Annotated in this window: 212 protein-coding genes and 1 pseudogene (1 of these 213 running past the window's edge); 123 read left to right on the top strand and 90 right to left on the bottom strand. The window is 72.4% G+C overall.

Going from position 1 to position 227,984, the window contains the following annotated elements:
- Positions 1-110: 110 nt before the first annotated feature.
- Genes ABJI51_RS00625 through ABJI51_RS00635 form a run of 3 tightly spaced genes read left to right on the top strand, consistent with a single transcriptional unit; the run spans position 111 to position 3,564 of the window.
- The gene (locus tag ABJI51_RS00625) at positions 111-884 is read left to right on the top strand and encodes an ATP-binding cassette domain-containing protein (RefSeq protein ID WP_348946848.1); all 774 of its coding nucleotides are present in this window, start codon (positions 111-113) and stop codon (positions 882-884) included.
- 20 nt (positions 885-904) lie between these two features.
- Complete coding sequence (locus tag ABJI51_RS00630) at positions 905-2,371, top strand: sugar ABC transporter permease (RefSeq protein ID WP_348946850.1); 1,467 nt, start codon at positions 905-907, stop codon at positions 2,369-2,371.
- Between the two features lie 11 nt (positions 2,372-2,382).
- Positions 2,383-3,564: an ROK family protein gene (locus tag ABJI51_RS00635; protein ID WP_348946852.1), complete on the top strand. Its 1,182-nt coding sequence runs from the start codon at positions 2,383-2,385 to the stop codon at positions 3,562-3,564.
- Between the two features lie 130 nt (positions 3,565-3,694).
- On the opposite strand, the gene ABJI51_RS00640 is transcribed toward ABJI51_RS00635, so the two are convergent.
- Entirely contained in the window at positions 3,695-3,874 is a 180-nt protein-coding gene (locus tag ABJI51_RS00640) for a DUF7455 domain-containing protein (RefSeq protein ID WP_072480431.1), read from the bottom strand.
- Between the two features lie 342 nt (positions 3,875-4,216).
- Between ABJI51_RS00640 and ABJI51_RS00645 the strand changes: the two genes are divergently transcribed.
- From ABJI51_RS00645 to ABJI51_RS00655, 3 genes are all read left to right on the top strand, one after another.
- Complete coding sequence (locus tag ABJI51_RS00645; protein WP_348947647.1) at positions 4,217-5,026, top strand: EamA family transporter; 810 nt, start codon at positions 4,217-4,219, stop codon at positions 5,024-5,026.
- 732 nt (positions 5,027-5,758) lie between these two features.
- Positions 5,759-7,111, top strand: coding sequence for a type I glutamate--ammonia ligase (locus tag ABJI51_RS00650; protein WP_348946855.1), 1,353 nt, complete (start codon positions 5,759-5,761; stop codon positions 7,109-7,111).
- 15 nt (positions 7,112-7,126) lie between these two features.
- Entirely contained in the window at positions 7,127-7,909 is a 783-nt protein-coding gene (locus ABJI51_RS00655) for a DUF6885 family protein (protein WP_348946857.1), read from the top strand.
- On the opposite strand, the gene ABJI51_RS00660 is transcribed toward ABJI51_RS00655, so the two are convergent.
- From ABJI51_RS00660 to ABJI51_RS00670, 3 genes are read right to left on the bottom strand one after another with little or no spacing between them, the layout of a single operon-like run.
- Positions 7,887-9,326, bottom strand: a complete 1,440-nt coding sequence (locus ABJI51_RS00660; RefSeq protein ID WP_431605563.1) for an amino acid permease — start codon at positions 9,324-9,326, stop codon at positions 7,887-7,889. The two genes, ABJI51_RS00655 and ABJI51_RS00660, sit on opposite strands and share 23 nt — an antisense overlap.
- Before the next feature lie 42 nt (positions 9,327-9,368).
- Complete coding sequence (locus tag ABJI51_RS00665) at positions 9,369-10,043, bottom strand: response regulator (protein ID WP_348946861.1); 675 nt, start codon at positions 10,041-10,043, stop codon at positions 9,369-9,371.
- Complete coding sequence (locus ABJI51_RS00670; protein ID WP_348946863.1) at positions 10,040-11,209, bottom strand: sensor histidine kinase; 1,170 nt, start codon at positions 11,207-11,209, stop codon at positions 10,040-10,042. The genes ABJI51_RS00665 and ABJI51_RS00670 overlap by 4 nt, the downstream gene beginning before the upstream one ends.
- Positions 11,210-11,355: 146 nt before the next feature.
- Between ABJI51_RS00670 and ABJI51_RS00675 the strand changes: the two genes are divergently transcribed.
- From ABJI51_RS00675 to ABJI51_RS00735, 13 genes are all read left to right on the top strand, one after another.
- Complete coding sequence (locus tag ABJI51_RS00675) at positions 11,356-11,895, top strand: hypothetical protein (RefSeq protein WP_431605564.1); 540 nt, start codon at positions 11,356-11,358, stop codon at positions 11,893-11,895.
- Entirely contained in the window at positions 11,892-12,092 is a 201-nt protein-coding gene (locus ABJI51_RS00680; RefSeq protein WP_348946866.1) for a hypothetical protein, read from the top strand. The genes ABJI51_RS00675 and ABJI51_RS00680 overlap by 4 nt, the downstream gene beginning before the upstream one ends.
- Positions 12,093-12,368: 276 nt before the next feature.
- On the top strand, positions 12,369-14,330 hold the full coding sequence (gene malQ / locus ABJI51_RS00685; protein ID WP_348946867.1) for a 4-alpha-glucanotransferase: 1,962 nt from the start codon (positions 12,369-12,371) through the stop codon (positions 14,328-14,330).
- Between the two features lie 63 nt (positions 14,331-14,393).
- Positions 14,394-16,514 (top strand): glycogen debranching protein GlgX, encoded by a 2,121-nt coding sequence (glgX, locus tag ABJI51_RS00690; protein ID WP_348946868.1) that lies wholly within the window; start codon positions 14,394-14,396, stop codon positions 16,512-16,514.
- Entirely contained in the window at positions 16,511-18,787 is a 2,277-nt protein-coding gene (gene treY, locus ABJI51_RS00695) for a malto-oligosyltrehalose synthase (RefSeq protein ID WP_348946869.1), read from the top strand. The genes glgX (ABJI51_RS00690) and treY overlap by 4 nt, the downstream gene beginning before the upstream one ends.
- Positions 18,784-20,499, top strand: a complete 1,716-nt coding sequence (treZ, locus tag ABJI51_RS00700; protein WP_348946870.1) for a malto-oligosyltrehalose trehalohydrolase — start codon at positions 18,784-18,786, stop codon at positions 20,497-20,499. The genes treY and treZ overlap by 4 nt, the downstream gene beginning before the upstream one ends.
- A 70-nt stretch (positions 20,500-20,569) precedes the next feature.
- On the top strand, positions 20,570-22,711 hold the full coding sequence (glgX, locus tag ABJI51_RS00705; protein ID WP_348946871.1) for a glycogen debranching protein GlgX: 2,142 nt from the start codon (positions 20,570-20,572) through the stop codon (positions 22,709-22,711).
- 331 nt (positions 22,712-23,042) lie between these two features.
- Complete coding sequence (locus ABJI51_RS00710) at positions 23,043-25,025, top strand: alpha-1,4-glucan--maltose-1-phosphate maltosyltransferase (RefSeq protein ID WP_348946873.1); 1,983 nt, start codon at positions 23,043-23,045, stop codon at positions 25,023-25,025.
- Positions 25,026-25,064: 39 nt separating this feature from the next.
- Positions 25,065-26,873: a maltose alpha-D-glucosyltransferase gene (gene treS, locus ABJI51_RS00715; protein WP_348946874.1), complete on the top strand. Its 1,809-nt coding sequence runs from the start codon at positions 25,065-25,067 to the stop codon at positions 26,871-26,873.
- Between the two features lie 5 nt (positions 26,874-26,878).
- Positions 26,879-28,243 carry a maltokinase N-terminal cap-like domain-containing protein gene (locus tag ABJI51_RS00720; RefSeq protein WP_348946875.1) on the top strand — a complete coding sequence of 455 codons (1,365 nt, stop codon included), beginning with the start codon at positions 26,879-26,881 and terminating at the stop codon, positions 28,241-28,243.
- Positions 28,244-28,256: 13 nt separating this feature from the next.
- Positions 28,257-30,464, top strand: coding sequence for a 1,4-alpha-glucan branching protein GlgB (glgB, locus tag ABJI51_RS00725; protein ID WP_348946876.1), 2,208 nt, complete (start codon positions 28,257-28,259; stop codon positions 30,462-30,464).
- Between the two features lie 197 nt (positions 30,465-30,661).
- On the top strand, positions 30,662-31,054 hold the full coding sequence (locus tag ABJI51_RS00730; RefSeq protein WP_348946878.1) for a hypothetical protein: 393 nt from the start codon (positions 30,662-30,664) through the stop codon (positions 31,052-31,054).
- 41 nt (positions 31,055-31,095) lie between these two features.
- Positions 31,096-32,292 (top strand): hypothetical protein, encoded by a 1,197-nt coding sequence (locus ABJI51_RS00735; protein ID WP_348946879.1) that lies wholly within the window; start codon positions 31,096-31,098, stop codon positions 32,290-32,292.
- A 57-nt stretch (positions 32,293-32,349) separates the two neighbouring features.
- On the opposite strand, the gene ABJI51_RS00740 is transcribed toward ABJI51_RS00735, so the two are convergent.
- Both ABJI51_RS00740 and ppgK read right to left on the bottom strand, forming a co-directional pair.
- On the bottom strand, positions 32,350-33,750 hold the full coding sequence (locus ABJI51_RS00740; RefSeq protein ID WP_348946880.1) for an RNA polymerase sigma factor: 1,401 nt from the start codon (positions 33,748-33,750) through the stop codon (positions 32,350-32,352).
- Between the two features lie 184 nt (positions 33,751-33,934).
- On the bottom strand, positions 33,935-34,696 hold the full coding sequence (gene ppgK, locus ABJI51_RS00745; RefSeq protein WP_348947648.1) for a polyphosphate--glucose phosphotransferase: 762 nt from the start codon (positions 34,694-34,696) through the stop codon (positions 33,935-33,937).
- A gap of 67 nt (positions 34,697-34,763) precedes the next feature.
- Here ppgK and ABJI51_RS00750 point away from each other — a divergent pair, with 67 nt between their 5' ends.
- Positions 34,764-35,582, top strand: a complete 819-nt coding sequence (locus ABJI51_RS00750; RefSeq protein ID WP_348946881.1) for an inositol monophosphatase family protein — start codon at positions 34,764-34,766, stop codon at positions 35,580-35,582.
- 427 nt (positions 35,583-36,009) lie between these two features.
- Here ABJI51_RS00750 and cei read toward each other — a convergent pair whose 3' ends face one another.
- Positions 36,010-36,693, bottom strand: coding sequence for an envelope integrity protein Cei (cei, locus tag ABJI51_RS00755; RefSeq protein ID WP_348946882.1), 684 nt, complete (start codon positions 36,691-36,693; stop codon positions 36,010-36,012).
- Positions 36,694-37,212: 519 nt separating this feature from the next.
- Here cei and ABJI51_RS00760 point away from each other — a divergent pair.
- Positions 37,213-37,521 (top strand): DUF4193 domain-containing protein, encoded by a 309-nt coding sequence (locus ABJI51_RS00760; RefSeq protein WP_348946883.1) that lies wholly within the window; start codon positions 37,213-37,215, stop codon positions 37,519-37,521.
- A gap of 138 nt (positions 37,522-37,659) precedes the next feature.
- Here ABJI51_RS00760 and ABJI51_RS00765 read toward each other — a convergent pair whose 3' ends face one another.
- Complete coding sequence (locus tag ABJI51_RS00765) at positions 37,660-38,142, bottom strand: DUF3093 domain-containing protein (RefSeq protein ID WP_348946884.1); 483 nt, start codon at positions 38,140-38,142, stop codon at positions 37,660-37,662.
- Between the two features lie 24 nt (positions 38,143-38,166).
- Here ABJI51_RS00765 and dut point away from each other — a divergent pair, with 24 nt between their 5' ends.
- The gene (gene dut / locus ABJI51_RS00770) at positions 38,167-38,670 is read left to right on the top strand and encodes a dUTP diphosphatase (protein ID WP_348946885.1); all 504 of its coding nucleotides are present in this window, start codon (positions 38,167-38,169) and stop codon (positions 38,668-38,670) included.
- Positions 38,670-39,341: a DUF3710 domain-containing protein gene (locus ABJI51_RS00775; protein WP_348946886.1), complete on the top strand. Its 672-nt coding sequence runs from the start codon at positions 38,670-38,672 to the stop codon at positions 39,339-39,341. Before dut ends, ABJI51_RS00775 begins: the two co-directional genes overlap by 1 nt.
- A 53-nt stretch (positions 39,342-39,394) precedes the next feature.
- Here ABJI51_RS00775 and ABJI51_RS00780 read toward each other — a convergent pair whose 3' ends face one another.
- The gene (locus ABJI51_RS00780) at positions 39,395-40,075 is read right to left on the bottom strand and encodes an alpha/beta fold hydrolase (protein WP_348947649.1); all 681 of its coding nucleotides are present in this window, start codon (positions 40,073-40,075) and stop codon (positions 39,395-39,397) included.
- Between the two features lie 136 nt (positions 40,076-40,211).
- Between ABJI51_RS00780 and ABJI51_RS00785 the strand changes: the two genes are divergently transcribed.
- Positions 40,212-40,592: an OB-fold nucleic acid binding domain-containing protein gene (locus ABJI51_RS00785; RefSeq protein WP_013224481.1), complete on the top strand. Its 381-nt coding sequence runs from the start codon at positions 40,212-40,214 to the stop codon at positions 40,590-40,592.
- A 9-nt stretch (positions 40,593-40,601) separates the two neighbouring features.
- A complete protein-coding gene (locus ABJI51_RS00790; protein WP_348946887.1) occupies positions 40,602-41,309 on the top strand; it encodes a DUF3159 domain-containing protein in 708 nt (235 codons plus the stop codon).
- 598 nt (positions 41,310-41,907) lie between these two features.
- On the opposite strand, the gene ABJI51_RS00795 is transcribed toward ABJI51_RS00790, so the two are convergent.
- Both ABJI51_RS00795 and ABJI51_RS00800 read right to left on the bottom strand, forming a co-directional pair.
- Positions 41,908-42,564 carry a potassium channel family protein gene (locus tag ABJI51_RS00795; RefSeq protein ID WP_348946888.1) on the bottom strand — a complete coding sequence of 219 codons (657 nt, stop codon included), beginning with the start codon at positions 42,562-42,564 and terminating at the stop codon, positions 41,908-41,910.
- Positions 42,561-43,226, bottom strand: a complete 666-nt coding sequence (locus ABJI51_RS00800; protein ID WP_348946889.1) for a potassium channel family protein — start codon at positions 43,224-43,226, stop codon at positions 42,561-42,563. The genes ABJI51_RS00795 and ABJI51_RS00800 overlap by 4 nt, the downstream gene beginning before the upstream one ends.
- A 93-nt stretch (positions 43,227-43,319) precedes the next feature.
- Between ABJI51_RS00800 and ABJI51_RS00805 the strand changes: the two genes are divergently transcribed.
- From ABJI51_RS00805 to ABJI51_RS00815, 3 genes are read left to right on the top strand one after another with little or no spacing between them, the layout of a single operon-like run.
- Entirely contained in the window at positions 43,320-45,359 is a 2,040-nt protein-coding gene (locus tag ABJI51_RS00805; protein WP_348946890.1) for an APC family permease, read from the top strand.
- The gene (locus ABJI51_RS00810) at positions 45,356-46,543 is read left to right on the top strand and encodes a class I SAM-dependent RNA methyltransferase (RefSeq protein ID WP_348946891.1); all 1,188 of its coding nucleotides are present in this window, start codon (positions 45,356-45,358) and stop codon (positions 46,541-46,543) included. Before ABJI51_RS00805 ends, ABJI51_RS00810 begins: the two co-directional genes overlap by 4 nt.
- Before the next feature lie 52 nt (positions 46,544-46,595).
- Positions 46,596-47,159 (top strand): TIGR03086 family metal-binding protein, encoded by a 564-nt coding sequence (locus tag ABJI51_RS00815; protein WP_348946892.1) that lies wholly within the window; start codon positions 46,596-46,598, stop codon positions 47,157-47,159.
- On the opposite strand, the gene ABJI51_RS00820 is transcribed toward ABJI51_RS00815, so the two are convergent.
- The 4 genes from ABJI51_RS00820 to ABJI51_RS00835 form a co-directional block, all read right to left on the bottom strand.
- A complete protein-coding gene (locus tag ABJI51_RS00820; RefSeq protein WP_348946893.1) occupies positions 47,143-47,583 on the bottom strand; it encodes a hypothetical protein in 441 nt (146 codons plus the stop codon). The two genes, ABJI51_RS00815 and ABJI51_RS00820, sit on opposite strands and share 17 nt — an antisense overlap.
- Entirely contained in the window at positions 47,580-48,068 is a 489-nt protein-coding gene (locus ABJI51_RS00825; protein WP_348946894.1) for a MarR family winged helix-turn-helix transcriptional regulator, read from the bottom strand. Before ABJI51_RS00825 ends, ABJI51_RS00820 begins: the two co-directional genes overlap by 4 nt.
- 364 nt (positions 48,069-48,432) lie before the next feature.
- Positions 48,433-48,852, bottom strand: coding sequence for a hypothetical protein (locus tag ABJI51_RS00830; protein WP_348946895.1), 420 nt, complete (start codon positions 48,850-48,852; stop codon positions 48,433-48,435).
- Positions 48,853-48,924: 72 nt separating this feature from the next.
- Positions 48,925-50,394, bottom strand: a complete 1,470-nt coding sequence (locus ABJI51_RS00835; RefSeq protein ID WP_348946896.1) for an aldehyde dehydrogenase family protein — start codon at positions 50,392-50,394, stop codon at positions 48,925-48,927.
- A 175-nt stretch (positions 50,395-50,569) separates the two neighbouring features.
- Between ABJI51_RS00835 and dxs the strand changes: the two genes are divergently transcribed.
- The 3 genes from dxs (at position 50,570) to ABJI51_RS00850 (ending at position 54,962) form a co-directional block, all read left to right on the top strand.
- A complete protein-coding gene (dxs, locus tag ABJI51_RS00840; RefSeq protein ID WP_348946897.1) occupies positions 50,570-52,483 on the top strand; it encodes a 1-deoxy-D-xylulose-5-phosphate synthase in 1,914 nt (637 codons plus the stop codon).
- Positions 52,484-52,665: 182 nt separating this feature from the next.
- The gene (locus ABJI51_RS00845) at positions 52,666-53,865 is read left to right on the top strand and encodes an ATP-binding protein (RefSeq protein ID WP_348946898.1); all 1,200 of its coding nucleotides are present in this window, start codon (positions 52,666-52,668) and stop codon (positions 53,863-53,865) included.
- Positions 53,862-54,962 (top strand): tetratricopeptide repeat protein, encoded by a 1,101-nt coding sequence (locus tag ABJI51_RS00850; protein WP_348946899.1) that lies wholly within the window; start codon positions 53,862-53,864, stop codon positions 54,960-54,962. Before ABJI51_RS00845 ends, ABJI51_RS00850 begins: the two co-directional genes overlap by 4 nt.
- Positions 54,963-55,184: 222 nt before the next feature.
- Here the strand turns inward: ABJI51_RS00850 and ABJI51_RS00855 are convergent, their stop codons facing one another.
- Genes ABJI51_RS00855 through ABJI51_RS00875 form a run of 5 tightly spaced genes read right to left on the bottom strand, consistent with a single transcriptional unit; the run spans position 55,185 to position 62,097 of the window.
- Positions 55,185-56,729, bottom strand: a complete 1,545-nt coding sequence (locus ABJI51_RS00855; RefSeq protein WP_348946900.1) for a purine-cytosine permease family protein — start codon at positions 56,727-56,729, stop codon at positions 55,185-55,187.
- Complete coding sequence (locus ABJI51_RS00860; RefSeq protein WP_348946901.1) at positions 56,726-58,078, bottom strand: aminobutyraldehyde dehydrogenase; 1,353 nt, start codon at positions 58,076-58,078, stop codon at positions 56,726-56,728. Before ABJI51_RS00860 ends, ABJI51_RS00855 begins: the two co-directional genes overlap by 4 nt.
- The gene (locus tag ABJI51_RS00865; protein ID WP_348946902.1) at positions 58,075-59,718 is read right to left on the bottom strand and encodes a thiamine pyrophosphate-binding protein; all 1,644 of its coding nucleotides are present in this window, start codon (positions 59,716-59,718) and stop codon (positions 58,075-58,077) included. The genes ABJI51_RS00860 and ABJI51_RS00865 overlap by 4 nt, the downstream gene beginning before the upstream one ends.
- Entirely contained in the window at positions 59,715-60,659 is a 945-nt protein-coding gene (gene speB / locus ABJI51_RS00870; protein WP_348946903.1) for an agmatinase, read from the bottom strand. The genes ABJI51_RS00865 and speB overlap by 4 nt, the downstream gene beginning before the upstream one ends.
- Positions 60,652-62,097, bottom strand: a complete 1,446-nt coding sequence (locus tag ABJI51_RS00875) for a sodium:solute symporter family protein (RefSeq protein WP_348946904.1) — start codon at positions 62,095-62,097, stop codon at positions 60,652-60,654. The genes speB and ABJI51_RS00875 overlap by 8 nt, the downstream gene beginning before the upstream one ends.
- 97 nt (positions 62,098-62,194) lie before the next feature.
- Here ABJI51_RS00875 and ABJI51_RS00880 point away from each other — a divergent pair, with 97 nt between their 5' ends.
- The 3 genes from ABJI51_RS00880 to ABJI51_RS00890 all read left to right on the top strand — a co-directional run bounded on the left by ABJI51_RS00880 (position 62,195) and on the right by ABJI51_RS00890 (position 65,570).
- Positions 62,195-63,688, top strand: coding sequence for a PucR family transcriptional regulator (locus ABJI51_RS00880; protein ID WP_348946905.1), 1,494 nt, complete (start codon positions 62,195-62,197; stop codon positions 63,686-63,688).
- An 83-nt stretch (positions 63,689-63,771) separates the two neighbouring features.
- Positions 63,772-64,449 carry a response regulator transcription factor gene (locus tag ABJI51_RS00885; protein WP_348946906.1) on the top strand — a complete coding sequence of 226 codons (678 nt, stop codon included), beginning with the start codon at positions 63,772-63,774 and terminating at the stop codon, positions 64,447-64,449.
- The gene (locus tag ABJI51_RS00890; protein WP_348946908.1) at positions 64,446-65,570 is read left to right on the top strand and encodes a sensor histidine kinase; all 1,125 of its coding nucleotides are present in this window, start codon (positions 64,446-64,448) and stop codon (positions 65,568-65,570) included. Before ABJI51_RS00885 ends, ABJI51_RS00890 begins: the two co-directional genes overlap by 4 nt.
- 138 nt (positions 65,571-65,708) lie before the next feature.
- Here the strand turns inward: ABJI51_RS00890 and ABJI51_RS00895 are convergent, their stop codons facing one another.
- The gene (locus ABJI51_RS00895) at positions 65,709-66,773 is read right to left on the bottom strand and encodes an alpha/beta hydrolase (RefSeq protein WP_348946909.1); all 1,065 of its coding nucleotides are present in this window, start codon (positions 66,771-66,773) and stop codon (positions 65,709-65,711) included.
- A 32-nt stretch (positions 66,774-66,805) separates the two neighbouring features.
- Positions 66,806-68,332, bottom strand: a complete 1,527-nt coding sequence (locus ABJI51_RS00900; RefSeq protein WP_348946910.1) for a twin-arginine translocation signal domain-containing protein — start codon at positions 68,330-68,332, stop codon at positions 66,806-66,808.
- A 69-nt stretch (positions 68,333-68,401) separates the two neighbouring features.
- Here ABJI51_RS00900 and ABJI51_RS00905 point away from each other — a divergent pair, with 69 nt between their 5' ends.
- Positions 68,402-68,866: a hypothetical protein gene (locus tag ABJI51_RS00905; RefSeq protein WP_348946911.1), complete on the top strand. Its 465-nt coding sequence runs from the start codon at positions 68,402-68,404 to the stop codon at positions 68,864-68,866.
- Here ABJI51_RS00905 and ABJI51_RS00910 read toward each other — a convergent pair.
- From ABJI51_RS00910 to ABJI51_RS00950, 9 genes are all read right to left on the bottom strand, one after another.
- Positions 68,863-70,974: a 3-hydroxyacyl-CoA dehydrogenase NAD-binding domain-containing protein gene (locus ABJI51_RS00910; RefSeq protein WP_348946912.1), complete on the bottom strand. Its 2,112-nt coding sequence runs from the start codon at positions 70,972-70,974 to the stop codon at positions 68,863-68,865. The genes ABJI51_RS00905 and ABJI51_RS00910 overlap by 4 nt on opposite strands.
- The gene (locus tag ABJI51_RS00915; RefSeq protein ID WP_348947650.1) at positions 70,974-72,218 is read right to left on the bottom strand and encodes a thiolase family protein; all 1,245 of its coding nucleotides are present in this window, start codon (positions 72,216-72,218) and stop codon (positions 70,974-70,976) included. The genes ABJI51_RS00910 and ABJI51_RS00915 overlap by 1 nt, the downstream gene beginning before the upstream one ends.
- Positions 72,219-72,345: 127 nt before the next feature.
- Positions 72,346-72,975 carry a DUF998 domain-containing protein gene (locus ABJI51_RS00920; RefSeq protein WP_348946913.1) on the bottom strand — a complete coding sequence of 210 codons (630 nt, stop codon included), beginning with the start codon at positions 72,973-72,975 and terminating at the stop codon, positions 72,346-72,348.
- Between the two features lie 60 nt (positions 72,976-73,035).
- Positions 73,036-74,178 (bottom strand): hypothetical protein, encoded by a 1,143-nt coding sequence (locus ABJI51_RS00925; protein WP_348946915.1) that lies wholly within the window; start codon positions 74,176-74,178, stop codon positions 73,036-73,038.
- 136 nt (positions 74,179-74,314) lie between these two features.
- Positions 74,315-75,919, bottom strand: a complete 1,605-nt coding sequence (locus ABJI51_RS00930; protein ID WP_348946916.1) for an allophanate hydrolase — start codon at positions 75,917-75,919, stop codon at positions 74,315-74,317.
- The gene (gene uca, locus ABJI51_RS00935; protein WP_348946917.1) at positions 75,916-79,449 is read right to left on the bottom strand and encodes an urea carboxylase; all 3,534 of its coding nucleotides are present in this window, start codon (positions 79,447-79,449) and stop codon (positions 75,916-75,918) included. The genes ABJI51_RS00930 and uca overlap by 4 nt, the downstream gene beginning before the upstream one ends.
- Complete coding sequence (locus ABJI51_RS00940) at positions 79,446-80,081, bottom strand: urea amidolyase associated protein UAAP2 (RefSeq protein ID WP_348946919.1); 636 nt, start codon at positions 80,079-80,081, stop codon at positions 79,446-79,448. The genes uca and ABJI51_RS00940 overlap by 4 nt, the downstream gene beginning before the upstream one ends.
- Positions 80,078-80,911 (bottom strand): urea amidolyase associated protein UAAP1, encoded by an 834-nt coding sequence (locus tag ABJI51_RS00945; RefSeq protein ID WP_348946920.1) that lies wholly within the window; start codon positions 80,909-80,911, stop codon positions 80,078-80,080. Before ABJI51_RS00945 ends, ABJI51_RS00940 begins: the two co-directional genes overlap by 4 nt.
- Before the next feature lie 13 nt (positions 80,912-80,924).
- Positions 80,925-82,394 carry an amino acid permease gene (locus ABJI51_RS00950; RefSeq protein ID WP_348946921.1) on the bottom strand — a complete coding sequence of 490 codons (1,470 nt, stop codon included), beginning with the start codon at positions 82,392-82,394 and terminating at the stop codon, positions 80,925-80,927.
- Positions 82,395-82,571: 177 nt separating this feature from the next.
- Here ABJI51_RS00950 and ABJI51_RS00955 point away from each other — a divergent pair, with 177 nt between their 5' ends.
- Positions 82,572-83,237, top strand: coding sequence for a TetR/AcrR family transcriptional regulator (locus tag ABJI51_RS00955; RefSeq protein ID WP_348946922.1), 666 nt, complete (start codon positions 82,572-82,574; stop codon positions 83,235-83,237).
- A gap of 70 nt (positions 83,238-83,307) precedes the next feature.
- On the opposite strand, the gene ABJI51_RS00960 is transcribed toward ABJI51_RS00955, so the two are convergent.
- From ABJI51_RS00960 to ABJI51_RS00970, 3 genes are all read right to left on the bottom strand, one after another.
- Complete coding sequence (locus ABJI51_RS00960; protein WP_431605565.1) at positions 83,308-84,531, bottom strand: HRDC domain-containing protein; 1,224 nt, start codon at positions 84,529-84,531, stop codon at positions 83,308-83,310.
- 98 nt (positions 84,532-84,629) lie between these two features.
- Positions 84,630-85,346 carry a response regulator transcription factor gene (locus ABJI51_RS00965; RefSeq protein WP_033291604.1) on the bottom strand — a complete coding sequence of 239 codons (717 nt, stop codon included), beginning with the start codon at positions 85,344-85,346 and terminating at the stop codon, positions 84,630-84,632.
- Positions 85,347-86,094: 748 nt separating this feature from the next.
- Positions 86,095-86,658 carry a DUF3000 domain-containing protein gene (locus ABJI51_RS00970; protein ID WP_348946925.1) on the bottom strand — a complete coding sequence of 188 codons (564 nt, stop codon included), beginning with the start codon at positions 86,656-86,658 and terminating at the stop codon, positions 86,095-86,097.
- Between the two features lie 88 nt (positions 86,659-86,746).
- Between ABJI51_RS00970 and hemE the strand changes: the two genes are divergently transcribed.
- Genes hemE through ABJI51_RS00990 form a run of 4 tightly spaced genes read left to right on the top strand, consistent with a single transcriptional unit; the run spans position 86,747 to position 91,303 of the window.
- Positions 86,747-87,817, top strand: a complete 1,071-nt coding sequence (hemE, locus tag ABJI51_RS00975) for a uroporphyrinogen decarboxylase (protein ID WP_348946927.1) — start codon at positions 86,747-86,749, stop codon at positions 87,815-87,817.
- Entirely contained in the window at positions 87,814-89,214 is a 1,401-nt protein-coding gene (hemG, locus tag ABJI51_RS00980; RefSeq protein ID WP_348946928.1) for a protoporphyrinogen oxidase, read from the top strand. The genes hemE and hemG overlap by 4 nt, the downstream gene beginning before the upstream one ends.
- Before the next feature lie 56 nt (positions 89,215-89,270).
- Positions 89,271-89,963: a hydrogen peroxide-dependent heme synthase gene (hemQ, locus tag ABJI51_RS00985; protein WP_348946929.1), complete on the top strand. Its 693-nt coding sequence runs from the start codon at positions 89,271-89,273 to the stop codon at positions 89,961-89,963.
- Positions 89,963-91,303 (top strand): CoA transferase, encoded by a 1,341-nt coding sequence (locus ABJI51_RS00990; RefSeq protein WP_348946930.1) that lies wholly within the window; start codon positions 89,963-89,965, stop codon positions 91,301-91,303. The genes hemQ and ABJI51_RS00990 overlap by 1 nt, the downstream gene beginning before the upstream one ends.
- A 1-nt stretch (position 91,304) precedes the next feature.
- Here the strand turns inward: ABJI51_RS00990 and ABJI51_RS00995 are convergent, their stop codons facing one another.
- The 8 genes from ABJI51_RS00995 to ABJI51_RS01030 all read right to left on the bottom strand — a co-directional run bounded on the left by ABJI51_RS00995 (position 91,305) and on the right by ABJI51_RS01030 (position 97,622).
- The gene (locus tag ABJI51_RS00995) at positions 91,305-91,646 is read right to left on the bottom strand and encodes an SCO6045 C-terminal-like domain-containing protein (protein WP_348946931.1); all 342 of its coding nucleotides are present in this window, start codon (positions 91,644-91,646) and stop codon (positions 91,305-91,307) included.
- Positions 91,643-92,443, bottom strand: coding sequence for an MbnB/TglH/ChrH family RiPP precursor modification enzyme (locus ABJI51_RS01000; RefSeq protein WP_348946932.1), 801 nt, complete (start codon positions 92,441-92,443; stop codon positions 91,643-91,645). The genes ABJI51_RS00995 and ABJI51_RS01000 overlap by 4 nt, the downstream gene beginning before the upstream one ends.
- Positions 92,436-93,347: a TIGR04222 domain-containing membrane protein gene (locus ABJI51_RS01005; RefSeq protein WP_348946933.1), complete on the bottom strand. Its 912-nt coding sequence runs from the start codon at positions 93,345-93,347 to the stop codon at positions 92,436-92,438. The genes ABJI51_RS01000 and ABJI51_RS01005 overlap by 8 nt, the downstream gene beginning before the upstream one ends.
- A 66-nt stretch (positions 93,348-93,413) precedes the next feature.
- Positions 93,414-94,313: a TIGR04222 domain-containing membrane protein gene (locus tag ABJI51_RS01010; RefSeq protein ID WP_348946934.1), complete on the bottom strand. Its 900-nt coding sequence runs from the start codon at positions 94,311-94,313 to the stop codon at positions 93,414-93,416.
- Between the two features lie 74 nt (positions 94,314-94,387).
- The gene (msrB, locus tag ABJI51_RS01015; protein ID WP_348946935.1) at positions 94,388-94,810 is read right to left on the bottom strand and encodes a peptide-methionine (R)-S-oxide reductase MsrB; all 423 of its coding nucleotides are present in this window, start codon (positions 94,808-94,810) and stop codon (positions 94,388-94,390) included.
- A 19-nt stretch (positions 94,811-94,829) separates the two neighbouring features.
- Positions 94,830-95,135, bottom strand: coding sequence for a hypothetical protein (locus ABJI51_RS01020; protein ID WP_348946936.1), 306 nt, complete (start codon positions 95,133-95,135; stop codon positions 94,830-94,832).
- Positions 95,136-95,188: 53 nt separating this feature from the next.
- Positions 95,189-96,841, bottom strand: coding sequence for a serine/threonine-protein kinase (locus ABJI51_RS01025; RefSeq protein ID WP_348947651.1), 1,653 nt, complete (start codon positions 96,839-96,841; stop codon positions 95,189-95,191).
- 118 nt (positions 96,842-96,959) lie between these two features.
- A complete protein-coding gene (locus tag ABJI51_RS01030; RefSeq protein ID WP_348946937.1) occupies positions 96,960-97,622 on the bottom strand; it encodes a TVP38/TMEM64 family protein in 663 nt (220 codons plus the stop codon).
- Positions 97,623-97,698: 76 nt separating this feature from the next.
- Here ABJI51_RS01030 and ABJI51_RS01035 point away from each other — a divergent pair, with 76 nt between their 5' ends.
- From ABJI51_RS01035 to ABJI51_RS01050, 4 genes are all read left to right on the top strand, one after another.
- Positions 97,699-98,715 (top strand): DNA polymerase domain-containing protein, encoded by a 1,017-nt coding sequence (locus ABJI51_RS01035; protein WP_348946938.1) that lies wholly within the window; start codon positions 97,699-97,701, stop codon positions 98,713-98,715.
- Between the two features lie 474 nt (positions 98,716-99,189).
- Entirely contained in the window at positions 99,190-99,582 is a 393-nt protein-coding gene (locus ABJI51_RS01040) for a DUF6221 family protein (protein WP_348946939.1), read from the top strand.
- Between the two features lie 48 nt (positions 99,583-99,630).
- Complete coding sequence (locus ABJI51_RS01045; protein ID WP_348946940.1) at positions 99,631-100,611, top strand: MsnO8 family LLM class oxidoreductase; 981 nt, start codon at positions 99,631-99,633, stop codon at positions 100,609-100,611.
- A gap of 198 nt (positions 100,612-100,809) precedes the next feature.
- Positions 100,810-101,028 carry a S1 RNA-binding domain-containing protein gene (locus tag ABJI51_RS01050; RefSeq protein WP_348946941.1) on the top strand — a complete coding sequence of 73 codons (219 nt, stop codon included), beginning with the start codon at positions 100,810-100,812 and terminating at the stop codon, positions 101,026-101,028.
- Here the strand turns inward: ABJI51_RS01050 and ABJI51_RS01055 are convergent.
- From ABJI51_RS01055 to ABJI51_RS01065, 3 genes are read right to left on the bottom strand one after another with little or no spacing between them, the layout of a single operon-like run.
- On the bottom strand, positions 101,009-101,557 hold the full coding sequence (locus tag ABJI51_RS01055; RefSeq protein ID WP_348946942.1) for an AAA family ATPase: 549 nt from the start codon (positions 101,555-101,557) through the stop codon (positions 101,009-101,011). The two genes, ABJI51_RS01050 and ABJI51_RS01055, sit on opposite strands and share 20 nt — an antisense overlap.
- On the bottom strand, positions 101,554-102,210 hold the full coding sequence (locus ABJI51_RS01060; RefSeq protein ID WP_348946943.1) for a maleylpyruvate isomerase N-terminal domain-containing protein: 657 nt from the start codon (positions 102,208-102,210) through the stop codon (positions 101,554-101,556). The genes ABJI51_RS01055 and ABJI51_RS01060 overlap by 4 nt, the downstream gene beginning before the upstream one ends.
- An 18-nt stretch (positions 102,211-102,228) precedes the next feature.
- Positions 102,229-103,782 (bottom strand): PucR family transcriptional regulator, encoded by a 1,554-nt coding sequence (locus tag ABJI51_RS01065; RefSeq protein ID WP_348946944.1) that lies wholly within the window; start codon positions 103,780-103,782, stop codon positions 102,229-102,231.
- Positions 103,783-103,905: 123 nt separating this feature from the next.
- On the opposite strand from ABJI51_RS01065, the gene pruA reads away from it, so the two are divergent.
- Entirely contained in the window at positions 103,906-105,534 is a 1,629-nt protein-coding gene (gene pruA / locus ABJI51_RS01070; protein WP_348946945.1) for an L-glutamate gamma-semialdehyde dehydrogenase, read from the top strand.
- A gap of 11 nt (positions 105,535-105,545) precedes the next feature.
- Positions 105,546-106,475, top strand: coding sequence for a proline dehydrogenase family protein (locus tag ABJI51_RS01075; RefSeq protein WP_348946946.1), 930 nt, complete (start codon positions 105,546-105,548; stop codon positions 106,473-106,475).
- 64 nt (positions 106,476-106,539) lie between these two features.
- On the opposite strand, the gene trxA is transcribed toward ABJI51_RS01075, so the two are convergent.
- Positions 106,540-106,911 carry a thioredoxin gene (trxA, locus tag ABJI51_RS01080; RefSeq protein ID WP_348946947.1) on the bottom strand — a complete coding sequence of 124 codons (372 nt, stop codon included), beginning with the start codon at positions 106,909-106,911 and terminating at the stop codon, positions 106,540-106,542.
- Positions 106,912-106,997: 86 nt separating this feature from the next.
- Between trxA and ABJI51_RS01085 the strand changes: the two genes are divergently transcribed.
- The 3 genes from ABJI51_RS01085 (at position 106,998) to ABJI51_RS01095 (ending at position 108,896) form a co-directional block, all read left to right on the top strand.
- Positions 106,998-107,240, top strand: coding sequence for a DUF2630 family protein (locus ABJI51_RS01085; protein WP_348946948.1), 243 nt, complete (start codon positions 106,998-107,000; stop codon positions 107,238-107,240).
- Positions 107,241-107,337: 97 nt separating this feature from the next.
- The gene (locus tag ABJI51_RS01090) at positions 107,338-107,748 is read left to right on the top strand and encodes a YciI family protein (RefSeq protein ID WP_348946949.1); all 411 of its coding nucleotides are present in this window, start codon (positions 107,338-107,340) and stop codon (positions 107,746-107,748) included.
- Positions 107,749-107,756: 8 nt separating this feature from the next.
- The gene (locus tag ABJI51_RS01095) at positions 107,757-108,896 is read left to right on the top strand and encodes an RNA polymerase sigma factor (RefSeq protein ID WP_348947652.1); all 1,140 of its coding nucleotides are present in this window, start codon (positions 107,757-107,759) and stop codon (positions 108,894-108,896) included.
- Between the two features lie 168 nt (positions 108,897-109,064).
- On the opposite strand, the gene ABJI51_RS01100 is transcribed toward ABJI51_RS01095, so the two are convergent.
- The 10 genes and pseudogenes from ABJI51_RS01100 to ABJI51_RS01145 all read right to left on the bottom strand — a co-directional run bounded on the left by ABJI51_RS01100 (position 109,065) and on the right by ABJI51_RS01145 (position 115,722).
- Complete coding sequence (locus ABJI51_RS01100; RefSeq protein WP_348947653.1) at positions 109,065-110,612, bottom strand: alpha/beta hydrolase; 1,548 nt, start codon at positions 110,610-110,612, stop codon at positions 109,065-109,067.
- A gap of 70 nt (positions 110,613-110,682) precedes the next feature.
- Positions 110,683-111,762, bottom strand: a complete 1,080-nt coding sequence (locus ABJI51_RS01105; RefSeq protein WP_348946950.1) for an ATP-dependent DNA ligase — start codon at positions 111,760-111,762, stop codon at positions 110,683-110,685.
- A gap of 27 nt (positions 111,763-111,789) precedes the next feature.
- Complete coding sequence (locus tag ABJI51_RS01110) at positions 111,790-112,389, bottom strand: Asp23/Gls24 family envelope stress response protein (protein ID WP_348946951.1); 600 nt, start codon at positions 112,387-112,389, stop codon at positions 111,790-111,792.
- Positions 112,386-112,920 (bottom strand): annotated as a pseudogene (locus ABJI51_RS01115) (DUF6286 domain-containing protein). Before ABJI51_RS01115 ends, ABJI51_RS01110 begins: the two are co-directional and overlap by 4 nt.
- 2 nt (positions 112,921-112,922) lie before the next feature.
- Positions 112,923-113,273 (bottom strand): Asp23/Gls24 family envelope stress response protein, encoded by a 351-nt coding sequence (locus ABJI51_RS01120; protein WP_348946952.1) that lies wholly within the window; start codon positions 113,271-113,273, stop codon positions 112,923-112,925.
- Complete coding sequence (locus ABJI51_RS01125) at positions 113,270-113,446, bottom strand: hypothetical protein (protein ID WP_348946954.1); 177 nt, start codon at positions 113,444-113,446, stop codon at positions 113,270-113,272. Before ABJI51_RS01125 ends, ABJI51_RS01120 begins: the two co-directional genes overlap by 4 nt.
- 19 nt (positions 113,447-113,465) lie before the next feature.
- Entirely contained in the window at positions 113,466-113,930 is a 465-nt protein-coding gene (locus ABJI51_RS01130; RefSeq protein ID WP_348946955.1) for an Asp23/Gls24 family envelope stress response protein, read from the bottom strand.
- Positions 113,931-114,020: 90 nt separating this feature from the next.
- Positions 114,021-114,434: a hypothetical protein gene (locus tag ABJI51_RS01135; RefSeq protein WP_348946956.1), complete on the bottom strand. Its 414-nt coding sequence runs from the start codon at positions 114,432-114,434 to the stop codon at positions 114,021-114,023.
- A complete protein-coding gene (locus ABJI51_RS01140; RefSeq protein ID WP_348946957.1) occupies positions 114,434-114,988 on the bottom strand; it encodes an RNA polymerase sigma factor in 555 nt (184 codons plus the stop codon). The genes ABJI51_RS01135 and ABJI51_RS01140 overlap by 1 nt, the downstream gene beginning before the upstream one ends.
- Positions 114,985-115,722, bottom strand: coding sequence for a pyrimidine reductase family protein (locus ABJI51_RS01145; RefSeq protein WP_348946958.1), 738 nt, complete (start codon positions 115,720-115,722; stop codon positions 114,985-114,987). Before ABJI51_RS01145 ends, ABJI51_RS01140 begins: the two co-directional genes overlap by 4 nt.
- 89 nt (positions 115,723-115,811) lie before the next feature.
- Between ABJI51_RS01145 and zapE the strand changes: the two genes are divergently transcribed.
- Positions 115,812-116,831, top strand: coding sequence for a cell division protein ZapE (gene zapE, locus ABJI51_RS01150; protein ID WP_348946959.1), 1,020 nt, complete (start codon positions 115,812-115,814; stop codon positions 116,829-116,831).
- On the opposite strand, the gene ABJI51_RS01155 is transcribed toward zapE, so the two are convergent.
- On the bottom strand, positions 116,785-117,342 hold the full coding sequence (locus tag ABJI51_RS01155) for a phosphatase PAP2 family protein (RefSeq protein WP_348947654.1): 558 nt from the start codon (positions 117,340-117,342) through the stop codon (positions 116,785-116,787). The genes zapE and ABJI51_RS01155 overlap by 47 nt on opposite strands.
- Positions 117,343-117,607: 265 nt before the next feature.
- Here ABJI51_RS01155 and ABJI51_RS01160 point away from each other — a divergent pair, with 265 nt between their 5' ends.
- Positions 117,608-118,480: an FAD-dependent oxidoreductase gene (locus tag ABJI51_RS01160; RefSeq protein WP_348946960.1), complete on the top strand. Its 873-nt coding sequence runs from the start codon at positions 117,608-117,610 to the stop codon at positions 118,478-118,480.
- Between the two features lie 37 nt (positions 118,481-118,517).
- Here ABJI51_RS01160 and ABJI51_RS01165 read toward each other — a convergent pair whose 3' ends face one another.
- Positions 118,518-119,867 carry a DUF2252 domain-containing protein gene (locus ABJI51_RS01165; protein ID WP_348946961.1) on the bottom strand — a complete coding sequence of 450 codons (1,350 nt, stop codon included), beginning with the start codon at positions 119,865-119,867 and terminating at the stop codon, positions 118,518-118,520.
- A gap of 81 nt (positions 119,868-119,948) precedes the next feature.
- A complete protein-coding gene (gene rocD, locus ABJI51_RS01170) occupies positions 119,949-121,181 on the bottom strand; it encodes an ornithine--oxo-acid transaminase (RefSeq protein WP_348946962.1) in 1,233 nt (410 codons plus the stop codon).
- A gap of 150 nt (positions 121,182-121,331) precedes the next feature.
- Between rocD and ABJI51_RS01175 the strand changes: the two genes are divergently transcribed.
- Genes ABJI51_RS01175 through ABJI51_RS01190 form a run of 4 tightly spaced genes read left to right on the top strand, consistent with a single transcriptional unit; the run spans position 121,332 to position 125,630 of the window.
- The gene (locus ABJI51_RS01175) at positions 121,332-122,183 is read left to right on the top strand and encodes a PPK2 family polyphosphate kinase (protein WP_348946963.1); all 852 of its coding nucleotides are present in this window, start codon (positions 121,332-121,334) and stop codon (positions 122,181-122,183) included.
- A 20-nt stretch (positions 122,184-122,203) separates the two neighbouring features.
- Positions 122,204-124,303 carry a S9 family peptidase gene (locus ABJI51_RS01180; RefSeq protein ID WP_348946964.1) on the top strand — a complete coding sequence of 700 codons (2,100 nt, stop codon included), beginning with the start codon at positions 122,204-122,206 and terminating at the stop codon, positions 124,301-124,303.
- On the top strand, positions 124,300-125,253 hold the full coding sequence (locus ABJI51_RS01185) for an LLM class F420-dependent oxidoreductase (protein WP_348946965.1): 954 nt from the start codon (positions 124,300-124,302) through the stop codon (positions 125,251-125,253). Before ABJI51_RS01180 ends, ABJI51_RS01185 begins: the two co-directional genes overlap by 4 nt.
- A complete protein-coding gene (locus tag ABJI51_RS01190) occupies positions 125,250-125,630 on the top strand; it encodes a hypothetical protein (RefSeq protein ID WP_348946967.1) in 381 nt (126 codons plus the stop codon). Before ABJI51_RS01185 ends, ABJI51_RS01190 begins: the two co-directional genes overlap by 4 nt.
- 6 nt (positions 125,631-125,636) lie before the next feature.
- Here ABJI51_RS01190 and crcB read toward each other — a convergent pair whose 3' ends face one another.
- The 3 genes from crcB to ABJI51_RS01205 are packed head-to-tail and all read right to left on the bottom strand — an operon-like array spanning position 125,637 to position 126,747.
- Positions 125,637-126,011, bottom strand: a complete 375-nt coding sequence (gene crcB, locus ABJI51_RS01195; RefSeq protein WP_348946968.1) for a fluoride efflux transporter CrcB — start codon at positions 126,009-126,011, stop codon at positions 125,637-125,639.
- Positions 126,008-126,340: a DUF190 domain-containing protein gene (locus tag ABJI51_RS01200; RefSeq protein WP_348946969.1), complete on the bottom strand. Its 333-nt coding sequence runs from the start codon at positions 126,338-126,340 to the stop codon at positions 126,008-126,010. Before ABJI51_RS01200 ends, crcB begins: the two co-directional genes overlap by 4 nt.
- Entirely contained in the window at positions 126,340-126,747 is a 408-nt protein-coding gene (locus ABJI51_RS01205; protein WP_348946970.1) for a fluoride efflux transporter FluC, read from the bottom strand. Before ABJI51_RS01205 ends, ABJI51_RS01200 begins: the two co-directional genes overlap by 1 nt.
- A 145-nt stretch (positions 126,748-126,892) precedes the next feature.
- Here ABJI51_RS01205 and ABJI51_RS01210 point away from each other — a divergent pair, with 145 nt between their 5' ends.
- The 6 genes from ABJI51_RS01210 to ABJI51_RS01235 all read left to right on the top strand — a co-directional run bounded on the left by ABJI51_RS01210 (position 126,893) and on the right by ABJI51_RS01235 (position 135,097).
- On the top strand, positions 126,893-128,584 hold the full coding sequence (locus ABJI51_RS01210) for a pyridoxal phosphate-dependent decarboxylase family protein (protein WP_348946971.1): 1,692 nt from the start codon (positions 126,893-126,895) through the stop codon (positions 128,582-128,584).
- Positions 128,581-129,858, top strand: a complete 1,278-nt coding sequence (locus ABJI51_RS01215; RefSeq protein WP_348946972.1) for a lysine N(6)-hydroxylase/L-ornithine N(5)-oxygenase family protein — start codon at positions 128,581-128,583, stop codon at positions 129,856-129,858. Before ABJI51_RS01210 ends, ABJI51_RS01215 begins: the two co-directional genes overlap by 4 nt.
- Positions 129,855-131,594, top strand: coding sequence for an IucA/IucC family protein (locus ABJI51_RS01220; RefSeq protein ID WP_348946974.1), 1,740 nt, complete (start codon positions 129,855-129,857; stop codon positions 131,592-131,594). The genes ABJI51_RS01215 and ABJI51_RS01220 overlap by 4 nt, the downstream gene beginning before the upstream one ends.
- Entirely contained in the window at positions 131,591-132,898 is a 1,308-nt protein-coding gene (locus ABJI51_RS01225; protein ID WP_348946975.1) for a type I glutamate--ammonia ligase, read from the top strand. Before ABJI51_RS01220 ends, ABJI51_RS01225 begins: the two co-directional genes overlap by 4 nt.
- Positions 132,899-132,989: 91 nt before the next feature.
- On the top strand, positions 132,990-133,919 hold the full coding sequence (locus tag ABJI51_RS01230) for an alpha/beta fold hydrolase (RefSeq protein ID WP_348946976.1): 930 nt from the start codon (positions 132,990-132,992) through the stop codon (positions 133,917-133,919).
- Positions 133,916-135,097: a hypothetical protein gene (locus ABJI51_RS01235; protein ID WP_348946977.1), complete on the top strand. Its 1,182-nt coding sequence runs from the start codon at positions 133,916-133,918 to the stop codon at positions 135,095-135,097. Before ABJI51_RS01230 ends, ABJI51_RS01235 begins: the two co-directional genes overlap by 4 nt.
- Positions 135,098-135,191: 94 nt before the next feature.
- On the opposite strand, the gene ABJI51_RS01240 is transcribed toward ABJI51_RS01235, so the two are convergent.
- A complete protein-coding gene (locus tag ABJI51_RS01240; protein WP_348946978.1) occupies positions 135,192-137,441 on the bottom strand; it encodes an ATP-binding protein in 2,250 nt (749 codons plus the stop codon).
- A 210-nt stretch (positions 137,442-137,651) separates the two neighbouring features.
- On the opposite strand from ABJI51_RS01240, the gene ABJI51_RS01245 reads away from it, so the two are divergent.
- From ABJI51_RS01245 to ABJI51_RS01275, 7 genes are all read left to right on the top strand, one after another.
- Positions 137,652-138,341, top strand: coding sequence for an RICIN domain-containing protein (locus ABJI51_RS01245; RefSeq protein ID WP_348946979.1), 690 nt, complete (start codon positions 137,652-137,654; stop codon positions 138,339-138,341).
- A 143-nt stretch (positions 138,342-138,484) separates the two neighbouring features.
- Positions 138,485-140,374, top strand: coding sequence for an intein-containing Rv2578c family radical SAM protein (locus tag ABJI51_RS01250; protein ID WP_348946980.1), 1,890 nt, complete (start codon positions 138,485-138,487; stop codon positions 140,372-140,374).
- A gap of 102 nt (positions 140,375-140,476) precedes the next feature.
- The gene (merB, locus tag ABJI51_RS01255) at positions 140,477-141,079 is read left to right on the top strand and encodes an organomercurial lyase (RefSeq protein ID WP_348946981.1); all 603 of its coding nucleotides are present in this window, start codon (positions 140,477-140,479) and stop codon (positions 141,077-141,079) included.
- A gap of 471 nt (positions 141,080-141,550) precedes the next feature.
- A complete protein-coding gene (aspS, locus tag ABJI51_RS01260; RefSeq protein ID WP_348946982.1) occupies positions 141,551-143,326 on the top strand; it encodes an aspartate--tRNA ligase in 1,776 nt (591 codons plus the stop codon).
- On the top strand, positions 143,326-144,273 hold the full coding sequence (locus ABJI51_RS01265; protein ID WP_348946983.1) for a DUF389 domain-containing protein: 948 nt from the start codon (positions 143,326-143,328) through the stop codon (positions 144,271-144,273). Before aspS ends, ABJI51_RS01265 begins: the two co-directional genes overlap by 1 nt.
- A gap of 78 nt (positions 144,274-144,351) precedes the next feature.
- The gene (locus tag ABJI51_RS01270; RefSeq protein WP_348946984.1) at positions 144,352-145,536 is read left to right on the top strand and encodes a phosphotransferase; all 1,185 of its coding nucleotides are present in this window, start codon (positions 144,352-144,354) and stop codon (positions 145,534-145,536) included.
- 83 nt (positions 145,537-145,619) lie between these two features.
- Positions 145,620-146,453 (top strand): SGNH/GDSL hydrolase family protein, encoded by an 834-nt coding sequence (locus ABJI51_RS01275; protein ID WP_348946985.1) that lies wholly within the window; start codon positions 145,620-145,622, stop codon positions 146,451-146,453.
- Here ABJI51_RS01275 and ABJI51_RS01280 read toward each other — a convergent pair.
- From ABJI51_RS01280 to ABJI51_RS01290, 3 genes are all read right to left on the bottom strand, one after another.
- A complete protein-coding gene (locus ABJI51_RS01280; RefSeq protein ID WP_348946986.1) occupies positions 146,425-147,141 on the bottom strand; it encodes a metallophosphoesterase family protein in 717 nt (238 codons plus the stop codon). The genes ABJI51_RS01275 and ABJI51_RS01280 overlap by 29 nt on opposite strands.
- Positions 147,142-147,202: 61 nt before the next feature.
- Positions 147,203-148,414 (bottom strand): cytochrome P450, encoded by a 1,212-nt coding sequence (locus ABJI51_RS01285; RefSeq protein ID WP_348946987.1) that lies wholly within the window; start codon positions 148,412-148,414, stop codon positions 147,203-147,205.
- A 31-nt stretch (positions 148,415-148,445) separates the two neighbouring features.
- Positions 148,446-149,141 (bottom strand): TetR/AcrR family transcriptional regulator, encoded by a 696-nt coding sequence (locus tag ABJI51_RS01290; RefSeq protein WP_348946989.1) that lies wholly within the window; start codon positions 149,139-149,141, stop codon positions 148,446-148,448.
- A gap of 141 nt (positions 149,142-149,282) precedes the next feature.
- Here ABJI51_RS01290 and ABJI51_RS01295 point away from each other — a divergent pair, with 141 nt between their 5' ends.
- From ABJI51_RS01295 to ABJI51_RS01305, 3 genes are all read left to right on the top strand, one after another.
- On the top strand, positions 149,283-150,656 hold the full coding sequence (locus ABJI51_RS01295; RefSeq protein WP_348946990.1) for a replication-associated recombination protein A: 1,374 nt from the start codon (positions 149,283-149,285) through the stop codon (positions 150,654-150,656).
- Positions 150,657-150,749: 93 nt separating this feature from the next.
- On the top strand, positions 150,750-151,127 hold the full coding sequence (locus ABJI51_RS01300; protein WP_348946991.1) for a VOC family protein: 378 nt from the start codon (positions 150,750-150,752) through the stop codon (positions 151,125-151,127).
- A 79-nt stretch (positions 151,128-151,206) separates the two neighbouring features.
- On the top strand, positions 151,207-152,052 hold the full coding sequence (locus ABJI51_RS01305; RefSeq protein ID WP_348946992.1) for an NAD(P)-dependent oxidoreductase: 846 nt from the start codon (positions 151,207-151,209) through the stop codon (positions 152,050-152,052).
- A gap of 32 nt (positions 152,053-152,084) precedes the next feature.
- Here the strand turns inward: ABJI51_RS01305 and ABJI51_RS01310 are convergent, their stop codons facing one another.
- The gene (locus ABJI51_RS01310) at positions 152,085-152,969 is read right to left on the bottom strand and encodes a hypothetical protein (RefSeq protein ID WP_348946993.1); all 885 of its coding nucleotides are present in this window, start codon (positions 152,967-152,969) and stop codon (positions 152,085-152,087) included.
- Between the two features lie 128 nt (positions 152,970-153,097).
- Between ABJI51_RS01310 and ABJI51_RS01315 the strand changes: the two genes are divergently transcribed.
- The 7 genes from ABJI51_RS01315 (at position 153,098) to ABJI51_RS01345 (ending at position 161,439) form a co-directional block, all read left to right on the top strand.
- Entirely contained in the window at positions 153,098-153,484 is a 387-nt protein-coding gene (locus ABJI51_RS01315) for a DUF948 domain-containing protein (protein ID WP_348946994.1), read from the top strand.
- Positions 153,481-153,780, top strand: coding sequence for a hypothetical protein (locus ABJI51_RS01320; protein WP_348946996.1), 300 nt, complete (start codon positions 153,481-153,483; stop codon positions 153,778-153,780). Before ABJI51_RS01315 ends, ABJI51_RS01320 begins: the two co-directional genes overlap by 4 nt.
- Positions 153,781-153,854: 74 nt before the next feature.
- Positions 153,855-156,515: an alanine--tRNA ligase gene (gene alaS / locus ABJI51_RS01325; RefSeq protein WP_348946997.1), complete on the top strand. Its 2,661-nt coding sequence runs from the start codon at positions 153,855-153,857 to the stop codon at positions 156,513-156,515.
- Between the two features lie 31 nt (positions 156,516-156,546).
- Positions 156,547-157,008: a Holliday junction resolvase RuvX gene (gene ruvX, locus ABJI51_RS01330; RefSeq protein ID WP_348946998.1), complete on the top strand. Its 462-nt coding sequence runs from the start codon at positions 156,547-156,549 to the stop codon at positions 157,006-157,008.
- 992 nt (positions 157,009-158,000) lie between these two features.
- Positions 158,001-159,299 (top strand): endolytic transglycosylase MltG, encoded by a 1,299-nt coding sequence (gene mltG, locus ABJI51_RS01335; RefSeq protein WP_348946999.1) that lies wholly within the window; start codon positions 158,001-158,003, stop codon positions 159,297-159,299.
- Positions 159,300-159,315: 16 nt separating this feature from the next.
- Complete coding sequence (locus tag ABJI51_RS01340; protein ID WP_348947655.1) at positions 159,316-160,143, top strand: shikimate dehydrogenase; 828 nt, start codon at positions 159,316-159,318, stop codon at positions 160,141-160,143.
- A 48-nt stretch (positions 160,144-160,191) separates the two neighbouring features.
- A complete protein-coding gene (locus ABJI51_RS01345; protein WP_348947000.1) occupies positions 160,192-161,439 on the top strand; it encodes a GrpB family protein in 1,248 nt (415 codons plus the stop codon).
- 22 nt (positions 161,440-161,461) lie between these two features.
- Here the strand turns inward: ABJI51_RS01345 and ABJI51_RS01350 are convergent, their stop codons facing one another.
- Positions 161,462-164,188 carry an NACHT domain-containing protein gene (locus tag ABJI51_RS01350; protein ID WP_348947001.1) on the bottom strand — a complete coding sequence of 909 codons (2,727 nt, stop codon included), beginning with the start codon at positions 164,186-164,188 and terminating at the stop codon, positions 161,462-161,464.
- Between the two features lie 69 nt (positions 164,189-164,257).
- On the bottom strand, positions 164,258-164,917 hold the full coding sequence (locus ABJI51_RS01355; RefSeq protein WP_348947002.1) for a TetR/AcrR family transcriptional regulator: 660 nt from the start codon (positions 164,915-164,917) through the stop codon (positions 164,258-164,260).
- A gap of 72 nt (positions 164,918-164,989) precedes the next feature.
- Here ABJI51_RS01355 and ABJI51_RS01360 point away from each other — a divergent pair, with 72 nt between their 5' ends.
- A complete protein-coding gene (locus tag ABJI51_RS01360; RefSeq protein WP_348947003.1) occupies positions 164,990-165,922 on the top strand; it encodes a D-2-hydroxyacid dehydrogenase family protein in 933 nt (310 codons plus the stop codon).
- Between the two features lie 200 nt (positions 165,923-166,122).
- On the opposite strand, the gene ABJI51_RS01365 is transcribed toward ABJI51_RS01360, so the two are convergent.
- The 5 genes from ABJI51_RS01365 to ABJI51_RS01385 form a co-directional block, all read right to left on the bottom strand.
- Complete coding sequence (locus tag ABJI51_RS01365; RefSeq protein WP_348947004.1) at positions 166,123-167,601, bottom strand: alpha/beta hydrolase; 1,479 nt, start codon at positions 167,599-167,601, stop codon at positions 166,123-166,125.
- Positions 167,598-168,413, bottom strand: a complete 816-nt coding sequence (locus tag ABJI51_RS01370; RefSeq protein ID WP_348947006.1) for a serine hydrolase domain-containing protein — start codon at positions 168,411-168,413, stop codon at positions 167,598-167,600. The genes ABJI51_RS01365 and ABJI51_RS01370 overlap by 4 nt, the downstream gene beginning before the upstream one ends.
- Positions 168,414-168,488: 75 nt before the next feature.
- On the bottom strand, positions 168,489-168,755 hold the full coding sequence (locus ABJI51_RS01375) for an HPr family phosphocarrier protein (protein ID WP_348947008.1): 267 nt from the start codon (positions 168,753-168,755) through the stop codon (positions 168,489-168,491).
- Between the two features lie 41 nt (positions 168,756-168,796).
- Positions 168,797-170,032, bottom strand: coding sequence for a PTS transporter subunit EIIC (locus ABJI51_RS01380; RefSeq protein ID WP_348947009.1), 1,236 nt, complete (start codon positions 170,030-170,032; stop codon positions 168,797-168,799).
- Positions 170,029-170,817, bottom strand: a complete 789-nt coding sequence (locus tag ABJI51_RS01385; RefSeq protein ID WP_348947010.1) for a GntR family transcriptional regulator — start codon at positions 170,815-170,817, stop codon at positions 170,029-170,031. Before ABJI51_RS01385 ends, ABJI51_RS01380 begins: the two co-directional genes overlap by 4 nt.
- Before the next feature lie 165 nt (positions 170,818-170,982).
- Between ABJI51_RS01385 and ABJI51_RS01390 the strand changes: the two genes are divergently transcribed.
- Positions 170,983-171,300: a PTS sugar transporter subunit IIB gene (locus ABJI51_RS01390; RefSeq protein WP_348947011.1), complete on the top strand. Its 318-nt coding sequence runs from the start codon at positions 170,983-170,985 to the stop codon at positions 171,298-171,300.
- Positions 171,297-171,752: a PTS sugar transporter subunit IIA gene (locus tag ABJI51_RS01395; protein WP_348947012.1), complete on the top strand. Its 456-nt coding sequence runs from the start codon at positions 171,297-171,299 to the stop codon at positions 171,750-171,752. Before ABJI51_RS01390 ends, ABJI51_RS01395 begins: the two co-directional genes overlap by 4 nt.
- 69 nt (positions 171,753-171,821) lie before the next feature.
- On the opposite strand, the gene ABJI51_RS01400 is transcribed toward ABJI51_RS01395, so the two are convergent.
- Positions 171,822-172,259 carry a QcrA and Rieske domain-containing protein gene (locus ABJI51_RS01400; protein ID WP_348947013.1) on the bottom strand — a complete coding sequence of 146 codons (438 nt, stop codon included), beginning with the start codon at positions 172,257-172,259 and terminating at the stop codon, positions 171,822-171,824.
- 152 nt (positions 172,260-172,411) lie between these two features.
- Between ABJI51_RS01400 and ABJI51_RS01405 the strand changes: the two genes are divergently transcribed.
- The 9 genes from ABJI51_RS01405 (at position 172,412) to ABJI51_RS01445 (ending at position 180,418) form a co-directional block, all read left to right on the top strand.
- On the top strand, positions 172,412-172,780 hold the full coding sequence (locus ABJI51_RS01405; RefSeq protein ID WP_348947014.1) for a hypothetical protein: 369 nt from the start codon (positions 172,412-172,414) through the stop codon (positions 172,778-172,780).
- Positions 172,781-172,789: 9 nt separating this feature from the next.
- Positions 172,790-173,302: a sigma-70 family RNA polymerase sigma factor gene (locus tag ABJI51_RS01410; RefSeq protein ID WP_348947015.1), complete on the top strand. Its 513-nt coding sequence runs from the start codon at positions 172,790-172,792 to the stop codon at positions 173,300-173,302.
- Positions 173,299-173,928 (top strand): anti-sigma factor family protein, encoded by a 630-nt coding sequence (locus ABJI51_RS01415; protein ID WP_348947016.1) that lies wholly within the window; start codon positions 173,299-173,301, stop codon positions 173,926-173,928. Before ABJI51_RS01410 ends, ABJI51_RS01415 begins: the two co-directional genes overlap by 4 nt.
- 631 nt (positions 173,929-174,559) lie before the next feature.
- On the top strand, positions 174,560-175,747 hold the full coding sequence (gene aroC / locus ABJI51_RS01420) for a chorismate synthase (protein WP_348947017.1): 1,188 nt from the start codon (positions 174,560-174,562) through the stop codon (positions 175,745-175,747).
- Positions 175,744-176,265, top strand: coding sequence for a shikimate kinase (locus ABJI51_RS01425; RefSeq protein WP_348947018.1), 522 nt, complete (start codon positions 175,744-175,746; stop codon positions 176,263-176,265). Before aroC ends, ABJI51_RS01425 begins: the two co-directional genes overlap by 4 nt.
- An 8-nt stretch (positions 176,266-176,273) precedes the next feature.
- Entirely contained in the window at positions 176,274-177,398 is a 1,125-nt protein-coding gene (gene aroB, locus ABJI51_RS01430) for a 3-dehydroquinate synthase (RefSeq protein ID WP_348947019.1), read from the top strand.
- Positions 177,395-177,826 carry a type II 3-dehydroquinate dehydratase gene (aroQ, locus tag ABJI51_RS01435; protein ID WP_348947020.1) on the top strand — a complete coding sequence of 144 codons (432 nt, stop codon included), beginning with the start codon at positions 177,395-177,397 and terminating at the stop codon, positions 177,824-177,826. Before aroB ends, aroQ begins: the two co-directional genes overlap by 4 nt.
- Positions 177,823-178,734: a GNAT family N-acetyltransferase gene (locus tag ABJI51_RS01440; RefSeq protein WP_348947021.1), complete on the top strand. Its 912-nt coding sequence runs from the start codon at positions 177,823-177,825 to the stop codon at positions 178,732-178,734. Before aroQ ends, ABJI51_RS01440 begins: the two co-directional genes overlap by 4 nt.
- 220 nt (positions 178,735-178,954) lie before the next feature.
- The gene (locus ABJI51_RS01445; RefSeq protein ID WP_431605566.1) at positions 178,955-180,418 is read left to right on the top strand and encodes a glycoside hydrolase family protein; all 1,464 of its coding nucleotides are present in this window, start codon (positions 178,955-178,957) and stop codon (positions 180,416-180,418) included.
- A gap of 284 nt (positions 180,419-180,702) precedes the next feature.
- Here the strand turns inward: ABJI51_RS01445 and ABJI51_RS01450 are convergent, their stop codons facing one another.
- A complete protein-coding gene (locus ABJI51_RS01450; RefSeq protein ID WP_348947023.1) occupies positions 180,703-181,125 on the bottom strand; it encodes a B-4DMT family transporter in 423 nt (140 codons plus the stop codon).
- Between the two features lie 44 nt (positions 181,126-181,169).
- Here ABJI51_RS01450 and ABJI51_RS01455 point away from each other — a divergent pair, with 44 nt between their 5' ends.
- From ABJI51_RS01455 to nusB, 3 genes are read left to right on the top strand one after another with little or no spacing between them, the layout of a single operon-like run.
- On the top strand, positions 181,170-182,258 hold the full coding sequence (locus tag ABJI51_RS01455; protein ID WP_348947024.1) for a M24 family metallopeptidase: 1,089 nt from the start codon (positions 181,170-181,172) through the stop codon (positions 182,256-182,258).
- Positions 182,259-182,301: 43 nt separating this feature from the next.
- Positions 182,302-182,865, top strand: coding sequence for an elongation factor P (gene efp, locus ABJI51_RS01460; RefSeq protein ID WP_348947025.1), 564 nt, complete (start codon positions 182,302-182,304; stop codon positions 182,863-182,865).
- Positions 182,865-183,320 carry a transcription antitermination factor NusB gene (gene nusB, locus ABJI51_RS01465; protein WP_348947026.1) on the top strand — a complete coding sequence of 152 codons (456 nt, stop codon included), beginning with the start codon at positions 182,865-182,867 and terminating at the stop codon, positions 183,318-183,320. Before efp ends, nusB begins: the two co-directional genes overlap by 1 nt.
- Before the next feature lie 86 nt (positions 183,321-183,406).
- Here nusB and bldD read toward each other — a convergent pair whose 3' ends face one another.
- Positions 183,407-183,895 (bottom strand): transcriptional regulator BldD, encoded by a 489-nt coding sequence (bldD, locus tag ABJI51_RS01470; protein ID WP_003096372.1) that lies wholly within the window; start codon positions 183,893-183,895, stop codon positions 183,407-183,409.
- 248 nt (positions 183,896-184,143) lie between these two features.
- Here bldD and pyrR point away from each other — a divergent pair, with 248 nt between their 5' ends.
- The 13 genes from pyrR (at position 184,144) to ABJI51_RS01535 (ending at position 198,850) form a co-directional block, all read left to right on the top strand.
- On the top strand, positions 184,144-184,758 hold the full coding sequence (pyrR, locus tag ABJI51_RS01475) for a bifunctional pyr operon transcriptional regulator/uracil phosphoribosyltransferase PyrR (RefSeq protein WP_348947028.1): 615 nt from the start codon (positions 184,144-184,146) through the stop codon (positions 184,756-184,758).
- The gene (locus ABJI51_RS01480) at positions 184,755-185,687 is read left to right on the top strand and encodes an aspartate carbamoyltransferase catalytic subunit (protein WP_348947029.1); all 933 of its coding nucleotides are present in this window, start codon (positions 184,755-184,757) and stop codon (positions 185,685-185,687) included. Before pyrR ends, ABJI51_RS01480 begins: the two co-directional genes overlap by 4 nt.
- The gene (locus ABJI51_RS01485) at positions 185,684-186,970 is read left to right on the top strand and encodes a dihydroorotase (RefSeq protein ID WP_348947030.1); all 1,287 of its coding nucleotides are present in this window, start codon (positions 185,684-185,686) and stop codon (positions 186,968-186,970) included. Before ABJI51_RS01480 ends, ABJI51_RS01485 begins: the two co-directional genes overlap by 4 nt.
- The gene (locus ABJI51_RS01490) at positions 186,970-187,464 is read left to right on the top strand and encodes a PH-like domain-containing protein (RefSeq protein WP_348947031.1); all 495 of its coding nucleotides are present in this window, start codon (positions 186,970-186,972) and stop codon (positions 187,462-187,464) included. The genes ABJI51_RS01485 and ABJI51_RS01490 overlap by 1 nt, the downstream gene beginning before the upstream one ends.
- The gene (carA, locus tag ABJI51_RS01495; protein WP_348947032.1) at positions 187,461-188,582 is read left to right on the top strand and encodes a glutamine-hydrolyzing carbamoyl-phosphate synthase small subunit; all 1,122 of its coding nucleotides are present in this window, start codon (positions 187,461-187,463) and stop codon (positions 188,580-188,582) included. The genes ABJI51_RS01490 and carA overlap by 4 nt, the downstream gene beginning before the upstream one ends.
- Entirely contained in the window at positions 188,582-191,896 is a 3,315-nt protein-coding gene (gene carB, locus ABJI51_RS01500; RefSeq protein WP_348947033.1) for a carbamoyl-phosphate synthase large subunit, read from the top strand. The genes carA and carB overlap by 1 nt, the downstream gene beginning before the upstream one ends.
- Positions 191,893-192,738, top strand: coding sequence for an orotidine-5'-phosphate decarboxylase (gene pyrF / locus ABJI51_RS01505; protein ID WP_348947034.1), 846 nt, complete (start codon positions 191,893-191,895; stop codon positions 192,736-192,738). Before carB ends, pyrF begins: the two co-directional genes overlap by 4 nt.
- Before the next feature lie 107 nt (positions 192,739-192,845).
- On the top strand, positions 192,846-193,163 hold the full coding sequence (mihF, locus tag ABJI51_RS01510) for an integration host factor, actinobacterial type (protein ID WP_003096398.1): 318 nt from the start codon (positions 192,846-192,848) through the stop codon (positions 193,161-193,163).
- The gene (gene gmk / locus ABJI51_RS01515) at positions 193,160-193,789 is read left to right on the top strand and encodes a guanylate kinase (protein ID WP_348947035.1); all 630 of its coding nucleotides are present in this window, start codon (positions 193,160-193,162) and stop codon (positions 193,787-193,789) included. Before mihF ends, gmk begins: the two co-directional genes overlap by 4 nt.
- A gap of 88 nt (positions 193,790-193,877) precedes the next feature.
- A complete protein-coding gene (rpoZ, locus tag ABJI51_RS01520; protein WP_348947037.1) occupies positions 193,878-194,147 on the top strand; it encodes a DNA-directed RNA polymerase subunit omega in 270 nt (89 codons plus the stop codon).
- Positions 194,140-195,360, top strand: a complete 1,221-nt coding sequence (gene coaBC, locus ABJI51_RS01525) for a bifunctional phosphopantothenoylcysteine decarboxylase/phosphopantothenate--cysteine ligase CoaBC (RefSeq protein ID WP_348947038.1) — start codon at positions 194,140-194,142, stop codon at positions 195,358-195,360. The genes rpoZ and coaBC overlap by 8 nt, the downstream gene beginning before the upstream one ends.
- A gap of 93 nt (positions 195,361-195,453) precedes the next feature.
- Positions 195,454-196,656 carry a methionine adenosyltransferase gene (metK, locus tag ABJI51_RS01530; protein WP_348947039.1) on the top strand — a complete coding sequence of 401 codons (1,203 nt, stop codon included), beginning with the start codon at positions 195,454-195,456 and terminating at the stop codon, positions 196,654-196,656.
- A gap of 97 nt (positions 196,657-196,753) precedes the next feature.
- On the top strand, positions 196,754-198,850 hold the full coding sequence (locus tag ABJI51_RS01535) for a primosomal protein N' (RefSeq protein ID WP_348947040.1): 2,097 nt from the start codon (positions 196,754-196,756) through the stop codon (positions 198,848-198,850).
- A 54-nt stretch (positions 198,851-198,904) separates the two neighbouring features.
- Here ABJI51_RS01535 and ABJI51_RS01540 read toward each other — a convergent pair whose 3' ends face one another.
- From ABJI51_RS01540 to ABJI51_RS01555, 4 genes are all read right to left on the bottom strand, one after another.
- Positions 198,905-199,381, bottom strand: coding sequence for a hypothetical protein (locus tag ABJI51_RS01540; RefSeq protein ID WP_348947041.1), 477 nt, complete (start codon positions 199,379-199,381; stop codon positions 198,905-198,907).
- 51 nt (positions 199,382-199,432) lie between these two features.
- Positions 199,433-199,948: a hypothetical protein gene (locus ABJI51_RS01545; RefSeq protein WP_348947042.1), complete on the bottom strand. Its 516-nt coding sequence runs from the start codon at positions 199,946-199,948 to the stop codon at positions 199,433-199,435.
- A 194-nt stretch (positions 199,949-200,142) separates the two neighbouring features.
- Positions 200,143-201,327, bottom strand: a complete 1,185-nt coding sequence (locus tag ABJI51_RS01550) for a sensor histidine kinase (RefSeq protein WP_348947043.1) — start codon at positions 201,325-201,327, stop codon at positions 200,143-200,145.
- Positions 201,315-201,809 carry a hypothetical protein gene (locus ABJI51_RS01555; RefSeq protein WP_348947044.1) on the bottom strand — a complete coding sequence of 165 codons (495 nt, stop codon included), beginning with the start codon at positions 201,807-201,809 and terminating at the stop codon, positions 201,315-201,317. Before ABJI51_RS01555 ends, ABJI51_RS01550 begins: the two co-directional genes overlap by 13 nt.
- Before the next feature lie 266 nt (positions 201,810-202,075).
- On the opposite strand from ABJI51_RS01555, the gene ABJI51_RS01560 reads away from it, so the two are divergent.
- From ABJI51_RS01560 to ABJI51_RS01580, 5 genes are all read left to right on the top strand, one after another.
- A complete protein-coding gene (locus tag ABJI51_RS01560) occupies positions 202,076-202,735 on the top strand; it encodes a response regulator (RefSeq protein WP_348947656.1) in 660 nt (219 codons plus the stop codon).
- A gap of 99 nt (positions 202,736-202,834) precedes the next feature.
- Entirely contained in the window at positions 202,835-204,631 is a 1,797-nt protein-coding gene (gene ggt, locus ABJI51_RS01565) for a gamma-glutamyltransferase (protein ID WP_348947045.1), read from the top strand.
- A 780-nt stretch (positions 204,632-205,411) separates the two neighbouring features.
- Positions 205,412-206,338 carry a methionyl-tRNA formyltransferase gene (gene fmt, locus ABJI51_RS01570; RefSeq protein WP_348947046.1) on the top strand — a complete coding sequence of 309 codons (927 nt, stop codon included), beginning with the start codon at positions 205,412-205,414 and terminating at the stop codon, positions 206,336-206,338.
- Positions 206,335-207,762: an RsmB/NOP family class I SAM-dependent RNA methyltransferase gene (locus ABJI51_RS01575; protein ID WP_348947047.1), complete on the top strand. Its 1,428-nt coding sequence runs from the start codon at positions 206,335-206,337 to the stop codon at positions 207,760-207,762. The genes fmt and ABJI51_RS01575 overlap by 4 nt, the downstream gene beginning before the upstream one ends.
- Positions 207,763-207,772: 10 nt before the next feature.
- Positions 207,773-208,270, top strand: a complete 498-nt coding sequence (locus tag ABJI51_RS01580) for a flavoprotein (protein WP_348947048.1) — start codon at positions 207,773-207,775, stop codon at positions 208,268-208,270.
- 7 nt (positions 208,271-208,277) lie between these two features.
- Here the strand turns inward: ABJI51_RS01580 and ABJI51_RS01585 are convergent, their stop codons facing one another.
- Together ABJI51_RS01585 and ABJI51_RS01590 are read right to left on the bottom strand one after the other, a co-directional pair.
- Positions 208,278-208,937 (bottom strand): response regulator transcription factor, encoded by a 660-nt coding sequence (locus ABJI51_RS01585; RefSeq protein ID WP_348947049.1) that lies wholly within the window; start codon positions 208,935-208,937, stop codon positions 208,278-208,280.
- Positions 208,934-210,133, bottom strand: coding sequence for a sensor histidine kinase (locus tag ABJI51_RS01590; RefSeq protein WP_348947051.1), 1,200 nt, complete (start codon positions 210,131-210,133; stop codon positions 208,934-208,936). The genes ABJI51_RS01585 and ABJI51_RS01590 overlap by 4 nt, the downstream gene beginning before the upstream one ends.
- 122 nt (positions 210,134-210,255) lie before the next feature.
- On the opposite strand from ABJI51_RS01590, the gene rpe reads away from it, so the two are divergent.
- The 5 genes from rpe to ABJI51_RS01615 all read left to right on the top strand — a co-directional run bounded on the left by rpe (position 210,256) and on the right by ABJI51_RS01615 (position 213,911).
- Positions 210,256-210,927 (top strand): ribulose-phosphate 3-epimerase, encoded by a 672-nt coding sequence (gene rpe / locus ABJI51_RS01595; RefSeq protein WP_348947657.1) that lies wholly within the window; start codon positions 210,256-210,258, stop codon positions 210,925-210,927.
- Positions 210,928-211,007: 80 nt separating this feature from the next.
- The gene (locus ABJI51_RS01600) at positions 211,008-211,637 is read left to right on the top strand and encodes a riboflavin synthase (RefSeq protein WP_348947052.1); all 630 of its coding nucleotides are present in this window, start codon (positions 211,008-211,010) and stop codon (positions 211,635-211,637) included.
- A complete protein-coding gene (locus ABJI51_RS01605) occupies positions 211,634-212,962 on the top strand; it encodes a bifunctional 3,4-dihydroxy-2-butanone-4-phosphate synthase/GTP cyclohydrolase II (RefSeq protein ID WP_348947054.1) in 1,329 nt (442 codons plus the stop codon). Before ABJI51_RS01600 ends, ABJI51_RS01605 begins: the two co-directional genes overlap by 4 nt.
- On the top strand, positions 212,959-213,465 hold the full coding sequence (gene ribH / locus ABJI51_RS01610; RefSeq protein ID WP_348947055.1) for a 6,7-dimethyl-8-ribityllumazine synthase: 507 nt from the start codon (positions 212,959-212,961) through the stop codon (positions 213,463-213,465). The genes ABJI51_RS01605 and ribH overlap by 4 nt, the downstream gene beginning before the upstream one ends.
- A 47-nt stretch (positions 213,466-213,512) precedes the next feature.
- The gene (locus tag ABJI51_RS01615) at positions 213,513-213,911 is read left to right on the top strand and encodes a PH domain-containing protein (protein WP_348947658.1); all 399 of its coding nucleotides are present in this window, start codon (positions 213,513-213,515) and stop codon (positions 213,909-213,911) included.
- 10 nt (positions 213,912-213,921) lie between these two features.
- On the opposite strand, the gene ABJI51_RS01620 is transcribed toward ABJI51_RS01615, so the two are convergent.
- Together ABJI51_RS01620 and ABJI51_RS01625 are read right to left on the bottom strand one after the other, a co-directional pair.
- A complete protein-coding gene (locus tag ABJI51_RS01620) occupies positions 213,922-214,701 on the bottom strand; it encodes an exodeoxyribonuclease III (RefSeq protein WP_348947057.1) in 780 nt (259 codons plus the stop codon).
- Between the two features lie 72 nt (positions 214,702-214,773).
- Positions 214,774-215,496: a S1 family peptidase gene (locus ABJI51_RS01625; protein ID WP_348947058.1), complete on the bottom strand. Its 723-nt coding sequence runs from the start codon at positions 215,494-215,496 to the stop codon at positions 214,774-214,776.
- A gap of 164 nt (positions 215,497-215,660) precedes the next feature.
- On the opposite strand from ABJI51_RS01625, the gene uvrC reads away from it, so the two are divergent.
- Genes uvrC through whiA form a run of 4 tightly spaced genes read left to right on the top strand, consistent with a single transcriptional unit; the run spans position 215,661 to position 220,502 of the window.
- Positions 215,661-217,616, top strand: coding sequence for an excinuclease ABC subunit UvrC (gene uvrC, locus ABJI51_RS01630; protein ID WP_348947059.1), 1,956 nt, complete (start codon positions 215,661-215,663; stop codon positions 217,614-217,616).
- A 42-nt stretch (positions 217,617-217,658) separates the two neighbouring features.
- Complete coding sequence (rapZ, locus tag ABJI51_RS01635) at positions 217,659-218,516, top strand: RNase adapter RapZ (protein WP_348947659.1); 858 nt, start codon at positions 217,659-217,661, stop codon at positions 218,514-218,516.
- A 1-nt stretch (position 218,517) separates the two neighbouring features.
- Complete coding sequence (locus ABJI51_RS01640) at positions 218,518-219,510, top strand: gluconeogenesis factor YvcK family protein (protein WP_348947060.1); 993 nt, start codon at positions 218,518-218,520, stop codon at positions 219,508-219,510.
- The gene (gene whiA / locus ABJI51_RS01645) at positions 219,510-220,502 is read left to right on the top strand and encodes a DNA-binding protein WhiA (RefSeq protein ID WP_072477941.1); all 993 of its coding nucleotides are present in this window, start codon (positions 219,510-219,512) and stop codon (positions 220,500-220,502) included. The genes ABJI51_RS01640 and whiA overlap by 1 nt, the downstream gene beginning before the upstream one ends.
- On the opposite strand, the gene ABJI51_RS01650 is transcribed toward whiA, so the two are convergent.
- Together ABJI51_RS01650 and ABJI51_RS01655 are read right to left on the bottom strand one after the other, a co-directional pair.
- A complete protein-coding gene (locus ABJI51_RS01650; RefSeq protein ID WP_348947061.1) occupies positions 220,468-221,334 on the bottom strand; it encodes a hypothetical protein in 867 nt (288 codons plus the stop codon). The genes whiA and ABJI51_RS01650 overlap by 35 nt on opposite strands.
- A complete protein-coding gene (locus ABJI51_RS01655; protein WP_348947062.1) occupies positions 221,331-221,741 on the bottom strand; it encodes a DUF6086 family protein in 411 nt (136 codons plus the stop codon). Before ABJI51_RS01655 ends, ABJI51_RS01650 begins: the two co-directional genes overlap by 4 nt.
- Positions 221,742-221,895: 154 nt before the next feature.
- Between ABJI51_RS01655 and ABJI51_RS01660 the strand changes: the two genes are divergently transcribed.
- Complete coding sequence (locus ABJI51_RS01660) at positions 221,896-222,855, top strand: glucosyl-3-phosphoglycerate synthase (protein WP_348947063.1); 960 nt, start codon at positions 221,896-221,898, stop codon at positions 222,853-222,855.
- Between the two features lie 224 nt (positions 222,856-223,079).
- On the opposite strand, the gene ABJI51_RS01665 is transcribed toward ABJI51_RS01660, so the two are convergent.
- Positions 223,080-223,940: a sterol desaturase family protein gene (locus ABJI51_RS01665; protein WP_348947064.1), complete on the bottom strand. Its 861-nt coding sequence runs from the start codon at positions 223,938-223,940 to the stop codon at positions 223,080-223,082.
- Between the two features lie 70 nt (positions 223,941-224,010).
- On the opposite strand from ABJI51_RS01665, the gene ABJI51_RS01670 reads away from it, so the two are divergent.
- Positions 224,011-224,619 (top strand): TetR/AcrR family transcriptional regulator, encoded by a 609-nt coding sequence (locus ABJI51_RS01670; protein WP_348947065.1) that lies wholly within the window; start codon positions 224,011-224,013, stop codon positions 224,617-224,619.
- Here ABJI51_RS01670 and ABJI51_RS01675 read toward each other — a convergent pair.
- A complete protein-coding gene (locus tag ABJI51_RS01675) occupies positions 224,594-225,721 on the bottom strand; it encodes a hypothetical protein (RefSeq protein ID WP_348947066.1) in 1,128 nt (375 codons plus the stop codon). The two genes, ABJI51_RS01670 and ABJI51_RS01675, sit on opposite strands and share 26 nt — an antisense overlap.
- Before the next feature lie 126 nt (positions 225,722-225,847).
- On the opposite strand from ABJI51_RS01675, the gene ABJI51_RS01680 reads away from it, so the two are divergent.
- Positions 225,848-226,204 carry a hypothetical protein gene (locus tag ABJI51_RS01680; RefSeq protein ID WP_348947067.1) on the top strand — a complete coding sequence of 119 codons (357 nt, stop codon included), beginning with the start codon at positions 225,848-225,850 and terminating at the stop codon, positions 226,202-226,204.
- A gap of 55 nt (positions 226,205-226,259) precedes the next feature.
- On the opposite strand, the gene ABJI51_RS01685 is transcribed toward ABJI51_RS01680, so the two are convergent.
- Positions 226,260-227,984 carry the 3' portion of a PQQ-dependent sugar dehydrogenase gene (locus ABJI51_RS01685; RefSeq protein ID WP_348947068.1) on the bottom strand. 822 nt of this gene lie beyond the right edge of the window, so 1,725 of the gene's 2,547 nt are visible here — the last part of the coding sequence; its start codon lies beyond the right edge, outside the window; its stop codon occupies positions 226,260-226,262.

Here is a 227,984-nt window from a genome sequence, read left to right on the forward strand (position 1 = left end):
GGGCGGTGGGCATCTCCGGAGCGGCCGGCATTACCCATTAACTGCCGGGCCGGGACGCGCACCCCGACGGCGCGTCCCGGCCCGGTCCCCACCCAGGAGAAAGCCCAGCCATGAGTGAGCCCATCCTCGAGATCAAGGGCCTGAACAAGAGCTTCGGCCCGGTCCACGTCCTCCACGACGTGGACTTCGACGTGCGTGCGGGCGAAGTGACCGCCCTCGTCGGCGACAACGGCGCCGGCAAGTCCACCCTCGTCAAGTGCATCGCCGGCATCCACCCGTACGACTCGGGGGCCGTGCGGTTCAACGGGACCGACGCCCACATCCGCGGCCCGAAGGACGCCGCGGAACTCGGCATCGAGGTCGTCTACCAGGACCTCGCGCTCGCCGACAACCTCGACATCGTCCAGAACATGTTCCTCGGCCGCGAGCGCGGCAGCTCGTGGAAGCTGGACGAGGCCAGCATGGAGAAGGCCGCCCGCGAGACGCTGGCCTCCCTGTCGGTCCGCACGGTGAAGTCGGTCCGCACCCCGGTCTCCTCGCTGTCCGGTGGCCAGCGCCAGACCGTCGCCATCGCCAAGTCCGTGCTGTGGAACAGCAAGGTCGTCGTGCTCGACGAGCCGACCGCCGCGCTCGGTGTCGCGCAGACCCGGCAGGTGCTCGACCTGGTCCGCAGGCTGGCCGAGCAGGGCCTGGGGGTCGTGCTGATCAGCCACAACATGGCCGACGTGTTCGAGGTCGCCGACCGCATCGCCGTCCTCTACCTCGGCAGGCTCGTCGCCGAGGTGCACACGAAGGACGTCACCCACGGCCAGGTCGTGGAGCTGATCACCGCGGGTCGCTCCGGTGACCTCGGCCTGGCCCGGCCCGAAACCGTGGTCCTGTGAGCGGGAAGAAAGAACCGGAAATGACTGAATCCCCTGCCAAGCACGAGGTCGAGACCCCGGCCGCGGAAGCGCTCGCGCAGACCCAGAACCCCACCGCCGCCATCTCCGACTTCGGCATCGACACGACATCGATGTCAACCGGCGAAGCGATCCGCGACTACTTCGCCCGCCTGCGGGCAGGCGAGCTCGGGGCGCTGCCGTCGCTGTTCGGCCTGCTCGTGCTGATCATTCTCTTCAGCGCGCTGTCGGACAACTTCTTCACGCTGGCCAACATCGCCAACGTGTTCCCGCAGGGCGCCGGCGTCATCATCATCGCGATGGGCATCGTGTTCGTGCTGCTGCTCGGCGAGATCGACCTCGCCGCGGGCGTGGCCTCCGGTGTCGCCGCCTCGGTGATGGCACTGCACTACGTCCATGCCGGGAACCTGCTGGGGTCACTGGGGACCGGCGTGTTCGTCACGTTCATCGCCGTCCTCGCCGTGGCCATGCTGCTGTCGGCCTACCAGCGGATCTGGGCCGGTGCCGCGCTTTCGCTGATCGGCCTGCTGATCGTCGCGATCGGCGTGCCGGCCAACGCGTGGCTGGAGATCCTGCTCGCGATCTGCGTCGGCACCGCGATCGGCTGCATCACCGGCTTCCTCGTCTCGAAGATCGGCATGCCGTCCTTCGTCGTGACGCTGGCGCTGTTCATCGTCTGGCAGGGCGTCCTGCTGCAGTTCATCGGCGAGGGCGGCACGATCGGCATCAGCAACTCCGACGTCCTGTACAAGATCGCCAACGGCAACCTGGACATCCTCGGCAGCTGGATCTTCTTCCTCGTCGCCGCCGGCGGGTTCGCGGTGATCACGCTGGTCAGCCACTTCAAGCGGCTCCAGCGCGGCCTGGTCGTCCAGCCGACGGCGCTGGTCATGATCAAGGTCGGCGCGCTGGTCGTGCTGTCGGCGCTGGGCACCTGGCTGCTGACGATCAACCGCTCGCCGAACAAGGCGGTCGTCACGATCGAAGGCGTCCCGTACGTCATCCCGATCATGCTGGTGCTGCTGGTGGCCGGCACGTACGTGCTCAACCGGACCAAGTACGGCCGGTACGTCTACGCCGTCGGCGGCAACAAGGAAGCCGCCCGCCGCGCCGGTATCGACGTGCCGAAGATCCGGGCGAGCGTGTTCGTCATCGGCTCGGCGGTCGCGGCCGTCGGCGGCATCGTCGCCGCGTCGAAGGTCGGTTCGGTCAGCCCGCAGTCCGGTGGCCTGAACACGCTGCTGTTCGCGGTCGGCTCGGCCGTCATCGGCGGCACGTCGCTGTTCGGCGGCAAGGGCCGGATCTCCGACGCCGTGGTCGGCGGCCTGGTGATCGCCGTCGTCATCAACGGCCTCGGCCTGCTCAAGCAGCCGGCCGCGGTGGTCAACATCATCACCGGCCTGGTCCTGCTGCTCGCCGCCACGGTCGACGCGCTGTCCCGGCGCCGCGCGGCTGCGTCGGCGCGCTGAGCCAGCATGGGATGATAAAGCCCGTGACCAGCACGCCCGTTGCTCGACCGGACGAGGTGCGCCGGCACAACCGCACGACCCTGCTCCGCCTGCTGCACGTCGGCGGGCCGAGCACCCGGGCGACCCTGGCCGCCGAGCTGGGGCTCAACCGGAGCACGATCAAGACCCTCGTCGACGGGCTCGCCGAAGCCGGCGTCGTCGAGGAGAAGGTGCCGAGGCCGGGACGAGGGGCGGGCCGCCCCTCGCTCCTGGTCCTGCCCCAGCCGCACGCGGCGGTCGTGCTCGCGGTCGACCTGCAGGTCGAGCACGTCGCGATCGCCCTGGTCGGGCTGGGCGGGCAGATCCTGGGCCGCAACAGCTGGAACCTGCGCGGCCGGATGGGGCAGCCCGAGGAGGTCATCACCCACGTCGTCGAGTCGACGGCCATCCTGGCAGGCGACCTCGACGTGACCCCGGTGGCGGCCGGGGTGTCGGTGCCCGGCGTGGTCCGGCGGGCCGACGGGCACGTGCACGAGGCCCCGAACCTGCGCTGGACCGACGTCGCGCTCGGCGAACGGCTCGGCGGGGTGCTGCAGATCCCGATCCTGGTCGGCAACGACGCGGAGTTCGGCGCGGTCGCCGAGCACCTGCGCGGGGCGGCCCGCGGCGCGTCCGACGTGGTGTACATCTCGGCGGACGTCGGGGTCGGCGGCGGCGTGATCGCCGAGGGGTCGGCGCTGCGCGGCGGCTCCGGCTACGTCGGCGAGATCGGGCACATGGTCATCCGCCCGGACGGGCGGCCCTGCTACTGCGGCAGCAGCGGCTGCTGGGAGACCGAGGTCGGCGAGGCGGCGCTGTGCCGGGCCATGGGGCTGCCGGAGGACACCCCGCGTGGCGCGATCCTGTTCGAGCTGCGCGAGCTGGGCCGGGACCCGGAGGCGGCGCTGTCCCGGCTGGCGGAGTTCGCCGAGTGGCTGACGCTGGGGCTGATCAACGTCGTCAACCTGCTCGGCCCGCAGCTGGTGGTCCTCGGCGACCTGCTGACGGTGCTGCCGGAGGCGGTGCTGCGGCACGTCGGCGCCGAAGTGCGGCGGCGCAGCCTGGTGAGCCGCGCGGTCGGCGGCACCCGGATCGTCAGCTCGGCGCTGGGGGCCGACGGCAAGCTGCTGGGCGCCGCGGAAGTGGCGTTCGAGGTCGTCCTGGATTCTGTCTGATTCCTGTCCGGTTCCGTGTCCGGAATCACCATGATTCGCGTTCGGACCGTGACATTTCCCCGCGCACTTCGCAAGTTGCAGAAAGGCGGCCGGCGCCTGTGCGCACCGGCCGCCTTTCGCGGGTCTGCGGTTACCGCTGGATGTCGGCGGACAGTTCCTTGAGCTTGGCCTCGTGCTCGCGGGCGTGGTGCCCGCAGAAGAGCAGTTCGCCACCTCCGGCGAGGATGGCTCGTACCTGAGCTGCTGCTCCGCACCGGTCACAGCGGTCGGCGGCGGTCAGTTCGGGGCGGGTGAGCGTCGGCGATGTCATGGGGGTCTCCCTCCGTCCCGGCACCGGTCGCCCGGTGCCATCGATCCAGCTACGCCCACTTCGGGACTGCTGCCGGTGGCGGCGATCGCCTCCGGCTCCGCGGTGTTCGTGCTTCCACTGTTCCAGACGTTTCGCGGCTCGCAAGTGTTCCCGCGCCGGTGGGACCTGAGTCACGTCGATTTACCCCGGATGCCGTAACGCTCTTCGGCAATCCAGGAGAGGAATACCCGGAGAGTTACGTTTTCCGTGGTCAGGCACCATGGGGGCATGAGCACGGTGACGACCCGGCGACGGCTTTCCGCCCCGCCCGCCCCGCTCTTGTTCGTTCTCAGCGGAATTTCGATGTACGCGGGCGCGGCGGTGGCGGTCGGGCTTTTCGGCCACGCAACCCCGGCCGGCGTGGCCTGGCTGCGCTGCCTGGGAGCGGCAGTGGTCCTCCTGGCCTGGCGCCACCCACCCGGCCCATCCTGGCGCGGCCGCCGCCTGCTGCTGGCGATCGTGTTCGGCATCGTGACGGCGGGCATGAACGTGCTGTTCTACGAGGCGATCGCCCGCCTGCCCCTGGGCACGGCGGTGGCGCTGGAGTTCGCGGGCCCGGTGGTCGTGGCGGCCTTCGGTTCTCGTTCGCTGCGCGACATGCTGGCGGTGGCCCTGGTGGCGGCGGGGGTGGTGGCGATCGCGGACGTCCGCCTGGCGGGAAGCTTCTGGGGCGTGGCATTCGCCCTGGCGGCAGCGGCGGCCTGGGCGGGCTACATCCTCCTGGGCAAGCGAGTGGCAGCGAAGGGCTCGGGCATCGACAGCCTGGCCATCGGCTTCGCGGCGGCGACGGTGGCGCTGTCGCCATTGGCGTTCGGGACGGCGGAGGTGTGGTCTTCGCCACGTCTGGTGCTGCTGGGGATCGGCGTGGGGGTGTTCTCGACGGTGGTGCCGTACGCGCTGGACCAGGTGGTGTTGCGCCGGCTGGGACGCGCCCGGTTCGCGACGCTGCTGGCATTGCTCCCGGTGACGGCGGGGGTCATGGGGTTCGTGGTGCTGGGGCAGGTGCCGTCGGTCCCGGAGGCGCTGGGGACGCTGGCCGTCGTGGCGGGGGTGGCGCTGCGGAGCCGGGAGCCGGAGGTCGCGCCGGGGCGGGGGCCGGAGCCGCCTGGGTGACGTCGGCGGGTGGGCTACCTCGGGCGGGTGGCTGGCCGAGCGCTGCGGGGTGGGTAAGGGCGAACTTCCGCGCGCTCACCTCACCCACGGCGGCCCTCAGCGCAGCCAAACGCATCCAAAGTGCCCCCAACCAGCGCCAAAGGTGACGTTCCGTGCACTCACGCCGCCCAAGGCGGTCCCGGCGCAGCCAACGCGACCCAAAGTGTCCCCCCTGCCCCAGCCAACTTGCGCCAAAGATGACCTTCCGTGCACTCAGGCCGCCCAAGGCGTGAGGCAGGTTGGCTGGGGCCGCGGAGGGCCGCTTCGGATGCGTAGGCGCACGGGGCCATCGGGTGCGTCGGCGCCCCAAGATCGCCTTGGGGCGCATGGGTGCCCCAAGGCGATCCTGGGTGCGTTGGCTGCGCCGAGGGGCCCTTCCGGGTGAGTAGGGCACCCCAAGGCCGCTATAGCCGCGTTGAGCGCCCCAAAGCCACCTTCAAGCGCTCGCCCGGGTTGTCCACAGCCGTCCGGCAATGTGGACAACCCGGCTCAGGACAGCGCTCGGCCCGGCTTTTCGTCGGACACCCCCGATACGCTGGAGCGGGGTGGTCCCCCAGGGAGGGTGGGCCCTGCGGTGGCCGATTCGCGAGCCGATTCGTCAGCCGATTCGCGATACCGGCGGGTGTACGGATCGTGATGGCCTCCGCCGCGGGGGACCGGGATACTGGCCCCGGCGGCAGGAGGCTGGTGGTCATGACCAAGGCGGCGTCCGCGGCGGCGAAGGACTTTGCCGCCGCCGGGGTGGGTGGGGTGCACCTGGCCTGGGCGGACAACAACGGCATTCCCCGGTCGCGGATCGTTCCCGTGGCCGGCCTGGCCGAGGCCGCCACTCGCGGGGTCGGGGCCACCTCGCTCTTCGCCGTCTTCGACACTCACGACGCCATCACCTACGCCCACCCCGGCCTCGCCACGCCCTCCGGGGACATCCGGCTCGTGCCTGTCGTCGAGCGGCTGCGGCGGCTTGCCGGGCAGCCCGCGCTCGCCTGGGCGCCCGTGCGGCAGGTCGGCAAAGACGGCGGGCCGTGGCCGTACTGCCAGCGGACCGTCCTCGAAGCGCAGGTTGCCGAGGGTGCCCGGCGGGGGCTGGAGTTCCGGGCCGGGTACGAGCTGGAGTTCGCCGTCGCCGCCGCGGGGAGTGCCGATGTCGTGGCCAACCCCGGGCATCCCGGGCCCGCCTACAGCCCGCACGCCCTCGTGCGGCTCGACGGCTTCGTCGCCTCGCTGCTGCACGACTTCGCCGCCAACGGGCTGCGGATCGGCCAGCTGCACGCCGAGTACGGGCTCGCGCAGCTCGAGCTGTCGCTCGCCGCGACCGATCCCGTCTCCGCCGCCGACGACCAGCTGCTCGCCCGGCAGACCATCCACGCCGCCGCGCACACGCACGGTCTTGTCGTCAGCTTCGCGCCGATGGTCGGGCTGGGTGTCGCGGGCAACGGCTGGCACCTGCACACCTCCGTCCGCCGCAAAGGCCGGAACCTTCTCGAAAGCGACGAAACCGGCAAACCGGCCGAACAGGGGTATCTCGCCGGACTCCTGCGCGACCTGCCCGCGCTGAGCGCGATCACCGCGCCGAGCGTCCCGTCCACCCTGCGGCTGCGGCCCGGTTACTTCGCGGGCGCGTACGCCTTCTGGGGCGTCGAAAACCGCGAAGCGCCGCTGCGGTACGTCCCCGGCTCGCCGATGCTGGGTGCCGACCACGCGAACGTCGAGCTCAAGACGTCCGACGCCTCGGCGAACCCGTATCTCGCCCTCGCCGTGGTGCTGGCCGCCGGGATGGCCGGCCTGGAGGACGCGGCCGAGCTGCCCGAGCCGATCGGCGACGACCCGGGCAGCTGGACGGCGGAGGAGCGGGAGACGCGTGGCGTGCGACGGCTGCCGGCGGATCCGGCCGAGCAGGATGCCGCGCTGCTGGCGTCGCCGCGGATTTCCGGCGTGCTCGGCGAGGAACTGCTCGGTGCCTTCCGGGCCGTCCGCGCGTCCGACGCCGCGTGGGCGGCCGACCGCACGGCCGAGGAGATCGTCGCCGCACACCTGTGGCGCTACTGAAGGCTGAGGGGACCGATGTCTTCGGGGATCGACGGCGGGCAGCTCGACCTGTCCGGGGTGCGCTGGCTGCCGGGCGGGGCCCGGCTGGCCGCGGTGGCCCAGGCGGAACTGCCCCAGAAGGACGGCCTGGCCGCGGCGTTCTGCGGGCTCGCGGCACTGCGGGCGGCCGGGTTCGACGGGCCCGACCAGGACGCCGTCGCGGCGGCCGCGGGCACCGTCCGCGGTCCGGTGGTGCGGCCCGCGGGTGAGCCGGGCCGGACGGACTTCCGGCTGCCCCTGCCGGTCGTCGACGACCCGGCCGCGGCCGGGACGCGGGTGTCCGCGCTGGCGTCGGCCGTCGGCTCGCTCTCGGGCGGGGCGCTCACGGCGGTGCCGGTCACGGGCGCGTGGACCACCGAGTCGCTGTTCGACCTGCTGGCCGGGCTGTGGGACGTCCCGCGGGTCGCGGTGATCGCCCGGATCGACGGCGCCGAGCTCGGCGCCCACGACACCCCGGAACGCGCCCTGCTCGACTACCTCGACACCGGCGTCCCGCCACTGTGGACGTCGCGCTGGCGCCCGCCCGGCGGCCACTTCGTGCTTCTGGCGGGCATCCGCATCGGCGCCGAGGGCACGCTGGTGTCCGTTGTGGACACTTACCCGTCGTTGGGCGACAACGGGATCCACGACCAGCCGGTCGAATGGGTCACGGCGGCGCTGACCGGCCTCGGTGTACTGGTGGTCGTCGACGCCGATCAGGCCGCGGTGGTACGCGAAGCGGCCCGCGTCGCCCGGCTCACTCCGTCCTCTTGGGACTGACCGGCGTCCGGTCCGCGAACCGGGAGTGCTTGCGCCCGTAGGCGAAGTAGATCACCAGGCCGATCGCCAGCCACACGGCGAAGCGGATCCAGGTGAGCACGTTGAGGTTGAGCATCAGGTACAGGCACGCCAGCGCCGCGACGGCAGGCACGACCGGCGAGAACGGCACCGTGAACGGCCGGTCCAGGTCGGGACGGCGGCGGCGCAGCACCGGGACCGCCACCGCGACGATGATCATCGCCGACAGCGCGCCGATGCTCACCATGTCGGCCAGCTCCGAGATCGGCACGAAGGCGGCCAGCACGGCGATCAGCGCCGCGCCGCCGATGGTCATCCGGTGCGGCGTGCCCCAGCGCGGGTGTGCGGTGCCGAGCGCCTTCGGCAGCAGGCCGTCGCGGCCCATCGCGAAGCCGATGCGCCCGATCGTGACCAGCTCGACCATCATCACCGACGTCAGCCCGGTCACCGCGCCGAGCGCGATCAGCGCGCCCACCCAGTGCTGGCCGACCCGGTCGAACGCGTCGGCCAGCGGCGCGCCGGTGTCGATGTCGGTGAACGGGACCATGCCGGTCAGCACGATCGACACGCCGATGTAGAGCAGCGCGCAGACGCCCAGCGCGCCGAGAATGCCGACCCGGAGGTCCTTGCGCGGGTTGAGCGTCTCCTCGCCGAGGTTCGCGAGCGCCTCGAAGCCGGTGTAGGCGAAGAAGACCACGGCGGCCGCGGTCACCATCCCGGCCAGGCCGTACACCGACTGCTCGACGCCGAGCGCGGCCTGGACCACCGGTTGGGTCAGGACCGTCGACCCGGCGTCGGCGGGGTGCGCCGCCGGGATGAACGGCGTGAGGTTCGCGCCGCGGACGAAGAACAGCCCGACCGCCAGCACGAGCACGCAGACCGCGACCTTCACGCACACCAGCAGGTTCGTCACCCAGGCCGACTCCTTGATGCCGAGCACGGCGACCACGGTCAGCACGGCGATGATGAAGACCGCGCCGACGTTGACCGTCGCGTCCTCGCCGAACCACTCCGGCGACAGCCCGAGCAGGTTGGCCAGGTAACCCGACCAGCCGCGGGACACCACGGCGGCGCCGAGCGCGAACTCCAGCAGCAGGTCCCAGCCGATGATCCAGGCGAACACCTCGCCGAGGGTCGCGAAGGCGTAGGTGTAAGCGCTTCCGGCCGTCGGGACGCTGGAGGCCAGCTCGGCGTAGCACAGCGCCGCCAGCCCGGCGACGACCGCGCCGAGCACGAACGACAGCGTCACGGCCGGCCCGGCGTGGGTCTTCGCTTCGACACCCGCCAGGGTGAAGATGCCGGTCCCGATGATGATCCCGACGCCCATGCCGACCAGGTCGCGCCCGCGCAGCCGCCGCTTCAGCTCACCGGACTCCTGGCGCTCCAGCACCTCGTCCACGTTCAGCGTTCTCCGCACACCCATGAGGAGAAAGTTAGAAGGTCATGGGCCCTCCCGCAGATCGGCGGCCGTCAGGCCGTTCTCCCTGGCGAGGATCGCCGCCTGCACCCGGGAGTGCAGGCCGAGCTTGGCCAGCACGCGGGAGACGTGGGTCTTGACGGTCGTCTCGCCGATGTACAGCCGGGTGCCGATCTGGGCGTTCGTCAGGCCTTCGCCGAGGCAGGCGAAGACTTCGCGCTCGCGGTCGGTGAGCGTGGCCAGGCCGTCGGGCGGTGGCGGGGGCGGCCGTTCCGGGGTGGCCGCGGCGAAGGCGTTGATCAGCTTGCGCGTGACCTGCGGGGAGAGGACGCCTTCCCCGGCCGCGACGAGCTTCACCGCTTCGATCAGCCGCGGCGCTGGGACGGACTTGATGAGGAACCCGGCGGCGCCGGCCCGCAGCGCGCCTTCCACGTACTCCTGCAGGTCGAACGTCGTCAGCACGATCACCTGCGACAGCCCTTCCTCGACCAGTTCGCGGGTGGCGGTGATGCCGTCGACGCCGGGCATCCGGATGTCCATCAGGGTGACGTCCGGCCGGAACGCCCTGGCCAGCCGCACGGCGGCCGCGCCGTCACCGGCCTCGCCGACGACCTCGATGCCGTCGGCGTTGCCGAGGATGGTGCTGAGGCCGAACCGCACGGCGTCGTGGTCGTCGGCGATGAGGACCTTGATCGTCATCGGGGCTCGCTCACCGGTAGTTCCGCGTGGACCCGCCAGCCGTCGTCCGCCGGCCCCGCGGTCAGGGTGCCGCCGACCGCGTCGGCCCGTTCGCGCATGTTCAGCAGGCCGGTGCCGGTGGTGGCCGCGTCCCCCGGCGGGTGGAAGACGTCGTTGCGGATCTCGACTTCGAGGGTGCCGTCGAGCCAGCGGAAGTCGAGGTCGACGCGGCCGCCGGGAGCGTGCTTGACCGCGTTGGTCAGTGCTTCCTGGGCGATCCGGTACGCGGTCAGGTCCACCGCCGTCGGCAGCGGTACGCCGTCCACAGTGGACCCGACGCGGACCTCCAGCCCGGTCGCGCGCGCCGACTCGACGAGCTTGGCCAGGTCGGCCAGCCGGGCAGGCGCGGTCGTCTCCGCGGCCGCGCCTTCGGCCTTGAGCAGCCCGATCATCGCGCGCATCTCCTCCAGGGCGCTGACACTGTTCTCCCGTACCGATTCCAGGACCGTCTTCGCCAGCTTCGGATCCGCCAGTGACAGCGCGGCCTCCGACTGGATCGCGATGGCCGAGAGGTGCCCGGCGATCACGTCGTGCAGGTCGCGCGCCATCCGCCCGCGCTCGGCGGCGACCGCGGCCCGCCGGTCCAGCTCCGCGATCTTCGCCAGCTGGGCAGCGTTCGCCCGCTCGGCCTCGGCGATGTCGCGCTGCTGCCGGACGTTGGCCGCCCACCACACCGGCGTGACGACGAACGGCAGCACGCCCACCGCGGCGAGCACCGCAGTGCGCCACTGCTGCGCGAACACCAGCACCGCGGCGAACACGGCGAGGACCGCCAGCGCGGCCACGCCGATCATGACCCGGCTCGCGCGCCGCGAGCCGTACAAGGTGGCCGCGTACAGGAAGTCGGTGAAGACGATCATCACCGGCAGCGAAGGCCCGAGCCAGACGTCCACCGCGAGCACCGCCGTGGCCAGGAGAAGGGCGAGCGGTACGCGACGGCGGAGCAGTTCGAGCCCGCACAGCGCGGTCAGTTCGAGCAGCCGCACCCACAGTGGCGCGTGATCGGTCACGAGCACCAGCTCGTGGATGCCGGAGGCGTACACGAGGAAGCCGATCAGCCAGGTGGTCAGCGCGATCAGGGCGTCCTGCTGCCACACCGGGAGCGAGCGCAGGCGTGGGATGGGCATGTGATCATCCCAGCACATGGGGTGAGGAGTTCGCGTCCTACGAAGTGATGACAGGGGGGTCCTGCCTTCTGCCGACGCGCCCGGGGGCCCGCGTGCGCGAATGTGGAGACGTGGACGGAATCGGCAAGTTCTTCGCGGAGAACCCGATGGCGGCCGTCATCGCGGCGGGCGAAATCGCGTTCTGGGTGTTCATCGTGGCCGGGCTCGCGGTGCGCTACCTGCTGCGCGCCCGGCGGGCGTCGGCGGTGGTGCTGGCACTGGTGCCGCTGATCGACGTGGTGGTGATCGTGGCGACGGTCGTCGACTTGACCGGTGGGGCCAAGGCCAACTTCACGCACGGCCTCGCGGCGGTGTACCTGGGCTTCAGCGTGGTGTTCGGGCCGAGCATGGTCCGCTGGGCGGACGCGCGGTTCGCGCACCGGTTCGCCGGCGGGCCGGCACCACCGCCCAAGCGGCGCGGGAAGGAGAAGCTGCGCCACGAGTGGCGTGAGTTCTTCAAGTGCCTGCTGGCCTGCGGCCTGGCGGCGGTCGCCCTGCTGGCGGCGATCTTCGTGATCGGCACGCCCGAGCAGGTGGCACCGCTGTGGGCGTGGTTCCCGCGGCTGGGCACGGTGGCGACGATCTGGCTGTTCACCGGACCGGTGTGGGAGGAGCTGTTCGGCACGCGGGAGGAGGTGCCGTCGTGATCGAGCTGATCGGGATCCTGCTGGTGGTCCAGGGAGCTGGCGGCCTGCTCAACCGGCTGCTGGGTGCGCACTCGGCTAGCTGGTTCGTGCAGCTGCATCTGTTGCCGCCTTCGCTGCATGTTGTGGCGAGCGTGGTGATGGTGCTGGCGGGGGCGGGGGTGCTGGTCGCGGTGCGGGGGAGGAAGCGGCGGGGATGAAGGGGGGATGAGGGGTCCGGGACCGTCGGGGTTGGGGTGAGGCTCCGGCCCGCTGCTGGGGCCCAGGGGACGGCACGGCGGTGGTTTGGCGTGGGCAAGCGCCCGGCGGGCTGGTTTGGGCGTGGGCAAGTGGCCGCGCGGCTGGCTTGCGCACGTCCGATGCGAGCCCCGGCAAGGGCGGCCGCAAGGGCAGCCCGCGAGACCGGCGAGGGCGCGTCGAGCGGCCGGCGGGGTGACGTGCGTCCGTGTGGATGGCGGGAAGGGGCGGGCACCGGAATGCTGGTCCCCGTGCCCGAAGACATCCCCGCCCGCCGCGCCCTGCACCGGCTTGCCGATCGCTATGGGGTCGCCGTCCGGTACGAGAACTCCGATCATGTCTGGGTCGATGTGGACGACGACGTTGTCGTCGCCGTGCTCCGGCAGTTCGGGGTCGACGCCACCACCGACGATGCCATTGCCCGGGCGCTCGCCGAGGAACCCGAGGCCGCGTTGCCGCCGACCATTGTCCTCACCGCCGGCAGCAGCCGGCCGCTGGCGGGCGAGGGTGAGGTCGTCCTCGAAGACGGGACCCGGCGGCCGGTGAGTGGCTCGCTGCCCGGTGACCTGCCGCTCGGCTGGCACCGCCTGCGGACCGCCGGGCAGGACGTCGTGCTCGCCGTCGTGCCCGCGAAACTGCCCGCCGTCCCGGCCGCCTGGGGCTGGATGCTGCAGCTCTACTCGCTGCACTCCGCCGGGTCCTGGGGCATCGGCGACTACGCCGACCTCGCCACCTTCGCCGCCCGGTCGGCCGCCGAACTGGATGCCGGGGTGCTGCTGGTCAACCCCGTTCAGGCCGTCACTCCCGCTCACCCGATCGAACGCTCGCCCTACTCGCCCGCCAGCCGCCGGTTCGCCAATCCCGTCTACCTGCGGGTCACCGCCACCGAGACCTTCGCCAGGGCCGACGCGGCGACGCAGGCGGCCGTCGAATCACTCGCACCCGACCGCGAAGGCGAACTCGTCGACTACGACGCCGTCTGGACCGCCAAGCGCGCCGCCCTCGAACTGCTGTGGCCGCACCGTACCGAAGATGTCCCCGAGGACGACGATCTCCGCGACTTCGCCCTCTTCTGCGCCCTCGCCGAACAGCACGGCGCCGACTGGCGGGACTGGCCGGAACCCCTGCGCGACCCGCGCAGCCCCGAAGTCGAGAAGGCCCGCGACGAACTGAAGGACCGCGTCGGCTTCCACGCGTGGCTGCAGCACCTCTGCCGGGTCCAGCTGGAGGCCGCGCGGACGGCCGCGCGGGATGCCGGGATGACCGTCGGGATCGTGCACGACCTGCCCGTCGGCGTGCACCCCGGCGGGGCCGACACCTGGGCCGTGCGAGACGTCTTCGCCGCCGACGTGCGGGTCGGCGCGCCGCCGGATGCCTTCAACCAGCAGGGGCAGGACTGGAACCTGCCGCCGTGGCGGCCGGACAAGCTCGCCGAGGCCGGGTACGCGCCCTTCCGGGACGTCATCCGCGGCGTGCTGCGCTTCGCCGACGGCATCCGCGTCGACCACATCGCCGGCCTGTGGCGGCTCTGGTGGATCCCGCCGGGCGAGCCCGCGCACCGCGGCACGTACGTCCACTACGACGCCGAGGCCATGGTCGGCATCCTCGCGCTCGAAGCGCACCGCGCGGGCGCGGTCGTGGTGGGGGAGGACCTCGGCACCGTCGAGGAGACTGTCACCGAGACCATGCACGAGCGCGGCATGCTCAGCTCCGCCGTCCTGTGGTTCGAACGCGACTGGGACGCGCCGGGCAAGCCGTTCACGCGCCCGGCCGGCTGGGACCCGGACGCGATGGCCAGCATCTCGACGCACGACCTGCCGACGGTCTCCGGCTGGCTGCGGGGCGAGCACGTCCGCGTGCGCGCCGAGCTGGGCCTGCTGGACCGCGGCGTCGAAGCGGAGGAGAAAGCGGCCGCCGCCGAACGGGCAGCCCTGCGGGAACTCCTTGTGCGGGAAGGGATTCCGGACGACGACCCGGTCGTCGCGCTGCACACCCTGCTTGCCGGGGCCGCGTCGCGGCTCGTGCTGACCTCGCCCGCCGACGTCGCGGGCCAGGTGCGGCAGCCGAATCTGCCCGGAACCGTCGACCAGTACCCTAACTGGCGGATTCGCCTTCCCGTCAGCGTAGACGGCTTCTTCACCGCGAAGGGGGTCCGTGCCGCGGTCGCCCCGCTGGCGGCGGCTCGCCCGCTGCCCCGGTAACGACCGTCCCCCGGCGCGCGACCCCCGGTGACACCGGCACGACCCAAGCTCGAGGAGAACCCAGTGCGGCCCTGGCCCGGAACGCCCTACCCGCTCGGCGCCACCTACGACGGAGTGGGGACGAACTTCGCCCTGTTCTCCGAGGTGGCCGAGCGCGTCGAACTGTGCCTGTTCGACGCCGAGGGCAAGGAGGCGCGGTACGCGCTCGAAGAAGTCGACGGCTTCGTCCACCACGGCTACCTCCTCAACGTCGGGCCCGGGCAGCGGTACGGCTTCCGCGTGCACGGCCCGTACGACCCGAAGCGCGGCCTGCGCTGCAACCCGAACAAGCTGCTCATCGACCCGTACGCGAAGGCCGTCTCGCACGGCGTGAAGTGGGACGAGTCGCTGTTCGGCTACAAGTTCGCCAATCCGGACGAGCGCAACGACGACGATTCCGCGGGCCGCGTGCCGTATTCGCTGGTGGCGAACCCGTTCTTCGACTGGGGCAACGACCGCCAGCCGAAGCGGCCGTACAACGAGACGGTCATCTACGAAGCCCACGTCAAGGGCATGACCGTGAATCACCCGTTCGTGCCCGAAACCCTGCGGGGCACGTACGCCGGCCTCGCGCACCCCGCCGTCGTGGAACACCTGCAGAAGCTCGGCGTCACCGCCGTGGAGCTGCTGCCGGTGCACCAGTTCGTCACCGATCACGGCCTCGCCGAGAAGGGGCTGACGAACTACTGGGGCTATAACACGATCGGGTACTTCGCGCCGCACGACGCGTACGCGGCGATCCCCGGCGAGGGCGGTCAGGTCCAGGAGTTCAAGGGCATGGTGAAGGCCCTGCACGAAGCCGGGATCGAAGTCATCCTCGACGTGGTTTACAACCACACCGCCGAGGGCAACCACCTCGGGCCGACCCTGTCGATGCGCGGCATCGACAACGAGGCCTACTACCGCCTGGTCGAGGGGGAGCCCGAGTACTACATGGACTACACCGGCACCGGGAACTCGCTGAACGTGCGCAACCCGCACACCCTGCAGCTGATCATGGATTCGCTGCGCTACTGGGTGACGGAGATGCACGTCGACGGCTTCCGGTTCGACCTCGCCTCGGCGCTGGCGCGCGAGTTCTACGACGTCGACCGGCTGTCGACGTTCTTCGACCTGGTGCAGCAGGACCCGATCGTCAGCCAGGTCAAGCTGATCGCCGAACCGTGGGACGTCGGCCCGGGTGGCTACCAGGTCGGCAACTTCCCGCCGCTGTGGACGGAGTGGAACGGCCAGTTCCGCGACACCGTCCGCGACTTCTGGCGCGGCGAGCCGGCGACGCTGGGGGAGTTCGCCTCGCGCATCACCGGCTCGTCGGACCTCTACCAGGACGACGGCCGCCGCCCGTTCGCGTCGATCAACTTCGTCACCGCGCACGACGGCTTCACGCTGCGGGACCTGGTGTCCTACAACGAAAAGCACAACGAGGCCAACGGCGAGGACGGCCGCGACGGCGCCGACGACAACCGGTCGTGGAACTGCGGCGTCGAGGGCGAGACCGACGACCCCGAGGTCCTGGCGCTGCGGGTCCGGCAGCAGCGCAACATGCTCGCGACGCTGCTGCTGTCCCAGGGCGTGCCGATGATCCTGCACGGCGACGAGTTCGGCCGCACCCAGCAGGGCAACAACAACGTCTACTGCCAGGACTCCGAACTGTCCTGGATGGACTGGGAGCTGGCCAAGGAGAACGCGGGCCTGGTCAAGTTCACCGCCGGGCTGGGCGCGTTCCGGCACCGCCACCCGGTGTTCCGGCGCCGCCGGTTCTTCCAGGGCGGGCCGGTCGGCAAGGGCGAGAAGCTCGGCGACATCGCCTGGTTCACCCCGGCGGGCGAGGAGATGACCGAGCAGAACTGGGACGACGCCTTCGGCAAGGCCGTCGTGGTCTTCCTCAACGGCAAGGCCATCCCGGACCTGGACCAGCGCGGCATGAAGGTCGAGGACGACTCGTTCCTGCTCGCCTTCAACGCCCACTACGAAGACATCGACGCCACCCTCCCGGGCAACGGCTACGGGCAGAGCTGGACCGTCGTGGTCGACACCGCGACCGGCGAGGTGGAGCCCGCCGACGCGAAGCCGATCGAAGGCGGCGGCCGGTTCACCCTGCCCGCCCGGTCCCTGATCGTGCTGCAGCGGACGGAGCCCGAATGACGGTCCCCGAGTCGACCTACCGGGTGCAGCTGCGCCCGGAGTTCCCCTTCACCGAGGCCGCGGAGATCGCCGGCTACCTGCGTGACCTGGGCATCGGCGCGCTCTACGCGTCACCCGTGCTCGACGCGGCGCCCGGTTCGACGCACGGCTACGACGTCGTCGACCCGACGCGCGCCCGGCCCGAGCTGGGCGGCGAAAAGGCGCGGCAGGAACTCGGCAGGCGGCTGAAGGAGGCCGGGCTGGGCCTGGTCGTCGACATCGTGCCGAACCACATGTCGGTCGAGGTGCCGAAGGCGAACCGCTGGTGGTGGGACGTGCTGACGCACGGGCGTGACTCGGAGTTCGCGTCCTTCTTCGACATCGACTGGGACCGCGGCCCGCTCCTGCTGCCGGTGCTCGGCGACGACGCCGCCGTCGCGGAGCTGTCGGTCGAAGACGGCGAACTCGCCTACTACGACCACCGCTTCCCGATCGCCCCCGGCACGGAAGGCGGGACGCCGCAGGAGATCCACGAACGCCAGCACTACCGCCTGATCGGCTGGCGCCGCGGCAACGCCGAGCTGAACTACCGCCGGTTCTTCGACATCACGAACCTGGCCGCGGTCCGCGTCGAGGACCCGAAGGTGTTCGCCGAGACGCACGGCGAGGTGCTGCGCTGGGTCGCCGACGGCGACGTCACCGGCCTGCGTGTCGACCACCCCGACGGCCTCGCCGACCCGGGCGGCTACTTCCGGCGGCTGCGGGAGAACGCGCCCGACGCGTGGATCGTGGCCGAGAAGATCCTGCACCCCGGCGAGCCGCTGCCGCAGAGCTGGCCCGTCGACGGCACCACCGGCTACGACGCGCTGCGCGAGATCGCCGGCGTCTTCGTCGACCCGGCGGGCGAGCCCGGCTTCACCGAGCTGGCGAACGAGCTGGGCGTGAAGACCGGCTACCACCGCGTCGAGGCCGAGGCGCGGCGCCTGGTCACCGACCGCATCCTGGTCGCCGAGGTCCGGCGGATCGCGGCGCTGCTGCGGGACGTCGATCCCGAAGCCGCGCGGCAGGCCGTCGCCGAGACCATGATCGCCTTCCCCGTCTACCGCTCGTACCTGCCCGAAGGCACGGCGCACTGGGCGGCCGCGATCGCCGGGGCCCGGCAGGCCCGGCCCGACCTCGCCGGCGCGCTCGACGCCCTCGACGCGCAGGTCCGCGCCGAGCCCGGCGGCGAGCTGGCGACCCGCATCCAGCAGACGTCCGGCATGGTCGTGGCCAAGGGCACCGAGGACACGACGTTCTACCGCTACACCCGCTTCGCCGCGCTCAACGAGGTCGGCGGCAACCCAGACCGCTTCGGCCTGGACGTCGAGGAGTTCCACCGCCTGGCCGCCGAGCGGGAGGCCGGTCACCCGGCGGCGATGACGACGCTGACCACGCACGACACCAAGCGCTCGGAGGACACCCGCGCGCGGATGGCCGTGCTGGCCGAGATTCCCGGCGAGTTCGCCGACGCCGTCCGCCGGTGGACCGCCCGGCGGGGGATCGACGAGCCGTCGCTCAACCTCCTCGCCTGGCAGACGCTGGTCGCGACCTGGCCGATCGAGCCGTCGCGGCTGCGGGACTACCTGGACAAGGCGGCCAAGGAAGCCAAGCTGCGGACCAGCTGGACCGACCACGACGAGCAGTTCGAGGCCGACGTCGCCGCCTGGCCGGACGACGTCATGGGCGACGCCGAGCTGGCCGCCGACGTCGAGGCGTTCGTCCGGCGCATCGAAGGGCCGGGGTACGCGAACTCGCTCGGCCAGAAGCTGGTGCAGCTGACCGCGCCCGGCGTCCCGGACGTCTACCAGGGCACCGAGCTGTGGGACTTCTCCCTGGTCGACCCGGACAACCGCCGTCCGGTCGACTACGCCGCCCGCCGCGGGATCCTGGCCCGGATCACCGACGGCGAGCTGCCGGAGATCGACGCCTCGGGCGCGGCCAAGCTGCTGGTCGTGCACAAGGCACTGCGGCTGCGCCGGGAGCACCCCGGCCTCTTCCGCGGCTACCGGCCGCTGCGCGCCGAAGGAGCCGCGGCGGAGCACTGCCTGGCCTTCACGCGCAGCGCGGACCTCGCCGTGGCCGTCACCCGGCTGCCGATCGGCCTCGACGCCGCGGGCGGCTGGCGCGACACCGTGCTGCCGCTGCCCGGCGGCGTCTGGACCGACGTCCTGACCGGCCGCGAGGCCACCTCCGACCTGGCCACCCTGTTCGGCCGTTACCCCGTCGCGTTGCTGGTGCGAGGAGACGCATGAAGTTCAGCGTGTGGGCCCCGGCGGCCCGCCGGGTCCGGGTGAGCGTCGACGCGGACGTGCACGAGATGAGCGCGGGCGAGGGCGGCTGGTGGCACGCCGAGGCCGAGGGCGTCAACTACGCCTTCCTGCTCGACGACGACGAGAAGCCGCTGCCTGATCCCCGCTCACGGTGGCAGCCCCACGGCGTCCACGCCGAGTCCCGCGTCTACGACCACGGCGAGTTCGCCTGGACCGACGACGCGTGGACCGGGCGGCAGCTGCCCGGCGCGGTGCTCTACGAGCTGCACGTCGGCACGTTCACCGAGGGCGGCACCTTCGACGCGGCGATCGACCGGCTGGACCACCTCGTGGACCTCGGCGTCACGCACGTCGAGCTGCTGCCGGTCAACTCTTTCGACGGCACCGCGGGCTGGGGCTACGACGGCGTCCTCTGGGGCGCGGTCCACGAGCCCTACGGCGGGCCGGACGGGCTCAAGCGGTTCGTCGACGCCGCCCACGCGCGCGGCCTGGCCGTCGTGCTCGACGTCGTCTACAACCACCTCGGGCCGTCGGGGGCCTACCTCGACAAGTTCGGGCCGTACTTCGCCGGGCAGAACGACTGGGGGCCGGGCCTGAACCTCGACGGGCCGGGCTCCGACGAGGTCCGCCGGTACGTGATCGACAACGCGCTGAGCTGGTTCCGCGACTTCCACGTCGACGCCCTGCGCCTCGACGCCGTCCACGCGCTGCTCGACCGGCGCGCGGTCCACCTGCTCGAACAGCTCGCGACCGAGGTCGAGACGCTGTCGGCGGCGCTGAACCGGCCGCTGACCCTGATCGCCGAGTCCGACCTCAACGACCCGCGGCTGGTGACACCCCGTGAGCGCGGCGGCTACGGCCTGCACGCGCAGTGGTCGGACGACTTCCACCACGCACTGCACGTCAAGCTCACCGGCGAGACGTCCGGCTACTACACCGACTTCGCCGCGCCGGACGCGCTCGCGAAGGTGCTGCGCGAGGTGTTCTTCCACGCCGGGACCTGGTCGTCGTTCCGGGAGCGCACACACGGCCGCCCGGTCGACACCCGGACCGTGCCGGGCCACCGGTTCCTCGGCTACCTGCAGAACCACGACCAGATCGGCAACCGCGCGACCGGCGACCGGCTGTCCGCGACGGTGCCGTGCGACCGGCTGGCCTGCGGGGCGGCGATCCTGTTCTGCTCGCCGTTCACGCCGATGGTGTTCATGGGGGAGGAGTGGGCGGCGAGCACGCCGTGGCAGTTCTTCGCGTCCTTCCCGGACCCGGAGCTGGCCGAGGCGGTCCGCACGGGCCGCCGTCGCGAGTTCGCCCGGCACGGCTGGGGCGAGGCCGACGTGCCCGATCCGATGGACCCGGCCACGGTGGAGCGGTCGCGGCTCGACTGGGCCGAGGCGGAAAAGCCCGGTCACCGCGAGATGCTGGAGCTGTACCGGGCGTTGATCCGGCTCCGGCGCGACCGGTCCGAGCTGGCCGGACCGTGGGTCGCGGACCTGCGGGTCGACACCGCGCCCGACGGGTCGTGGCTGGTGCTGCACCGCGGCGGCCTGCGCCTGGCGGTCAACTTCGGGCCCGGGCCGGTGACGCTGCCGCTCGGGGCGTCGGGTGCGCTGCTGACCTGGGGGGAGGCCACCGTGGACGGTGGCGCCGCCCACCTGCCGCCCGACACTTTCGTCCTCGCCGAAACGACACCCTGACGGCGGTTGCCCGCCGTGACTCGGCTGTCATAGCGCGCACGGACCCCCACCGATCTGGGACGATTCAGGAATGGCCACACGACCCTCCGCCGACCACGTCCTCGCCGGCCGCCCGTTCCCGCTCGGGGCCCACCCCGAGGCGGGCGGCGTGCGGTTCGCGATCACGTCCGCCGTCGCGGACGCCGTCGACCTGTGCCTGATCGACGCCGACGGGTCGGAACGCCGGATCGCGCTCACCGAGCGCACCTTCGGCGTCTGGCACGGACTGGTGCCCGGGGTGACGCCGGGGCAGCGCTACGGCTACCGGATCCACGGCCCCTACGACCCGGCCCGCGGGCTGCGCTGCAACCCGCACAAGCTGCTGGTCGACCCGTACGCCCGGCAGATCACCGGCGGCCTCACCGACCTGACCGCCGCACAGGGCTTCACCGGCGACCCCGAACGCGGCCCGATGTCCACTGTGGACTCCCTGGGCAGCGTGCCGCTGTCGGTGGTCACCTCGCCCGGCGGGCCGGACACCGGGACCAAGCCGGAGGTGCCGTTCGAGGAGGCGGTGATCTACGAGCTGCACGTCAAGGGGTTCACCCAGCAGCATCCGTTCATCCCGGAGGCCCTGCGCGGCACCTACCTCGGCCTGGCCCACCCGGTGGCGATCGAGTACCTGACCCGGCTCGGCGTCACGTCGGTGGAGCTGCTGCCGGTGCACTCGTTCCTCGACGAGCCGTCGCTGATCCGGGCAGGCCGCCACAACTACTGGGGCTACTCGCCGCTCGGCTTCTTCGCGCCGCACGCCGCGTACGCCAGCGAACCGGGCCACGAGGTCGAGGAGTTCCGGCTGATGGTGGCCGCGCTGCACGCGGCGGGCATCGAGGTGATCCTCGACGTCGTGTTCAACCACACCTGCGAAGGCGGGCCGGACGGGCCCACGCTGAGCTTCCGCGGGCTGAACGCGCCGGTTTACTACCTGCACACCGAGCGCGGGCACATGGCCGACATCACCGGCTGCGGCAACACCCTGGAGGCGGGCTCGCCGACCGTGGTGCGGCTGGTGACCGACTCGCTGCGGTACTGGACGCAGGAGATGGGCGTCGACGGCTTCCGGTTCGACCTGGCCAGCACGCTCGGGCGGCCGCGCGGCGGCGCGTTCGACCACGCCTCGACGCTGCTCACCGCGATCACCACCGACCCGGTGCTCTCGCGCTGCAAGCTGATCGCCGAGCCGTGGGACGCGACCGGCGAGGGCTACCGCGTCGGCGGCTTCGGTGCCCAGTGGGCGGAGTGGAACGGCCGCTACCGCGACACCGTGCGTGACTTCTGGCGCGGCGCGACCGGCGTCCGCGACCTGGCCTACCGGCTGTCCGGCTCGTCGGACCTGTACGACCACAACCTGCGGCGGCCGTGGCAGTCGATCAACTTCGTCACCGCGCACGACGGCTTCACGCTGCGGGACCTGGTGTCCTACAACGAAAAGCACAACGAGGCCAACGGCGAGGACAACCGCGACGGCGGCAACGACAACCGCTCGTGGAACCACGGCGCCGAGGGCGAGACGGCCGACCCGGCGATCCGCGCGCTGCGGGCCCGGCAGGCCCGGAACATGTTCGCGACGCTGCTGCTGTCCACCGGCACCCCGATGATCACCGCCGGTGACGAGTTCTGGCGGACCCAGCACGGCAACAACAACGCCTACTGCCTCGACGACGAGACGTCCTGGTTCGACTGGACCCCGGACGACCCCGCGGCCGAGGCGATGCTCGCGTTCGCGCGCCGGGTCGTCCGGCTCCGCGCGAACAGCCCGGCGCTGCGCCAGCCGGAGTTCTTCGAAGGCCGGACGACTCCGACCGGCAAGCCGGACCTGGTCTGGTTCCGCCCGGACGGCGAGGAGTTCGGCGAGAGCGACTGGTTCGCCGACCGCCACACGCTCGGCATGTGGATCGACGGCTCGAACAGCCAGGCCCGCAACCGCGAGGGCGAGCTGGTCCCGGACCACTCGTGGCTGCTGTGGCTGCACGCGGGCGACGCCCCGGCCGAGGTCGTGCTGCCGGGCCGCGAGTACGGCGAGACGTTCAAGCCGACCCTGGACACGTCCACCGCGGACGGCAGCCCGGCCAACCCGGGTGTCCTGGAGGCCAAGAGCCGGGTGACCCTCCAGTCCCGCTCCCTCCTCCTGCTCCGCGCTCCCCGCCTGGCCGCCGAACCCGACCCCTCCTGACGCGTACTCCGACGGCCGGATGTCATGAAAGAGTCGCTCATGACGCCGGACGTCATGAACGACTCTTTCATGACATCACCGGCGGCGCGCGAGTCGTCCGTTCGGGTACGGCTCGTGGCCGTTCGGGTCCGCGTGTCGTCCGGGGCAGTCCGGGGTTCGGTGGCGGGTGGACGTAACCTGCCGGACATCCCGCGGAAATTCCTTGCGGGAACAGTGTTTCGGACGGCGCGGGCTGGGTACACAGCAAAAGAGCCCTGCCTCGTAGGCGCTTGATCGAGTCAGGCAGACTGTCGTCGCCTGCGTCCAACCGACACACCGAGGGGCGTTGCCCATGACCGGCCGGCTCGGCATCGACGACGTCTCCCCCAGCGTGAGCTGCGGCCGGTATCCGGCCAAAGCCGTTGTGGGGGAACACATCCCGGTCACCGCGACCGTCTGGCGGGAAGGCCACGACGCGGTCGCCGCCACCGTCGCGTGGCGCGGCCCCGACGATCGCCTCACGCGCCAGACGCGGATGGTGCCCCGCGGTCCCGATCACCCGGACGAGTTCGCCGCGGTGATCGTCCCGGACACCACCGGGATGTGGACCTACCGGATCGACGCCTGGGGCGATCCGTGGTCGACGTGGGAGCACAACGTCGAGGTGAAGATCGCCGCCGGGCAGGGGCCCGAGGACCTCGCCAACGACCTCGAGACCGGCGCCCGGCTGATCGAGCGCGTCTCCCGCCGTCCCGACCGCCGCGCGGAGAAGCCGCTGCTGGCCGGCGCGGTGAAGGCGTTGCGCGACGAGGAGCGCAGCCTCGCCGAGCGGGTCGGGCCGGCGCTCTCGCCCGAGGTCCGGCAGATCATGCACGAGTTCCCGGTGCGGGAGCTGATCACCAAGGGCAAGCCGCACAAGGTGTGGGTGGACCGCCGCCGCGCCGCGTACGGGTCCTGGTACGAGCTGTTCCCCCGCAGCACCGGCGGCCTCGACGCCGAGGGCAAGCCGGTGCACGGCACCTTCACCACCGCCGCGGCCGCGCTCGACCGGGTCGCGAAGATGGGCTTCGACGTCGTCTACCTCCCGCCGATCCACCCCATCGGGCGGGTCAACCGCAAGGGCCCCAACAACACCCTCGACGCCAAGCCCGAGGACGTCGGCTCGCCGTGGGCGATCGGCGCCGACGAGGGCGGCCACGACGCCATCCACCCCGAGCTGGGCACCTTCGAGGACTTCGACGCCTTCGTCGCCCGCGCCGGAGAACTCGGCATGGAGGTGGCGCTCGACTTCGCGCTGCAGGCCGCGCCCGACCACCCGTGGGTGCTCAAGCACCCCGAGTTCTTCACGACCCGCCCGGACGGCTCGATCGCGTACGCGGAGAACCCGCCGAAGAAGTACCAGGACATCTACCCGATCAACTTCGACAACGACCCCAAGGCCGTCTACGAAGAGATGCTGCGGGTCATCACCGTCTGGATCGACCACGGGGTGAAGATCTTCCGGGTCGACAACCCGCACACCAAGCCGCCGGACTTCTGGGCCTGGCTGATCCAGTCGGTCAAGGACGCCCACCCCGACGTGCTGTTCCTGGCCGAGGCGTTCACCCGCCCGGCGCGCCTGTGGGGACTGGCCCGGCTCGGCTTCACCCAGAGCTACACCTACTTCACCTGGCGGACCGGCAAGCAGGAACTGATCGACTTCGCCATCGACCTGCGCGAGCACTGGAACGAGGGCCGCCCGAACCTGTTCGTCAACACCCCGGACATCCTCCACGAGTCGCTGCAGCGCGGCGGTCCCGGCATGTTCGCGCTGCGGGCCGCGCTCGCCGCGACGATCTCGCCGACGTGGGGCGTCTACTCCGGGTACGAGCTGTTCGAGCACGTCCCGGTGCGCGAAGGCAGCGAGGAGTACCTCGACTCCGAGAAGTACCAGCTGCGCCCGCGCGACTTCGAGCGCGCGCTCGCCGAAGGGCGCTCGCTGGAGCCGTGGCTGGCGAAGCTGAACGCCGTCCGCAAGGCGCACCCCGCGCTGCAGCAGATGCGCACCCTGCACTTCCACCACGTCGACAACGACGCGCTGCTGGCCTACTCCAAACAGGACCCGGCCACCGGCGACACCGTGGTCACGGTCGTGACCCTCGATCCGTACGGGCCCCAAGAGGGCACGTTGTGGCTCGACACCGGCGCGCTCGGCTTCGAGGCGCACGAACGGCTCATCGCCCACGACGAGGTCACCGGCGACACCTGGGACTGGGGCCCGGCGAACTACGTCCGGCTCGAACCGTGGCGGGCGGTGGCCCACATCGTGTCGGTCAGACGACGGCTGGCCGGCTGAGCAGGGAAGGACAGGGACTCGAGGGACGAGGTGGAGCACATGGCGGATGAGGCCCGGCCCGACGCGGCACTGGGGCTGGAGGGCGTGCCGCACACGGGCGAGGCGATGACCGCGGACGGCATGCTCGTGGAACCCCAGGCCGGGGACTTCCGGTCGGCGCAGCAGGCGCCGAGCGATCCGTACTGGTTCAAGGGCGCGGTCTTCTACGAAGTGCTGGTGCGCGCGTTCGCCGACTCCAACGGCGACGGCACCGGCGACCTGCGCGGACTGGCCGGAAGACTCGACTACCTCGCCTGGCTGGGCATCGACTGCCTGTGGCTGCCGCCGTTCTACGCCTCGCCGCTGCGCGACGGCGGGTACGACATCAGCGACTTCCGCGCGGTGCTGCCGGAGTTCGGCAGCGTCGAGGACTTCGTCTTCCTGCTCAACGAGGCGCACCGGCGCGGCATCCGGGTGATCACCGACCTGGTGCTCAACCACACCTCCGACGCGCACCCGTGGTTCCAGCAGTCCCGCCACGATCCCGACGGCCCGTACGGCGACTACTACGTCTGGAGCGACGACGACTCCCGCTACGCCGACGCGCGGATCATCTTCGTCGACACCGAGACATCGAACTGGACCTACGACCCGGTCCGCGGCCAGTTCTACTGGCACCGCTTCTTCTCCCACCAGCCCGACCTGAACTACGAGAACGCCGACGTCCAGAACGCGATGATCGACGTCCTGCGGTTCTGGCTGGACCTGGGCATCGACGGGTTCCGCCTGGACGCCGTGCCGTACCTGTTCGAGCAGGAGGGCACCAACTGCGAGAACCTGCCGCGCACGCACGAGTTCCTCAAGCGCTGCCGCAAGGTCGTCGACGACGAGTACCCCGGCCGGATTCTGCTGGCGGAAGCCAACCAGTGGCCATCGGACGTCGTCGAGTACTTCGGCGACCCGGCCGTCGGCGGCGACGAGTGCCACATGGCGTTCCACTTTCCGCTGATGCCGCGGATCTTCATGGCCGTGCGCCGCGAGTCGCGCTTCCCGATCTCGGAGATCCTCACCCAGACCCCGGAGATCCCCAGCGGCACGCAGTGGGGGATCTTCCTGCGCAACCACGACGAGCTGACGCTCGAGATGGTCACCGACGAAGAGCGCGACTACATGTACGCGGAGTACGCCAAGGACCCGCGCATGAAGGCCAACATCGGCATCCGCCGCAGGCTCGCGCCGCTGCTGGACAACGACCGCAACCAGCAGGAGCTGTTCACGGCGATGCTGCTGTCCCTGCCGGGCTCGCCCGTTCTGTACTACGGTGACGAGATCGGCATGGGAGACAACATCTGGCTCGGCGACCGCGACGCGGTGCGCACGCCCATGCAGTGGACCCCGGACCGCAACGCCGGGTTCTCCTCCTGCGATCCGGGCCGGATCTACCTGCCGGTGATCATGGACCCGGTGTACGGCTACCAGGGCCTGAACGTCGAGGCGCAGTCGAACAACGCCTCCTCGCTGCTCAACTGGACCCGCCGGATGATCGAGGTGCGCAAGCAGCACCACGCGTTCGCCGAGGGCGACTTCATCGACCTCGGCGGGTCCAACCCGAGCGTGCTGGCCTACAAGCGCCAGTGGCGGCGCCCGGACGGCGGCGAGGACGTCGTGCTCTGCGTCAACAACCTCTCCCGGTTCCCGCAGCCGGTGGAACTGGATCTGTCCGCGCACCGCGGGTGCACGCCGGTGGAGCTCACCGGCGGCGTGCGGTTCCCCAGCATCGGGGAGCTGCCGTACCTGCTGACGCTGCCGGGCCACGGCTTCTACTGGTTCCAGCTGACGAACCCGGGAGACGAAGGCGAAACGAGGTGAGTCCCTTGTCCGACCCGCGTGAGCTGGTCGAGGACCTGACCGAGGACCTGCGGCGCTGGCTGCCCGGGCAACGCTGGTTCGCCGGCAAGGACCGGCCGGTGACCGGTGTCCGGCCACTCGGGGTGACCGAGCTGGTCGAAGGCGATCCGCAGCTGCTGCACGTGGTCGTCGAGGTCGCCCAGGGCGACCGGCGCGAGCCCTACCAGCTGCTCGTCGGACGGCGGACGCACCCTCCGGAGATCGCCTCGACCAGCTGGATCGGCGCCGGCGGCGACCTCAACGCCTACGAGGCCTCCGGCGACCTCGACCTCACCGGCGTGCTGCTGGACCTGATGGCCCGCGAGGAGACCGTGGGCTCGCTGGTCTTCGAGCACGAACCCGGCGTCGAGCTGGAGACCGGCCTGCGGGCCCGGCCGATCACCTCGGAGCAGAGCAACACGTCCCTGGTCTACGGCGGGCAGTACATCCTCAAGCTGTTCCGGAAACTGACCCCTGGCAAGAACAAGGACCTGCTGCTGCACCGCGCGCTGCAGGCGGTCGGCAGCAAGCACATCGCGCAGCCGCTCGGCTCGATCACCGGCGACCTCGGCGGCGAGCCGACCACGGTCGGCATGCTCCAGCAGTTCGTCCCGGACGCCGTCGACGGCTGGGCGATGGCCACCACCAGCGTCCGCGACCTGATGGCGGCGCCGGACCTGCACGCCGCGGAGGTCGGCGGCGACTTCGCCGGCGAGGCCGAACGGCTCGGGCGCGCGGTCGCCGAGGTACACGCGGACCTGGCCGAGGCACTCGGCACCGAGCCCGCCGACACCGCGGAGCTGGACCGCTCGGCGAAGGCGATGATCGCCCGGCTCGACGCGGTCGCCGCGCGGGTCCCGGAGCTGGCCCCGCACGCCCCGGCGCTGCGGGCGGCGTTCGAAACGCTGGGCGCGCTGCCCGCCGGGGCGATCGAGATGCAGTACATCCACGGCGACCTGCACCTCGGCCAGGTGCTGCGGACGGTCGGCGGCTGGCTGCTGATCGACTTCGAGGGCGAGCCCGCGGCCCCGGTCGAGGAACGGCACGCGCTCCGCTCGCCATTGCGGGACGTCGCGGGCATGCTGAGGTCGTTCGACTACGCGGCCCAGCAGATGCTGGTCGGCCAGCCGGACGACCCGGCGCTGGCCGAGAGCGCGCGCGAGTGGTCGGAGCGCAACCGGGCGGCGTTCTGCGAGGGCTACGCCGCGATCGCGGCGGACCCGCGCGAGCAGGGCGAGCTGCTGCGCGCCTTCGAACTGGACAAGGCGGTCTACGAAGTGGGTTACGAGCACGCGAACCGGCCGGACTGGCTGGGCGTGCCGCTCGCGTCGATCGCCCGGATCACGAGCTGAGAGGGAAGACACCGTGAACGCCGTTCCGGAAGGCCTCCCGGCCGCGGCCCCTTCGGCCGCGGACATCGACCGGCTGCTGGCCGGGTCCCACCACGACCCGCACTCGGTGCTGGGCGTGCACCCGGTGGGGAAGGGCTTCGCGGCCCGGGCGCTGCTGCCCGGCGCGAAGGCCGTCACGCTGTGCGCGGGCGGCGAGAAGTACCCGATGGAGCCGGTGATCGACGCGCTGTTCGCCGTCGCCGTCCCCGAGCACCCCGGCGACTACCGGCTGGAGGTCGACTACGACGGGCACACCGCCACCGCCGACGACCCCTACCGCTGGCTGCCCACGGTGGGTGAGCTGGACCTGCACCTGATCGGCGAGGGCAGGCACGAGCGGCTCTGGGAGGTACTCGGCGCGCACGTCCGGTCCTACGAGACGCCCGGCGGGGTCGTCGAGGGGACGTCGTTCGCGGTCTGGGCGCCGAACGCCCGGGGCATCCGGGTGATCGGCGACTTCAACGGCTGGGACGGGCGCGGGCACCCGATGCGCTCGCTCGGCTCGTCGGGCGTCTGGGAGCTGTTCGTGCCCGGCGTCGGCGCGGGCACCTGCTACAAGTTCCGGATCCTCGGCTCCGACGGGAACTGGCACGAGAAGGCCGACCCGCTGGCGTTCGCGACGGAGAAGCCGCCCGCGACGGCCTCGGTCGTCACCCGGTCCGCGCACGTGTGGGAAGACGACGAGTGGGTGGCCCGGCGCGAAGCCACCCAGTGGGCCGCGGCGCCGATGAGCGTCTACGAGGTCCACCTCGGGTCGTGGCGGCCCGGCCTGGACTATCGCGAGCTGGCCGACCAGCTCGGGGACTACCTCGTCGAAACCGGCTTCACGCACGTGGAGCTGCTGCCGGTGTCGGAGCACCCGTTCGGCGGCTCGTGGGGCTACCAGGTGACGTCGTACTACGCGCCGACGTCCCGCTTCGGCTCCCCGGACGACTTCCGCTACTTCATCGACCGTCTGCACCAGCGGGGGATCGGCGTGCTGGTGGACTGGGTGCCCGCCCACTTCCCGCGCGACAGCTGGGCGCTGGCCCGCTTCGACGGGACGCCGCTGTACGAGCACGCGGACCCGCGCCGCGGCGAGCAGCCCGACTGGGGCACGCTCGTGTTCGACTTCGGCCGCAACGAGGTCCGCAACTTCCTGGTCGCCAACGCGCTGTACTGGCTCGACGAGTTCCACCTCGACGGCCTGCGCGTCGACGCGGTGGCGTCGATGCTGTACCTGGACTACTCCCGCAAGGAAGGGGAGTGGCTGCCGAACCAGTACGGCGGCCGGGAAAACCTCGACGCGGTGCGGTTCCTGCAGGAGCTGAACGCGACCGTCTACAAGCGACACCCGGGTGTCGTGATGGTGGCGGAGGAGTCCACGGCGTGGCCGGGCGTCACGCGCCCGACGCACCTGGGCGGGCTCGGGTTCGGCTTCAAGTGGAACATGGGCTGGATGCACGACACGCTCCGGTACCTGTCGCATGAGCCGATCCACCGGGCCTACCACCACAACGAGATGACGTTCTCCCTCGTGTACGCGTGGAGCGAGAACTTCGTGCTCCCGCTGTCGCACGATGAAGTGGTGCACGGCAAGGGATCCCTGTGGGGCCGCATGCCGGGCGACGCGTGGAACAAGGCGGCCGGGCTGCGCTCGCTGCTGGCGTTCATGTGGGCCCACCCGGGCAAGCAGCTGCTGTTCATGGGCGGCGAGTTCGGCCAGCCGGCGGAGTGGTCGGAGTCGAAGTCGCTGGACTGGCACCTGCTGGACGAGCCGCTGCACCTCGGGGTCTGGGAGCTGCTGCGGTCGCTGAACACGATCTACCGGTCGACCCCGGCCCTGTACAGCCAGGACACCTCACCGGACGGTTTCCGCTGGATCGACGCGAACGACTCCAGCGGCAACGTCCTGAGCTTCCTGCGCATCGGCGCGGACGGCTCCCGCCTGGCCTGCGTGGCGAACTTCGCGGGCGTCCCGCACCACGACTACCGGGTCGGCCTCCCGTCGGCGGGCCGCTGGCGCGAGGTGGTCAACACCGACGCCGAAGCCTACGGCGGCTCGGGCGTCGGCAACCTCGGCGCGGTGGAGGCGACGGAGGAGCCCTGGCACGGCCAGCCCGCCTCGGCCGTCCTCCAGCTCCCGCCCGCCGGAGTCCTCTGGCTGGTCGAGGAGACCCCACCGGACCCGGACCTGACGTGATCGAAGCCGGAACTCGCGTGATTGAAGCCGTAACTCGCGAGTTCCGGCCCCAATCACGCGAGTTACGTGCTCGATCACGCGAGTTCCGGCTCTGCTCACGCGTGATGCCTCTCCAGACACGCGTGATACCCCTCCAGTCACGCGTGATGCCCGAAAAGGGCTCCGCCGGGCGGGTCTCGCGGGCTTACCATCGGAGGATGGACGGCTCCGGTGGTGTCGTCGCGAACCTGATTCTCTTCGCCGTGGTCTGCATTGCGCCGACGGTGTTGTTCTGGTGCGCGCTGCGCGTGCCGAACCTTCTCCGCTGGGTCCGCGCCAAATGCGCGAAACCTCAGCCGGAGGGTCCGCCGATCGAACGCGTCGCCGCCGACCTGCGGCGGGTGCACCGGCTGCTCGTCGAGTACCCGGCCGGGACCCCGGCCGCGCGGCGGTTCGGCACCCGCCAAGCCTACGACGAGCTGCTCGTCCAGGCCTGCCGCCAGGTCGGCGTGCCGCACCAGCTCGGTGAGCTGCCCGAGGGCATGGACCGCGAGATCGAACGCCTGCGTGTCGAGCAGTCGCTGCGGGAGCGCGGGCTGGCCGTGCCCTGACTTGTACAGGACGTGTACGCGCGCCCGGCACGCTGCCCGGCATGCGGAGACTCCTGATCGGCCTCGTGGCCTTACTCCTCCTCGGCCTCCCGTCGACGGCCCAGGCGGCAGCGACCTTCCCGCGTCTCGACGCGGCGACCGTCGACGGCTTCCGGCTCACCGCCGGCGGCTCCTTCGCCACCTACGGTTCGCGGATCGCCGCGCTGGACACGAAACTCGCGCCGCGCGGGCTGAGTGACGTCCTCGGCAGCGCCAACCGCAAGGCACGCCCGCTCTGCCATGCGACGTACCTCGCCACGGCGCTGAAGCCCGCCGGCTTCTGCTGGGAGGACGCCAACGACGACAAGACCAACGACTGGATCCCGCAGGGCCTCACCGGATCGGGCGACGCGAACCCGGCAGGCGGGACCGTCGGCGGCAAGCGCGTCGTCGTGACGACGTGGCACACGCCGGGCGACACCATGGTCCGGCTGTCCTTTGTGGACGCCTCCGGGCTCGGCTACCGGCACGTCCTGCTCGTGGAACCGACGTCCGACACGAACTTCGCGGTCGTCGCCGGCCACGGTCACGGCGTCACGTGGTCGGGCAACCTGCTGTTCGTCGCGACCACCGGCGGCCTGATCCGCGTCTTCGACACCACGCACTTCTGGAAGGTCGACGACAGCTCGGCGACCGTCGGCCTCGGCAGCGACGGCAAGTACCACGCCGCGTACTACGACTACGCGATGCCGCAGATCGGCGCGTACTGGTACCCCGGTGGCGGCGCGTGCACGGCGGCGCCCGGCACGCGGCCGTGCCTGTCGACGTTGTCCTTCGACCACACCGATTCCACGTTCGTGACGGCCGAGCACGTCCCGGGCGCGGCGGGCGGGCGGATCCTGCGCTGGCCGTTCGACGCGGCGACGGGCCGTCTGAAGACGGCGGCCGACGGACTGGTGCACGCCGTCGAGGGCTTCTCCTCACCGGTGTGGGGCATGCAGGGCGCGCTGTCCCGCGGCGGCTACTTCGTGCTCACCGGGGTGTGCCCGGAGTACGCGGGCGAGGCGGGCGACCACCCGTCGTGCCTGCACGGCGGAGTCGGCGGCGTCTCGACGTCGAGGCTGTCCGGGCAGGCCCCGGTCAACAGCCAGAACCTGTCCTACTGGCCGGCCACCGGCGAGTTGTGGCTGATCAACGAGCAGCTGCGGGAACGCGTGGTCGTGCACGTCCCGTGGACCACGCTCACCGGCCGGTCCTGAACAACGGGAAAGGCCCCGCCACCGGTTCCGGTGGCGGGGCCTTTCCCGTGTCAGCACTCAGTCGAGGTAGTCCCGCAGGACCTGCGACCGCGACGGGTGACGCAGCTTCGACATCGTCTTGGACTCGATCTGCCGGATGCGCTCGCGGGTCACCCCGTAGACCTGGCCGATCTCGTCGAGCGTGCGCGGCTGGCCGTCGGTGAGGCCGAAGCGCAGCCGGACCACGCCCGCCTCGCGCTCGGACAGCGTCTGCAGCACCGACTGGAGCTGGTCCTGCAGCAGCGTGAACGACACCGCGTCGACCGCGACGACCGCCTCGGAGTCCTCGATGAAGTCGCCGAGCTGGCTGTCGCCCTCGTCGCCGATCGTCTGGTCCAGCGAGATCGGCTCACGCGCGTACTGCTGGATCTCCAGGACCTTCTCCGGGGAGATGTCCATTTCCTTCGCGAGCTCTTCCGGGGTCGGCTCGCGGCCGAGGTCCTGGAGCAGCTCGCGCTGGATGCGGCCCAGCTTGTTGATGACCTCGACCATGTGCACCGGGATGCGGATGGTGCGGGCCTGGTCGGCCATCGCGCGGGTGATCGCCTGGCGGATCCACCACGTGGCGTACGTCGAGAACTTGTAGCCCTTGGTGTAGTCGAACTTCTCGACCGCGCGGATCAGGCCGAGGTTGCCCTCCTGGATGAGGTCCAGGAACGCCATGCCGCGGCCGGTGTAGCGCTTGGCCAGCGACACGACCAGGCGGAGGTTCGCCTCCAGCAGGTGGTTCTTGGCGCGCTCGCCGTCACGCACGATCCACTTGAGGTCGCGGCGCATCTGGGTGACGAGCTTCTCGCCCTCCTCCTCGGCGGTGCGCACGCGCTCGGCGGCGTAGAGCCCGGCCTCGATCCGCTTGGCCAGCTCCACCTCCTCCTCGGCGTTCAGCAGCGCGACCTTGCCGATCTGCTTGAGGTAGGCACGCACGGAGTCGGCGGACGCGGTCAGCTCGGCGTCCTTGCGCGCCTGGCGCAGCGCCTCGGACTCCTCCTCGTCCCAGACGAAGTCCGGGTTGTCGGAGCCCTTGCCCTTGTCCGACGCGGCACCGCGGCGGCGCGACGCCGGGGTCTCGTCGTCGGCTTCCTCGTCGTCGTCCTCGTCGTCGTCGGCCGAGTCGGTGTCCGGCTCGTCGTTGACCGTCTCGTCGACGACGTCGACCTCGACCTCTTCCAGGTCCGACAGGTCGGGCGAGTCGAGGTCGACGTCCTCGAGGTCGCCGGGACCGTCGGGCTCGCCGTCGTCGGTCTTCGGGGCCTTGGTCGCGGCCTTCTTCGCCGGGGCTTTCTTGGCCGGGGCCTTCTTGGCGGTGGTGGTCTTGCGCGCCGCTGGCTTCGCCGTCCCGGTGGCTGCCTCTTCGGCCGGCTCGCCGGCTGCGGTCGCTGTCTTCGTCCCGCCTCGGGTTGCGGTTCTTGCGGCTGCCACTTACGCCCTTTCGCAGCGGTCGATCATGACGAGCAACGGCCTGGCGGCCACTGCTGCCTCACATTCGGGGATCACGCCTCGGCCTGCGGTTTTGGCCTCCGCAGCCGTGGGCCGTGTTCCATTGTAACGACGGTACGCGCATGCGGTGCGAAGCGATCACCCTCGGCGCCGGATCGACGCCGGATCAGTGCTGGATCCCCTCCGCCGCGGCGGCCGCGGCGCCGACGATCCCGGCGTTGTTCTGCAGGCTCGCCACCAGCACCGGAGTGCGGATGTCCAGCAGCGGCACCCATTTTTCGGCCTTCTTGCTGACCCCGCCGCCGACGATGAACAGGTCCGGCCAGATGAGGTTCTCGAGCACGGTCAGATAACGGTGCACGCGCTTGGACCATTCGGGGTAGGACAGTCCCTCGTTGTCCTTGACCGAGGCGGCCGCGCGCTTCTCGGCGTCGTGCCCGTCGATCTCGAGGTGGCCGAACTCGGTGTTCGGCACGAGCTTGCCGTCCTGGAACACCGCGCTGCCGATGCCGGTGCCGAAGGTGAGCAGCGCCGTCACGCCCTTGCGCGCGACCGGGTCGCCGAAGCGGATCTCGGCCATGCCCGCCGCGTCGGCGTCGTTGAGCATCGCGATCTGGTCGACGCTGCGGCCGAGCCGCTTGGCGAACAGCGCGTCGGCGTCGGTGCCGATCCACTGCTTGTCGATGTTGGCCGCGGTGTGCGCGACGCCCTTCTTGACCACGGCGGGGAGCGTCACGCCGACCGGGCCGTCCCAGCCCGCCTGCGTCACGATGTCGTAGACGACGTCCGCCACCGCCGACGGGGTGGACTTCTTCGGCGTGTCGATCCGGATCCGGTCGCCGATGAGCTGCCCTTTCTCCAGGTCGACCAAGGCGCCCTTGATCCCGCTGCCGCCGATGTCGATGCCGAACCCTCGGGTCGCCTCCACCACGGACGTGGTCCCTTCTCGCACGATTCAGAAGCCTGCCTCGGAGACTTTAACCGGATGTGGTGACATGTCGGACGTGGGAGTTGACGAGTCGTTGCTGAAAAGCGTCGCGGTGCAGGTCGCGACGGAGGCCGCCGCGCTGGTGAAGGAGGCCTGGGAGGGCATGGCGGGCGGCCGCGAGGTCGCCGTCGGGACCAAGTCCGGCGACACCGACGTGGTGACCGCGGTGGACCACGAGTCGGAGCGGCTGGTGCGCTCGCGCCTGGCTGCGCTGCGGCCGGGCGAGCCGGTGCTGGGCGAGGAGGGCGGCGGCGCCGCGGGCGACGGGGTGACGTGGGTGGTCGACCCGATCGACGGCACGGTCAACTTCCTGTACGGCCTGCCGTGGTTCGCGGTGTCGGTGGCGGCCCAGGTCGGCGGCGAGTCGGTGGCGGGAGCGGTGGTGGAGCCGGCAAGCGGCCGGGTCTGGTCGGCGGCCCGCGGCCAGGGAGCCTTCCTGGACGGCCGCCGCCTGTCGGTGTCTTCACCGTCGCGCCTGGAGCTGACGCTGGTCGGAACCGGTTTCGCGTACTCGCCTTCGCGCCGGATGCGGCAGTCGCAGTTCGCGGCGTCACTGCTCGGGAGGGTCCGCGACATCCGCCGCAACGGGGCGGCGTCGCTGGATCTGTGCGCGGTGGCGGCGGGCTGGCTGGACGCGTACGTGGAGCACGGCCTCAACCGCTGGGACTGGGCGGCAGGAGCGCTGATCGCGGCCGAGGCGGGCGCGGAGGTACAGCTGGCGGGCACGGCACCGGACCTGGGCCAGGACGCGACGTACGCGGCGGCACCGTCGATCGCGGAGCCGCTCCGGAAGGTCCTGGCCGACTGCGGCGCGGCCGAGGTCTGAGGTTTCCGGGGCGCGGGCTCCCGGGAGTGTCCTGAATGACTCATTCAGGACCTCCGAAGCCCTGAATGAGTCATTCAGGGCAGCCACGTGGCCGCGGTTCGCTCGTGGGCGGGTGAGCCGGGCTCAGGCCCGGCGAGCCCGGCAAAGCGTCCAGCAGCACGGACAGCATCGACCAGCACCCACAGCACGGGCAGGACGGGCAGGACGGGCAGGGCCGGGGAAATGTCGGTGCCCTCCGGTAGCGTGGAAAACGGGGGGGCGCCCCCGCGGGCGCAGGTCAGCGCGCGGGCCGAGCCGGGCCGGTGCGCCGGATCAGCGCCGGGAAGTCAGTGCGCGCGGGCCGAGCCCGAAGTCAGCGCGAGGGAGTCAGGACGCCGGAGCAGCGCCGGATCGGCGCCGGGGAGTCAGGGCGCCGAACCGGTGCCGGTCAGCACTCGACGTTGCGCGCCGAGGCCAGCAGCGTCTGGTCGATCACCGGGGCCTTCGCGCCCGCCGACTGCTCGTTCGAGCCGCCGCCCTGGTGCGCCTTGGACCACTCCGCGAGCTGGCTGAGGATCTGCCGGGCCTCCGGGCGGGGCCGGATGTCGCCGAAGAGCGTGCCCGTCACCAGGTCGACGCTCGCGTCCTTGCGGTTGTCCTGGACCAGCTCCGCGCACGGCACCACCAGGCTGATCGTCCGGGCCGCCGTGACGCCGTTCTCGCCGAAGCGGATCTGGCCGCGGCACTTGGCCTCTCGCTTCTCGTACGCCGGGTCGTTGGCCGGGTCGGCCGCGCCCGAGAATCCCAGTTCCTTGAGTGCCGTGGTGGCGATGCCGCCCTGGCCGCGCGTGCTGGACGCGTTGAGGACCTTGACCGCCACCTTGTCCGGCGGCACCGGCGCGCGGTCGTCGAGGGCGTTGTGCGGAAGCGTCGTGTACGTGACGCCCGGTGGCGGGCTGGGTGGCGGGTCGCACTTGACCGCCTCGTCGATGTCGCCCTTGCCGATGGCGGCGTTGACCCAGACGACGATCGCGCCGAGTGCCAGCACGCCGATGACGATCAGCGCCGGCAGCGGCTTGTGCTTGCGATACGGCCGCGTCCCACGGTCCCCGATGCCGTTCCCCGACGCCACCTGTCCGTCCCTTCCCGAACACCGAACCCCGGCCGGTGCGGACCCGAGCACCGTCGTGGCCGCTCAGCCTAGGCGCTGCGCCCGGCGCGCGCCGTCCCGGGTCACCCGGCCGGTTCCGGTGCCCTGTCTGTGGTTGCGGGCGCAGCCCGGAACCGATCCCCGTGACCCCGATCGCACCACGGCGGGACCGGCCGGGGCAAGCGGGCGCGGGCCGCGCGTGAGGTTCTCCACCCGCGCGCAACCCGAACGGACGACAACGCGTCTTACCTGCGGCTTCCCCCTGTCGGGTGACGATTCACCGGCAATGTCTGACTCGTTGCAGAACCCGGATCGCGGTGAGCTACCCTTCCCGGGCTCCGGCCGCAGGAAGAGGCCCGAAAAGAAGAGACCTCGGTCACTTCGGCCGCCGGGCACAAACAGGGGCCCTGGAACGTTGACCAGCGGCACGGCGGACTCACGGGCGCATCCGGGGGTTCGGGAAAACGACTACACAAGCTGATCGCAGGGGTGAGGGACAACATGGCTACCGACTACGACGCTCCGCGCCGCAGCGAAGCCGACGAGCTGGCCGAAGACTCGTTGGAGGAGCTCAAGGCCCGGCGCAACGAGACCCAGTCCGGCGTCGTCGACGTCGACGAGGACGCCACCGCCGAGAACTTCGAGCTGCCGGGTGCCGACCTCTCCGGGCTTTCCGGTGAGGACATGACCGTGAAGGTGGTCCCGAAGCAGGCGGACGAGTTCACCTGCTCGGTGTGCTTCCTGGTGCACCACCGCAGCCGGCTGGCCGAGGACAACGGCGGGCGCCTGATCTGCCGCGACTGCGCCTGAGCACGCACAGGGGTTCTCGGACACAGGGGACGAACAGACGCGACGGAGAGCCTCAAGGGACCAGAGCGGGGGAGGCTCGAAGCGCGCTGGGGACAAGGGGGCCGGCCGATCAGGCCGGCCCCCTTCCCATGTCCGGGGTCAGGCGCTCTTGAGCAGCTCGGCGACCTTCTCGGGGTGCCGGGTGCTGAACAGCCAGTACGGCGTCGGGTCGTTCGCGTCGGTCAGGTGCACCTTGACGACCGGGCCGACCCAGCCGCGGTGCAGCACGTAGGCGGCCGGGTCGCCGTCGCGGCCCAGCGCCTTGCGCTTGGCGTCCTTGTCGAAGATCTCCACCTCGCCGGCGTACCGCAGCGGCAGGTGCGCGTCGCCGACCCACAGCTCCGGCTCGTCACCGCCGGTGATCCGGACCTTCGACCGGCCCAGCGACAGCAGCAGCGCCACGACGACCGGCAGCGCGATCACGTACGGCAGCCACGCCCGGATCCCCGGGTACCCGAGGTCGATCTCGGCGGCGAGCAGGACCGCGCCGAGCACCGGCAGCGGCCAGCCCCACCACGGGACGTACAGCCGTTCGGAGTGCCGGACGGCGGTGTTCGCGGCCGTCTTCGCTGATTCACGCACGGGAACAGAGTAATCTCGCCGCCCGTGTCCAGCGTTCAGGTACTCCTCTCCCGGCTCGACCCGGATGTCCCGCTGCCCGCCTACGCCCGACCGGGCGACGCGGGCGCCGATCTCGTCACGACCTCGGATATCGTGCTCGAACCCGGGGAGCGCGGGGTCGTCGGCACCGGTGTCGCGATCGCGCTCCCGACCGGGTACGCGGGGTTCGTCCACCCGCGGTCGGGCCTGGCCGCCCGGGTGGGCCTCTCGGTGGTGAACACCCCGGGCACGATCGACGCGGGCTACCGCGGGGAGATCAAGGTCTGCCTGATCAACCACGACCCGGTGCACCCGGTGAAGCTCACGCGCGGCGACCGCATCGCCCAGCTGGTCGTGCAGCGGGTCGAGCACGCCGAGTTCGTCGAGGTCGCCGAGCTCGACGCCACCGAGCGGGGCGACGGAGGCTACGGCTCCACGGGTGGACACGCCACACTGGGAGCACAGGCGCTCGCCACGAGCGCCGGCGCGGGGGAAGGAACGGAGAAGTAGTGGGGATTTTCGGACGCAAGCGGCGGACCGAGGGCGGGTCCGCCGGACGGCACGCCGCGCCCGAGGCCGAAGACACGATCGAGGACGAGGCGTACGAAGACGAGGACGAGGGCGCGGAGCTGTCGGACGTCACCGACGGGCCGTACGACGTCGCCGACTTCGAAGACGACGGCGTCCCGCGGATCGACCTCGGCTCGGTGAAGGTGCCGGTGCCCGACGGTTCCCAGGTCCAGGTCGAGATGGACCCGGAGACGCAGGGTGTGCGCGCCGTGCACGTCGTCACCGAGCAGGGTCAGATCACCGTCAGCGCGTACGCCGCGCCGCGCTCGGGCGGGCTGTGGCGGGAGGTCAGCGCCGAGCTGGCCGACCAGCTGCGGGCCGACGGCGCCAAGGTCACCCTCGGCCGCGGCAAGTGGGGCCTGGAGATCTCGGCCATCATCGGCGACGTCGCCCTGCGGTTCGTCGGCGTCGACCGGCCGCGCTGGATGCTGCGCGGCGTGATCGCCGGGCCGCAGTCGGAAGCCGCCGGGGCCGTCGAGGTGCTGCGCGAGATCGTCCGCCGGACGATCGTCGACCGCGGCGACGCGCCGATGCCGGTCCGCACCCCGCTGACCATCACGCTGCCCGACGCCGTCGCCGAGCACATCGCGGCCCAGCAGCAACAGGGCTGAGTCAACGCCTCCGAAGGCCACCATCAGGGCACTGGCTGCCCTGATGGTGGCCTTCAGCGCAGCCGCGCCCGCAGGAAGGCGAGCACGGTCGCCCGGCCGAGGGACTCGCGATCGGCGCCCAGCGCGGCGAGGGTGGTTTCGCCGACGGCCGCGCGGGGGAGTGCGCCTGCCCACTCCGATGCGACTTTCGTCGGGTGTATCGGGTCGTCGGTGCACGTGCCGATCCCGGCAGGGACGTCCAGCCGCGCGAGGTCCGCGAGCGTGGGCGACGGGCGGCCCGCGGCGGCGCGCAGGCTGCCGGCCAGGCCGTCGCCGTGCCGCCGCCACGCCCGGTCCAGTTCCGCCCGCAGCCAGTCCGGGCTGCCCGCCGTCTGCGCCAGTGCCGCGTCCACCCCGGATCCGGCCACCAGATCCGCCGTCAGCGTCGCGGCCAGCGATGCGGGTGCCGGGCCCGGGACGCCGTTCCAGGCCGGGAGCGCGGCCAGCAGGCCCCCGCAACGCCCCGGGTTGCGGACCGCCCACTCCGCGGCGAGGTGGGCGCCGAACGAGATGCCGCCGACGAGCAGCTCGCCGTGCTCGTCCGCCAGCGCGTCCAGGAGCGCCAGGTAGCCTTCGGCGAGCGCCGCGCCCGGGGGCGGCGGTGGCGCGGTGAGCGGGACACCGAGGGCCTGCAGCGGGCCGGCGAAGACGGCGCGGACGAACACCTCGTCCGAGCCGGTGCCGGGCAGCAGCACCGCGGCGGGAACTCTGATTGCGGACGTCACGTTGCAATCCTTGCGCAAAGGCGTTTCCCTGGCGGGGACCGCAGCTACGCTGGAATCGCACGGGCCGCACGAACCACGACGGCGGCCCCGGAGCACAGGAGCACCTATGTCCGCCAAAGACGGCGGCTACTTCAGCCGGTTGGTTCGCAAGCTGACCAGCGACGTCGAGGAACTCGACGCCGACGAGATGTCGATGAGGTCCGGCGCCGAGGGCGCACAGCGGGCCTGCGACTGCCGTTCGGGCGAAGAGGTCACCGTGATGGGGAGACTGCGCAGCGTGGAGCTGTGCCCGACCAACGAGGCCGCCACGCTGGAGGCCGAGCTGTTCGACGGGACACAGGGCGTGACGCTAATCTGGCTCGGCCGCCGCCGGATCCCGGGCATCGAGCCAGGCCGGACGATCAAGGTGCGCGGCCGGATGGCCGAGCGTGACGGCCAGAAGGTGCTGTACAACCCCTATTACGAGCTCCAGAGCCCAGTGAGTTGATCACCCATCGTGACTGAACCCGCCAAGACCGACGGCGACGAGCCGCAGCCGACCCTGCTCGAGCAGATGGGCGGCGTGTCCGGCCTGATCTACTCGTCGGTGCCGGTGATCGTGTTCGTGCTGGCCAACGCGTTCTTCGGGCTGACCGCGGCCATCTGGACGTCGGTGGGCAGTGCGGTGGCCATCACGGTGCTGCGGCTGGTCCGCAAGGAGCCGCTGCAGCCGGCGATCTCCGGGTTCTTCGGCGTCGCGATCGCGGCGTTCATCGCGTACCGGACGGGCTCGGCGAAGGGGTTCTTCCTCTTCGGGATCTACGCGAGCCTGATCTACTGCGGCATCTTCGTGCTGTCGGTGGTGGTCCGCTGGCCGATCGCGGGCGTGGTCTGGAACCTGCTCAACGGAACCGGCCAGGCCTGGCGCAAGGACAAGCCGTCCCGCTACGGCTACGACATCGCAACCCTGGCGATGGCACTCATCTTCGCGGCCCGGTTCGTGGTCCAGCGGTGGCTCTACCAGGAGGACTACACCGGCTGGCTGGCCTTCGCGAAGATCGCGATGGGCTACCCGCTGTACGCGCTGGGCCTGCTGGTGGTGGTCTGGGCGGTGCGCCGGTCGGACAAGCGCCTGAAGGCACTGGCCGAGGCGGAGCCCAAGCCGGAGACGGACGCGGAGATCGAAGCCCGGCTCCGCGAGAAGTACGCGGCCCCGGAGGCCTGAGCCCCGGCTCACGCCGCGTGATGCCTCTCCAGTCACGCGTGATGCCCGCCCGAGCACGCGAGATGCCCCTCCAGTCGCGCGAGAAGCCCGCCTGATCACGCGCGATGCCTCTCCAGTCACGCGAGGAGCCTGCCGGAGCACGCGAGATGCCCGCTTAGTCACGCAAGTTCCGTTTTCGAGCACGCGAGTTCCGGCTTGGATCACGCGACATCCGGATCCAGACACGCGAGATCGGGCCCGGATCACACGGGCCCCCGGGCGTTGGATGTTCCGCCCGTCGGCGGCCGGGGCATCGGCCGTGCCTGGAGGGGCATCGCTCGTGATCGGGCGGGCATCACGCGTGACTGGAGGGGCATCACGCGTGACTGGAGGGGCATCACTCGTGATCAGGCGGGCATCACGCGAGTTCCGCGTCGGATCGCGCGGGTCCCGTCTCCAGCCACGCGAAGCCCCGGAGCCCGCGGGGGCGCCCCCCGTCTGCCACGCTACCGGAGGGCACCGACAATTCCGGGTCCCGGAAGTCATGAACGACCCTTTCAGGCCGTCCGACGTCAGGAAAGAGTCGTTCAACCGGAGGCGGCCCCGCCTGAAGCCCGGCTCAGTAGCCCAGCGCGGTCCGGATTTCCGGCTCGACGTCCGCGGTGGCCACGAACAGCAGCTCGTCGCCCGGTTCCAGGGGGTCTTCCGGCTGCGGCACGATCACCCGGTCGCCGCGGAGGATTGTCACCAGCGCCGCATCGCGGGGGAGGGTCAGGTCGCTCACCGGCTTGCCCGCCAGGGGCGTCTCCGCCGGCAGTGTCAGCTCGACCAGGTTCGCGTTGCTCTGGCGGAACGTCATCAGCCGGACCAGGTCGCCGACGCTGACCGCCTCCTCGACCATCGCCGCCAGCATGCGCGGGGTCGAGACCGCCACGTCGACGCCCCAGGCGTCGGTGAACAGCCACTCGTTGGCCGGGTTGTTCACCCGGGCCACCACGCGCCGCACCGCGAACTCCGTCTTCGCCAGGAGCGAGACCACCAGGTTCGCCTTGTCGTCGCCGGTCGCGGCGATCACCACGTCGCACTGCTCGATCCCGGACTCCTCCAGGATCGACACCTCGCACGCGTCGCCGAGCACCCAGTCGGCCTGCTCGACCGCGTGCGGCTCGAACTGGTCGGCCTCGCGCTCGATGAGCATCACCTGGTGCCTGCCGTCGATCAGCTCGGCGGCGATGGAGCGGCCGACCGCGCCCGCGCCCGCAATCGCGACCCTCATGCCTCGTCCTCCGGTTCGCGGTGGGCCACACTCGTCACGTCGCTGACGGTGCCGGAGCGCGCCGCCACCCACACGACGTCGCCGTCCTGGACCATGGTCTTGCTGTCCGGCAGCACCGGGGTGCCGAAGCGCATGATGAACGCCACCCGCGCGCCGGTCGCCTCCTGCAGGGACCGGACCGAGTGCCCGACCCAGCCCTCGTGCAGCGGCAGCTGCAGCAGCGCGACGCTGCCCGACGGGTCCCGCCACGCCGACGCGACGCCGTCCGGCAGGAGGGTGCGCAGGAACCGGTCGGTCGTCCACGGCACGGTCGCGACCGTCGGGATGCCCAGCCGCTCGTACACGGCCGCGCGCTTGTGGTCGTAGATGCGGGCGACGACGTGCTCGACGCCGAAGTTCTCGCGGGCGACGCGGGCGGAAATGATGTTCGAGTTGTCGCCGCTGGACACCGCCGCGAACGCGCCGGCCCGCTCGATGCCCGCCTCGATCAGCACCCGGCGGTCGAATCCGACGCCGACGACCTGCTGGCCGTGGAAGTCGCTGCCCAGCCGGCGGAACGCCTGCTGGTTCTTGTCGATGACGGCCACCTCGTGGCCGAGCCGCTCCAGCGCAGCGGCCAGGGACGCGCCGACCCGGCCGCATCCCATGATCACCACGTGCACGCCCTGCCTCCTCGTTCGGTGGTTACCCGTCCGTTGCTACCCCTATCCACCAGCGCCGAACCTACCGTGCCCGCGTCCGGTTACGCTGCCAAGGTGTCGAAGTTCCCGACCGTGCTGAAACGCCTGGTCCTCGGACGTCCGTTCCGCAGTGACCGGCTGTCCCACACGCTGCTGCCCAAGCGCATCGCGCTGCCGATCTTCGCGTCCGACGCGCTCTCGTCCGTGGCCTACGCGCCGGAAGAAATCTTCCTGACGCTGAGCGTGGCGGGCCTGTCGGCGTACGCGCTGGCGCCGTGGATCGGCATCGCCGTCGCGCTGGTCATGCTCGTCGTCGTCGCCTCCTACCGGCAGAACGTGCACGCCTACCCCAGCGGCGGCGGCGACTACGAGGTCGCCACCACCAACCTGGGCGGCAAATTCGGCCTCACGGTGGCGAGCGCGCTGCTCGTCGACTACGTGCTCACCGTCGCAGTGTCCACTTCGTCCGGTGTGGCCAACATCGGGTCGGCGATCCCGTGGGTGGCCCAGCACAAGGTGCTGGCCTCGATCGTCATCGTCGTCGTGCTCACCTCGCTGAACCTGCGCGGCATCCGCGAGTCCGGCAAGGCCTTCGCGATCCCGACGTACGGGTTCATCGTGGGCATCCTGGTCATGGTCGCGTGGGGGCTGGTCCAGGCCGCGACCGGCACCGAGATGCGGGCCGAAAGCGCCGGGCTGACCCTCAACGCGGAGGGCACCTTCGCCGGCGCCGCCTACGCCTTCCTGGTCCTGCGGGCGTTCTCCTCCGGCGCCGCGGCACTGACCGGGGTCGAGGCGATCAGCAACGGCGTCCCGGCGTTCCAGAAGCCGAAGTCGAAGAACGCGGCGACGACGCTGCTCATGATGGGCCTGCTCGCGGTCATCATGCTGGTCGGCATCATCGCGCTGGCGATCATCACCAAGGTCACCTTCGCCGAGGACCCGGACCGCCAGCTCGTCGGCGCGCCGCCGGGGTACGAGCAGAAGACGATCCTCGCCCAGATCGCGCACGCGGTGTTCGCCGACTTCCCGCCCGCCTTCTACTACGTGTCGTTCTCCACCGGCATCATCCTGCTGCTGGCCGCCAACACCGCGTTCAACGGCTTCCCGGTGCTCGGCTCGATCCTGGCGCAGGACCGCTACCTGCCGCGCCAGCTGCACACCCGCGGCGACCGGCTGGCCTTCTCCAACGGGATCCTGTTCCTGGCGGCGTTCGCGCTGGTCCTGATCATCGCCTTCGACGCCGAGGTCACCCGGCTCATCCAGCTCTACATCGTGGGCGTGTTCGTGTCGTTCACGGTGAGCCAGGCGGGCATGATCCGGCACTGGAACCGGTTGCTGGCCAGGGAAACCGACCCGGGTGTGCGGCGGCGGATGCGGCGCTCGCAGACGGTGAACGCGATCGGCCTCACCTGCACCGGCACCGTGCTGGTGATCGTGCTGATCACCAAGTTCCTGCTCGGCGCGTGGATCGCGATCGCGGCGATGGTGGCGATCTTCGTGCTGATGACGGCGATCCGGCGGCACTACGACCGCGTCGCCGACGAGCTGAAGGACCTCGGCGACACCCCGACCGTGCTGCCGTCGCGCAACCACGCGATCGTCCTGGTGTCCAAACTGCACCGTCCGACGCTGCGCGCGCTGGCCTACGCCAAGGCGATGCGCCCGGACGTCCTCGAAGCCGTGACGGTCAATGTGGACGACGCGGACACCCGGCGGCTGACGCAGGAGTGGGACGCGCACAACTTCAAGGTGCCGCTGAAGGTCGTCGAGTCGCCCTACCGCGAGATCACCAAGCCGGTGCTCGACTACGTCAAGCGCGTGCGCGGCGACAACCCGCGCAACGTGGTCACCGTGTTCATCCCGGAGTACGTGGTCGGGCACTGGTGGGAGCAGGTGCTGCACAACCAGAGCGCGCTGCGGCTCAAGGGGCGCCTGCTGTTCCAGCCGGGCGTCATGGTGACGAGCGTGCCGTGGCAGCTGGAGTCCTCGGCCAAGGCGGCGGCGCGGGTCCGCACCGAGCGGCCGGCCGCCGGGGACGTCCGGCGCGGGTTCTCGCCCGGCGCCCAGCCCGCGGGCGTTCCCGCACCGAAGCCTAAGGAGCCCGCGGAATGACGAACTGGCTGGGCCGCGTCCTCGAGGTGGAGGTCGGCCCGGTGGCGCACGGCGGCCACTGCGTGGCCCGCGCCGAGGGCCGGGTCGTGTTCGTGCGGCACGCGCTGCCGGGCGAGCGGGTCCGCGTCGAGGTCACCGAGGACAACGGCGGCTCGTTCTGCCGCGCCGACGCGGTCGAGGTCCTGGCGGCGTCGGAGTTCCGGGTGACGCCGCCGTGCCCGCTCGCGGTGCCCGGCGGGTGCGGTGGCTGCGACTGGCAGCACGCGGCCCCGGCGTACCAGCGCGAGCTGAAGGCCGCGGTGGTGGCCGAGCAGCTGCGGCGGCTGGCCGGGATCGAGCGCGAGGTCGTTGTGGAAGCCCTCGACGGCGGCCCGCTCGACTGGCGCAGCCGCGTCCGGCTGGTCGCCGGGCCGGACGGGCGCGCGGGCCTGCGTGCCCACCACAGCCACCGCGTGGTGCCGCTGGAGAAGTGCCCGATCGCGGTGCCCGGTGCGCTGGACGACGTCCTGGCGCGGCGCTGGCGGCCGGGCAGCGAACTGGAGGTCACGAAGGACGGCGACGGGCAGGTCCACGTCCGCGAGCTGGCGACGGTTCGCGGCAAGGTCCGCGCGAAGCAGCTGTCCGGCGGCGTGGCGGTCCAGCACGCGGCGGGCCGCGACTGGCAGCTCGACGCGCACGGCTTCTGGCAGGTCCACCCGGCCGCGGCGGCGACGTTCGCGCAGGTCGTGGGGGAGTGGGCGGAGGCGCCCGCGGGCGGGTCCGCGTGGGACCTCTACGCGGGTGTCGGGCTCTTCGCGTCGGTGCTGGCCGGGCAGGTCGGCCCGGCGGGGCACGTACTGGCGGTCGAATCCGGGCGGCGCGCGGTCGCCGACGGCGAGCGCAACCTGGCGGATCTGCCGCAGGTGTCGTGGCAGGCCGGGCGGGTGGAGCACGTGCTGGCGTCGGCGGCGAAGCCGGTGGACGTGGTGGTGCTCGACCCGCCGCGCAAGGGCGCGGGACGGGCCGTGGTGGAGTCGATCGTGGCGGGCCAGCCGGACCGGATCGTGTATGTGGCGTGCGATCCGGCGGCGCTGGCGCGGGACGTGGCCTTCTTCGCCGCGAACGGGTATTCGCTGACCGACCTGCGGGCCTTCGACGCCTTCCCGATGACCCATCACGTGGAGTGCGTCGCGCTGCTGTCCTGAGACGGTCCTGGGGCTCCCGAAATTGTCGGTGGTGGGGTGCACACTCTCCGGCATGACCCCTCTCGACGATTTCGACAGAGCAGCTTCGACGGTGACCGGCCTGGTCGCGGCCTGTACGGAGTGGGACGCGCCCACGGCCTGCACGGGCTGGGACGTCCGCGCGGTGGTCAACCACCTGGCCCACGGCAACGCGAAGGTGGCGTTCTGGGCGGGCACAGGCCCACCGGCACCGGACGGCGACTACCTGGGTGCGTCGCCGGTGGCGGCGTTCGAGGCATCGGTCGCCCGCGCGCGGGCGGTGCTGGCCGAGCCGGGGTTGTTCACGCGGACGGTGACGACGCCGCTGGGCGAGGTGCCCGGGGTGTTCCTGGTGCACATGCGGGTGAACGAGTACGTGGTCCACGGCTGGGACATCGCGGACGCGACCGGGCAGCCGACGGACTTGGTCCCGGACCTGGCCACCCAGGCGCTGGAGCAGTGGCGCACCCGGTTCGGGGCGGCGCCACGGCAGCCGGGCGGCCCGTTCGACCCGGAGGTTCCGCCACCGGAAGACGCGACGGCGGCGGACCGGCTGGCGGCGTTCCTGGGAAGGAGGCCGGTCACCGTGCGGCGGTGAAGAAGGTTCTCGCCGTCGCCGGCGCCCACAGGAGGATGACCACGGCGAGCTGGGCGAGCGCGACGACCGGGACGACGGCGCGGAACATCGGCGAGGACGACCACGACACGGCACCGAAGACGACGGACAGCAGCTGCGAGACGGTGGCCAGCCGCCGCGTCCACGGGCGGCCACCGGCGAGCTTGACCACGAGGAGGAGGCAGAGCACCAGGAGGAGGCCGTGGAAGACGGCACCGGAGACGACGGCGAGATCGGCGGCGCGCGCGACCTCGGCCGCGGCGAAGTCCGGGTGCCCGGCGGCGATCGCGTCCCGCAGGGTGTCCCGGCGCGCGGTCATGACGACCGGGATCACCAGGTGGGCGAGCGCGACGAGGGCGAGCAGCACCTGCGCGGCCCGGACGGGCTTCGGGACGGCGGTCGTCATCGGTCGTCCGATTCGGACGTGGTGCGGGCTCGCCGCCACCGCGGACCGGCGTTGCCGGTGGTCCCGGGATGCTGGGCCCAGGCCTGGTTGAGCCGGGTGACGAGGCGGCGCGCGGTGGCGACGTCGTCGTCGGTCCAGTCGGCGATGACGTCGGCGAAGGCCGCGGCCCCGGCCTGCACGGCGGCGTCGGCCTCGGCCCGGCCCCGGTCGGTCTGCCGGACGAGGAACGTCCGCGAGTCGCCGGGATCGGTCTCGACCGCGATGTGCCCTTCGCGTTCGAGGGCCGTCAGGTGCCGGCTGGTGGCGGAGGCGGTAAGCCCGAGTTCGGCGGCGATGTCCCGCGGCCGAAGCGGCCCGCTCGCGGCGACCAGGCCCAGAATGCGGAGCCGGGTCAGGTCGAGGTGTCGCGAAATCCGCCGGTGCCCCTGATCGATGAGTTCCATGACGGCTCGTGCCAGCTCGGCCCGGTCATTTCGTTTCGGCATGAAACGAGTTTAGCGGAGGTGGGTAGCTTATGGATGGTTGAGCGCCGATCCCGAGGAGCATCCGCGCCCGGCGCGGGTCCGGAACGGCGAACTCGCGTGCCTGGAGGGCCGGTTCGCGTGCTTGGAGGGTCGGCTCGTGTGCCTGAGGGGTCGACTCGCGTGCTTGGAGGGTCGACTCGCGTACCTGGGCGGTCGACTCGTGTGCTGGGAGTGGCGGCTCGCGTGCCTGGAGGGGTCGACTCGTGTGCCTGAGGGGGCGGCTCGGGTGCCTGGAGGGGGCGACTCGCGTGCTTGAAGGGTCGGCTTGCGTGCTTGGAGGGTCGACACGCGTGCTTGGAGGGTCGACTCAGGCGGTCGGGGCTGGTCAGGCGGTCTTGCGCACCGCGAAAGCCGCTGCCAATCCCGCGGCCGTCATCACCACGCCCGATCCCAGCAGCACCCATGCCCCCGCCCCCGGCACGATGCGGGCCGCCGGGGAGATCCGTGCCGCTCCCGGCAGGGTTACCACCAGGTGGCGGAGGACCACGCCCGTCACCACCAGGCCCGGGAGGCACGTCATCGCCAGCGGCTCGTCCTGGCGCCGGGCGAAGGTCAGGTACGCCAGCGTGGCCGCGATCAGCACCGCCGCCGCGCAGACCAGGCGGAGGCCCAGGCCCAGCTCCGGGTCCGGCGTGCCCGCCGGCAGCATTCCCGGGTACTCCGCCGTGCGCAGCGTCAGGCCCGCGATCACCCCGGCCCCCGCCGCCACGGCCAGTGCCGCGCGCGGTCCTCGCCACTTCGCCACGTCACGCAGCATAAAACGCCGGGACCACCGAATTTCCGCGCTGGGCCGAACGGAGGATCCCGAACGGGGGACTCAGCCGGCGAACCAGCGCTGCGGTGCCGGGCGCAGATTCTGGTAGATGTGCTTGGTCTCGGTGTACTCGGCCAGGCCCGTCGGGCCCAGCTCGCGGCCGACGCCCGACTGCTTGTAGCCGCCCCACTCGGCCTGCGGCAGGTACGGGTGGAAGTCGTTGATCCACACCGTCCCGTGGCGCAGCCGCCCCGCCACCCGCTGCGCGCGGCCCGCGTCCTGGGTGAACACCGCGCCCGCCAGGCCGTAGTGCGTGTCGTTGGCGATGCGGACCGCGTCGTCCTCGTCGGTGAACGTCTCGACCGTCAGCACCGGCCCGAACGACTCCTCCACGACCGCCGACGACCCCTGCCGTACCTCGTCGAGGATGGTCGGCAGGTAGTAGAAGCCCTGCGCCAGCGCCGGGTCGTCCGGCCGCCTGCCGCCCGTGCGCAGCACCGCCCCGTCGGCCAGCGCGTTCGCCACGTACTGCTCGACCTTCGCCCGGTGCGCCGCGGAGATCAGCGGGCCCGTCTCGGCGTGGGCGTCGAACGGCCCGCCCAGGCGGATCCGCTCGGCCCGGCGCACCAGCTCGGCGACGAACTCGTCGTGCCACTCGCGCTGGACGATCAGCCGCGCACCCGCCGAGCAGACCTGGCCCGAGTGCAGGAACACCGCCGTCAGCGCGTAGTCGACCGCCGTCTCGAAGTCGGCGTCGGCGAAGACCACGTTCGGGTTCTTCCCGCCCAGCTCCAGCGCCACCTTCTTGATCGTCCCGGCCGCCGCCGCGGCGATCACCCTGCCGGTCGCCAGGCCGCCGGTGAACGACACCAGGTCGACGTCCGGGTGCGACGCCAGCGGCGCGCCGGCCTCGGCGCCCGCGCCCAGCACCAGGTTTCCCACACCCGGCGGCAGGCCGGCCTCGGTGAGCAGCTTGAGGAACAGGATCGCCGTGCTCGGGGTCAGCTCGCTGGGCTTGAGCACGAACGTGTTGCCCGCGGCCAGCGCGGGCGCGATCTTCCACACCGTCTGCAGCAGCGGGTAGTTCCACGGCGTGATCAGCCCGCACACGCCGACCGGCTCGTGCACGATCCGGCTGAACGCGTCCGGGTTGCCGGTGTCGACGACGCGCCCGGCGTCCTGCGCCGCCAGCTTGCCGAAGTAACGCAGGCAGGCGGCGATGTCGGCCATGTCGTAGCGGCTCTCGGCCAGGCGCTTGCCGGTGTCGAGGGACTCGGCGCGGGCGAACGCCTCCGCGTCGCGGTCCAGCAGGTCCGCGGTGCGCAGCAGCAGGTCACCGCGCAGGTGCGCGGGCGTGCCCGGCCACGGGCCGGTGTCGAACGCGCGCCGCGCCGCCGCGATCGCGGCCTCGGTGTCCTTGGCGGTGCCCTCCGCGACCGTCGCGACCAGGGAGCCGTCGGCCGGGCAGCGGATCTCCCGGCGTCCGCCGCCGATCGCGTCCACCCATTCGCCGCCGATGAAGAAGTCCGCCATGGGCCCCATTCTCGTGGCCACAGCGCGTGACCGCCACAGCGCGGGGAGGAGACGAGGTTCACCCCGCGTGCTGACCCGCGGTCGCGCTCCGGTTGTGACGCCGGACGCGGCGGGCGGAACCTCCGTGGCGGGTCTCCGTAGACTGGCCCGAACCGAGCGAGTGAGGTGGAGACTGGTGACGATGCTGGAGTCCGTCAGCGGGCCGGCGGACCTGAAGCGCATGAGTGCCGAGGACCTCGGCGAGCTGGCCGCCGAGATCCGGGACTTCCTCGTCGACAAGGTCCGCCGGGCGGGCGGGCACCTGGGGCCGAACCTCGGCGTCGTCGAGCTGACCCTGGCGTTGCACCGCGTGTTCGACTCGCCGCGCGACGCGATCGTCTGGGACGTCGGGCACCAGGCGTACGTCCACAAGATCGTCACCGGCCGCGCGGCCGGGTTCGACCTGCTGCGCCAGACCGGCGGCGTCACCGGCTACCCGTCGCGCGCGGAGAGCGAGCACGACTGGGTGGAGAGCAGCCACGCGTCGTCCGGATTGTCCTATGTGGACGGCCTGGCGAAGGCGTTCGAGCTGGCAGGCGGCGGGCGGCACGCGATCGCCGTCGTCGGCGACGGCGCGCTCACCGGCGGCATGTGCTGGGAGGCGCTCAACAACATCGCCGCGCACAAGAACCGCCCGGTCGTCATCGTGATCAACGACAACGGCCGGTCGTACTCGCCGACCATCGGCGGCCTGGCCGACCACCTCGCCGCGCTGCGCCTGCAGCCCGGCTACGAGCGCCTGCTCGACGGCGGCCGCGAGATCCTCAAGCACACCCCGGTCGTCGGCAAGCCGATCTACGCCGCGCTGCACGCGGCGAAGGCCGGGCTGAAGGACGCGCTGAGCCCGCAGGCGATGTTCTCCGACCTCGGCCTGAAGTACCTCGGCCCGGTCGACGGCCACGACCAGCTGGCCCTGGAGAAGGCGCTGCACAGCGCGAAGGCGTTCGGCGGCGCGGTGATCGTGCACGTGGTGACCGAGAAGGGCCACGGCTACGCGCCCGCGGTCAACAACCAGCACGACCAGATGCACCAGACCGACCCGATCGACCCGGAGACCGGCCTGCCGCCGGTGAAGGGCCCGAGCTGGACCGGCGTGTTCGGCGAGGAGCTGGCGAAGATCGGCGCCGAGCGGCCGGACGTCGTCGCGATCACCGCGGCGATGCTGCGCTCGACCGGGCTGGACAAGTTCGCCGAGTCCTTCCCGGACCGCTGGTACGACGTCGGCATCGCCGAGCAGCACGCGGTCACCTCGGCCGCGGGCCTGGCGATGGGCGGGCTGCACCCGGTGGTGGCGATCTACTCGACGTTCCTCAACCGCGCGTTCGACCAGGTGCTGATGGACGTCGCGCTGCACCGCCTGCCGGTGACGCTGGTGCTGGACCGCGCCGGGATCACCGGGCCGGACGGGCCCAGCCACCACGGCATGTGGGACCTGTCGCTGCTCGGCATGGTGCCGGGCATGCGCGTGGCCGCCCCGCGCGACCCGGCGACGCTGCGTGAGGAGCTGAACGAGGCCGTCGACGTCGCCGACGGGCCCACGGCGCTGCGGTTCTCCAAGGGCAAGGTCGGCACCGACGTCACCGCGGTCGAGCGGATCGGCACGGTCGACGTGCTGCGCCGCCCGACCGAGGGCGCGGACGTGCTGCTGGTGACCGTCGGCGCGTTCGCGACGCTCGGGCTGGCGGCCGCGGACCGGCTGGCCGACCAGGGCATCGGCGTCACGGTGGTGGACCCGCGCTGGGTGCTGCCGGTGCCGGCGGAGCTGGTCGCGCTGGCGGCGCAGCACAAGCTGGTGGTGACGGTCGAGGACAGCGGCCGCCACGGCGGCTTCGGCTCGGCACTGGCGGCGCTGTTCCGCGACGCCGAATGCGACGTCCCGCTGCGGGACCTGGCGGTGCCGCAGTCGTTCCACGACCACGGCAGCCGCGACGAGGTGCTGGCCCGCATCGGCCTGACGGCCCAGGACGTGGCCCGCCGCGTGACGGAGTGGGCTTCGGGCCGCTTGGGGTCGGCTGCGGAGCCGGCGCCGAAGGACGCGAATCGCAGCTGAGGCGGGGGTGCGTCGGGGAACCGGCTTCCTCGGGCGGGGGCGTCGGTAGCCTCGCGGAGTGGGTCTCGGGCTGCCTTGGGTCGGCTGCGGAGCCGGCGCCGAAGGACGCGAACCGCAGCTGAGGCGGGCCCGTCGCGGAAAACCGGCCTCCTCCGGCGGAGGGCGTCGGTAGCCTCGGCGAGGTGAATCCCGATCCTCTGCTCGACAGCCTGCGTGCCGCGGTCGCCGCCGCGCCCGCCGACGTTCCGCTGCGGCTGCATCTGGCCGGCCTGCTTCTCGAACGCGGCGCGCGGGACGAGGCCGTCGCGCACCTGGGCACGGTCCTCGGGCAGGACCCGGGCAACGCCGAAGCCGCGGCGCTGATGACGCGGGCGCTGGCCCCGGCCGGGCCCCCGCCCGGGTTCGACTGGGCGGCGGCCGAAAGCGAAGTGGCCGACATCGTGCCGCCGCGCTTCGTCGACGGCGCTGAAGCGGTGCCCGCTGACCGGGTGCCCGCCGGGCCGACCGCCGACGTCGAGCAGCCGCGGGTGACGCTGGCCGACGTCGGGGGCATGACCGACGTCAAGAAGCGGCTCGACGCGGCGTTCCTGGCGCCGATGCGCAATCCGGAGCTGCGGAAGCTGTACGGCAAGAGCCTGCGCGGCGGCCTGCTGCTCTACGGCCCGCCGGGCAACGGGAAGACGTTCCTCGCGAAGGCCGTCGCGGGCGAGCTGCGGGCGCGGTTCCTCGCCGTCGGGCTCGACGAGGTGCTGGACATGTGGCTCGGCAAGTCCGAGCGCAACCTGCACGAGCTGTTCCTCGCCGCCCGCCGCGCCGCGCCCTGCGTGCTGTTCTTCGACGAGCTGGACGCGATCGGGCAGAAACGCTCGCGCCTCGCCGGCGCCGCGGCCCGCAACGTCGTCGCGCAGCTGCTGGTCGAGCTCGACGGGATCGCCGACGGCAACGACGGGGTCTTCGTGCTCGCCGCGACGAACGCGCCGTGGGACGTCGACACCGCGCTGCGCCGCCCTGGCCGGTTCGACCGGACGCTGCTGGTGCTGCCGCCCGACGAGCAGGCCAGGACCGCCATCCTCGAATACCACCTGCGCGACCGGCCGGTCGCCGGGATCGACCTGCCGCAGCTGGCCCGGAAGACCGACGGCTGGTCGGGTGCCGACCTCGCGCACCTGTGCGAGACCGCGAGCGAGCGCGCGCTGCTGGCCTCGGCCGAAAGCGGCGTCGCGCGGATGATCGGGATGCCCGACCTGCTTGGCGCGCTCCCGGAGATCCGCCCGTCGTCGGCGGCGTGGTTCGCCGCGGCACGCAACGTCGTGCTGTACTCGAACGCCGACGGCACCTACGACGAGCTGGCCGCCTACCTCAAGCGGAAGAAGCTGCTGTGACGACGCGGCGCGTCGCCGCACTTGTGCAGGCCCGCCAGTTCGAGCGGGCGATCCGCGAGGCGACCGCGGCGCTGGCGACGGAGCCGGACTCGGCCGTCCTGTGGCACCTGCTCGCGCTGGCCCAGTACGGCGCGCACGACCACCCGGCGGCCCTGGAGTCGATCGGGCGCGCCCTCGCCGCCGGGGTGGCGACCGCGGACGTCTTCGTCCACCGCGGCTGGATCCTGACCGCGCTGGAACGTCCGGGAGAGGCGGTCTCGGCGTTCGAAGAGGCGCTGGCGGTGGACCCGGGACACGCCGAAGCCCACGCCTGCCTGGCCCGGCTGCTGGTGTCGGGCGGTGCCCTGACGACACCGGAGGTGCACGCCCGTGCCCTCGGCCACGCGCGGCGGGCGTGCGAGCTGGCGCCGTCCGCGGCCCGCTCCCACCTGGCCCTGGCGACGGTGCTGCTCGCCGAGCCGCACCGCGAGGCCGCGCGCCGCGCGGCGGAACCGGTCCGGGCGGCGATCGCCCTCGAACCGGACAACACCGAAGCCCTGCGGCTGCGAGCGCTGGTGGACCTGCGCCGCCGCAACGCCGTGCGGGCGGTCCGCGGGTACGCCGAGGTCCTGCGGCTGGACCCGCAGGACACGGTCGCCGCCCAGAACCTCGCGCTGGCGACGTGGATGCTGTTCGCGCGGGCACACCTGATCGTGCTGGCCATGCTGGCAACGGCGGCGCTCGCGGCCGCCGCCGGAGGCTGGGTGGTCCGCGCGCCGGCCGCGGCGGTGATCGCCGCGGCGGCCTGGTACGTGCTGGTGTCCCGGCCCCACCGGGCATTCCCGCCACCGATGCGCCCCGCGGCACGGCGGCTGCTGCGCCGGGACGCCCTCGTCCGCCCGTACCTGGCGGGCATCGTGTGGGCGGCGGCGTCGGCGCTGGCGGCCGTGGCGCCATGGGAGAGCCCGGCGATGGGGCGGGTGCTGGTCGTCGCGGGACTGTTCGGGTACGCGGTCGGCGTCGGGGCCGCGCACCGGCGGCTGCGGGAACTCCGGGACCGCAACGACCGGCAGCGCCGGGAATCCTGGCTGGAAGTAGCAGCAAGCCAGCGCGGCTGAGGCTGCAGCTGCGGCGGACCTCGGCGCTCCGGCTGAGCCCGGCCTCGCGGCTCCGACCGGGCCTGGAGCCGGGGCCGACCGAGCCCGGAACCGCTGCCGGACCCGGACTTCCGGCACCGAAACTGTCGGTGCCTCCCGGTAGAGTGGAAAACGGGGGGCGCCCCCGCGGGCCAAGTGGTCGGCCGCCAGGCGCCAGGCGCCAGGCGGTCAGGTGCCAGGAGGTCAGGCCTCGGCCGGGACCGCGCCGCCCACCCCGTCGCCCGCCGCGTCGGCCACCGTGTCGCCCGCCGCGTCGGCCACCGTGTCGCCCGCCGCGTCGGCGACTGTGTCGGCCACCGTGTCGCCCGCCGCCACCGGAACCGGTCCCAGCACCTCCGGTGGTTCCGGGAACACCTTCACCAGCACCGGATACGCCACCGCGGCCGTCAGCAACGTCACCAGCAGGCTGATGTCCACCCCGCCCGCCACGTCCCGCAGCGGGCCCGCGATCATCGGCGTGTTCGCGCACAGCAGCCCCAGTGTCGTTGCCGGGATCCAGGCCGCCATCGCGCGCCAGTTCACTCCGCGGGCGAACCAATACCGTCCGCCTCGACGGCCCTCGTTGAACACCTGGAGGTCCGCCACGTCGTAGAATCCCCGGCGCTGGACGAAGCCGATCATCATGATCACCATCCACGGTGATGTGCACAGCACGATCAGCGTCGCGAACGCGTTGATGCTCGACACCATGTCCAGCACGAAATTGCCGACGAAGACGAACGCCACGCTCAGGGTCCCGATCAGCAGCGTCGCCTGGACCCGGGACAGCCGGGGGAAGATCGAGCTGAAGTCCAGGCCCGTTCCGTACAGCGAGGTCGTTCCCGTCGACAGGCCGCCGATCAGGGCCACCACGATCAGCGGGATCGCGTACCACAGCGGGGAAATCGCCGTCAGGCCCGTGATGTAGTCGGCCGGGTCCGCGACCAGGGTTGCCGTCGCGATGCCGAAGCCGAACGGCAGCAGCGTGGCCACCTGGGCCAGGAACGGGGCCGCCAGCAGGGCACGCTTGCTGGACGACGCCGGGATGTAACGGGCCCAGTCGCCGAGGAACGCGCCGAACGAGATCGGGTTCGCCAGTGCCGTCAGGGCCGCCAACGTGAACGTCGGCCAGAACGTGCCCAGCGCGTACGTGCCCGTGCCCGCGTAGCCCGGGTCGAACGAGCCGCCGTAGGCGAACGCGCCCAGGAGCATGATCGCCGTGCCGAGGACCACCGCGATCCGGTTGACCAGCAGCATGAACCGGTAGCCGTAGACGCACACCACCAGCGTCGCGACCGCGATCACGCCGTAGGCGAAGCCGCGCAGCAGCGGGCCGCCGTCGAAGCCGAACAGCCGCTGCGCCGCCCCGGCCACCGCGTCGCCGCTGACCCAGACCGAGATCGCGAAGAACGTGATCGCCGTCAGCAGCGACAGGAACGACCCGACGCAGCGCCCGACCACCCCGAAGTGCGCGCCGGACGACACCGCGTTGTTGGTCCGCGTGCGCGGCCCGAACAACGCCATCGGCGCCAGCACCAGCCCGCCCACGACCACGCCGAGCGCGGTCGCCAGTACCGCGTCGCGGAAGCTCAGCCCGTACGCGATCGGCAGCGTGCCGAGGATGATCGTGGCGAACGTGTTCGCGCCGCCGAACGCCATCCGGAACAGGTCGCGCGGCCGCGACGTCTGGTCCGCCGGCGGGATGGGCGCGATGCCGTGCTGCTCGACCTCCGTCACGCGGGCGCTCATGCGAACCTCGTCATCACGTGCTTGACGCGGGTGTACTCGGCGAAGCTGTAGGCCGAAAGGTCCTTGCCGTTCCCGGAATGGCCGAACCCGCCGTGCGGCATCTCGGCCGTCAGCGGCCCGTGCGTGTTGACCCACACGCAGCCGAAGTCCAGCTCGGCCGACACCCGCGCGGCGACCGCCAGATCCCGCGTCCACACCGACGACGCCAGTCCATAAGGGACACCGTTGGCCAGCTCCACCGCCGACGCTTCGTCCGCAAAGGACTGGACGGTGATCACCGGCGCGAAGATCTCCTCCTGGACGATCTCGTCGTCCTGGCGTACCCCGGAGATCACCGTGGGGGAGAAGAAGAACCCGCGGGAACCGAACCGCGTCCCGCCCGTTTCGATCCGCGCGTGCGGCGGCAGCCGGTCGATCAGGCCCTCGACGCGCGCCAGCTGCGCCGCGCTGTTCAACGGTCCGAAGTGGACGCCCGGGGTATGCGCCGCCGCGGCCTTCGTCAGTTCCGAGACGACTTCGTCGTGGATCGACGCGTGCACGAGCACCCGGCTGCCCGCGGTGCAGTCCTGGCCCGCGTTGTAGAACGCCGCGCCCACGATGCCTTCGGCTGTCGAGGCGAGGTCCGCGTCGGGGAACACCAGCAGCGGCGCGTTGCCGCCCAGCTCCAGGTGGGTGCGCTTGAGGTCGGCCGCGGCCACGGTGGCGACGTCGATGCCCGCCCGGGTCGACCCGGTGATCGACACCAGCGCGGGAACCGGGTGCCGCACCAGCGCGCGGCCGGTGTCGCGGTCGCCGGTCAGCACGGTGAACGTCCCCGCCGGCAGGAACTCCGCCGCGACGCGGGCCAGCAGGGCCGCGGTCGACGGCGTCGTCTCGGCAGGCTTGAGCACGACGGTGTTGCCCGCCGCCAGTGCCGGGGCGATCTTCCAGACCGCCATCATCAGCGGGTAGTTCCACGGCGCTATCTGCGCGCAGACCCCGACCGGCTCGCGGCGGATCACCGACGTGTGGCCTGCCAGGTACTCCCCGGCCGCGGTGCCCTCCAGCTGCCGCGCGGCCCCGGCGAAGAACCGCAGCGCGCTGACGCACTCGGGGATCTCCTCCTCCAGCACGACCGACCGGATCTTGCCGGTCTCCCGCACCTCCAGGTCGGCGAACTCGGCGGCACGCGCTTCGAGGGCGTCGGCGATCTTCAGCAGCGCCAGCTGCCGCTGTGCCGGGGTGGTCCGCCGCCACACCTTGAACGCCGCCGCTGCGGCGGCCATCGCTTCGTCCACATCGGACGGGGACGCGACCGGGCTGGTGCCGGACACCTCGCCGGTCGCCGGGTCGGTCAGGTCGAGTTTCATGCCTTCTCCAGGTGGGTCGGCGCGAACATCTTCAGCAGAGCGGGCAGGACGACCACGGACGGGCCCGGCGTGCGCAGTGCCTCGGCCAAGTCCGCGCCAACAGTGTCCAAAGAGGACAGATGAGCCGGAACGCCGAAGGACGAAGCCAGCGCCACGAAGTCGGGCCGGGCCAGCTCGGTGGCCGTCGACTGGCCGAACGCGCCGGTGAGGTATTCGCGCAGGATGCCGTACCCGCCGTCGTCGACGATCAGCCACGTGACGTCGAGGCCGTGCTGCACCGCGGTGGCCAGCTCGGCGAGGCCGTACATCGCGCCGCCGTCGCCGGACACGGCGAGCGTGACCCCGCCGGCGGCCGCCCCGCCGAGCGCGCCCGGCAGGCCGTAGCCCAGCCCGCCCGCGCCCTGCGCGGTGTGGATCGGCGCGCTCTCGGGGTTCCACGCCGACCACGCCCAGTACGCGGCGATCGTCATGTCCCAGAACGTCTGGGTGCCCGCCGGGAGCGCCGCGCGGATGTCGTCGACCAGCTTCCGCTCGGCGGCCAGGTCCTGACCGTCCAAACGCGACTCGACGCGCGCCAGCAGCGCCGAGACCGCTTTCTCGGCGCGGCCGTCGGACTTCCGCATCGGCACCTGCTCCAGGAGGGCCTGCAGCGTGAACCGGACGTCGGCGTGGATGCCCAGGCCAGGGTAGTTCGCCTCCAGCTTGCCCAGGTCGGCCTCGACCTGGATGACCTGCCCGCGCGGGGCGAACTCCCGGTAGTTGCTGGACAGCTCGCCGAGCCCGGACCCGAGCACCAGCAGCACGTCGGCGGCGGCGAGGAACTCCGTGGTGTGCCAGTCCTCCAGCCACGACCGCCCGGACAGCTCGTGCTGCCAGGGAAAGACGCCCTTGCCGCCGAAGGTCGAGACCACCGGCGCGCGCAGGGCTTCGGCCAGCGCCAGCAGTTCCGCGTGCGCGCCCGAGCGCAGCGCCCCGCCGCCGGCGAGGATCACCGGGTTGGCCGCCGCGCCCAGCAGTCCGGCCGCCGCGTCGACCAGCTCCGGCAGGGGTTCCGGCACGCCGGGTGTGGCCGTCACCGACGTGATCGGCGGGACGCCGGCCGGGCCGAGCAGGACGTCCTGGGGGATCTCCACCCACACCGGGCCGTAGGGCGCGGTCGCGGCCGACGTCCACGCTTCCCGCAGCGCCGAGGGGATCTGGCTCGCCCGGCGCACGACGTGCACCGACTTCACCACGTCGCGGAAGCTCGCCTGCTGGTCGGGCAGCTCGTGGAGGTAGCCGTGCCGTCCGCCGCCGAGCCCGGCGACCGGGACCTGGCTGGAGATGCCGAGCACCGGTACCGAAGCCGCGCGGGACTCCTGCAGCGAAGCCAGCGTCAGCAGCGCGCCCGGCCCGGTGGAGACGATCAGCGGCGTCACCGGCACCGGCCCGTCCGGGTTCGCCGCCAGCCGCGCGCGGGCGTGCCCGTCGGCGGCGAAGGCGAGGTTGTTCTCGACGCGCCCGCTGATCACCCGGACGTCTCCGGCGCGACGCAGGGCCTCGAACAGGCCCAGCGCGTGCTGGCCCGGCAGCCCGAACACCGTGTCGGCCCCCAGCGCCCGCAGGGTCTCCACGACGACGTCGCCGCCGATGCGGGTCATGCGGTCTTCCCCAGTGCGAGCAGGCTCACCAGGTCGTAGGCGACGTGCGAGGCCGCGATCGCGGTGATCTCGGCGTGGTCGTAGGCCGGGGCCAGCTCGACGACGTCCGCGCCGACCAGGTTGAGGTCGCGCAGCCCGCGCAGGATCTCCAGCAGCTCGCGGCTGGTCAGCCCGCCCGCCTCCGGCGTGCCCGTGCCGGGCGCGTGGGCCGGGTCGAGCACGTCGATGTCGACCGAGACGTACAGCGGCCGGTCGCCGATGCGCTGCCGCAGCGCGTCGACGGTCTCGGCGACCCCGCGGCGCAGGACGTCGCCGGAGGTGACGATGCCGAAGCCGAGCCGCCGGTCCTCTTCGAGGTCGCGCTTGCCGTACAGCGGCCCGCGCGTGCCGACGTGCGACAGCGCGCTCGTGTCGAGAATGCCTTCTTCGGATGCCCGCCGGAACGGGGTGCCGTGGGTGTACGGCTCGCCGAAGTAGGTGTCCCAGGTGTCGAGGTGCGCGTCGAAGTGCAGCAGCGCCACGGGCCCGTGCTGTTTCGCCGCGGCCCGCAGCAGCGGCAGCGCGATGGTGTGGTCGCCGCCGACGGTCACCAGCCGCGTCCCGTCCGCCTGCAGCGCTTCGGCTTCCTGCTGCAGTGTCTCGATGGCTTCGCCGATGTTGAACGGGTTGACGGCGATGTCGCCCGCGTCCACGACCTGCTTCTCGACGAACGGCGAGACGTCCAGCTCCGGGTGGTACGGCCGCAGCAGCCGGCTCGCCTCGCGGACGGCGGCCGGGCCGAACCGCGCCCCGGGCCGGTAGGAGACGCCGGAGTCGAAGGGCACCCCGACGACGGCGACGTCGGCGCGGTCGACCTGGTCGATCCGCGGTAGCCGCGCGAAGGTCGCGAACCCGGCGAAGCGGGGGACGCGCGACGAGTCGAGGGGTCCGATGTTAGGCACTGGTGGGCTCCTGTTCCCGGTTCTCGATGGGTGTTTCCCGGCCGCTCAGGCGGCGGGTCCAGACGGTGAGGATCGCGTCGGACGTGCGGGGTGTCGCGAGGCTGACGGCCAGGTACACGACCAGGCTCGCGCCCAGGCCCCAGTAGATCGGGGTGTTGGCGTCGACGCCGTCGACGATCATGAAGGCGAGCACGGACACCGTGCCCGCGATCATCGAGGCGTACGCGCCCTGCCGGGTGCCGCGCTTCCAGAACAGCGCGCCGACGATCGCCACCAGCAGGCCGCCGACCAGGATGTCGTAGGCGATGGTCAGCGCGTTGACGACGTCGTCGACGAGCATGGCGATCCCGATCGCGGCCAGGCCGAGGACCAGCGTGGTGACGCGGTTGCGGCGGACCTCGCCGCCCTGCTTCAGGCCCAGCTTGGTCAGCAGGTCCGACGTCGTGGTGGTGGCGCACGCGATCAGCGCGCCGCTCGCGGTCGACATCATCGCCGAGAGCGCGGCGGCCAGCACCAGCCCGCGGACGCCGGTCGGCAGCAGCCGCTCGACGATGGTCGCGAAGGCGTCCTGCGCGCTGGCCAGGTCCGGGTAGAGCGTGTGCGCCGCGGTGCCGATGAGGGCGCCGGCCAGTCCGTAGACCAGGCAGTAGACGCCGGAGGTCAGGCCGCCGGACGTGGCGATCGCGGGCGTGCGGGCGGTGAAGACGCGCTGCCAGATGTCCTGGCCGATCAGCAGGCCGAAGGTGTAGATCACGAAGTAGGTGACGATCGTGTCGCCGCCGATCGCGGTGAAGCTGAAGAAGCTCGCGTCGAGCTTCGCGCTCATGCCGTCGAAGCCGCCCGCCGAGGTGATCGCCACCGGCAGCAGGATCGCCAGGATGCCGACGGTCTTGATGACGAACTGGGCGATGTCGGTGAGCGTGATCGACCACATGCCGCCGAGCACCGAGTAGAGCACCACGATCGAGCCGCCGACGGCGATGCCCGCCCAGTTCGGCAGGGCGAAGAGGACCTTGAAGATGGTGGCGAAGGCCAGCGTCGAGGTCACCGTGAGCATGAGGGTGTAGCCCCACATGACGACGCCGGACACCGCGCCGGTGCGGCCGCCGTAGCGCAGGTCGAGCATCTCGCCGACGGTGTAGACCTTCAGCCGCACCAGCCGCCGCGCGAACACCGCGTGCAGCACGAGGATGCCGGCGCCGATGCTGACCACCAGCCACATGCCGGAGATGCCGTAGGTGTAGCCGAGCTTCACACCGCCGACCGTCGACGCGCCGCCGAGGACGACCGCCGACATCGTGCCGGAGTACATGAACCAGCCCAGCCGCCGCCCGGCGACCAGGTAGTCGGACTTGGTCTTCGCGAGCCGGAGGCCGTACCAGCCGACCCCGATCATGCCCGCGATGTACAGCGCGATCACCGCGTAGTCGCCGGCCACGGTGTCCTCCTCACGTCGTTTCGGGTCACCGTAGGTTCGGCCGGGCCCGCTCCGGCATGGGATGATTCGTCTTCATGTCGACATCGGTGAGGACGAAATGACCTCGATCCCGGATTCGCTGTCCACGGACGTGAATGTCCCGTTACGAGCCGTTGTCGGCAACCGGGAGCTGGCCCTCGACGTCGTCCCCGAGACGCTGCGGCCGGGCGCGCTGGACGCGCCGGTCCGCTGGGCGCACGTCAGCGAGCTGCAGGACCCCGCGCCGTACCTGGTGGGCGGCGAGCTGATCCTCACCGCGGGCGTCAACCTGCCCGAGCGGATCGACCGGTACGTGCGCGGTCTGCGCGAGGCCGGCGTGACCGCGCTGGGGTTCGGGCTGACGCCGACGGTGTCCGAGACACTGCCGGAGTCGCTGCGCCGGGCGTGCGCGCGGCACGGGCTGCCGCTGCTGGTGGTGCCGCCCGCCACGCCGTTCCTGGCGATCAGCCGGGCGGTGTCGGTCGCGCTGGCCGAGGCCGGGCAGCGCGAGCAGCGGCGGATCACCGCGGCGCGGGAGACGCTGACCCGCGCCGCGGGCGGCGGGCTGGGCGAGCTGACGTCGTCGCTGGCGGCGCAGCTGCGGGCGTGGGTGGCGCTGGTCGGCGCCGGCGACGTCCTGGCGGCGGCGCACGACGCGCCCGCGCCGCTGCCGCTTCCGGTGCGCGAGCTGGTGGCGACGGTCCGGGCGGGCAGCGGCATCCGCAGCGCGACGACCGAGACCGGCGGCGGGTTCGTGGTGGCCCAGCCGGTGTACCCGCAGGCGACGGCGTCCCACGTGGTGGTGGTCGGCCGCGCCCGGCGCTTCGACGGCGCGGACCGGGCGATCCTCGCCGTCGGCGCGGCCCTGCTCGGCCTGGTCGGCCGCGCGGGCTCGGACGCGGCCGAGCTGGGCGCGGCGGCGACCGGCCTGCTGCTCGGCCGGACGTCGCCCGGGGAAGTGGCCAGTGCGCTGCTGGGCGTGGCCGACGTCCGGCTGATCGCGGGGACGGCGTACCGGCGCGGCCCGGACGAGGTGGCCCAGCGCCCGGACTGGCTGCGCGCCCGGCTGGACACGCCGCTGGTTTCGGTGTGGCCCGGGCGGTTCGTGGCCATCGCGGGTTCCGCGCCGGCGGACGGGCTGCTGGCGGACCTGCGTGCGTCCGGCTGGCTGACGGCGGTGGGGTCCCCGGCGCCTGCTTCCCGGCTGTCATCGGCCGAGGTGGAGCTGCTGCTGACCCGGGCCGCCGCGCTCGGCCGTCCGGTGGTGGCCGGGCGCGAGCCGCTGGACTTCGACGCGCTGCTCGACCCGGGCGTCTCCCGGGGATTCGCGGAGCGGGCCCTGGCACCGCTGGCGGAACTGGACCGGGCGGAGGACCGGGCGCTGGTGCGCACGCTGCGGACCTGGCTGGCCCACCACGGCGGCTGGGAGCCGACGGCCGCGGAGCTCGGCGTGCACCGCAACAGCGTCCGGCACCGGATCGCCCAGGTGGAACGGGTGCTGGGCGTGGACCTGGCCGACCCGGAGACCCGGATGCGGCTGTGGTTCGCCCTGCGCTGGGCGGGGGAACGCTAGCGCCCCGATGTGGCGCTCGGGGCCTCACCGGACGCATACCGTCCTTAAAGGGCACTCTCAGGAAAATATGCGATTGTGGGTTCGTGCGAGTTTTGGTAGTCGAGGACGAAGAACCCCTGGCCGACGCGATCGCCCGCGGCCTGCGCCGTGAGGGGATGGCGGTGGACGTCGCGCTCACCGGGGACGACGGGCACGAGAAGGCCGCCGTCACGCGGTACGACGTCGTGCTGCTGGACCGGGACCTGCCCGGGATGTCCGGGGACGAGCTGTGCCGGGAGATCGTCGCCTCCGGGGAGCTGACCCGGGTGCTCATGCTCACCGCCAGCAGCTCGGTGTCCGACCGCGTCGACGGGCTGTCGCTCGGCGCCGACGACTACCTCGCCAAGCCGTTCGCCTTCCCCGAGCTGGTCGCGCGGGTGCGGGCGCTGGGCCGCCGGGCCACGCCGGCCGCGCCGCCGCTGCTCACCGCCGGGGACGTCGAGCTGGACCCGGCCAAGCGCACCGTTCGGCGCGCGAGCGGGCCGGTCGAGCTGACCCGCAAGGAGTTCGGCGTCCTCGAGGTGCTGCTGCAGGCAGGCGGGTCCGTGGTCAGCAGCGAGGAGCTGCTCGAACGGGTGTGGGACGAGAACGCCGACCCGTTCACCACGACCGTTCGGGTCACCGTGATGACGCTGCGCAAGAAGCTCGGCGAGCCGGGGATCATCGAGACCGTCGTCGGCTCCGGGTACCGGGTGCCGGAGCCCGGCGCGCCGCGCGCGTGAACCTGCCGGGCACCCGCACCCTCCGCGCCCGGATCACCCTCCTGGCGACCGTGCTGGTCGCCGCCGTCAGCCTGCTGCTGCTGTGGCTGGCCTGGACGCTGGTCCGGGACTCGCTCGACACCGTCCCGCAGATGCCGCCGGGCAGCACGGTGGTCGTCGACGGCGTCCAGGTCGAGGCCTCGACGCTCGCCGAGCACCTGCGCGTGCACGCCCGCAACCGGATGCTGCTGTTCGGGTCGATCGCGTTCCTGCTGGTGGTGGCGGCCGCGGCGATCCTCGCGTGGACGTTCACCTCGCGGGTGCTGCTGCCGCTGCGCGAGATCACCGGCACCGCGCGGCGGCTGTCGGTCGAGTCGCTGGGGGAGCGGATCGGCGAGATCCGCTCCCGCGACGAGCTGGCCGAGCTGGCGAGCACGTTCGACGACATGCTCGACCGGCTCCAGGCCGCGTTCGACGCGCAACGCCACTTCGTCGCGAACGCGAGCCACGAGCTGCGGACGCCGTTGTCGGTGATCCGCACGGAACTCGACGTCACCCTCGCCGACGAGGCCGCCGACGAAGCCGAGCTGCGGCGCATGGCCGGCGTCGTCCGCGACGCCACCGAGCGCGCCGGGCAGCTGGTGAACTCGCTGCTGCTGCTGGCCCGCACGGACGGCGCCGGGCTCGCGGTCCGCGAACCTGCCGACCTCGCGGCGGTCGTCGACCGCGCCTGGCAGGCGGTCCGCCGCGAAGCCGGGAAACGCGGTATCCACGCGACGTTCGCGACGGCCCCCGCGCCCGCGTTCGGCGACCCGGCCCTGCTGGAACGCATCGCGGGCAACCTGCTGGAGAACGGCGTCCGCCACAACGTCGAGGGCGGCTGGCTGGAGGTGGTGACCCAGCCGGGACCGCAGTGGTCGACGCTGCGGGTCCGTTCGTCCGGCGGCCTGGTGGACCCGGCGACGGTGGCGGAGCTGTTCGAGCCGTTCCGCCGCGCCGGAGTCGCCCGCACGGCCCGGTCCGGCGCGGGCCTCGGCCTGTCGATCGTCCGCGCGGCGGTCCAGGCCCACGGCGGAACGGTCACGGCCGAGCCCATCGTGGGCGGCGGCCTCGCCGTGACGGTCCACCTCCCCGTCCGCTGACCGTGCGCCAACAGCCGACATGCGTGATTGCAGGGTCAACTCGCGTGATTGAGGGGACGACACACGGGATCGAGTGGGGTTCGCCGTGTCGACCCTTCAATCACGAGTGTCGACTCCTCGATCACGCGTGTCGGCTCTTCAGTCACGTCCGGGGCTGAGGGCGAGGCCGGCACGGAGGACTCCGGCGGCGTGGAGCATGGCCGCGCGGGCGTCCGGGTCGACGCCGACGCGGTTGGCGAACCCGTGCAGCTGACCCTCGTGGCGCCGGTGGACCACCGGGACGCCCGCCGCCGCCAGGCGGGCGGCGTAGGCCTCGCCTTCGTCGCGGAGCAGGTCGAAGCCGCAGGTGGCGACGTACGTCGGGGGGAGGCCGTCGAGGCTGTCGTCGTAGAGGACCGAGGCCCGGCGGTCGGTCAGGTGGGCCGGGTCGCGGACGTACTGGTCCCGGTACCAGGCCCACTCGTCGCGGTCGAGCCGGAAACCCGAGCCGAACTGCTTGTGGGACAACGAACCGCCCAGTGCGTCCGTTGCCGGGGTGAGCAGGAGGCTGAACGCCGGCCGCGGCACCTCGCCGCGGGCCGCCGCGTGGGCCACCACCGCCGCGAGGTTGCCGCCGCTGCTGTCGCCGCCCACCGCCAGGCGGTCCGTGTCGATGCCGAAGTCCGCCGCCTTCTCCGCCACGTGCCGGAACGCCGCGACCGCGTCCGAGACCGCCGCCGGGAACGGGTGTTCCGGGGCGAGCCGGTAGCCGACCGACACCACGCGGATCCCGGCCTCCTCGGCCAGCAGCCGGCACGCGCCTTCGTGCGTGTCGATGCTGCCGAGCACGAACCCGCCGCCGTGGAAGTACACCAGTGCCGCGCTCGGCGCCGGGACGCCCTCCGGTTCGTACAGCCGCAGCGGCAGTGGCCCGTCCGGTCCCGGCCAGGTGTGGTCGCTGGTCCGGACGCCCGGGCAGACCCCGGCGCCGGCCAGCGCGCCCGCCATGTTCAGCTCGCGCCGGGCCCTGGCGAGGTCGCCGTTGCGGTGCGGGGCGTCGAACGGCGCGAACCGGGCCACCTGGATCAGCATCCGCGCGGTGGGCACCGGCTGCTTCCCGTCGACCACGACCGGACGGCCCGCCAGCACCCGCTGCACCGGCGCGGGCAGCCGCAGCAGCCAGCGCAGCACCGTCATGACCGACCACACGAGCAGTTTTCTCACACCGTATACAGTGGACACCCGCCCGAGGATTATCAACAAATATCCGCGAAAATCGGATTCGCGTACAGCCACAGGTCCTCGAACGGGTTCGCCTGCCCGACGACGTCCGGCGTCGGCTCGGCGTCACCGTTCGAGCCCCGGACCCGCAGGTAGAACGGCTCGCGCACGTTCCGGAACGTGTGCCGGAAGACCACCTGCCGCCCCGGCGCCCAGCGTGGCTCGAACGACCGGACGACGCGGGTGCCGGGTGCGGTCGTCGTGTCGGGATCGGCCGCCGGGCCGGTGACAGGCCCCGCGATGACGTCCAGCCGGGCCAGCCGCGGCACCGAGCCGCCGCCGTTCGGCCGGTCGGCCAGCCGCGCGCTCACCACGATCGTGACGTCCGAACCACGCCGCACCCGCAGCCGCCCGCCCAGCGTCGCCGCGGACCCACCACTGTGGACACCGACGGCCAGATCCTGGACGAGGCCGCCGTGCGCCGCCCAGATCCGCCCGGCACGCAGTCCTTCCAGGACACCTTCGAGGCTGCGCCGCGTGACGCCGACGTAGGTGCGGCTGAACTCGCCGGGGTAGAAGTCCGCGTACGGCGCGAGCAGCTGCGGGACACCGGTGTCGACCGGGTCGGGGAACTTGCCGTGCGTGTCGTACCAGTCACCCGGCACGTCCGGGCGCACCAGCGTGTCGCCGCGGTTGTAGTGCGAGTCGGAGTTGCTGGTGACCCACCACGGCTTGCCCTCGGCCAGCAGCGAGTCCCACAGGCCGCCGACCTTCGCCGTGGCCCAGTCCCAGCCGCCGTGCGTCCGGTACGCCTCGGCGGGATACCCCGGCCAGGAGTTCGCGCCCGGGTTGTTGATGTAGCCGCCGCGGGCGCCGCCGTTGCCCAGTGGCTTCGGGAAGCCGTCGGCCTGCGCGCCGGGCGCGCCTTCCATGCCGATCACGATGCCCGGCGCGGTGTCGCGGTAGGCCCGCAGCTCGTGCGGGGCGACGCGGCCGTTGCGCAGCGGATGGTTGATCACCACGACCGGCGCGTGGATCTGCCGCGTGCGCTCCTGCTCGGCCAGCCAGCGCAACCCGCGCAGCGCGAGAGCCTCGTTCGCCAGGCTCGACGCCTCCGAGTTCGTCAGCCGCCAGTCGAAGGTCCGCTCGAACTCGCGCAGCTTCGCCGCCTGCCGGTCCCCGGCCTGGAAGAACACCGTCGCGTGCTCGGCGCCCGGGACGTTCCACTCCAGCCCGTGCCACAGCAGCAGGTCCGGATACTTCCGCCGCGCGGCGGCGAAGTCCGCCTCGGTCGGCTCGACCGACACCTTCTCGTGCTCGGCGTGGCCGTGGTCGGTGAAGACGATCCAGTTCGCGCCGTGCGCGCGGCCGCCGGCGGCGATCTGGTCGATGCGGTACATCGCGTCGTAGGAGTACTGGCTGTGCGTGTGGTGGTCGCCGGCCAGCCACTCGTAGCGGCCGCAGAGGCCGGGCAGATCTAAGGCGGGAGCGGGGAAGGGCAGGCCCGCGGCGGCGGCCGCGAGCCCGGCACCCTTGAGGAAACGGCGTCTGTCGGTGGTCACGGGCGGGCACGCTAAGCCGACCCGGTGAACGGCCGGTGTCGCGGCAGCCAACGGACGCTGTGCTGTGCTGTGATCTTCGCCGTGGAGGACAAGCCGCTGGCCCGCGTGCTGCCGCCGGTGATCGCGCTGGCCGCGGCCGCGGGTGCCGGGCTGGCGTTCTTCGTCGCGGCGCTGGTGCGGCCGCCGGACCTGCCGGTGGACACGAACCCGGCGCCACTGGCCGGGCACAACCTGTGCGCGGCGGTCGTTCTGTCCTTTTCGTCCGACGAGAAGATGTGGTCTGCCGCGCGGTCGTTCCACGACGACCCGAAGGCGCGGCGCGTGTTCGTCGAGACCGCGGCCGAGGCCTATCCGGCGTCGCCGTCGGTGTCGCTGCTCGCGGTTCCCGGCACGGATCTGCGCGCGTGGGCGCAGGAACTGCACGTCCGTTTCCGCGACGCGGAGACGGTCTCGGTCACCGACCTGGACGCGGCGGCGGCGCAGCTGAACCTCACTGCGCCGCCGCCGAAGTGCCCTCGCGAGGGCGAGTACTAGGCCACCGGGACCGAAGCGACACCCGGGGCCAGGAACGGCTTGCCGTTCACGCGTTCGGAGACGCCGGAGCGGTCCAGGTACGGCGTGATGCCGCCGTTCCAGAACGGCCAGCCCGCGCCGAGGATCAGGCACAGGTCGATGTCCTGCGCCTCGGCGACCACGCCCTCGTCGAGCATGATCCGGATCTCCTCGGCGATCGCGGACAGCGCCCGCTCGCGCACCTGCTCCGAAGTGGACGGTTTGTCACCCTGCGTCCAGAGCGAAGCGACCTCCGGGTCCACCGAGGCGTTGCCCTGCGCGTCCCAGATCCAGACGCCCTTCTTGCCCGCCTTGACGAACTTCGCGAGGTTCTCGGACGCGGTGAACCGGTCCGGGAACGCCTCGTGCAGCGTCTCGCCGACGTGCAGCGCGATGGCCGGGCCGACGAGCTGCATCAGCGTCAGCGGGGTCATCGGCAGGCCGAGCGGTTCGAGTGCCTTGTCGGCGACGTCGAACGGCGTGCCCTCGTCGACGGTGACCAGCACCTCGCCGAGGAAGCGCAGCAGCAGCCGGTTGACGACGAACGCCGCGGCGTCCTTCACCAGCACGCTGGACTTCTTCAGCTGCTTGCCGACCGAGAACGCCGTCGCCAGGGACGCGTCGTCGGTCTGCTCGCCGCGGACGATCTCCAGCAGCGGCAGCACGGCCACCGGGTTGAAGAAGTGGAAGCCGACCACGCGCTCGGGGTGCTGCAGCTTCGACGCCATCGCGGTGATCGACAGCGACGAGGTGTTGGTCGCGAGGATCGCCTCGGGGGAGACGTGCTGCTCCAGCTCGGCGAACACCTGCTGCTTGACGCCCAGCTCCTCGAAGACGGCTTCGATGACGAAGTCGGCGTCGGCGAAGGCGGCCTTGTCGAGCGAGCCGGTGACCAGCGCCTTGAGCCGGTTCGCGCCGTCCGGGGAGACGCGCTTCTTGCCCAGCAGCTTGTCGATCTCGGCGTGGACGTACCCGACGCCCTTGTCGACGCGCTCCTGGTCGACGTCGGTGAGCACGACCGGCACCTTCAGCCGCCGCACGAACAGCAGGGCGAGCTGGCTGGCCATCAGGCCGGCGCCGACGATGCCGACCTTGTTCACCTTGCGGGCCAGCGACTTGTCCGGCGCGCCCGCCGGGCGCTTGGCGCGCTTGTTGACCAGGTTGAACGAGTACAGCCCGGCGCGCAGGACGTCGGACATGAGCAGCTCGGCGAGCCCGTCGGTCTCGGCCGCGTAGCCGCGGTCGAGGTCGTTTTCCTTCGCGAGTTCAAGGAGTTCGACGGCCTTGGTCGCGCCCGGCGACGCGCCGTGCGTCCGGCCGTCCACAATGGACTTCGCGCGGGCGATGGCCGCGTCCCAGGCGGCCCCGCGGTCGATCTCGCGGCGGGCCGGGGTGATCTCGCCGTTGACCACCTTCGCCAGCCACAGCAGCGACTGCTCGAGGTAGTCGGCCGAGCCGAAGACCACGTCGACGATGCCGAGCTCGGCCGCCTGCTTGACGTTCAGCATCTTGTTCTGCGCCAGGGCGTTCTCGATGATCACCGTGACGGCCGCGTCCGCGCCGATGAGGTTCGGCAGCAGCTGCGTGCCGCCCCAGCCCGGGAACAGGCCGAGGAAGACCTCGGGGAAGGCGATCGCGGCGGTGTTCTCCGACAGCGTCCGGTAGTGGCAGGACAGCGCCAGCTCCAGGCCGCCGCCCATGACCGCGCCGTTGACGAACCCGAACGTCGGGATCTTCGACTCGGTCAGGCGGCGGAACACGTCGTGCCCGGTCTGGGCGATCTCGCGCGCCAGCTTCGGGTCGCTGACGGCCTCGACACCGGACAGGTCCGCGCCGACGGCGAAGATGAACGGCTTGCCGGTGACCGCGATCGCGGCGGGCTCGGCGGCGAACGCCTCGTCCAGCGCGGTGTTCAGCGACACCAGGCCCTGCGGGCCGAAGGTGTTCGGCCGGGTGTGGTCGTGGCCGTTGTCGAGCGTGATCAGCGCGACCGGCTTGGCCAGCCCGGGCACCTTGACCAGGCGGGTCTTCGCGTGGGTGACGACCTCGTCCGGGAACGCGGCCTTCGCCTCTTCAGCGGTGAAAGTCATTACTTCGCCCCCTCGAACGCCGGGTTCTCCCAGATCACGGTGCCGCCCATGCCGATGCCGATGCACATCGTGGTCATGCCGTAGCGGACGTCGGGCCGCTCGGCGAACTGGCGCGCCAGCTGCGTCATCAGCCGGACGCCGGACGAGGCCAGCGGGTGGCCGCAGGCGATCGCGCCGCCCCACGGGTTCACGCGCGGGTCGTCGTCGGCGATGCCGAAGTGGTCGAGGAAGGCCAGCACCTGCACGGCGAAGGCCTCGTTGATCTCGAACAGGCCGATGTCGTCGATGGTCAGGCCGGTGCGCTTGAACAGCTTCTCGGTGGCCGGCACCGGGCCGATGCCCATGACCTCCGGCTCGACGCCGGCGAAGGAGTAGCCGACCAGCCGCATCGCGACGGGCAGGCCCAGCTCGCGGGCGGTGTCCTCGTCGGCGAGCAGCGACGCGGTGGCGCCGTCGTTGAGGCCCGCGGCGTTGCCCGCGGTGATCCGGCCGTGCGGGCGGAACGGCGTCTTGAGGTTCGCCAGCTGCTCGACGGTGGTGCCCGGCCGCGGCGGCTCGTCCTCGGTGGCCAGGCCCCAGCCCAGTCCATCCATGCCCCCGCCGCCCCCCTCAACGGAGGAGCTTCGCTCCGCTGGTTTGATTCGGGACCGGGTGGCGACCGGGACCAGCTCCGGGCCGATCTTGCCGGTCTTGACGGCTTCGGCGTACTTCTCCTGGCTGCGCGCGGCGTAGGCGTCGGTGCGCTGCTTGGTGATCGCCGGGAAGCGGTCGTGCAGGTTCTCCGCGGTCTGGCCCATGACCAGCGCGGTCGGGTCGACGAGCTTGTCGGCGATGATCCGCGGGTTGGGGTCGACGCCCTCACCCATCGGGTGACGGCCCATGTGCTCGACGCCGCCGGCGATGGCGATGTCGTAGGCGCCGAAGCCGATGCCGGAGGCGACGCTGGTGACGGCGGTCATCGCGCCGGCACACATGCGGTCGATGGCGAAGCCGGGCACGGACTTGGGCAGCCCGGCCAGCAGCGCGGCGGTGCGGCCGATGGTCAGGCCCTGGTCGCCGATCTGCGTGGTGGCGGCGATGGCCACCTCGTCGACGCGCTCGGGCGGCAGCTCGGGGTGCCGCCGCAGCAGCTCGCGGATGGTGTTGACGACGAGGTCGTCGGCACGGGTCCCGGCGTACATGCCCTTGTCGCCGGCCTTGCCGAAGGGCGTGCGGACCCCCTCGACGAAGGCGACGTTGCGCACGCCTCGCGCGGTCGGCGCGAGCGGCGTTGCTGGTGCGGCCACGAATAGCTCCATAAGTAGACGTTGTTGACCGCACGATAGCCCTTGTTACCCATCGGTAACCAGTGGTGTGGCCCGGTCGAGTGGGCTACGGCACACTCCTGGGCTCCAGCGACCGTCCCTTCACGAGCCAGGCGACACCGAACGCTTCGACGGCGACGGCCTCCAGCCACAGCGCCGGGTGCAGGTCCGGGGTGAGGCCGAGGTACTTGGCCAGGGTGATGAGCACCAGGCAGGCGAGGATCACGCCGCCGCAGACGCGGTAGAGCACGCCGAACCGTTCCGGCTGCTCGCCGTCGTGCGGGAACAGCCGCAGGCAGAAGTAGGCGAGGGCGAGGAAGAACACGGCCGCGAACGTCAGGTGCAGCACCCCGGCGGTCCGGTCCCACGCCGTCACGTCGTGGTCGGGGGTGGTGGGGAACAGCGCGAGCCCGATCGCGCCCAGCCCGGCGACGGTGCTGGCGATGTTGTCGATCGAGTCGTGGCCGTAGTAGGCGAGCAGGAACACCCCGGCGGCGCACATCGCGCCGACCAGGACGTCGCGCAGGTCGGTGTAGTAGTAGGCGCTCAGCGAGCCGAGGAGGTCGCCGCCCTGGGCGAGCTGCTTGCCGAGGATCAGGACGACCGGCAGGGCCAGCCCGATCAGCCCGATGGCGCGACGCAGGAACAGGTACGAGTGGACGAGCGTGGTCTGCGGGGATGTGGTCGCCGTGGTCATGGCCGCCTCCGGGGGGTCACTGGAGTGCATCGGCGGCGAGGTGCCCACGGGTGAGGCTCGTTATCGCGGAGTTGTCCAAGTTCTCAGCTGATCGTTACGGAGTTCGGCGAAGGTGCCGGTCGCCGGGTCGTGGGCGGTGGGGCGGAATCCGGGGGCGAAGCCGACTCGGGCGCCTTCGGCGGGATCCCAGACCTCGAAGCCCGCCTCGGCGGCGACGTACAGCAGGCCGCCGTGACCCCACATCGGCCCGGCGGGCCCGGCGAACATCCCGGTGCGGCGCCCGGTCTCGGCGTCGTAGAGCTCGACGCCGTCGAGCATCCGCTGCCAGGAGGCGCCCATGCGCTGGATCGCGACGGTCCGGTCGTCCACCCAGGCGATCGGCTGGTCCCAGACGTTCTCGCGGCCGGGGGTGAGGCCGCGCGCGTGTTCGGCCGCGTGCAGGTCGCCGCCCAGCCAGGCGGCGAGGTCGATGGCCTCCGGGGCACCGATGGGGTGCCAGATCCAGCCGTCGGTGACGAGCCACCGCTCGGACGGGCTCAGGTGGAGCGCGCCCTGGAAGTAGTCGAGGTAGTGCTCGGGTTCCGGCTCCCCGCGCTGCGGTGCCGCGGTTTCCCGGTCGGTCAGCAGTTCTCCGCTGGGCAGGGCGAACACGTCGAGCCGGTTCCAGTCGGTCGCCGCAACGAACCGGCCCCCGTCGAGGAAGGCGAACGGGTACCGGGTGAACTCGTTGTCGACCCAGTCGCGGTCGAGGTCGACCACGGTGACCCACTCGTCGAGGTCGACGACCGTGGCGAACCGGCCGTAGTCGGAGACCACAGCGGCGAACCGGCCGTCGCGGGAGGTGTGCAGGCTGCGGCGGGGGCGGTCGGGGAAGTCACGCATGTCCACGGGGTTCTCTTCGGGCAGCTCGACCGGCCCGACGAGCCACTGGTCGTCGCCGGTGATCCGCACGAACCCGTCCGCGGTGAGCGCGAGCCAGTGGCCAGGCATCGGCGCCAGGCAGTCGTCGTTCAGCGGACGGACCGGGCAGGCGCGTGCCGACCACGTGCCGCCGAGTTCCCGGTCTCGCAGGAGGACTTCGGGCTCGCCGTGCCAACGCGAGGGGAAGCTCTTCTGGTCGGCCCGATCGGCGCAGCTTTCGCAGACCTCGATCAGGTCGGTCGGCGTGCACCCGGCGCAGACGAGGTCGTAGCGAGTGCCCACGCCGGTCAGGTGGCGGGTGGACGAGGGAGGTTCTTCGACAGCCAGGTGCGGACAGAGGCGCAAGCTGCCGGTGCGGCCCGGATGGCCGCAAGGCAGGGTGTTCACCACCTCAGTGTCACCCTGCCGCGCAACCGGTTTACCGGACGCCGAGGTGTGCCAGCCAGCCGCCCTTCGCCGAGATGTCCTCCGCGCCCTCGGTCGCTTCGGGCTCGCACAGGAAGCCCGGGACTCGCGTGCCGTCGGCCAGTTCGAGCTTGCCGATCGCCAGCGGCGCCGGGATACCGGCCACGAATGACCCGAACCCCTCCACCGGCAACTCCCACACCTCCGCGGCGATCGAGACGCCCCCGGAAGCCACCCGCACCAGGCCCGGCTTCGGCGGCACCGTGTCGAGTGCGTACAACCGGTAGGCAGGAGCCGTCGACACCGCCGAGACGAACCGTCCGCCGCGGGACGTGAGTTCGTGGTTCAGCGGCTGGCCCCTCAGGTGCGCGCCCACCACCACGATCGGGATGCGCTCGCGCCGCAGGCCCGCCAGGGCCGCCAGTTTCAGGTCATCGTGCGGGGCTCCCACGAACATCACCCCGAACGGCCGTCCGCTCACCGTGCCCGCCGGGACCGCCAAGGCCGAGAGCCCGAACAGGTTGGTGGAGTTGGTGAACCGACCCAGGCGCGCGTTGACCGCCACCGGGTCTGCGGCCACTTCGGACAGTGTAGGGTGCTCGGTCGTGGTCGGGAGCAGGAGCGCGTCCACCCCGGCCAGCGTCGCCAGTGCTTCGGCACGCAGCCCGGCCAGCGTTGCCTGGTCGGCGAACAGCCGGTGGGCCGGGATGTCACGGGCCGCGGTGATGATGCCGTGGACCACCGGGTCGCAGTCGTCCGGGTGGGCGTCCAGGAACTCGCCGACCGCCGTGTACCGCTCGGCGACGAACGCACCGCCGTACAACAGCTGGGCGGCCTCCAGGAACGCCGAAATGTCCACTGTGGTCACTTCGGCGCCCGCGGCAGCGTACTCCGCGACGGCCGCCTCGAACGCCTCGGCCCAGCCCGGCGCCAGTGGGCCCAGCTGCTCCGGGGCCGGGACGCCGAGGCGGAACCGTCCCGTGTGGACCTGCGCGGGCTCGGCCAGGCACGTCAACGCGAACGTTGCCTCCTCGACCGTCCGCGCGAACAGGGACACGCAGTCGATGCTCGCGCACGCGGGCACCACACCGAGCGTCGGCAGCAGGCCCGGGGTCGGCTTGAGCCCGACGATCCCGTTGAACGCCGCCGGAACCCGGCCGGAACCCGCGGTGTCGGTGCCCAGCGCCAGATCCGCGATGCCGAGGGCGACCGCCACCGCCGAGCCCGAGCTGGACCCGCCGGACACGTAGGCCGGGTCGACGGCGTTGCGCACCGCGCCATACGGGCTGCGCGTCCCGACCAGGCCGGTCGCGAACTGGTCCAGGTTGGTCGTGCCGAGCACCAGCGCTCCGGCCGCCCGCAGCCGCGCGACCACCGGGGCGTCGGCCTCCGGCTTGTACGCGTAGGCCGGGCAGCCCGCCGTCGTCGGCAGGCCCGCGACGTCGATGTTGCCCTTGACCGCCACGAGCTTGCCGTACAGCGGCAGTCCGCGTTCCGCCAGTGCCGCGGCCTCGGCCAGGACGTCGGCTTCCGGCCGGAGGTCGATCCAGATCTCCGGCCGGTCCACCTGCTCGATCCGCCGGTACGCGGCCCGGACCCGCTCTTCGGCGACGCTCATCCGAGCACCACCAGCGGTGTTCCGGGCGCCACCTGGTCACCGGGGGACACGAGCACTTCGACCACCTCACCGCCCGCCGGCGCGGGAATGCGCGCCTCCGTCTTCATCGCTTCCAGTGTCACCAGCGCCTGGGCGTCCTCGACGCGCTGGCCCGCCGTGACGTCGACCCGCCACACCGTCGCCGCGAACGGCGCCTCCACGACGTGCCCGCCCGGCGGTGCCTCGACCCGCGCGGGTGGCCGGGTCACCGGCTCCGGCTTCGGGTCGAACTCGCCCGCCGCCGCCCACGCCTGCCGTTCCGCCTCGAACGCGGCCGCCTGCGTCGCCCGGAACTCGGCGATGCTGCCGGCGTTCTCGGCGAGGAACTTCTGGTAGTCCGCCAGCGCGAAGGTGCCTTCGGTGGTGTCGAGTTCCAGCGTCCCGGACGCGCTCTGCGCCCGCAGGTCCAGCAGCTCGTCGGCCGACACCGGGTACCAGGAGATCCGGTCGAAGAACCGCAGGTTCCACGGCTGCTCGCCGCCACGCCAGCTGTTCCACACCTGGACCGTCCGCCCGACGAACTGGTAGCCGCCCGGGCCCTCCATGCCGTAGATGCACAGGTAGGCCCCGCCGATGCCGACGGAGTTCTCCGCCGTCCACGTCCGCGCCGGGTTGTACTTCGTCGTCACCAGGCGGTGGCGCGGGTCCAGCGGCGTCGCCACCGGCGCGCCGAGGTAGACGTCGCCGAGCCCGAGCACGAGGTATTCCGCGTCGAACACCGTGCGGTAGACGTCGTCCACACTGGACAGCCCGTTGACCCGCCGGATGAACTCGATGTTCCACGGGCACCACGGCGCGTCGTCGCGGACGCCGGTCATGTACCGCTCGATCGCCTCGCGCGTGGCCGGGTCGTCCCACGACAGCGGCAGCCGGACACTGCGGCTGGGCACCACGAGGTCGTGCGTCGGCGGCAGGTCCCGCTCCAGCTCGCGCACCAGCCCGAGCGCCTTGCCGACCGGCAGCGCGTCCGGGTCGACGTGCACCTGCAGCGACCGGATGCCCGGGGTGAGGTCGACGATCCCCGGCACGCCCTCGGCGGCGAGCCGCTCGGCCAGCGCGTGCACCCGCATCCGCAGGGCCAGGTCGAGCTTCATCTCGCCGTACTCGACGAGCAGGTTGTCGTCACCGCTGCGCCGGTAGGTCACCGACGGCTCCGCGTCCGAAGAGGACAGTCGCGCGAGGACACCGCCGTCGGTGCGCGTGGCCCGGCTCGGGGCGATCGCCGACGCGGGCCGCGTCCGCAGTGCCGCCGCGTGGTCGGTGCCGATCGGCACGAACCGCACGGTGTCGCCCGGCCGCAGCTGGCCGAGCTTCCAGCGTTCGCCGGTGGCGACCGTCGCCGGGCAGACGAACCCGCCGAGGCTGGGCCCGTCCGGGCCGAGCAGGATCGGCAGGTCGCCGGTGTAGTCGACGGCGCCGATCGCGTACGGCGTGTCGTGGATGTTCGACGGGTGCAGGCCCGCCTCGCCGCCGTCGGCCCTGGCCCACTGCGGCCGCGGCCCGACGAGCCGGACGCCGGTGCGCGCGGAGTTGAAGTGCACCTGCCAGTCGGTGGCGTAGAAGGTGTCGACGTCGTCCGGGGTGAAGAACTCCGGCGCCGCGTGGGGACCTTCGAGCGCGCCGATCGTCCAGTGTGGAGAAAACTCCGGCCGGTCGGCGGACGGCACCGGGCCCACGACGGGGTCGGCCGGGGCCGGCCCGGGCCGCAGGACGTCGCCCGCGGCCAGTGCGCGGCCGCCGTGGCCGCCGAACCTGCCGAGGGTGAACGTCGCCGCGCTGCCGAGGAACGCCGGGACGTCGATGCCGCCGCGGACGAGCACGTAACTGCGCAGCCCGGCCGTGCACGCCCGGACGTCCAAGGTGGCACCCGCGGGCACCTCGACGGGGGTCCACAACGGAATCTCGGCACCGTCGGCGAGCACGGTCGTCGGCGCGCCGGTGACGCACACCAGGGTGGCGTGCGAGAACCGCAGCGTGACACCGTCCACTGTGCACTCCAGGCCGGGCGCGCCCTCGGGGTTGCCCAGCGCGAGGTTGCCCAGGCGCAGCGAGAGGTCGTCCATCGGCCCGCTCGGCGGGACGCCGACGTGCCAGAAGCCGGTGCGGCCCGGCCAGTCCTGCACCGTCGTCATCGTCCCGCCGCGCACGACGTCGATCCGCGGTTCGGCGTCCTGAACACCGTCCAAAGTGGACGTGTCGTGCTTCGCCGCGCCGAACGCCGCGTCGGCGGCCGCCGCCCGCAGCTGGCCCAGGTTGGTCTGCACGCCGTCGAACCGGGTCGCGGCGAGTGCTGCCCGCAGGTTCCTCAGTGCGTCCTCGCGGTCGGTGCCGGTGCAGATCACCTTGGCCAGCAACGGGTCGTAGTGCGTGGTGACGGTGGTGCCCGGCTCGACCCAGGTGTCCACGCGCGTGTCCGCGGGCAGTGTGACCTGCGTGACGAGACCCGCGCTCGGCCGGTGCCCGGCCTCCGGGTCTTCGGCGTACACCCGGGCTTCGACGGCGTGCCCGCGCGCCACCGGCACCGCGCGGAACATCGCGCGGTCGCCCTGGGCCAGGCGCAGCATCCAGGCGACGAGGTCGACGCCGTACACCGCCTCGGTGACCGGGTGCTCGACCTGGAGCCGGGTGTTGACCTCCAGGAACGCGGCCTCGCCGCGCTCGGCGTCGTAGACGTACTCGACCGTGCCCGCCGAGCGGTAGCGCACCGACGAGCACAGCGCGACGGCCGAGTCCACCAGCTGCCTGCGGACGTCCTCGGGCAGGTCCGGGGCCGGGCACTCCTCGACGACCTTCTGGTTGCGCCGCTGCAGCGAGCAGTCACGCGTGCCCAGCGCGAGGACCTCGCCGAAGCCGTCGCCGAACACCTGGACCTCGACGTGCCGCGCGTGGCGCACGAGGCGTTCCAGGAAGACGCCGGAACTGGCGAAGCTCTTGGCCGCGACGCTGCGCACGGATTCCCAGGCCGCACGCAGCTCGACCGGGGACGCGCACGCGCGCATCCCGATCCCGCCCCCGCCGCCGGTCGCCTTGAGCATCACCGGGTAACCGATTTCCTCGGCACGCGCGAGCGCTTCGTCCACATCGGACAGCAGGCCGGTGCCCGCCAGCAGCGGCACGCCCGCCGCGATCGCCGCCCCGCGCGCGGTGTGCTTGCTGCCGAACACCTCCAGGTGCTCCGGCGACGGCCCGGCGAACGCGATCCCGGCGTCCTCGCAGGCCCGCGCGAACGCTGCGTCCTCCGAAAGGAACCCGTAGCCGGGGTGGACGGCGTCGCAGCTGGTGTCGAGCGCGGCGGCGATGATCGCGTCGGCCCGCAGGTAGCTTTCCGCCGCGGGCGCCGGGCCGAGCCGCACGGCCCGGTCGGCGAGCCGCACGTGCGGGGCGAGGCGGTCGGCGTCGGAGTACACCGCGACGGTCTCCAGGCCCAGTTCCCTGGCGCTGCGCAGGATCCGGACCGCGATCTCGCCCCGGTTGGCGACGAGCAGTCTCACGCGCCCGCTCCCGGGGAGATGACGACCATCCGCACCGGCGTCGGGTCGAAGCCGTTGCACGGGTTGTTGATCTGCGGGCAGTTCGACACGAGCACCAGCACGTCGGTCTCCGCGCGCAGCCGGACCTCCAGGCCCGGCGCGGAAATGCCGTCGACGATGCCGAGCGTGCCGTCTTCCTCGACCGGCACGTTCATGTACCAGTTGACGTTGCTGACCAGGTCGCGCTTGCCCAGCCCCCACTTCGCGCCCTCGATGAGGAAGTTCTCGACGCAGGCGTGCTGGTGGCGGGTGTGCTGGCCGTAGCGGAGGCTGTTGGACTCCTTGCTGCACGCGCCGCCGAGCGTGTCGTGGCGCCCGCAGGTGTCGGCGACGACGGTCAGCAGCGGCGCGCCCTCCTGCGTGCGCAGGACACTGCCGGTGGTCAGGAAGATGTTGCCCTGCGCGGCGATCGTCGCGGCCGCGCTGTAGCGCTTCGAGGTGTCGTTCGCGTCGTAGCAGAGGAAGTCGACGGCCTGGTTGCCGCCGAGGTCGATGATCGCCAGCTCCTGGCCCCGCTTCAGCACCGTCGAGTACGGCGCCCGCGCGGGCACGTCGACGCTGACTTCGAGCTGGGACTCGTAGGCGGTGCTCATGCGATCCCCCGTGCGGTCAGGTAGTCGGCGGTGTTCTCGAAGGCGCGCTGCGCCTCCGGGGTGTGTGTCCATTCCGGACTGTCCGGGGTGGACGGACGATCGCGCCAGGCGAGGATCTCCAGCTTGGACACGGTGTAGTCCGGGCGCGGGTCGACGGGGTGGGCGACGTTGGCGACCAGCACGATCGACGGGATCTCGATCCGCAGGTCGACGCTCTTGCCCGCACCCGCGGACCCGGTGAACTTCAGCCCGCCGTCCCGCTCGACCCGCACGCCCTGGAAGAACGACAGGCTCGGCGGGATGTCCCGCGGGCCGAGGCCGTTCTTGGCCGCGGCGAGGGTGAACAGCGCCAGCCCGGCCGGGGAGGGGCCCTGCGGGGAGCCGTCGCCGTAGCGCTCGGTGTTGCCGTCCACAGTGGACGTCCCGCACAGGGCGTCGTGCCGCCCGCTGGTGTCACCGGCGATGGTGGCCAGCACCCGGCCCTGGTCGGACAGCAGCGCGAGCCGCTCGCCGAGGTAGGCGTTCCACTGCACCTTCACCGTGTCGGCGACGTTGAGCCGCTCCCACGGCTGGTCGGCGTTGAACAGCAGCAGGTGCGCGCAGGCGTCGCCGTCGACGTCGGTCAGCCGCAGCCGCGTGCCGCGGGCCAGCACCTTGTGCGTGTACCCGCCGCCGGCCACGGTTTCGGCCCAGGTCAGGGCCTCGGGCGCGACGCCGGGAGGCGGCGACGGCCAGGTGCTGGCCGGGATCGACGGCATCGTGTCGACCACGGTGCCGGCCTGGGCGCGGGCGTGGTCCCGGGCGCCGTAGGTCGTCGCGGTGGTGCTCATCGGGCGTCCTCTCTCAGGTTGCGGGTTCGAGGGCGGCGGCGGGGCGCAGCCGCAGCCAGCAGAGCCGGCCGATCACCAGCGCGCCGCCGACGAACTCTATCGGGAACAGCAGCATCCAGGGGGCGCCCGAACCGGCGAGATCGTAGATCTCCGCGCGCGGCCAGCCGATGTTCACGATCATGCCGATCCCGTACACGACGGCCGCCACGTTCACCGCGACGCCCCAGCGGCCGAGGGAGAACCGGCCGGGTTCCGCGGGGAAGCCCCCGCGCAGCCGCTTGACCAGCAGCGGGCCCGTGACCAGCAGATAGGCCAGGTAGACGACGACCACCGACGTCCCGGTGATCGTGCTGAACAGCGTCGGGTTGCCGACGTTGAGCAGCAGCAGCCCGATGGCCAGCGCCCCGGACAGCAGCGCGGGGCCGACCGGAGTCCCGGTGCGCGCGCTGACCGACGACAGCCGTTTGGCCCCGGGCAGCGCGCCGTCGCGGGCCATCGCGTAGATCAGCCGGACCGTGCCGGTCTGGATCGTGAGGGTGCAGACGACCACCGCGACCGCGACGTCGGCGAGGAAGACCCGGCCGAGCGTGTCGCCGAAGACGGCGGTGATGACGTAGGGCAGGCCGTGGCCGGCGAGCTGCCCGTCGGTCAGGCTCGGCGCGGCCATCAGCGCGGCGACGACCACCGCGAGCCCGCCGATCCCGGACACGAGCACGGCCCGCAGCACCGCGCGCGGAGCCGCCCGGCGCGCGTCCTTCGTCTCCTCGGCGACCGACGCGGCGGTGTCGAAACCGTAGAGCACGTAGGCGGCCATGAGCGCCGAGGCGAGCACGCCGCCGATCCCGGCGCTGGTGCCGGGGGCATCGTGCAGCACGACCTGCGGGCCGCGGACGGCGAACAGCAGCAGCCCGGTGATCAGCACGACGACGCCGAGCAGCTCGGCGGCGACCCCGATGTCGTTGATCCGCGCCATCAGCCGCACGCCGCCGGCGTTGACGGCGGTGGTGAAGACGAGCAGCAGCGTGCCGAGCAGCACGGCGTTGGCCGCGCCGGAGGGCGAGGTCACCGAGGGATCGCCGCCGACGAGCTGGAAGCCGTCCCACACCGACGGCAGCACGACCTGCAGCGCGATCGCCGCGGCGGCGAGGGCGACGATGCAGCCGAGCAGCATCATCCAGCCGGCGAGCCAGCCCAGGAAGCCCTTGGCCAGCTGCTTCGCCCACTGGTACACGGATCCGGCCAGCGGGTAGCGCGCGGCCAGCTCGGCGAAGGTGAGGGCGACGAGCAGCTGGCCGCCCAGCACGACCGGCCAGGTCCAGAAGAACAGCGGCCCGCCGAAGCCGTAGCCGAAGCCGAAGAGCTGGAAGACGGTGGTGAGGATGGAGACGAAGGAGAAGCCGGCGGCGAAGGCGGAGAACCCGCCCAGTGACCGGCGGAGCTCCTGGCGGTAGCCGAAGGCGGCGAGATCGTCGGGTGGGCGCATGGGGACTCCAAGGGTTTCGATCGTTCGACAGAAATTAGGCTCCGCCCGCGTCGCGGCGATCTCCGCCGGGTTAGGGCCGTGTTAACGCCCGTGCCGACACCGCGTCAATGACGACATCCGGGCGTAACTGCACCTCCGTGCGCGTGTCGCGGCCGGTGACCTGGCAAGATCACGTCCGTGGTCAAAGGGTCGGGGGTCGGCAGGCCGAGGGCGAGCGGAGCGGCGGCGAACCGCCCCGACGCGCGCCAGGCCGTGCTCGAAGCGGCGGGAGAACTGTTCACCGGAGCCGGCTACGCGGCGACCACGACGCGGGCGATCGCGGAACGCGCGGGGCTACGCCAGGCATCGCTCTACTACCACTTCCCGGCCAAGGAGGACATCCTCGCGGCCCTGCTGGCCGAGACGGTCCGGCCGTCCCTGGACCTGGCGGCCCGCCTGGTGGCGGGCGAGTCTTCGCCGGCGGTCCGCCTGTGGGCCCTGGCGTACGCGGACATCGGCCTCCTCGGCGGAGCCCGTCACAACCTGGGCGCGCTGTACCTGCTCCCGGAGGTCGGCTCCCCGAACCTGGCCCGCTTCCGTGCCGAGCGAGCCGAGCTGAAGGCGGCGTACGGCAAGCTGGTCGCGTCCGCGGGCGTCGAGCCGTCGGCGGTCGCGATCCGGACGGACCTGGTGTTCGGCCTGGTGGAGAGCATCGCGGTGATCCGGCGGGACGACCCGGACCTGGACGTCGAGGCCCACGTCCGCGAAGGGGCCGACGGAGTGGTCCGGCTGGTGGGACTGCCGGAGCCGACGGACGAGCTGCGGGCCGAGGCACACACGCTGCTGGCGGCGCTCGCCGGGTGAGGTCCGGCTCGGCCGGCGGTGGCTCACCCTCGCCCGGCACAGCGCGGCACCAGCCCCGCGAGGGGAACGCTCAGGAAGCCGTCGTCTGCAGGGCCTTGCTCAGCGCCGCCGCCGTCAGCTCCACCTGCCACGGCCGGGCGCCGCCCGCGCGCAGCACCTCGGCCACCGCGTCCTCGTGCGTCTCCGCCGGGGGGCGCCAGCACGTGCGGCGGACCAGGTCCGGCAGGAGGAGGTTCTCCACCGGCAGCCTGCGGTCCTCCGCGATGGCCGCCAATGCCGTCCGTGCCGCCGACAGGCGCGCTGCCGCGTCCGGGTCCTTGTCCGCCCAGCGGTTCACCGGGGGCGGGCCGTCCGTCGGCTGGGAGGGCGATGGCAGCTCCGAAGCCGGGAGTGCCCGCGCCGCCTGGAGGTGACGCAGCCAGCTTGCCGTGTACTTGCGCTGGACCCGGCCGCTGAACACCGGGAGTGCCTGCAGCTCCTCGACCGTCTTCGGGTCGGCCGTCACCGCGTTGATGATCGCGCTGTCCGGGAGGATGCGGCTGGGTGCCCGGTCGCGTTTGCGGGCCAGCTCGTCGCGGGCCTGCCACAGCTCGCGGACCATCGCCAGGCCGCGCGGGTTGCGGATCTTGTGGACGCCGGACGTCCGGCGCCACGGCTCGGCCCGCGGGGGCGGCGGCGGGGCCGTCCGGACGAACTCGAACTCCTGGCGCGCCCACTCCAGCTTGCCCTGGGCGCCCAGCTCCGCCTCCAGCTTCTCGCGCAGCTGGATGAGCAGTTCGACGTCGAGGGCGGCGTAGTTCAGCCAGTCGACCGGCAGCGGCCGCTTCGACCAGTCGGCCGCGCTGTGCCCCTTCTCGAGCGTGTAGCCGAGCAGCAGCTCGACGAGCGTCCCGAGGGCCACGCGCTCGTAGCCGGCCAGCCGTCCGGCCAGCTCGGTGTCGAACAGCGCCGCCGGGCGCAGGTCCAGCTCGGCGAGGCAGGGGAGATCCTGGGAGGCCGCGTGCAGCACCCACTCCAGGGAGTTCAGGACGTCGCGCAGCGGCCCGAGCTCGCCGTCGAGGGCGATCGGGTCGATCAGCACCGTGCCGGAACCCTCACGGCGCAGCTGCACGAGGTAGGCCTTGGGCCAGTACCGGTAGCCGGACGCGCGTTCGGTGTCGACGGCGACCGCGCCGGTGCCCGCGGCGAGTTTCGCGCACGCCTCGGCGAGCGCGCTCGGGTCGGCGACCACCGGGGGTGTGCCCTCGGCGGGCTCGCGTAGCAGCACAGGGCCGCCCGTGGACTCGATCTCCATCCCGGTGTCCTCGGCCTCTGCACTTCCCATAACCGACGACCCTACGGGACGGGCATACCGCGCCTGGTCTGCCCGCCCCGCAGGGCTGTTCGCTTGCGTCAGCGGATCACGCCGGCCCGCATGGCCAGCGCCACCATCTGGGCCCGGTCGCCCGTGCCGAGCTTGCGCCCGATCCGGGACAGGTGGGACTTGACGGTGAGAGCGGAGAGCGAAAGCTCCTCGCCGATCTCCTTGTTGGACTGCCCGTCGGCGACCAGCTGGAGCACCTCCACCTCACGCGCCGACAGCTCGCGCGGGGTGTTGTCGGTGCCCGCGACGCGGGTCCCGGTGGCCAGCACCGGAGCCACGCTCGGGTCGGCGTAGACGCCGCCTTCGAGCACGCGCCGCACGCCGTCGGTCACCACGACCGGCGACGCGGACTTCAGCAGGTACGCCTGCGCCCCGGCCTGGAAGGCCGAGCGGACCGCGTACGGGTCGTCCGAGGACGCGAGCACCACCACGCGCGGCCAGCCGTGGGAACGGAGTTCCGTGACCAGCTCGATGCCGCTGCCGTCCGGCAGTCCGAGATCGAGGATCGCCAGGTCACAGGGCCCGGTGGCCTGTGCTCGCGCCCTCGCCTCGGCCACCGTGGCGGCCTCGTGGACGGTGCCCGCACCCATCTGTGCGAGTCTTGCTGCGATTGCCTCCCTCAACAGCGGGTGGTCATCGACCACCAACACGGAAAAGAGCTCTTCCCGCGGGTGCGGAACCATGCTCGCCGGCAACGCGCCGGCTGGCGTGGATCGGACGGCCTGAGATAAGCCGACGGTAGCCACGTCACTACCTCCCTGGAGTCGGTCGTGCCCCCCGACCGGCACCGGGACCTTCGGCCGTTCAGCCGCGCCAGCTTTAGACCGAAAGTGGTGTCGTCGAAGGCACTGTAGCCGCCCGGAGGCCGTTGCGGGGGGATCGAATGGGTATCTATCTCAAACGAACAGTCACTCAGTGGGTTCGTCGTAACACGATCGGGCTAGTACACGGCCGGTTGCTAACACATCGCCCAGCGAACACGATGCAAAGGAGTTACCGGCGTCCAAATGGCCGTGCAGATGAGGTGTGCAGCTTCCGGTGCGCCTAGTCGCGAGGGTCCGGATGGCCGTCCGCGGCGGCCGGAATGTGGCTCCGGCCGGGGCATGATCAACTCCGCGATCCGGCTCCCGCGAGTCGTCCCGGACGTCGTTCCGGTCACTGTGCGTACCCGTCGCCGTCCGCGCGCCGCCGAGTTGATCTTGTTGCGGTGCGTGATCGCGCGGGAGTCACGAACGGGGACCCCGGCGCGGGACGTGAAAGGGCCTCAGGAACGTCGGCGGGTAACCGGCGGGCTCCCTCTCTCAGGGGAGGCTCTGCGACGCTCCGGGCACGGTTTGGACACCGTTCAGCAGACGTGAAATTTGCTCACATTCGTACAAGGGCCGGGCATGCGCGGCGCGGCAGGTGTCTTGAATGAGTCATTCAGGACCTCCGAAGCCGGCGCTGCCCTGAATGAGTCATTCAGGGCAGCGCCGGCCGCCCGCAAGCCCGGGATCAGGAGCCCTGGCGCTGCCCGAAGAGCGTGACGCCCACCGGCGGCAGGCCCACGACACTGGCCATCACCTGGCAGAACGCCTGCCCGTGCGGCAGCAGCGCGGCGTCCGGCGGTGTCCACGACGCCCGCAGCTCCAGGTCGTCCGTCCGCGCCGGGCCGGAGATGTCGCCGAAGCGGGCCGAAGACGTCTCGGTCACCGTGCCGCCCAGTGCCTTCCACTCCGCGCCGGACGCTTCCAGTGCGTCGGTCAGCCACGACCAGCCCACCGCCGGCAGGAACGGGTCCGTCGCCAGCTCGCGGTCCAGCTCCGCGCGCACGTACATGACCAGCCGCAGCACGCCGTCCCAGCCGTCCTGGCCGTCCGGGTCGTGCAGCAGGACCAGCCGGCCCGACGCCAGCACGTCGGCCGGGCCGGAGACCTCGCAGCTGACCGCGTACGACCACGGCGCCAGCCGCTGCGGCGGGCGCATCGGCTCCAGCTGCACCTCCCGGCGGGGCCGGACGGACTGCAGCGCCGCGACTGCTTCGCGGAAGAGTTCGGGCACTGGCGTCATCGCGGTCACGCTCCGACTTTAGGGCGGACGCGGCCCGTTGCGGGGGCAGGCGCGCCGAGAGAACGGCCCTCCCGGGCTCGTGGCACGATTGACGGCGATGTCGCACACCACGCCCCTGCCGCGCCCGGCCGCTCCGGCCGCCCGCCGCGAGCTGCCCGAATCCCCGTTCCTGGCTGCCGCGCGCGGCGACCGCCCGGCCCGCACGCCCGTCTGGTTCATGCGCCAGGCGGGGCGGTCGCTGCCCGAGTACCGGGCGCTGCGCGAGGGCGTGCCGATGCTCGACGCCTGCTTCGACCCCGAGATGCTCGCCGAGATCACGCTGCAGCCGGTCCGCCGTCACGGCGTCGACGCGGCCATCCTCTTCAGCGACATCGTGGTCCCGCTCAAGGCCGCCGGCGTCGACATCGACATCGTGCCCGGCACCGGCCCGGTGGCCGCCGCGCCGGTGCGTGACCTCGCCGCGGTGAAAGCGCTGCCCGAGCTGGAAATCGACCAGGTCGCGAAGGTCGCCGACGGCGTCCGGCTGCTCGTCGAGCGGCTCGGCGGCACGGCGCTCATCGGCTTCGCCGGGGCGCCCTTCACCCTGGCCAGCTACCTCATCGAGGGTGGGCCGAGCCGCAACCACGAGCACACCAAGGCGCTGATGCACTCCGAGCCGGCGCTGTGGCACGAGCTGGCCGGGCGGCTGGCCGACGTCGCGCTGACGTTCCTGCGTGCCCAGCTGGAGGCCGGGGTCGACGCGATCCAGCTGTTCGACTCCTGGGCCGGTGCCCTGTCCGAACGCGACTACCGCGAGTTCGTCCTGCCGCACTCGGCGAAGGTCCTCGCGGGCGTGGCGGAGTACGGCGTGCCGCGGATCCACTTCGGCGTCGGCACCGGCGAGCTGCTGGCCGCGATGCGGGACGCGGGCGCCGACGTCGTCGGCGTCGACTGGCGGATCCCGCTCGACGAAGCCGTCCGGCGCCTCGGCGGCCGGGCGGTCGTGCAGGGCAACCTCGACCCGGCGCTGCTGCACGCGTCGTGGCCGGTGCTCGAAGCCGAGGTCCGGCGCATCGTCGAGGAGGGCCGCGCGGCCGACGGCCACATCTTCAACCTCGGCCACGGCGTGCTGCCGGGCGTCGACCCGGACGTGCTGACCCGCGTCGTCGGCCTGGTGCACGAGCTGTGACGCGGGTCGCGGTCGTCGGCGGCGGCATCTCCGGGCTGACCGCGGCCTACCGGCTGCGGCGGCTGCTCGGCCCCGACGCCGAGATCGTCGTGTTCGAGAAGACCAAGACGCCGGGCGGGAAGCTGCGCACGGCCGAGCTGGCAGGCGTGCCCTACGACGTCGGCGCCGAGGCGTTCCTCGTCCGCCGTCCCGAGATGCTCGCGCTGGTCCGCGAGCTGGGCTTGGACGTCGTCCACCCGACGAAGGCCCGCGCGAAGATCCACGCCGGCGGCACGGTCACCGGCCTGCCGCCGGGCACGGTGATGGGCGTGCCGGCGTCGCCGGAGTCGGTGGCCGGGGTGCTGTCGGAGGCCGGGCGCCGGGCGGTTGAGGCCGAGCCGTCGCTGCCGCCGCTGCGGCTACCGGGCGGCGACGTGCCGCTGGGCCCGCTGCTGCGCGAACGCTTCGGCGACGAGCTGGTCGACCGGCTGGTCGATCCGCTGCTCGGCGGCGTCTACGCGGGCGGGGCGGACGGTCTCGGCCTGCGGGCCACCATGCCGGGCCTGGCGTCGGCGCTGGCCGCGGGCGCGGGGTCGCTGACCGCGGCCGCCGCGGCCCAGCTGCCCGCGAACCCCTCGACGGCGCCGGTCTTCGGCACCGTCCCCGGCGGGCTGGGCACCGTCGTCGACCGGCTCACCGAACTGTCCGGCGCCCAGCTGCGGACCGGGCTGCCGGTCTGCGAGCTGACCCGGCACGGCACCGGCTGGCGGCTGCGCGTCGGCGCGCCGGCGGCCCCGGACGAGCCGCTGGGCAACACGGTCGACGCGGACGCGGTCGTGCTCGCGGTCCCCGCCCCCTCGGCGCGGCGGCTGCTGGCCGACCTGGCGCCGTCGGCTTCGGCGGCGTTCGGCGAGGTCGAGCTGGCTTCGATGGCCGTCGTCGCGCTGGCCCTGCCGCCGGGCACCCAGCTGCCCGACGCGTCGGGCATCCTGATCGGCCAGGGCGAGCGCGACTCCGCGGGCAAGCCGTACGCGTCGAAGGCGTTCACGTTCTCGTCGCGGAAGTGGGCCCACCTCGGCACCGGCCCGGTGCTGGTCCGCGGCTCGGTCGGGCGCTTCGGCGAGCCGGGCGCCCTGCGGGCCGACGACGTCGAGCTGGTCCGCGTGGTCCGCGACGACCTCGCCCGCCTGACCGGCGTGACGGCGGCACCGGTGGAGACACTGGTGACCCGCTGGGGCGGCGGGCTGCCGCAGTACGGTGCCGGGCATCTCGAGCGCGTCGAACGGATCGAGAAGGCAGTGGCGGAAGTGCCGGGGCTGGCGATCGCGGGCGCGACGCTGCACGGCGTCGGCCTGCCCGCGTGCGTGGCGACCGCCGAGGCGGCGGCGCAGCGGATCGCGGCCCAGCTCACCGCGTGAGTGCGCTCACCCGACCCGTGCAGGCGCCCGCGCCGCCGCGGTGACAGGATGGACTCATGGCGCGGGTCAACTTCAACGAGCTCAACGACACCATCCGCTACACCACCTGGTCGGTCTTCCGGATCGAGCCCGGCAGGCTGGGCGAGGACCGCGGGACCGCGGGCCGGGAGACGGCGGAGTACCTCGACGGCCTGGAGGCCAAGGGCGTCGTCGTCCGCGGTGTCTACGACCTCTCCGCGCTGCGCGCCGACGCCGACTTCATGATCTGGTGGCACGCCGAGGAGATCGAGCAGGTCCAGGCCGCCTACGCCGGGTTCCGGCGGACGCCGCTGGGCCGCGCGTCGACGCCGGTCTGGAGCCAGACCGCGCTGCACCGGCCCGCCGAGTTCAACAAGAGCCACATCCCCGCCTTCCTGGCCGGGGAAGAGCCGCGCAAGTACGTCTGCGTCTACCCGTTCGTGCGGTCCTACGAGTGGTATCTGCTGCCGGACGCCGAGCGCCGCAAGATGCTCGCCGACCACGGCAAGGAAGCCCGTGACTACCCGGACGTGCGCGCCAACACGGTCGCGTCGTTCGCCCTCGGCGACTACGAGTGGATCCTCGCCTTCGAGGCCGACGAGCTGCACCGGATCGTCGACCTGATGCGCCACCTGCGTGCCACCGAGGCGCGCCGCCACGTGCGCGAGGAGATCCCGTTCTACACCGGCACCCGCGTGCCGCCCGCCGAGCTCGTCGCGGCTCTGCCGTAGTGCGCGAGGTAGTGGAGGGCGTCTGGGACGCCCTGACCGGTTCTTCGCCGGGATCCTTCGAACTGACCGGCACCGAGGACGTGCTGCCCGGCCCGTACCGGGTGGCGGCGGCCGCTTCCGCGACGATCGCGGCGGCGACCCTGGCGGCCGGGGAGATGCTGAAGGTCCGCGGGATCGAGCCCGGCGTCGTCACGGCGGACACGCGGCACGCGGCGGCGGCCTTCCACAGCGAACAGCTGCTGCGGGTCGACGGCGTGGGCGCGGAATCGGTCTGGGCGCCGCTGTCGGGCAACTACCGCACGGCCGACGGCTGGATCCGGCTGCACTGCAACTACCCGTGGCACGAAGCCGCGGTGTGCTGGGGCCTCGGCGTGCCCGGCAGTCGCGACGCGGTCGCGAAGGCGGTCGCCGGGCGCAGCGCCCGGGAGGTCGAGCACGCCGTCGTCACCGCCGGGGGAGCGGCGGCCGAGCTGCGTTCGCCCGAGGCGTGGGCCGCCCATCCCCAGGGCGAGGCGGTGGCCGGGCTGCCGCTGGTGGACCTGACGCCGATCGGCGAGGCACCGAAGCGGACGTTGTTCTACTCGGACCGTCCGCTGGGCGGGGTCCGGGTGCTGGAGCTGACGCACGTGCTCGCCGGTCCGGTGGCCGGCCGGGTCCTGGCGGCGCACGGCGCGGACGTGCTGCACATCGGGGCGGCGCACCTGCCCCGCGTGGAAGCACTGGTGCGCGACACCGGGCAGGGCAAGCGATCGGCGTTCGTGGCCCTCGACACCGAGGGCGGCCGCGCGCGGCTGAAGAAGCTGATCAGCCGGGCCGACGTGCTGCTGCAGTCGTTCCGCCCGGGCGCGCTGGAGCGCATCGGCTTCGGGGCGGAGGAGCTGGCCCAGCTGAGGCCGGGACTGGTGATCGCGGACCTGAGCGCGTACGGCTGGGAAGGCCCGTGGGCGCGGCGCCGTGGTTTCGACAGCCTGGTCCAGATGGCGAACGGCATGGCGTGGGGCGAGGAAGAGCCGTCGCCGCTCCCGGTCCAGGCACTGGACCACGGAACGGGCTGGCTGGCGGCGGCGGCGATCATGACGGCCCTGCACCGCCAGGTGACCGACGGCGGGACATGGCGGGTCCGCCTGTCACTGGCGGGCACGGCCCACTGGCTGGATTCCCTGGGGTGCAAGGATCCCGCGGCGTCCGAAGTGGACTACACCGACCTGCTGGAGGACGCGGAGAGCGGCTACGGCAGGCTGACGCGGGTGCGCATGCCGGGTGGTCTGCCGGGCGCACCGCCGCACTGGGACTTCGGAACCCGGCTGCCGGGAGTCGACAAACCGACCTGGAACCCCTGAGTCAGGTCTGCCGCCGGAGCCGGGACAGCAGGCCCCGCTTCGGTTTCGGCAGATGCCCTTGTTCGATCAGCCAGGTCACGAAGGCGTCGGCGTAGGCGCCCGACCGCTCGGCCGCCTTCTTGGGCCGTGCGGACGCGAACTCCGTGAACAGCGGCCCGTACCGCTCGCCGAGTGCCTCCGCCAGCTCGGGTCGCTGGTAGGCCAGCACCCGCCCGTGCTTGCGGCGCAGGACGTTCGCCTCGACCCGCAGCCGCGAAGGGTCGAAGCCGCGCGGGGCCGGGCCGCCGGCCAGCAGGGCGTGCAGCAGTTCCGCCTGCTGGCGGGCCAGGTCGTCGCGGCTCACGCTGTCACCGCCGCGCGTAGGGCCGCCAGCTCGGCCGCCAGTTCCGCGTCGCTCGGGTAGTCGTCGTCGCGCTCCAGCAGTACTCCCGGTGGGTCCGTGCGGCGGCGGAGCTCCGTCAGCAGGGCCAGCACCTCCGGCAGCACCGGGTGCGCGTGCGTGTCGTGGTAGACGCCGTCGCGCTCGATGCCGCCCGCCATGTGCACGTACGCCAGGCGCTCCCACGGGATCCCGTCGAGGAACGCCTGCGGGTCCGTGCCGATGTTGCGGGCGTTGGCGTACAGGTTCGCGACGTCGACGATCAGCAGGCAGCCGGTCCGGTCGGTCAGCTCGGTGAGGAACTGCTCCTCGGTCAGCTCCGCGTCCGGCCACTCCAGCACCGCGGCGATGTTCTCCAGCGCCAGCGGGACGTCCACAATGGACTGGGCCAGCCGGACGTTCGCCACCAGCACGTCGAGGGCCTCGCGGGTACGGGGCAGCGGCATCAGGTGTCCCGAGTCGAGCCCGCCCGCGCGCACGAAGCACACGTGGTCGCTCACCAGCGGCGCGTCCACCGCGCGCGCGATCTCCGCCAGGTGCTGGACGCGCCCGGTGTCCAGCGGCTCGGCACCGCCCAGCGACAGCGAGACCGCGTGCGGCAGCACCGGCAGGCCGCGCCGCCGCAGCGCCAGCAGTGTCTCCGGGAGGTGGTCGGCGTGCAGGTTCTCGGCCACGACCTCGACCCAGTCGACGCCCGGGAGCCGCGCGATGGACAGGTCGAGCTCGTGCCGCCAGCCGATCCCGATGCCGAGTTCACCCACCGCAGCCCCCGCCACCGCACGACGAACCACACGAAGAGCCGCTGCTGCACGACGAACTGGAGCACGACGACCCGCTGCTGCAGGACGACCCCGACGACCCACCGCCACCGGACGAGACGACCGGCGGGGCCAGCGCCGCGCTCAGCTCCTCGTCCGGGTACATCGCCCAGCCGCCCAGTGCCACCGCGGCCGCGGCGCCGCCGAGCAGCACGCCGCCGGCCAGCGCACCCGCCGGGACCGGGCCGGACGCCGCCGCGCGCACCTGGCCGAGCACGCGGTGCCCCGCGGCCGACGGCTGCCGCGTCCCGGACTTGCGAAGCCGGACCGCGGCCAGCACCGTCAGCAGGGCCGCGACCGCCACCAGGAACACCAGGATCCCGACCGGGCGGTGCCGCTCGATGCCGTTGACCAGCCGCACGACCCCCAGCGCCAGCACGGCCGCCTGCAGGAGCAGACCGAACAGCCGGGCCTGCCGCTTCGCCGTCACCGACGCCAGGAGCCCGCGGGCGTCCAGGCTGTCCTCCAGCGCCCGCATCGCCGCCGACCCGCGGACCTGCGCCCGGATCGCCGTCGTCGTCCTCAGCTGCGCGGCTTCGGTGACCGCCCGCTCCAGCGGCTCGGCCGGGATCGTCCCGGTCCCGCTGATCTGCTGGTAGCTGTTCACGCGCAGCTGCCCGCGCTCGACCAGCGCCGCGATCGCCGCGTCGACCGCCCGGTCCGGCCCGCCCGCCAGGTAGGCGAGCTGGTACACCGTCGGCGGCAGGCCCGGCTGCGCGGGATCGGCCCGCCGGGCGCGGGCGCCGGCGATCCCGGACAGCACGACCCGGACCAGCAGGACCGCGCCGAGCAGCACGATGTAGAGGACCACGAAATCCGGTCCGGAGATGCCCCACGGGTCGCCCATCGCCCGTCTCCCCTCAGTGAGTTGCGGTTACCGTAGCTGTGAGACGTGGTGGCTCGCGTCGGCGTTTCAACCGCCGCAGCCTCCGCCGCCACCCCCGCCGCCGCCTCCGCACGAGCTGCCGCCGCCACCGCAGGAGCTGCCCCCGCCGGTGAAGCCGCCGAAGGCCGCGCCGCCGCTGCCGGCCCAGCCCGGCCGGGGACGGCGGGACACCTGCGCGGCCGCGCGGGTCTGCGCCCGGCCGACGGCCAGCCGGACGTCCTTGTCGGGGTGGGCGACGAAGCCGCCGGAGGCGACGGCACCGGCCGGGCCGGCGGTGAGCATCCGGGAACGGCGTGCTTCCGCCGCGGCCGCCCGCCCGGCAGCCGTGGTCCTGACCGGCGGCCGGTTGGCGGCGCCGACGGTGGCGGCGATGGCCGCGACGGTGTTCAGCACCAGCAGAAGGATGAGATAGCCGACCGGGTGCCCGGTCGCCGTGCCGGCGACGAGCCGGAGCACGCCGACGACCGCCAGCGCCCAGTAGGCGGTCGCCGCGAACACCCAGGTCAAGCGGAGCGCGCGGACGTCGGTGAGCAGGCCGCGGGCGACCAGGCCGTCCTCCAGCGCGGTCACCGCCGGGTGCTGCCGCACCTCGGCGCGCACCCCGTCGACCGAGGCGCCGGTCCGGCCGACGCGCACAAGCGCGGCGCGGCCGAGTTCGTCCGGCGCGGTGCCGCCGGCAGGGTGCAGCCGTCCGCCGCTGTCGATGCGGACGTTCTGCCGGTCCAGCAGCCGCGCGGCGACGAACTCGCCGAGCCGGTCGCGCCCGCCGGTCAGCAGGGCGAGTTCTTCCGGGGATTCCGGCGCGCCGCCGGAGGTCCCGCGGGCCAGCCGCTTGGCGCGCAGCACCGCCAGCGCCGCCGTGAGCAGCAGGAAGCCCAGGTAGAGGCCCGCGAATACCGGTCCGGGGATGCCCCAGGTGTCGGTCATGAGTCCGCCCTCCCTCGTCCGTGTGCGGAGACTACGTTCGAGGAAGGGCGGCCGGTTGCTCCCTTAAGGAGGATTTAGGACTGCGGTACCAGTTTGAGCGAGATCGAGTTGATGCAGTACCGCTGGTCGGTCGGGGTCGGGTAGCCCTCGCCCTCGAAGACGTGCCCGAGGTGGCTGTGGCAGGAGGCGCAGAGCACCTCGATCCGCTTCATGCCCATGGACCGGTCTTCGCGCAGCAGCACGGCGTCGGAATCGGCGGGGTCGTAGAACGACGGCCACCCGCAGTGGCTGTCGAACTTCGTGTCGCTGCGGAACAGCTCGGCACCGCAGGCGCGGCACTCGTAGACGCCGGTGGTCTTGGTGTCGGTGTACTCACCGGTGAACGGCCGTTCGGTGCCCGCCTGGCGGAGCACGGCGTACTCGTCGGGACTGAGCTGCGCCCGCCATTCCTGCTCGGACTTCACGACGCGCGGGGTCGCGCCGACAACGGGTTTCATACCTTTCACCCGATCCACGTTACGCCGCGAGCCAGGCGAGGGCGTGCACCACGATGTCCCATGCGGTCACGATCACGCCGAGCACGATGAGCACGACGACGAGGGCGGCAACCCAGTACCGCAGGCCACCGAGCCGGTTGCTGGAGTCGGCGAAGTCGGCCACACCGTCGAGGGCGGCCTCGATGGTGAAGTTCGGACCGCACCGTTCGATGCGGTCGAGGTGCTCGGCGAACGCGCGCGCCTCCGGGTCGTACGGGTCCAGGCCGACCAGGTCCTCGTGGAAGCGAGGATGCTGGCCCGGCAGCGAAGCTCCGTCGTCGGCCATACCTCCACGGTAGGCCATCGGAGCCGCTCAGCCCACCAGCGGCGCGTTAAGTCTCACTGCCCGACGTCGGCCTGTCCCTTGGTCTGGGCATCGATGAGCAGCTGGCCACCGGAGTTCACGATCCGGAACGAGTGCTGTTCTTCGTGGTCGGGGAAGACCACCGTGGCGGTGATGGTCACCGAGCCGTCGTCGTTGAACGCACCGCTCGCGCGCTTGGCGCTGACCGACTTGAACTTGCTCCAGTATTCGTTGAACGCTTCCTGGCTGCCGTAGACCTGCTGGGCCGCAGGCGTGAGCATCGCCCAAGAAGCCGCCGCCCCTTCGGGGAAGCTGTAGAACGCGATGACTCGCAGTCCGGCGGGGGTGAAGTCGATCTTGCCCGAAGTCGGTGCCTTGCCCAGCTCGGCGGGCACGGCCGAGGTGCTCGGGCTGTTCGTCTTGGACGACGACTGGCCCATGGTCGGCTGGTTGCCAGGCGACTGCGCGTTCGTGGTGCCGCCCGTTCCGCCGCCGCCGGAGTTGAGGACCAGGAACACGATCACCGCGACCACCACGACCGCCGCGCCTGCTCCGGCGAACAGGGCGAACTTGCGCTTGGTGTCCGGCTTTGCCGTGTTCGTCGAGTACTGGGGCGCCCTGGCCGTCGGGGCGGCCGCGGGCATCGGTCTGGGCGGGGTGTTCGGCGGGGCCGCCGGGGAGCGCATCGGCATGAACGCCGCCGTCGGGCGGGGCGGCTCCGAAGGGGCCTTGTTCGCCGGGACCGGTGTCCCCACCGGGGGTGACGACGGTGCCGGGGAGTCCGTGCGCTGCCACGGCGGGCGCTCGCCGCCGTCCGCGGGGGCCGCCGGCTTGCGGCCCGCGCCGCCGGACAGCAGGGGCGGGGACGCCGTCATGCCGCCGGGCTCGGTCCTGGCCAGTGCCGCCAGCCGCTCGCGGGCCTCGGCCATGCTCGGGCGCTCGCCCGGCTCGCTGCGCAGCAGGCTCATCAGCAGCGCCGTGGCCGCGCCCGCCTGGACCGGCGGGTTGATCTGGCCGTTCGCCGCCGCGTACAGCAGCGCGAGCTGGTTGGTCGTGTTGCCGTACGGCGTCGTGCCCTCGATCGCCTGGTAGAGGGTCGCGCCGAGAGCGAAGACGTCGGAGCTGGGCACCGGGTCGGCGCCGCGGGCCAGTTCCGGCGCCAGGTAGGCGGGCGTGCCGCCGATCAGGCCGGTGGCCGTCAGCGTCATGTCGCCCGCCGCGCGCGAGATGCCGAAGTCGGTGATCTTCGCGGTGCCGGTCTTGTCGATCAGGATGTTGCCCGGCTTGACGTCGCGGTGGACGATCCCGGCGCGATGGGCGGCCACCAGCGCGGACGCCACCTGCTCGCCGATCCGGGCCACCCGCCCGAGCGGCAGCGTGCCCTCCTCGGCGAGGATCGTCGAGAGGCTGGGGCCGTCGAGGTACTCCATCACCAGGCACGGGTCGCCGTTGTGCTCGGCGATGTCGAACACCACGATCGCGTTCGGGTGCTGGAAACGGGCCGCGTTCTTCGCCTCGCGCATGGCGCGCTGGCGCATGTTGTCGCGTTCGGTCTCGGAGACACCCGGTTGCGGGAGGATCTGCTTGATCGCGACGGTGCGTTCGAGGCGCACGTCGGTCGCGCGCCACACCACTCCCATGGCACCGCTACCAATGTGCTCGACGAGGCGGTAGTGCCCCGCGATCAGCTGACCGGTGTCGATGGCGACTGCTCCTGACGAAATTCCCGGTGATGGTGGCCCTGCTCAGCGCGTTTCCGCTTCGCGCACCCGATCGAGTGTAGCGGTCGGCCGCGTGCTCTTCGCGTCAGCCAGCCGGTCCGGCAGGCTCCGCTTCGGCCGGTGCCCGCTTCTTGAACACCGTGACCAGCCCGATCGCCCCGGCCAGCGCGAACACCGCGTAACAGGCGAGCAGCGCGGGCGGCGTGTTGCCGGTCAGCGCGTCGCCGAGGACGACCACCGCGACCGTACCGGGCACGCTGCCGAGCAGGGTACCGGCCAGGTACGGGCCCAGCCGGACCGACGACACGCCGCAGAGATAGCTGAACGGCGCGAACGGTACCACCGGGATCAGGCGCAGCGAGGTGATCGCGAGCGTCCCGCCGCCGGCGAGCCGGTCGTTGACCGTCCGGACGGCCGACCGGTGCAGGTGCCGGGTGACCAGGTCCCGCCCGAGCAGCCGGGCCAGCCCGAAGGACAGTCCCGCGGCGATCGTGGTGGCGACCAGGCCGATCGCGATCCCGGCGGCGGTGCCGACGAGCAGGCCGGCGGCCAGGTTGAACACGGTCCGCGGAATCGGCGCCACGGTGAGCAGCGAATAGGCGACGAGCAGGACCAGCGGCGTGGCGGGGCCGGTGGCGGCGGCCCAGGCCCGCAGGTCGGCAGGCCCGGGGATCGGCAGCAGCACCGCGGCCGCCGCGAAGACGGCGAGCACGGCGAGCGCGACGATCAGTTTGCTGCGGCCGGACACTTGTTCGAGCCTACAGGCGTCACTTTCACGTGAAAGTGACGCCTCGGGGTGCCCCGCGCACCGCTAGCGTGGCGGCATGCCCAAGCACGGAGATCCGGTCGAGTACGAGGTGGGCGGGCGCACGGTCCGCGTCTCCAGCCCGGACAAGGTGTACTTCCCGCAGCGTGGCATCACGAAGCGGCAGGTCGTGGAGCACTACATCACCGTCGGCGGGCCGCTGCTGCGCGCGGTCGGTGAGCGGCCGACCACGCTGAAGCGCTACGTCGACGGCGTCGAGGGCGAATGGTTCTACGCCAAGCGCGTCCCGAAGGGCGCTCCGGAGTGGGTCGAGACGGCCGAGATCACGTTCCCGTCGGGCCGGAAGGCCGCCGAGGTGTGCCCGACCGAGCCTGCGGTGTTCGCCTGGGCGGCCAACCTGGGCACGTTCGACTTCCACCCGTGGCCGGTCCGCCGCCCGGACGTCGACCACCCGGACGAGCTGCGCATCGACGTCGACCCGCCGGACCGCGCGGGCTTCGCCGACGCGGTCGAGGTGGCGCTGGTCGTCCGCGACGTGCTGGCCGACGCGGGCCTGACGGGCTACCCCAAGACGTCCGGCGGGCGCGGGGTGCACGTGCTGGTACGCATCCGGCCGGAGTGGGACTTCGTGGCGGTCCGCCACGCGGTGATCGCCCTCGGCCGCGAGGTGGCGCGCCGCATCCCGGACAAGGCGACAATCGCCTGGTGGAAGGAGGAACGCGGCGGCCGCGTGTTCCTCGACTACAACCAGGCGGCCCGCGACCGGACGGTGGCGTCGAGCTGGTCGGTCCGCGGCACCCCGCGCGCAACGGTGTCGACCCCCCTGACGTGGGACCTCCTGCCGGAGGTGGACGCGGACGACTTCGACGTGCTGACGATCCCTTCGTTCCTCGCCGAGCACGGCGACCTCCACGCCCCGATGGACGCCGAGCCGTTCGGCCTGGAGACGGCACTGGAGTGGTACGCCCGCGACGAGCGGGACCACGGGCTGGGGGAGCTGCCGTACCCGCCGGACTACCCGAAGATGCCGGGGGAGCCGAAGCGGGTCCAGCCGAGCAAGGCCCGCCCGGACTGACCGTCACGGCTTGCGGCAGCTGACTGCGGTGACGGTCGCCTTGGGCATGCACCCGCCGAGCCGAAGCGCTGCTTGGACACCACGGCGGCCAGGGCCGGGAGGACGGCGAGAACGCCGACGACCCAAGGCCATTTCCTGCGGCTGGGCCGCGGCGCATCCGGGAGAACGTACGGCACCTGCGGGCCGGGTGCGGCCGCACCGCCGCGCGTTACGCACCGGCACGAACCGTAACCATCGCCACAGCGTGCCGCCCGTCACCGAATCTGCTCGGGAAATCCGGGAAATCGATCGTGGCAAATGGACCAACCGGAACCGCCTGTGATCGTGCGGACGCCCGCTGTCGCCTTTCGGGTCACAAATGTTGCACGGCCGCGTTCGATGTCACGATCTTGGTTGGTGACGGCGTAACGTGCGGTCCCGGATCGACGACACCCCGGGCACGGCCGGGAGCGGGTTCGAGGAGGGAGGTCCTTCGTGGACGACCTGATCGCATTCCTTGCCGCGCGCGTGGGCGCGCGGCAGGCGTTGATCATGCAGGCCGTCAACAAGGCGAAGGCCGGCGAGCCGATGAACCGCGGGGAGACGAAGGTTCTCGTCGAGCAGCGGATCCGCGGGCTGTCCGATCTCGAGCTCGACGTGGTCAACCAGATGATCAACGAAGTCGAGGCCACCCGGCGCATCCTGCTCGCCCACCGCACCACGGTGTCGGAGAAGGTCCCCGGTTTTCCGCTCTACGGCAGCGAATACTGGTGTGAGACCTGCCACGTGCCCGCCGACGAGGCCGGCTCCAACTGGTGCCTCACGCTGCGCCTGCTGGCCCTGCCCTACGCCGACCACCCGGAGTACAGCGAACGCTGGCGTCCCTGACGGGAATCTCCGTCCGCGCCGGGCGTTGCACCGCGTGTGAAGTTCTCCGTGCTCGATCGCTCGCCCGTCCGGCGGGACGGCGGGGCCGCGCGGGCGCTGCGGGACACCGTGGCCTTCGCCGCCGACGTCGAACGGCTGGGCTACCACCGGTTCTGGGTGTCCGAACACCACAGCGTGCCCGGGATCGCCGGCTCCGCGCCGACCGTGCTGGCCGCCGCCGTCGCCGGGGCGACGGCGCGCATCCGCGTCGGCACCGGCGGGGTGATGCTGCCGAACCACCGGCCGATGGTCGTCGCCGAGCAGTTCGGTGTCCTGGAAGCGCTTCACCCCGGCCGGATCGACATGGGACTCGGCCGGTCGGTCGGGTTCACCGCGGGCGTCCGCGCCGCACTGGGACAGGGCAGGGAAGCCGCCGCCGACTTCGGCGCGCAGGTGCGTGAACTGCTCGGGTTCTTCACCGGGGAACACGCTTACCGTGGCGTGCACGCCCAGCCGGCCGAAGGGCTGCGCGTGTCGCCGTTCCTGCTGGCTACCGGGTCCGGCGCCGACCTGGCCGCGGAACTGGGGCTGCCGCTGGTGATCGCGCCGGTGCGCGGGCGGCAGGCGCTCGTCGAAGCCGTGACGCGCTACCGCGAAGGATTCCGGCCGTCGGAGTGGGCGCGCGAGCCGTATGTCGTGGTGTCGACGGCGATCGCGGTGGCGGACTCGGCGGCGGACGCGCGGCGGCTGCTGGTGCCGGAGGCGTGGGCGACGGTGTATTCGCGCTCCCACGGCGTTTTCCCGCCACTCGCGCCGCCCGCGGAGATCCTCGCCCTGCCGATGACCGACCGCGAGCGTCAGAGGCTGGAGGAAACCCTGGACGGCCAGATCTGGGGAACGCCCGCGGAGGTGGCGGACCGCCTGGGCGGTTTGGTCACGGCCGCGGCCGCCGACGAAGTCCTTGTCACGACGGCCACCTATGACCAGTCCGCGCGCCTCGATTCCTTCGCCGCGCTTGCCGAGCTGGCGGGTCTGCGCATTTCCGCGTGATTTCGTTTCCCGATATCGGGATATCGCGTCGAAATGTTTCCGGTGGTAAAATTGCCGCTGTGACTGCCGGGTCGGCCTCGAGCCGTGAGCAGACGGGTTTCCCGGCTGTGCCGTGACCTCCGGGCGGGCCCGTGGCCCGCCGCTTTCCCCGCGTTCTCGCTCCGGAATCGGAACGTGCGCGGGAAGGAGGTGAATCGCATGTCCCCCTGGTCGGAGTTCGTCACGGCCCACGCCGAAGGCGGAGTGCTCGACGGCGTCGTGGCCCGTGTGCTGCCGTTCGGCGCGTTCGTCGAGGTCGCGGACGGAATCGAGGGTCTACTGGTGACCAACCCGGTGCCGGCAGCCGGAACGCGGCTGCCGGTCCGCATCGAGTCCATCGACGTCGAGCGGCGCCGGTTCAGCCTGGTGAAGGCCTAGCCGGAAACGGTTGGGGCAGGGCGCCCTGCCCCAACCGCGCGGCGATCTCCGTGGCCACCTCGGCCGGGGACTTCGCCGTCGTGTCCACGAACATCGCCGAGCGGCGCAGCCACGGCAGGGCTTCGGCGTAGCGCTCGAGGTGGTCGAGCCGCCACTGGCGAGCCTGCGTGTCGGCGGAGTCCTCGATGCGGCGGCGCAGCTCGGCCGGCTCCGCGTGCAGCACGAAGTGCGCGACCGGGACGCCGCGTCCGGCGAGCCCGCCGAAGATTTCCCGCGCATACGCCTCGACGAGGAGCGTCTGCGGGACGACGAGCGGGCCCGCGTGCTCGTGCACCCGCGCGGTGTTCTCCACGACCAGCGGCCGCCACAGCGGCAGGTGCTGGAAGTCGCCCGCCGGCTCGGGGAACGCCGTGCGCAGCAGGTAGCCGACGAACTCCGTGTCGAACGTGCGGGCGCCGAGCAGCGCGGCCAGTTCGCGCGCGGTCGTCGTCTTGCCCGCGCCGAACGTCCCGTTGAGCCAGGCGATCACCCGAGCACGAACGGCAACCGTGCCGCCAGGGCGCCCAGCTCCGCCTTCTCCGCCTCCGTCGGCTCCCGCCGTCCGGTCGCCACCAGCAGCACGTCCGTGTCCGAGAACGATGCCGGGAACTTCTCTCCCGCGATCTTCTCCAGCATCGACCGGGTCCGCGCCAGGCCCTCCGGCGGGGGTGGCTCGGCCGCGGGGAGGTGGGCCACCAGGTCCAGGTGGTGCAACGTCCACTCCAGCACGTACGCCGACAGGTAGTCGCCCGCTGTGAGGACCATTTCCTGGGTCGAGACCCGCAGGCCCGGGTCCGCCAGGTCCGCCGCCCGGCCTGCCGCCGAGCCCACGTCGTCGAGGTGGAACTTCAGCAGTGCCGGGTCCTCGTACGCCGCCGCCAGGCGGACGATCAGTGCGTCCAGCGGGTCTTCGCCCGTCGGCGGGGTGGAACCGACCGACCAGTACGACACCGCGTCGTGGGTCGGCTCGGCTTCCGCCGGCGTCACCAGCGTGATCAGCACGTCCTGTGCGTCGATCACCAGGTGGCACACCAGGTCCCGGACCAGCCAGCCGCGGCAGCCGGACGGTTGCCCGAATGCCTCATCCGGAAGATTGGCGACTGCGGCGCGCAACGCCGCCCACGTGCGCGAGAAGAGATCCACCGGCCGAAGCTAGCAGGATCACAACCGCAGCTGCAGCTGAGTTAACAGCCGCTGGGCCGGGTCCCGGAAGTCCACTCCGGACATTTCCGCCGCGCGCCGGACGCGGTAGCGGACCGTGTTCGGGTGGAGGTTCAGCGCCTGGGCCGCTGCACGGACGTCGCCGAACGCGTCGAGCCACGCCAGGACCGCCGGGACCAGGATGCCGCCGTGGGCCGCGTCGTGCTCGGCCAGTGCCGTCAGACGCGGGTCGCGGATGCGGGGCCGGTCGCCCAGGAACGCCAGCACCTCCGACAGCAGCACCTCCGCGCGGACGTCGGCCAGCGACGCGACGTCGGCGGCCCAGTTCCCGCGGGCCATCGCCGCCAGGACGCGGTCGGCGTCGCCGCGGGAGGCCGCCGCCTCCGACAGGCGGGGCACCACGCCGCCGAGGGCCGCGCGGACCGGGACGTCCAGGTGACGGCGGGCCGTGGCCGTGATCTCGCGGGCCAGCGCCAGCACCGCCGCGTCCGAATGCTCGGGCAGGTCCGGCAGCAGCGCGTACACGCGGCCGCCGATCACGCTCACCAGCGCGCTGCGCCGGTAGGCCGCCGTGTGCACGGCGATCAGGTGTACCAGCTCCGCACGCCTCAGCTGCCGGTTGTCCGAACGCTCCAAGGAAAACGCCAGGACCTGCGCCGGGCGTGCCGGGTCGGCGCCGATGTCGTCGGCAACGGACTCCGCGTCCAGCCGGCCTTCCAGCAGGCTCGCCAGGAGGTCTTCGCGCAGGCGCAGCTCCGGGCTCGGCAGCGTGCGGGCGCGGATCAGCTGCGGCGCGAGCGTGCGGCTCGCGCCGAGCAGCGCCAGCTCGGCCCGTTCGGTCAGCGGCTGGGCACCCTCCTGGACCCAGATCGTGCCGAGCGGCTGCTTGCCCGCGTGGATGCCCGCCGCGATGCGCCGCCGGATGCCCAGCTCCGGGCGCTCGTCGATGCGGACGATCCCCTCGCCGGCGCGCAGCCGCTGGTAGACGCCCCATTCGCGGAGCATCGCGAGGTAGCGTTCCGGGCCTTCGCGGCCGAGGATCGACAGCCGCCGCAGCTCGTCGACCTCGTCGCCCGCCCGCGAGTACGCGAGCACGCGGTTGGCCGTGTCCTCGATGCTGACCAGGCCGCCGGTGAGCGTCGCGATCGTCTGGGCCAGCGCGAACAGGTCGCCGAGCACCTCGCCGCTGGCCGCCTCGCCGCCCGCGCGCGCCGCCTCGACGACCCCGCGGGCCAGCGACTCGACCTGCTCCCAGCGCGCCTCGGCGCCGACGGTCAGCAGTGCGACGCCCGCGTCGGCGGCGACGTCGGCGCCCGTCGCGCCCTTGACCGCCACCGCGGCCGCCCCGCCGCGCCCGGCCGCGCGGATCGCCGGGGCCGCCGCCCGGCCACGCGCGCCGATCACCAGCACCAGGTCGCCGGGGGAGGCCTCCAGCGGGTCCTCGGGATCGAGGATCACGACGTCGGTGACCGGGACGCCCAGACCGTGCGGCGCCACGACGACCTCGACGAGCGGCTCGCCGAGGGTGGCCAGCACGTGCCGCAGCGACGTCACCGCGGGGTTGTCCGGACCGACAAGATCATGCGGGCGATTTTAGCCGATCGGACAAGCCGCCGGAGTGTGTCCGGAGTTACCGTTCGGGGCATCCAGACGTACGTCACCAGCGAAGGAGCCGCCGTGGACGCCGTGACCCAGACCCCCGCCCCGACGAACGAGCCGGTGCTCACCTACGCGCCGGGCAGCGCTGAGCGCGCCGAACTCGAGGGTGCGCTCAAGCGGCTGGGCCAGGCGGAACCGGTCGACCTGACCGTCACCATCGGCGGCGAGCAGCGCCCCGGCGGCGGCGAGAAGATCGACGTCGTCCAGCCGCACCACCACGCGCACGTGCTCGGCACCATCCACAGCGCGACGCAGCAGGACGCGGCCGACGCCATCGAGGCCGCCGCCAAGGCCGCGCCGGAGTGGCGCTCGCTGTCCTATGACGACCGCGCCGCCATCCTGCTGCGCGCCGCCGACCTGCTGACCGGCAAGTGGCGCGCCACGCTCAACGCCGCCACCATGCTCGGCCAGTCCAAGACCGCCACCCAGGCCGAGATCGACTCCGCCTGCGAGCTGGCCGACTTCTGGCGCTTCAACGTCGAGTTCGGCCGCCGCATCCTCGCCGAGCAGCCGATCAGCTCGCCGGGCATGTGGAACCGGATGGAGCACCGGCCCCTGGAAGGCTTCGTCTACGCGATCACGCCGTTCAACTTCACCGCGATCGCCGGCAACCTGCCGACCGCGCCCGCGCTGATGGGCAACACCGTGCTGTGGAAGCCGTCGCCGACACAGTCGTTCGCCGCGCACCTGACCATGCGGCTGCTGGAAGAGGCGGGCATGCCGCCGGGCGTGATCAACCTGCTGCCGGGTGACGGCAAGGCCGTCTCCGAGGTCGCCCTGACCCACCGCGACCTGGCAGGCATCCACTTCACCGGCTCGACCGCGACCTTCCAGCACCTGTGGGGCACGGTCGGCGCGAACATCGCGGGCTACCGCAGCTACCCGCGGCTGGTCGGCGAGACCGGCGGCAAGGACTTCGTCCTCGCGCACCCCTCCGCCGACCTCGACGTGCTCCGCACGGCCCTGGTCCGCGGCGCCTTCGAGTACCAGGGCCAGAAGTGCTCCGCCGCTTCGCGCGCGTACATCCCGCGCAGCGTCTGGAACGAGCTGAAGGACGGCCTGGTCGCCGAGACCGAGGCCCTGACCTACGGCGACGTCACCGACCTGTCGCACTTCGGCGGCGCGGTGATCGACCGGCGGGCGTTCACCAAGCACTCCGAGCTGTTCGACCGGGTGAAGAACGACGCCTCCGTTGAGGTCCTGACCGGCGGCACCGCCGACGACAGCGTCGGCTACTTCGTGCAGCCGACGATCCTCGTGTCGGACAACCCGAAGCACGAGATCTTCACGACCGAGTACTTCGGCCCGATCCTGTCGGTGTACGTCTACGAGGACGGCGGCTTCGACGACGTCCTGAAGCTGATCGACGAGACCGCCGCGTACGCGCTGACCGGCGCGGTCATCGCCAACGACCGCCTCGCCGTCGCGAAGGCGTCCGAGGCGCTGAAGTTCACCGCCGGCAACTTCTACGTCAACGACAAGCCGACCGGCGCCGTCGTCGGCCAGCAGCCGTTCGGCGGCGGGCGTGCCTCGGGCACCAACGACAAGGCGGGCTCGATCTTCAACCTGCTCCGCTGGACGAGCCCCCGCTCGGTCAAGGAGACGTTCGTGCCGCCGACCAGCGTCCGTTACCCGCACCAGGGCTGAGGAGGTCTGTCATGCTGCGTGCCCCGTTGCTCGCCGCCGCCCGGTCGCGGCGGATGCGGGCCCTGGTGGAAGCCGTGCCCGCCACGCGATCCGTGGTGCGGCGGTTCGTCGCCGGGTCCGAGACCGCCGACGCCGTCCGCGTGGCCAGGGAACTGGCCGCCGACGGGCTGCGGATCACCCTCGACCACCTGGGCGAGGACACCACCGACGCGGCGCAGGCCGCGGCGACCGTCCGGGCCTACGAGGCGGTGCTGACCGCGCTGGCCGCGGAAGGCCTCGCCGAGGGCGCCGACGTCTCGGTGAAGCTGTCGGCGGTCGGGCAGTTCCTGCCGTCGGAGGGCGAGGACGTCGCGCTGGAGAACGCGCGGAAGATCTGCGCGGCCGCCGAGGCGGTCGGGGCCACCGTGACGCTGGACATGGAGGACCACACCACCACGGATTCGACGCTCGGCATCCTGAAGGAACTGCGCGCCGAGTACCCGTGGGTCGGGGCGGTTCTGCAGGCCTACCTGCGGCGTACCGAACAGGACTGCCACGACCTGGCCGGTCCGGGCTCGCGGGTGCGGCTGTGCAAGGGCGCGTATGCCGAGCCCGAATCGGTGGCGTTCGCGGACAAGTCCGAAGTGGACAAGTCCTACGTCCGCTGCCTGCGGGTCCTGATGGCGGGCCAGGGGTACCCGATGGTGGCCTCGCACGACCCGCGGATGATCGAGATCGCCGCCGCGCTGGCGGAGGAGCACGGCCGCACCGACGACGACCACGAGTTCCAGATGCTCTACGGCATCCGCCCGGAGGAGCAGCGGCGGATCGCGGCCTCGGGCGCCCGGATGCGCGTCTACGTGCCCTACGGCGACGAGTGGTACGGCTACTTCATGCGCCGCCTGGCCGAGCGCCCCGCCAACCTGGCGTTCTTCCTGCGCGGGCTGGCGACCCGGTCCTGAAACGCCGTGAAGGCCTCCTCACCGGCTCTTGCGGCCGGTGAGGAGGCCTTCACGGACTTCGGGCTCAGGCCTGCTCGGCCTCGGCTTCGGCGGCCTTGCGCTTGACCTCGTCCATGTCGACCTCGCGGGCCTGCCGGATCAGGTCTTCGAGGGCGGCTTCGGGCAGCGCGCCGGGCTGGGCGTAGATCAGGGTCTTGTCCCGGATGATGGCCAGTGTCGGGATGGAGCGGACGTCGAAGGCGGCGGCGAGCTGCTGCTGCGCTTCGGTGTCGACGCTCCCGAAGACGATGTCCTCGTGCTTTTCGGAGGCCTTCTCGTAGACCGGCGCGAACTGGCGGCACGGTCCGCACCAGCTCGCCCAGAAGTCGATCAGGACGAACTCGTTGTCGGTTACCGTCTGGTCGAAGTTCTCGGCGGTCAGCTCAACGGTGCTCATGCCCTGGTCAACGACGCAGGCGCGGCGGGAATTCCCGGGACCGGGGTAGCGTCTGGGACGAGTACCCGTGAACGAGGAGGAACACGATGGCCGACGGCGAGATCCTGGGCCGGATCGACGAGCTGATCGCGGAGGAGCACGAGCTGCGGTCGCGCTCGGTCGGCGTGGGACTGAGCGGCGGCGACCGCGACCGGCTCACGGCGATCGAGCAGCAGCTCGACCAGTGCTGGGACCTGCTCCGGCAGCGGCGCGCGAAGACGGAGTTCCACGAGAACCCCGACGAAGCCGCGGCCCGCCCGGTCTCCGAAGTGGAGTCCTACCGCCAGTAAAAATTTTCTCCGCCGGGATGTCGAGAACCCGCAACCGGCTCCGTCCCCGGGGTGGCTGCGGCCAGAATGGGCCGCGACGACCTGGAGGAGAACGACGATGGCGAAGTACCTGCTGCTGAAGCACTACCGCGGCGCCCCGGCCCCGGCGAACTGCGACGCACCCATCGACCAGTGGAAGCCGGAGGAGATCTCCGCGCACGTCCAGTACATGCAGGACTTCGCGGTCAAGCTGCAGAAGACCGGCGAGTTCGTCGAGCACCAGGCCCTCGCGCCGGAGGGGACGTGGGTCCGCTACGACGGCGAGGGGCGCCCGCCGGTCACCGACGGCCCGTTCCCGGAGACCAAGGACCTCATCGCCGGCTGGACGGTCATCGACGTCGACAGCTACGAGCGGGCGCTCGAACTGGCCGCGGAGCTGTCGGCGGCGCCCGGGCCGGGCGGGGAGCCGATCCACGAGTGGCTCGAGCTGCGGCCGTTCTACGGCGTGCCGCCGACCATCACCGAGTGACGCCGCCGATGGACGAGGTCCTGCTCCGCAGCCTCACGCCGAAGGTGCTCTGGATCCTCGTCCGCCGCGGAGCCGATTTCGCGGCGGCCGAGGACGCCGTGCAGGAGGCGCTGGTCGAGGCGATCCGCGGCTGGCCCGTCGACCCGCCGCGGGATCCGCAGGGCTGGCTGGTCACCGTCGCGTGGCGGAAATTCCTCGATGCGACCAGAGCCGACGCCGCCCGCCGCCGTCGCGAGGACGTCGTCGACGCCGAGGTGGCGCCCGGGCCGGCGGCCGCGGTGGACGACACGCTCCAGCTGTACTTCCTGTGCGCGCACCCGTCGCTGACGCCGTCGTCGGCGGTCGCGCTCACGCTGCGGGCGGTCGGCGGGCTGACCACCAGGCAGATCGCGCAGGCCTACCTGGTGCCCGAGGCGACCATGGCGCAGCGGATCAGCCGGGCCAAGAAGACCGTGTCGGGCGTGCGGTTCGACCGGCCCGGCGACGTCGCCACCGTGCTGCGCGTGCTGTACCTGGTGTTCAACGAGGGCTACTCCGGCGACGTCGACCTCGCGGCCGAGGCGATCCGGCTGACCCGGCAGCTCGCGGCGGCCTACGACCACCCGGAGGTGGCGGGGCTGCTCGCGCTGATGCTGCTGCACCACGCCCGCCGCGCGAGCCGGACGGCCGCTGACGGCAGCCTGGTCCCGCTGGCCGAGCAGGACCGCTCCCGGTGGGACACCACGCTGATCGCGGAGGGCGTCGAGATCCTGCAGGCGGCGCTGGCCCGCGACCGGCTGGGCGAGTTCCAGGCCCAGGCGGCGATCGCGGCCCTGCACGCCGACGCGCCGGAGCAGAGCGAGACCGACTGGGTCCAGATCGTCGAGTGGTACGACGAGCTGGTCCGCCTCACCGGCAGCCCGGTCGTGCGGCTCAACCGCGCGGTCGCCGTCGGCGAAGCGGACGGGCCGCGTGCGGGCCTGGCGGCACTGGCGGAGCTGGACGCCTCGGTGCCGCGCTACACGGCGGTCTCGGCATACCTCCACGAACGCGACGGCGACCTCGAGACGGCGGCGAAGCTGTACGTCGAGGCGGCGGACCAGGCCCCGAGCCTGGCCGAGCGCAACCACCTGACCCGCCAGGCCGCCCGCCTCCACAACCGCCACTGACGTAACCCGCGTGATTGAAGCCGTATCTCGCGTGATTGAAGCCGTAACTCGCGTGATTGAAGCCGGATCTCGCGTGATTGAAGCCGTAACTCGCGAGTTCCGGCCCCGATCACGCGAGTTACGGCTCTGATCACGTGAGTTACGGGCGGGATCACGTGAGTTGCGGGGTCAGGCGGGGCAGAGGGTTCCGTTGGCCGGGACCTTGCCGTCCACCAGGAAGGCGCGGACCGCGTCGGTGACGCAGGGGGAGGCGCCGACCGCGCCGTGGCCCGCGCCCTGCCAGGTGATCGTCACCGCGGACGGCATGCGGTCGGCCGCGCGGGTGCTGCCTACCTGGGGGGTCACCGGGTCCGCCGCCGTCGCCGTCACCAGGATCGGCGGGGCGCCCGGCGCGCCCGGCGGCGGCAGCGGCTCGGTGCGCACCGGCCACGGGCCGCACCAGGCCAGCTGCTGGGCGACGACCGTGCCGAACTGCGGGTACTTCGCGCGCATCCCGGCCGCGACCTGGTCGAGCTGGTCGGCCGAGAGCCGGGTCTGGCTGTCGTTGCAGCGGGTGGCGATCGTGACGTCGATGCGCGACGGCTGGGCCCGCGTGTCGTGCAGCACCGGGGCGGCGAACGCGCTCAGCGGCCCGATGTTCCCGCCGCGGGCCGCGGTGATCGCGTCGGCCAGCTCCGGCCAGCGTGCCCGCTGCGAGAGTCCCGAGTAGACGGCGAACATCGCGACGCCCGGGCCGAAGGCGGCGCCTTCGTCGGTCGACGGCGGGGTGCGCCGCAGCTGGTCGGTGAGCGCGGCGAGCGCCGCCTTCGGGTCGCCCATGGCGCAGTGGCGGGCCGCGCAGTCCGCGCCGAAGGCGTCCAATGTGGACTGCGCGCCTGCGGCGACGGCGTCGAGCACCGCCGCGGTGTCCGCGCCGGGGTCGGGCACGCCGTCGAGCACCATGCGCCCGACCTGGCCGGGGAACCGGACCGCGTAGTCGGCCAGCACCTTCGAACCGTCGCCGCGGCCGAGCGCGGTCAGCCGGTCCATGCCCAGCTGGCGGCGCAGCTCGTCGAGGTCGCCCGCGGTGCGCCAGCTGTCGAGCGCGGTCTGGGAGTCGTCCAGCTCGATCGCGCACTGCTGACCGGCCTTGCGGGCCGCGTCCAGCACGTCGCCCAAGCCGCCCTCGGCCGGGTCGGCGTCGATGAGGTCGTGCCGGATGTCGGGCGGCACGCACTGGGCGGCACCGGACATCCCGGTGCCGCGCCGGTCGACGCCGATCAGCGAGAACTTCTCCAGGAACGCAGGCGGCAGCGTCGCGGCCAGCCGCGCGGCGTACACGGTGCCGGGATCGCCGTCGACGTCGTTGACCACGACCAGCGGCACCGGGCCGGTGCCCACCTTGAGCGCCAGCAGCCGCACCACCGACCGCCGCGGCTCGCCGGGCGCGTCGAGCGGCGCGGTGACGCGGGCGCAGCTGAAGTGCAGGCTGTCCGGGACGCCGGGGGTGCCGATCCGCTGCCGGGTGTCGTCGTCGCAGTCGGCCCACTTCAGCGACGGCGACTGCGGTTCGCCCAGCGGCGGCAGCGGCACCGCCGGGGTGCCGGACGGCGTGGCGGCCGTGGTCTTCCCGTCGTTCTCCACCAGCGGGGGCCGGACCGACGGCCCCGCGGCACAGCCCGCGGCGGAGGCCAGGGCCAGCAGCGCGACCAGGAGACGGGAACGGCGGCGGCGCACGGGCGGGGTCCTCACGTCGATCAAGGGTCGGGGTACCGCCGAGCTTCGCACGGCCGGTGTGGGACGCGGGTTAGCGGGTCCGCACCACCTGGCCGCGGAACACCGCGTCGAGGTCGTACCGGGCCGGTTCGTCGAGCTGGCTGTAGTCGCACGAGGCGGCTTCGCGATCGGGCCGCCACCGCACGAACCGCGCGTTGTGCCGGAACCGCGACGGCATCCCGCCTTCGGTGTTCTCGTAGGCGACCTCGACGACGCGCTCGGGCCGCAGCGGCACCCATTCGTGCTCGGTGGCCCGCCAGCGCGAGATGCCGCCGGGGACGCGCTGCGCCTCGCCGGTGGCCCGCCCGCCCCACGGGTGGTCCTCGCCGTCGGTGATCAGCGGCGCCAGCTCCGCGGCCAGCTCGCGGCGGCGATCCTTCGGGAACGACCCGACGGTGCCGACGTGGTGCAGCACGCCCTGCTCGTCGTGCAGGCCCAGCAGGAACGAACCGACCAGCTCGCCGGGGCCGCCGTCGACGTGCCAGCGCAGCCCGGCCAGCACGCAGTCCGCGGTCCGCAGGTGCTTGTACTTGACCATCACGCGCTTGCCGGGCGTGTAGGGCTCGTCGAGCGGCTTGCCGATGACGCCGTCGAGACCGGCGCCTTCGAACAGCTCGAACCAGTGCCGGGCGGTGGCCGGGTCGGTGGTGGCCGGGGTGAGCGGGAACTTCTCGCCCGCCAGCTCGACGAGCCGTTCGCGCCGTACCGACGTCGGCTCGTCGAGCAGGACGTCGTCGCCGAGGGCGAGCACGTCGAAGGCGACGAACTCGGCGGGCTGCTCGGCCGCCAGCAGCGTGATCCGGCTTTCGGCAGGGTGGATCCGCTGGGTGAGCGCGTCGAAGTCGAGCCGCCCGCCGCGCGCGACGACGAGTTCGCCGTCCAGCACCACCCGCGGCGGCAGGATCTCCAGCAGCCGCGCGACCGCCTCCGGGAAGTACCGGTTGAGCGGCTTCTCCGCGCGGGACTGCAGGGTCAGCTCGTCGCCGTCGCGGAAGACGACGCAGCGGAAGCCGTCCCACTTCGGTTCGAACAGCAGGCCGCCGGAGTCCGGGATGGTCTTCGCGGGCTTGGCGAGCATCGGCTTCAGCGGCGGCTGCAGGGGGAGGGCCATGCCCCGCATTCTGCGGAAGATCCCGGTTCAGCGCACGCGTTTCGCCGGGCTCGTGTCGAGTTCCAGCCGGACGGCGGCCGGCAGCGACGCCAGGCCGAGCGACTCCCGCGCCCTGGTCAGCACGCCGGTGTCCAGGCCGGCCCAGACGTCCTTGAGATCCGTGCCTTCGCGCAGCCACAGCGTGATGCGCAACGCCGGAGAAGTCCGCGACCCCACCGCCCGGACCCGGGCCCGGGTGACGCCGCCGAGCCGTTCGGCGTCCGCCTGCACCGCACCGGCGATCGCGCCCGCGGTGACCACCAGCTCGGCACCCTCGGTGCGGTCGAGCTCCAGGTCCGGCCGCGGTTCCGGGCGCAGCGCGCGCAGTGCCTGCCACAGCCCGAGCACGCACAGCAGGACGCCGAGCACGATGGCGGCGATCCGCGCGGCGGTCGCGTGCCCGGCCAGCCAGTCGAGCGCGATCGGGTCCAGCAGGCTCCGCCGTCCGCGGAACTCGCCGAGCAGGCCGTAGCCGACCACCACGGCCAGTGCGCCGCCGAGCAGAGCCAGCAGCCCGACGACGAACGTCAGCGTGCGTTCGCCCGCGTACGACCGGGAAAGCGCCTTGGCGGCGATCGGCTTGCTCATCGGCGGTCCTTCGGCGAGTCGACGACGACCGAGACCTTCGGCCGCCGGGCCAGCGGGACCTCGTCGAGCAGCGCGGACACGGTCTGCAGCAGCCGTGGCCGCAGCTCGCCTTCGGTCTCCAGGGTGCTCTTCGCGCGGACGCGGATCCGGCGGGCGCTCGCGGTGACCGTCGCGCCCGCGACGTTGTCCTGCGCGCACGGTGAGCCCGACCAGCCTGGCCAGCGACCGCGGCGACGTCGCCACGCTGACCTCCTCGGCCGGATCGGCCAGCCGTACCGCGCGGCTGCGGGCGGCCAGGGCGCACACCAGCAGCACCAGGCCCGCCGCGGCGACCACGCCCGCGCCGATCCGGACGGCGTAGGCGTCCCAGCCCAGCGCGGCGAGTCCGGCCCGCCAGCGCGGCCACGGCACCACCAGGGGCGCCGCGCCCGGGCGCGCCCAGTGCCAGCCGACCTCCAGGGCCAGCAGGGCCCCGGCGGCCGCGAACGCCAGGCCGAGCAGGGTGGCGACGATGCGGACGAACGGGCGCACGGCTACCGCACCCTCGGCGCGACGTCCGGCAGCAGCGCGGACACCGTCACGGCCAGCGTCTTCACGCGGTAGCCGGTGAGCAGCTCGACCTCTTCGGTGACCTTCGCCCGCACGTCGCCGACGACCGCGCGCACCGGCGCCGGGTACCGCAGGGCGAGGTCGAGCGCGAGGTCGACGTCGTTGTCCAGGCCGCCCACCTTCGCCTTCGCGCCCTTCCGGCCGTCGCGGGCGGTCCCGGGCACCTGGTCGGCGGCGTGCTGCGCGATCTTGCGCACCACCGCGTGCCCGACGGTGAGGGTGCCGCGCTCGGCCGGTTCGGCGAGCTGCCGCGGCACGTCGAGGACGGGGCTCATCGGTCGCGGCCCTTGCCGAACAGCTCGCCGAGGTCGAGTTCGCCGTCGAGCACCCGGCCGGTGACCAGGCCGATGATGCCGACGGCCAGTGTCACCAGGAACGCGGTGAACCCCTGGGTCGCGGCGAGGCCGAGGATGAGCCCGGCCAGTAGCCCGGTCTGCGTGGCGTTCACATGTCCTCCTTGGACTGGTTCATTCGACCCGGCTCGTTTCGGGCTCGTCGTCGCCCGGCAGGAAGATGTCGTTGACCGCGATGTTGACCTCGATCACCTCGAGGCCGGTGATCTGCTCGACCGCGGTGATGACGTTGCGCCGCACCGCGCGGGCGACGTCGGCGATGCGGGCGCCGTACTCGACGACGACGTCGAGGTCGATCGCCGTCTGCTTCTCGCCGACCTCCACCGACACCCCGGTGGTGGTGACCGTGCCGGAGCCGGGGATCCGCTCGCGCAGCGCGCCGATCGCGCGCGACACCCCGCCCCCGCCGAGGGTGTGCACGCCGGTCACCTCGCGGGCGGCCAGGCCCGCGACCTTCTGCACGACCAGCGACGCGATGGTGGTGCGCCCGGCGGCGCCTTCCTCGTTCAGCGGGGTGGCCGGGCCCTGCTCGGTCAGCGGCGTGACGCGGCCGGGGCTCTCTATCCGTTCCGGGTGCATGCGGGCGGGCTCCTCTCGCCGGGACTTGTCGCCCTTACGATGCCCGCGACCGCCAAACCCTCACGCAAGGTCGCCCGATCGGGGGAACCCTTACCCGGGGTGGACGTCCACGACGTGCACGTTCACCGTGGTGGCGGTGCCGACCTGGCGGGACAGCTCGGCGGTCAGCTCCCGCCGCAGCGCCTCGGCGGCCGCTTCGGCGACGACGCCGAAGCGGACCGACACGAGCACCTGCACGACGTCGTCCTCGACCGCGACGGCCGACACCCGCACGCCGTCGGGCGCCCGGTCCGCGGCGATCGTCTCGGCCAGCCGGACGACGACGGCCTCGGTGACGCTCAGCCGTCCCGTCTCCAGCGGGACCTCCACGGCGGTCCGGCGGTTGCGTGCGACGGCCCGCAGCACGCGTTCGACCAGGCCGGGCGGGGTCGGCACCCGGCGGGCGGCCGCCCGGCGCACGGCGTCCCAGCGGGGATCCCGCTCGGGATCGGGGGTCTCGGCCATCACCGCTCCCTCAGTTCGGCGAGCAGCGCCACCCTGGCCCGGTGCAGCCGGGAACGCAAGGCACTGACGTTGACGTCGAGGACGTCGGCGACCTCTTCGTAGCTGAGTCCCTCCAGTTCGCGCAGCACGAGCGGCACGCGCTGGGACACTTCGAGCCTGCCGATCGCGCGCAGCACTGCGTCCACCTCTTCGGCCCGCACGACCCGGCCTTCGGGCCCCGGTTCCGCGGCGGCGAGCAACGCGCTGTCCACTGTGGACTGCGGAGTGGGGTCGTCGAGCGACACCGTGGGACGGCGGCGGCGCAGCACGGCGAGCGCGCTGTTGGTGACGACCCGGTAGAGCCAGGTCGACACCGCGGACTCCCGCCGGAAGGCGGCGAGCGAGCGCCACGCGGCCAGCCAGGCCTCCTGCACGACGTCCTCGGCCTCGGCCGCGCTGCCGGTGATCCGCAGCGCGACGCGGTACATGCGGGGCGTGTGCCGCCGCACGAGCGCGCCGAACGCGGTGTCGTCGCCGCCCGCGGCGCGGGCGAGCAGGTCGGCGTCGTCGGTCATCCGGCGTCCCGGCGGTAGCGCAGGAACGTGAAGCCGTCCTCGACCAGGATCGAGGCCAGTGCCAGCTCGCGGGGGACACTGGCCATCCCGGTGGCGATGCGCGACGCTGTCCCGGCCACGAGCAGCGGCGCGACGGTCAGGCACAGCTGGTCGACGAGGTCGGCGGCGATCATCCGGGCGAACAGCTGCGGCCCGCCCTCGCACGCGACGCGGCGCAGACCCTTTCCGGCCAGCAGGTCCAGGGCGCGGGGCAGGTCGACGTCGTCCTGCCCGGCCCGCAGGATCTCCGCGCCGGCGGCCTCCAGCGCGCGCGTGTCGGCGGTGCCGGTGGTGACCACGATCGGGGGCACGGCGGTCTCGGTGAACAGCCGGGACGCCGGGTCGAGGTCCGCGGTGCGCGTGACGACGGCGATCGGCGGCACCCCGGTGAAGCCCAGACGGCGGCGGCGCTCCAGGCGCCTGCGGCTCGGGACGACGCCGCGGTAGTTCTCGGCGCGTGCGGTGCCGGCCCCGACCAGGACGACGTCGGCGAGGTCGCGGCCGAGCAGGAAGATCTCGCGGTCGGCGGCGTGCGAGAGCCCGGCGGAGGTGGTGCCGATCTCGACGGCGCCGTCGGCGGACGCGACGAAGTTCACCTGCACCCACGGGCGGTCCGGCGCCGCCGGGTAGGCGTAGATCTCCTCCAGGTCCGTCCCGGTCAGCTCGCCGGTCGCCAGGGGCCACACACTCCGCACGTGATCATCCCAGCACGGGCGTGAACTGCGTCTCGACCGGGGGACATCCCCGCCCGCCGTCGTGCGCGGCGTGGCTAGGCTCTGCGACCATGCCCGCGCACCTGGTGGACCGCCGACCCGAGCTCGGCGCCGACGAGCTGATCACCGCGCTGGTGCCGCCGCCGCGCTTCGACGCCGTCCGGTTCGAGACGTACATCCCGAACCCGGACGAGCCGAGCCAGTCCGCCGCGGTCGAGGCCTGCTCGGCGTTCGCCGCGAAGGTGGGGGCACGCCGCGAGAAGAAGCGGTTCCGGCTCTTCGGCGGGACCGCCGGGCCGTCCGGGCCGATGGGGCTCTACCTCGACGGCGGGTTCGGTGTCGGCAAGACCCACCTGCTGGCCTCGACGTGGCACGCGGCGCCGTCGCCCAAGGCGTACGGCACGTTCGTCGAGCTGACCCACCTGGTCGGCGCGCTGGGCTTCGCCGAGGCCGTCCGGCGGCTGTCGGAGCACCGGATCCTGGCCATCGACGAGTTCGAGCTGGACGACCCGGGCGACACGACGCTGGTGACGCGGCTGCTGCAGGAGGTCATGGACGCGGGCGTGTACGTCGCGGCGACGTCGAACACGCTGCCGGAGAAGCTGGGCGAGGGCCGGTTCGCCGCGGAGGACTTCCTGCGCGAGATCCAGTCGCTGTCGGCCCGCTTCGGCGTGGTCCGCGTGGACGGCCCGGACTACCGCCACCGCGGCCTGCCGGAGGCCCCGCCGCCGGTTCCGCCAGCTTCGCTGGAAGAGTCGGCGGCCGCGCACGAAGGGTCCACTGTGGACGACTTCGACGCGTTCTGCGAGCACCTGGCGTCACTGCACCCGTCGCGCTACGGGCGGCTGCTGGACGGCGTGACACGAGTCCACCTGCGCGGCATCCACCCGGCACCGGACCAGAACGTGGCGCTGCGGCTGGTGGCGTTCGCCGACCGCCTCTACGACCGGGCGATCCCGGTGGTCGTGTCGGGCGACCCGCTGCCGTCGCTGTTCACCGACGAGATGGTCAACGGCGGCTACCGCAAGAAGTACCTGCGCGCGGTCAGCCGCCTGACGGCGCTGGCGCGCGACGCGGCACCGGCCAGGTAGCCAGCACGACCGCCACGGCGAACAGCGTCCCGCCCGCGACGTCGGTGAGGTAGTGGTAGCCCATCCCGACCAGCCCGGCCGCGGCCGCCAGCAGCGCGACGGCCGCCAGCACCACCACGATCACCCGGCGCGTCACCAGGACGAGCACGGTCAGCACGGCGACCAGGCTCACCGTGTGGCCGCTCGGGTAGACGAGGGTGCCGTTCTTCCAGCGGTCGTAGAGCGGCTTGAGCAGCCACCCGGTCAGCAGGATCGCCAGCAGCGGCGCGCCGAGCGCGAGCGCGGCCTCCAGCCGCCGTCCGGCGCGCAGGCAGAGCGCGACGGCCAGCAGGCCCAGCGCCAGGACCACGAACGGCTCGGTCGGCAGGAGCAGCACGCGGACGACGCCGGGACTCAGGTGCGCGACGGCGGCCGCGGCGGCGGCGTCGACCGAGCCGGGGGTGGTGCCGCCCGCGAAGGGCAGGCCCAGCAGCAGGGCGAGAGCGCCGCAGACCGCGGCCGGTGCCCACATCGTCCTCACCTGCGCGAGCGTAGCCGCGGCCGACGGGCGTCTTCCCGGCATGCGGCCTGGAGCCCCCGGCCGGCGCGTGCCGAAAGGGACGTTCCTGGCGTCCGATGCGAGGAAAGTCCCTTTCGCTGCGCCAGATGAGACGAAAGCGTCTTTCAGCGCGCAGGCTTCGGTTCGGTGACCTCCGGCTCACCCGGGCGAGGGCCCCCGGGGCGCGCCCGGGACCGTGGGTGCGCCACCATGCGGGGAGATCACTCGGGAGGAGCGCATGCGGGTCACAGTCGTCGGGGCCGGGATCGTCGGGCTGAGCAGCGCGTACCGGCTGGCCGAAGCGGGGCACGAGGTCACGGTCGCCGCCGCGGCGCCGCCGGAGGCGTCCACCTCGGCGGTCGCCGGCGGGGTGCTCTACCCGCCGGTGCGCCGCCCGGACGAGCGGATCGTGCGCTGGACCGCCACGACGCTCGAAGTGCTGCGCGAGCAGGACGCCCCGGGCGTGCGGTTCCGCCGCGGCCGCGTCCTCCTCGCGGCGGGCGAGGACGACCCGCAGTGGCTCACGGCGATGACCGACCCGGTCCGCGACGGCGACCGCCTGGAGTTCACCACGGCACTGGTCGACACGCCGGTGTACCTGGCCTGGCTGCTGGACCGCGTCACCGCGCTGGGCGTGCGCGTCGAGTACCGGCCGGTGACGTCGCTGGCGGGCCAGGGCGTGGTGGTCAACGCGGCGGGCCTCGGCGCGGGCCGCCTGGCGGGCGACGACTCGATGGTCCCGGTCGGCGGCCAGGTCGTGCACCTGACCGACCCGGGCCTGCCGGGGTTCGCGGTGGACGAGACGGGCCCGGGCGTCACGTACGTCATCCCGCACGGCAAGCACGTGGTGTGCGGCGGCACGGAGGAGCCGGGCCGCGGCGACACCGAGCCGAACCCCGGCGTGACGGCGGACATCCTCCGCCGCTGCCGCGAGCTGGAGCCCCGCCTGGCGGAGGCGAAGGTGCTGCGGTCCCTGGTGGGCCTGCGCCCGTTCCGCCGCGAGGTCCGCCTGGAGCGCGTGGACGACGTCGTCCACTGCTACGGCCACGGCGGCGCGGGAATCACCCTCGCCTGGGGCTGCGCCGCGGACGTCGCCGCCCTGGTGGGCTGAGGCACGCGACACCGGAGGTGACCGCGGACCCGGGCGGTCAGCTTCGCGCGAAGGCGGCGTGGTCGGCTTCCGTCCGGTCCGCGTACCGGACCGCGTAGGCGCCCAAAACCTCGTCCAGTTCCGAATCCTCCGCGAAGTACCCCGACAGCAGCTTCGGGTGCAGTGAGCGCGTGTGGGCGCGGGCCAGCAGCGCGCCGGCGAGCCTGCCGTAGTCGTCGAGGTGGTTCTTGTCCAGCTCCGCCGGGTTCAGGTCGCCCTTGAGGTTGCGGAACTGGCGGACGATGAACGGCACGCCGCCGATGGTGGTCCAGCCCAGGAGGATGTCCGTTTCCGCCTGGACCAGGCGGGCGCCGTCGACGATGCGGCGGCCTTCGTGGGCGGCCGGGGGCAGGCCCAGGTACGGCGCCAGTGCGGCGGGCTGGGCCTGTTTCACCTGCAGCACCAGGTCTTCGTCGTCGTTGCCGTGCAGCAGGGCGACGTAGCTGCGCAGCCCGACGCTGCCCATGCCGACGACGCGGAACGCCACGTCGGCGAGGCGGTAGCGGGTGATCAGCGTCCGGCGCGACTCGCGCAGGGTGTCCACATAGGACGTCAGGCCGGTCGCGACGGCTTCGGCCGTTTCCTCGCTGACGTGCGTCAGCACCGGCGGGTCCTCGACGAACCGGTGCCGTGACAGGCCGGTCTCGTGGTCGTCGACGCGCTCGGTCCACTTCGCCGCGACCTTCGCGCTGGTGTTCTTGCGGGCCTTCCCGGCCGCGTCGGCGAAGTCGTCGATCAGCTCGTCCGCCCGCGCCTTCGACAGCACCGACGAGTCCGGCAGCGCGTTCCACGACCGCAGGAACGGCAGCTCGGCCAGCGCGCGGATGGTCCGGCGGTAGGACTTAACGGCGTCTTCGGCGGCCTCGCGGCAGCCGGACTCGCCGATGCCGCCCTCACGGCCGGCGAGCACCAGGCTGGCCGCGAGCCGCTTGAGGTCCCACTCCCACGGGCCCGGGACGGTCTCGTCGAAGTCGTTGATGTCCATCACGATCTTGCCCTCGGGCGTGCCGTAGAGCCCGAAGTTCGCCGCGTGCGCGTCCCCGCACAGCTGCGCGGTGACCCCGGACGACGGCGTGCCGGCGAGGTCGGCGCCCATCAGCCCGGCCGCGCCGCGGAAGAACGTGAACGGCGAGGCGAGCATCCGCTCCCGGCGCAGCTGCACCAGTTCCGGCAGCCGCCCGGCGTTGGTCGCCGCGAAGTACTGCTCCGGCGTCGGCCGGTCCGCGGCCGCGACGGCGTGGTCGTGCAGCGTCACCGGGGTCTTCTCCCGCAGCCGCTTCCCCTGTTCGTACAGCTCCGCCGGGGTCACGCTCTCGGTGCCCGCCAGCGGCCGCTCCACCCATCCCATACCGGGCACAACGCGCGAACCCGGCGTTGTGCTCCCGGATGCCGCCGGGGCGGGAGGCTCACCCGGCGGCATCCGGTGGTTTCAGGGGCGGACGACCTCGGCGATCGCGTCGATGCCGCGGTCCAGTTCCTCGCGGGTGATCACCAGCGGCGGCGCGACCCGCAGCGTGCGCTCGTGCGTCTCCTTGCACAGCACGCCCCGCGCCGACAGCGCCTCGGACGCCTCGCGGCCGGACGGGCCGCCGGGAGCGATGTCGATGCCCGCCCACAGCCCGCGGCCGCGGACCTCGGACAGGCCGTTGCCGATCAGCGCGGTCAGCCGGTCGTGCAGGTGGGCGCCCAGCTCGGCCGAGCGCTGCTGGAACTCGCCCGTCGAGAGCAGCTTGATCACCGCGCGGCCGACCGCGCAGGCCAGCGGGTTGCCGCCGAAGGTCGAGCCGTGCTCGCCCGGCTTGAGCACGCCGAGGACGTCCCGGCGGCCGACGACCGCCGACACCGGCAGGATGCCGCCGCCGAGCGCCTTGCCCAGGGTGTAGACGTCGGCGCGGACACCCTCGTGGTCCAGCGCCAGCACGGTGCCGGTGCGGGCCAGCCCGGACTGGATCTCGTCGGCGATCAGCAGCACGTTGTGCTCGTCGCAGGCGGAGCGGACTTCGGCGAAGTAGCCATCCGGCGGCACGATCACGCCGGCCTCGCCCTGCACCGGCTCCAGCAGGACCGCCGCCGTGCGCGGGGTGATCGCGTCGCGCAGCGCGGCCGCGTCGCCGTACTTCACGGTGACGAAGCCCGGGGTGAACGGGCCGAAGTCGGCGCGGGCGGTCTCGTCGGTGGAGAAGGAGACGATCGTGGTGGTGCGGCCGTGGAAGTTCGAGCCGGCCACGATGATCTCGGCGGTGCCGTCCGGCACGCCCTTGACCTGGTGGGCCCACTTGCGCGCGACCTTGACCGCGGACTCGACGGCCTCGGCGCCGGAGTTCATCGGCAGCACCAGCTCGGTGCCGGTCAGCTCGGCCAGCTCGCGGCAGAACAGCCCGAGCTGGTCGTGGTGGAACGCCCGCGACGTCAGCGTGACGCGCCCGAGCTGCTCGACGGCGGCGGCGATCAGGGCGGGGTGGCGGTGGCCGAAGTTCAGCGCCGAGTACCCGGACAGGAAGTCGAGGTAGGACCGGCCCTCGACGTCGGTCACGGAGGCGCCGGCGGCTTCGGCGATCACGACGGGCAGCGGGTGGTAGTTGTGCGTGCTCCATTGCTCGTCGAGCTGGATGAAGCTCGCAGCGGTGGTGGCGGCGGTCTCCCGGCCGGCGAACGTCGTCATGCGTTCAGGTTAGAGGCAGGAGACGCAGAGTTCAGCCGGGAATCGTTGCTTTCACCCGTTGTTCGTTGCGCAATCTCCGGACACGACCCTCGATTCGCTGCGCCGCGCGCTCGACAGGAAAACCGGCGGGGGAGTCGTTATCGTCGCGAGATGGCGAAGAAGGATGCAGGCAGCCGGGTCCGGGACGCGTTGCGCATCGACGGGGAGCTGCCGGACCCCGGGTCGATCCCGGTCGGGCCCGGCAAGAAGGCCAAGGCTCTCGCCAAGCTCGGCGACGCGGCCGACCGGCTGTCCGCGCTGCAGGAGGCCCTCTTCGCCGAGGGCGTCGGCGGAGGACGGCGCAGCGTCCTGCTGGTGCTGCAGGGCATGGACACCTCCGGCAAGGGCGGCACGGTGTCGCACGTGCTCGGCCTGGTCAACCCGATGGGCGTCCGCTACGCCGCGTTCAAGAAGCCGACGGCGGCCGAGCAGCGGCACCACTACCTGTGGCGGATCCGCAAGCAGCTGCCCGCGCCCGGCCAGATCGGCGTCTTCGACCGCTCGCACTACGAGGACATCCTCGTCCCGCGGGTCAACGGCCTGCTCACCGCGGCCGAACGGCGCCGCCGCTACGCCGAACTCAACGCCTTCGAGAAGGAGCTGACCGAAGCGGGCACGACCGTCGTCAAGGTGTTCCTGCACATCTCGCCGGAAGAGCAGCTCAAGCGGCTCAAGGCCCGGCTCGTCACGCCGGAGAAGCGCTGGAAGTACAACCCCGGTGACCTCGAGGCACGCGGGCACTGGCCCGCCTACCAGCAGGCCTACGCCGACATCTTCGAGAAGACGTCGACCGCGCACGCGCCGTGGTACGCGGTGCCCGCCGACCACAAGTGGTACCGCAACTGGGCGGTCGCCGAGCTGCTCGTGGAGACCCTCGCCGAGCTGGCGCCGCGGTTCCCCGAACCGGGCTTCGACGCCGGCGCGGAACTCGCGAGACTGAAGGGTGTTGGCGTACCGGCATGAGCGTCTGAAAGAGTGCGGGCGTGACCGATGTCGACGACCTCCCGTTCCTCCGCAAGCAGGCCCGGACCCAGCGCTTCACCCTCGGCGCGCCGAAGGAGTTCCGGGTCGCCCCGGACGGCTCCCGCGTGCTGTTCCTGCGCGCGGAGTCGGGCACCGATCCCCGGCACAGCCTCTGGTCGGCCGACCTGGCGACCGGCGCCGAGACCAAGCTGGTCGACGCCGCCGAGCTGCTGCCCGGTGAAGAGGAGCTGCCCGCCGAGGAGCGGGCGCGGCGCGAGCGGGCCCGCGAGACCGGTGGCGGGGTCGTCCACTACGGCGTCGACGCGGGCTTCACCGTCGCGGTGTTCACGCTCTCGGGCAAGCTCTACACCCTGGATCTCGCCTCCGGCGAGGTGACGCTGCGCGTGGACGGCGCGGTCATCGACCCGCGGCCCAACCCCACCGGCACGCACGTCGCCTACGTCCAGAACCGGCGGCTGCACGTGCTGGAGCTGGCCACCGGCGACGACCGCGTGCTGGCCGGTGAAGACAGCGAAGACGTCGCCTGGGGCCTGTCCGAGTTCATCGCCGCGGAGGAGATGGACCGCACCCGCGGCTACTGGTGGTCCCCGGACGGGCACAGCCTGCTGGCCGAGCGCGCCGACCGCGGCCCGGTGCCGCGCTGGACCATCGCCGACTCGGCCAACCCGCAGAATCCCGCCAACGTCGTCGCCTACCCGGCCGCGGGCACCACGAACGCGGTCGTGACGCTGGCGATCCTCGGCCTCGACGGCTCCCGCGTGGACGTCGACGGCGGCGACTGGGAGTACCTGGCCTCGGTGCACTGGTCGGCGGGCGGCCCGCCGCTGCTGGCCGTGCAGCCGCGCGACCAGAAGCGGATGGACGTGCTCGCCGTGGACGTCGCCGACGGCTCGACGTCGGTCGTGCACACGGCCACCGACCAGCACTGGATCGACATCGTCGGCGGCGTCCCGGCGTGGACGCCCGACGGCCGCCTGGTCACCGAGGGCATGGTCGACGGGGACCACCGGCTGTTCGTCGGCGGCGAGGCCGTCACCCCGGCCGGGCTGCAGCTGCGGTCCGTGCTCGACGTCGGCGACGAGATCCTCTTCAGTGCGTCCGAAGCGGACCCGACGCAGATCCACGTCTTCCGCACCGAGGGTTCGTCGATCCGCCGTCTGTCCACTGTGGATGGCGTGCACCACGGTGCCGGGACCGCCGCGCTCACCGTGCTTTCGTCGTGGAGCCTGGAGTACAGCGGCCCGCGCGTTTCGGTGCTGCGGGACGGCGAGCCGGTCGCGGCGATCAAGTCGTCCACTGTGGACCCGGACATCGTGCCGAACCTGACCTGGCTGACGCTGGGGGAGCGCGGCCTGCGTGCGGCGCTGCTGCTGCCCCGCGGGTACGAGCCCAGCGAGGGCAGGCTGCCGGTGCTGCTCGACCCGTACGGCGGGCCGCACGCGCAGCGCGTCCTGCAGAGCCGCAACGCCTTCCTGACCTCGCAGTGGCTGGCCGACCAGGGCTTCGCGGTGCTGGTGGCGGACGGCCGCGGCACCCCCGGCCGCGGCGCGGTGTGGGAGCGCGAGATCCACGGGCGCCTCGCCGACGTAACCCTCCAGGACCAGGTCGACGCGCTGCAGGCGGCCGCCGCGCAGTTCCCGGAGCTGGACACCGAACGCGTGGCGATCCGCGGCTGGTCCTACGGCGGCTACCTGTCGGCGCTGGCGGTGCTGCGGCGGCCGGACGTCTTCCACGCGGCGGTCGCGGGCGCGCCGGTGACCGACTGGTCGCTGTACGACACCCACTACACCGAGCGTTACCTCGGGAAACCGCAGGACGAACCGGAAAGCTACGCGCACAACTCCCTGATCGAGAGTGCCGGCGAGCTGAGCCGGGCGCTGCTGATCGTGCACGGGCTGGCCGACGACAACGTGTTCGTCGCGCACGCGCTGCGGCTGTCGTCGGCGTTGCTGGCGAAGGGCCGCCCGCACGTGTTCCTGCCGCTGGCGGGCGCCACCCACATGACGCCGCAGGCCGAAGAGGTCGCGGAGAACCTGATGCGCACGCAGGTGGACTGGCTGCTGCGCGAGCTGTCCAGCGTCGAGAAGGAGAGCGCATGAGCCGCTGGGGCCTGACGATTCCGCTGACCGGGGTGCCGCTGACGGCGCACCGCGAGCTGGTCGAGCAGCTGCCGGACCTGGGCTACACCGACGCGTGGACGGCCGAGACGGCGGGCACGGACGCGTTCACGCCGCTGGTGCTGGCCTCGCAGTGGGCGCCGCAGCTGCGGCTGGGCACGGCGATCGTCCCGGTGTACACGCGCGGGCCGGGCCTGCTGGCGATGCAGGCGGCGACGCTGGCGGAGCTGGCGCCGGGCCGGTTCGTCCTCGGCATCGGCGCGTCGTCCCCGGTGATCGTGTCGAACTGGAACGCGGCGGCCTTCGAGGCACCGTTCGCGCGCTCGCGGGACACGCTGCGGTTCCTGCGTGCGGCGCTGACGGGGGAGAAGGTCACCGAGAAGTACGAGACGTTCGCGGTCTCGAAGTTCCGCCTGGAGCGCCCGGCCGACCCGCCGCCGTCGATCATGCTGGCGGCGTTGCGCCCGGGCATGCTCCGCCTGGCGGCCCGCGAAGCCGACGGCGCGATCACGAACTGGCTGGCGGCCTCGGACGTGCCGCGCGTGCGGGCCGAGGTCGGGCCGGACGTCGAGCTGGCGGCCCGGATCTTCGTGTGCCCGACCGAGGACGCGGAGGCGGCCCGCGGCCTGGGCCGGATGCTGATCTCCAGCTACCTGACGGTCCCGGTGTACGCGGCGTTCCACGAGTGGCTCGGCCGCGGCGAGGCACTGGCCCCGATGCACGAGGCCTGGGCGGCGGGCGACCGGCAGAAGGCCAACCAGGTGATCCCGGATTCGGTGGTCGACGAGCTGGTGATCCACGGCAGCGTGGAGTCGTGCCGCGAGCAGGTCCAGTCCTATGTGGACAACGGGCTGACGACCCCGGTGATCGCGCTGCTGCCGACGGGCGAGGACCCGTTCGAGCAGGTGCGCGGGCTGGCGCCGCGCCGGTGAGGCGGAAGACGCCGCAGGAGAAGAAGCGGCTCAGCTACCTGAAGGACCGTCGCGACACGTACGGCGAGAACGACAAGTCGTCGCGCAAGAACCTCCCCCGCAGCAAGGCTTTCGCGCGCCGCAGCAACCGGGCACGCGAAAGCCTCGCCCTGCGTGCGGCGACGGGACTCCCGGACGAGGCCCGCGCCGAAGCGGCCGAGCAGCGGATCCTGCGCGAACGCCGCCGGGTGAAGCGCAAGTGGCGGGACAGCACCCTCGCCGAGTACGTGGAGTGGAAGCTCGAACGCCGCGCCGCCAGGGAAGGCGGCGCGGCCGGACGGCTGACGGAAGCGCTCGGCCGGGTGCAGCGGCGGCTGGGCCGCCCGGACCGGTCCTGATCCGGGTCAGGACCAGAGCGCGGCGGCCAGCAGCAGGCCGAGGCCGCCGGAGAGCAGGCCCGCCAGTACCGTCGCCACGACGTTGAGCACCGCGTACAGCCGCGTCTTCTCCAGGAACAGCCGGACCGTCTCGTAGCCGAACGTCGAGAACGTCGTCAGCCCGCCGCAGAATCCCACCGCCACCAGCGAGCGCACCGGGGACGGCAGGCCGCCGTACAGGGCCCAGCCGCTGAGGAAGCCCAGGACGAACGAGCCCGCGATGTTCACCGTCAGCGTCCCGAATGGGAACGGCGAATCGCGCCACGCCTGGACGCGGCGGTCGGTCAGGTAGCGCAGCACCGAGCCCGCCGCGCCGCCGAGAGCCACCAGGACCAGGGTCACTCCGGCCGTCCCACGTGCCGGACCACCTCGACCTTGTCGAGGGTCACCAGTCCCTCGCCGATCAGCTCGTCCAGTTGCGGCAGGAACGCGCGCAGCTTCCGCTCCTCGTCGATGATCACGATCACCACCGGCAGGTCCTCCGACAGCGACAGGATCCGTGTCGTGTGGATCATCGACGAAGCGCCGTAGCCCTCCACGCCGCGCAGCACCGACGCGCCCGCCAGGCCGGCGTCGCGCGCCCGCCGGACGATCTCGTGGTAGAGCGGCTTGTGGTGCCAGTGGTCGTCCTCGCCGATGTAGATCGTCAGCCGGGTTGCGGGTCCCTCCATCAGCGTCCCTTCCTCGCCGCGCGTGTCGCCGTCAGCCCGGCCGTCACCGCCGTCAGGCACAGCACCACCGACGCGGCCAGGTACGCCAAGGATCCCAGGAGCCGCCCGGTCGTCGCCGCGTCGAGCGTGTCGGTCACGAACGTCGAGAACGTCGTGAACCCGCCGAGGACGCCGACGCCGAGGAACGGCCGCAGCAGCGGGTGCGGCCGGGCGGTGGTCGTCAGTATCGCCATCAGGACGCCGATGAGCAGGCAGCCGAGCACGTTGGTCAGCAGCGTCGCGACGGCGAACTCGCCCCGCGCGTGCGGCAGCGCCACCGACATGCCGTACCGGGCGAGGCTGCCCAGCGCGCCGCCGGCGCCGATCGCGAGCAGGACGTCCCAGCGGGTCGCGGGCACGGTGGTCACCTCCTCGCGGTGAACCTACTCCCGATGGCCGACGCGTCCCCGCCACCCGGTCGAGCATGCTGGACGGGGCCGGATGACAGGCAGCCGTCGGTCGCCGTACTGTTGCGCAGCGTAGGCAAGGCAACCCTAAGAAAGGCAGGGGTCGATGCGGGGAGACGGGCTGGCCGGAGGCAACGGCGGCGCAGAACGGCTCGGCAAGCTGATTCCGGCGGCGTTACGCGGGATGGCGGCGGGGGTCGCGGAGCGCGGTGGCCCGGTGCCGGCCGGTGGACCGGCGGCGGTGGCGGCGGCTCTGGTGGCCGAGCACGGTGAGCCCGCGGCGTTGGTGGCTGAGCCTGCGGCGCCCGCCGCGCTGGCGGTCGAGCGCGGCGGCCCGGTTCCGGCAGGCGGCCCGGCTGCGGTGGCCGCGGCTCTGGTGGCCGAGCCCGCGGCGCCCGCCGCGCTGGTGGCCGAGCGCGGCGGTCCGGTTCCGGCAGGCGGCCCGGCTGCGCCGCCCGCGGCCTTGGTGGCCGAGCGCAGCGGCCCGGTTCCGGCAGGCGGTCCGGCCGCGCTCGTAGCCGATCCCGCGCCGCCCGCCGCACTGCCCCGCCATGGCGTCGGTGCCGAAGCCGCCCTCGAAGAACTCTGCCGCCTGCTGGCCGCGGGCTCGGCCGATCCCGCCGACCCGGCCTGCGCCGCCCACCTGCACTGCCCGCCGCTCGCCGTGTCCGTTGCCGCGGATGTCGTTGCCAGTGCGCTCAACCCCTCGATGGACTCCTGGGACCAGGCTCCCGTCGCGAGCGAACTCGAACGCGAATTCACCGCCGGAATCGCCCGGTTGTGTTACCCCGGCGCCGCGTCCCCCGATGCCGTCGTCACCACCGGCGGCACCGAGTCCAACCTCCTCGGCCTGCTCCTCGCCCGCGAAACCGGCATCGTGCAGTCCTTCTGCGGGGCCAACGCCCACCACAGCGTGGCCCGCGCGGCCTGGCTGCTCGGCCTGCCCGCCCCCGTCGTCGTCCCCTGCGAAGGCGACCGGATGCTCCCGGACGCCCTCGCCGCCGTCCTCACCCCGGGCAGCGTCGTCGTCGCCACCGCCGGGACCACCAACACCGGGACGCTCGATCCGCTGCCGGAGATCGCCGCCGTCTGCCGCCGTGCCGGGGCCCGCCTTCACGTCGACGCCGCCTACGGGGGCACCGCCCTGTGCAGCGACGTCCTGCGGCCGAAGCTGGCCGGGCTGGACCTGGCCGACTCCGTCGCCCTCGACCTGCACAAGTTCGGCTGGCAGCCGGTCGCCGCGGGCCTCTTCGCCGCCCGGGAAGCCGCCGATCTCGCCTCGCTCACCGTCCGCGCGGAGTACCTCAACGCCGACGACGACACCGAAGCCGGCCTGCCCGACCTGCTCGGCCGCTCGATCCGCACGTCCCGGCGGCCGGACGCGTTCCGGATGGCCGTCACCGTGCGCGCGCTCGGCACCGACGGCCTCGGCGCCCTCGTCGAACGCTGCTGCGCCACCGCGGCCGAGGTCGCCCGGCGCGTCGAGGCGCACCCCGGCCTGCGGCTCTGGGGCGTGCCGGAGCTGTCCACCGTGGTGCTGCGGCCGGTCGTCGCCGACGAGACCGGCGACGACGACCTCGTCGCGCGCGTGCGCCGCGCCCTCCTCGAAGCCGGCACCGCGGTCGTCGGCCGCGCCACGCTCCCGACCGGGCCCGGCGGCGCCGCCCAGCTGTGGCTCAAGCTGACGCTGCTGCACCCGCACACGACCGCGGACGACTACGCGCCGCTGCTCGACCACATCGCCGCCACCGCGGGTGCCGAGCTGGTGGCCGGCCGGGAAAGCCCGGTCGCTTCGTGAGGCGCCACCACCTCGCCGGTGTCGGGATCGGGCCGTTCAACCTGTCCCTGGCCGCGCTGGCCGCCCCGGTCGCCGGGCTCGACGCCGTCTTCTTCGACGCCCGCCCGGAGTTCCGCTGGCACCCGGGCCTGCTGATCGACGGCGCGACGCTGCAGGTGCCGTTCCTGGCCGACCTGGTCACGCTCGTCGACCCGACCAGCCCGTTCTCCTTCCTCAGCTATCTGCGCGACCGCGGACGGCTGCTGCCGTTCTACTTCGCCGAGCGGTTCCACATCCCGCGTGCCGAGTACGACGACTACGGCCGCTGGGCCGCCGCGCGGCTGCCTTCGTGCCGGTTCGGCCACGAGGTGGCCGGCATCCGGTGGGCAGGCGACGCGTTCGAGCTGACCGTCACCGGGACCGAGCCGGTGCTCGCCGACCACGTCGTGCTCGGCATCGGCTCGGTGCCGTCGATCCCAGAGCCGCTGCGGGCGCTGGTGCACGATCCCGGCGTCCTGGCCCTGCACTCGGCCGACTACCTCGCGCACCGGCAGGAGCTGCTCGACGCCGGCCGCGTCACGGTCGTCGGGTCCGGCCAGTCGGGCGCGGAGGTGGTGCTGGACCTGCTGCGCAGCCGATCCACTGTGGACGGTCTGCGCTGGCTCGCCCGCACCCCCGCGTTCGCGCCGATGGAGTACTCCAAGCTCGGGCTGGAACAGTTCACCCCGGACTACACGGCCTACTTCCACGGCCTGCCCGAGCCGGTCCGCGACCGGCTGCTACCGAGCCAGTGGCAGCTGTACAAGGGAATCGACACCGAGACGATCGGCGCGATCCACGACGAGCTGTACCGCCGCAGCATCACCGGCCCGCCCGGCGCCGTGCTCACCCCCGGCGTCGAGGTCGTCTCGGCGTCCCTTGTGGACGGTGAGATCGAACTCGGGCTGCGGCACGCCCAGCAGGACCGGACCGCGGCCGTCCGCACCGACGCCGTCGTCGCGGCCACCGGGTACACCGAAGCGCCGGCCGGGAAGCTGCTGGCCGGGCTCGGCGACGCCGTCCGCCGCGACCGGCAGGGCCGCCTGGTCGTCGGCGCCGACTACCGCGTCGCCCTCGACGTGCCGGGGTCGCTGTTCGTGCAGAACGCCGAACGGCACACCCACGGGCCCGGCGCGCCCGACCTCGGCCTCGGCGCGTGGCGGGCGGCCGTGATCCTCAACGCCGTGTGCGGCAAGACCGTGCACGAGCTGCCCGACCGCACCGCGTTCACCACGTTCGGCCTGGAGGAGAAGTGAGCATCGACGAGGCGGCCGCCTGGCGGGCGGCCGGTGCCCTGATCGTGCACAAGATGCTCGGGGAGCTGTCCTACGAGCACATGCTGGAACCCGTGGCCGACGGCGACGGCTACCGGCTGGACCTCCCGGACGGCGTCACCTACACGTTCCGGGCCCGCCGCGGCGCCTTCGAGGCGTGGACGGTCGAGCCCGGCAGCGCCCGCCGCAACGGCGAGCCGGTCACCGACCCGCGCACCCTCGTCGCCGACGCGCGGAAAACGCTGGGGCTGACCGGGTTGCGGCTGGCCGACGTCCTGGCCGAGCTGACCGCGACGGTCGCCAACGAGGCTGCCCGACTGCGCCGCGCGCCGTCCGCTGCGGAACTGTCCACGATGGACTACAACGTCGCCGACGGGCACCTCACCGGGCACCCGCGGCTGGTGCTCAACAAGGGCCGCGTCGGGTTCTCCGCCGCCGACCGCGCCCGCTACGCGCCGGAGTCCGGGGCCGATGTCCGGCTGCGTTGGTTCGCCGTCCACCCCGCGCACGCCGAGTTCCGCTGCGTCGGCGAGCTGAGCCGGGATGCGTTGCTGGACCACGAACTCGGCGGTCTGCGGGAGGAGTTCTCGCGGCGGGCGCCCGAGGACTACGTCTGGGTGCCGGTCCATCCTTGGCAGGCCGACGAAATCCTCGGCACGCTCTACGCCGCCGAACTCGCCACCGGCGTCGTCGTCGACCTGGGGGAGAGCACCGACGCCTACCGGCCGCACCAGACGGTCCGGACCCTGGCGAACGTGAGCACCCCGCATCGCCACGACGTCAAGACCGCCGTGTCGGTGCGCAACACCCTCGTCTACCGCGGCCTGAACTCCGCTGCCACGCTTGCCGGGCCGTCGGTGACGTCGTGGCTGCGGCGGATCGGCGCGGAAGACCCGCTGCTGACCGAGAAGTACCGGTTCGGGCTGCTCGGCGAGGTCGCGAGCGTGTCGGTCAGGCATCCGCTGTTCGGGCACCTGGAAGAACTCCCGTACCGGTTCCACGAAACCCTCGGCGCCCTGTGGCGCGAGCCGCTCGTCGCGCAGCTCGCCGAGGGGGAGCGCGCGCTCTCGTTCGCCGCGCTGCCCTACCGCGGCCCCGACGGCGTTTCGGTACTGGCTCACCTGATCGGCGACCGCGATCCCGTGGGGTGGCTGACGCGGCTGTTCGACCTGCTGCTCACGCCGTTGCTGCAGTGGCTGCTGCGGCACGGGGTCGGGTTCTGCCCGCACGGCCAGAACCTGGTCCTGGTCACCGACGCCACCGGGTTCCCGCAGCGCGTGCTGATCAAGGACTTCGCCCAGGGCGTCGACCTGCTCGACGAACAGCTCGCCAGCTACGAGAGCCTGCCGCCCGAGGCCGCGGCGGACATGCTGCGCTGGCCCGCGCACCTGCTCGCCCAGTCGCTGTTCAGCTCGGTGTTCTCCGGCCAGTTCCGGTTCTGGGCCGAGGTCCTGCTCGACGAGCTGGGCCTGCCGCGCGCGGCGTTCTGGGCGCCGGTACGGGAGATCGTCGGCCGCTACCGCGACGAGAACCCGGACCTGGCCGCGCGGTTCGACGCGTGCCGCCTGTTCGCCCCGGACGTCGAGCGCGTGACGCTCAACCGCGAGCACTTCGCCGGCCAGGGCTTCGACAAGGTGGAGCGCGACGACGAGTTCGACGTCCGGTGGGGCCGGGTGCCGAACCCGCTGCACGCCCCGGACCCGGGCGGCGCCTGGTGACGGCCTTCGCGCGGCCCGCCGGCCCGCGGTCGCTGGCCGCCCGGCGCGCGGCGGCCGCGGCGGGGGAGGCGGTGCTGCGCGGCGTGCTCGCCGAAGACGGCACGCGGCTGCTCCTGCTGGTGCCCGACCCGCACGCCCGGTTCGCCGCGGTCGAGCTGGCCGCGCCGTTCGCCGCCGAAGTCCTCGACGACGGGTACGGCGTCTGCAGCTACGTCTTCGCGTGGACGCCGTCCCGCGATCCGCTGCCTGCCGCCGGTGTGCTGGGCGGCTACCTCGACGGCTTCGGCGACCTGCGGATGCGGCCCGACGCGGCGAGCGCGATCCCGCTGGGCGAGCGGACCTGGGCGGTGGTGTGCGATGCGGAGTGGCCGTCCGGCCAGGCCGCGGAGCTGGCGCCGCGCGAAGTGCTGCGTGGCCAGCTGGCGGCGCTGGAAGGGCTCGGCCTGGTCCCGTCGGTCGGCATCGAGCACGAGGTCGTGTTCCGGGACGCGCAGGGCCAGCCACTCACCGGCCATGGCGTCGACTACGCGGTGGGCGGCACCGAACGCCTGGCGCCGCTGCTGCGCGACCTCCGGACGGCGCTGGAGGAGGCCGGGCTGGGCGTCGAGTCGGCGCGCGCGGAGTGTCACCCGGGGCAGTACGAAATCGTGCTGCGCCACCGGGACGCGCTGGCCGCCTGCGACGACGTCCTGCTGCAGCAGCTGATCGTGCGCCGGGTCGCCGCGCGGCACGGCGTCACCGCGGACTACCTGGCGGCGCCGGAGCCGGGACAGGGCAACTCCGGGCACGTGCACCTCTCGCTGTCCACAATGGATGGCTCGGAAACCCCGCTGCTGGGCGGATTCCTGGCCGGGGTGCTCCGCGACGCGCGGGCGCTGACGGCGGTGTGGGCCCCGACGTGGAACGGCTACGTCCGGCTGCGCACGGCGCCGTTCTCCCCGCGCGAGGTCCGCTGGGGGCACGACGACCGGACCGCGTCGGTGCGGGTCGCCGGTGCCGGGGAGAACCGTCGGCTGGAGTTCCGCTTCGCCGGGGCCGACGCGCAGCCGCACCTCGTAGTCGCGGCGTTGCTGGCCGCCGGGCGGTTCGGGCTGGAGGAGGGGCTGACGCCGCCCGATCCAGGCGTGACGGTGGACTCGCTGGCGACGTCACCGTGGGAAGCGCTGTCGTTGCTGGACCGCGCGGGGGAGCTGCTCGGCGCGGACGTCGCCGCGCAGCTGACGGCGTTGCTCACCGAGGAGATCGAAGCCGGGCTGGGTGTGGTCACCGAATGGCAGCGGCGCCGGGGCGCGCTGCGCTCCTGAGTACGGTTGGGTAACGGTTGGTGCCCGCGCTGTCACGCGCCGCATGATCACGGCGACTCCCTGCACAGCCGAGCGCAGGGGTGGAGCCGCAGTGGGCAAACCGGACGAGTACTTCCCGTTCGAACTCGACCATGACCCGGCGGTCTTCGGGCTGGTCCGGGCCCACCGCGACGGACCGTTCGGCAGGCTGCACTACCTGCACAGCCCGGACCCGTCCGGCGGCACGGTCACGGTGTTCCTGCACGGCGTCGCCAACGACTGGACGACGTGGACGCCGATCCTGCGGGTCGCCCGCAAGCGCGGCGACGACCTCGGCGAGCTGCTGCTGGTCGACCTGCCCGGGTTCGGGGCGTCGGAGAACACGAAGGACCACCTGGACATGGGGCAGGTGGGGGACCTGGTGCTCGACGTGGCCGCGGAGCTGGGCTACCGGTCGGTGCGGCTGGCCGGGCATTCGATGGGCGGGTTCCTCGCACTCGACATGGCCGGCCGCAATCCCGGTGTCGTCACGTCGGTCCACCTGGTCGCGGGCGCGTACTTTTCGGTGATCCGGACGGTGCAGAACCCGTGGACCAGCCTGGTCCGGCGGCCCAGGGTGGCGGCGGCCTACTTCTCGCAGAGCGCGCTGGCGACGCTCGGGCCCGCCGGGCTGCGCGGGATGGCGTTGCTGCGCCGTGCCCGTCTCCTTCCGTTGACACTGCGGGGATTCCTGGCGTATCCGTGGCGGGCGAACCGGACGTTCCTCGACCGGCTCACGGTGGGCATGCGCCCGCGGTCGTTCCTGCTCGCCGCCCAGAACGGCGCCGACTACCGCCCGGAGGTGCGGTGGCGGCGGATCCGCTGCCCGCTGGTCGCCGTGTTCGGGGTGAAGGACAAGCTGGTCCCGGTGGCCGACATGGTCGACCTGCGGCGCGTGTGCGAGCACGCCGAGACGCACCTGCTCGACAGCTGTGCCCACTTCCCGCACGTCGAGATGCCCGAGCGTACGTATGCGTTCCTGTTCGGCGGGACCGCGCGGTGAGCGCCCGCCCGTTCGCCCCGGGCCGCCCGGCCGCGGAGCTGCTGCTGGTGCTCGGCGTGCCCGCCGCCATGGTGTACATGGCGGTTTCGTCGGCGGTCCACGGAACGCTGACGGCGCCGGGCTGCAGCCCGGGCCGCATCCTGGCGTTGATGTTCTTCGGGCCGGACAACCAGGGCCTGACGTGTGTCCGGCTGCCGTTCACGGCCGACCTGCCCAGCCTGGGCCTCGGCGTGACGTCGGAGATGGCGGTGGTGCTGTATCTGCTGCTGGTGCGGCGCCTGCGCAACCTCGACCGCGTGCTGTCCGGCGGCAGCACGGCGATCTTCGACCGCGGCCAGCTGGAACAGGAGCCGATGAAGAAGCGCTACGACGACTTCTTCGCGAAGCTGCGCGTGTCCAAGCGGCGCCAGCTCCTGCTGCTGGCGGGCGTCCTCGCCGTGGGAATCTGGTTCTACGTCAATGTTTCCGGCAGCAGCCACCTGTTCAAGGCACTGCCCGACATCCAGGGCGTCCACCACCCGGCCCCGGCGCTGCAGGAGGCCTACCGGCTGTCGTGGTGGGCCCGCTGGCAGACCGACCCGGCCATGGCCGCCCTGTGGATCGTCGTCGGCTCGATCGGCACGTATTTCGCGTGCCGGCAGGCATATTTGTACTACCACCTGGCCCGCCTGTTCCGCGACGCCCCGAAACTGATGGTGTTCCACCACGTCCCGGCCCGCGTCGACCGCGACCACGGCTGGCGCCCGGTCGGCGGTCTCGTGGCGGTGGCGTATTTTTCGTCGCTGTCGTTCGTGTGCTCCCTGATCGTGCTGATCTACATCATGCGCGACCCGGAGGCGGCGCCCGCCTACCGCCTGTTCGTCAACATCCTGCTGGCCACGGTGGCTTTCGTGGGCATGGTGCTCAACGTGGCCATGCTGACGACGCTCCGCCGCGGTATCGCCAAGGCCTACGAAACGACGTTGCGCGACAAGATCCTGGCGTTGAACGCGGACAGCGACGCGGCCGAGGAGGAGGGCGACCACTTGGCGGCCCGCACGATCCGCCTCGAAGCCGACCACCTCGTCGGCGACGCGGGCTACCCGGTACGCGGTCGCGCGGTGCGGTTCGCATCGCTGGCGTCGGGACTGATTCCGGTGCTGAAGCTGAGTCATGACGTGATCAACCTGTATTTCTGAGGATCGGCGGCCGGAAAGTGGCCGGCTCGGCTGGATGCAGGGCGAAGGTCCTGTTCATGACGTCGACGTTACCGACCATCGAACAGAAGTTCGACTACACGATCGAGTGGACCAACGGGCTCAGCCGGGCGGAAACACGGTGCGCGTCGGCAATCCGGTTCTGCGACTCGAACATGGTCAGCGCGGTGCGCCACGCGTGTTCCGCCTCGCGGGTGTTCCCCATCGCCGCGTGGACTTCCGCGATGTCCTCCCACGCATTGGCTTCGGCGAACTCGTCGCCGATCTCTTCGTACAGCGGGATGGATCGCCGGAGATGCCACAGCGCTTCGGCGTACTGGCCCGTCTTCTTCGCGATGTACCCGAGGCTGTGGAGCACCGCGCACACTTCCTTGCCGCGGCCCCTGCCTTCGCCCAGCATGCCGAGCGCCCTCGTGCACAGCTCTCTCGCCGTGTCGAACTCTCCGAGCATGACCTGGTGCCAGCCCATGGCGTTGAGGGCGTTGGCCTCGTCGTCCGGCTTGCCCAGAGAACGGAACAGCCGCGCGGACTTGAGTGCGTACCCCACTGCCGTCCGGTGGTCGTTGCCGCGCTCCGCCAGGTGGGTCAGGACGCCGTAGGTGTGCGCGAGCGCCTCGGTGAACCCGTGCTCTTCGTTGATCAGCCGGGCCCGTTCCAGGTAGCCGGCCGCCTCGGCGTGGCGGCCGAGCTTCAGGTGGTCGTAGCCCAGGTTCCGGGCGGTGATCGCGATGGCCTCCGGCTCGTTCAGTGCCTCCGCGGCGGCGAGTGCCCGCTGCGAGGAGACCAGGTTCTCTTCGAACATGCCGCGTCGCCAGTGGAAGATGCCCAGTCCCTGAGCCAGCCGCCAGACCCGGGCGTGCCAGCCCTGCGCCGCTGCCAGTGCCTGGATCTCCAGCAGGATGTCGTGTTCGGTGGCCAGCCACGTCATCGCCGCACCGATGTCCCGCGGCACTTCCGGGACGCAGCCCGGCCCGGGGGCGCCGAGTTCGAGCACGGCGGGCCGGTCGCGCAGCATCCGGTCCGCGGCGATCGTGGTGTGCACGTAGTGGTCGACCAGGCGTTCCAGCGCCGCGGCGCGGTCGTGCGCCGGGAGGACGGCGCGGGCCCGTTCGGCCGCGTAGAGCGCGGTCAGGTCGTGCATCCGGTACCGGCCGGGCTGCGGCTGGTGGACGAGGTGGGCGTGCTCGAGCGCGCGCAGCAGCCGCCGGGCCGCGGGCACGGGCCGCGCCGCGAGGCTGGCCACCACCGGCACGCCGACGTCCGGCGACGGCAGCAGCCCGAGCAACCCGAAAAGCCGGGCGGCTCCGGCGTCCAATGCGCTGTAGGACGCGGAAAAGACAGCCCTCAGATTGGCGGTGAACTCACCGGCGTCGAAGCCGTCGAGCCGCGCGGCCGTGTTCCGCAGCTCCTCCGCCAGCGCGTGCAGGGGAAAGCCGGGATGGCCGGTGACGCGCGCCGCGACGATGCCCAGCGCCAGTGGCAGGCCCGAACAGTGGTCCAGCAGCTCCGCGACGGAGCCCGGCTCGCCGTCCGCGCGGTGGCGGCCGACGTGACCGACCAGGAGCTGCCGCGCGTCGTCGCGGTTCAGGACGTCGAGCTCCACCGCGGTCGCGCCGTGCGTGGCGACCAGCCCGGTGAGCCGGTTCCTGCTGGTCACCAGCACCGCGGAGGCCGACCGGCCGGGCAGCAGCGGGACGACCTGCTCGGTGTCGCGCGCGTTGTCGAGGACGACCAGCAGGCGGCGTCCCTCGGTGAGGCTGCGGAACAACCCGTGCAGCGCCCCGGCCTCCAGGGGCAGCGACGCCGAGGGAACACCCAGGGCCTCCAGGAAAGCGCGGAGCACCACCTCGGGCCGCACCGGGGAGCTGCTCACGTCGAATCCGCGGAGGTTCGCGTACAGCTGGCCGTCCGGGAAGTCGTCCGCGTGCCGGTGCGCCCAGTGCAACGCCAGCCAGGTCTTCCCGATCCCGCCCGCACCCCCGACGGCGGAGACGGCGACCGCGTCGCCGTCGGCGGCCCGCACCGCATCGGTCAGCTCGGCCAGCTCACGGTGCCGTCCGGTGAACCGGCGCGGAGGCGGCGGCAGCTGCCGCGGGACCACCTTGGCACTCGCCTGCTCCGCGGACATCAGCTCGGCGCGGTCGCCGTCCGGCAGTTCCAGCGCGTCGGCCAGCTGCCGCAACGAACTGCGCTGCGGATTGCGCCGGTTCCCGGTCTCCAGCCCGCGGATCGTGCGAACCGACACCCCCGAGCGCTCGGCCAGTGCCTCCTGGGTCAGCCCCGCCCGGAGCCTGAAGCGCCTGAGCGCCGCGCATTGATCACCCACGCCGATCTCCCCCTCCCGATCCCCTGGTGACGACGATAACCACGGGGCAGAAGGGAAACCAGCCACCGGCCGGTCACAGGTGGCCGGTTCGTGACCTGGTTCCGCGCTCGCGGTGAATGTCACGATGAATCCGCCGGTATCGCCGGTGGGGAATTCTCCGCGGAACGTTCTTTCCGCGCATTATCCGAGGGCATCCTGGAAGGATCGACGATGAAAAGAGTATTCGGCGCGCTTGCCGGACTGGCGCTCGGCGGCGCCCTGCTGACCGCCGGGACGGGGGTGGCCGCGGCCTCGCCGCTCCGGGCGGAAGGGACGTATCCCTACGACGCCGCGCCGGTCCGGAGCACTGCGGCCGCCCCCGGTAAGCCGGGCCCGATGCCGTCGGTGAGCTCGGCCGCGGCTGCCGAACGGCCCGCCGAACCGGCCGCTGCGAAGGCGTATTCCGCGAAGATCCGCAGTTTCGCGAGTGGCCGGGTGCTGGACGCCGACACGAACACTCTCGGCGGCAACGGGACCAAGGTGCAGCTGTGGGACGACTACGGCGACGGCCAGGTCAACCAGTGGTGGAGCTTCGGCGCCACCACCGTGACCGGGGTGTACAAGATCTACAACAACGCGAGTGGCCGCGTCCTCGACGCCGACACCAACACCCTCGGCGGCAACGGCACCTTCGTGCAGCTGTGGGACGACTACGGCAACGGGCAGCTCAACCAGTTCTGGAAGCTGGTCGACACCGGTTATCACGACGGCCGGACCGGCAACGAGCTGTACAAGTGGGTCAACTACGCCAGCGGCCGGGTGCTGGACGCCGACACCAACACTCTCGGGGGCAACGGGACCAAGGTGCAGCTGTGGGACGACTACGGACCCGGTCAGGGCAACCAGGACTGGGAGTTCTAGCCGCCCGGCCGTAACCGGGAAGGGGGAGGCGCGGCCGCCGCAGCGACCCTGCGGCGGCCGCGTTCGTCCCGGCAGTCACACCAGCACCACGACTGCGCAGAACCGGTTTGACACCTCTCTAGAACGTATGTTCGACTGGCGCGGTGCGATGGGATCGGCAGCGGACAGGGGAGGGTGAGCCGGCACTGCCCGGGCTGGAGGGCCTGGTGCGGTCGGTGCGGTCACCGGAATTCGACGGCGTCACCTTTCACGAGGTGCACGCCCGCTCGGTGCTGAACAAGGTGCCCACCGGCTCCGGGGTGCCGTTCCGCTGGACCGTCAACCCCTACCGGGGCTGCTCGCACGCCTGCACCTACTGCCTCGAAGGCGGCACCCGGATCCTGATGGCCGACGGCCGGACGAAGGCGCTCGCCGAGCTGAAGGTCGGCGACGAGATCTACGGCACCCGCGGCCACGGTGCGTCCCGGCGGCTGGTGCCCACCCGGGTCGAAGCGCACTGGACCACCCTGCGCGCCGCCTACCGGGTCACCCTCGACGACGGCACCCGGCTCGTCGCGGGCGGGGATCACCGGTTCCTCACCTCGAAGGGGTGGAAGCACGTCACCGGCAGCAAGTTCGGTGCCGCGCAGCGGCCGCACCTGGAGCCCGGCACCGAGCTGATCGGGGTCGGCCGGTTCGAGCCGACGCCGGACGAGACGCTCGGGTACCGGGCCGGCTACCTGTGCGGGATGCTGCGCTCCGGCGGGTTCGCCGCCGAGCCCGACGCCGCCGCACGGGCACTGACCTACCTGCCGGACTTCGGGGCGTCCGTCGGGTTCCTCCAGGTGCCGCCGGACCCGGACGCGCACTGGCAGCGCGGCTTCCTCGCCGGCGTCTTCGACCTCGCGGGCGACTTCGCGCGCGGTGTCCTGGCCGTCGCGCACGACGAGCCCGAGATCGCCGACGCCTTCGCCGCCGCGCTCGCCCGCTTCGGCTTCACCGCCCAGCTCGACGAGGTGCCGAAGTTCCCGACGCGGCAGGAGATCCGGCTGCTCGGCGGGGTCGGGGAGGTGCTGCGGTTCCTGCACGTGAGCAACCCGGCCGTGGTGTGGAAGCGGTCGCTCGACGGCGCCGTGATCGGCGCGAGCCGCCGCTGTGTCGAGGCGATCGAGCCGCTCGGCCTGCAGCTGCCGCTGTTCGACATCACCACCGGCACCGGCGACTTCATCGCCGACGGCATGGTGTCGCACAACTGCTTCGCCCGGAACACCCACACCTACCTCGACTTCGACGCGGGCCGCGACTTCGACACCCAGGTGATCGTCAAGGTCAACGCCCCGCAGGTGCTGGCCGCGCAGCTGAAGAAGCCGTCGTGGCGTCGCGAGCACGTCGCGATGGGCACCAACACCGACCCGTACCAGCGCGCCGAGGGCCGCTACCGGCTGATGCCGGGGATCATCACGGCGCTGGCCCGCTCCGGGACGCCGTTGTCGGTGCTGACCAAGGGCACCGTGCTGGCGCGCGACCTGCCGCTGCTGCGGGACGCCGCGGCGGACGTCCCGGTCTCCCTCGCGGTGTCGCTCGCCCTGCTCGACGGCGAGCTGCAGCACCGCCTCGAACCGGGGACGCCGAGCCCGCGGGCGCGGCTGGAGCTGATCCGCAAGGCGCGGGACGCCGGGCTGCCGTGCTCGGTGCTGGTGGCGCCGGTCCTGCCGTACCTGACCGACTCCGCCGACGCCCTCGACGCGCTGTTCGCGCAGCTCGCCGACGCGGGCGCGACGAGTGTGACGGCGTTCCCGCTGCACCTGCGGCCCGGCTCCCGCGAGTGGTTCGGCCGGTGGCTGGCCGGGACGTACCCGGCGCTCGTGCCGCGGTACCGGGAGCTGTACGCGCGCGGCAGCTATGTCGACAAGGCGTACCGGGAGCGGCTCGCCCAGCGGGTCGCGCCGTTGCTGCGGCGGCACGGCCTGGCCCCCAAGACCGGCTACGACCCGCGGGAGGAGCCGCCGCCGTCGCCGGTGGCCGGGCCCGCCGAGCAGCTCCGCCTGCTGTGAGTCCTTTGTGGACTGACCGGGTGACACGCTGCGCCGTTCGGTTGTCGTCCCGTGTCACCGGCGCCTACCGTCGAAGGGATCGATGGCGGAAGGAGCCGGACGGTGACGACCTCGCAGACCGACCGGGTCGCGGCGGCGCGGCTCGCCTGGGCGGCGCTCAAGCTGACCCGGGCCGGGCGGCACCCCGTGGGGGTCGACCGGCTGGCCGCGACGGTCGGCGTCGCCCCCGCCGAAGCCCGGCGGCTGGTCGAGCTGATCGGGTTCACGCTGCGCCACGACCTGGTCTCGACGGGCCCGGCCCCGCGCGGCGCCCACCACCGCCTGGCCCCGGCCGAGGGCACGCTCGGCGCGGGCCCGGACGGCTCGGTGGACATGTTCCTGCTGGCCATCGCGACGGGCGAGCGCGTGCACGCGGCCGCGACCTGCCCGGTCACCGGCACCCGCATCCGCATCGACCTCAACCCGCAGGCAATCCTCCAGGTCGACCCACCCGCGGCGGTGGTCGCGGCGGTCGACCTCGGGTTCGGCCTGGACAACGTCGACGCGGTGGCCTGCGCGGGCCAGCCGTTCTTCGCTTCGGCAGCCGCGGCGGCAAGCTGGCTGGTGGCGCACCCGGGCGGGCGGATCTACCAGGTCGCGGCCTACCTGGCCCAGGCACATCGCCTGGTGGCGGCGCTGGAGGCCCGGCCGCGCTTCGTGCTTTGAAGTGACGGGGTCGCGGCGCGTTGGCCCGGCCCGGGGCGGCTGCTCGGCGGTGGCGGCGGCTTGGTGATGGTGGCCTTGGCGGCGGGGCTCGCCGGTGGTGGCCGGGCGGCTTTGGCGGCGGGGCTCGCCGGTGGCGGCTCGGTGGTACCGGTCAGGCGGTGGCGACCGGTGGTGCGGGCCGCCGGTGGCGGCCTTGGCGGTGGGGCTTGGTGGCGGCCGCTTGGCGCTGGCGGCCCGGTGGTGGCGGCTTGGCGTTGGCCGCGCGCCGCCTGCCGGTGGAGGCCCGGTGGTGGTGGGCCGGTGGCGGCCCGGTCGTGGCGGCTGTGGGGGCCTGGCGGCTCTCGGCGGTCGGGCCTTGGTGGCGGCCCCTTGGCGGCCTCCGCGCAAGCCCGGCCTGCCGAAGCCGTACGCTGGGAGGTTCGTTAGCCTTCCCTGGCAGCGAGAACCCCATGTCGAAGGAGAGCAGTCGCAGTGCTCCGCACTCATCGAGCCGGCACCCTGCGTGCCGGGCAGGCCGGCCAGACCGTCACCCTCACCGGATGGGTGGCCCGGCGGCGGGATCACGGCGGCGTCATCTTCATCGACCTGCGTGACGCCAGCGGGGTGGTCCAGGTCGTCTTCCGCGAGGGCGAGATGGCCGAGCGTGCGCACCAGCTGCGCTCCGAATACTGCGTCAAGGTCGTCGGCGAGGTGGCGAAGCGGCCCGAGGGCAACGTCAACGCCGACATCCCCACCGGGGAGATCGAGATCCTGACCACCGGGCTGGAGGTCCTGTCCGAGTCGGCGCCGCTGCCGTTCCCGATCGACGACCGGGTCGACGTCGGCGAGGAGGTCCGGCTCAAGCACCGCTACCTCGACCTGCGCCGCAGCGGGCCGGCCGCCGCCATGCGGCTGCGCAGCGAGGTCAGCCGGGTTGCGCGTGAGGTGCTGCACGCGCAGGACTTCGTCGAGGTCGAGACCCCGACCATGACCCGCTCCACCCCCGAAGGCGCCCGCGACTTCCTCGTGCCCGCCCGGCTCAAGCCCGGCTCCTGGTACGCGCTGCCGCAGTCGCCGCAGCTGTTCAAGCAGCTGCTCATGGTCGGCGGCATCGAGCGGTATTACCAGATCGCCCGCTGCTACCGCGACGAGGACTTCCGCGCCGACCGGCAGCCGGAGTTCACCCAGCTCGACATCGAGATGAGCTTCGTCGAGCAGGACGACGTCATCGCGCTCGGCGAGGACATCGTCTCCGCGCTGTGGAAGCTGATCGGGCACGAGATCCCGCGGCCCATCCCGCGCATCACCTACCACGAGGCGATGGCCAAGTACGGCTCGGACAAGCCGGACCTGCGCTTCGACCTCGAGATCACCGACATGACGGAGTTCTTCGCCGACACGCCCTTCCGCGTGTTCCAGGCCCCGTACGTCGGTGCGGTCGTGATGGCGGGCGGCGCCGACCAGCCGCGCCGCCAGCTCGACGCGTGGCAGGAGTGGGCGAAGCAGCGCGGCGCGCGCGGCCTCGCGTACATCCTCGTGAACGAAGACGGCACGCTCGGCGGCCCGGTCGCCAAGAACCTGTCCGAGCACGAGCGCGAGAACGTCGCCGCGGCGGCGGGCGCGAAGCCGGGCGACTGCATCTTCTTCTCCGCCGGCAAGGCCGCGTCGACGCAGCCGCTGCTGGGCGCCGCGCGCGACGAGATCGGCAAGCGCCTCGGCTTGATCGACGAGAACGCCTGGTCGTTCGTGTGGGTTGTCGACGCGCCGCTGTTCGCGCCGGTCGAGGACATCGGCGACGACGTCGCCGTCGGCTCCGGCAAGTGGACCGCGGTGCACCACGCCTTCACCTCGCCGACCCCGGAGTGGATCGACAAGTTCGAGCAGGACCCGGGCAACGCGCTCGCCTACGCCTACGACATCGTCTGCAACGGCAACGAGATCGGCGGCGGCTCGATCCGTATCCACCGCGGCGACGTCCAGAAGCGCGTCTTCTCGCTGATGGGTCTCGGCGAGGAGGAGGCGCAGGAGAAGTTCGGCTTCCTGCTCGACGCCTTCGCCTTCGGCCCTCCGCCGCACGGCGGCATCGCGTTCGGCTGGGACCGGATCGTCATGCTGCTGGCCAAGGCCGACTCGCTGCGTGACGTGATCGCGTTCCCGAAGACCGGCGGCGGGTACGACCCGCTGACCGCGGCGCCCGCGCCGATCACCGCGCAGCAGCGCAAGGAGGCCGGCATCGACGCGAAACCGGCCGCCACCCCGCAGAACTAGTGCTGCACCTGAGGGCCGTGTGCCCGCCGGAGAAGACCGCCGAGGCGCTCGGCATCCTGCGGGCACACGCCGGGACGGCGCACCTGATCGTGCACCGCGGCGCCGCCGTGGAGCCCGCCGGTGACCTGGTCGAGGCCGACATCGCCCGCGAGGCCGCGGACGAGATCATCGGCGAGCTGTGCGCGCTCGACCTCGACCACTCCGGCGGGATCACGCTCGAAGCACTCGACACCGCGCTGTCCGACGCCGCCGACCGGGCGGAGGAGGCCGCGCCGGGCGAGGCCGCGGACGCGGTCGTGTGGCAGGAACTGCTGGGCCGCACGGGTGAAGAGTCGCGGCTCAACGTGACGTTCCTGGCGTTCCTCACCATCGCGTGCCTGCTCGCCGCGGTCGGGGTGCTCACCGACTCCGCCGTGACGATCGTCGGCGCGATGGTCGTCGGGCCGGAGTTCGGGCCGCTGGCCGCGCTCGCCGTGGGCGTGGTGCTGCGGCACGGGCAGCTGGTCCGGCAGGCCGCGGCCGCGCTGGGTGCCGGGTTCCCGCTGGCCATGGTGGTCACGCTGGGTGGCGCGCTGCTGGTCCGGGCGACCGGTGTCTTCGGCGAGAAGGCGTTCCAGCTGCAGCAGCACAGCGAGGTCGACTTCGTCTTCTCCGTCGGCGTGCCGTCGCTGGTCGTGGCGATGCTCGCCGGGGCAGCCGGGATGCTGGCCATGACGTCGGCGAAGTCGGCCGCGCTGGTGGGCGTGTTCATCTCCGTGACGACGGTGCCCGCCGCGGGCTACGCGGTCGTCGCCGCCGTGGCGGGGGAGTGGAGCCGGTGTCTCCAGTCGGTCGGCCAGCTGCTGGTCAACCTCCTCGGAATCGTTGCAGCAGCGGCCATTGTGTTGATCGTGCGCCGGAATGGGCAACGTTCCCCGGTGGGAATGCGTCCGCTTTCACGCGGGTGACCCCGTCCGGGCGGGATACGCTCTCCTGTCCGGATGTCAATAGTCATGGTTGCTCAGTCACGAGTAGGGTCGGTGACAATGACAGTCGACACCTCCTCCGCCGGCGACGCTGGGGTCGGGGCAGGAGCCGAGCAGCTCGCCGTGGCCGCGGCGGTCGCGGCAGGCGAGTCGGTTCTCTCGCGCCGGTTCGGCAGCGCGATCACCCTGGTCTCCCCCGAGGACCTCGCGGGGAGCGGGCCGGCGACGGTGGTGCGGGCCAGGGTCGTGTCGTCGTCGTTCGCGTTGCCGCGGACGCTGGTGATCAAGCACTACCCGGACCGGCCGGAGTCGGGTGCCGACCCGTTCGCCCAGGAGGCGGTCAGCTACCAGCTGTTCACCGCGCTGGCGCCGGACGAGCGGATGTGCCCGGAACTGATCGCCCACGACGGCCGTGACCGCGTGCTGGTGCTGGAGGACCTCGGCCGCACGCCGACGCTGGAGGACAAGCTCTACGCCCGCGACTCCCGGGCGGCCGAGCGGGCGCTGCTGTCGTGGGCCCGGTCGCTGGGCAGGCTGCACGCGAGCACGGCCGGGCGCGAAGCGGACTTCAACGCGCTGCTGCGCCGCCTCGGCGGCCCGGCGAAGCGCGACTCGGCCGACCTCGACGAGCGGTGCGCCGAGGTGCCGTCGCTGATCCAGGAGCGGCTGGGCATCCCGGTGCCGGACGCGGTCCGCGTTGCGGTGACGGCGGCGGTGGAGCAGTCCCGGTCGGCGGGATTCCGCGCGTTCAGCCCGGTGGAGCTGAGCCCGGACAACAACCTCGTGACGGTCGAGGGTGTCCGCTTCCTCGACTTCGAGTACGGCTGCGTCCGCTCGGCCCTGATCGACGCGGCCCACCTGCGGCTGCCGTTCGCGAGCTGGCCGGACGCGCTGGCCCTGCCGGCAGGCATGAGCGAGGCGATGATCGCGGCGTGGCGCGCGGAGATCGTGGGCGTGTGGCCCGCGTTCGCCGACGACGACGTGCTGGCCGGTCACCTGACGACGAGCGAGCTGCTGCGCGTCTGGCTGATCACGGGGGAGGAGCTGGGCGCACTGGACCTCTCCCGGCACGCGGCCCCGGTCAGCCGCGAGGCGGCGTTCGTGACGTGGTGGCGCGACCTGGCCAAGCACGCGGGCTACGTGCGGATGACCGAGGTGTCGGAGTTCGCGGCGAAGGTCGCGGCGGCACTGGCGGCCCGGCTGGGCCCGCACGCGGACCTGGCGTTCTACCCGGCTTTCCGCTGAGCGGGTGAAGCGCGCGTCAAGAATTAGGCACGCCGTCCCAGGCGCGTTACCTCCACCTCACCGGGTGTGAGTCTCGGTGGCCGATGGTCGTCAGCGTGACCGTGATCGGTGTCGAAGTCACTCCCGAATCCTCCTTCCCCGCCCCGGCGGCGCCCCGGCGGGCGCAGCGGCTCGCCGTGCTCGGGGACTCGACCGCCGTCGGCCTCGGGGATCCCCTGCCGCGGCGGGGTGGCTGGCGGGGTGTCGGCCCGCTCGTCGCCGACGCACTCGGGGTCGCGCCCGGCGGCTACCTCAATCCCGCCTTCGCCGGCGCGCGGATGCGGTGCGTGCTCACCGAGCAGGTGCCCGCCGCCGTCGCGCACCGGCCCGATGTCGCGCTGCTCGTCGCCGGCATGAACGACACCCTGCGGCCCGACTTCGACGCCGCCCGGATCGCCGCCGACCTCACCGAGGTCATCGGCAGGCTCCGGGCGGTCGGCACCACCGTCGTGCCGGTCCGGTTCCACGACCACAGCCGGGTCTTCCGCCTCCCGCCGTCGCTCAAGCGCGCCCTCAGCGCCCGTGTCGCCGAACTCAACGCGGCCATCGACGAGGTCGTCACCCGCGAACGCGTGCCCTGCCTCGACCTCGCGCGGCTGCCCGGTGCGTACGACCTGACGTCGTGGAGCGTCGACCGGCTGCACCCCTCCGAACTCGGTCACCGCATGCTCGCCGACGGCTTCACCGGCCTGCTCGCCGAAGCCGGGTTCGCCGTGCCCGCACCGGTCAGCCTGACGTGCGGCGGCGGCGCCGAGCCGGGCGCGGCCGCGCACCTCGGCTGGCTGGTGCTGAAGGGCATCCCGTGGCTGTGCCGCCGCGGCCGCGAGTTCCTGCCCTACGCCGCGGCCATCATGTGGAACTCGTTCCGCGCCCGCTGAACACCCGCAGCGCTTCGGCGTCCGAGACCGGGTTGCGGACGAAGAAGTCCGCCCACTCCTCGATGTCCGGATAGCCGCTGTGCGCCACGAGGAACCGGCACGCCGCCTCGGCGTCGTACGGCGTGCGCCGCAGCTGGACGCCGTCGCCGAGCAACGCCCAGTGCGCACCCGGTGTCCCGTACGGCATTCCGACGCTGCCGGGGTTGACGACCAGCCGCCGGTCGGCCAGCCGCGTGAACGGCATGTGCGTGTGCCCGCAGACGATCGTCGGCTGCGGGACACCGTCGAGGACCTCGGCCCAGCGTGACAGCGGGCTGTCGACGAGGACGATTTCGCTGTCGTCGCGCGGGGTTGCGTGGCAGAACAGCACGTCGTCCAGGGTCACCGTGAGCGGCAGCCCGGCCAGCATGGCCAGGTCCGCCGGGCTCAGCTGCCGGGCCGCCCAGCCGCCGATCGGGTCCGGGATGTCCGGGACGGCTTCGGTCAGCTCGCGGTCGGCGTTGCCGCGCACCCAGACCGCGCGCGGGCCCAGAGCCCTCAGCCGGGCCAGCGTCTCCACCGGCATCGGGCCCGCCAGCAGGTCGCCGAGCAGCACGATCCGGTCCGCCGCCGCGACGTCGGGCTCGGCCAGTACCGCCTCCAGCGCCGGGAGCACACCGTGGATGTCGGAAAGCACCGCGATCGTCACCGGTCCACCCTGACGCAGGAAAGCGCCCCGGGCGAGGGATTTCGCCCAGGGCGCACGCCGTTCACGCCGTCGTGAGCGGCAGCTCCCGCACCCCCGTCATGTTCGGGTTCACCTGGAACTTCGGCGGTTCACCCGGGATCGTGCGCAGCGCCGGGTAGCGGTCGAACAGGATGTTCGTCGCCACCCGGCCCTCCAGCCGGGCCAGCGGGGCGCCGATGCAGAAGTGGATTCCGCGGCCGAACGCCAGGTGCGGGTTCGGGTCGCGCAGCGGGTCGAACCGGTCCGGATCGGCGAACACGCGCTCGTCCCGGTTGGCCGCCGCGATCCAGGCCATCAGCATCCGGTCGGCGGGAATCGTCACCCCGCCGACCTCCGTCTCGCGGGTCGTCGTGCGGGCCACCGCCGCGAACGGCGTCAGGTACCGCAGCGACTCCTCGATCACCGCGGGCACCAGCGTCCGGTCGGCGCGGGCGCGCTCGTCCCACGCGGGGTGGGTGTCCAGGCACAGGACGGTGTTGCCCAGCAGCATCGTGGTGGTGATGTGCCCGGCCAGCAGCAGGATGTTGGCGAAGTTGACGACCTCGGCGCGCGAGAGCCGTTCGCCGTCCAGCTCCGCCTCGACCAGCTTCGTCAGCAGGTCCTCGCGGGGCTGCTTCCGCCGCTCGTCGACGTGCTCGCCGAGGTAGTCCAGGAGCGCCTTCTGGCCCGCCATGGACTTCTTGATCGCTTCGTCCTGCTTTTCGTCGTTCTTGACCAGCGAAATCTGCTCGGAGGACTCGAACATGCTGTCCACCCAGCCCTTGAACAGGTACCGGTCGCCCGCGGGCACGCCCAGCAGCTCGGCGATCACGATCACCGGCAGCGGATAGGCCAGGTCCTCCACCAGCTCCAGCCGTCCTTGCGTGCCGACGGCGTCGAGCAGCTCGTGGGTGATCGCGGCGATCCGCGGCTCGAGGTCCGCCACCACCTTCGGCGTGAAGGCGCGGCTGACGAGCTTGCGCATCTTGTTGTGCAGCGGCGGGTCCAGCTGCAGGAGGTTGCCCGCCGAGGTGACCTCGTAGTCGGCGTTCTTCAGCATCTCCTCCGGCACCAGGCGGGTGGTGTCGGAGGAGAACGTCGCCGGGTCGCGGAGGATCTGCTCGATCTCCGGGTGCCCGTAGACGCTCCACATCCCCAGTTCTTCGGCGAACTCGACCCGCTTCTCCGGCTGCCTGCCCCGCAGCCAGAACTGCGAGGCGTGCAGTCCCCAGGTGTCCGCCAGTGTGGTCGTCATTTCCGCCCCTTTCCCCTGTGTGGCCCCGGGGTCAGCCGGGTGCCCTGGTGGGATCGTGTGCGTAGATCCCGTTCCGGTAGCCCGAGACGAGTGCCTCGAGCGCGGTGCTCAGTTCGTCCGCCACGGCCGCGACCGCCAGGGGATCGGGCTCCCCGGCGGGCTCGAACGCGCTGCGGATCAGGTGCGCGAGGGCGGCCGCCTTCTCCTCGAGCGGAATGCCCGCGAACTCGCCGGACATCGAGTCGCCGAGGTAGAAGCCGAGCGTCGCGGACTGCAGCGCGTAGCTGATGTTCGGGACGTCCGGCCGGATGAGCCCGTGTCGCAGCATCGCGTCCTCGAACTGCCCGCGCAGCTCGTCCTGCTGCTTGCGCAGGGCGAGGTCGCCGAGCGAGCCGAACATCTCGGCGTTGCCGCGCAGCATCGCCATCACCAGCGGACGGCGGTGCGTCACGAGGAACGACGCCGAGATCATCCGGTGCGGCAGGATCATCGCCGGATCGGCCTTGATCCCGGCCAGTATCTCGTCGGTCAGGTCGGCCGACTCGCGCATCATCAGCGCCTGGAACAGCAGTTCCTTGTTGCGCCAGTGCAGGTAGACGGTGCCCTTGCCGATGCCGACCGCGCGCGCGATGTCGTCGATCGCCACCTTGCGGTAGCCCATGCGCAGCAGCAGTTCACCCGCCGCGTCCAGGATGCGGTCGGCGCGCTCACGGTTCGGATGGCTCATGCGTCTCCACCTGGTGGTTCGTTGAAGATTTGACTTGTTGACCAGAATCGCACTTTCGGTCAACCGGTCATCACGACGGTAGCGCGGTGCCGGGCACCTCGGCAACCGGTCTTGTCGGTGGGGTCGGTTAACGTCAACGGTGTGGCACAGGACGAGCTCTTCACCGTGAACGCCGACATCGCGCCTCCGCCGGAGCGCACGACGTCGAACGCGGCCGAACCGCAGGCGGATCCGGCCAGTTCCCCGCTGGCCGTGCGGATGCGGCCGCGCTCGCTCGGCGAGGTCGTCGGCCAGCAGCACCTGCTGCGCGAAGGTGCCCCGCTGCGGCGGCTGGTCGAGGGCGCCGCGCCGGCGTCCGTGCTGCTCTACGGCCCGCCCGGCACGGGCAAGACGACGCTGGCCAACCTGGTCTCGATTGCCACCGGCCGCCGGTTCGTCGCGATGTCCGCGCTTTCGGCGGGCGTCAAGGAGGTCCGCGGGGTCATCGAGGAGGCGCGGCGGCGGCGTCAGTACAACGCCGAGAACACCGTGCTGTTCATCGACGAGGTGCACCGGTTCTCCAAGACCCAGCAGGACGCGCTGCTCGGCGCGGTCGAGGACCGCACGGTGCTGCTGGTCGCGGCGACCACGGAGAACCCGTCGTTCTCGGTGGTGTCGCCGCTGCTGTCGCGGTCGCTGGTGCTGCAGCTGCGTCCGCTGACCGACGACGACATCACCGAGCTGATCGAGCGGGCACTGACCGACGAACGCGGCCTCGGCGGCGAGCTGACGCTGACCGAGGACGCCCGCGCCCACCTGGTCCGGCTCGCGGGCGGGGACGCGCGCCGCGCGCTGACCGCGCTGGAGGCGGCGGCGGACGCGGCCTCGGCCACCGAGGCGAAGACGATCGACCTCGCCATCGTCGAGTCCACAGTGGACAAGGCGGCCGTGCGCTACGACCGCGACGGCGACCAGCACTACGACGTGATCAGCGCGTTCATCAAGTCGATCCGCGGGTCCGATGTGGACGCGGCACTGCACTACCTTGCCCGGATGATCGAGGCGGGCGAGGACCCGCGCTTCCTCGCCCGGCGGCTGGTGGTGCACGCCAGCGAGGACATCGGGCTGGCCGACCCGACGGCCCTGCAGGCAGCGGTCGCGGCGGCGCACGCGGTGCAGTTCATCGGCATGCCGGAGGGCAGGCTGGCGCTGGCCCAGGCCACGATCCACCTGGCAACGGCCCCGAAATCGAACGCGGTGGTGACCAGCATCGACGCGGCACTGGCCGACGTCCGCGCCGGCCTGGCCGGAGCGGTGCCACCCCACCTGCGCGACGGGCACTACGCGGGCGCGAAGAAACTCGGCAACGCGCAGGGCTACCGCTACCCGCACGACGTCCCGGAAGCCGTGCTGGCGCAGCAGTATCCGCCGGACGAGCTGGTGGGGCGGGACTACTACGAGCCGAGTCAGCGGGGGGCCGAGCGGACGCTGGCCGAGCGGGTGCCGAAGCTGCGCCGGACGATCCGCGGGCGGTGACCGGCCCGAGTGTGCAAGATCATCCGGTTTCGGTAGCTTCGCCCTTCGAGGCGGCCCGGACGCCGGCGGGCCCGTGACGGCAAGGGGGATCCTGTGCCCGCAACGCTGCAGTGCATCGTCCTGGACTGCCCGGAACCCGGGGTGCTCGCCCGGTTCTACCAGGCCCTGCTCGGCGGCGAGGTCGACCGGCCGGACCCGCGGTGGCGCGTCGACGAGGACTGGTCGACGCTGCACGTGGACGGCATGGTCCTGGGATTCCAGCGCGTGCCGGACCACCGGCCGCCACGGTGGCCGGATCCGGCGTACCCGCAGCAGTTCCACCTCGACTTCGAGGTCGACGACTTCCGGGAGTCGCACGACGTCGTCCTGGCCAACGGCGGCCGCCTGCTCGATCCCGATCTCGGCGGCCGCGGCTGGCGGGTCTACGCCGATCCGGCCGGGCATCCGTTCTGCCTGCTGGGCGATTACTGATTCGTTTTCGCGGCACCGGAAAGCCGGTGAACAACGGCCTGACACCTCCGGTTGCGGCTGGGCACGCCATGATGGCGGCATGACTGTCGCATTTCTCGGAACCGGAACGATGGGCGCCCCGATGGCGGCCAACATCGCGAAGGCGGGCCTCGACGTCCGCGTGTGGAACCGGAGCCGGGCCAAGGCCGAGCCCCTCGCGGACGTCGCCACCGTCGCCGATTCGGCGGCGTCGGCGGCGGAGGGCGCGGACATCCTCGTGACGATGCTCGCGGACGGCCCCGCCGTCGCTTCGGCGTTCGAAGCCGCTTCGCCCGCTTCGGGGACGTTGTGGCTGCAGATGAGCACGGTCGGTCTCGACTGGACGGACCGGCTCGCCGCGCTGGCGGAGAAGGCGGGCGTGGTGTTCGTCGACGCGCCGGTGCTCGGCACCCGGCAGCCCGCCGAGCAGGCGCAGCTGCAGGTGCTGGCGTCCGGCCCGGAGGAGGCCCGCCCGAAGGCCACGCCGGTGTTCGACGCGGTCGCGGTCAAGACGCAGTGGCTCGGCCCGGCGGGCCGGGGCAGCCGCCTGAAGCTGGTGATGAACGCGTGGGTGCTCGCCCTGACCAACGCGACGGCCGAGAGCCTCGCCCTGGCCGGCGCCCTGGACCTGGACCCGGCCCAGTTCCTGGAGACGATCAAGGGCGGCGGCCTCGACGTGGGCTACGCGCACCTCAAGGGCGGCGCGATGCTGGCGGGCGAGTTCCCGCCGGCGTTCCCGGCGAACCTGGCGGCCAAGGACGCCCGCCTGGTGGTGGAGGCCGCGGGCGACGCGGTCGACGTGGCCGGAGCCCGCGCGGTCCTCGCCCACCTGGAGGCGGCGGTGGCCGCGGGCCACGGCGAGGAGGACATGGCCGCGCTCTACCGGGCCGTCGTCAAGGGTTCCTGACCGCAGGTCCCCGAACGCCGCTTTGGGGCGCTTCAGCCCGGGAGGAGCGTCGCCAGGCGGTCGACGCCCAGGCCGCTGGTCATCAACCGCTCCTTCGCGTTGCCCAGCAGCGTGCGCGTCCACGGTGTGAAGCCGCCATCACCGACATCGGCGAGCGGACCCCCGAAGGACGCGTACACCTTGAAGCACAACCCCTCGTAGTACCCGCCCCGGCCGCCTTCGCGGTCCGGGAACGGGTGGACCGGCACGTCCACCTCGTCGAGCAGGCCTTCGAACCGCGGGTCCAGCACCGTCACCCCGAGCGAGACCTCCGACGCCCCCAGCGCCCGGCACCCCGCCACCATCAGGCGGGCGTGCTCGGCCAGGTGCTGCCGCTCGAAGCCGAGGTTGCCGGTGTCGCGGCCCGCCGTCACCGCGCCGAACAGCGAGAAGTGCGCGAACAGCCCGGCCGGGACCGGCTGGGTGCGCACCACCCGCTGGACCGTCGCCAGGCGCACGACACCCCCGGCCGCGCGCCGGACCGCCGCCTCCAGGGCCAGGCCCGTCGTGGGGTCCGCCGCGACCTCGGTGCCGCGGCCGGTCGGGACGACCCGGTGCTGGGCCAGTCCCGTCACCACCGAGTGCGTCCCGAGCGGCGTCAACGGCGAGAGCGTCACCAGGTCGAACGACGGCGCCGCGGCCAGCAGCGCGTCCTCGACCCGGCGCAGCAGGGGGACCGGCAGCGGGCTCGGGCCGGTGAACCGGTCGTCCCGGTGCCGCCGCAGCACGTCCGGCCCGGACAGCCGGGCCGCGCGGCGGCGGGCCACCTCCAGCTGGACCGTCGTCAGGTCCGCGCCGGGCAGCCCGGCCAGCACGTCGGCCGCGGTGCCGCCCGGTCCGGCGAGCACCCGGCGGGCCGGTCCGTCGTCGTGTCCCATCGCCCAGGTCTACCGCCCCGCCGCGCTCGCGGCGAGGTGTTTTCCGGGCGCGGCGGGGTGACACGGTCGGGGACCCGGCCAGGCGGTAACCTCAGTCGGCATCCCGACCCCTGAACCGAGGAGGGCCCGTGTCGGCAGGGCAGATCGCCGCGCTGATCGCCGCAGGAGCATTCGTGGTGCTGGTCGTCCTGCTGGCGATCCCGCTGATCAAGCTCGGCAAGACGCTGGACGCGGCCACCGAGGCGATCGAGCGCACCAACAACAACACCGATCCGCTGCTGATCGGCGCGAACGAGACGATCACCCACGTCAACACCCAGCTGGAACGGGTCGACGGGATCACCGCGAACGCGCAGGCGGTCACCGGCAACGTCTCCGCGCTGACGTCGGTGTTCACCGCGACACTGGGCGGCCCGCTCGTCAAGACCGCGGCGCTGTCCTACGGGATCAGCAAGGCGATCAGGGCGCGCAAGAAGAAGAGCGCGCTGAAGGCCGCGAGGAAGGCCGGCAAATGAGGCGGCTGTTCTGGCTCGGCGTCGGCGTGGTCGCCGGCGTCGCCCTGTCCCGCAAGGCCGCCGAAACCGCTCGTCAGGCCACTCCCGCCGGGTTAGCATCGAACCTGGGAGACGCCGTGCGCGAGCTGGCGGGTGCCGTGGGTTCGTTCGGTGCCGAGGTGCGCGCGGGCATGAACGAGCGGGAGCAGGAGCTGCACGACATGGTCGAGGAGCGGACGGGCGTGACCGCGCCCCGCGCCGAGGGACGGCACGCCGCCCGGCGCCCGGTCCGGCGAGCTCGCCGGGCGGAGGGCTGATCCGGGCCTGCCCGGAAACCCTTCGCCGTCGCCGCCGACCCCGTTCCGAACCACCCCGCTACGAGGACTGACCCGTGGACACTCACGAAATCACCGACCGTTTCCTGCGCCATTTCGAGGGGCGCGGCCACACTCGCGTGCCCAGCGCGCCGCTGATCCTCGACGACCCGAACCTGCTGTTCGTCAACGCAGGCATGGTGCAGTTCAAGCCGTACTTCCTCGGTGAGGCGCCGCCGCCGTACCCGCGCGCGACCTCCGTGCAGAAGTGCGTGCGCACGCCGGACATCGACGAGGTCGGCAAGACCACCCGGCACAACACGTTCTTCCAGATGGCCGGGAACTTCTCGTTCGGCGACTACTTCAAGGAAGGCGCCATCGAGTTCGCCTGGGAGCTGATCACCAAGCCCCAGAGCGAAGGCGGCTACGGCCTCGACCCGAACCGCCTGTGGGCAACCGTCTACGAGGACGACGCCGAAGCGGCCGGGCTGTGGAAGAAGATCACCGGCCTGCCCGGCGAGCGCATCCAGGCGCGCGACATGGTCGACAACTTCTGGTCGATGGGCATCCCCGGCCCGTGCGGCCCGTGCTCGGAGATCTACTACGACCGCGGCCCCGACTACGGCCGCGAGGGCGGCCCGGTCGCGGACGAGGACCGCTACATCGAGATCTGGAACCTGGTGTTCATGCAGAACATCCGGGGCGAGGGCAGCGGCAAGAAGGACTTCCCGATCCTCGGTGAGCTGCCCGCCAAGAACATCGACACCGGCATGGGCGTCGAGCGCGTCGCGACGATCCTGCAGGGCGTCGAGAACGTCTACGAGACCGACCTCGTGCGCCCGGTCATCGGCCGCGCCGAGGAGTTCTCGGGTCGCCGCTACGGCAGCAACCACGCCGACGACGTCCGCTTCCGCGTCATCGCCGACCACGCCCGCACCGGCGTCATGCTGATCGGCGACGGCGTCACCCCGGGCAACGACGGCCGCGGCTACGTGCTGCGCCGCCTGCTGCGCCGCATCGTCCGCTCCGCGCGCCTGCTGGGCGTGCACGAGCCGGTGCTGCAGGAGTTCGCCGCCGTCGTCCGCGACACGATGGGCCCGACCTACCCCGAGCTGGTCGACGGCTTCGACCGCATCAACGAGGTCGTCCGGATCGAGGAGGAGGCGTTCCTCTCGACCCTGACGAGTGGTTCGCGCATCTTCGACCTCGCGGCCGAGGAGACCAAGCGCGGCGGCGGCGACGTGCTGGCCGGCGACAAGGCGTTCCAGCTGCACGACACCTACGGCTTCCCGATCGACCTCACCCTGGAGATGGCGGCCGAGCAGGGCCTGACCGTCGACGAAGCGGGCTTCCGCACGCTCATGGAGGAGCAGCGCAAGCGCGCGAAGGCGGACGCGGCGGCCCGCAAGACCGGCCACGGCGACCTCTCGGAGTACCGGAAGGTCCTGGAGCAGCACGGCGAGACCGAGTTCCTCGGCTACACCGACCTGCAGGCCGACGCGAAGGTCGTCGCGCTGCTCGAAGACGGGCAGCCGGTCCGCAGCGTCGCCGCGGGCAAGAAGGCCGAGCTGGTCCTCGACCGGACGCCGTTCTACGCCGAGAGCGGTGGCCAGGTCGCCGACACCGGCGTCCTCGTCGGCGACGGCGTCGAGCTGAAGGTCCTGGACGTCCAGAAGATCGTCCCCGGCCTGTTCGTCCACCGCGTCGAGGTGGCGCAGGGCGAGGTCGGCCTGGACACCAGGCTCACCGGCTCGGTCGACGCGCACCGCCGTCTGTCCATCGAGCGCTCGCACTCCGCGACGCACCTGGTGCACGCGGCCGTCCGCGGTGCGTACGGCAAGCGCGCGGCGCAGGCCGGTTCGCTGAACTCGCCGGGCCGCATGCGCTTCGACTTCACCACGCCCGGGTCGGTCTCCTCGGACGTGCTGACCGAGGTCGAGGAGGAGGTCAACGACTACCTCCAGACCAACGTCGAGGTCCAGAGCTACGTCACGACCAAGGACAAGGCGCTGGAACTGGGCGCGGTCGCGCTGTTCGGCGAGAAGTACGGCAACGACGTCCGCGTGGTCGACATGGGCGACTACTCCCGCGAGCTGTGCGGCGGCACGCACGTCGACCGGATCGGCCAGCTCGGCCTGGTCAAGCTGGTCTCCGACGCGTCCATCGGCTCGGGCGTGCACCGCGTCGAGGCGCTGGTCGGCACGGACGCGCTGAAGTACACGCGCAAGGAGCAGCTGCTGGTCTCGCAGCTGGCGAACACCTTCAAGGTGCCCGCCGACCAGCTGCCCGGGCGCATCGAGGACGTCCTGACCCGGCTGAAGAACGCCGAGAAGGAGATCGCGCAGCTGAAGACCCAGCAGGTGCTGGGCTCGGCGGGCGCGCTGGCGGCCAAGGCCGAGGAGATCGGCGGGTTCTCCGTCGTCGCCGAGGTCGTCCCGGACGTCGACGGCAACGGCCTGCGCGCGCTGGCGTCGGACATCCGCGGCCGCCTCGGCGCGCGGCCGGGTGTCGTGGCGCTGTTCTCGCCGTCCGGCGAGAAGCTCAGCTTCGTCGTCGCGACGACCGAGGCGGCCCGCGACAAGGGTGTCGCCGCGGGCAAGCTGGTGCCCTCGTTCGCCGAGAAGATCGGCGGCCGCGGCGGCGGCAAGCCCGACATGGCCCAGGGCGGCGGCACGAACCCGGCCGGTGCGGCCGACGCGGTCGCGGCCCTGCGCACGGCGATTGCGGGCATTGGTTAACCGCGGTCAGCGTGGCCCGGACCGTCCCGGCGTGGACGATCCGGGCCGCGGCCGCCGGCTCGGCGTCGATGTCGGATCCGTCCGGGTCGGGGTGGCGCTGAGCGATCCGGCCCCCCTGCTGGCATCGCCATTGGTTACCCTCTCCCGCGATGCGACCGACGACAGTGATCTGGACCGGCTGGCCGCCCTCGTCACCGAGCACGAGGTGGTCGAGGTGATCGTGGGCCTGCCGAGAACGCTCGCCAACCGCCAGGGACCGGCGGCCGAGCTGGCGATCGCGTATTCTGAACGCCTGGCCGGGCGGATAGCGCCCGTGCCGGTCCGGCTGGGCGACGAGCGGCTGACCACGGTCACCGCATCCCGCATCCTCTCCCAGCGCGGGGTCAAGGGCCGCAAGCAGCGTGCGGTGGTCGACCAGGCCGCCGCCGTCGAGATCCTGCAGGCCTGGATCGACGCCGCCGCAGCGCACCGCGCCCGGGAGGGAGACCGATGAACGAGCAGCCACCCCGCGGCCGCAGAAGGCTGCGCGAACCGGGCTACGAGGAGCTGCCGCAGCCGTCCCGCCGCGGCCAGGACGCCCCGCAGGGAGGCCGACGCCGCCTCCAGCCCCCGGGCACGCTCCCCCCGGCCGACGACCTCGACCCCCAGAGCCACCAGGCGGCCCCGGCCCGCGCGGCCCGCGCCCGCCACGGCCTCGACCAGGGTTCCGAGATCGAGCCCCCGGCCCCGCGCCGCCGCCGCGCGGCCCCGGAGGACCCCCCGCCCCACCGGCGCGCGGCACCCGAGCGAATCGAGCCAGTGTCGGGCCGACGCCGCCGCCGCGCCGAGCCGGAGGCCGCCCCCCGCCGCGACCCGGCTCCCGCACCGGAGGCCGACCAGCCCCCGGCGAGGCGCCGGGGAGACTCGGGGGAGTTCGCTGCTCCGCCGCGTGGTCGCCGGAGTGCACCTGAGCCGAGCGAGTTTGCTGAGCCGCCGCGTGGTCGCCGGGGTGCGCCGGACTCGGGTGAGTTCGCCGAGCCGCCGCCGGGCCGTCGGGGAGCGCCCGACCCTGGTGAGTTTGCCGAACCGGCGGGTGGCCGCCGGGGAATGTCCGATTCGGGCCAGTTCGCTCAGCCGCCGCGTGGTCGCCGGGGAGCGCCTGATCCGGACGGGTTCGCCGAGCCGTCCCCGGGCCGCCGGGGCATGCCCGATGCGGACGAGTTCGCTGAGCCGCCGCGTGGTCGCCGGGCCGCGCCTGAGCCGAGTGAGTTTGCCGAGCCGCCGGTGCGCGGTGGTGCGCCTGATGCGGCTGAGTACGCCGAGCCGCCGCGTGGCCGCCGGGCCGCGCCCGACTCGGGTGACTTCGCCGAGCCGCCGCCCGGTCGCCGGAGCCCTGACCCGCGTCGCGAACCGCCGCGGAGGGGCGCCCAGCCGGGTGACCGCTCTGTCGGCGTGCCCGAACCCGGTGCCGAAGCGTCGCGGCGTCGTCGTCCCGTGCCTCCGCCGGTGCGGGAAGAACCGCCCACCGATGTCCTGCCCGCGCTGGCGTCGCCGCCTCCGGCCGAGCCGCCGCACGAAGAATCCGACTTCTTCGCCGACGACGAGTACGACGACTACGACGAGTACGAAGGCGACTACGAAGACTACGACGACTACGAGGACGAGCCGGAGAAGCCCCGCAAAAAGAAGAAGGGCAAGCGCGCCCTCGGCTGGGTTGCCGCGATCGCCGTCATCGCCCTGCTCGCCGGGGGTGCCTGGTACGGCTTCAACGCGATCTTCGGCTACGAGGACTTCGACGGCGCCGGCGACAGCGACGTGCTGTTCCAGGTCGACGACGGGGACTCCACCTCGGCGATCGGCGCGAAGCTCGCCACCGCGGGCGTCGTCGCCAGCGGCAAGGCGTTCGTCAAGGCCGGTGAGGACAACCCGAAGCTCGCCAAGATCCAGCACGGCTTCTACGTGATGAAGACGCACATGTCCGGCGCCAGCGCGGTCGACCTGATCACGTCGCCGTCGGCGCGGGTCGGGCAGCTGGAAATCCGGCCGTACACCCAGTTCGACGACATCACCCAGCCCGACGGCAAGGTGACGCCCGGCATCTTCAGCCTGATGGCGAAGGCGTCGTGCGCGAAACTCAACGGCAAGAGCACCTGCATCACCGCCGACGACCTGCGCAAGGCCGTCGACGCGGCGGACCTCAAGCAGCTCGGCGTGCCGGACTGGGCGATCGAGCCCGCCAACAAGGCCGACCGCAAGGACCGCAGGCTCGAAGGCCTCATCGCGCCCGGGCTCTACGACGTCCGGCCCGGCTCGAGCGCGCAGGAAATCCTCGGCCAGGTCGTGCGCAGCTCGACTGAGGCGATCCAGAACGCCGGGCTGAGCCCGCAGTCGACCGGCCCGGGCATGACGCCGTACCAGACGCTGATCATCGCGTCGATCATCGAGCGCGAGGCGGTGAAGGCCGACTTCGGCAAGCTCTCGCGGGTCATCTACAACCGGCTGGCGATCAACATGCGGCTGCAGATGGACTCCACCGTCAACTACGTGCTCGACCGGCCGACGCTGCTGACCGACGAAGCCGAGCGCCAGAAGTCCGGCGCCTACAACACCTACAAGAACGCCGGGCTGCCGCCGACGCCGATCTCGGTGCCGAGCCCGGACGCGATCCAGGCCGCGGTGAAGCCGCCCGAGGGCGACTGGGTGTACTTCGTCAAGTGCGAGAAGAACGGCCTGTCCTGCTTCGCGGTCACCAACGACGAACACAACCGGAACCGGGAACTCGCAAGGCAACGTGGTGTCATCTGAACCTCGCAAGGCTGCTGTGCTGGGCAAGCCGGTGGCGCACTCGCTGTCCCCGGTGCTGCACGGCGCCGCGTTCGCCGCGCTCGGCCTGACCGGCTGGACCTACGAGCGGATCGAGACCAGCGCCGAGGAACTGCCCGGCCTGGTCGACGGCCTCGGCCCGGAGTGGGCCGGCTTGTCGGTGACCATGCCGGGCAAGCGCGCGGCACTGGACCACGCCGACGAGGTGACGCCGCGCGCGGCGGCCGTCGGCGCGGCGAACACCCTGGTCCGCACCGCGTCCGGCTGGCTCGCGGACTGCACCGACGTCGACGGCGTCACCGGCGCGCTGCGCGCCGCGGGCGGGTACGAGCCGTCGCCGGGGGACACCGCGGTCGTGCTCGGCGCGGGCGGGACCGCGGCGGCCGCCGTCGTCGGGCTCGCGGCGCTGGGCGTGCGGCAGGTGCGCCTGGTCGTGCGTGAACCCGCCCGGGCCGGCGAAACGCTCGACGCGGCGAAGCGGGCTTCGCTGGACGTCGACGTCCTGCGCTGGGCCGACACCGACTTCGCGGCACTGGCGTCGGCGGCGGTGCTGGTGAACACCGTCCCGCCGGAGGCGGTCGTGCCGCACGTGGCCGAGCTGGCCGCGGTGGCGCACGTCCTCGACGTCATCTACCACCCGTGGCCGACCCCGCTCGCCGAGGCCGTCGCGGCCCGCGGCGGACGGCTGGCCACCGGGCTGGACATGCTGCTGCACCAGGCTTTCGGGCAGGCCGAGCACTTCACCGGCCGCCCGGCGCCCCGCGCGGCGATGCGGGACGCGCTGCGCGCGGCGACCGGGAACATGCTTCCGCTGCCGATCGGCTGAAGATCCGATATTCTGGTGGACTGCCCAAGTGAAGGGGGTTTTCACCGGATGACCAGTCAGGAAGCGCTGAGCGAGGACGAGATCCAGGGTGCTTGGGTCGGCGAGGCGCCGCAGCTCAACTCGACCGTCACGCTGGCCGACTACGACCCGCAGTGGCCGCTGATCTTCGAGCGCGAGGCCGAGCGGATCCGGCGGGTGCTGGGCGAGCGGGTGCTCGTCCTCGAACACGTCGGCTCGACGTCGGTGCCGGGCCTGTGCGCCAAGCCGATCGTCGACATCCTCCTGGAAGTGCCGGACTCCGGCGACGAGGACGCCTACGTCCCGGACCTGGAGGCGGCAGGGTACCGGCTCGTCATCCGCGAGCCGGACTGGGAGAAGCACCGCTGCTTCAAGGGCCCGGACACGAACATCAACCTGCACGTGTACTCGCCCGGCAACGGCCAGACGCCGCGCTACCGCCTCTTCCGCGACCGCCTGCGGGCCCACCCGGAGGAACGGGAGCTGTACGCGGCGAAGAAGCGGGAACTCGCCGCGAAGACGTGGAAGTACATCCAGGGCTACGCCGAGGCCAAGACCGGCGTGATCGACGAGATCATCGGCCGGGCGCGCGCCGCCCAGTACGACGGCCACAGCGAGGCCTACGCCGAGCACGCGGAGAAGTCCGTCACCAACGCCCACTACGACCGGCCCGCGATCCTCGACCTCGCCGGCGACGTCGAGGGGCGGCGCGTGCTGGACGTCGGCTGCGCGGCCGGCCACCTGAGCGCCCTGCTGGCCGGGCGCGGCGCCCGGGTGCTCGGCGTCGACTCCAGCGAAGGCATGATCGCCGTGGCGCGCGAGAAGTTCGGCGACGTCGCGCAGTTCGAGGTCGCCGACATCGCCCGCCCGCTCGGCCTGCCGGACGCCTCGATCGACGTGATCACGGCGTCGCTCGTGCTGCACTACCTGCCGGACTGGGGGCCGACGCTGGCCGAGTTCCGCCGGGTGCTGAAGCCCGGCGGCGTGCTGGTGTTCTCGGTGCACCACCCTGGCGAGGACTGGCGCTGGTTCGACAAGGACAACTACTTCGAGCTGGAGCTGCTGGAGGACGAGTTCCCGCCCGGCCAGCTGGTGCGCTTCTACCGGCGCCCGCTGAGCTGGACGTTCCAGGCGGTGCGTGACGCGGGCTTCGCGGTGGACCGCCTGGTCGAGCCGATGCCGGCGCCCGAAGCCGACGCGGCCGACCCGAAGTGGGCGGCGAACCTGCGGACCAAGCCACGGTTCCTGTACTTCCGGGCGGTCAGTCCCGCGGCCTGAGCCGGAGTCGCAGGGGACTTCGTCAGGAGTCCCCTGCGACCTCGGCGGCTGCCTCCGGTTCGTGGGTGTCGATCTCCAGGTCGACCAAGGCGGTCATCAGGATCTCGAAGAGGGCGACCCGGGTCATCGGCGACAGGATCAGCGCGGTGGGAATCGGAACGAGAAGCCGGCTCCAGAACGAACTGTGCTCGGCGCGCTGAGCACGTCCGATCCGGCGGACCTGCCGCGCGATTTCGGAAGTGGGTGTCCGCGGATTCGAAACCACCATGTCGAGCAGCCGGCGGACAGGTGCGGAAGATGGCTCCATTTCGATGGCGTACCTTGCTTCACGTAACAGTGGATCCAGGCGCCGGAATTTTCGGAACAGCTGGATTGCGATTTCGGTTGTCAAAATGCCCGCGGCGAACGCGCCGACCAGTAGTGGATCAATTGTTCCGGGGATCAACAGTAATATGAGCGGTGTCGCCGCGACAAGGATCATCCTTGTCAGGGTGAGCAGGGAAAGAGCGTTGCTCGCCTTTACTTGCAGTGAAGAGCGGTAAACCGGCAAGGTGTCGAAAAAGCGGAGGCTTGGCGATGGTCCGGGCCAGCGACAGGCGGCTTCGAGAACGACGCCGATGATGGAATTCCGAAAGACATAACTGTCGTACCAGCACGCTTTTTTGCCTGGTCGCGGTGGGAGCCACTCGGATACCGGAACGGCGTATGTGCTCGTCGTCCGAAGACGGCTGTTCACGCTCTGGTGGTAGAAAGCTCCGACCGCCAGGATATGGGCCCAGTCCCGCATGCCTGCTTCGCTCGCCTGGAACTTGGCCAGTGCCTGCGCCAGTACGGCGGGCTCGTCCAGGACCTTGATGAGCAGCTCCGGCCGGCTCTCGGCAATCTCGAGGCCGATCGATCCGGCCAGTTCGAGAGCGGCGCCAGGGTCGAGCCGCAGGTAGGAGAGGAGGAGTGAGTCGAATCCGTCCTTGGCATTGGCTGTCGCGTTCAGGAAGAACGGTTCAAGATGGGCGGACCTGCGTCCGGTGAGCGAGCTTTCCGCCAGTTCGCGGTCGCGCAGAGCGACCGCCGCCAGGCGGAAGAGATGGAACCAGTTCTCGTCGCGATCCGTCCCGCGGGCGATGGCGTCCGTGATCTCACCGAGCTTCGCCATCACGATCTCGTCGTCGTAGGGCTGGCAGTCCGCGATGGCCCGCAGGCCGAGTTCGACCCCGGTGCGGATGGCCCACAGCAGGCGTTCCCGCCGGAGCCGGTCGTTCTTCTGGAGCGCAACGGAAAAGACGATCACCTCGGCCAGCCGTTCGCCGAACCGCCTGCCAGGGTTTTCGCTGGTGTCCTCGTCGACCGCGCCGGTGATCCGGCCCCAGGCTCGTTCGTCACCACGATCCACCGCGTCGGCGGCGAGGAACTCGCAGAACGTCAGGTGGACGAACCGGAGGGTCTCTTCCGGTCTTTCCTCGGTGAACAGGCCGGTGTCCCGGGACAGTTCGCGCAGGCGCCTGCCGGCCGCGGCCTCCGAAAGTGCTTCCTCCTCCTGGACGATGGCCACGCACCTGGACCAGTCCAGCGCGTTCCGGGACTGCGTGCCGTCGAGCAGGTGCTCGAGGGCGATCCGGCCCAGGACCTGGCTGCGGGTCCGGCGCAGGACGTTGAGCCCGGTGGTCAGTCCGAGCTGACGTCCCCGGCGTCGCACGAGCAGCTCGTCGACCACGGCCCGGTAGAAGTCGGGCCGGGTCTCGGGCAGCCCGTCGCCACCGGTGATCTGGTCGGTCGCGACGTACATCGCGAGGATCAGCGGTGTCTCGCACATGCTGCGGATGTTCGGCTGGGCGGCGAGGTTGCCGAAGATGCGGGACAGCTGCCGCTCCGGGGCGGATCGGTAGGGCCACTTGCGCAGAAACTCGTACATGTCGTCGGCGGTGAAGGGTTCGAGCGTCAGGTGTGCGTCGAAGGCGTCGGTGAAGGAGGGCGGAAGGTTGACGTAGAGCTGGCGGCGGGTGGTGACGATGACCTGGTTGCCCGGGTGGCGGTTCGCCAGGTGATCGCAGAGCTGCATGATCTCGGCCGAGACGGCTTCGAACTCGCTGGTGTTGACCTCGTCGAGGCCGTCCAGCAGGACGGTGACCCGGCCGGTGTCGGCGAACGAGTCGTACAGGTCCCGGCTCGCGTAGGTGTTGATCGAAGTGACCTGGTGCTCCACGGAGCCGATCAGGCCGGTGTCGCCTGCCTTCGCCGGGGTGAGGTTCTTGAGCTCGACGAGGACGGGAATGCGGGCCGAGCGGGGGTCGGTGGTGGCGATGGCCGCCCGGCAGATGTCGCGATAGATCCGCTTGACGAGGGTCGACTTGCCCGAGCCGGGATCCCCGACGAGCAGGATCCGGTGGTGATCGCCGTGCCGGATCTCGTCCGCGGAGAGCCTGCTGCGATCCGAAGCGGTGGCGGTCAGCGGGACGAACATGTCGTCCAGCACGAGTTCGACCGGCACCGCAGCCGGCACGAGGAGCCGGTTCGAGCTTGCGGAGAGCCGGTTGAGGGCGAAGTCCCGCAGGCTGAGCCGGGCGGCGACGCGGGGGCGGAGCCGCCGGACCATGCGCGAGCCGATTCCCCGGACGATGTACTGCGGGAACGTCTCCAGGCCGAGGTCACGGGTGAGTGACTTCAGGTACTTGCGCCGCTGGTACAGGAAGCCCGTTACGGCGACGACCAGCCCCGACGCGACGCTGATGAGCTGGGTGAGACTGAGCGGCACCCCGAGCCACCTCTCCGCAGGTGTACAGGCTGTGGAAAGGGTCGCGTGCCGAGCGCGGAGCGTTACGGATCAGTCCCGTTTGGCCAGGTCCTGGATCAGGTCGGCGATCTCCCGGCTGACGGGCCGGAACACCCGCAGCCGGGAGAGCGCGGCCAGCCTGGCCAGCAGGGGGACGCTGCGCTCGACCAGCATGCGGCTGCGTTTCGTGCCTGCCGAGCGGTCGTGGACCCAGAACAGCACCACGCCCATCTGGTAGAGCCACAGCAGCTGCGGCAGCTGGGCCCGCAGTTCCGGGTCGAGCTTGACGTCGGAGCCGTCGACGACCTCGCGCATGAGGCCGATCGAGGCCTCGCGGGCGGCCGAGGAGTCGTCGCTGAACGGGCTCAGCGGCGACTCCGGGTCGGCCGCGTTGACGAAGAACTGCGTGCCGAAGCGGTGGTAGGGCTCGGCGATGTCGAGCCAGCACAGCAGGACGGCCTTCAGCCGCGCCGCGAAGCCGGGCTCGCCCTCCAGCAGCGGGCGGGCCGCGGCCAGGTGCCGGCGGGCGATCTCGTCGTAGAAGCCCTGGACGAGCTGTTCCTTCGACGAGAAGTAGTAGTAGGCGTTCCCGACGGAGACCCCCGCTTCGGCCGCGATCGCGCGCATGGTCGTGCGGTCGTAGCCGTTCTCGGTGAACAGCCGCATCGCGGTCGCGACGATCAGGGACCGCGTTTCCTCGCTCTTGGCCACGGACTGCACGTTAGCCGGGGCGGGGCGCGGGTTCCGGCTGGGGCGGCCGCGCGCACCCACTACGGTGAGCACATGCGGATCGCCATTCTCGACGACTACCAGAACGTCGCCCTCACCTTCGGGGACTGGGACTCGCTCAAGGCCGACATAACGGTCTTCACCGAGCCCCTGGCCGACGTCGTCAAGCAGCTGCAGGGGTTCGAGTGCGTGGTCGCGATGCGCGAGCGCACGCGGTTCCCGGCCGAGGTGCTCGACCGGCTGCCCGACCTGAAGCTGCTGGTCAGCACCGGCAGGCGGAACGCGGCCATCGACGTGGCGGCCGCGCGGCGCAACGGCGTCGTCGTGTCCGCCACCGGCTACATCGGCGAGCCGACGACCGAGCACACCTGGGCGCTGATCCTCGCCGCGTCGCGGAACCTGCCGCAGGAGTTCGCGTCCATGCGCGACGGTGGCTGGCAGACGAGCGTCGGCACCATGCTGCACGGCAAGACGCTCGGCCTGCTCGGCCTCGGCAGGCTCGGTGCCGCCGCGGCGAAGGTCGGGCAGGTCTTCGGGATGGAGACGATCGCCTGGAGCCAGAACCTCACCCAGGAGAAGGCGGACCCGCACGGCGTCACCGCGGTGTCCAAGGAGGAGCTGTTCGCCCGCTCGGACGTGCTGTCGATCCACCTGGTGCTCAGCGAGCGCACCCGCGGCCTGGTCGGGGCGGCCGAGCTCGCGGCGATGAAGCCGGACGCGCTGCTGGTGAACACCTCCCGCGGCCCGATCGTCGACGAGGCCGCGCTGGTGGACGCGTTGCGGCGCAAGGAAATCCGCGCGGCGGCGCTGGACGTCTACGACACCGAGCCGTTTCCCGCCGACCATCCACTGAGGACACTCGACAACGCCGTGCTGACCCCGCACATCGGCTTCGTCACGCGGGACACCTACGAGATCTTCTACGGCGACGCGGTCGAGGACATCGCGGCGTTCCAGGCGGGGACGCCGATCCGCGTCATGGAATGAGGTGTGCGGCCCGCCGGGGCCCAATGGTCCCCGCACCGGCCCTGCGGCGGGCCTGCACACCTACCATGACACCACCGCGGAAAGGCGCCCGGCAGGGTCTTTGGACCCTGCCCGCGCGTCCGTTCGGCTGAACGGCCTGCCGCACCTGGTCGTGAGTGCGTAACAGCGTTCTAACACTGTTACGCACTCACGAGCACGGGTCAGGGAAAGGGCACCGCGTCCGGGGGACAGGTCGTGCCCGGCGCGGGGGCTGCCAGCTCCGTCAGGTAGCGCACCACCGCCGCCGACGCGCACGCGCTGGGCGCGTCCAGGGACGTGTGCCCGTAACCGTCCACGACGAGCACCCGGCCGTCGCCCAGTTCCGCAGCCGTCGCTTCCGCGTTGTGCAGTGGCGTCGCCGGGTCGAACCGGTTGTTCAGCACCAGGATCGGATTGCGGCGCGGCCGGTTCCACGGTCCGGTGTACCGGTCCTCGTCGCGGGCGGGCCAGCCGACGCACTGCGCCATCGAAAACACCGCACTCAGCCCGAAATACGGCTGCCGCGCGCTTTCCGGGCCCGCGAGCGCGGTGTAGTCCGCCGGAGACTGCGGATTGTCGCTGTCGACGCACTGGACGGCGAGGAAGCCGGGGGAGTGCGTCGGCACGTACGGGTCGAGCACCGGTGACGCGGCTCCCGCGTCGGACGGCAGCGCCGCCAGCGTCGAGGCGAGCCGCTTCCAGCGGCCCGACTGGTACAGCGCGCTGTCCACCGTCTTCATCAGCGAAGCCACGCCCGTGGTGCGGGACGCGTGCGCGAAGACCCCGGCGAACCGCTGTTTCGGATCGCCTGCCGAGAACGCGCACTTCGGCCCGGCCGCGGCGCAGGCGGCGAAGAACCGGTCCAGTTCCTTCTGCTGCGCCCCGGCGACGTCGGCCCGCACGTCCACCGGCTGCTTCTCCTGGCCGGGCTTGCCGGTGGCGTTGGCGACGAGGTCGAGCGTGCCGTCGAGGGTCATCGCGCGGACCTTGTCCGGAAACAGGTTCGCGTAGGTGCCGCCCAGGTACGTGCCGTAGGAGTAGCCGTAGAAGTTCAGCGCGGGATCGCCGACGGCCTGGCGCAGCAGCTCCAGATCCCGCGCGACGTTCGCCGTCGACAGGTGGCTGAGCAGGGCGCCGGAGGCGGCGCACGCCTTGCCGGTCGCGGCACTCGCGGCGAAGAACGCCTCCGGCTGCCGCAGCGGCGACCCGGCAGGCGGCAGGTGGTCCGCGCCGGGACAGCTGATCGGCGCCGAGCCGCCGATCCCGCGCGGGTCGAAGCTCACCAGGTCGAAGCGGGCCCGCAGCTCGGCGGGGTACCGCGCGGCGAAGCGCGTCAGCTCGCCGACGCCGTCCGCGCCCGGCCCGCCGAAGTTGAAGAACAGCGAGCCGAGCCGCCGTCCGGGATCGCTTGCGGGCAGCCGGATCACCGACAGCGAGATCGTGGCGCCCTTCGGCTGCCGGTAGCTCAGCGGCACGGCCGCGGCCGCGCACTGGAACGTCCCGTGACACGGCGTCCAGTGCAGCGACGGCACCGCGGCGCCGTTCGTGCCCAGCGCCGGGGGAGCTTCGGCGGACGGCGTCGGGGACGGCGGCGCGGGCTCGGCCGCCGGGGCGGTGCAGGCGGACAGCAGCAGGAGCGCGGCGAGGAGAACCCGCTTCACGCGCCCAGATCCGCCAGGACGGCGTCGGTGAAGCGCGGCCAGACCTCGGCGGCCCACGGGCCGAACGCGCGGTCGGTCAGCGCGACGCAGGCCGCGCCCGCGTCCGGGTCGACCCAGAGGAACGTGCCCGACTGGCCGAAGTGGCCGAACGTCCGCGGCGAGCTGTTCGCGCCGGTCCAGTGCGGGCTCTTGTGGTCGCGGATCTCGAAGCCGAGGCCCCAGTCGTTGGGCTTCTGGTGGCCGAACCCGGGCAGCACCCCGGACAGGCCGGGGAAGACGACGTTCGTCGCCTCGGCGACGGTGGCCGGGTCGAGCAGCTTGGGCGACTGCAGCTCGGCGGCGAAGGCCACCAGGTCGTCCACAGTGGACACCGCGCCGGAGGCGGGGGAGCCCTCCAGCGTGGTCGACGTCATGCCGAGCGGCCCGAACAGCGCTTCGGTCTGGTACTGCGCGAAGGGAATACCCGAGTGCTCGGCCAGCGCGTCGGCCAGCTGCTCGAAACCGGCGTTGGAGTACAGCCGCCGGGTGCCCGGCTCGGCCATCGCCTTGTGCGCGTCGAAGGCGAGCCCGGAGGTGTGGGCCAGCAGGTGCCGCACGGTCGAGCCCGCGGGCCCGGCCGGGGTGTCCAGCTCGACGACGCCCTCCTCGACCGCGATGAGCGCGGCGTAGGCGGTCAGCGGCTTCGTGACCGAGGCCAGCCGGAACTTCCGCGCGGTGTCGCCGTGGCGGCCCGGCACGGTCCCGTCGGCGGACACCACGGCCGTCGCGGCGTTGTCCACCGGCCACTCGTCGATCAGGCGCAGGCTCTCCATGCGCCCACCCTACGAAACGAAGGCCCCCGCACCGGTGCCGGGGACCGGTGCGGAGGCCTTCGCCGGGGTGTTCCGTCAGGCGTCGAGGTCGGTGGCGACGAGCTGGGCGACCGCTTCCACGGCCTCCTCGGCACCCTCGCCCTCGGCGCTGATGACGACCTCGTCGCCGTACGCGGCGGCGAGCGTCATCAGGTTGAGCACGCTGCCGGCGGCCACCGGGCTCCCGCCGGCCTTGGCGATCTGCACCGCGACGGGCTGCGCCGCGGCCGCCTTCGCCACCAGCGCGGCCGGCCGGGCGTGCAGCCCCACCTTGCTGGCCACGGTGACGCGTTTCTCCGGCATGTTCGTCCTCTCGCTACAAGGGGTGTACGTCGGTGGTGATGTTACTTCGCGGCGGTGCGGTCGAGGTCCGCTTCGATCGAGTCGTCCTCGCGGCCCGGGGTCTTCAGGTTGAACTTGGTGATCGCGAACCGGAAGACCACGTAGTAGATCCCCGCGTAGACCAGGCCGATCGGCACGAGCAGCCACGGCTTCTGCGCCGCCGGGGCGCCCAGGTTCAGCAGGAAGTCGATGCCACCCGCGGAGAAGTTGAAGCTCTGGTGGATGCCCAGCGCGTTGCAGATCGCCAGCGACGTGCCGGTCATGATCGCGTGGAACAGGTAGAGCGGCCACGCCACGAACATGAACGAGAACTCGATCGGCTCGGTGACGCCGGTGATGAACGAGGTCAGCGCCGCGGAGATCATCACACCGCCGACGACCTTCTTCTGCGCCGGGCGGGCCGTCTGCCAGATCGCCAGCGCCGCCGCGGGCAGCGCGAACATGAAGATCGGGAAGAAGCCCGTGGTGAACGCGCCCGCGCTGGTCTTGCCCGCGATGAAGTTGTTGATGTCACCGCCGTCGAAGATGAACCAGACCGGGACGTTCAGCAGCTGGTGCAGACCGACCGGGATGAGCAGCCGGTTCAGCGCGCCGTAGATGCCGCCACCCGCGACCGGGGACGCGGTGACGGCGTCGCCGACGGCCTCGATGCCGTTGTTGACCCAGTGGAACACCAGCCCGAAGATCACCCCGAGGATCAGCAGCGTGAAGGCGGTGATGATCGGGACGAACCGGCGGCCGCCGAAGAACGCCAGGTAGGCGGGCAGCTTGATCCGGTGGTAGCGCTGCCACAGCAGCGCCGACACGATGCCGACCACGACACCCGCGAGCACCGAGTACGGCCAGTTGATCGGCTGGAGCTCGGTCACCCCCGGCTTGTACTTCGGCACGTCGGTCAGCGGCGCGAACACCTGGATGACGCTGGTGAAGACGAAGAAGCCGACGACCGCGGCCACGGCGGTCGAGCCGTCGCCCTTGCGGGCGAAGCCGACCGCGATGCCGACCGCGAACAGCAGCGGCAGCCAGTTGAACAGCGTGCCGCCGGCGGCGCCGAGGACGCTGGCGACCTTGTTCCAGCCGAGGCCCTTCGCTCCGAGCATGTCGTCCTGGCCGAACCGGACCAGGATGCCCGCCGCCGGGAGCACGGCGATGGGGAGCATGAGGCTACGGCCGAAGCGCTGAAGACCGGCGAGGCCGCCGCCGCTCTTCTTCGCCCCCTCCGCGGTGGTGGAGCTCATCTGGATCCTCCATAGTGGGGTGGTTGACCGGGTTCCGGGGTGTTCCGGTCCAACTGCATGGTCACCTGGTAGTGATCTCCCCGGTACCAGGACGTGATGTCTTCGATGGGGTCGCCGTTCGCGCTGGAGACCCGCCGGAACACGAGCAGCGGGCTGCCGGGGCGCATGCCCAGCAGCCGGGCCGTCTCGCGGTCCGCGCCTTCGGCCCAGACCGTCTGCCACGCCCGGTCGGGACGCACACCGTACGTCTCGGCCAGCTGCGCGTAAACGGACTGGGTCAGGTCGAGCCCGAGCAGGCCGGGTGCCCGGCCCGCGTGGTACCAGCCGCGCTCGACGGCCAGTGGCACGCCGTCGGCGTGGCGCAGCCGCACCAGGTGGTGGGCGGGGGTGCCCTCGGCCAGGCCGAGTGCGTGCGCGGTGGCGGCGGGCGGCACCTCGGTGGCCGCCGAGACCACCTCGGTCGTCGGGGTCAGCCCGCGCCGTCGCATGTCGTCGGTGAACGACATCAGGTAGAGCTGCAGCTCCATCCGCCGGGCGGCGGTGAACGTGCCCTTGCCGCGGACCCTGGCGAGCAGGCCCTCCTCGACCAGCTTGCCGATCGCCGACCGGACCGTGAGCCGCGACACGCCGTAGCGCTGCGCCAGCTCGCGTTCCGACGGGATCGGCGCGCCCGGCGGCAGCTCGCGCTCCACCGTGCGGCGGAGGATTTCCCGCAGCTGGGCGTGCTTGGGCGTGGGCCCGTTGACGACCCGGTCGGGTGGCGGGACGTGCGCGGCCGCGCTCATCGGCGTCACCCTCCTCGTTCTCCTCGCACCGGGGGACCGGTGCTCGCGTCCGGCACGGAACATTGGTACGTTCCGGTCTAGACCAATGATCCGATGGGGCAGGATGCTCCGCCGTGCGGACGGGTGTCAACCACCGTTATCCGTTCGTGGCCCGCGGTGGGGTGCATGCCGACGAACGGCGTAGTACAGGTGGACACGCGGTTCGCGTCAGGTTGGGAACAAACAGTGAGCAAGGAGACCGCGATGGCGGATGACAGGCCCGAAAAGATCCTCGCGGCGCTCGGCGGCGCGGACAATCTCACCGAGGTCGAGGGCTGCATCACGCGGCTGCGCTGCGAGGTCGAGGACATGAGCCTCGTCGACGAGGCGGCGCTGAAGAAGGCAGGCGCGATGGGCGTGGTGAAGATGGGGTCGACGGCCCTGCAGGTGATCGTCGGGCCGGAGGCGGACACGATCGCCAGCGACATCGAGGACCTCCTGTGAGCCTGGAGATCCTCAGCCCGGTCGCCGGGCACGTGGTGCCGATCACCGAGGTCCCGGACCCGGTGTTCGCGCAGGCCATGGTCGGCCCCGGCATCGCGGTCCAGCCCTCGGGCGGGCGCTCGGACGCCGTCGCGCCGGTCGACGGGACGGTCGCGACGCTGCACCCGCACGCCTACGTCGTCGCCACCGAGGACGGCAAGGCCGTGCTGGTCCACCTGGGCATCGACACGGTCAAGGAGAAGGGCGAGGGCTTCACGCTGCACGTCGTCAAGGGCGAGCAGGTGCGGGCAGGCCAGCCGGTCGTCAGCTGGGACCCGGAAGCGGTGACCGCGGCGGGCTACTCCGCGATCGTCCCGGTGGTCGCGCTCGACGCGTCCGCGGACGTCCTGTCCGGTTTGGACACCGGACGCGACGTCGCCGCCGGCGACCGCCTGTTCGGCTGGGACGCCTGAGTACCGGCGCGCGAAGGGCCCTTGTGGACGGTGACCGTCCACAAGGGCCCTTCGGCGTCCACCGGTTCGTCAGCCGGTGACGACCTTCCCGTTCTCCACCTTGACCGGCACCGACGGCAGCGGCTTGCTCGCCGGGCCCTGCTTGACCTCGCCGGTGAGCGCGTTGAACACCGAGCCGTGGCACGGGCAGACCAGGTCGGCGCCCTTCGGGGCGACCGTGCAGCCCTGGTGGGTGCAGATCGCGCTGAACGCCGCGGCGGCCGACTCCGACGGCCGGGACACGATCACGTCGGTGCCGTCCGGGGCCTTCGCCGCCTTGGCCTGCCCGACCGGGACGTCGGCGAGCGCCACCAGCGGCGTCCCGGCGGCGATCGGGGCCTGCGCGGTACCCGGCTTGGGGCTGTCCCCCGACGAGCACGCGGAGAGCGCGACGGCGCCGACGGCGGCACCGGCGACGGCGGCACCCGTGGTCAGGACGGTGCGGCGGGAGTGCAGTTCGGCTGTCATGCCCTACCTTACGAAGCAGCACCCCGATGGGTTCAATCCGCGATCGGCCAGGCCTGCCCCCACGTCGGCGTGAACCTCGGGCACACGGTGAACCGGATCGGCCCCGGTTCCGTGTATTAGCCGGAGTGGGTGTGAAGGTGGAGGAAACGATCATGGTGAATTGGGTTCTGCGCATCGTCGTGGCGGCCGCGCTGCTGGGCTCGGCGGGCGTGCACTTCTTCCTGTGGACTCAGGGCTATCCGGGCATCACCGGCCCGCTGTTCCTGCTGGACGCGATTGCCGGGTTCGTCCTCGCGATCGCCGTCCTGGCCTGGCGGCACTGGCTGCCCGCGCTGGGTGCCGTCGGGTTCGGGGCGCTGACGCTGGGCGCGTACGTCCTCGCCGCGACGGTCGGGTTCATGGGCAACCACGACCAGTTCAACAGCCAGCCGGAGTACTGGGGCGTCATCACCGAGGCGGTCTGCATCGTGGGTGGCCTTGCCCTGATGTTCGTCAAGGACCGCCGCCGCACGACGGTCTAGGACCCGCCGGTGAAGGACGCCGCCGAAGAGGCGCTGATGCGCGCGCTGCACGAGGAGCACGCGGCCGCGCTGTGGTCCTACGCCCTGCACCTGACCTCCGGCGACCGCGTCCGGGCCGAGGACGTCGTCCAGGAGACGCTGCTGCGGGCCTGGCGGTCGACGACGGTGCTGGACCAGTCGCAGGGCTCGGCGCGGGCGTGGCTGTTCACGGTCGCGCGGCGGATCGCCATCGACGGCTGGCGCTCGGCGTCGGCCCGGTCGGAGGTGACCACGGACCGGCCGCCGGACCGCCCGGTCGCCGACGGCACCGATCGCGCGGTGCAGGGCTGGCTGGTCGCCGAGGCGCTCGGCGAGCTGTCGGAGCGGCACCGGGAGGTCCTGGTGCTGTGCTACTTCCAGGGCTACTCCGTCGCCGACGCGGCGACCAAGCTCGGAGTGGCCGAAGGGACGGTGAAGTCGCGGACGCACTACGCGTTGCGCGCGCTTCGCCTGGCGTTGGAGGAAAGGGGGGTGACCCAGTGAGCGAAGACCCGTTCGCGACGTTCGACGCGGCGTACGTGCTCGGGGCGCTCGCCCCCGAGGACCGGCAGCGGTTCGAGCAGCACCTGCGCACGTGCGACCGCTGCGCGGCCTCGGTCCGCGAGCTGGCCGGCCTGCCGGGCCTGCTGGCCCGCGTCGACGCGCCCGCGGCGGTCCCGGACGCCGGCCCGCCCCCGCCGGACCTGCTCCCGGCGGTGCTCCGCCGCGTCCGGCGCGGCCGCCGCCTCCGCTGGGCACTGACCACGGTGTCGGCCGCGGCGGCGGTGGCACTGGGCGTGGTGGTGGCGTGGCCCGCGCCGTCGCCCCCGCCGGCGGTCCCGCTGACGGCACTGGGCGCGTTCCCGGTCCGCGCGGACGCCCGCCTGGCGGCGTTCGACTGGGGCACCCAGGTGGACATGTCGTGCAGCTACACGGGCGGCCGCAGCGGCGGCGAGTACGTCCTGGTGGCGATCTCCCGCTCGGGCACGCAGACCCAGCTGGCGACCTGGAAGGCCATCCCGGACAACACGGCCCGCCTCTCGATCGGCACGGCATTGCGCCAGTCGGACCTGGCGGCCTTGGAAATCCGCCTCGGCGACGGCCTCCCCCTCCTCCGCCTCACCCTGTGAGGGGGTAGGTGGCTGATCCGGGCCGCAGGGGGCCCCGGATCAGCCACCCCAGCCTCCGATGCCCGCCCAATCACGCGTGATGCCCGCTCAATCACGCGAGATGCCCGCCCAGTCACGCGAGTCGACCCTTCAATCACGCGAGTCGACCCTCCAATCACGCGAGTCGACCCTTCAATCACCCGTGTCGACCCTTCCGGACCGCCGACCCGACCCGCCAGGCACGCAAGCCGACACCCGCAAACCCCGCCGAACCGTCGCCCACAGGAGTGAAATCCACCCCGGAGCGCAGCGAACGGTCCTTTCGTAACGCCCGGCATTTGCCCTGGTCAACCCCGCCGCAGCAGGCTGGGGCCATGACCTTCCCGATCCTCGTCACCGCCACGGCGGTGCGCACGCTCTGGTTCACCGGCTCGCGCCGGACAAGTCCCGGCGCGGACGACCTGAAACTCGGCGCGCTCCTGGGCGCCGCCGTCGTGGTGGCCGCGCTGTTCAGCTCGGCCGTCGCCGTCGCGCGGAAGAACTCGCTGGTCCGGGGCTGCTCGCTGCCGCCTGGACAGCTGCCGTCTTCCCCGGTGCGCCATGACCGGAGGCACGTCCCGGCCCGCCATCCGCCCGTGACAGGATTGAGCCCATGTTGCGCTGGATCACCGCAGGTGAATCGCACGGACCCGCGCTGGCCGCCGTGCTCGAAGGCATGCCCGCGGGCGTTGCCGTCACCACCGCCGACGTCACCGAACAGCTGGCCCGGCGCCGACTCGGCTTCGGCCGCAGCCCGCGGATGGGCTTCGAGACCGACCACATCGAGTTCCTCGGCGGCGTCCGCCACGGCCTCACCCAGGGCGGCCCGATCGCGGTGCAGATCGAGAACGCCGAGTGGCCCAAGTGGGAGCAGGTCATGGCGGCCGACCCGGTCGACCCGCAGGTCCTCGAGGGCCTCGCGCGCAACGAACCGCTCACCCGGCCCCGCCCTGGCCACGCCGACCTGCCGGGCATGCAGAAGTACGGCTTCGAGGAGGCGCGCCCGGTGCTGGAGCGGGCGAGTGCCCGCGAGACGGCGTCGCGGACCGCGCTCGGCACCGTCGCCCGCAACTTCCTCAAGCAGCTGCTCGGCGTCGAGATCCTCAGCCACGTCGTCTCGATCGGCGGCGCGGAGGCGCCCGAAGGCCCCCTGCCGGTCGCCGCCGACCTGCCCGCCATCGACGAGAGCCCGGTGCGCGCCTTCAGCAAGGAGGGCACCGACGCGATGGTCGCCGAGGTCGACGCCGTGCGGAAGGCGGGTGACACCGTCGGCGGCGTGATCGAGGTCCTCGCCTACGGCCTCCCGCCGGGCCTCGGCTCCCACGTGCACTGGGACCGCCGGCTCGACGCGCGGCTGGCCGGCGCGCTGATGGGCGTCCAGGCGATGAAGGGCGTCGAGGTCGGCGACGGCTTCACCACCGCACGCCGCTGGGGCAGCCAGGCCCACGACGAGATCGACCGCGGCTCCGGCCCGGTCGGCGTCACCCGCCGGTCCAACCGCGCGGGCGGCCTCGAAGGCGGCATCACCAATGGCGAGCCGCTGCGCGTGCGGGTGGCGATGAAGCCGATCTCGACCGTCCCCAAAGCACTGTCCACAGTGGACGTCAAGACCGGGGAGCCCGCGGTCGCCATCCACCAGCGGTCCGACGTCTGCGCCGTGCCCCGCGCCGGGGTCGTGCTGGAGTCGGTGGTGGCGCTCGTCCTCGCCGACGCCGCGCTGGAGAAGTTCGGCGGCGACTCGCTCGCCGAGAGCAAGCGCAACGCCGACGCCTACCTCAAGGCCCTCGAGGAGCGGTGGTGAGTCCCCGTGCGGTGATCGTCGGGCCGCCCGGCTCGGGCAAGACCACGATCGGGCGGCTGCTGGCGAAGACGCTCGGCGTCGGGTTCCGCGACAGCGACGACGACATCGTCGCGCGGGCCGGGCGCAGCATCGCCGACATCTTCGCCGAAGACGGGGAACCCGCTTTCCGTGCGCTGGAAGAAGAAACGGTCGCCACCGCGCTGGCGGAGCACGACGGCGTGCTCTCCCTCGGCGGCGGCGCGCCGCTCGCCAAGGGCACGCGGGCGCGGCTGGCCGGACACACCGTCGTGTTCCTCAACGTCGGCCTCGCCGCGGGGGTGCAGCGCACCGGCCTGTCCTCCGCGCGGCCGCTGCTGGCCGGGGTGAACCCCCGGGCCACCTTCAAGAAACTGCTCGACGAACGGCTGCCCGTCTATCGCGAGGTCGCCACCGTCGAGGTCGTCACCGACGAGCGGACCCCGGCCGAGATCGTCGCGGACCTCGCCGCGCGGCTCGCCCCCGCCGAAGCCAAGGAGTGAACGTCCCCGTGTCCGTTCCGGTGCAGTCCGACCCGGTCCGCATCCCGGTCGCCACCGCCCATCCCTACGACGTCGTGGTGGGGCGTGGCCTGCTCGGCGACCTCACCGCGCAGCTGGCCGGCGCCTCGAAGATCGCGCTGATCCACCCGCCGACGCTGACCACCACGGCCGAGGCCCTCCGCGACGAGCTGAACGCCGCGGGCCTCGACGCGCACCGCGTCGAAATCCCCGACGCCGAGGACGGCAAGGCGCTGACCGTCGCGAGCTTCTGCTGGGAGGTGCTCGGCCGGATCGGGCTGGACCGCCGCGGTGTTGTGGTCGGGCTCGGCGGCGGCGCCGTCACCGACCTCGCCGGGTTCGTCGCGGGCACCTGGATGCGCGGGGTCCGGCTGGTCAACGTGCCGACCACGCTGCTGGGCATGGTCGACGCCGCGGTCGGCGGCAAGACCGGCATCAACACCGAGGCGGGCAAGAACCTGGTCGGGGTGTTCCACGAGCCGGACGCGGTGTTCGCCGACCTCGCAACGCTGGAGACGCTCCCGCCGAACGAGCTCGTCGCCGGGATGGCCGAGGTCGTGAAGACGGGCTTCATCGCCGACCCGCGGATTCTCGAGCTGATCGAGGCCGACCCGGCCGCCGCCGTCGACGCGACCGGGGACGTGCTGGCCGAACTGGTCCGCCGGTCCATCCGGGTCAAGGCCGACGTCGTGGCCGCCGACCTGCGCGAGTCCGACCTGCGGGAGATCCTCAACTACGGCCACACCCTCGGCCACGCCATCGAGCGCCGCGAGCGGTACCGGTGGCGGCACGGCGCCGCGGTCAGCGTCGGCCTGGTGTTCGCCGCCGAGCTGGCCCGGCTGGCCGGACGGCTCGACGACGCCACCGCCGAACGGCACCGGGCCGTGCTGCAGCTGCTCGGCCTGCCCACGACGTACGACGCCGACGCGCTGCCGCAGCTGCTGGAAACCATGCACGGCGACAAGAAGACCCGCTCCGGCGTGCTGCGGTTCGTCGTCCTCGACGGGCTCGCCAAGCCCGGCAGGCTCGAAGGGCCGGACCCGGCGCTGCTCGCGGCCGCGTACTCGGCGATCGCGGCCGACGCCCCCGCGAGCGGCGGGAGCGTGCTGCTGTGAAGGCGTTCGTGTTCAACGGCCCCAACCTCGGCCGCCTCGGCAAGCGCGAGCCCTCGGTGTACGGCTCGACCACGCACGACGACCTTGCGGCGCTGTGCGTCAAGACCGGCGCCGAGCTGGGGATCGAGGTCGAGGTCCGGCAAACCGACCATGAAGGCGAGCTGGTCGGCTGGCTGCACGAGGCCGCCGATGGCGGGAACCCGGTGGTGCTCAACGCCGGCGCGTGGACGCACTATTCGATCGCGGTGCGCGACGCCGCCGCGCAGCTGACGGCGCCGCTGATCGAGCTGCACATCTCGAACGTGCACAAGCGGGAGGCGTTCCGGCACCACAGCGTGCTGTCGGACGTCGCGACCGCGGTGATCGCCGGCCTCGGCGTCGACGGCTACCCGCTCGCCCTGCGCTGGCTGGCCGCGCACCCGGGATGACCCTGCCCGCGCTGACCACGGCGCGGCTCCGGCTGCGGCAGCTCGCCGAGGCCGACCGCGACGCCGTGGTGAAGGTGTTCTCCGACCCGGAGATGAGCCGGTTCTTCGCGGCGGACTTCTCCGACCCGGCGGCGGCGAGCGCGATGGTGGACCGGCGGCTGGAGTATCGCGGACCGGCGGGTCAGGGCCACTGGGTGATCGAGCGGGACGGCGACGTGATCGGCGTCGCGCACCTGCGCCCGTCCTGGGAGCTGCCCGGCGGAGTGGCCGAGCTGGGTTACTACGTGGCGACCCCGCACGCCGGCCAGGGCCTGGCGACCGAGGCGGCCCAGGCGGTGCTGGACCACGGGTTCGGCGCGCTCGGGCTCCCGGCGATCTGGGCGCTGGTCCACGAGCGGAACGCGGCGAGCCGGAAAGTGGCCGCCCACCTGGGTTTCCTGGACGTGGGCAGCGGCGTCCACTACGGCGACCTGCATCGCGTGCTGGTGGCGCAGGCGCCGGTGCACGGGCGGCCGCACCACATCGAGCTGTGGGTGCCGGACCTCGCTGAGGCCGAGCGGAGCTGGGGCTGGCTGCTCGGCGAACTCGGCTGGCGGGAGTTCCAGCGCTGGCCCGCGGGAGTCAGCTGGCGCCGCGGCGGAACGTACGTGGTCGTGGAGGAGTCACCGGCCCTGAGCGCGCGGGAGCACGAGCGCACACGCCCGGGCCTGAACCACCTGGCGCTGCAGGTGGCCACCCGCGCGGAGGTCGACGACCTGGCCGCGCGGGCCGGAGAGCACGGCTGGCGGCCGCTGTTCGCGGACCGCTACCCGCACGCGGGCGGCGACGCGCACTACGCGGCCTACCTGGAGAACGAGGCGGGCTTCGAGGTCGAGCTGGTGGCGGCGGAAGGCCCGGCCGGGAGGTGACGCGCGGCTTGTCGTGAGTGAGAAACAGGGTTAGAACACTGTTTCTCACTCACGACCAGCCGCGGCAGACCGCCCAGCCCGCGCTTCACAGGGCGCGGTCGGGTGTCACTCGACCGGCGCTCCGCCACTCGGACGAGTCCGGGCCTCGCTACACTCCGATGCCGTGCGCCCGTTTCGTCGTGGGGGTCGGCGACCCGCTCGTGCCTTCTTCGCCAGTGTCCTGGTGGGGCTCCTCGCTGCGGCGTGCACCCAGGGTTACGCCCAGCCCCAGGCGGCGGGTACCGATCCGGCCATTGCGGGCGGGCAGACCACCGTTCCGCGGCCGGTGAACGTCAAGCTCGGTTCGGGTGACCCCCGGCAGAGTGGTGGTGTGATCGCCGCCGGTGGGGCGGATGCCGTCTACAACTACGGTCCGTCCGTCATGCTCGACCACGGGCAGACCCGGATGTGGTGGTGCAGCCAGTACGGCGGCGCCGGCCCGGCCGGGGACGACATCCTCTACGCCCAGGCGCAGTCCCTCGACGGGCCCTTCACCGGGCCGGGCGGCGGGATTCCCGCGGCCGTCTTCTCCGGCGCGCCCGGGAACTTCGACGGCATGCACACCTGCGATCCGTCCGTGCTGCGCGTCGGCTCGACCTACTACCTCTACTACACCGGGGCGGCCGGGGACCACGCGCTCGGCAACGCCATCGGGCTCGCCACCAGCCCGGACGGCGTGCACTGGACGCGCGCGGCAGGCGGGCGGCCGATCCTCGGGCCGTCGCACGACGTGCACCGCGCGAACGTCTACGGGGCGGGCCAGCCCTCCGTCGTCTACCTCGACGGCTGGTTCTACCTGATGTTCACCGACACCACCGGCCGCGCCGCGGGGTGGAACGGCGCCGGGCAGTTCGTGCTGCGCTCGCCCGATCCGGCGTTCGGGTCGGCGGTGCAGGCGCTGGACGTCGGCGGGTTCGTGCCGGTGGCCTCGACGTCGGCGCCGCGGGCGCGGTCGATCGTCGACGGCTTCAGCGCGGACCTGATGTGGGTGGGCGCGCTCGGCGCGTTCGTCGTCGCGCACGAAACCGACACCGGGACGACGCTCACCTTCTGGACCGCGGACTTCACCGAGAACCCCTACCAGCCGGTCGTGATCCCCGGGCCGTGGAAGGAAGGGCCGGGGCTGGTCCGCCGCGCGGACGGGCACGCGCCGCTGTCGTCGGCCGACCCGTGCGACCGGGTGCCGTTCGACGTCGTGCGCGCGACGGTGATCGGCGGGGCGGGCGCCCCGACGGACCTGCGGCACTTCGGGCTCGACCTGCTCGGCAGCCAGGCCTGCGCGAACCCCGGCCGGGTGGCCGCGACGTTCGACGGGGTCACCATGCCGTCGCCGGAGCGGACGATGGACCTGGTCCGGGCCGGGCAGCGGGTGCGCGTCGACCGCCGGACGGTCGCGACGGCGCTGGCGGGCGAGGTGCTCGACAAGGCACCGCCCGCGATCGCGGCCCTGCCCCTGGCGGCGCGGCTGCGGTCGGGCGCGGAGGCGGTGCAGGCCCCGGGCCGCTGGTTCGGCCTGCTGCTCGACGACCGCCGCCTGTGGCGCCTGCCCGAAGGCGGCATCGTGGGCGCGAACGGCTCATCGGCGCGCCCGGTGACGGCGGCCCAGTGGGACGCCTATCCGCAGGGTCCCTCGCTGGTGGGCTGAGCGGCAGCTACCCCCGCGACTCCTCGCGGTCCGCGCTCGACGAGCGCCCGATCCGGCCGCCGACGAACAGCCCCAGCCCGGCCGGGACGGCTGCGGCGCCGTGGCCGCCTGGCCGCGGGGGAGAAATGGGAACGCGCTCGGGCTTCCTGGAGCACCCGGGTGCTGTCGGCGCGGGGCCGCAGCAGTGCCCGGTGCACGCCGCCGTGCGGCAGTGCCTGGCTCGCGCGGCCCGCGGCAGCGCCCGGCTCACGCCGCCCCGCAGCGGCACCCCCCCCGGGGCATCGCTACCTCCGCGACTCCTCGCGGTCCGCGCTCGACGAGCGCCCGATCCGGCCGCCGACGAACAGCCCCAGCCCGGCCGGGACCAGCACCAACAGGGCCGAGAACGCCGCCCCGCCCGTCAACGCTCCACCCAGTTCCGACACGCCCGTCTGGTCGACGAACACCGCCCGGCCGATCACGTACAGGATCCCCGCCACCGGGCCCGCCACCAGTGCCGCGATGAACCACACGCGGCCGCGGTCGGGGAGGCCGCGCCAGGCGTCCAGGGCGCTCCACAGGGCCGCCGCTCCCACCAGGACCGCCAGGGCCAGCGATACCACCAGCGTCTGGTCGGTCGGGTGGTAGACGGCGTACTTGGCCAGCAGGGTGATGGCCGCGCCGTGTAGCACCGCCATGCCCAGTCCGCGAATCACCCAGGCGCTCATCCTGCGGAGTGTAGGCCGCCTGCCCGAAGAACTAGGGTGGACGGGTGCCTGAAACCCATGGACGCCGTCGTGCCGCTCTGCGCGGGCTGCTGACCGCAGCCGGTGTGGACGCGCTGCTGGTCACCGATCTGCTCAACATCCGCTACCTCACCGGGTTCACCGGCTCGAACGCCGCGGTCCTGCTGCACGCCGGCGGGGACGAGAAGACCCTCTTCTGCACCGACGGGCGCTACACCACCCAGTCGGCCGCCGAGGTGCCCGACCTGGACAAGGTCGTCGACCGCGCCAGCGCCGCCGCCCTGGTCGCGAAGGCCGCGAAGGACCCCAAGACCTACGGGCGGGTCGGGTTCGAAAGCCAGCACGTCAGCGTCGAGGAGTACGAAACCTTCAGCGAGCAGCTGGCGCTGACCCGGACGCCGGGCCTGGTCGAGCAGCTGCGCGTCGTGAAGGACGAAGCCGAGGTCGAGGCGCTGCGCCAGGCGTGCGCGGCTGCCGACCGGGCGCTGGACGACCTGCTCGCCGCCGGTGGGCTGCGGCCCGGGCGGACCGAGCTGGAAGTCGCCCGCGACCTGGAGAACCGGATGCTGGAGCACGGCTCCTCCGGGCCCAGTTTCGCGTCCATCATCGCCGCCGGCGCGCACTCGGCCATCCCGCACCACCGGCCCTCGCACGCCGAGCTGAAGCGCGGCGACTTCGTGAAGCTGGACTTCGGCGCGACCGTCGACGGCTACCACTCCGACATGACGCGCACCTTCGTCCTCGGCGAGCCCGCCGACTGGCAGCGCGAGGTGTACGACCTCGTCCACGCCGCACAGGCCGCGGGTGTGCGGGCCGTCGCGCCGGGCGCCGAGGTGTCCGAAGTGGACGCCGCCGCACGGAAGGTGATCACCGGCGCCGGGCACGGCGAGCACTTCGCGCACGGTCTCGGGCACGGCGTCGGCCTGCAGATCCACGAGGCACCGAGCCTGGCCGCGACGGGCGTCGGTACACTGTCCGCCGGTATGGCGGTCACCGTCGAGCCCGGCGTCTACCTCGCGGGGCGCGGTGGCGTGCGCATCGAGGACACGCTCGTCGTGCGGGCGGGGGAGCCCGAACTCCTCACCCTGAGCACCAAGAACCTCGTGGTCGTCTGACGACGGCCGCGGAACCGAAGTCGACACAGGAGACAGCAAGCTCGTGGCCACGACCAACGACCTGAAGAACGGTCTCGTCCTCAACCTGGACGGCCAGCTGTGGACCGTCACCGCGTTCCAGCACGTCAAGCCGGGCAAGGGCGGCGCCTTCGTGCGCACGACGCTCAAGCACGTGCTCACCGGCAAGGTGGTCGACAAGACGTTCAACGCGGGCACGAAGGTCGAGACGGCCACGGTGGACCGCCGGAACATGACCTACCTCTACAAGGAGGGCCAGGACTTCGTGTTCATGGACGGCGACACCTACGACCAGATCACGGTCACGGCCGAGGTCGTCGGCGACAACGCCAACTACATGCTCGAGAACACCGAGGTCCAGGTCGCGGTGCACGACAACGAGCCGCTGTACGTCGAGCTGCCGACGTCGGTCGAGCTGGTCATCCAGCACACCGACCCGGGCCTGCAGGGCGACCGCTCCACCGGCGGCACCAAGCCGGCGACGCTGGAGACCGGCGCGGAGATCCAGGTCCCGCTGTTCCTGTCCACCGGCGAGAAGATCAAGGTCGACACCCGCGACGGCCGCTACCTGGGCCGCGTTTCCAGCTGATGCCGACGTCGAAACCCCACCCGAACCGCGGCGGCGCGATCAGCCGCAGGCAGGCGCGCCGTCGCGCGGTGGAAATGCTGTACGAGGCCGCGCAGCGGGACACCGACGCGGTGACGCTGCTGGCCGACCGGGTCGGCGCGACCGACGTCGACCCGATCGCGGACTACACGATCAGCCTGGTCGAGGGCGTGACCGGCCGGAAGGCGCAGATCGACGAGCTGCTGGCCGAGCACGCGCAGGGCTGGACACTGGACCGGATGCCGAAGGTCGACCTCGCGGTGCTGCGGGTCGGGGTCTACGAGCTGCTCTGGGCCGAGGACGTGCCGGACCCGGTCGCGATCGACGAGGCCGTCGGCCTGGCGAAGGAACTGTCCACGGACGACTCGCCGCGGTTCGTCAACGGCGTACTGGGCCGGATCGGCACGATCGCCGACCGTCTCCGCGCGGTTCTCTAGCTGCTGCGAGCCCCCCGACGAGTCAGTGAGCGTCTCCGGTGCCCCACCAGGGGACGCTCACTGCGTCGGCACAGCACACGTCGCGCTCAGTCCTCCTTGGAAGGACGCGCCTCCGGCGGCAGGACGCCCCAGTCGATGAGCTGCTCGGTCAGCTCGCCCGGGGTCATGTCGTAGATGATGGCCAGGGACCGCAGGTCCTCGGTGCGGATCGAGAGCACCTTGCCGTTGTAGTCGCCGCGCTGGCTCTGGATCGTCGCGGCGTAGCGGGCCAGCGGGCCCACCTTCTCGGCCGGCAGTTGCTGCAGGCGCTCGAGGTTGATCACGATCTTGGTGGCGGGCTCCGCGCCGGAGGGGACCCGGCCCTCGGGCAGCAGCTCGACCACCGGCACGCCGTAGAAGTCGGCCAGCTCGGCCAGCTTCTGGACGGTGACGGCACGGTCGCCACGCTCGTACGAGCCGACGACGACGGCCTTCCAGCGCCCACCGGACTTCTGCTCGACCCCGTGCAGGGACAGGCCCTGCTGCTGGCGGATCCCGCGGAGCTTGGCCCCGAGCGCCTTGGCGTAATCGCCCATCTGGTCGTTCTCCGTTCTTCACCCCCTCCCGGTCGGGGTGACCGGTCCAGGGGACTCTGTGAGTCGAATACTCAGAGTAATGGTTACGCATTGTTGTCACCAGGTCAAGCAGGAGCTTGCCGCGAATCACGCCACACCACCCGTAAGGCTGAGCAAAGTGCCTGCTACTGTCGGTGGGAAAGCCCCGACCAGCAGGGGAACAGACGTCCTTTAAGGACCCGTCCGGTGAGGCGGGGAAGGAGTCCGGTTTGTCGTCACGCCCGCGTGGCGCGGCTGGTTCGGCCGGGGAGCGCGAGCTCCTGTCGGCCGGCGATGTCGCGCGCACGATCGCCCGGATGGCCCATCAGGTCATCGAAAAAACCGCGAACGGTGCGGAGAGCACTACCCCGCCCGTGTTGCTCGGCATCCCGTCCCGCGGCACGCCGCTGGCCGCCCGGCTGGCCGACAAGATCGGCGAGTTCTCCGGGGTCCGGCCGCCCGTCGGTGCCCTCGACGTCACCCTCTACCGGGACGACCTCCGCCGCCGCCCGCCGCGCGCGCTCGAACAGACGCAGCTGCCCGCCGACGGCATCGACGACCGGGTGGTGATCCTGGTCGACGACGTCCTCTTCTCCGGCCGGACCATCCGGGCCGCCCTCGATGCCCTCCGTGATCATGGCCGCCCCCGTGCGGTCCAGCTGGCCGTGCTGGTCGACCGCGGTCACCGCGAGCTGCCGATCCGCGCCGACTACGTGGGCAAGAACGTGCCGACCGCGCGCGCCGAGGGTGTCTCCGTCCTGCTGGCCGAGATCGACGGCCGCGACGCGGTCCTGCTGCGCCCTGCAGATGCCGGGGACACGGAAAAGCGTGGAGAGGACTCGTGAAGCACCTGCTCGCCACCGACGGCCTCGACCCGGCGGTCGCCACGGCCGTGCTGGACACCGCCGACGAGCTGAAGCACACCCTGCTCGGCCGCGAGGTCAAGAAGCTGCCGACGCTGCGCGGCCGCACGGTGATCACCCTGTTCTACGAGAACTCGACGCGCACGCGGGTGTCGTTCGAGATCGCCGGGAAGTGGATGAGCGCCGACGTGATCAACGTCTCCGCGTCCAGCTCCTCGGTGAACAAGGGCGAGTCCCTGCGGGACACCGCGCTGACGCTGGCCGCCGCGGGCGCCGACTGCGTGATCGTCCGGCACCCCGCCAGCGGCGCCGCCCAGCGCCTCGCGGGCTGGCTGGCCGAGCCGGGCACCTCGGTGGTCAACGCCGGCGACGGCACCCACGAGCACCCGACGCAGGCCCTGCTCGACGCGGCCACGCTGCGGGAGCGGCTCGGGTCGCTCAAGGACCGCCGGATCGCCATCGTCGGCGACGTCCTGCACAGCCGCGTCGCCCGCTCGAACATCCACCTGCTCGCCGCGCTGGGCGCCGAAGTGGTGCTGGTCGCGCCGCCGACGCTGCTGCCCTACGGCGTCGAGAGCCTCCCGGTCACCGTCTCGCACGACCTCGACGCCGAGCTGCCCGCGGTCGACGCGGTGATGATGCTGCGCGTGCAGGCCGAGCGGATGCACGGCGGGTTCTTCCCGAGCGCGCGCGAGTACTCGATCGCCTACGGCCTGTCGGAACGGCGGCTGAAGCTGCTGCCGGACCACGCGGTCGTGCTGCACCCCGGCCCGATGCTGCGCGGGATGGAGATCGCGAGCGCGGTCGCCGACTCCCCGGCCTCGGCCATCACCGAACAGGTCCGCAACGGCGTGCACGTCCGCATGGCGGTCCTCTACCACCTGCTGGCCAGTGAAGGAGCCGCCGCGTGAGCACCGTGATCAAGGGCGCCCGCCCGTACGGCGAGGGTGACCCGGTCGACGTCCTGATCGAGGACGGGGTGATCACCGCGATCGGCACCGTCCGGGTCCCCGAAGACGCCGAAGTCCTCGAAGCGAACGGCCAGGTCCTGCTCCCCGGCTTCGTCGACCTGCACACCCACCTGCGCGAACCCGGCCGCGAGGACACCGAGACGATCGACACCGGTTCGGCCGCGGCGGCGCTCGGCGGGTACACCGCGGTGTTCGCCATGGCCAACACCGACCCGGTCGCCGACAACGCCGTGATCGTCGAGCACGTCTGGCGGCGCGGGCAGGAGGTCGGCCTGGTCGACGTCCACCCGGTCGGCGCGGTCACCGTCGGGCTCAAGGGCGAGAAGCTCGCCGAGCTGGGCACGATGGCGAACTCGCAGGCCCGGGTGAAGGTCTTCTCCGACGACGGCCTCTGCGTCGCCGACCCGCTGATCATGCGCCGCGCGCTGGAGTACTCGACCGCGCTGGACGTCGTCATCGCCCAGCACGCCGAGGAGCCGCGGCTGACCGTCGGCGCCCAGGCCCACGAGGGCGAGCGCGCGGCCCGGCTCGGCTACACCGGCTGGCCCGCCTCCGCCGAGGAGTCGATCGTGGCCCGCGACTGCCTGCTCGCGCTGCACGCGAACGCGCGGCTGCACGTCTGCCACGTCTCGACGTCGGGCACCGCCGACGTGCTGCGCTGGGCGAAGGACCGCGGCACGAAGGTGTCGGCCGAGGTCACCCCGCACCACCTGCTGCTCACCGACGAGCGCCTGGCCACCTACGACCCGGTGAACAAGGTGAACCCGCCGCTGCGCACCGAGTCCGACGCCGAGAAACTCCGCGCCGCGCTGGCCGACGGGACGATCGACTGCGTTGCCACCGACCACGCGCCGCACGCGGTGCAGGACAAGGACGTCGAGTGGAGCGCGGCCCGGCCGGGCATGCTCGGCCTGCAGACGGCGCTGTCCATCGTCACCGAGACGATGGTCCGCACCGGGCTGCTCGACTGGCGCGGCGTCGCCCGGGTGATGAGCGAGCGGCCCGCCGAGATCGGCAACCTCGCCGACCAGGGCCGCCCGATCGCCGTCGGCGAGCCGGCGAACCTGGCACTGGTCGACCCGGACGCCGAGTGGACCGTCCGGGGCGGGGAGCTGGCCAGCATCGCGGCCAACACCCCGTACGAGGGAATGCGGCTGCCCGGCGTGGTGACCGCGACGCTGCTGCGCGGGCGGATCACCGCGCGGGACGGGAAGATCGGCTGATGGAGCGCTTCTGGCTCGTGCTGGCGATCGCCGCCTTCTTCCTGCTCTGCCTGTGGGGCATGTACGTCGGCTGGCGGCGCAAGTCCCGGTCGCAGAGTGCCCAGCTGCCGCCGTTCCCGGCGATCCCGTCGCAGCCGGGTGACGTCCTGCTCGAATCGACCGGCGTCTACCTCGCCACGACGATCGCGGGGGAGTGGCAGAACCGCGTCGTCACCCGCGGCGCGGGGCTGCGCACCGGCGCGGTTTGGCGCCTGCACGACGGGGGTATCGCGGTCGAGCGCGGGGGAGCGCCCGACTTCTGGATCCCGCGGGAGGCCGTCGCCGGCGTCCGGCGGGACACCAAGATCGCCGGGAAGGTGATGGGCACCGACGCGTTGCTCGTCGTGACCTGGCGGCTCGGCGACGCGGAGCTGGACACCGGCTTCCGCGGCGACGACCTCGACGACTATCCACAGTGGATCGAACAGCTCAAGATCAAGGGAGGTGCCCAGTGAACGCGCGCGCTCAGGCCGCACTGGTGCTCGAAGACGGCCGGGTGTTCCGCGGCGCGGCGTACGGCGCGCAGGGGCGAACCCTCGGCGAGGCGGTCTTCTGCACCGGCATGACCGGCTACCAGGAGACGCTGACCGACCCGTCGTACCACGGGCAGATCGTGGTGCAGACCGCGCCGCAGATCGGCAACACCGGCTGGAACGACGAAGACGACGAGTCCTCGAAGATCTGGGTCAACGGCTACGTCGTCCGCGACCCGGCACGCACGCCGTCCAACTGGCGCTCGAAGCGCTCGCTCGACGAAGAACTGGTGCGCCAGGGCATCGTCGGCATCGCCGAGGTCGACACCCGGTCGCTGACGCGGTACCTGCGCGAGCGCGGCGCGATGCGCGCCGGGGTGTTCTCCGGCGACGCGCTGGGCACGGTCGACGACATGGTCGCTTCCGTGCTCGCGAGCCCGAAGATGGAGGGCGCGGACCTGGCAGGCCAGGTGTCGACGCCGAAGCCGTACGTCGTCTCGCCTTCCGGGGAGGTCCGCTTCCGCGTCGCCGCGCTGGACCTGGGCATCAAGTCCAACACCCCGCGGCAGATGGTCAAGCGCGGCATCGAGGTGCACGTCCTGCCCTCGACGTCGACCCTGGACGACCTGCTGGCGATCGAGCCGCACGGCGTGTTCCTCTCCAACGGCCCCGGCGACCCGGCCACCACGACCCACGCCACCGAGCTGACCAAGCAGGTGCTGGGCCGCGAGATCCCGCTGTTCGGCATCTGCTTCGGCAACCAGGTCCTCGGCCGCGCGCTCGGCCTCGGCACGTACAAGATGCGCTACGGCCACCGCGGCATCAACATCCCGGTGATCGATGTGGCGACGCAGCGGGTCGCGATCACGGCGCAGAACCACGGCTTCGCCCTCGAAGGCGAGCCGGGCCAGCGCTTCGAGTCCCCGTTCGGCGCGGCCCAGATCAGCCACTACTGCCCCAACGACGACACGGTCGAGGGCGTCCGGGCACTGGACGTCCCGGCGTTCTCGGTCCAGTACCACCCCGAAGCCGCGGCCGGCCCGCACGACGCGGCACCCCTGTTCGACGAATTCGTTTCGCTCATGGAGAAGAAGGCCTGATGCCGAAGAGGACGGACATCCAGCACGTGCTGGTGATCGGCTCCGGGCCGATCGTGATCGGGCAGGCCGCGGAGTTCGACTACTCCGGTACCCAGGCCTGCCGGGTGCTGCGCAGCGAAGGCCTGCGCGTGTCACTGGTGAACTCGAACCCGGCCACCATCATGACCGACCCCGAGTTCGCCGACGCCACCTACATCGAGCCGGTGACGCCGGACTTCGTCGAGAAGGTCATCGCCGAAGAGCGTCCTGACGCGCTGCTGGCGACCCTCGGCGGGCAGACCGCGCTCAACTGCGCCGTCGCGCTGCACGAGCGGGGCGTCCTGGACAAGTACGGCGTCGAGCTGATCGGTGCCGACATCGACGCCATCCAGCGCGGTGAGGACCGGCAGAAGTTCAAGGACATCGTCCGCACCGTCGGCGCCGACGTCCCGCGCAGCCGCGTCTGCCACGACATGGACGAGGTCCGCGACACCGTCAAGGAACTCGGGCTGCCGGTCGTCATCCGGCCGTCGTTCACCATGGGCGGGCTCGGCTCCGGCATGGCGCACACGCCCGAGGACCTGGAGCGGCTGGCCTCCACCGGCCTCGCCGAATCTCCGGTCACCGAGGTGCTCATCGAGGAGAGCGTGCTCGGCTGGAAGGAATACGAACTCGAGCTGATGCGCGACAAGCACGACAACGTCGTGGTCGTCTGCTCGATCGAGAACGTCGACGCGATGGGCGTGCACACCGGCGACTCGGTCACCGTCGCGCCCACGATGACCCTCACCGACCGCGAGTACCAGAAGATGCGGGACGTCGGCATCGCGGTGCTGCGCGAGGTCGGCGTCGACACCGGTGGCTGCAACATCCAGTTCGCGATCAACCCGCGCGACGGCCGCATGGTCGTCATCGAGATGAACCCGCGGGTGTCGCGAAGCAGTGCCCTGGCGTCGAAGGCGACCGGCTTCCCGATCGCCAAGATCGCCGCGAAGCTCGCCATCGGCTACACCCTCGACGAGATCCGCAACGACATCACCGGCGAGACGCCGGCGTCGTTCGAGCCCGCGCTCGACTACGTCGTCGTGAAGATGCCGCGGTTCGCCTTCGAGAAGTTCCCCGGCGCGGACCCGACGCTGACCACGACGATGAAGAGCGTCGGCGAGGCGATGTCGTTCGGCCGCAGCTTCCCCGAGGCGCTCGGCAAGGTGATGCGGTCGATCGAGACCAAGGCGACCGGGTTCTGGACGGTGCCGGACCCCGAGGGCGCCACCCTGGAGTCCACTTTGGACGCGCTGCGCACGCCGCACGAAGGACGGCTCTACGAAGTCGAGCGCGCGCTGCGCTTCGGCGCCACCGTCGAGCAGATCCACGAAGCGAGCGGCTTCGACCCGTGGTTCATCGACCAGATCGCCCTCATCGGCGAGGTCGGCGCCGAGGTCCGCGAAGCCCCGGTGCTCGACGAGCACCTGCTGCGCCGCGCCAAGCGCACCGGCCTGTCCGACCGCCAGATCGCCGCGCTGCGGCCGGAACTGGCGGGCGAGGACGGCGTCCGCGCGCTGCGCCACCGCCTCGGCGTGCGGCCGGTGTTCAAGACCGTCGACACCTGCGCGGCCGAGTTCGCGGCCAAGACGCCGTACCACTACTCGGCCTACGAGTCCGATCCCGAGGCCCAGTCCGAAGTGGCCGTCCAGTCGGACAAGCCGAAGGTGCTCATCCTCGGCTCCGGCCCGAACCGCATCGGGCAGGGCATCGAGTTCGACTACTCCTGCGTGCACGCGGCGATCGCGTTGCGGGAGGCGGGTTTCGAGGCCGTCATGGTTAACTGCAACCCGGAAACCGTGTCCACCGACTACGACACCTCCGACCGGCTGTACTTCGAGCCGCTGTCCTTCGAGGACGTCCTCGAGGTCGTGCACGCCGAGCAGGCGTCCGGCACGGTCGCCGGCGTGATCGTCCAGCTCGGCGGCCAGACCCCGCTGGGCCTGGCGAAGCGCCTGGCCGACGCCGGTGTCCCGGTCGTCGGCACCCCGCCGGAGGCCATCCACCTGGCCGAGGACCGCGGCGCGTTCGGCGAGGTCCTGACCGACGCCGGGCTGCCCGCGCCGCGCTACGGCACGGCGACGTCCTTCGAGGGCGCCAAGCGGATCGCCGACGAGATCGGCTACCCGGTGCTCGTCCGGCCGTCGTACGTGCTCGGCGGGCGCGGCATGGAGATCGTCTACGACGAGGAGACCCTGGCCGGCTACATCCGCCGCGCCACCGAGGTCACGCCCGAGCACCCGGTGCTGGTCGACCGCTTCCTCGACGACGCCATCGAAATCGACGTCGACGCCCTCTACGACGGCGAGGAGCTCTACCTCGGCGGCGTCATGGAGCACATCGAAGAGGCCGGCATCCACTCCGGCGACTCCTCGTGCGCGCTGCCGCCGATAACGCTCGGCCACACGGACCTGCAGGCCGTCCGCCGCTCCACCGAGGCGATCGCGCGCGGCGTCGGCGTGCGCGGGCTGCTGAACGTCCAGTACGCGCTCAAGGACGACGTCCTGTACGTCCTGGAGGCCAACCCGCGCGCGTCGCGGACGGTGCCGTTCGTGTCCAAGGCGACCGCGGTCCCGCTGGCCAAGGCCGCCGCGCTGATCATGACCGGCTCGACGATCAAGGACCTGCGCGAGAGCGGGGTCCTGCCCGCCGAGGGCGACGGCGGGCAGCTGCCCGCCGACTCGCCGGTCGCGGTGAAGGAGGCCGTGCTGCCCTTCCACCGCTTCCGCACGCCCGAAGGCCACGGCGTGGATTCGCTGCTGGGCCCGGAGATGAAGTCCACCGGCGAGGTGATGGGCGTCGACGTCTCCTTCGGCAAGGCGTTCGCGAAGTCCCAGAGCGGCGCGTACGGCTCGCTGCCGACATCCGGCCGGGTCTTCGTCTCGGTCGCCAACCGCGACAAGCGCTCGCTGGTGTTCCCGGTGAAGCGCCTGGCGGACCTCGGGTTCGAGATCCTCGCCACGTCCGGCACCGCGGAAGTGCTGCGGCGCAACGGGGTCGCGTGCACGGTGGTGCGCAAGCACTACGAGGGGTCCACCGAAGCCGAGCCGAACATCGTGGACGTCATCCTCAACGGCGACGTCGACATGGTGATCAACACCCCGTACGGCAACAGCGGTCCCCGCGTCGACGGCTACGAGATCCGCACCGCCGCGGTGTCGCGCGACATCCCGTGCGTGACCACCGTGCAGGGCGCCGCGGCGGCCGTGCACGGCATCGAGGCGCTCATCCGGGGCGACATCGGGGTCCGGTCGCTGCAGGAGCTCCAGGCGGCGCTGAAGGCGCAGTCGTGACGCGGGAGCGGTTCGGGGCGCGGCTGGCCAAGGCCGTCGCGTCCCGCGGCCCGCTGTGCGCCGGCATCGACCCCCACCCGGGCCTGCTGGAGGCCTGGGGCCTCTCCGTGGACGTCTCGGGCCTGGAACGGTTCGCGCTGTCCGCCACGGAGGTCCTGGCGGCGCACACGGCGATCGTGAAGCCGCAGTCGGCGTTCTTCGAAACTTTCGGAGCCGCCGGTGTCCGCGTCCTCGAACGGGTCGTGGACACCGCGCGCGAAGCGGGCGCGCTGGTGCTGCTGGACGTCAAGCGCGGCGACATCGGTTCCACGATGGCGGCCTACACGGCCGCGTACGTGGCCGACGGCGCCGCGATCGCGGCCGACGCGATCACCGTCTCGCCGTACCTCGGGTTCGGCTCGCTGGAGCAGTGCGCCGCCACGGCGGCCGCGGCGGGGCGCGGCATCTTCGTGCTTGCGCGAACTTCCAACCCCGAAGCGGCGCTCGTGCAGAACGCGAAGCTGCCCGACGGGCGCACGGTCGCGCAGTCGATCGTCGACTCCGCGGCGGCACTCAACGCACATGGGGAACCGCTCGGCGATGTGGGTGTCGTCGTCGGCGCGACCATCGCGCCGGGGGAACTCGATCTCGCGCGGCTGAACGGTCCGGTGCTGGCACCCGGTTTCGGGGCCCAGGGAGCCACTGTGGCCGATTTGCGGCGGGTTTTCGGGTCGGGACTGCCGGGCGTGCTTCCGGCGTCGTCTCGCGACATCCTGAAGCACGGCCCGGAGCAAGCAGCTTTGCGCCGAGCGGTCGAACGGGTCGCCGAAGTGCTGGCCGATCCGCAGGAAAACGGCCAATAGCAGGCCCCGGAAGCAGGCCCCACCAGCCACCCCCGCATTGTGGCCGGTGCTCACGGGTGGGTACCGTCGCGTCACCCACCCAGTTTTGAGAACTACCGGAGGAAAACGTGGCACTTCCCCAGCTGACAGAGGAACAGCGCGCTGCGGCGCTGGAGAAGGCCGCCGCCGCCCGCCGCATCCGTGCTGAGCTGAAGGAGCGGCTGAAGCGGGGCGGTACCACTCTGGTCGACGTGCTGAAGCAGGCCGAGGAGAACGAAGTTCTCGGCAAGATGAAGGTTTCGGCTCTGCTCGAGGCCCTGCCGGGCGTCGGCAAGGTCCGCGCCCAGCAGACCATGGAACGACTGGAGATCGCCCCCAGCCGTCGCCTCCGCGGCCTCGGCGACCGGCAGCGCAAGGCGCTGCTGGCCGAGTTCAGCGGCGAGTGAGCGGCGTCGGTCAGGACTCCCCGGCGAGCCGGGGCACCGACCGCGGCGGTGAGCCGGTGACGGGGGAGTTCTCCCGGCACCGGCTCACGGTCGTCTCGGGGCCTTCGGGAGTCGGGAAGTCGAGCGTGGTGGGCGAGCTGCGCAAGCTGGAACCGGACATCTGGTTCAGCGTTTCGGTCACCACGCGCAAGCCGCGTCCCGGCGAAGTCGACGGGGCGCACTACCACTTCGTCGACCGGGCCGAGTTCGACGCCATGGTCGCCGAGGGCAGGCTGCTGGAGTGGGCCGAGTTCGCGGGCAACCGCTACGGCACCCCCCGCGAGCCGGTCGAGAAGGCCCTCGCCGAGGGCCGCCCGGCCGTCCTGGAGATCGAGCTGCAGGGCGCCCGCCAGGTCCGCGCGGCGATGCCGGAGGCCCGGCTGGTGATGCTCATGCCGCCGTCGTGGGAGGAACTGGTCGGCAGGCTCACCGGGCGCGGCACCGAGAACGAGGCCGCGGTGCAGGCCCGGCTGGCCGAAGCGGAGCGCGAGCTGGCGGCGGCGGGCGAGTTCGACCACCGCGTCGTGAACGCCGACGTGCGAGAAGCCGCCGAGCACTTGCTAAACTTGATTACTGATCAGCAGTGACCTGCGGGGGTGCAACCCCCGCGCCCCGCCCGGGGGGCTCCGCCCCCACGGACCCCCCAAAGCTGTCGAAGGATTCGGAGCACCACGAGTGACCACCCAGGCGCCCCTGCACGAAGAGCTCGAGGGCATCACCAACCCGCCGATCGACGACCTGCTCGAGAAGGTCAGCTCGAAGTACGCGCTGGTGATCTACTCGGCCAAGCGTGCCCGCCAGATCAACGACTACTACGCCCAGCTGGGCGAGGGCCTGCTCGAGTACGTCGGCCCGCTCGTCGAGCCGGGCCCGCGCGAGAAGCCGCTCTCGATCGCGCTGCGCGAGATCCACGGCGGCCTGCTCGAGCACACCGAGGGTGAGTAAGCCCCGCGTAGTCCTGGGCGTGGGCGGCGGCATCGCCGCCTACAAGGCCTGTGAGGTCCTGCGCGGGCTGACCGAGTCCGGCCACGACGTCCGCGTGGTCCCCACCGACGCCGCGCTGAACTTCGTCGGCGCGGCCACCTTCGAAGCCCTCTCCGGCCACCCGGTGCACACGGGCGTGTTCACCGAGGTGCCCGAGGTCCAGCACGTCCGCGTCGGCAAGGAAGCCGACCTCGTCCTGGTCGTCCCGGCCACCGCGAACCTGCTCGCCAAGGCCGCCCACGGCCTCGCCGACGACCTGCTCACCAACACCCTGCTCACCGCCCGGTGCCCGGTCGCCTTCTTCCCGGCGATGCACACGGAGATGTGGGAGCACCCGGCGACCCGCGACAACGTGGCGCTGCTGCGTTCGCGCGGCATGATCGTCACCGAGCCCGATTCGGGCCGCTTGACCGGCGCCGACACCGGCAAGGGCCGCCTGGCGAACCCGGCCGAGATCGTCGACCTCGCCCGGCTGCTGCTGGCCCGCCCGGACGCCCTCCCGCGCGACCTCGAAGGCGTCCGCGTCGTGGTGTCGGCGGGCGGCACGCGCGAGCCGCTCGACCCGGTCCGCTACCTCGGCAACCGCTCCTCCGGCAAGCAGGGCTACGCGCTGGCCCGCGTCGCCGCCCAGCGCGGCGCCGACGTCACCCTGGTCACCGCGCACACCGTCGCGCTGCCGGACCCGGCCGGGGCCGTGGTGCAGCACGTGTCGACCGCCGAGGAGATGCGGCAGGCCGTGCACGCCGAAGCCGCGTCCGCCGACGTCGTCGTCATGGCCGCCGCCGTCGCCGACTTCCGGCCGGCGAACCGGGCCGACGTCAAGATCAAGAAGTCCGACGACCAGCCGGATCCGGTGATCACGCTCGACCGCAACGCCGACATCCTCGCCGAGCTGGTGCGCAACCGCCGGGCCGGGCAGGTCGTCGTCGGGTTCGCCGCCGAAACCGGCGACGAGCACGGCAGCGTCCTCGACCACGCCCGCGTCAAGCTCAAGCGCAAGGGCGCCGACCTGCTGGTGGTCAACGCGGTCGGCGACGGCAAGGCGTTCGGCACCGAGGACAACTCCGGCTGGCTGCTCGGCGCGGACGGCACCGAGATCGCCATTCCGCTGGGCGCGAAGGCCGAACTTGCGTCCACATTGTGGGACGCTGTTGTGAGCTTCATGAAGCGTTGACCGTCCCCTGAGCGATAGTCAGTACGCTGGCAGAGGTAAGGGGTGCCTAACTTGCCGGGCATCCGACGACTAGGTGAGGAAGTGACGGCCACCGTGACCGCGTCTAGCAGCAGATTGTTCACCTCGGAGTCGGTGACCGAAGGGCACCCCGACAAGATCTGTGACGCCATCAGCGACTCGATCCTCGACGGCCTGCTGTCGAAGGATCCGCGCAGCCGCGTGGCCGTCGAAACCCTGATCACCACCGGCCAGGTCCACGTGGCCGGCGAGGTGACCACCGAGGCGTACGCCGACATCCCGACGATCGTCCGCGACGTCATCCTCAAGATCGGCTACGACTCCTCCGCCAAGGGTTTCGACGGCAACTCCTGCGGCGTCAACGTCGCCATCGGCTCGCAGTCGCCCGACATCGCCCAGGGCGTCGACACCGCGTACGAGTCGCGGGTCGAGTCGGACGAGGACGAGATCAACCGGCAGGGCGCCGGCGACCAGGGCCTGATGTTCGGCTACGCCTGCTCGGACACCCCCGAGCTGATGCCGCTGCCGATCGCGCTGGCCCACCGCCTCTCGCGCCGGCTGACCGGGGTCCGCAAGGACGGCGTGCTGCCGTACCTGCGCCCGGACGGCAAGACCCAGGTGACCATCGAGTACGCCGGCGACCAGCCGGTGCGCCTGGACACCGTGGTCGTGTCGACCCAGCACGCCGACGGCATCGACCTCGACCGGATGCTCGGCGTCGACGTCAAGGAGCACGTCGTCGGCCCCGAGCTGGAAGGCCTGGGCATCGACACGTCGAACGCGCGCCTGCTGGTCAACCCGACCGGCCGGTTCGTCATCGGCGGCCCGATGGGTGACGCGGGCCTGACCGGGCGCAAGATCATCGTCGACACCTACGGCGGCATGGCCCGCCACGGCGGTGGCGCGTTCTCGGGCAAGGACCCGTCCAAGGTCGACCGCTCGGCGGCGTACGCGATGCGCTGGGTGGCCAAGAACGTCGTCGCGGCGGGCCTGGCGTCGCGGACCGAGGTCCAGGTCGCCTACGCGATCGGCAAGGCGGCCCCGGTGGGCCTGTTCGTCGAGACCTTCGGCACCGAGACCGTCGACCCGACGAAGATCCAGCAGGCCATCACCGAGGTCTTCGACCTGCGGCCGGCGGCGATCATCCGCGACCTCGACCTGCTGCGCCCGATCTACGCGCCGACGGCGGCGTACGGCCACTTCGGCCGTCCCGAGCTGGACCTCCCGTGGGAGAGCACGGCCCGCGCCGAGGCACTGAAGGCGGCGGCGGGAGCCTGATCCGCACGTTCGTGAAGGCCACCTCGAGGAACCTCGAGGTGGCCTTCACGGTATTCGGGTGCCGGGACTGTCGGTGGGGTCTGGTAGAGATCACGGCGTGAGCAGTTCCGAGCCCGCAGCCCTCTGGGATCTCCCGGAGCAGCCGCCTCCCGCCAAGGCGGCGCCCTCGCGTGCCCGGAAACCGGCCAAGCCGGGCCAGAAAGCGAAGGGGGCGCAGTCGCCCGCGCCCGAGCGGCCCGTGGCGCGGGTCGTCGTCGACATCCCGCTGGCCCACCTGGACCGCACGTTCGACTACCTCGTCCCGGAGAAGCTGCACGAGACCGCGGTGCCGGGCTGCCGCGTCCGCGTCCGGTTCGCCGGGCAGCTGGTCGACGGCTACCTGATCGACCGCGGCGAAACCAGCGACTACGGCAGCAAGCTGGCCTACCTGGACCGCGTGACGTCGCCGGAGCCGGTGCTGCCGCCGTCGCTGCACGCGGTCTGCCGGGCGGTCGCGGACCGCTACGGCGGCACGCTGTCTGACGTCCTGCGGCTGGCGATCCCGCCCCGGCACGCGAAGGCCGAAGCCGAGCCGCCGCTCGCCCCGGCCGCGCCCCCGGCGGCGCCGGACACCACGGCGTGGGCGCGCTACCAGCGTGGCCCGGCGTTCCTGGAGGCCCTCGCCGAGGGCAAGCCCGCGAACGCCGTCTGGCAGGCCCTGCCGGGCGAGGACTGGCCCCGCCGGCTGGCCGAAGCCGCCGCCACGGTGGCCGCGGCCGGGCGCGGCGCGGTGCTGGTGGTGCCGGACCACCGGGACCTGACCCGCGTGCACGAGGCGTGCGCGGCGGAGGTGGGCGAGGAGGCCGTCGTGGCGCTGATCGCGGGTCTCGGGCCCGCGGAGCGGTACCGGCGGTGGCTGGCGGTGCTGCGCGGCGCGGTCCGAGTGGTGGTGGGCACGCGGGCGGCGATGTTCGCGCCGGTCCACGACCCCGGCCTGTTCGTGGTCTGGGACGACGGCGACGACCTGCACCTCGACCAGCACGCGCCGTACCCGCACGTCCGCGACGTGCTGATGGACCGTGCGCACGCGGCGAAGGCGTCCCTGCTGGTCGGCGGGTTCGCCCGGACGGCGGAGGCGCAGCTGCTGGTCGAGTCGGGCTGGGCGGCTCCGGTGCTGGCGGACCGCGCGACGCTGCGGTCGGCGGCCCCCCGCGTCACCCCGGTCGGCGAGGACTTCGACGTCGCCCGCGACGAGGCGGCCCGCGTGGCCCGCCTGCCGGCGGTGGCGTTCGAGGCGGCCCGCCAGGCGTTCGCGGCGGGCTTCCCGGCCCTGGTCCAGGTGCCGCGCCGCGGGTACGTGCCGGGCCTGGCCTGCGGCCACTGCCGCACCCCGGCGCACTGCCGCCGTTGCGCGGGCCCGCTGGCCCTGCCGGGCGGATCGGCCGACGGGCAGCCGAAACCCCCGGCCTGCCGCTGGTGCGGCGTCCCGGAGACGGCGTTCCGCTGCACAGCGTGCGGCTCGGTCCGGCTGCGCGCGGTGATCGTGGGTGCCAAGCGCACGGCGGAAGAACTGGGCAGGGCGTTCCCGGGCATCCCGGTCCGCACATCCGGAGCGGCGGAGGTCCTGTCCTCGGTCCCAGGCAAACCGGCGCTGGTGGTGTGCACCCCGGGAGCGGAGCCGGTAGCCGAAGGAGGCTACGGCGCAGCGCTGCTCCTGGACGGCTGGGCACTGCTGGGCCGCCAGGACCTCAGGGCGGCAGAGGAGACGTTACGCCGCTGGATGGCCGCGGCGGCCCTGGTCCGCCCGGCGTCCGCGGGCGGCCGCGTGATCGTCGGAGCGGAAGCGGGCCTGGCGGCGGTACAGGCCCTGGTCCGCTGGGACCCGGCATGGCACGCGGGCCAGGAGCTGGCGGAGCGCCGCGAGCTGGGCTTCCCCCCGGCAATGCGGATGGCGAGCGTGGAGGGCAGCCCGAACGCGGTGGCGGCCCTGCTGGAGGACCTGCCGCTGCCCCCCTCGGGCGAGGTACTGGGCCCGGTCCCGCTGGGCGAGGTGGACGAGGAGGGCAACGCGGAGCGAGAGCGGGCCCTGGTCCGGGTGTCCCGCGCCGAGGGCAAGGCACTGGCGGCCTCGATCCACGCGGCAGCGGCCCGCCGAGACGCGAAAAAGGCGACGGAACCGATCCGCATCCAGCTCGACCCGCTGGACCTCATCTGACAGCTGCGCCGAGGGGCGCGGCCGCCGGTGGACGGCCGCGCCGCTCCCGCCCGGTCAGGGCTGGCTCGGGTTGTCCCGGGTGCAGTGGAACTGGACCGTCGTGCCGAGCTGCGAGGGAACATCGAGGACGAGGGTGGTGACGTAGCTTCCCGAGTTGAGGAAGCCGGCCTTCCAGAAGTCGAGCTTCAGGGTGCCGCTCTGCGCCTCGGCGGGCGAAAGGGTGAGCGTGGCGACCCGCGTGTCGTTCGCGACGCCGAGAGTCCGGATCCAGAACCAGCTGCCGAAGAAGCTGGTGTGGACCTCGATCTTCTTCCACCAGGTCAGCGGCGGTTCCTGGACGAGCTGAAGGGTGAGCAGGCCGGGACGCCCGTCGGCGACGAGGTAGGACCAGCGGTCCCAGCCGTTGTCGACGAAGAGTCCGCCACCACTGAGTTCGGTCTCGGTCCGCTCGTCGTGGCGCACGGCTTCCGGCAGTGAACCGGTCATGAAGGCCGACGGCCGGAGTTCCCGGGAAACAGCGTTCTCGATCATGGTTTTCTCCTTTCGCGGCGAGCCGGCAGGCTCGCCGGGTGACGGCCTCGGTCAGCCGGTGCAGTTCGGTGCTGTCGGCTGGTCCGTGCCGGTGTCGACGAGGACGTCCGGGAGGAAGCCGCCGTCGGTCGTCCCGTCCCACAGGCTGCTGGTGTTCCCGGTCACCGGCGACGTGACGGACTCTCCTTCGGTGGTGCAGAGAATCGTCACGCCGGCACCGTCCGGCAGAACCTTGACGACGGGGGAATCGGTGGTGGGCATCCGGAAGACGTTCGCGGTGTAGCCCGGGCTCACGAAGACCCGGCCGGAACCGGCCGGTGCCGCGTCGACCTGTGCGTACTGGCTGGTGTGCGGCGCCGCCGGGGCCGGTCGCTCCCCGCCGGTGGACGCGAACGCGACCCCCAGCGCCGCCAGCACGAGGGTGCCGCCGACGCCGAAGGACAGCAGGCGAGCGAACTTTCCCACCTTCGGCATGACCCAGCCGGAGAACTCGAAGCCGCCTCCGACGAGACCCGCGAGCAGCAGCACGGCTCCCACGCTGCCCAGGGCGACCGCCAGCGCCTCCATAGGGATCACCTCTTCTCCGAAAATCAGGGGAATCGCCGCCGTCCGGCCGGATCGATTCCGGTTCGTCCTCGGTGAATGACGACAGTAGATTTCGCGGTTTGCGGCTGTCTTCGATCGTTGTGCCGATCGGAAAGGCGCCGAAGGTGGTTTTCGCGGGGTGGCCGAATCCATCGGAGGGTGCAGGCGGATCGTCCTCACGGACGACGGCAGGGGAGCTCGGCCCGGACGGTGAAGCCGTCCCGGCAGGCTCCCGCGTGGAAGACCCCGCCGACGGTCGACACCCGCTCGGCGAGCCCGATGAGGCCGTGCCCGGTGGAAAGCCGCGTTCCGGCAGGCTCGGCCGCGGTCGCGCGGTGATCGTCGATGGTGATGACCACGGTTTCGTCGTGCCAGCGCACGCCGACGTCGGTGCGGGCGCCGGGACCGCCGTGCTTGGTGGTGTTGGTCAGCGCCTCCTGGACGACGCGGTAGGCGGCCAGGTCCACGCTGGCGTCCAGGGTGCCGCGGGGCCCGCTCTCGGCGAAGCGCACCTCGAGCCCGGCGACGCGGAACGACTGCAGAAGGGTGTCCAGCTCGGCGAAGTGCGGCGCCCGGACCGGCCCGCCGGCATCACCGGCTTCCGGGATTTCCGCGCGGAGAACCACGAGCAGCCGCCGCAGCTCGTCGATCGCCTGCGCGCCGACCCCTTCGGCGGCCTTGAGGGCCGTGGCGGCCCGGTCGGCGTCGGTGACCAGGACGGAGCGGGCGCCGCCGATCTGCAGCACCATGACCGCGATGGCGTGCGCGATGATGTCGTGGAGTTCCTGCGCCATCCGGCGCCGCTCCGCCGCCACCGCCCGGCGGGCCTCCCGGGCGTTGCGGCGCGCCAGCTCGCGGCGCTGGAGGATGCCCGCGCGCTGCCATCGGCCGATTCCGGCCGCGGTCCCCACGAGCAGCAGGTAGGTCACGCCGAGAAGTTCCACTTTGGACGAACCGGAAACTTCGGGACTGGTTCTCAGTTCGTTGGCGACCCAGGCGGCAACGGTGAGCGCGCTCGCCGCCACGGCGATGGTCGTCGTGCGCCGGTCGCCGCGCGCCACCACCGAGGCAAGGGCGACGCAGACGAACAGGACCGGCCGGTAGGACAACAGCAGCGAGCCGAGCACCGCGTGCGCGCAGAGCGCGGACTCGACGGCCAGCGGGGCGCGCAACCGCCACCACAGCAGGGCGCCGCCGGCGAGTGCCCAGCCGGACGTCAGCAGCGGCGCGGAATGCATCCCGGGCCCGAGCGGCAGCAGGACGTCGGAAAAGAGCAGGAGGTCGGTGACGGTCGTGGTGCAGACGGTCAGCGGATTCCCCCACGAAGCCCGGCTGAGCGGCTGCCTCTTCAGGCCGGCCATGGGCGTGGGCCGGGAACGGGGGTGAACCAGTGAGGGAGGCTTTCCTCCGGGGGAAACGGCTGCGGGTCCGGCTCGTGGGGGTGGCACCAGGGGACGAGCCAGCACAGCGACCACGCGACGCTCTCCGGGACCGCATGCCAGGTGATGCGCGTCGACGGCCGCGGACCCGGGGCGAGGGCCGGCGGAGGCACACGGTCCAGCGAGCCGAGGAGGTTCTCCTCTTCGCCGTCGGCGATCTCCTGCCAGGCGGTCAGGACCCGCTGTGGATTTCCCAGGGTGGTCACCGTGCACTGGGGGGCCGTGGCCGTCCGTCCGGCGACGTCCCTGTCCAAGGTGAGCGACACGGCCGGCTCGGCTTCCGGGGTGCCGGCAAGCCCGTGCGCGTCGATGGCCAGGACCGCGGCTGCCTGTGGCGGGCGTTGCCCGGACCGGGGAACCAATATCCCGGTCACGGTGTTGCCGAGAAGGACGTCCCGTGGCATCTTGGGAACGAGAACGTTTCTTTTTCCGATCAGGATCCCGCTGCAGCAGTGGATCGTCGAGTTGTTCCCGGTGTCCGATCGGACCGAGACAATAGTGGGCGGCTGTCCGGGTGTCTTGGACATGACGGTGATCCTTTTCCGGCCGGATTCGGTACTTCTGAAGTAGGTCGAAGCCGGTGTCCGCGTTGTTACGGGAGAAGTGTACTTTCCGTGGGTGAAGAGGACAGTTTCGTGATTCATTTCCGGAAATGTGGTGGACGACGGACATGATCCGGATTCTGGTCGCCGACAACGAAGCCCTCGTCCGCGGCGGCCTGCGCATGATTCTCGAAGCCCAGCCCGACCTCGTGGTGGTCGGGGAAGCCGCGGACGGTGCCGAGGCGGTCGAGCAGGCCCGGGCTCTTGCGCCGGACCTGGTGCTCATGGACGTCCGGATGCCCGAGCTGGACGGGCTCGAGGCCACCAGGCGCCTGCTTTCGGGACGGCCGCCCACGCCGAAGGTGGTCGTCCTGACCACCTTCGACCTCGACGACTACGTGTACGAGGCCATCCGCGCCGGAGCCTGCGGCTTCCTGCTCAAGACGGCACCGCCGCACCAGCTCGTCGAAGGCGTGCGTGCCGTGATGTGCGGCGACGCCCTGCTCGCGCCGCAGATCACCCGCCGCCTGCTCGACCGGTTCATCCAGCGCCCGCCGCCGGGCAGCACGACACCGGCGGAGCTTGCCGGGCTGACCCCGCGCGAGCTGGACGTGATCCGCCTCATCGCGCACGGTCACTCCAACGCCGAGATCGCCGGCACCCTGTTCCTGAGCGAGGCAACCGTCAAGTCGCACGTCAACCACCTGCTCGGCAAGCTCGGGCTCCGTGACCGGGTCCAGGCCGTCGCGCTCGCCTACCGGACCGGGCTGATGGACCTGCAGCCCTGAGCCGCGGGTCTTCCGGTCCCTTCCGCGATCGCCGGAACCCGGGCGCGTAAGTCGGTTGGTGACTTGAAGCTGCCCAGGGCAAGGGGCAGACTCGCCCGCATGCCCGCGCATCGGAGTCGCACCACGCTTGTCCTGGCCGTCGCCGCCGTGTTGACCGCCGGCGTTGCCGCGCCCGCCGTCGCCGCCACGCCCACGCCGAAGTCGCCCGTTGCCGTCGGCTTCGGCGGGGCCGTGGCCAGCATCGATGCCGATGCCACCGCCATCGGCACGAAAGTCCTGCGGGACGGCGGGAACGCCGTCGACGCCGCCGTTGCCGTCGCTGCCGCGCTGGGGGTCACCGATCCCTTCTCCGCCGGGATCGGCGGGGGCGGGTTCTTCGTCTACTACGACGCCCGGACCCACCGCGTGCACACCCTGGACGGCCGCGAAACCGCGCCGAAGACCGCCGACGAGAACCTCTTCGTCGAGAACGGCAAGGCGCTTCCGTTCGCCGACGCCGTCACCAGCGGGCTGAGCGTCGGCGTGCCCGGTACGCCCGCGACCTGGGCCGAAGCGCTGCGCAAGTGGGGGACGCGGTCGCTGGCGAAGTCGCTCAAGCCCGCCGAGGACCTGGCGCGCAACGGCTTCGTCGTCGACCAGACGTTCCAGACGCAGATCGCGAACAACGCCGCCCGGTTCTCCGCCTTCCCCTCGACGCGGTCGCTGTACCTGCCGGGTGGCGCGCCGCCGTCCCCCGGCACCGTCTTCAAGAACCCCGACCTCGCCGCGACGTACGCGCAGCTCGAACGCTTCGGCGTCGACGCCCTCTACCACGGCCCGATCGGCGCCGACATCGCCAAGACCGTGCAGCAGCCGCCGAAGGACCCGGCCTCGCCGCTGAACGTCCGGCCCGGCAAGCTCACCACCGAGGACCTCGCCGCCTACGACGTGATCGAACGGCGTCCGACGCACGCGAGCTACCACGGGCTGGACGTCTACGGCATGCCCGCGCCGTCGTCGGGCGGGCTGACCGTCGGCGAGGCGCTCAACATCCTCGAGAACTTCGACCTCAGGCACGCGAGCAAGGCCGACTACCTGCAGTACTTCCTGGAGTCGACCCGGTTCGCCTTCGCCGACCGCAACCGCTGGATCGGCGACCCGGCGTTCGTCGACGTGCCGTCCCGTGAGCTGCTCAGCCAGCGCTTCGCCGACTCGCGGGCGTGCCTGATCTCGAAGGACAAGGCGGCGACCAGCCCGGTCGCGCCTGCCGACCCGAAGCACCCCACGCCGTGCGCCGCGGGGACGACCGCCGCGCCGACGCCGTACGAGGGCGAGAACACGACGCACCTGACGGTGGCCGACAAGTGGGGCAACGTCGTCGCGTACACGTTGACGATCGAGCAGGAGGGCGGCAGCGGCATCGTCGTGCCGGGCCGCGGGTTCCTGCTCAACAACGAGCTGACCGACTTCTCGTTCACGCCGGTGACGCCGGGCGTGCCGGACCCGAACCTCCCGGGCCCGGGCAAGCGCCCGCGCTCGTCGATGGCGCCGACGATCGTGCTGAAGGACGGCCGCCCGTTCTTCGCGACCGGTTCGCCGGGCGGCGCGTCGATCATCACGACGGTGCTGCAGGTCCTGACCGGCCGCATCGACCGCGGCCTGTCCCTGGAGGACGCGATCGCGGCCCCACGCGCCTCCCAGCGCAACTCGGCGGCGGCCCAGGTGGAGCAGGCCTTCCTCGACCAGCCCGAGACAGCGGACCTCAAGGCCCGCGGCCAGGGCTTCTCGACCTCGCCGGCGGAGATCGGAGCGGCAACGGGAGTGGAGCGCCTCCACGACGGCCGCTGGCTGGCGGCGGCCGAGCCGGTCCGCCGCGGCCAGGGCGCGGCCCAGGTGGTGTGGCCGGCGAACTGGTAGGGCTTCCGGCAGCCGCGGCAACGTGGCCCGGCCGGGTGGTCTGCCGAAGCTTGTCGTGAGTGGTAATTCGGGTTCTAACCCGAATTACCACTCACGAGCCCTGCCGGCGGCGTCCCGTCCCGGCCATCCGGACCCACTCCGGGTACCTTGCGGGGGTGCGCCCGGGTGGGATGAAAGGCGCTTTCGTCTCGTCTGATGCGGCGAAAGGGACTTTCGTTGCGTCAGGCGCCAGGAAAGTCCCTTTAGGCACGCGCCGATCGGTGGATCCAGGCGGAGAACCCGGTCAAGACACCTGCGCCCGCCGGGAATTTCAGCCGAAACTGCCGTAGCGCAGGGCCCCGCCCGTCCCTGGCAGGGTTGCGACAAAGTCGCGCTGTGCCGCCGTGCTGAAGGTGTCCTTCGGTGTATCTGATGCGGTAAAGGGTGCCTTCCTCGTGTCTGACGTTAGCGAGGGGTCCGTCGGCTCAGCGTGAGCCGTCATGAACGACTCTTTCCTGTCGTCAGACGAGGTGAACGACTCGTTCATCCCGCCGGGAATTTCAGCCGAAAACCGCCGTAGCGCAGGGCCCCGCCCGTCCCTGGGGGCTGACCCCGCTCCAGCGTATCGGCCACCCCCGGCGAAAGGCGGGAAACAGCCCACCGTGGGCCCCGGTTGTCCACATCGCCGCCCGCCTGTGGACAACCGGAGGCGCGGGCGCGCCGGGGTGAGGGTGGCCTTCTAGACTCAGGCGCGATGTTCCAGTCACGTGAATCCTCCCTGCTTCCGCCGGGGGTGGGCCGATGAAGCTCGTCTTCGCCGGCACGCCCGACCCGGCGGTCCCCGCCCTGCGCGCCCTTCTCGAATCCGGGCGGCACGATGTTGCTGCCGTGGTCACCCGGCCCGATGCGCAGGCCGGGCGTGGCCGCCGGGTGGTGCGCTCGCCCGTCGGGGCGCTGGCCGACGAGCACGGCATCGAGGTCCTGACGCCCGCGCGCGCCGGGGATCCCGCCTTTCTCGCCCGGCTCGCCGAACTCGCGCCCGATGCCTGCCCCGTCGTCGCCTACGGGGCGCTGCTGCCGCAGGCCGCGCTCGACATTCCGCGGCTGGGGTGGGTCAACCTGCACTTCTCGCTGCTGCCCGCCTGGCGGGGCGCCGCGCCCGTGCAGGCCGCCATCCGGGCCGGGGACGAGATCACCGGCGCCTCGACCTTCCGGATCGTCAAGGAACTGGACGCCGGCCCCGTCTACGGCGTGGTCACCGAGGCGATCGGGGCCACCGACACCGCCGGCGCGCTGCTCGGGCGGCTCGCGGAGTCCGGGGCGAAACTCCTGCTGTCCACGATGGACGGTCTGGCCGACGGCAGCCTCGTCGCGCGGGAACAGCCCGCCGAAGGGATCAGCTACGCGCCGAAGGTGACGGTCGAGGACGCGCGCGTGTCCTTCGCCGACCCCGCGGCGGCGGTCGACCGGCAGATCCGGTCGGTCACGCCGGACCCGGGCGCGTGGGCGGAGTTCCGCGGGGAACGGCTGAAGCTCGGCCCGGTCACGGTGCTCGACGAACCCGGCCCGCCGCCGGGCGAGATCGTGGTCGAACGCAAGCGGGTGCTGGTTGGGACCGCGACGAAGCCGTTGCGGCTCGGCGAGGTCCAGGCACCCGGCAAGAAACGGATGGCGGCCACCGACTGGGCGCGCGGAACACGGATCGAACAGGGAGAGCGCCTCCGGTGAACGACCACAGGGAATCCCGACGCCCGTCCCGGCCGCAGCGCGGCCGCCCGGCGCCACGCAAGCAGGGCCCCCGCCGCCCACCGGAGGTGGACCCGGCCCGGCAGGCCGCGTTCGACGTCCTCGCGGCCGTGCGGACGAAGGACGCCTACGCCAACCTCGTCCTGCCGGACCTGCTGCGCGAGCGGCGGATCACCGGCCGCGACGCCGCGCTGGCCACCGAGCTGGCGTACGGCGCTTCGCGGGCACAGGGCCTGCTCGACGCGATCATCGAGTCGTGTGCCGAGCGCCCGCTGTCGAAGACCGACCCCGCGGTGCTCGACGCGCTGCGCCTCGGCGTCTACCAGCTGCTGCGCACGCGCATCCCCGAGCACGCCGCCGTGACGTCCACTGTGGACCTCGTGCGGGCGGAAGGGGGTTCGTGGGCAACGGGTTTCGCGAACGCCATCCTGCGCAAGGTGTCCGAAAAGGACGAAGCGGCCTGGCTCGACGAACTCGCGCCGGACGAGGCAGCCGACCCCATCGGCGCCTACGCGCTGCGCACCGCGCACCCGCGCTGGATCGCGCGCTCGTTCGCCGAAGCGCTGGGAGACAAGGGTGCGGAACTCAAGGCCGCGCTGGAAGCCGACGACGCCCGCCCCGAGGTGCACCTGGTCGCCCGGCCCGGCGAGATCAGCGCCGACGAGCTGGCCGCCATCACCGGCGGCGACCCGGCGCCCTACTCGCCCTACGGCGTGCGCCTGCCCGCCGGGGCCGGTGACCCGGCCGACGCCGAGCCGGTCCGCGAGCGGCTGGCCGCGGTGCAGGACGAGGGCAGCCAGCTCTGCGCGATCGCCGCGACGAAGGTGCCGCTCGACGGTACCGACGAGCGCTGGCTCGACCTGTGCGCGGGCCCGGGCGGCAAGGCCGCGCTGCTCGGCGCGCTCGCGGCACTGAGCGGGGCGCGGGTGGACGCGGTCGAGAAGGCGCCGCACCGCGCCAAGCTCGTCGAAAAGGCCACGACCGGCCTGCCCGTCACCGTCCACGTTGCCGACGGGCGCGAAAGCGGCCTCGAACCGGGCTACGACCGGATCCTGGTCGACGCGCCGTGCAGCGGGCTCGGCGCGCTGCGGCGGCGGCCGGAGGCACGCTGGCGGCGTCAGCCGTCCGACGTCGCCGACCTGACCCGGCTGCAGGGCGAGCTGATCACCGCGGCGTACGACCTGCTGCGGCCCGGCGGCGCGCTGACCTACGTCGTCTGCTCGCCGCACCTGGCCGAGACCGAAGGCGTGTTCACCGAGACGGCGCGGCGGCTCAAGGCCGAGGTGCTCGACACGCGCGAGTTCTTCCCGGGTGTCCCGCAGCTCGGGAACGGCCCGTACGTGCAGCTCTGGCCGCACCGCCACGGCACGGACGCGATGTTCTGCGCCGTGCTGCGTAAATCGTGACGGGCAAACCGTGAGAGATCTCGGGCTGGTCGCCGGCTCGTGCGGCGGGCTGGACACCCGGTTCGCCGCCGAGCTGGTGCAACCGGCCGCGGCGCGCGGCTGGCGGACGGCGATCACGCTGACGCCGACCGCGCACCGCTGGCTGGCGGCGACCGGCGGGCTCGCCGACGTCGCCGCGCACACCGACCTGCCGGTCCGCAGCACTTCGCGGCTGCCGGGCGAGCCGCGGCCACACCCGGACCCGGAGGTGTTCCTCTTCGCCCCGGCGTCGGCCAACTCGGTCGCCAAGCTCGCCCTCGGCATCGCCGACAACCAGGCACTGACCGTGCTGGGCGACGTGCTCGGCGCGCCGGGGATCACGATCGTCGTGGCCTACCAGATCCAGGACACCCGGGTGCACCACCCGGCGTGGCAGCGCCACCTCGACACCCTCGCGGGCGCCGGGGTGACCCTGCACCGCCTCGACGTCCGGCGGCCGTGGACCGAGGCCCTCGACCTGCTGCCCTGAGCGGGGGTCATGCCCGCCCGGCATGGCCGGGCCGGACGACCCCCGCTTCGTACGCGATGACCACCGCCTGGCTGCGGTTGCCCGCGCCGAGCTTCGCGAAGACGTTGCCCACGTGCGTCTTCACCGTCTCCAGGCTGATCACCAGCTGCGCCGCGATGTCCTGATTGGACAGTCCGGCGGCGATCAGCCGCAGCACCTCGGTTTCGCGGCGCGTGAGCGTCTTCGCGGCCTTCGCGTACTGCCCGCTCGCCGGGCGTCCGCTCACCAGCCGCCGGATCGCCTCCGGGAACAGCAGCGACTCCCCGGCGGCGACCGTCCGCACGGCGTGCGCGATCTCCTCCTTGCGCGCCCGCTTCAGCAGGAACCCGCTCGCCCCGGCCAGCAGCGCTTCGTGGACGTAGTCGTCGTTGTCGAACGTCGTGACGACGAGGATCTTCGGCGGCTCGGCGAGCGCCGCCAGCACCTGCCGGGTGGCCTCGATGCCGTCGGTGCCGGGCATCCGGACGTCCATCAGCACGACGTCCGGGCGGGTCCGCCGCACGGCGTCGAGGACTTCGCCGCCGTCGGCCGCCTCGCCGACCACCGGCAGGCCCTGCTGCTCCAGCAGGGCCCGCAGCCCGGTGCGGACCAGCGGCTCGTCGTCGGCGAGCAGCACCGCGGGGTTCATGCGCCCGTCCGCAGCGGGATGGTCGCGCGCAGCTGCCACTGGTGCCCGTCCGGGCCGGCGGCCAGCTCGCCGCGCAGGGCCTCGACGCGCTCGGCGAGCCCGGCCAGGCCGCGCCGCCCGGTCCGCGGCCGGTCGCCGGGCAGCGCGTTGACGACGGCGATGGCCAGCCGCTCCGGCCCGGTCTCGATCCGGACGTCCACCGCGCCCGGCCCGGCGTGGCGCAGCGCGTTGGTGAGGCCTTCCTGGACGATCCGGTAGCCCTCGCGCGACACCGTGGCGGGCAGCGCGGCGACCGGCCCGGTGACCGACAGGCGGACGTCCAGCCCGGCTTCGCGGGCGCGCACGGCGAGGACGTCCACCTCGGCCAGCGTGCGCGCCGGCGCCTTCGCCGCCGGCTCTTCGCGCAGCAGGCCCAGCACGTGGTCGAGGTCTTCGAGCGCGCTTCGGGAGGCTTCCTCGATCGTGCCGAGCGCGCGCCGGACCTGGGCGGGATCGGCCTCGACCAGGTCGGCCGCGGCCGCCGCCTGGATCGTCGACGTCGTGAGCGTGTGGCCGATGGAGTCGTGCAGCTCCCGCGCGAGCCGGTTGCGCTGGGCGAGGACGGCCGCGTGGCGCTCGGCCAGCGCCGCCCGCTCGGCCGCGGACGGCCCGAGCAGCGCCGTCGCCCCGGCCCGGAAGCCGCGGGTGGCGGCGGCCTGCAGCAGCACCAGTGCCACCAGCGCGACGAGCGCGACCGCCAGCGTCCAAGACCCGGCGGTGGTCGTCACGCCGAAGAACGAGAACTGCCCCTGGTCGCCGGAGAGCCACATGGCCGGGGTGAGCACCCCGAGCAGCAGCACGCAGTCGGCGGTCAGCAGCAGGCCGCCGAACCCGGCGTGCAGCACCAGCCAGGCCGCCGAGCGCAGCCGCTCGGGCCAGGCGAGGCGGTCCCGCCCCGGCGCGGGCAGCTCGGTGCCCAGCAGCCCGTTGGCCGAGGCCACGCCGAGCCGCCGCGCGGGCCCGGTCAGTCCCGCGATCGCCAGGAGCACGGCGACGGCCAGCAGCGCGAGCGCCAGGTGGGCCCGTGGCGTGCCCGGGATCACCACCACGACGAGCGAGAACAGGAAGGCGGGCATGGAGAGCGCTGCGCCCAGCAGCGCGTACGGCACGCTGCGGAAACCGCCGGGACGCACCAGGGACCTCGGGAAACCGGACATGCCGTCGAGATTAGGGCCGCCGGGAGTGCCGTGACCTCCCTCTCCGGAGCCAGATCCTGGTCACAACCGGTTAGCAGGCGTTAGCGCCGTCCTCCTACACTCGGAACGTGGCAGACCGACCAATGATCGCCCCCAGCATCCTCGCCGCGGACTTCGCCCGGCTCGCCGACGAGATCGCCGCCGTGGCCGTCGGCGGGGAGACCCGCGCCGACTGGGTCCACGTCGACGTCATGGACGCGCACTTCGTGCCGAACCTGACCCTCGGCCTGCCCGTGGCCAAGGCCCTCATCGACAGCACCGACCTGCCGATCGACTGCCACCTGATGATCGAGGACCCCGACCGCTGGGCGATCGGGTACGCCGAGGCCGGCGCCTACAACGTCACCGTGCACGCCGAGGCCGCGAAGGACCCCGTCACGCTCGCGAAGAACCTGCGGGCCGCGGGCGCGAAGGCGGGCCTGTCGATCAAGCCGGGCACCCCGCTCGAACCGTGGGTCGACGCCCTCAAGCACTACGACACGCTCCTGGTCATGTCGGTCGAGCCGGGCTTCGGCGGGCAGTCGTTCATCCCGGACGTGCTGGAGAAGGTGCGCACCGCGCGGCGGCTGGTCGACACCGGGCACCTGAAGCTGATCGTCGAGATCGACGGCGGCATCAACACCGACACCATCGAGCAGGCGGCCGAGGCGGGGGTCGACTGCTTCGTCGCCGGGTCCGCCGTCTACGGCGCCGCCGAACCGGGCAAGGCGGTCGCCGCGCTGCGCGAGCAGGCGGCCCGCGGCCGGGCCGGCTGACGCTTGCGGCGGGACCGGAGAAGCCACCGGGCCGCGGCGGGTGTTGGATGGGAGAACCGGCTCACAAGGAGGCAGCGCACGTGTTCACCGGCATAGTCGAGGAGATCGGCGAAGTCACCGCCGTCGAGCAGCTGACCAACGCGGCCCGGCTGCGCGTGCGGGGCCCGCTGGTCACCAGCGACGCCGGGCACGGCGACTCGATCGCGGTCAGCGGGGTGTGCCTGACCGTCGTCGAGGTGGCGGGCGGCGAGTTCACCGTCGACGTCGTCAACGAGACGCTGCAGCGGTCCAGCCTGGCCAAGGTCGCGGTCGGCGACCGGGTCAACCTCGAGCGCGCGACCCCGGCGGGCGGGCGGCTCGGCGGGCACATCATGCAGGGCCACGTGGACGGCACCGGCGTCTTCCTCGGCCGCGACGAGAACGGCGTCACGACGTTCGCGCTGCCGAAGCACCTGTCCCGGTACGTGGTCGAAAAGGGATCCATCGCGGTCGACGGCGTCTCGCTGACCGTCGCCGCGATCGGCGACGACCAGTTCTCGGTGGCGCTGATCCCGACCACCCTGGAAGTCACGACGCTGGGCCGCCGCGAGCCCGGCGACCTGGTCAACCTCGAGGTGGACGTGGTCGCGAAGTACGTGGAGAAGCTGGCCGAGGCGCACATCCGCGACCAGGTGCACAATCGGGACGGCGGCACGGAGGAGCGGTCATGAGTGAGACGAGCGCGGCGGAGCCCGAGTCGGGCTGGACGCCCTGCGGCGCCGGGGCGGTGTTCGACGCCGACGCCATCGAGCGGGCGATCGCGGACATCGCGGCGGGCCGCCCGGTCGTCGTCGTGGACGACGAGGACCGCGAGAACGAGGGCGACCTCATCTTCGCCGCCGAGAAGGCGACGCCGGAGCTGCTGGCCTTCATGGTCCGCTACACCTCGGGGTACGTCTGCGTGGCGCTGACCGAGTCCGAGGCGGACCGGCTCGACCTGCCGCCGATGTACCACACGAACCAGGACGCGCGCGGCACCGCGTACAGCGTCACGGTCGACGCCGCGGAGGGCATCAGCACCGGCATCTCCGCCGCCGACCGCGCGCACACGATCCGGCTGCTGGCCGACCCGTCGTCGACGGCCAAGGACTTCCGCCGTCCCGGCCACGTCGTGCCGCTGCGGGCCAAGGAAGGCGGCGTGCTGCGCCGCCCCGGGCACACCGAGGCGTCGGTCGACCTGGCCCGGATGGCCGGGCTCGCGCCGGCGGGCGTGCTCTGCGAGATCGTCTCGCAGAAGGACGAGGGCGACATGGCCCGCCGCGACGAGCTGGAGGTCTTCGCGGCCGACCACGACCTGGCGATCATCACCATCGCCGACCTGATCGCCTACCGCCGCCGCACCGAAAAGCAGGTCGAGCGGGTCGCCGAGGCGCGCATCCCGCTGGCCGCGGGCACGTTCCGCGCGGTCGGCTACGACTCGCTGCTGGACGGCATCGAGCACGTCGCGTTCGTCTACGGCGAGATCGGCGACGGCCAGGACATCCTGGTGCGCGTGCACTCCGAGTGCCTCACCGGCGACGTCTTCGGCTCGCTGCGCTGCGACTGCGGCCCGCAGCTGGAGGCGGCACTGCAGGCGGTCGCGGCCGAGGGCCGCGGGGTCGTGCTCTACATCCGCGGCCACGAGGGCCGCGGCATCGGCCTGCTGCACAAGCTGCAGGCCTACCAGCTGCAGGACGACGGCGCGGACACCGTCGACGCGAACCTCGCTCTCGGCGTCCCGGCCGACGCCCGCGACTACGGCACCGGCGCGCAGATCCTGTGCGACCTCGGCGTCCGCACCATGCGGCTGCTGTCGAACAACCCGGCCAAGCGGATCGGCCTGGAGGGCTACGGCCTGCGCGTCACCGGGCGCGTGCCGCTGCCGATCTCGCCGAACCCGGAGAACCTGCGCTACCTGCGGACCAAGCGCGACCGGATGGGCCACGACCTGGCCCAGCTGGAGCACTACGACCAGGTCGGCGCCGGCCCCGAGCACGCGGACGGAGGAGCACAGTGAGCGGCGACGGCCGTCCCGACGTGGCGCTGGACCTGACCGGCTGCAAGTCGCTGAAACTCGGCATCGTGGCCACGCGCTGGAACGCCGACATCACCGACGTCCTGCTGGAACGCGCACTGGTGGCCGCCCGCGAGGCGGAGCTGGAGGAGGAGCCGACGGTCGTCCACGTCGCCGGCGCGATCGAGCTGCCGGTGGTGGCGCAGGCGCTGGCCCGCAGCCACGACGCGGTGGTGGCGCTGGGCGTGGTCATCCGCGGCGGCACCCCGCACTTCGAGTACGTGTGCGACGCGGTGACGGCGGGCCTGACCCGGGTGGCACTGGACGAGAGCACCGCGGTCGGCAACGGCGTGCTGACGTGCGACACGCACGAGCAGGCGGTCGATCGCTCGGGCCGTCCGGGTGCCAAGGAGGACAAGGGTTACGAGGCGACGGTGGCGGCACTGGACACCGCGCACGTGCTGAAGAGCCTGCGCCAGCCGTGGACCGAGCGGGGATTCGTGTGAGCGTGAGTACTTCTTCTCCGGTGCTGGTGATCCGCCCCCGGCGGGCGATGATCATGTGCAGCGTGCTGGCGGTGGCGCTGCTGGCGGTCTTCGTGGTGGTCGCGGTCCTGCTGCGCAACGGCGACACGGGCGTGCGCTTCCAGCGCTCGGACCAGGCGGCGATGGTCGGCATCGGGATCCTGCTGGCCTGCGGCGTGATGCTGTTCGCCATCGCGCGGGTGCGGGCCGACGCTGAGGGCATCGAGGTCCGCAACGTCCTGGTGACGCGGCGGTTCGCGTGGAGCGAAGTGCTGTCGGTGAGTTTCCCCGACGGGGCGTCGTGGGCGCGGCTGGAGCTGCCGGACGACGAGTACCACGCGGTGATGGCGGTCCAGGCCGTCGACCGGGACCGGGCAGTGGAAGCGGTGCGGGCGCTGCGGAAACTGCACCGCGCGGCCACCTCTTGAGCGCTGAGCGTCAGAGGTCCAGGTCGACCACGATCGGCGCGTGGTCCGACGGTCCCTTGCCCTTGCGTGCCTCACGGTCCACATAGGAATCCGTGACCGCGGACGCGAAAGCCTCGTTCCCGTACACCAGGTCGATGCGCATTCCCTTGTTGTTCGGGAAGTTGCCCGCCCGGTAGTCCCAGTACGTGAACGGGTGGTCGTACTTCAGCGGCCGCGGGAAGACGTCCGACAGGCCCAGGTCCCGCAGGCGGGCCAGGGCGTCGCGCTCCGGCTTGGTCACGTGGGTCGACTCCGCGAACAGCGTGATGTCCCAGACGTCCGCGTCCGTCGGGGCCACGTTGAAGTCGCCCAGTACCGCGAACGGGCCCGGCGCGGACAGCTCCGACGCCACCAGCGAGTGCAGCGACGACAGCCACTCCAGCTTGTACGCGTAGTGCGGGTTGTCCGGCTCGCGCCCGTTCGGTACGTACACCGACCACACGCGCACCCCGCCGCAGGTCGCGCCCACCGCGCGTGCCTCGGACGCCCCGTCGAACTGCGGCTCGCCCGGCAGCCCGCGGACGACGTCGGACAGGCCCACCCGCGACACGATCCCGACGCCGTTCCAGCGTCCGAGCCCGTACGCCGCCACCTCGTACCCCAGCGCCTCGATCTCGGCCAGCGGGAACTTCTCCGTCGTCGTCTTCAGCTCCTGCAGGCACAGCACGTCCGGCGCCGTCTTCTCCAGCCAGTCCAGGACGCGGGGCAGGCGGGGGACGATGGAGTTCACGTTCCAGGTGGCGATCCGCATGCCGCGAGCATCCCACACACCACCGACAAGAACGGGGCGGCGCCGCAGCGCCGCCCCGTCCCCGGGAAGTCCTCAGACGCCGGAGGTCGTCCGGATCCAGGACCGGCTCGCCGCCACGCTCGCGTAGTTGTTCGTACCGCGGGTGTTGGAGCCACTCTGGTTCTGGACCGTCGACGCCACGCCGACCTGGACGCCGTTCGCCACCTGCGGGCCGCCCGAGTCGCCCTTCCACGCCGAGCCGTTGATGCCCACGCTCTGGATCGCGCGGCCGCCGTAGGCGTCCGTCGAGCGGCCGGTCACCTGGACGTTCGCCGTCTTCAGCGACGACGCCGGCGGGCCGGTCGGGGTGGTGCGGCCCCAGCCGTAGATCTGGTTGGTGCTGCCGGTCGCCGGGTCCGAGCTGCCGAGGGTGATCGGGGCCGTGCTCGTCGCCGAGGCCAGGTGCAGCAGCGCGATGTCGCCGTTGGGGGACTCGTACTCGCCGTCGACGGCGATCTTCGTGCCCGACAGCAGCGTGTTGCTGCCGACCCGGACGTACATGCCCGAGCCGTCCTGGTCGAGGCAGTGCACCGCGGTCAGCACCCAGCGGGCCGCGATGACCGTGCCCGAGCAGTTGAAGCCCTGGTAGTCGCGCCCGGGCGTGTTGACGTAGACCTGCGCGCCCCAGGAGACCGTGGGGGCGGTGGTGCCGCCGACGATGTTCGGCTGGACGCCGGCGGAGGCGACCGCGCCACCGGCGAGGGTCAGCGCGACGGCAGCCGCGGAGGCGGCACCGAGGAGACGGAGAGAGGTCACGGCGGTGATCCTTTCGGAAGGGGACCGGAGCGGCCGGTCGGAAAGTAACCACCGGGTCACAGGTGCGGACACCGACGAAGGTCGGAATCGGACCAACACCCTACTTCCGGCGGGCGGGCCGGGGGCGCGCGAAAACTGTCGGTGGTCCCCCATAGTCTTGGGGGGTGGCTGACCCGACCACCTACCGTCCCTCGCCGGGGAGCATCCCGGATGCCCCTGGCGTGTACAAGTTCCGTGACGCGACCAAGCGGGTCATCTACGTCGGCAAGGCGAAAAGCCTCCGCAGCAGGCTGAACTCCTACTTCGCCGACCTCTCCGGCCTGCACCCGCGCACCCGGCAGATGGTCACCACGGCCGCGAGCGTCGAATGGACCGTCGTCACCACCGAGGTCGAGGCGCTCCAGCTGGAGTACAACTGGATCAAGGAGTTCGACCCGCGGTTCAACGTCCGCTACCGCGACGACAAGAGCTACCCGGTGCTCGCGGTGACGCTGAACGAGGAGTTCCCGCGCCTGCACGTCTACCGCGGCGCCCGCAAGAAGGGCGTCCGGTACTTCGGCCCGTACGCGCACGCGTGGGCCATCCGCGAGACCCTCGACCTGCTGCTGCGCGTCTTCCCGGCGCGCACCTGCTCGGCCGGGGTGTTCCGCCGCCACGGCCAGATCGGCCGTCCCTGCCTGCTCGGCTACATCGACAAGTGCTCCGCGCCGTGCGTCGGCCGCGTCTCGGCGGATGAGCACCGCGACATCGTCGAGGACTTCTGCGACTTCCTCGCGGGCAAGACCGACGTCATGATCAAGCGGCTCGAAGCCGAGATGGCCGCCGCTTCCGAAGAGCTCGAGTTCGAACGCGCCGCCAGGCTGCGCGACGACCTCGGCGCGCTGCGCCGCGCCATGGAGAAGCAGGCCGTGGTGCTCGGCGACGGCACCGACGCCGACGTCGTGGCCTTCGCCCACGACGAGCTGGAGGCCGCCGTCCAGGTCTTCCACGTGCGCGGTGGCCGGGTCCGCGGCCAGCGCGGCTGGGTCATCGACAAGGCCGAGGAAATGGACGTCCCGGCGCTGGTCGACCACTTCCTCACCCAGTTCTACGGCGACGAGGCGGAGCTGGACGCCCGCGACGACGTCGACGCCGGCCCGGTCGTGCCGCGCGAGGTCCTGGTGCCGGAGCTGCCCGCGGACGCCGACGCGGTCGCGGAGTGGCTGAGCGGCCTGCGCGGCTCGCGGGTGCAGCTGCGGGTGCCGCAGCGCGGCGACAAGAAGGCGCTGGCCGAGACCGTCGAGCGCAACGCGGGCGAGGCGTTCACCCAGCACAAGCTGCGCCGCGCGGGCGACCTCACCGCGCGCTCGGCGGCGCTGACCGAGCTGCAGGAGTTCCTGGGCCTGGACACCGCGCCGCTGCGCATCGAGTGCGTCGACATCAGCCACATCCAGGGCAGTGACGTCGTGGCGTCGCTGGTCGTCTTCGAGGACGGGCTCGCGCGCAAGTCCGAGTACCGCCGGTTCGCGCTGCGCGAGGCGGCCACCGAGGGCGACGTCGCGTCGATCGCCGAGGTCGTGCGGCGCCGGTTCTACCGCTATCTCAAGGAAACCGCCGAAGAGACGAGCAAGCCCGGCCTCGACCCGGAGACCGGGCGGCCGAAGAAGTTCGCCTACCCGCCGAACCTGCTGGTCGTCGACGGCGCGGGCCCGCAGGCCACCGCGGCCGCCGACGTGCTGGCCGAGCTGGGCATCACCGACATCGCCGTGGTCGGCCTGGCCAAGCGCCTGGAAGAGGTGTGGCTGCCCGCCGACCCCGATCCGGTGATCCTGCCCCGCACGTCGGAGGCGCTGTACCTGCTGCAGCGGCTGCGCGACGAAGCCCACCGCTTCGCCATCACCTACCACCGCGAGAAGCGCTCCAAGCGGCTGATCACGTCCGAATTGGACAGTGTGCCCGGGCTGGGGCAGGCTCGCCGCACCGCGCTGATCAAGCACTTCGGCTCGGTGAAGAAGCTCAAGCAGGCCAGGGTCGAGGAGATCGAGGCGGTGCCCGGCTTCGGCAGGCGCACCGCGGAGGCCGTGGTCGCCGCGCTGGCCGGGGAGACCGGCGCGGGTCACGGCACAGAAGCAGGGGAGTAGGGAAAGACAGTGAGTGCGCAAGAGGAAATCCGCGGGTCCGGCATGGAGGTCGCGGTCGTGTCCGGGTTGTCGGGGGCGGGCCGCAGCACCGCGGCCAAGTGCCTGGAGGACCTGGGCTGGTTCGTCGTCGACAACCTGCCCCCGGAGCTGATCGCCACCATGGTCGAGCTGGGCGCGCAGGCGCGCGGCGCGATCACCAAGGTGGCGGTGGTGATGGACGTGCGCTCGCGCGCGTTCACCGACGACCTCGCCTCGGTCATCAAGGACCTCGACGCCCGCGGGTACAAGCCGCGCGTGCTGTTCCTGGAGGCGACCGACGCGGTGCTGGTGCGGCGCTTCGAGGCGGTCCGCCGCGGCCACCCGATGCAGGGCGAAGGCAGGCTCGCCGACGGCATCACCGCCGAGCGCAAGCTGCTGGAGCCGCTGCGCGAAGAGGCCGACCTGGTGCTCGACACGTCCTCGCTGTCGGTGCACGACCTGCGCGCCAAGATCGAGGACGCGTTCGGGTCCGAGGCGAGCACCCAGACCCGGGTCACCGTGCTGTCCTTCGGCTACAAGTACGGCCTGCCGATGGACGCCGACCTGGTGATGGACGTCCGGTTCCTGCCCAACCCGTTCTGGATCCCGGAGCTGCGCGAGCACACCGGCCTCGACGGCGAGGTCCGCAACTACGTGCTCTCGCAGGAGGGGGCCGAGGAGTTCCTCGACCGCTACCACCAGCTGCTGCGGCTGATCGGTGCCGGCTACAAGCGCGAGGGCAAGCGGTACCTGACGCTGGCCGTCGGCTGCACCGGCGGCAAGCACCGCAGCGTGGCGCTGTCCGAGGAGCTCGCCCAGCGTCTGTCCAATGAGGACGGTATGGCCGTGAAGGTGGTGCACCGCGACCTTGGTCGTGAATAACGTGCGCGCGGTCGCCCTCGGGGGCGGCCACGGGCTGCACGCCACGTTGTCCGCGGTGCGGCGGGTGACCCCCGACGTCACCGCGGTCGTGACCGTGGCCGACGACGGCGGATCGTCCGGGCGGCTGCGGCGCGAACTCGGGCTGCTGCCCCCTGGCGACCTCCGGCAGGCGTTCGCCGCCTTCGCCGCGGAGGACGGCGGCACGCTGTGGGCCGAGGTCTTCCAGCACCGCTTCGGCGGCGACGGCGCGCTGGCCGGGCACGCGGTGGGAAACCTGCTGCTGGCCGGGCTGTTCGAGGTCCTCGGCGACCCGGTCGCCGCACTCGACGAGGCGTGCCGGCTGATGGGCGTCTCGGGCCGGGTGCTGCCGATGTCGCCGGAGCCGCTCGACATCGAGGGCGAGGTCAGCGGCCTCGACAGCGAGGACCCGGCGGCACTGCGCACGATCCGCGGCCAGGTCGCGGTCGCGTCGACGCCGGGGCAGGTGCGGCGGGTGAGCTTGCGCACCCCGGGCCGTCCCGGCCGGCCGCCGCGGGCGTGCGACGAAGCGGTCGAAGCGGTCCTGAACGCCGACGTCGTGTTCCTCGGGCCCGGTTCGTGGTTCACCAGCGTCCTCCCGCACCTGCTGGTGCCCGGGCTGCGTGACGCGCTCGTGCGAACGCGCGCGACGAAGGTGCTCGTGCTCAACCTTGTCCCCCAGCCGGGGGAAACCGCGGGATTCTCCCCGGAGCGCCATCTCGACGTACTCTTCGAGCACGCGCCCGATCTGCGGGTCGACGCGGTGATCGCGGACCGCGATTCCGTGCCCGACCCGGCAAATCTCCGGCGCGCGGCGCAGCGGCTGGGCGGGCGTGCGCACCTGGGGGCGGTCGCGGACCCGGGAGTGGCGGGACGGCATGATCCTGATGCGCTCGCGCGGACGATGCGGGAGGCTCTCGGTCTCGGCAGGGACGGGGAGTACGGGGGAGGAGCGAAAGGCAGGGAGGGGCAGTAATGGCGATGACCGCCGCGGTGAAGGACGAGCTGAGCCGGCTGGAGATCACGAAGATCGGGCCGCGCCGGGCGGAGGTCGCGTCGCTGCTTCGCTTCGCCGGCGGGCTGCACATCGTGGCCGGCCGGGTGGTCGTGGAGGCGGAGCTGGACACGGGCTCGGTCGCGCGGCGCCTGCGCAAGGAGATCCACGAGCTGTACGGCCACCATTCGGACGTCCACGTCATCACCGCCAGCGGCGGGCTGCGCAAGGGCACCCGATACGTCGTGCGCGTGGTGAAGGACGGTGAGGGCCTGGCCCGCCAGACCGGGCTGATCGACCAGCGCGGCCGCCCGGTGCGCGGGCTGCCCGCGGCCGTGGTGTCCGGCGGCGTGGCCGACGCGGAAGCGGCGTGGCGGGGCGCGTTCCTCGCGCACGGTTCGCTGACCGAGCCGGGCCGTTCGTCGTCGCTGGAGGTGACCTGCCCCGGCCCGGAGGCGGCGCTGGCGCTCGTCGGCGCGGCCCGCCGGATGGGCATCCAGGCGAAGTCCCGCGAAGTGCGGGGCGCCGACCGGGTGGTGGTCCGCGACGGCGACGCGATCGGCGCACTGCTGACCCGCCTGGGCGCGCACGCGAGCGTCCTGCAGTGGGAGGAGCGGCGGATGCGCCGCGAGGTCCGCGCGACGGCCAACCGCCTGGCCAACTTCGACGACGCGAACCTGCGCCGTTCGGCCCGCGCGGCGGTCGCGGCGGCGGCCCGGGTGGAGCGCGCCCTCGAGATCCTCGGCGACACGGCCCCGGACCACCTGCTGGCGGCGGGCAAGCTGCGGCTGTCGAACCGGCAGGCGTCGCTGGAGGAACTGGGCCAGCTGTCGGACCCGCAGATGACGAAGGACGCGGTGGCCGGGCGGATCCGCCGTCTGCTGGCCATGGCGGACAAGCGGGCGAAGGACCTGGGCATCCCGGACACCGAATCCGCGGTCACGCCGGAGATGCTCGAAGAGGAAGACGCCTGACGAGGTCCCGCAGCCAGGGCTCGGCGATCGCGGGTTCGCGGCTCATCGTCCGGGCCGGCCGTGCGCGGACGGCGGGACTGCGCCCGGCTTCGACGAGTGCGGCCGCCTCGGCCAGCGCCCGGCGGGTCCGGTGGTCGCGGGCGGGCGTGCGGACTTCTCCGTCGGCCCAGAAGCCGCGGCCGAACGAGCGGGTCAGTTTCTGCTGGTGGTCGGCGAAGTAGCTGAACACCGAGCTGTCCAGGGAAACGTTCCGGACGGCCCCGGCGGGCAGCGCGCGCGTCCATTCCGCGTGCTGCTGCCACCGCCGGGTGTTCGGGCTGGTGTGCGTGCGCCGGGGCAGCCCGAGGATCCGGATCCGGCGGACGGCGGCCGTCCAGTCCGCGCGTTCGTCGGCGGCCCAGTCGCGGAGGATGCCGAGCAGCTGCCCGAAGGACGTGCCGGTCGACACGACGTCGGCGAACACGACGGGCCGGGAACCGCGGGCGAGGGCGGCCGGGCTCAGGCCGTGGGCGGCCAGGTTGGCGCGCAGCTGCGCGACTTCGGCCGGGTGGAGCCGTCCGCCCGGCCGGCTGTCCATCGATGCGGTCGACAGCGGCAGCAGGTGCAGCCGGGCCGGGTCCGGCAGGGCACCGCCGAGCAGGTCGAACACCGAATCCACCGACCGGCCGACGAAGTACAGCTCGCCGTCCTCCGAGCGTGCGACCACCTTCGCGGCGCAGTCGATCAGCTCGCCGAGGAACCACAGGTCCGGTTCGGGGATGCCGTCGAGCAGCGTGCCGAGGTGGCCGGGGCGCACGAGATCCCAGCGGAACGGCCGGTTCGGTTCGATCACGCGGGCATGGCCCCGGCGTACTCGGCGATTAGGGCGGCGAGCCGGTCGGGCGCGGCCGCGCCGCCGCCCGGGAGGTCGCGGGGAGACGTCCCGGGCGGCCCGTCGAGCGCGGGCAGCGCCAGCCTGCCGCGGCGGGCGAGGACGGCTGCCGTCGCCACGAACCCTTCGAGGAGCGCCCGCTGGATCGGATGCGCGGTCGCACGGTACTCGGAGACCAGGGCGTCGGTGAAGGCGCCGAAGGCGGCGCCGTCGATGGGGTGGTCGTCGGGGTCGCCGGGCGTCACCCCGATCCCGGAGGGCCGTCCCGCGAGCGGGACCAGCGTCTCGGCGAGGCGCGCGAACAGCGTGCCGGGCCCGTTGGCCGGGTTCCACACGGGCCGGCCGTCGATGCTGAAGTACTGGCTCATCGGCGGCGAGCTTAAGGTGCCGCGACGCGCCGGTCAGCCGGTTTTCCGCGTTAACGCAACGGCTCATCTCGTAACACCGTGGTAGCGCCGGGGAGCGGCCGCCGAAACGCGGGACCCCGAACCTCGGAGGGGGAACGAGGGAAGGGGACACGCCATGCTGCAGGTTTCGCCGGAGATCGGCACCTGGCTCGCCCGGCGCAGCAGCCGGGCGGGGGACTGGACCGTCGAAGACCTCGTCGCGGCCAAGCGCGGCACCACCGTCTCCGTCGTCATCCCGGCGCGGAACGAGGAGGCCACAGTCGGCGCGATCGTCACCGCCATCCGTGAAGAGCTGTACGGCGTGCTCGTCGACGAGATCCTCGTCGTCGACAGCCGGTCCACCGACGCCACCGCCGAGGTCGCCGCGGCCGCGGGGGCGGACGTCGTCGCGCAGGACGCCGTGCTGCCCGGCCTCGGCGGCCTGGCGGGCAAGGGCGAAGCGCTGTGGAAGGGCGTCGCGGCGACGAGCGGGGACCTCGTCGTCTTCGTCGACGGTGACCTCCACGACTTCACCACCACCTACGTCACCGGGCTGCTCGGCCCGCTGCTCACCGACCCGTCGGTGGCCTACGTCAAGGGCTTCTACCACCGCCCGCTCAAGGGCGAGGCCGACGGCGGCGGCCGGGTCACCGAGCTGGTCGCGCGGCCGCTGCTCAACATGTTCTGGCCGGAGCTGTCCGGCTTCGTCCAGCCGCTCGCGGGCGAGTACGCGGGACGGCGCGAGGTGCTGGAGAGCATCCCGTTCGTCGCCAACTACGGCGTCGAGATCGGCCACCTCATCGACCTGCTCCAGCTACGCGGCCTGGACGCGCTCGCCCAGGTCGACCTCGGCCACCGCGCCCACCGGCACCAGAGCACGCAGGCGCTGGGCCGGATGGCCGGGCAGATCATGCAGACGCTCTTCGCCCGCCTGGAGCGCTACGGGCGGCTGGTCACCGCCGTGCCGCCGGCCACGCTGCTCGCGCAGTTCCAGCGGGGCACCTCGGCGGACGTCGACCGCGAGCTGGTGCTGACCGACCTGACCTCGCCGCAGCGCCCGCCGCTCAACAGCCTCGCGCTGCGGGACATCGCCTAGGGCCTGTATCGAAGTGGGGAATGGCCTGGACTCACCGGGACCGAGTGCGGGAAGGGGGCGCGGCGGGGTGGCCTGCCGCGGCGATCCGTCGGGGGCCAGGTGAGCCGAAAGGCGCTTTCGTCGCAGCTGGTGCAGCGAACGGGCCTTTCGGCTCACCTGATGCGAGGAAAGTCCCTTTCAGTCCGCCCTCACGACCACCGAACGACTTCGATACAGACCCTAGCTCAGGCGGTCACGTGTTCGGGCCGCCAGCCGGGCGGCCCGAACACGTATCCGGCGCGCTCGCGCCACGTCCGGGCGCCGCGGAGGTCGCGCAGGATCGAGCCGTACTCGTGGAAGCCGACCTTCAGCAGGTTGTAGGTCCCGATGTTCTTCGTCAGCCCGTACGTCGGCCGCCTGCCCTCGGGCACGAAACTGCCGAACAGCCGGTCCCAAATGATCAGGATGCCGCCGTAATTGGCATCCAAGTACTCCTCGTCGCTGCCGTGGTGGACGCGGTGGTGTGACGGGGTGTTGAAGACGTACTCGAACCAGCGCGGCAGCTTGCCGACCTTCTCGGTGTGCACGAAGAACTGGTAGACGAGGTCGATCGACAGGCCGGTCAGGATCATCCACGGCGGGATGCCGCACAGGGCCAGCACCGACCAGAACGGCAGCTGGAAGTACGGGGTCCACTTCTGGCGCAGCGCCGTCGAGAAGTTGTAGTGCTCGCTGGAGTGGTGCACCTGGTGGCCGGCCCACAGCAGCCGCACGCGGTGGCTCGCGCGGTGGTAGGCGTAGAAGACCAGTTCCTGGCCGAGCAGCATGAGCACCCACGTCCACCAGTCGCGCGGGTCGAACCTGACCGGTGCCAGCTCGAACAGCGCCGCGAACACGACGAGCATCACCAGCCGGAACAGCGCGTTGACCCCGACGGCGACGGTGCCCATCAGCAGGCTCGTGCGGGTGTCGGCGACGCTGTAGCCGACCACGTTGTCGTCGTGGCCGAGTACGTGCACGGCGACGATTTCGATCGCCACGAACAGCAGGAACACCGGAATCGCGAACAGCACGGGGTCGCGCAGGTGGGCCAGGTACTCGGCCACGTCGCCTCCTCGGATCTGACCATGCGGTAACTTACCCTAGGGTCACTTAACCGACGGTAGGCTCTGGGACGTGACGGAGTCAAGGGCGGTCGGGACCAAGGGCATGCCGCGCGAGGAGCGCGAGGCCCAGCTCGTCGTGGCCGGCACCGAGGAGTTCGGCCGGGCCGGGTACGCGGGCGCGTCGATGGTCGAGATCGCGCGCCGCGTCGGGGTGACGAAACCGTTGCTGTACCAGTACTTCGGCTCGAAGGACGGGCTCTACCTCGCGTGCCTGCACCGCGCGGGCAGCCGCCTCACCGAAGGCGTCGCGACGACCATGGCCGAGGGTGGCGAGCCCGACCAGATGCCGCTGAAGGTGCTCTCGGCGATCTTCACGACGTTCGACCACGACCGCTACGCGTGGCGCCTCCTGCGTGACGCCACGGTCCCGGCAACCGGCGACATCGCGGCGGCGGCCGCGGACTACCGCCGCCGCCTGGACGCGTTCGCCCTGCTCGGCGCGACGCAGCTGATGACATCGCGCGGCCTGGCCGATCCGGTGGACATCGAAGCCATCGCCCAGGTCTGGACCGGCGTCGTCGACTCGCTGATCAGCTGGTGGATCGACCGCCCGGACGAGGACGCGGCCGCGATGACGGCCCGGTGCGCGCGGATCATGGGAGGCCTGTTCGGCTGGTGAGGTCCGCCAGCGCCGCGCGGACCTCGGCGAGCAGCCGGGGCCGGTCGTCGCCGTAGGTCACCTCGGCTGCCGACAGCGTGCTGCCCAGTGCCTCGAGGGGATCGGCCTCCGTGGCCCGGAAGATCGCCGGGAACGCCATGGCCTGCTGCAACGCGTCCTCGCCCCGCCCGTCCGGCAGCCGCACCAGCGTCTGCGGGACCGCGGGATCGGACAGCAGGCGGTTCCACGCCGCGTGCCAGTCGTCGAACGGCGGCGGCAGCGGACGCCCTGCGTCGAGCGCGCGCAGGCCGTCGGCGATCCAGCCGACCGTGTCCAGCCGGGCGCGGGCGAACGCGAGGTGGGCCACGTGCCGGGCGAGCGCGCGCTGGACGGCCGGTCCCGCGTCGACCGCGGCGCCCACCAGTTCGCGGTCGGTCTTGGCGAACTCCCGCAGCGATCCCGGTGGCAGGTCCAGGATCCGGGCGTCCGGGAGCGTCCCGCCCCACTCGCGCAGCAGCCGCTCGTGCTCGGCCTGCGCGCGGGCTTCCTCCTCGGCCCGCTGCCGTGCCGCCTGCCGCTCGGCGAGTTCCTCCTCCGTCGGCGGTGGCGGCAGTTCCTGCGCGACGCCGTGCCAGTACGCCGCGATCGCGCTGGTCTGCCGGACGACCGCGTCCGGCGCCGGAAGCGCGGGCCAGAACTGCAGCACGTACCGGTCCATCTCGGGCTCGCCGTCCATGCGGGTGTCGCGGTGGCGGCCCGCGTCCATCCCGAAACCGCTGTAGCGGACGCGGTAGTCGCCCGGGGCCAGCCCGAGGTCCCACCAGTCCCCGCCGCCCCAGGTGACCAGTGCGGCGCCACCCGACGGCCGGAACGACGCCTCGACGACGTCCTCGCCGCCGGGGTCCGGCGGCTCGGTGTCGTGCACCTCGGCGGTGAACCCGACGTTCCCGGTGTGCAGGCCGGTGACGAGGAACAGGTGCCCGGGCAGGGCGGCGCCGCACAGGCCGTTGCGTTGCCCCGCGAAGCACGCCGACAGGTCGCCGTCGAACGGCTCGCCGTCCGTGCTCTGGACGTAGAGCTGGCTGTAGCTGACATGGACGTCACCGTCGACCGCGATGCGCATGCCGCGATCATGCCGACCACCACCGACAGTTTCCGGGGCCCGGCGCCGATCCGTCCCGCGAACGGCGTAGCGAAAGCGGCCGTTTTCGCGATTAATCACCGAAGCCGTCCTGTCGAGAGGTGCCGCATGCCCGAATCGCCCGAAACCGCCCTGCTCGCGCAGCGGTTCACCGAGGATCTCCTCGACGGCTGCCGGGTCCTGGCCCGGGACTACGGCTACCGGCCCGCCCAGTTCGAGCGCATGGTGCGCGAACACGGCGGCGTCGAGGCGGTCCGGCTGCTGCTGCGCGGCGCCGGCACCGCAGGCGGGTTCACCGTGCTCTGGGAGAAGAACCAGCTCGGCCGCAGTTCCGAGGCGACCATGCTGCGGGAGGAATACGCCGACCTGTTCACCGCCGACGAACTCCTGCTGGCCCGGCGGCGGCTGGAGGAACACGGCTTCGACGTCGACGCGCACCTGCGCCGGACCGCCGTCGAGGGCTGAAAAGCAGGAGCGGCAGGGGTGACCGGCGCCGCTCCGGTCACCCCTGCCGCGGCTTCTAGGCCGCCGCGCTGGACTTGCCGCGCAGCTTCACCGTGGCCGCCGAGGCGCCCTGGATCGCGGACTCGATCTGCGCCATCGTCGACGACGACGTCAGGCCGGGGACCGTGGCCGTGTTCAGGGCGTGGAGCGTGAACGTGTACGGGTGGCTGGAACCGCCCGGGCAGGGGCCGAAGTACTGCTGCGCGTTCGCCCCGCTGCCCATGGCCTTCTGTTTCGCGCCACCCTGGCCCGGGACGGTGTAGCCCGCGCCGAGCGCTTCCGGCAGCGACGTCGCCGCCGCCGGGATGTCCCAGATCGCCCAGTGCAGCTTGTTGCCGCCGTTCGCGACGTCGGCGAACACGACCGCGTAGCCCTTCGCACCCTCGGCCGCGCTCCACGCGAGCGGCGGCGACGGGTCCCGGCCCGCCGTGCCGTCGCCGGCACAGGTGTACTTGTCGGGGATGGTCGCGTTGTCGGCGAAAGCGGAGCTGGTCAGCCTGAACCCGCCGGGGAACTTCAGGCGCACGATCACGTTGTCCAGCACCGACGGCGTGCCGCCGTTCTTGTCGTTGTTCGTCGAGGTCAGCCACAGCCCGCCGTCCGGGGTCTTCGTGACCGAGCGCAGGCGGCCCCAGCGGCCGGAGAACAGCGCCGACACCGTGCCGACGCCCGTGCCCGCCGCGTTGATCTGCGTGGCGAACAGCTGCTGCCCGGTGACGCCGGCAATGTAGATCCAGTCGTTGACGATCTCCACCCCGCTCGGCCCGGCCTGCGAAGTCGGCCACGTCTTCTTCGGCGCGATGAAGCCGCTGCAGCTGCCGATCGTGCCTTCGCAGCTGGGCCAGCCGAAGTTGCCGCCCTTCTGGATGAGGTTCAGCTCGTCCTGGCTGCTTTCACCGAACTCCGCCGCCCACAGCTGGCCGCGCGAGTCCCAGGCCAGGCCCTGCGGGTTGCGGTGGCCGTAGCTCCAGACGTACCGCGCGTTGCCGCCGGTGGCGTAGAAGGGGTTGTCGCTCGGCGCCGAGCCGTCGGGGTTGAGGCGCAGGATCTTCCCGTTGAGCGAACTCTTGTTCTGCGCGTTGTCGCTGTTCTTCGCGTCGCCGACGGTGGCGTACAGCTTGCCGTCCGGTCCGAACTTGATCCGGCCGCCGTTGTGGTAGCGGTTCTTCGCGATCCCGGTCAGCACCGGCGTCGACGTCGAAGACAGCGTGGTGCCGTCGTAGGTCATCTTCACGATCCGGTTGTCGCCGGAAGCCGTGTGGTACAGGTAGATCGCGTGGTCGGACGTCCAGTGCGGCGAGATCGCCAGGCCCAGCAGGCCGCCTTCGCCGGACGTGGTCACCGCGCCCGGCACCTTGCCCAGCGTGGTCTTCTGCCCGGACGGCGTCACCAGCAGGATCTCGAAGCGGTCCCGCTCGGTCACCAGCGCGTTGCCGTTCGGCAGGAAGTCCACCGACCAGCCGAGGTCGACCTTCGCGATGTCCCGGTCGTACTCGGGAATCCCGCCACCGCCGGTCGCCGCGGTCTTCGCGGTGACGGCGTTGCTGGCGGCCGAGCTGTTGCCGTCGGGGTCGCGGGCCTTGACGGTGAAGGTGTAGGAGGTGTTCGGGGTCAGGCCGGTGACGGTCGTGCTCAGCGACGTCGTCGTCGCGACCTTCGCGGTGCCCTGGTAGACGTCGTAGCCCGCGATCGTGCCGCTGTTGTCCGTGGAAGCGTCCCAGGCCAGGGAGACACTGTTCGC

This window comes from Amycolatopsis melonis (assembly GCF_040064235.1).
Taxonomy (GTDB): Bacteria; Actinomycetota; Actinomycetes; order Mycobacteriales; family Pseudonocardiaceae; genus Amycolatopsis; species Amycolatopsis melonis.

What these genes read in the sequence shown, in the direction of transcription:
- ABJI51_RS00625 (WP_348946848.1), top strand. Translation starts at nt 111, where the DNA reads ATGAGTGAGCCCATCCTCGAGATCAAGGGCCTGAACAAGAGCTTCGGC.
- ABJI51_RS00630 (WP_348946850.1), top strand. Translation starts at nt 905, where the DNA reads ATGACTGAATCCCCTGCCAAGCACGAGGTCGAGACCCCGGCCGCGGAA.
- ABJI51_RS00635 (WP_348946852.1), top strand. Translation starts at nt 2,383, where the DNA reads ATGATAAAGCCCGTGACCAGCACGCCCGTTGCTCGACCGGACGAGGTG.
- ABJI51_RS00640 (WP_072480431.1), bottom strand. Translation starts at nt 3,874, where the DNA reads ATGACATCGCCGACGCTCACCCGCCCCGAACTGACCGCCGCCGACCGC.
- ABJI51_RS00645 (WP_348947647.1), top strand. Translation starts at nt 4,217, where the DNA reads ATGTACGCGGGCGCGGCGGTGGCGGTCGGGCTTTTCGGCCACGCAACC.
- ABJI51_RS00650 (WP_348946855.1), top strand. Translation starts at nt 5,759, where the DNA reads ATGACCAAGGCGGCGTCCGCGGCGGCGAAGGACTTTGCCGCCGCCGGG.
- ABJI51_RS00655 (WP_348946857.1), top strand. Translation starts at nt 7,127, where the DNA reads ATGTCTTCGGGGATCGACGGCGGGCAGCTCGACCTGTCCGGGGTGCGC.
- ABJI51_RS00665 (WP_348946861.1), bottom strand. Translation starts at nt 10,043, where the DNA reads ATGACGATCAAGGTCCTCATCGCCGACGACCACGACGCCGTGCGGTTC.
- ABJI51_RS00670 (WP_348946863.1), bottom strand. Translation starts at nt 11,209, where the DNA reads ATGCCCATCCCACGCCTGCGCTCGCTCCCGGTGTGGCAGCAGGACGCC.
- ABJI51_RS00675 (WP_431605564.1), top strand. Translation starts at nt 11,356, where the DNA reads ATGGCGGCCGTCATCGCGGCGGGCGAAATCGCGTTCTGGGTGTTCATC.
- malQ (WP_348946867.1), top strand. Translation starts at nt 12,369, where the DNA reads ATGCTGGTCCCCGTGCCCGAAGACATCCCCGCCCGCCGCGCCCTGCAC.
- treY (WP_348946869.1), top strand. Translation starts at nt 16,511, where the DNA reads ATGACGGTCCCCGAGTCGACCTACCGGGTGCAGCTGCGCCCGGAGTTC.
- treZ (WP_348946870.1), top strand. Translation starts at nt 18,784, where the DNA reads ATGAAGTTCAGCGTGTGGGCCCCGGCGGCCCGCCGGGTCCGGGTGAGC.
- glgX (WP_348946871.1), top strand. Translation starts at nt 20,570, where the DNA reads ATGGCCACACGACCCTCCGCCGACCACGTCCTCGCCGGCCGCCCGTTC.
- ABJI51_RS00710 (WP_348946873.1), top strand. Translation starts at nt 23,043, where the DNA reads ATGACCGGCCGGCTCGGCATCGACGACGTCTCCCCCAGCGTGAGCTGC.
- treS (WP_348946874.1), top strand. Translation starts at nt 25,065, where the DNA reads ATGGCGGATGAGGCCCGGCCCGACGCGGCACTGGGGCTGGAGGGCGTG.
- ABJI51_RS00730 (WP_348946878.1), top strand. Translation starts at nt 30,662, where the DNA reads ATGGACGGCTCCGGTGGTGTCGTCGCGAACCTGATTCTCTTCGCCGTG.
- ABJI51_RS00735 (WP_348946879.1), top strand. Translation starts at nt 31,096, where the DNA reads ATGCGGAGACTCCTGATCGGCCTCGTGGCCTTACTCCTCCTCGGCCTC.
- ABJI51_RS00750 (WP_348946881.1), top strand. Translation starts at nt 34,764, where the DNA reads ATGTCGGACGTGGGAGTTGACGAGTCGTTGCTGAAAAGCGTCGCGGTG.
- ABJI51_RS00760 (WP_348946883.1), top strand. Translation starts at nt 37,213, where the DNA reads ATGGCTACCGACTACGACGCTCCGCGCCGCAGCGAAGCCGACGAGCTG.
- ABJI51_RS00785 (WP_013224481.1), top strand. Translation starts at nt 40,212, where the DNA reads ATGTCCGCCAAAGACGGCGGCTACTTCAGCCGGTTGGTTCGCAAGCTG.
- ABJI51_RS00795 (WP_348946888.1), bottom strand. Translation starts at nt 42,564, where the DNA reads ATGAGGGTCGCGATTGCGGGCGCGGGCGCGGTCGGCCGCTCCATCGCC.
- ABJI51_RS00810 (WP_348946891.1), top strand. Translation starts at nt 45,356, where the DNA reads ATGACGAACTGGCTGGGCCGCGTCCTCGAGGTGGAGGTCGGCCCGGTG.
- ABJI51_RS00815 (WP_348946892.1), top strand. Translation starts at nt 46,596, where the DNA reads ATGACCCCTCTCGACGATTTCGACAGAGCAGCTTCGACGGTGACCGGC.
- ABJI51_RS00820 (WP_348946893.1), bottom strand. Translation starts at nt 47,583, where the DNA reads ATGACGACCGCCGTCCCGAAGCCCGTCCGGGCCGCGCAGGTGCTGCTC.
- ABJI51_RS00825 (WP_348946894.1), bottom strand. Translation starts at nt 48,068, where the DNA reads ATGCCGAAACGAAATGACCGGGCCGAGCTGGCACGAGCCGTCATGGAA.
- ABJI51_RS00835 (WP_348946896.1), bottom strand. Translation starts at nt 50,394, where the DNA reads ATGGCGGACTTCTTCATCGGCGGCGAATGGGTGGACGCGATCGGCGGC.
- ABJI51_RS00855 (WP_348946900.1), bottom strand. Translation starts at nt 56,729, where the DNA reads ATGAGCGCCCGCGTGACGGAGGTCGAGCAGCACGGCATCGCGCCCATC.
- ABJI51_RS00860 (WP_348946901.1), bottom strand. Translation starts at nt 58,078, where the DNA reads ATGAAACTCGACCTGACCGACCCGGCGACCGGCGAGGTGTCCGGCACC.
- ABJI51_RS00865 (WP_348946902.1), bottom strand. Translation starts at nt 59,718, where the DNA reads ATGACCCGCATCGGCGGCGACGTCGTCGTGGAGACCCTGCGGGCGCTG.
- ABJI51_RS00880 (WP_348946905.1), top strand. Translation starts at nt 62,195, where the DNA reads ATGACCTCGATCCCGGATTCGCTGTCCACGGACGTGAATGTCCCGTTA.
- ABJI51_RS00910 (WP_348946912.1), bottom strand. Translation starts at nt 70,974, where the DNA reads ATGACTTTCACCGCTGAAGAGGCGAAGGCCGCGTTCCCGGACGAGGTC.
- ABJI51_RS00920 (WP_348946913.1), bottom strand. Translation starts at nt 72,975, where the DNA reads ATGACCACGGCGACCACATCCCCGCAGACCACGCTCGTCCACTCGTAC.
- ABJI51_RS00930 (WP_348946916.1), bottom strand. Translation starts at nt 75,919, where the DNA reads ATGAGCGTCGCCGAAGAGCGGGTCCGGGCCGCGTACCGGCGGATCGAG.
- ABJI51_RS00940 (WP_348946919.1), bottom strand. Translation starts at nt 80,081, where the DNA reads ATGAGCACCGCCTACGAGTCCCAGCTCGAAGTCAGCGTCGACGTGCCC.
- ABJI51_RS00945 (WP_348946920.1), bottom strand. Translation starts at nt 80,911, where the DNA reads ATGAGCACCACCGCGACGACCTACGGCGCCCGGGACCACGCCCGCGCC.
- ABJI51_RS00950 (WP_348946921.1), bottom strand. Translation starts at nt 82,394, where the DNA reads ATGCGCCCACCCGACGATCTCGCCGCCTTCGGCTACCGCCAGGAGCTC.
- ABJI51_RS00960 (WP_431605565.1), bottom strand. Translation starts at nt 84,531, where the DNA reads ATGGAGATCGAGTCCACGGGCGGCCCTGTGCTGCTACGCGAGCCCGCC.
- hemE (WP_348946927.1), top strand. Translation starts at nt 86,747, where the DNA reads ATGTCGCACACCACGCCCCTGCCGCGCCCGGCCGCTCCGGCCGCCCGC.
- hemQ (WP_348946929.1), top strand. Translation starts at nt 89,271, where the DNA reads ATGGCGCGGGTCAACTTCAACGAGCTCAACGACACCATCCGCTACACC.
- ABJI51_RS01005 (WP_348946933.1), bottom strand. Translation starts at nt 93,347, where the DNA reads ATGGGCGACCCGTGGGGCATCTCCGGACCGGATTTCGTGGTCCTCTAC.
- ABJI51_RS01010 (WP_348946934.1), bottom strand. Translation starts at nt 94,313, where the DNA reads ATGACCGACACCTGGGGCATCCCCGGACCGGTATTCGCGGGCCTCTAC.
- msrB (WP_348946935.1), bottom strand. Translation starts at nt 94,810, where the DNA reads ATGAAACCCGTTGTCGGCGCGACCCCGCGCGTCGTGAAGTCCGAGCAG.
- ABJI51_RS01020 (WP_348946936.1), bottom strand. Translation starts at nt 95,135, where the DNA reads ATGGCCGACGACGGAGCTTCGCTGCCGGGCCAGCATCCTCGCTTCCAC.
- ABJI51_RS01035 (WP_348946938.1), top strand. Translation starts at nt 97,699, where the DNA reads ATGCCCAAGCACGGAGATCCGGTCGAGTACGAGGTGGGCGGGCGCACG.
- ABJI51_RS01050 (WP_348946941.1), top strand. Translation starts at nt 100,810, where the DNA reads ATGTCCCCCTGGTCGGAGTTCGTCACGGCCCACGCCGAAGGCGGAGTG.
- ABJI51_RS01075 (WP_348946946.1), top strand. Translation starts at nt 105,546, where the DNA reads ATGCTGCGTGCCCCGTTGCTCGCCGCCGCCCGGTCGCGGCGGATGCGG.
- trxA (WP_348946947.1), bottom strand. Translation starts at nt 106,911, where the DNA reads ATGAGCACCGTTGAGCTGACCGCCGAGAACTTCGACCAGACGGTAACC.
- ABJI51_RS01085 (WP_348946948.1), top strand. Translation starts at nt 106,998, where the DNA reads ATGGCCGACGGCGAGATCCTGGGCCGGATCGACGAGCTGATCGCGGAG.
- ABJI51_RS01090 (WP_348946949.1), top strand. Translation starts at nt 107,338, where the DNA reads ATGGCGAAGTACCTGCTGCTGAAGCACTACCGCGGCGCCCCGGCCCCG.
- ABJI51_RS01095 (WP_348947652.1), top strand. Translation starts at nt 107,757, where the DNA reads ATGGACGAGGTCCTGCTCCGCAGCCTCACGCCGAAGGTGCTCTGGATC.
- ABJI51_RS01105 (WP_348946950.1), bottom strand. Translation starts at nt 111,762, where the DNA reads ATGGCCCTCCCCCTGCAGCCGCCGCTGAAGCCGATGCTCGCCAAGCCC.
- ABJI51_RS01110 (WP_348946951.1), bottom strand. Translation starts at nt 112,389, where the DNA reads ATGAGCAAGCCGATCGCCGCCAAGGCGCTTTCCCGGTCGTACGCGGGC.
- ABJI51_RS01120 (WP_348946952.1), bottom strand. Translation starts at nt 113,273, where the DNA reads ATGAGCCCCGTCCTCGACGTGCCGCGGCAGCTCGCCGAACCGGCCGAG.
- ABJI51_RS01130 (WP_348946955.1), bottom strand. Translation starts at nt 113,930, where the DNA reads ATGCACCCGGAACGGATAGAGAGCCCCGGCCGCGTCACGCCGCTGACC.
- ABJI51_RS01135 (WP_348946956.1), bottom strand. Translation starts at nt 114,434, where the DNA reads ATGGCCGAGACCCCCGATCCCGAGCGGGATCCCCGCTGGGACGCCGTG.
- ABJI51_RS01140 (WP_348946957.1), bottom strand. Translation starts at nt 114,988, where the DNA reads ATGACCGACGACGCCGACCTGCTCGCCCGCGCCGCGGGCGGCGACGAC.
- zapE (WP_348946959.1), top strand. Translation starts at nt 115,812, where the DNA reads ATGCCCGCGCACCTGGTGGACCGCCGACCCGAGCTCGGCGCCGACGAG.
- ABJI51_RS01155 (WP_348947654.1), bottom strand. Translation starts at nt 117,342, where the DNA reads ATGTGGGCACCGGCCGCGGTCTGCGGCGCTCTCGCCCTGCTGCTGGGC.
- ABJI51_RS01160 (WP_348946960.1), top strand. Translation starts at nt 117,608, where the DNA reads ATGCGGGTCACAGTCGTCGGGGCCGGGATCGTCGGGCTGAGCAGCGCG.
- ABJI51_RS01165 (WP_348946961.1), bottom strand. Translation starts at nt 119,867, where the DNA reads ATGGGATGGGTGGAGCGGCCGCTGGCGGGCACCGAGAGCGTGACCCCG.
- rocD (WP_348946962.1), bottom strand. Translation starts at nt 121,181, where the DNA reads ATGACGACGTTCGCCGGCCGGGAGACCGCCGCCACCACCGCTGCGAGC.
- ABJI51_RS01175 (WP_348946963.1), top strand. Translation starts at nt 121,332, where the DNA reads ATGGCGAAGAAGGATGCAGGCAGCCGGGTCCGGGACGCGTTGCGCATC.
- ABJI51_RS01185 (WP_348946965.1), top strand. Translation starts at nt 124,300, where the DNA reads ATGAGCCGCTGGGGCCTGACGATTCCGCTGACCGGGGTGCCGCTGACG.
- ABJI51_RS01200 (WP_348946969.1), bottom strand. Translation starts at nt 126,340, where the DNA reads ATGGAGGGACCCGCAACCCGGCTGACGATCTACATCGGCGAGGACGAC.
- ABJI51_RS01210 (WP_348946971.1), top strand. Translation starts at nt 126,893, where the DNA reads ATGCGGGGAGACGGGCTGGCCGGAGGCAACGGCGGCGCAGAACGGCTC.
- ABJI51_RS01245 (WP_348946979.1), top strand. Translation starts at nt 137,652, where the DNA reads ATGAAAAGAGTATTCGGCGCGCTTGCCGGACTGGCGCTCGGCGGCGCC.
- ABJI51_RS01270 (WP_348946984.1), top strand. Translation starts at nt 144,352, where the DNA reads ATGACAGTCGACACCTCCTCCGCCGGCGACGCTGGGGTCGGGGCAGGA.
- ABJI51_RS01275 (WP_348946985.1), top strand. Translation starts at nt 145,620, where the DNA reads ATGGTCGTCAGCGTGACCGTGATCGGTGTCGAAGTCACTCCCGAATCC.
- ABJI51_RS01285 (WP_348946987.1), bottom strand. Translation starts at nt 148,414, where the DNA reads ATGACGACCACACTGGCGGACACCTGGGGACTGCACGCCTCGCAGTTC.
- ABJI51_RS01290 (WP_348946989.1), bottom strand. Translation starts at nt 149,141, where the DNA reads ATGAGCCATCCGAACCGTGAGCGCGCCGACCGCATCCTGGACGCGGCG.
- ABJI51_RS01305 (WP_348946992.1), top strand. Translation starts at nt 151,207, where the DNA reads ATGACTGTCGCATTTCTCGGAACCGGAACGATGGGCGCCCCGATGGCG.
- ABJI51_RS01310 (WP_348946993.1), bottom strand. Translation starts at nt 152,969, where the DNA reads ATGGGACACGACGACGGACCGGCCCGCCGGGTGCTCGCCGGACCGGGC.
- ABJI51_RS01320 (WP_348946996.1), top strand. Translation starts at nt 153,481, where the DNA reads ATGAGGCGGCTGTTCTGGCTCGGCGTCGGCGTGGTCGCCGGCGTCGCC.
- ABJI51_RS01345 (WP_348947000.1), top strand. Translation starts at nt 160,192, where the DNA reads ATGACCAGTCAGGAAGCGCTGAGCGAGGACGAGATCCAGGGTGCTTGG.
- ABJI51_RS01360 (WP_348947003.1), top strand. Translation starts at nt 164,990, where the DNA reads ATGCGGATCGCCATTCTCGACGACTACCAGAACGTCGCCCTCACCTTC.
- ABJI51_RS01370 (WP_348947006.1), bottom strand. Translation starts at nt 168,413, where the DNA reads ATGGAGAGCCTGCGCCTGATCGACGAGTGGCCGGTGGACAACGCCGCG.
- ABJI51_RS01375 (WP_348947008.1), bottom strand. Translation starts at nt 168,755, where the DNA reads ATGCCGGAGAAACGCGTCACCGTGGCCAGCAAGGTGGGGCTGCACGCC.
- ABJI51_RS01380 (WP_348947009.1), bottom strand. Translation starts at nt 170,032, where the DNA reads ATGAGCTCCACCACCGCGGAGGGGGCGAAGAAGAGCGGCGGCGGCCTC.
- ABJI51_RS01385 (WP_348947010.1), bottom strand. Translation starts at nt 170,817, where the DNA reads ATGAGCGCGGCCGCGCACGTCCCGCCACCCGACCGGGTCGTCAACGGG.
- ABJI51_RS01390 (WP_348947011.1), top strand. Translation starts at nt 170,983, where the DNA reads ATGCCGACGAACGGCGTAGTACAGGTGGACACGCGGTTCGCGTCAGGT.
- ABJI51_RS01400 (WP_348947013.1), bottom strand. Translation starts at nt 172,259, where the DNA reads ATGACAGCCGAACTGCACTCCCGCCGCACCGTCCTGACCACGGGTGCC.
- ABJI51_RS01405 (WP_348947014.1), top strand. Translation starts at nt 172,412, where the DNA reads ATGGTGAATTGGGTTCTGCGCATCGTCGTGGCGGCCGCGCTGCTGGGC.
- aroC (WP_348947017.1), top strand. Translation starts at nt 174,560, where the DNA reads ATGTTGCGCTGGATCACCGCAGGTGAATCGCACGGACCCGCGCTGGCC.
- ABJI51_RS01440 (WP_348947021.1), top strand. Translation starts at nt 177,823, where the DNA reads ATGACCCTGCCCGCGCTGACCACGGCGCGGCTCCGGCTGCGGCAGCTC.
- ABJI51_RS01450 (WP_348947023.1), bottom strand. Translation starts at nt 181,125, where the DNA reads ATGAGCGCCTGGGTGATTCGCGGACTGGGCATGGCGGTGCTACACGGC.
- nusB (WP_348947026.1), top strand. Translation starts at nt 182,865, where the DNA reads ATGCCGACGTCGAAACCCCACCCGAACCGCGGCGGCGCGATCAGCCGC.
- bldD (WP_003096372.1), bottom strand. Translation starts at nt 183,895, where the DNA reads ATGGGCGATTACGCCAAGGCGCTCGGGGCCAAGCTCCGCGGGATCCGC.
- ABJI51_RS01490 (WP_348947031.1), top strand. Translation starts at nt 186,970, where the DNA reads ATGGAGCGCTTCTGGCTCGTGCTGGCGATCGCCGCCTTCTTCCTGCTC.
- carB (WP_348947033.1), top strand. Translation starts at nt 188,582, where the DNA reads ATGCCGAAGAGGACGGACATCCAGCACGTGCTGGTGATCGGCTCCGGG.
- ABJI51_RS01540 (WP_348947041.1), bottom strand. Translation starts at nt 199,381, where the DNA reads ATGATCGAGAACGCTGTTTCCCGGGAACTCCGGCCGTCGGCCTTCATG.
- ABJI51_RS01545 (WP_348947042.1), bottom strand. Translation starts at nt 199,948, where the DNA reads ATGGAGGCGCTGGCGGTCGCCCTGGGCAGCGTGGGAGCCGTGCTGCTG.
- ABJI51_RS01550 (WP_348947043.1), bottom strand. Translation starts at nt 201,327, where the DNA reads ATGGCCGGCCTGAAGAGGCAGCCGCTCAGCCGGGCTTCGTGGGGGAAT.
- ABJI51_RS01555 (WP_348947044.1), bottom strand. Translation starts at nt 201,809, where the DNA reads ATGCCACGGGACGTCCTTCTCGGCAACACCGTGACCGGGATATTGGTT.
- ABJI51_RS01560 (WP_348947656.1), top strand. Translation starts at nt 202,076, where the DNA reads ATGATCCGGATTCTGGTCGCCGACAACGAAGCCCTCGTCCGCGGCGGC.
- ggt (WP_348947045.1), top strand. Translation starts at nt 202,835, where the DNA reads ATGCCCGCGCATCGGAGTCGCACCACGCTTGTCCTGGCCGTCGCCGCC.
- fmt (WP_348947046.1), top strand. Translation starts at nt 205,412, where the DNA reads ATGAAGCTCGTCTTCGCCGGCACGCCCGACCCGGCGGTCCCCGCCCTG.
- ABJI51_RS01585 (WP_348947049.1), bottom strand. Translation starts at nt 208,937, where the DNA reads ATGAACCCCGCGGTGCTGCTCGCCGACGACGAGCCGCTGGTCCGCACC.
- ABJI51_RS01590 (WP_348947051.1), bottom strand. Translation starts at nt 210,133, where the DNA reads ATGTCCGGTTTCCCGAGGTCCCTGGTGCGTCCCGGCGGTTTCCGCAGC.
- rpe (WP_348947657.1), top strand. Translation starts at nt 210,256, where the DNA reads ATGATCGCCCCCAGCATCCTCGCCGCGGACTTCGCCCGGCTCGCCGAC.
- ABJI51_RS01605 (WP_348947054.1), top strand. Translation starts at nt 211,634, where the DNA reads ATGAGTGAGACGAGCGCGGCGGAGCCCGAGTCGGGCTGGACGCCCTGC.
- ABJI51_RS01615 (WP_348947658.1), top strand. Translation starts at nt 213,513, where the DNA reads ATGATCATGTGCAGCGTGCTGGCGGTGGCGCTGCTGGCGGTCTTCGTG.
- ABJI51_RS01620 (WP_348947057.1), bottom strand. Translation starts at nt 214,701, where the DNA reads ATGCGGATCGCCACCTGGAACGTGAACTCCATCGTCCCCCGCCTGCCC.
- rapZ (WP_348947659.1), top strand. Translation starts at nt 217,659, where the DNA reads ATGGAGGTCGCGGTCGTGTCCGGGTTGTCGGGGGCGGGCCGCAGCACC.
- whiA (WP_072477941.1), top strand. Translation starts at nt 219,510, where the DNA reads ATGGCGATGACCGCCGCGGTGAAGGACGAGCTGAGCCGGCTGGAGATC.
- ABJI51_RS01655 (WP_348947062.1), bottom strand. Translation starts at nt 221,741, where the DNA reads ATGAGCCAGTACTTCAGCATCGACGGCCGGCCCGTGTGGAACCCGGCC.
- ABJI51_RS01660 (WP_348947063.1), top strand. Translation starts at nt 221,896, where the DNA reads ATGCTGCAGGTTTCGCCGGAGATCGGCACCTGGCTCGCCCGGCGCAGC.
- ABJI51_RS01675 (WP_348947066.1), bottom strand. Translation starts at nt 225,721, where the DNA reads ATGCGCATCGCGGTCGACGGTGACGTCCATGTCAGCTACAGCCAGCTC.
- ABJI51_RS01680 (WP_348947067.1), top strand. Translation starts at nt 225,848, where the DNA reads ATGCCCGAATCGCCCGAAACCGCCCTGCTCGCGCAGCGGTTCACCGAG.